182 protein-coding genes, 1 tRNA gene and 1 pseudogene (2 of these 184 cut by a window edge) are annotated in these 230,686 nt (G+C 54.9%); 78 read left to right on the top strand and 106 right to left on the bottom strand.

Annotated elements, in window-relative coordinates; genetic code table 11:
* The 4 genes from ACN28R_RS10360 to ACN28R_RS10375 all read right to left on the bottom strand — a co-directional run.
* Positions 1-1,066 carry the 5' portion of an esterase/lipase family protein gene (locus tag ACN28R_RS10360; RefSeq protein ID WP_095834333.1) on the bottom strand. It extends 536 nt beyond the left edge of the window, so 1,066 of the gene's 1,602 nt are visible here — the first part of the coding sequence; the start codon lies at positions 1,064-1,066; its stop codon lies off the left edge, out of view.
* Positions 1,066-1,251, bottom strand: coding sequence for a hypothetical protein (locus ACN28R_RS10365; RefSeq protein ID WP_095834334.1), 186 nt, complete (start codon positions 1,249-1,251; stop codon positions 1,066-1,068). The genes ACN28R_RS10360 and ACN28R_RS10365 overlap by 1 nt, the downstream gene beginning before the upstream one ends.
* Positions 1,252-1,906: 655 nt before the next feature.
* On the bottom strand, positions 1,907-4,339 hold the full coding sequence (locus ACN28R_RS10370; RefSeq protein ID WP_095834335.1) for a formate C-acetyltransferase/glycerol dehydratase family glycyl radical enzyme: 2,433 nt from the start codon (positions 4,337-4,339) through the stop codon (positions 1,907-1,909).
* A 4-nt stretch (positions 4,340-4,343) separates the two neighbouring features.
* Complete coding sequence (locus ACN28R_RS10375; protein ID WP_095834336.1) at positions 4,344-5,243, bottom strand: glycyl-radical enzyme activating protein; 900 nt, start codon at positions 5,241-5,243, stop codon at positions 4,344-4,346.
* A gap of 144 nt (positions 5,244-5,387) precedes the next feature.
* Between ACN28R_RS10375 and fsa the strand changes: the two genes are divergently transcribed.
* Both fsa and ACN28R_RS10385 read left to right on the top strand, forming a co-directional pair.
* The gene (gene fsa, locus ACN28R_RS10380) at positions 5,388-6,050 is read left to right on the top strand and encodes a fructose-6-phosphate aldolase (RefSeq protein WP_095834337.1); all 663 of its coding nucleotides are present in this window, start codon (positions 5,388-5,390) and stop codon (positions 6,048-6,050) included.
* 565 nt (positions 6,051-6,615) lie between these two features.
* The gene (locus tag ACN28R_RS10385) at positions 6,616-7,362 is read left to right on the top strand and encodes a DeoR/GlpR family DNA-binding transcription regulator (protein ID WP_095834339.1); all 747 of its coding nucleotides are present in this window, start codon (positions 6,616-6,618) and stop codon (positions 7,360-7,362) included.
* Between the two features lie 114 nt (positions 7,363-7,476).
* On the opposite strand, the gene ACN28R_RS10390 is transcribed toward ACN28R_RS10385, so the two are convergent.
* From ACN28R_RS10390 to ACN28R_RS10440, 11 genes are all read right to left on the bottom strand, one after another.
* Positions 7,477-8,856 (bottom strand): carbohydrate porin, encoded by a 1,380-nt coding sequence (locus ACN28R_RS10390; protein WP_231604242.1) that lies wholly within the window; start codon positions 8,854-8,856, stop codon positions 7,477-7,479.
* A 581-nt stretch (positions 8,857-9,437) separates the two neighbouring features.
* Entirely contained in the window at positions 9,438-11,357 is a 1,920-nt protein-coding gene (locus ACN28R_RS10395) for an FAD-dependent oxidoreductase (RefSeq protein ID WP_095834340.1), read from the bottom strand.
* A 208-nt stretch (positions 11,358-11,565) separates the two neighbouring features.
* A complete protein-coding gene (locus ACN28R_RS10400; RefSeq protein WP_095834341.1) occupies positions 11,566-12,744 on the bottom strand; it encodes an acetyl-CoA C-acetyltransferase in 1,179 nt (392 codons plus the stop codon).
* Between the two features lie 129 nt (positions 12,745-12,873).
* Positions 12,874-13,875, bottom strand: a complete 1,002-nt coding sequence (locus tag ACN28R_RS10405; protein WP_095834342.1) for a SphA family protein — start codon at positions 13,873-13,875, stop codon at positions 12,874-12,876.
* The gene (locus tag ACN28R_RS10410) at positions 13,872-15,227 is read right to left on the bottom strand and encodes an MFS transporter (protein ID WP_095834343.1); all 1,356 of its coding nucleotides are present in this window, start codon (positions 15,225-15,227) and stop codon (positions 13,872-13,874) included. The genes ACN28R_RS10405 and ACN28R_RS10410 overlap by 4 nt, the downstream gene beginning before the upstream one ends.
* A 66-nt stretch (positions 15,228-15,293) precedes the next feature.
* The gene (locus ACN28R_RS10415) at positions 15,294-15,938 is read right to left on the bottom strand and encodes a 3-oxoacid CoA-transferase subunit B (protein WP_095834344.1); all 645 of its coding nucleotides are present in this window, start codon (positions 15,936-15,938) and stop codon (positions 15,294-15,296) included.
* Positions 15,935-16,600: a CoA transferase subunit A gene (locus ACN28R_RS10420; protein ID WP_048639389.1), complete on the bottom strand. Its 666-nt coding sequence runs from the start codon at positions 16,598-16,600 to the stop codon at positions 15,935-15,937. Before ACN28R_RS10420 ends, ACN28R_RS10415 begins: the two co-directional genes overlap by 4 nt.
* A gap of 2 nt (positions 16,601-16,602) precedes the next feature.
* Complete coding sequence (locus ACN28R_RS10425; protein WP_082153095.1) at positions 16,603-17,772, bottom strand: thiolase family protein; 1,170 nt, start codon at positions 17,770-17,772, stop codon at positions 16,603-16,605.
* A gap of 33 nt (positions 17,773-17,805) precedes the next feature.
* On the bottom strand, positions 17,806-18,645 hold the full coding sequence (locus tag ACN28R_RS10430; RefSeq protein ID WP_095834346.1) for a beta-keto acid cleavage family enzyme: 840 nt from the start codon (positions 18,643-18,645) through the stop codon (positions 17,806-17,808).
* A 188-nt stretch (positions 18,646-18,833) separates the two neighbouring features.
* Positions 18,834-19,829 (bottom strand): enoyl-CoA hydratase/isomerase family protein, encoded by a 996-nt coding sequence (locus ACN28R_RS10435; protein WP_048639392.1) that lies wholly within the window; start codon positions 19,827-19,829, stop codon positions 18,834-18,836.
* 584 nt (positions 19,830-20,413) lie between these two features.
* Positions 20,414-21,322 (bottom strand): LysR family transcriptional regulator, encoded by a 909-nt coding sequence (locus ACN28R_RS10440; RefSeq protein ID WP_048639393.1) that lies wholly within the window; start codon positions 21,320-21,322, stop codon positions 20,414-20,416.
* Positions 21,323-21,775: 453 nt separating this feature from the next.
* On the opposite strand from ACN28R_RS10440, the gene ACN28R_RS10445 reads away from it, so the two are divergent.
* On the top strand, positions 21,776-22,636 hold the full coding sequence (locus ACN28R_RS10445; protein ID WP_095834347.1) for a pirin family protein: 861 nt from the start codon (positions 21,776-21,778) through the stop codon (positions 22,634-22,636).
* 84 nt (positions 22,637-22,720) lie between these two features.
* Here the strand turns inward: ACN28R_RS10445 and ACN28R_RS10450 are convergent, their stop codons facing one another.
* From ACN28R_RS10450 to ACN28R_RS10465, 4 genes are all read right to left on the bottom strand, one after another.
* Positions 22,721-23,695, bottom strand: a complete 975-nt coding sequence (locus tag ACN28R_RS10450; RefSeq protein ID WP_095834348.1) for an NAD(P)-dependent oxidoreductase — start codon at positions 23,693-23,695, stop codon at positions 22,721-22,723.
* 3 nt (positions 23,696-23,698) lie between these two features.
* Positions 23,699-24,994 (bottom strand): MFS transporter, encoded by a 1,296-nt coding sequence (locus ACN28R_RS10455; RefSeq protein WP_048639396.1) that lies wholly within the window; start codon positions 24,992-24,994, stop codon positions 23,699-23,701.
* An 89-nt stretch (positions 24,995-25,083) separates the two neighbouring features.
* A complete protein-coding gene (locus ACN28R_RS10460) occupies positions 25,084-26,028 on the bottom strand; it encodes a sugar kinase (RefSeq protein WP_095834349.1) in 945 nt (314 codons plus the stop codon).
* A gap of 2 nt (positions 26,029-26,030) precedes the next feature.
* Positions 26,031-26,783, bottom strand: coding sequence for a sugar phosphate isomerase/epimerase family protein (locus ACN28R_RS10465; RefSeq protein WP_095834350.1), 753 nt, complete (start codon positions 26,781-26,783; stop codon positions 26,031-26,033).
* Positions 26,784-27,058: 275 nt separating this feature from the next.
* Here ACN28R_RS10465 and ACN28R_RS10470 point away from each other — a divergent pair, with 275 nt between their 5' ends.
* A complete protein-coding gene (locus ACN28R_RS10470; protein ID WP_095834351.1) occupies positions 27,059-28,072 on the top strand; it encodes a LacI family DNA-binding transcriptional regulator in 1,014 nt (337 codons plus the stop codon).
* A gap of 76 nt (positions 28,073-28,148) precedes the next feature.
* On the opposite strand, the gene eutR is transcribed toward ACN28R_RS10470, so the two are convergent.
* The 4 genes from eutR to ACN28R_RS10490 form a co-directional block, all read right to left on the bottom strand.
* A complete protein-coding gene (gene eutR, locus ACN28R_RS10475; protein WP_095834352.1) occupies positions 28,149-29,192 on the bottom strand; it encodes an HTH-type transcriptional regulator EutR in 1,044 nt (347 codons plus the stop codon).
* 190 nt (positions 29,193-29,382) lie between these two features.
* Positions 29,383-30,741, bottom strand: a complete 1,359-nt coding sequence (locus tag ACN28R_RS10480) for an aldehyde dehydrogenase family protein (protein WP_095834353.1) — start codon at positions 30,739-30,741, stop codon at positions 29,383-29,385.
* A gap of 468 nt (positions 30,742-31,209) precedes the next feature.
* Positions 31,210-32,577 carry an aspartate aminotransferase family protein gene (locus ACN28R_RS10485; RefSeq protein WP_183096800.1) on the bottom strand — a complete coding sequence of 456 codons (1,368 nt, stop codon included), beginning with the start codon at positions 32,575-32,577 and terminating at the stop codon, positions 31,210-31,212.
* A complete protein-coding gene (locus tag ACN28R_RS10490) occupies positions 32,570-33,670 on the bottom strand; it encodes a phosphotransferase (protein WP_095834354.1) in 1,101 nt (366 codons plus the stop codon). Before ACN28R_RS10490 ends, ACN28R_RS10485 begins: the two co-directional genes overlap by 8 nt.
* Positions 33,671-33,802: 132 nt before the next feature.
* Between ACN28R_RS10490 and ACN28R_RS10495 the strand changes: the two genes are divergently transcribed.
* On the top strand, positions 33,803-34,498 hold the full coding sequence (locus tag ACN28R_RS10495; RefSeq protein ID WP_183096799.1) for a GntR family transcriptional regulator: 696 nt from the start codon (positions 33,803-33,805) through the stop codon (positions 34,496-34,498).
* A 16-nt stretch (positions 34,499-34,514) separates the two neighbouring features.
* Here ACN28R_RS10495 and ACN28R_RS10500 read toward each other — a convergent pair whose 3' ends face one another.
* From ACN28R_RS10500 to ACN28R_RS10520, 5 genes are all read right to left on the bottom strand, one after another.
* The gene (locus ACN28R_RS10500; protein ID WP_220701769.1) at positions 34,515-35,927 is read right to left on the bottom strand and encodes an amidase family protein; all 1,413 of its coding nucleotides are present in this window, start codon (positions 35,925-35,927) and stop codon (positions 34,515-34,517) included.
* A gap of 62 nt (positions 35,928-35,989) precedes the next feature.
* On the bottom strand, positions 35,990-37,666 hold the full coding sequence (locus ACN28R_RS10505; protein ID WP_095834356.1) for a dipeptide ABC transporter ATP-binding protein: 1,677 nt from the start codon (positions 37,664-37,666) through the stop codon (positions 35,990-35,992).
* Positions 37,667-37,805: 139 nt separating this feature from the next.
* Complete coding sequence (locus ACN28R_RS10510) at positions 37,806-38,684, bottom strand: ABC transporter permease (RefSeq protein WP_095834357.1); 879 nt, start codon at positions 38,682-38,684, stop codon at positions 37,806-37,808.
* Between the two features lie 19 nt (positions 38,685-38,703).
* Entirely contained in the window at positions 38,704-39,645 is a 942-nt protein-coding gene (locus ACN28R_RS10515) for an ABC transporter permease (RefSeq protein WP_048639407.1), read from the bottom strand.
* Between the two features lie 60 nt (positions 39,646-39,705).
* Positions 39,706-41,298, bottom strand: coding sequence for an ABC transporter substrate-binding protein (locus ACN28R_RS10520; RefSeq protein ID WP_095834358.1), 1,593 nt, complete (start codon positions 41,296-41,298; stop codon positions 39,706-39,708).
* 236 nt (positions 41,299-41,534) lie between these two features.
* Between ACN28R_RS10520 and ACN28R_RS10525 the strand changes: the two genes are divergently transcribed.
* Positions 41,535-43,034, top strand: a complete 1,500-nt coding sequence (locus tag ACN28R_RS10525; RefSeq protein WP_095834359.1) for a M81 family metallopeptidase — start codon at positions 41,535-41,537, stop codon at positions 43,032-43,034.
* A 217-nt stretch (positions 43,035-43,251) separates the two neighbouring features.
* On the top strand, positions 43,252-44,868 hold the full coding sequence (locus tag ACN28R_RS10530) for an EAL domain-containing protein (protein WP_095834360.1): 1,617 nt from the start codon (positions 43,252-43,254) through the stop codon (positions 44,866-44,868).
* Between the two features lie 47 nt (positions 44,869-44,915).
* On the opposite strand, the gene ACN28R_RS10535 is transcribed toward ACN28R_RS10530, so the two are convergent.
* From ACN28R_RS10535 to ACN28R_RS10580, 10 genes are all read right to left on the bottom strand, one after another.
* Positions 44,916-47,309, bottom strand: a complete 2,394-nt coding sequence (locus tag ACN28R_RS10535) for a glucose/quinate/shikimate family membrane-bound PQQ-dependent dehydrogenase (protein WP_095834361.1) — start codon at positions 47,307-47,309, stop codon at positions 44,916-44,918.
* A 231-nt stretch (positions 47,310-47,540) separates the two neighbouring features.
* Positions 47,541-47,861, bottom strand: coding sequence for an aminotransferase class I/II-fold pyridoxal phosphate-dependent enzyme (locus tag ACN28R_RS10540; RefSeq protein ID WP_121514214.1), 321 nt, complete (start codon positions 47,859-47,861; stop codon positions 47,541-47,543).
* 6 nt (positions 47,862-47,867) lie between these two features.
* Positions 47,868-48,407: a HutD/Ves family protein gene (locus ACN28R_RS10545; RefSeq protein ID WP_095834362.1), complete on the bottom strand. Its 540-nt coding sequence runs from the start codon at positions 48,405-48,407 to the stop codon at positions 47,868-47,870.
* 78 nt (positions 48,408-48,485) lie between these two features.
* On the bottom strand, positions 48,486-49,292 hold the full coding sequence (gene hutG / locus ACN28R_RS10550; RefSeq protein ID WP_048639997.1) for an N-formylglutamate deformylase: 807 nt from the start codon (positions 49,290-49,292) through the stop codon (positions 48,486-48,488).
* A 16-nt stretch (positions 49,293-49,308) separates the two neighbouring features.
* Positions 49,309-50,691 (bottom strand): formimidoylglutamate deiminase, encoded by a 1,383-nt coding sequence (locus tag ACN28R_RS10555; protein WP_095834363.1) that lies wholly within the window; start codon positions 50,689-50,691, stop codon positions 49,309-49,311.
* 43 nt (positions 50,692-50,734) lie between these two features.
* Positions 50,735-51,481, bottom strand: a complete 747-nt coding sequence (locus ACN28R_RS10560; protein ID WP_183096801.1) for an amino acid ABC transporter ATP-binding protein — start codon at positions 51,479-51,481, stop codon at positions 50,735-50,737.
* 32 nt (positions 51,482-51,513) lie between these two features.
* Entirely contained in the window at positions 51,514-52,185 is a 672-nt protein-coding gene (locus ACN28R_RS10565; RefSeq protein WP_048639415.1) for an amino acid ABC transporter permease, read from the bottom strand.
* 64 nt (positions 52,186-52,249) lie between these two features.
* A complete protein-coding gene (locus ACN28R_RS10570; protein WP_095834365.1) occupies positions 52,250-52,999 on the bottom strand; it encodes a transporter substrate-binding domain-containing protein in 750 nt (249 codons plus the stop codon).
* 51 nt (positions 53,000-53,050) lie between these two features.
* Positions 53,051-53,815: an IclR family transcriptional regulator gene (locus tag ACN28R_RS10575; RefSeq protein ID WP_095834366.1), complete on the bottom strand. Its 765-nt coding sequence runs from the start codon at positions 53,813-53,815 to the stop codon at positions 53,051-53,053.
* Positions 53,816-53,859: 44 nt separating this feature from the next.
* Positions 53,860-54,195, bottom strand: a complete 336-nt coding sequence (locus tag ACN28R_RS10580) for a hypothetical protein (protein WP_145957972.1) — start codon at positions 54,193-54,195, stop codon at positions 53,860-53,862.
* Between the two features lie 334 nt (positions 54,196-54,529).
* On the opposite strand from ACN28R_RS10580, the gene aptA reads away from it, so the two are divergent.
* On the top strand, positions 54,530-55,858 hold the full coding sequence (gene aptA, locus ACN28R_RS10585; RefSeq protein ID WP_095834367.1) for an omega-aminotransferase AptA: 1,329 nt from the start codon (positions 54,530-54,532) through the stop codon (positions 55,856-55,858).
* Positions 55,859-55,892: 34 nt separating this feature from the next.
* Here aptA and tauC read toward each other — a convergent pair whose 3' ends face one another.
* The 7 genes from tauC to ydcS all read right to left on the bottom strand — a co-directional run bounded on the left by tauC (position 55,893) and on the right by ydcS (position 63,743).
* On the bottom strand, positions 55,893-56,729 hold the full coding sequence (gene tauC, locus ACN28R_RS10590) for a taurine ABC transporter permease TauC (protein WP_048639419.1): 837 nt from the start codon (positions 56,727-56,729) through the stop codon (positions 55,893-55,895).
* Complete coding sequence (tauB, locus tag ACN28R_RS10595) at positions 56,726-57,529, bottom strand: taurine ABC transporter ATP-binding subunit (RefSeq protein ID WP_095834368.1); 804 nt, start codon at positions 57,527-57,529, stop codon at positions 56,726-56,728. Before tauB ends, tauC begins: the two co-directional genes overlap by 4 nt.
* Positions 57,530-57,592: 63 nt before the next feature.
* Positions 57,593-58,570 (bottom strand): taurine ABC transporter substrate-binding protein, encoded by a 978-nt coding sequence (gene tauA / locus ACN28R_RS10600; protein WP_095834369.1) that lies wholly within the window; start codon positions 58,568-58,570, stop codon positions 57,593-57,595.
* Positions 58,571-59,675: 1,105 nt separating this feature from the next.
* A complete protein-coding gene (locus ACN28R_RS10605) occupies positions 59,676-60,482 on the bottom strand; it encodes an ABC transporter permease (RefSeq protein ID WP_048639422.1) in 807 nt (268 codons plus the stop codon).
* On the bottom strand, positions 60,472-61,374 hold the full coding sequence (locus ACN28R_RS10610; RefSeq protein WP_372490534.1) for an ABC transporter permease: 903 nt from the start codon (positions 61,372-61,374) through the stop codon (positions 60,472-60,474). Before ACN28R_RS10610 ends, ACN28R_RS10605 begins: the two co-directional genes overlap by 11 nt.
* Before the next feature lie 43 nt (positions 61,375-61,417).
* Positions 61,418-62,452, bottom strand: a complete 1,035-nt coding sequence (locus ACN28R_RS10615) for an ABC transporter ATP-binding protein (protein WP_095834371.1) — start codon at positions 62,450-62,452, stop codon at positions 61,418-61,420.
* Positions 62,453-62,588: 136 nt separating this feature from the next.
* Positions 62,589-63,743: a putative ABC transporter substrate-binding protein YdcS gene (gene ydcS / locus ACN28R_RS10620; RefSeq protein WP_095834372.1), complete on the bottom strand. Its 1,155-nt coding sequence runs from the start codon at positions 63,741-63,743 to the stop codon at positions 62,589-62,591.
* Positions 63,744-64,126: 383 nt separating this feature from the next.
* Here ydcS and ACN28R_RS10625 point away from each other — a divergent pair, with 383 nt between their 5' ends.
* Positions 64,127-65,059: a LysR family transcriptional regulator gene (locus tag ACN28R_RS10625; RefSeq protein WP_095834373.1), complete on the top strand. Its 933-nt coding sequence runs from the start codon at positions 64,127-64,129 to the stop codon at positions 65,057-65,059.
* Here ACN28R_RS10625 and ACN28R_RS10630 read toward each other — a convergent pair.
* On the bottom strand, positions 65,047-66,078 hold the full coding sequence (locus tag ACN28R_RS10630; protein ID WP_236840238.1) for an ABC transporter substrate-binding protein: 1,032 nt from the start codon (positions 66,076-66,078) through the stop codon (positions 65,047-65,049). The two genes, ACN28R_RS10625 and ACN28R_RS10630, sit on opposite strands and share 13 nt — an antisense overlap.
* A 456-nt stretch (positions 66,079-66,534) precedes the next feature.
* Here ACN28R_RS10630 and ACN28R_RS10635 point away from each other — a divergent pair, with 456 nt between their 5' ends.
* From ACN28R_RS10635 to ACN28R_RS10645, 3 genes are read left to right on the top strand one after another with little or no spacing between them, the layout of a single operon-like run.
* A complete protein-coding gene (locus tag ACN28R_RS10635) occupies positions 66,535-68,088 on the top strand; it encodes an ABC transporter permease (RefSeq protein ID WP_472297957.1) in 1,554 nt (517 codons plus the stop codon).
* Positions 68,085-68,894 (top strand): ABC transporter ATP-binding protein, encoded by an 810-nt coding sequence (locus tag ACN28R_RS10640; protein WP_095834376.1) that lies wholly within the window; start codon positions 68,085-68,087, stop codon positions 68,892-68,894. The genes ACN28R_RS10635 and ACN28R_RS10640 overlap by 4 nt, the downstream gene beginning before the upstream one ends.
* A gap of 13 nt (positions 68,895-68,907) precedes the next feature.
* Positions 68,908-70,701: an aryl-sulfate sulfotransferase gene (locus ACN28R_RS10645; RefSeq protein WP_095834377.1), complete on the top strand. Its 1,794-nt coding sequence runs from the start codon at positions 68,908-68,910 to the stop codon at positions 70,699-70,701.
* 538 nt (positions 70,702-71,239) lie between these two features.
* Here the strand turns inward: ACN28R_RS10645 and ACN28R_RS10650 are convergent.
* Entirely contained in the window at positions 71,240-72,133 is an 894-nt protein-coding gene (locus tag ACN28R_RS10650) for a LysR substrate-binding domain-containing protein (RefSeq protein WP_095834378.1), read from the bottom strand.
* 171 nt (positions 72,134-72,304) lie between these two features.
* Here ACN28R_RS10650 and ACN28R_RS10655 point away from each other — a divergent pair, with 171 nt between their 5' ends.
* The 8 genes from ACN28R_RS10655 to ACN28R_RS10690 all read left to right on the top strand — a co-directional run bounded on the left by ACN28R_RS10655 (position 72,305) and on the right by ACN28R_RS10690 (position 82,216).
* Positions 72,305-72,850, top strand: coding sequence for a sugar ABC transporter (locus ACN28R_RS10655; RefSeq protein WP_095834379.1), 546 nt, complete (start codon positions 72,305-72,307; stop codon positions 72,848-72,850).
* A 149-nt stretch (positions 72,851-72,999) separates the two neighbouring features.
* Positions 73,000-73,887, top strand: a complete 888-nt coding sequence (locus ACN28R_RS10660) for an MBL fold metallo-hydrolase (protein WP_095834380.1) — start codon at positions 73,000-73,002, stop codon at positions 73,885-73,887.
* Between the two features lie 283 nt (positions 73,888-74,170).
* Positions 74,171-74,974, top strand: coding sequence for an ATP-binding cassette domain-containing protein (locus tag ACN28R_RS10665; protein WP_183092116.1), 804 nt, complete (start codon positions 74,171-74,173; stop codon positions 74,972-74,974).
* Positions 74,971-75,813: an ABC transporter ATP-binding protein gene (locus tag ACN28R_RS10670; protein WP_048639432.1), complete on the top strand. Its 843-nt coding sequence runs from the start codon at positions 74,971-74,973 to the stop codon at positions 75,811-75,813. Before ACN28R_RS10665 ends, ACN28R_RS10670 begins: the two co-directional genes overlap by 4 nt.
* A 64-nt stretch (positions 75,814-75,877) precedes the next feature.
* On the top strand, positions 75,878-77,125 hold the full coding sequence (locus ACN28R_RS10675) for an MDR family MFS transporter (RefSeq protein ID WP_095835780.1): 1,248 nt from the start codon (positions 75,878-75,880) through the stop codon (positions 77,123-77,125).
* 9 nt (positions 77,126-77,134) lie between these two features.
* Positions 77,135-78,649, top strand: a complete 1,515-nt coding sequence (locus ACN28R_RS10680; RefSeq protein WP_095834381.1) for an ABC transporter substrate-binding protein — start codon at positions 77,135-77,137, stop codon at positions 78,647-78,649.
* 33 nt (positions 78,650-78,682) lie between these two features.
* Positions 78,683-80,461: an ABC transporter permease subunit gene (locus ACN28R_RS10685; protein ID WP_095834382.1), complete on the top strand. Its 1,779-nt coding sequence runs from the start codon at positions 78,683-78,685 to the stop codon at positions 80,459-80,461.
* Positions 80,462-80,755: 294 nt separating this feature from the next.
* Positions 80,756-82,216: an AMP nucleosidase gene (locus tag ACN28R_RS10690; RefSeq protein ID WP_095834383.1), complete on the top strand. Its 1,461-nt coding sequence runs from the start codon at positions 80,756-80,758 to the stop codon at positions 82,214-82,216.
* An 88-nt stretch (positions 82,217-82,304) separates the two neighbouring features.
* Here ACN28R_RS10690 and dksA read toward each other — a convergent pair whose 3' ends face one another.
* The 3 genes from dksA to fusA form a co-directional block, all read right to left on the bottom strand.
* Positions 82,305-82,727 carry an RNA polymerase-binding protein DksA gene (dksA, locus tag ACN28R_RS10695; RefSeq protein ID WP_048639437.1) on the bottom strand — a complete coding sequence of 141 codons (423 nt, stop codon included), beginning with the start codon at positions 82,725-82,727 and terminating at the stop codon, positions 82,305-82,307.
* Positions 82,728-83,075: 348 nt separating this feature from the next.
* Positions 83,076-84,578, bottom strand: a complete 1,503-nt coding sequence (gene proP, locus ACN28R_RS10700) for a glycine betaine/L-proline transporter ProP (RefSeq protein ID WP_048639438.1) — start codon at positions 84,576-84,578, stop codon at positions 83,076-83,078.
* Between the two features lie 792 nt (positions 84,579-85,370).
* Positions 85,371-87,473, bottom strand: a complete 2,103-nt coding sequence (fusA, locus tag ACN28R_RS10705) for an elongation factor G (RefSeq protein WP_048639439.1) — start codon at positions 87,471-87,473, stop codon at positions 85,371-85,373.
* Positions 87,474-88,041: 568 nt separating this feature from the next.
* Between fusA and ACN28R_RS10710 the strand changes: the two genes are divergently transcribed.
* Positions 88,042-89,586 (top strand): carboxylesterase/lipase family protein, encoded by a 1,545-nt coding sequence (locus ACN28R_RS10710; protein WP_095834384.1) that lies wholly within the window; start codon positions 88,042-88,044, stop codon positions 89,584-89,586.
* 221 nt (positions 89,587-89,807) lie between these two features.
* On the opposite strand, the gene ygjG is transcribed toward ACN28R_RS10710, so the two are convergent.
* The 3 genes from ygjG to ACN28R_RS10725 form a co-directional block, all read right to left on the bottom strand.
* Positions 89,808-91,214: a putrescine aminotransferase gene (ygjG, locus tag ACN28R_RS10715; RefSeq protein ID WP_183092161.1), complete on the bottom strand. Its 1,407-nt coding sequence runs from the start codon at positions 91,212-91,214 to the stop codon at positions 89,808-89,810.
* Positions 91,215-91,579: 365 nt separating this feature from the next.
* Complete coding sequence (gene patD, locus ACN28R_RS10720) at positions 91,580-93,004, bottom strand: aminobutyraldehyde dehydrogenase (protein ID WP_048639443.1); 1,425 nt, start codon at positions 93,002-93,004, stop codon at positions 91,580-91,582.
* Positions 93,005-93,178: 174 nt separating this feature from the next.
* A complete protein-coding gene (locus ACN28R_RS10725; RefSeq protein WP_183092162.1) occupies positions 93,179-93,337 on the bottom strand; it encodes a hypothetical protein in 159 nt (52 codons plus the stop codon).
* 888 nt (positions 93,338-94,225) lie between these two features.
* On the opposite strand from ACN28R_RS10725, the gene ACN28R_RS10730 reads away from it, so the two are divergent.
* The gene (locus ACN28R_RS10730) at positions 94,226-95,566 is read left to right on the top strand and encodes an anaerobic C4-dicarboxylate transporter (RefSeq protein ID WP_048640002.1); all 1,341 of its coding nucleotides are present in this window, start codon (positions 94,226-94,228) and stop codon (positions 95,564-95,566) included.
* Between the two features lie 64 nt (positions 95,567-95,630).
* Here the strand turns inward: ACN28R_RS10730 and cuyB (ACN28R_RS10735) are convergent, their stop codons facing one another.
* The 3 genes from cuyB (ACN28R_RS10735) to ACN28R_RS10745 all read right to left on the bottom strand — a co-directional run bounded on the left by cuyB (ACN28R_RS10735) (position 95,631) and on the right by ACN28R_RS10745 (position 98,591).
* Positions 95,631-96,371: a cysteate racemase gene (gene cuyB / locus ACN28R_RS10735; RefSeq protein ID WP_095834386.1), complete on the bottom strand. Its 741-nt coding sequence runs from the start codon at positions 96,369-96,371 to the stop codon at positions 95,631-95,633.
* Positions 96,371-97,381 carry a D-cysteate sulfo-lyase gene (cuyA, locus tag ACN28R_RS10740; RefSeq protein ID WP_095834387.1) on the bottom strand — a complete coding sequence of 337 codons (1,011 nt, stop codon included), beginning with the start codon at positions 97,379-97,381 and terminating at the stop codon, positions 96,371-96,373. Before cuyA ends, cuyB (ACN28R_RS10735) begins: the two co-directional genes overlap by 1 nt.
* Before the next feature lie 190 nt (positions 97,382-97,571).
* The gene (locus ACN28R_RS10745; RefSeq protein ID WP_095834388.1) at positions 97,572-98,591 is read right to left on the bottom strand and encodes a malate/lactate/ureidoglycolate dehydrogenase; all 1,020 of its coding nucleotides are present in this window, start codon (positions 98,589-98,591) and stop codon (positions 97,572-97,574) included.
* 322 nt (positions 98,592-98,913) lie between these two features.
* On the opposite strand from ACN28R_RS10745, the gene ACN28R_RS10750 reads away from it, so the two are divergent.
* From ACN28R_RS10750 to ACN28R_RS10765, 4 genes are all read left to right on the top strand, one after another.
* Complete coding sequence (locus tag ACN28R_RS10750; protein ID WP_095834389.1) at positions 98,914-99,933, top strand: ABC transporter substrate-binding protein; 1,020 nt, start codon at positions 98,914-98,916, stop codon at positions 99,931-99,933.
* Between the two features lie 119 nt (positions 99,934-100,052).
* Positions 100,053-100,922 carry an ABC transporter ATP-binding protein gene (locus ACN28R_RS10755; protein ID WP_048639447.1) on the top strand — a complete coding sequence of 290 codons (870 nt, stop codon included), beginning with the start codon at positions 100,053-100,055 and terminating at the stop codon, positions 100,920-100,922.
* Positions 100,882-101,748: an ABC transporter permease gene (locus tag ACN28R_RS10760; protein WP_048639448.1), complete on the top strand. Its 867-nt coding sequence runs from the start codon at positions 100,882-100,884 to the stop codon at positions 101,746-101,748. The genes ACN28R_RS10755 and ACN28R_RS10760 overlap by 41 nt, the downstream gene beginning before the upstream one ends.
* 163 nt (positions 101,749-101,911) lie before the next feature.
* Positions 101,912-103,012 (top strand): iron-containing alcohol dehydrogenase family protein, encoded by a 1,101-nt coding sequence (locus ACN28R_RS10765; RefSeq protein WP_095834390.1) that lies wholly within the window; start codon positions 101,912-101,914, stop codon positions 103,010-103,012.
* A gap of 142 nt (positions 103,013-103,154) precedes the next feature.
* Here the strand turns inward: ACN28R_RS10765 and gltP are convergent, their stop codons facing one another.
* From gltP to ACN28R_RS10780, 3 genes are all read right to left on the bottom strand, one after another.
* Positions 103,155-104,480 carry a glutamate/aspartate:proton symporter GltP gene (gene gltP / locus ACN28R_RS10770; RefSeq protein ID WP_095834391.1) on the bottom strand — a complete coding sequence of 442 codons (1,326 nt, stop codon included), beginning with the start codon at positions 104,478-104,480 and terminating at the stop codon, positions 103,155-103,157.
* 476 nt (positions 104,481-104,956) lie between these two features.
* Positions 104,957-105,910, bottom strand: coding sequence for an HTH-type transcriptional regulator Cbl (gene cbl / locus ACN28R_RS10775; RefSeq protein ID WP_048639451.1), 954 nt, complete (start codon positions 105,908-105,910; stop codon positions 104,957-104,959).
* Between the two features lie 357 nt (positions 105,911-106,267).
* Entirely contained in the window at positions 106,268-107,212 is a 945-nt protein-coding gene (locus ACN28R_RS10780; RefSeq protein ID WP_048639452.1) for an AEC family transporter, read from the bottom strand.
* Positions 107,213-108,486: 1,274 nt separating this feature from the next.
* Here ACN28R_RS10780 and ACN28R_RS10785 point away from each other — a divergent pair.
* Positions 108,487-109,467 (top strand): DMT family transporter, encoded by a 981-nt coding sequence (locus tag ACN28R_RS10785; RefSeq protein ID WP_095834392.1) that lies wholly within the window; start codon positions 108,487-108,489, stop codon positions 109,465-109,467.
* A gap of 131 nt (positions 109,468-109,598) precedes the next feature.
* Here ACN28R_RS10785 and ACN28R_RS10790 read toward each other — a convergent pair whose 3' ends face one another.
* From ACN28R_RS10790 to ACN28R_RS10825, 8 genes are all read right to left on the bottom strand, one after another.
* Positions 109,599-110,099, bottom strand: coding sequence for a TlpA family protein disulfide reductase (locus ACN28R_RS10790; protein WP_095834393.1), 501 nt, complete (start codon positions 110,097-110,099; stop codon positions 109,599-109,601).
* A complete protein-coding gene (locus tag ACN28R_RS10795; RefSeq protein ID WP_048639457.1) occupies positions 110,086-110,802 on the bottom strand; it encodes an ABC transporter ATP-binding protein in 717 nt (238 codons plus the stop codon). The genes ACN28R_RS10790 and ACN28R_RS10795 overlap by 14 nt, the downstream gene beginning before the upstream one ends.
* Positions 110,803-110,806: 4 nt before the next feature.
* A complete protein-coding gene (locus ACN28R_RS10800) occupies positions 110,807-111,919 on the bottom strand; it encodes an ABC transporter permease (protein ID WP_183092141.1) in 1,113 nt (370 codons plus the stop codon).
* 16 nt (positions 111,920-111,935) lie between these two features.
* Positions 111,936-113,225, bottom strand: a complete 1,290-nt coding sequence (locus ACN28R_RS10805; protein WP_048639459.1) for an ABC transporter permease — start codon at positions 113,223-113,225, stop codon at positions 111,936-111,938.
* A gap of 2 nt (positions 113,226-113,227) precedes the next feature.
* Complete coding sequence (locus tag ACN28R_RS10810; RefSeq protein WP_095834394.1) at positions 113,228-114,625, bottom strand: Fe-S-containing protein; 1,398 nt, start codon at positions 114,623-114,625, stop codon at positions 113,228-113,230.
* Positions 114,626-114,765: 140 nt separating this feature from the next.
* Positions 114,766-115,293, bottom strand: a complete 528-nt coding sequence (locus ACN28R_RS10815; RefSeq protein ID WP_048640004.1) for an iron transporter — start codon at positions 115,291-115,293, stop codon at positions 114,766-114,768.
* A gap of 68 nt (positions 115,294-115,361) precedes the next feature.
* A complete protein-coding gene (locus ACN28R_RS10820; protein WP_095834395.1) occupies positions 115,362-117,272 on the bottom strand; it encodes an FTR1 family iron permease in 1,911 nt (636 codons plus the stop codon).
* An 87-nt stretch (positions 117,273-117,359) separates the two neighbouring features.
* Entirely contained in the window at positions 117,360-117,629 is a 270-nt protein-coding gene (locus ACN28R_RS10825) for a HypC/HybG/HupF family hydrogenase formation chaperone (protein WP_048639462.1), read from the bottom strand.
* Positions 117,630-118,307: 678 nt separating this feature from the next.
* Here ACN28R_RS10825 and ACN28R_RS10830 point away from each other — a divergent pair.
* From ACN28R_RS10830 to hycI, 11 genes are read left to right on the top strand one after another with little or no spacing between them, the layout of a single operon-like run.
* Positions 118,308-118,931: a 4Fe-4S dicluster domain-containing protein gene (locus ACN28R_RS10830; protein ID WP_048639464.1), complete on the top strand. Its 624-nt coding sequence runs from the start codon at positions 118,308-118,310 to the stop codon at positions 118,929-118,931.
* Positions 118,928-120,946, top strand: a complete 2,019-nt coding sequence (hyfB, locus tag ACN28R_RS10835) for a hydrogenase 4 subunit B (RefSeq protein ID WP_095834397.1) — start codon at positions 118,928-118,930, stop codon at positions 120,944-120,946. The genes ACN28R_RS10830 and hyfB overlap by 4 nt, the downstream gene beginning before the upstream one ends.
* A 10-nt stretch (positions 120,947-120,956) precedes the next feature.
* Positions 120,957-121,946: a respiratory chain complex I subunit 1 family protein gene (locus ACN28R_RS10840; protein WP_375153881.1), complete on the top strand. Its 990-nt coding sequence runs from the start codon at positions 120,957-120,959 to the stop codon at positions 121,944-121,946.
* A gap of 16 nt (positions 121,947-121,962) precedes the next feature.
* Complete coding sequence (locus ACN28R_RS10845) at positions 121,963-123,417, top strand: hydrogenase 4 subunit D (RefSeq protein ID WP_095834398.1); 1,455 nt, start codon at positions 121,963-121,965, stop codon at positions 123,415-123,417.
* 12 nt (positions 123,418-123,429) lie between these two features.
* Positions 123,430-124,080 carry a hydrogenase 4 membrane subunit gene (hyfE, locus tag ACN28R_RS10850; RefSeq protein WP_095834399.1) on the top strand — a complete coding sequence of 217 codons (651 nt, stop codon included), beginning with the start codon at positions 123,430-123,432 and terminating at the stop codon, positions 124,078-124,080.
* 5 nt (positions 124,081-124,085) lie between these two features.
* A complete protein-coding gene (locus tag ACN28R_RS10855) occupies positions 124,086-125,738 on the top strand; it encodes a hydrogenase 4 subunit F (protein WP_095834400.1) in 1,653 nt (550 codons plus the stop codon).
* On the top strand, positions 125,731-127,467 hold the full coding sequence (locus tag ACN28R_RS10860; protein ID WP_048639468.1) for a hydrogenase large subunit: 1,737 nt from the start codon (positions 125,731-125,733) through the stop codon (positions 127,465-127,467). The genes ACN28R_RS10855 and ACN28R_RS10860 overlap by 8 nt, the downstream gene beginning before the upstream one ends.
* Before the next feature lie 11 nt (positions 127,468-127,478).
* Positions 127,479-128,063 (top strand): hydrogenase 4 subunit H, encoded by a 585-nt coding sequence (hyfH, locus tag ACN28R_RS10865; RefSeq protein ID WP_048639469.1) that lies wholly within the window; start codon positions 127,479-127,481, stop codon positions 128,061-128,063.
* A complete protein-coding gene (gene nuoB / locus ACN28R_RS10870) occupies positions 128,060-128,854 on the top strand; it encodes an NADH-quinone oxidoreductase subunit B family protein (protein WP_048639470.1) in 795 nt (264 codons plus the stop codon). Before hyfH ends, nuoB begins: the two co-directional genes overlap by 4 nt.
* Positions 128,851-129,255 (top strand): formate hydrogenlyase maturation HycH family protein, encoded by a 405-nt coding sequence (locus ACN28R_RS10875; RefSeq protein WP_048639471.1) that lies wholly within the window; start codon positions 128,851-128,853, stop codon positions 129,253-129,255. Before nuoB ends, ACN28R_RS10875 begins: the two co-directional genes overlap by 4 nt.
* On the top strand, positions 129,248-129,724 hold the full coding sequence (hycI, locus tag ACN28R_RS10880) for a hydrogenase maturation peptidase HycI (protein ID WP_095834401.1): 477 nt from the start codon (positions 129,248-129,250) through the stop codon (positions 129,722-129,724). Before ACN28R_RS10875 ends, hycI begins: the two co-directional genes overlap by 8 nt.
* Before the next feature lie 64 nt (positions 129,725-129,788).
* Here the strand turns inward: hycI and ACN28R_RS10885 are convergent, their stop codons facing one another.
* Entirely contained in the window at positions 129,789-131,462 is a 1,674-nt protein-coding gene (locus ACN28R_RS10885) for a methyl-accepting chemotaxis protein (protein ID WP_095834402.1), read from the bottom strand.
* Positions 131,463-131,981: 519 nt separating this feature from the next.
* Here ACN28R_RS10885 and ACN28R_RS10890 point away from each other — a divergent pair.
* Both ACN28R_RS10890 and fdhF read left to right on the top strand, forming a co-directional pair.
* Positions 131,982-132,524, top strand: coding sequence for a 4Fe-4S dicluster domain-containing protein (locus ACN28R_RS10890; protein ID WP_095834403.1), 543 nt, complete (start codon positions 131,982-131,984; stop codon positions 132,522-132,524).
* A 28-nt stretch (positions 132,525-132,552) separates the two neighbouring features.
* The gene (gene fdhF, locus ACN28R_RS10895; protein ID WP_095834404.1) at positions 132,553-134,703 is read left to right on the top strand and encodes a formate dehydrogenase subunit alpha; all 2,151 of its coding nucleotides are present in this window, start codon (positions 132,553-132,555) and stop codon (positions 134,701-134,703) included.
* A gap of 379 nt (positions 134,704-135,082) precedes the next feature.
* Here the strand turns inward: fdhF and flhA are convergent, their stop codons facing one another.
* Complete coding sequence (flhA, locus tag ACN28R_RS10900; RefSeq protein WP_095834405.1) at positions 135,083-137,254, bottom strand: formate hydrogenlyase transcriptional activator FlhA; 2,172 nt, start codon at positions 137,252-137,254, stop codon at positions 135,083-135,085.
* An 816-nt stretch (positions 137,255-138,070) separates the two neighbouring features.
* Here flhA and ACN28R_RS10905 point away from each other — a divergent pair.
* Positions 138,071-139,366, top strand: coding sequence for a dicarboxylate/amino acid:cation symporter (locus ACN28R_RS10905; protein ID WP_048639476.1), 1,296 nt, complete (start codon positions 138,071-138,073; stop codon positions 139,364-139,366).
* Between the two features lie 61 nt (positions 139,367-139,427).
* On the opposite strand, the gene hypT is transcribed toward ACN28R_RS10905, so the two are convergent.
* Positions 139,428-140,318 carry a hypochlorite stress DNA-binding transcriptional regulator HypT gene (gene hypT / locus ACN28R_RS10910; protein WP_095834406.1) on the bottom strand — a complete coding sequence of 297 codons (891 nt, stop codon included), beginning with the start codon at positions 140,316-140,318 and terminating at the stop codon, positions 139,428-139,430.
* A 149-nt stretch (positions 140,319-140,467) separates the two neighbouring features.
* On the opposite strand from hypT, the gene cuyB (ACN28R_RS10915) reads away from it, so the two are divergent.
* The 5 genes from cuyB (ACN28R_RS10915) to ACN28R_RS10935 all read left to right on the top strand — a co-directional run bounded on the left by cuyB (ACN28R_RS10915) (position 140,468) and on the right by ACN28R_RS10935 (position 145,969).
* Complete coding sequence (gene cuyB / locus ACN28R_RS10915; protein ID WP_095834407.1) at positions 140,468-141,184, top strand: cysteate racemase; 717 nt, start codon at positions 140,468-140,470, stop codon at positions 141,182-141,184.
* A 110-nt stretch (positions 141,185-141,294) separates the two neighbouring features.
* Positions 141,295-141,924 carry a response regulator transcription factor gene (locus ACN28R_RS10920; RefSeq protein WP_095834408.1) on the top strand — a complete coding sequence of 210 codons (630 nt, stop codon included), beginning with the start codon at positions 141,295-141,297 and terminating at the stop codon, positions 141,922-141,924.
* Between the two features lie 3 nt (positions 141,925-141,927).
* Positions 141,928-143,499 (top strand): MASE1 domain-containing sensor histidine kinase, encoded by a 1,572-nt coding sequence (locus ACN28R_RS10925; protein ID WP_048639480.1) that lies wholly within the window; start codon positions 141,928-141,930, stop codon positions 143,497-143,499.
* A 93-nt stretch (positions 143,500-143,592) separates the two neighbouring features.
* Positions 143,593-144,900 (top strand): MFS transporter family glucose-6-phosphate receptor UhpC, encoded by a 1,308-nt coding sequence (gene uhpC, locus ACN28R_RS10930; RefSeq protein ID WP_048639481.1) that lies wholly within the window; start codon positions 143,593-143,595, stop codon positions 144,898-144,900.
* A gap of 37 nt (positions 144,901-144,937) precedes the next feature.
* Positions 144,938-145,969: an ABC transporter substrate-binding protein gene (locus ACN28R_RS10935; protein WP_048639482.1), complete on the top strand. Its 1,032-nt coding sequence runs from the start codon at positions 144,938-144,940 to the stop codon at positions 145,967-145,969.
* An 11-nt stretch (positions 145,970-145,980) separates the two neighbouring features.
* On the opposite strand, the gene ACN28R_RS10940 is transcribed toward ACN28R_RS10935, so the two are convergent.
* A complete protein-coding gene (locus tag ACN28R_RS10940; RefSeq protein WP_183092143.1) occupies positions 145,981-146,121 on the bottom strand; it encodes a hypothetical protein in 141 nt (46 codons plus the stop codon).
* Between ACN28R_RS10940 and ACN28R_RS10945 the strand changes: the two genes are divergently transcribed.
* The 3 genes from ACN28R_RS10945 (at position 146,120) to ACN28R_RS10955 (ending at position 149,601) form a co-directional block, all read left to right on the top strand.
* Positions 146,120-148,198, top strand: coding sequence for an ABC transporter permease (locus ACN28R_RS10945; protein WP_095834409.1), 2,079 nt, complete (start codon positions 146,120-146,122; stop codon positions 148,196-148,198). The genes ACN28R_RS10940 and ACN28R_RS10945 overlap by 2 nt on opposite strands.
* Before the next feature lie 5 nt (positions 148,199-148,203).
* Positions 148,204-149,304, top strand: a complete 1,101-nt coding sequence (gene fbpC / locus ACN28R_RS10950) for a ferric ABC transporter ATP-binding protein (RefSeq protein WP_375153880.1) — start codon at positions 148,204-148,206, stop codon at positions 149,302-149,304.
* Between the two features lie 221 nt (positions 149,305-149,525).
* Positions 149,526-149,601: transfer RNA gene (locus ACN28R_RS10955), tRNA-Asn, on the top strand.
* Positions 149,602-149,646: 45 nt separating this feature from the next.
* Here the strand turns inward: ACN28R_RS10955 and ACN28R_RS10960 are convergent.
* From ACN28R_RS10960 to ACN28R_RS10975, 4 genes are all read right to left on the bottom strand, one after another.
* Positions 149,647-150,594: an AraC family transcriptional regulator gene (locus tag ACN28R_RS10960; RefSeq protein ID WP_095834411.1), complete on the bottom strand. Its 948-nt coding sequence runs from the start codon at positions 150,592-150,594 to the stop codon at positions 149,647-149,649.
* 587 nt (positions 150,595-151,181) lie between these two features.
* Positions 151,182-152,072 (bottom strand): oxidoreductase, encoded by an 891-nt coding sequence (locus ACN28R_RS10965; protein ID WP_095834412.1) that lies wholly within the window; start codon positions 152,070-152,072, stop codon positions 151,182-151,184.
* Positions 152,073-152,142: 70 nt separating this feature from the next.
* On the bottom strand, positions 152,143-152,970 hold the full coding sequence (locus tag ACN28R_RS10970; protein ID WP_095834413.1) for a DMT family transporter: 828 nt from the start codon (positions 152,968-152,970) through the stop codon (positions 152,143-152,145).
* A 139-nt stretch (positions 152,971-153,109) separates the two neighbouring features.
* Complete coding sequence (locus ACN28R_RS10975; protein WP_095834414.1) at positions 153,110-154,000, bottom strand: LysR substrate-binding domain-containing protein; 891 nt, start codon at positions 153,998-154,000, stop codon at positions 153,110-153,112.
* Between the two features lie 251 nt (positions 154,001-154,251).
* Between ACN28R_RS10975 and ACN28R_RS10980 the strand changes: the two genes are divergently transcribed.
* Positions 154,252-154,863: a DMT family transporter gene (locus ACN28R_RS10980; RefSeq protein WP_095835782.1), complete on the top strand. Its 612-nt coding sequence runs from the start codon at positions 154,252-154,254 to the stop codon at positions 154,861-154,863.
* A gap of 179 nt (positions 154,864-155,042) precedes the next feature.
* Here the strand turns inward: ACN28R_RS10980 and ACN28R_RS10985 are convergent, their stop codons facing one another.
* The 3 genes from ACN28R_RS10985 to ACN28R_RS10995 all read right to left on the bottom strand — a co-directional run bounded on the left by ACN28R_RS10985 (position 155,043) and on the right by ACN28R_RS10995 (position 157,434).
* Positions 155,043-156,248, bottom strand: a complete 1,206-nt coding sequence (locus tag ACN28R_RS10985; RefSeq protein ID WP_236840212.1) for a benzoate/H(+) symporter BenE family transporter — start codon at positions 156,246-156,248, stop codon at positions 155,043-155,045.
* A 9-nt stretch (positions 156,249-156,257) separates the two neighbouring features.
* On the bottom strand, positions 156,258-156,494 hold the full coding sequence (locus ACN28R_RS10990) for a hypothetical protein (RefSeq protein ID WP_048639489.1): 237 nt from the start codon (positions 156,492-156,494) through the stop codon (positions 156,258-156,260).
* Between the two features lie 691 nt (positions 156,495-157,185).
* Positions 157,186-157,434, bottom strand: coding sequence for a hypothetical protein (locus ACN28R_RS10995; protein ID WP_236840213.1), 249 nt, complete (start codon positions 157,432-157,434; stop codon positions 157,186-157,188).
* 25 nt (positions 157,435-157,459) lie between these two features.
* Here ACN28R_RS10995 and ACN28R_RS11000 point away from each other — a divergent pair, with 25 nt between their 5' ends.
* Positions 157,460-157,582 (top strand): hypothetical protein, encoded by a 123-nt coding sequence (locus ACN28R_RS11000; protein WP_236840214.1) that lies wholly within the window; start codon positions 157,460-157,462, stop codon positions 157,580-157,582.
* Between the two features lie 28 nt (positions 157,583-157,610).
* Here the strand turns inward: ACN28R_RS11000 and tldD are convergent, their stop codons facing one another.
* Genes tldD through ACN28R_RS11025 form a run of 5 tightly spaced genes read right to left on the bottom strand, consistent with a single transcriptional unit; the run spans position 157,611 to position 165,890 of the window.
* Positions 157,611-159,062: a metalloprotease TldD gene (tldD, locus tag ACN28R_RS11005; protein WP_095834415.1), complete on the bottom strand. Its 1,452-nt coding sequence runs from the start codon at positions 159,060-159,062 to the stop codon at positions 157,611-157,613.
* Positions 159,063-159,078: 16 nt separating this feature from the next.
* Positions 159,079-160,452, bottom strand: coding sequence for a TldD/PmbA family protein (locus ACN28R_RS11010; RefSeq protein WP_236840215.1), 1,374 nt, complete (start codon positions 160,450-160,452; stop codon positions 159,079-159,081).
* Between the two features lie 3 nt (positions 160,453-160,455).
* Positions 160,456-161,709: a thioredoxin family protein gene (locus tag ACN28R_RS11015; RefSeq protein ID WP_095834416.1), complete on the bottom strand. Its 1,254-nt coding sequence runs from the start codon at positions 161,707-161,709 to the stop codon at positions 160,456-160,458.
* Positions 161,710-161,729: 20 nt separating this feature from the next.
* Entirely contained in the window at positions 161,730-163,445 is a 1,716-nt protein-coding gene (locus ACN28R_RS11020; RefSeq protein WP_048639494.1) for an ABC transporter ATP-binding protein/permease, read from the bottom strand.
* A 12-nt stretch (positions 163,446-163,457) separates the two neighbouring features.
* A complete protein-coding gene (locus ACN28R_RS11025) occupies positions 163,458-165,890 on the bottom strand; it encodes a TonB-dependent siderophore receptor (protein WP_095834417.1) in 2,433 nt (810 codons plus the stop codon).
* Positions 165,891-166,458: 568 nt separating this feature from the next.
* Between ACN28R_RS11025 and ACN28R_RS11030 the strand changes: the two genes are divergently transcribed.
* The 5 genes from ACN28R_RS11030 to ACN28R_RS11050 all read left to right on the top strand — a co-directional run bounded on the left by ACN28R_RS11030 (position 166,459) and on the right by ACN28R_RS11050 (position 170,206).
* Entirely contained in the window at positions 166,459-166,977 is a 519-nt protein-coding gene (locus ACN28R_RS11030) for a sigma-70 family RNA polymerase sigma factor (protein ID WP_048639496.1), read from the top strand.
* Positions 166,978-166,999: 22 nt separating this feature from the next.
* Complete coding sequence (locus ACN28R_RS11035) at positions 167,000-167,956, top strand: FecR family protein (RefSeq protein WP_048639497.1); 957 nt, start codon at positions 167,000-167,002, stop codon at positions 167,954-167,956.
* Between the two features lie 130 nt (positions 167,957-168,086).
* Positions 168,087-168,938, top strand: a complete 852-nt coding sequence (locus ACN28R_RS11040; protein ID WP_095835785.1) for an energy transducer TonB — start codon at positions 168,087-168,089, stop codon at positions 168,936-168,938.
* Positions 168,939-168,996: 58 nt separating this feature from the next.
* Positions 168,997-169,752 carry a MotA/TolQ/ExbB proton channel family protein gene (locus ACN28R_RS11045; protein ID WP_048639498.1) on the top strand — a complete coding sequence of 252 codons (756 nt, stop codon included), beginning with the start codon at positions 168,997-168,999 and terminating at the stop codon, positions 169,750-169,752.
* Between the two features lie 28 nt (positions 169,753-169,780).
* Entirely contained in the window at positions 169,781-170,206 is a 426-nt protein-coding gene (locus tag ACN28R_RS11050; protein WP_183092144.1) for an ExbD/TolR family protein, read from the top strand.
* A 346-nt stretch (positions 170,207-170,552) separates the two neighbouring features.
* On the opposite strand, the gene ACN28R_RS11055 is transcribed toward ACN28R_RS11050, so the two are convergent.
* Positions 170,553-171,449 carry a LysR family transcriptional regulator gene (locus tag ACN28R_RS11055; RefSeq protein ID WP_095835786.1) on the bottom strand — a complete coding sequence of 299 codons (897 nt, stop codon included), beginning with the start codon at positions 171,447-171,449 and terminating at the stop codon, positions 170,553-170,555.
* Positions 171,450-171,544: 95 nt separating this feature from the next.
* Between ACN28R_RS11055 and ACN28R_RS11060 the strand changes: the two genes are divergently transcribed.
* Genes ACN28R_RS11060 through ACN28R_RS11075 form a run of 4 tightly spaced genes read left to right on the top strand, consistent with a single transcriptional unit; the run spans position 171,545 to position 175,262 of the window.
* Positions 171,545-172,339 carry a substrate-binding periplasmic protein gene (locus ACN28R_RS11060; RefSeq protein WP_048639500.1) on the top strand — a complete coding sequence of 265 codons (795 nt, stop codon included), beginning with the start codon at positions 171,545-171,547 and terminating at the stop codon, positions 172,337-172,339.
* Positions 172,339-173,130, top strand: a complete 792-nt coding sequence (locus ACN28R_RS11065) for an amino acid ABC transporter ATP-binding protein (RefSeq protein ID WP_095834418.1) — start codon at positions 172,339-172,341, stop codon at positions 173,128-173,130. Before ACN28R_RS11060 ends, ACN28R_RS11065 begins: the two co-directional genes overlap by 1 nt.
* Positions 173,130-173,807: an amino acid ABC transporter permease gene (locus ACN28R_RS11070; RefSeq protein WP_095834419.1), complete on the top strand. Its 678-nt coding sequence runs from the start codon at positions 173,130-173,132 to the stop codon at positions 173,805-173,807. Before ACN28R_RS11065 ends, ACN28R_RS11070 begins: the two co-directional genes overlap by 1 nt.
* Positions 173,808-173,813: 6 nt before the next feature.
* On the top strand, positions 173,814-175,262 hold the full coding sequence (locus tag ACN28R_RS11075) for an MmgE/PrpD family protein (RefSeq protein ID WP_095834420.1): 1,449 nt from the start codon (positions 173,814-173,816) through the stop codon (positions 175,260-175,262).
* Between the two features lie 156 nt (positions 175,263-175,418).
* On the opposite strand, the gene ACN28R_RS11080 is transcribed toward ACN28R_RS11075, so the two are convergent.
* The 6 genes from ACN28R_RS11080 to fhuC form a co-directional block, all read right to left on the bottom strand.
* Positions 175,419-176,834 (bottom strand): aldehyde dehydrogenase family protein, encoded by a 1,416-nt coding sequence (locus ACN28R_RS11080; protein WP_095834421.1) that lies wholly within the window; start codon positions 176,832-176,834, stop codon positions 175,419-175,421.
* Positions 176,835-177,490: 656 nt separating this feature from the next.
* Positions 177,491-178,372: a siderophore-interacting protein gene (locus ACN28R_RS11085; RefSeq protein WP_048639504.1), complete on the bottom strand. Its 882-nt coding sequence runs from the start codon at positions 178,370-178,372 to the stop codon at positions 177,491-177,493.
* Between the two features lie 43 nt (positions 178,373-178,415).
* Entirely contained in the window at positions 178,416-180,650 is a 2,235-nt protein-coding gene (gene fhuE, locus ACN28R_RS11090; protein ID WP_048639505.1) for a ferric-rhodotorulic acid/ferric-coprogen receptor FhuE, read from the bottom strand.
* Positions 180,651-181,082: 432 nt separating this feature from the next.
* On the bottom strand, positions 181,083-183,071 hold the full coding sequence (fhuB, locus tag ACN28R_RS11095; protein WP_095834422.1) for a Fe(3+)-hydroxamate ABC transporter permease FhuB: 1,989 nt from the start codon (positions 183,069-183,071) through the stop codon (positions 181,083-181,085).
* Positions 183,068-183,964 carry a Fe(3+)-hydroxamate ABC transporter substrate-binding protein FhuD gene (gene fhuD / locus ACN28R_RS11100; RefSeq protein ID WP_048639507.1) on the bottom strand — a complete coding sequence of 299 codons (897 nt, stop codon included), beginning with the start codon at positions 183,962-183,964 and terminating at the stop codon, positions 183,068-183,070. The genes fhuB and fhuD overlap by 4 nt, the downstream gene beginning before the upstream one ends.
* Positions 183,964-184,761, bottom strand: a complete 798-nt coding sequence (fhuC, locus tag ACN28R_RS11105; RefSeq protein ID WP_048639508.1) for a Fe3+-hydroxamate ABC transporter ATP-binding protein FhuC — start codon at positions 184,759-184,761, stop codon at positions 183,964-183,966. The genes fhuD and fhuC overlap by 1 nt, the downstream gene beginning before the upstream one ends.
* Positions 184,762-185,586: 825 nt before the next feature.
* On the opposite strand from fhuC, the gene hemB reads away from it, so the two are divergent.
* From hemB to ACN28R_RS11135, 6 genes are all read left to right on the top strand, one after another.
* Positions 185,587-186,564, top strand: a complete 978-nt coding sequence (hemB, locus tag ACN28R_RS11110; protein ID WP_095834423.1) for a porphobilinogen synthase — start codon at positions 185,587-185,589, stop codon at positions 186,562-186,564.
* Positions 186,565-186,889: 325 nt separating this feature from the next.
* Complete coding sequence (locus ACN28R_RS11115) at positions 186,890-187,600, top strand: heavy metal response regulator transcription factor (protein ID WP_095834424.1); 711 nt, start codon at positions 186,890-186,892, stop codon at positions 187,598-187,600.
* Positions 187,597-189,024: a heavy metal sensor histidine kinase gene (locus ACN28R_RS11120; RefSeq protein ID WP_095834425.1), complete on the top strand. Its 1,428-nt coding sequence runs from the start codon at positions 187,597-187,599 to the stop codon at positions 189,022-189,024. The genes ACN28R_RS11115 and ACN28R_RS11120 overlap by 4 nt, the downstream gene beginning before the upstream one ends.
* A 280-nt stretch (positions 189,025-189,304) precedes the next feature.
* Positions 189,305-190,705, top strand: a complete 1,401-nt coding sequence (locus ACN28R_RS11125; RefSeq protein ID WP_095834426.1) for an APC family permease — start codon at positions 189,305-189,307, stop codon at positions 190,703-190,705.
* Positions 190,702-191,529: an SAM-dependent methyltransferase gene (locus ACN28R_RS11130; protein WP_095834427.1), complete on the top strand. Its 828-nt coding sequence runs from the start codon at positions 190,702-190,704 to the stop codon at positions 191,527-191,529. The genes ACN28R_RS11125 and ACN28R_RS11130 overlap by 4 nt, the downstream gene beginning before the upstream one ends.
* A gap of 87 nt (positions 191,530-191,616) precedes the next feature.
* Positions 191,617-192,009, top strand: coding sequence for a LysR substrate-binding domain-containing protein (locus tag ACN28R_RS11135; protein ID WP_236840239.1), 393 nt, complete (start codon positions 191,617-191,619; stop codon positions 192,007-192,009).
* A gap of 14 nt (positions 192,010-192,023) precedes the next feature.
* Here the strand turns inward: ACN28R_RS11135 and ACN28R_RS11140 are convergent, their stop codons facing one another.
* The 3 genes from ACN28R_RS11140 to ACN28R_RS11150 all read right to left on the bottom strand — a co-directional run bounded on the left by ACN28R_RS11140 (position 192,024) and on the right by ACN28R_RS11150 (position 195,840).
* The gene (locus ACN28R_RS11140; protein ID WP_095834429.1) at positions 192,024-192,542 is read right to left on the bottom strand and encodes an isochorismatase family protein; all 519 of its coding nucleotides are present in this window, start codon (positions 192,540-192,542) and stop codon (positions 192,024-192,026) included.
* Between the two features lie 590 nt (positions 192,543-193,132).
* Entirely contained in the window at positions 193,133-194,203 is a 1,071-nt protein-coding gene (locus ACN28R_RS11145) for an MBL fold metallo-hydrolase (protein ID WP_095834430.1), read from the bottom strand.
* A gap of 164 nt (positions 194,204-194,367) precedes the next feature.
* Positions 194,368-195,840, bottom strand: a complete 1,473-nt coding sequence (locus ACN28R_RS11150) for a sugar porter family MFS transporter (protein ID WP_048639515.1) — start codon at positions 195,838-195,840, stop codon at positions 194,368-194,370.
* 457 nt (positions 195,841-196,297) lie between these two features.
* Here ACN28R_RS11150 and ACN28R_RS11155 point away from each other — a divergent pair, with 457 nt between their 5' ends.
* The gene (locus ACN28R_RS11155; RefSeq protein ID WP_095834431.1) at positions 196,298-198,448 is read left to right on the top strand and encodes a sigma 54-interacting transcriptional regulator; all 2,151 of its coding nucleotides are present in this window, start codon (positions 196,298-196,300) and stop codon (positions 198,446-198,448) included.
* A gap of 52 nt (positions 198,449-198,500) precedes the next feature.
* Here the strand turns inward: ACN28R_RS11155 and ACN28R_RS11160 are convergent, their stop codons facing one another.
* The 4 genes from ACN28R_RS11160 to ACN28R_RS11175 all read right to left on the bottom strand — a co-directional run bounded on the left by ACN28R_RS11160 (position 198,501) and on the right by ACN28R_RS11175 (position 204,849).
* Positions 198,501-199,724 carry an MFS transporter gene (locus tag ACN28R_RS11160; RefSeq protein ID WP_183092150.1) on the bottom strand — a complete coding sequence of 408 codons (1,224 nt, stop codon included), beginning with the start codon at positions 199,722-199,724 and terminating at the stop codon, positions 198,501-198,503.
* A 122-nt stretch (positions 199,725-199,846) separates the two neighbouring features.
* Positions 199,847-201,073 (bottom strand): MFS transporter, encoded by a 1,227-nt coding sequence (locus ACN28R_RS11165; protein WP_183092149.1) that lies wholly within the window; start codon positions 201,071-201,073, stop codon positions 199,847-199,849.
* A gap of 81 nt (positions 201,074-201,154) precedes the next feature.
* Positions 201,155-202,033: a 4Fe-4S dicluster domain-containing protein gene (locus ACN28R_RS11170; RefSeq protein WP_095834433.1), complete on the bottom strand. Its 879-nt coding sequence runs from the start codon at positions 202,031-202,033 to the stop codon at positions 201,155-201,157.
* A gap of 2 nt (positions 202,034-202,035) precedes the next feature.
* On the bottom strand, positions 202,036-204,849 hold the full coding sequence (locus tag ACN28R_RS11175; RefSeq protein ID WP_222103767.1) for a molybdopterin-dependent oxidoreductase: 2,814 nt from the start codon (positions 204,847-204,849) through the stop codon (positions 202,036-202,038).
* A 25-nt stretch (positions 204,850-204,874) separates the two neighbouring features.
* On the opposite strand from ACN28R_RS11175, the gene ACN28R_RS11180 reads away from it, so the two are divergent.
* Positions 204,875-205,111: a hypothetical protein gene (locus ACN28R_RS11180; RefSeq protein WP_183096832.1), complete on the top strand. Its 237-nt coding sequence runs from the start codon at positions 204,875-204,877 to the stop codon at positions 205,109-205,111.
* A gap of 429 nt (positions 205,112-205,540) precedes the next feature.
* Here ACN28R_RS11180 and ACN28R_RS11185 read toward each other — a convergent pair whose 3' ends face one another.
* On the bottom strand, positions 205,541-206,980 hold the full coding sequence (locus ACN28R_RS11185; RefSeq protein ID WP_095834435.1) for an MFS transporter: 1,440 nt from the start codon (positions 206,978-206,980) through the stop codon (positions 205,541-205,543).
* Between the two features lie 273 nt (positions 206,981-207,253).
* Positions 207,254-208,012, bottom strand: coding sequence for a TrmB family transcriptional regulator (locus ACN28R_RS11190; protein ID WP_048639520.1), 759 nt, complete (start codon positions 208,010-208,012; stop codon positions 207,254-207,256).
* Positions 208,013-208,233: 221 nt separating this feature from the next.
* Between ACN28R_RS11190 and ACN28R_RS11195 the strand changes: the two genes are divergently transcribed.
* Together ACN28R_RS11195 and ACN28R_RS11200 are read left to right on the top strand one after the other, a co-directional pair.
* Positions 208,234-209,613 carry a purine-cytosine permease family protein gene (locus tag ACN28R_RS11195; RefSeq protein WP_095834436.1) on the top strand — a complete coding sequence of 460 codons (1,380 nt, stop codon included), beginning with the start codon at positions 208,234-208,236 and terminating at the stop codon, positions 209,611-209,613.
* A gap of 14 nt (positions 209,614-209,627) precedes the next feature.
* Positions 209,628-210,962 carry an amidohydrolase family protein gene (locus tag ACN28R_RS11200; protein WP_095834437.1) on the top strand — a complete coding sequence of 445 codons (1,335 nt, stop codon included), beginning with the start codon at positions 209,628-209,630 and terminating at the stop codon, positions 210,960-210,962.
* Between the two features lie 343 nt (positions 210,963-211,305).
* Here ACN28R_RS11200 and ACN28R_RS11205 read toward each other — a convergent pair whose 3' ends face one another.
* The 3 genes from ACN28R_RS11205 to umuD all read right to left on the bottom strand — a co-directional run bounded on the left by ACN28R_RS11205 (position 211,306) and on the right by umuD (position 218,367).
* Positions 211,306-215,880 (bottom strand): AAA family ATPase, encoded by a 4,575-nt coding sequence (locus ACN28R_RS11205; RefSeq protein WP_095834438.1) that lies wholly within the window; start codon positions 215,878-215,880, stop codon positions 211,306-211,308.
* Between the two features lie 806 nt (positions 215,881-216,686).
* A complete protein-coding gene (gene umuC / locus ACN28R_RS11210; protein ID WP_095834440.1) occupies positions 216,687-217,949 on the bottom strand; it encodes a translesion error-prone DNA polymerase V subunit UmuC in 1,263 nt (420 codons plus the stop codon).
* Complete coding sequence (umuD, locus tag ACN28R_RS11215) at positions 217,933-218,367, bottom strand: translesion error-prone DNA polymerase V autoproteolytic subunit (protein WP_048639524.1); 435 nt, start codon at positions 218,365-218,367, stop codon at positions 217,933-217,935. Before umuD ends, umuC begins: the two co-directional genes overlap by 17 nt.
* A gap of 639 nt (positions 218,368-219,006) precedes the next feature.
* On the opposite strand from umuD, the gene ACN28R_RS11220 reads away from it, so the two are divergent.
* Both ACN28R_RS11220 and ACN28R_RS11225 read left to right on the top strand, forming a co-directional pair.
* Positions 219,007-220,236 (top strand): EAL and HDOD domain-containing protein, encoded by a 1,230-nt coding sequence (locus ACN28R_RS11220; RefSeq protein ID WP_310794038.1) that lies wholly within the window; start codon positions 219,007-219,009, stop codon positions 220,234-220,236.
* Between the two features lie 30 nt (positions 220,237-220,266).
* A pseudogene (locus tag ACN28R_RS11225) lies at positions 220,267-220,398 on the top strand (XRE family transcriptional regulator); the annotation flags it as partial.
* A gap of 55 nt (positions 220,399-220,453) precedes the next feature.
* Here ACN28R_RS11225 and ACN28R_RS11230 read toward each other — a convergent pair.
* The gene (locus tag ACN28R_RS11230) at positions 220,454-221,821 is read right to left on the bottom strand and encodes a carboxylesterase family protein (RefSeq protein WP_095834441.1); all 1,368 of its coding nucleotides are present in this window, start codon (positions 221,819-221,821) and stop codon (positions 220,454-220,456) included.
* Between the two features lie 2 nt (positions 221,822-221,823).
* Positions 221,824-223,197: a hypothetical protein gene (locus tag ACN28R_RS11235; RefSeq protein ID WP_095834442.1), complete on the bottom strand. Its 1,374-nt coding sequence runs from the start codon at positions 223,195-223,197 to the stop codon at positions 221,824-221,826.
* 307 nt (positions 223,198-223,504) lie between these two features.
* Between ACN28R_RS11235 and ACN28R_RS11240 the strand changes: the two genes are divergently transcribed.
* Entirely contained in the window at positions 223,505-224,155 is a 651-nt protein-coding gene (locus ACN28R_RS11240) for a TetR/AcrR family transcriptional regulator (RefSeq protein ID WP_048639526.1), read from the top strand.
* A gap of 48 nt (positions 224,156-224,203) precedes the next feature.
* Here the strand turns inward: ACN28R_RS11240 and ACN28R_RS11245 are convergent, their stop codons facing one another.
* Positions 224,204-225,571, bottom strand: a complete 1,368-nt coding sequence (locus ACN28R_RS11245; protein WP_048639527.1) for a radical SAM protein — start codon at positions 225,569-225,571, stop codon at positions 224,204-224,206.
* Positions 225,572-226,226: 655 nt separating this feature from the next.
* Here ACN28R_RS11245 and ACN28R_RS11250 point away from each other — a divergent pair.
* The 5 genes from ACN28R_RS11250 to acuI all read left to right on the top strand — a co-directional run bounded on the left by ACN28R_RS11250 (position 226,227) and on the right by acuI (position 230,072).
* Positions 226,227-226,790: an E3 ubiquitin--protein ligase gene (locus tag ACN28R_RS11250; protein ID WP_231604255.1), complete on the top strand. Its 564-nt coding sequence runs from the start codon at positions 226,227-226,229 to the stop codon at positions 226,788-226,790.
* A gap of 271 nt (positions 226,791-227,061) precedes the next feature.
* On the top strand, positions 227,062-227,643 hold the full coding sequence (locus tag ACN28R_RS11255; RefSeq protein WP_095834443.1) for an LOG family protein: 582 nt from the start codon (positions 227,062-227,064) through the stop codon (positions 227,641-227,643).
* A gap of 4 nt (positions 227,644-227,647) precedes the next feature.
* Positions 227,648-228,079 (top strand): NUDIX hydrolase, encoded by a 432-nt coding sequence (locus ACN28R_RS11260; RefSeq protein ID WP_048639529.1) that lies wholly within the window; start codon positions 227,648-227,650, stop codon positions 228,077-228,079.
* A 199-nt stretch (positions 228,080-228,278) separates the two neighbouring features.
* Positions 228,279-228,977, top strand: coding sequence for an acrylate utilization transcriptional regulator AcuR (gene acuR / locus ACN28R_RS11265; RefSeq protein WP_048639530.1), 699 nt, complete (start codon positions 228,279-228,281; stop codon positions 228,975-228,977).
* 117 nt (positions 228,978-229,094) lie between these two features.
* Positions 229,095-230,072, top strand: coding sequence for an acrylyl-CoA reductase (NADPH) (acuI, locus tag ACN28R_RS11270; protein ID WP_095834444.1), 978 nt, complete (start codon positions 229,095-229,097; stop codon positions 230,070-230,072).
* 440 nt (positions 230,073-230,512) lie between these two features.
* On the opposite strand, the gene ACN28R_RS11275 is transcribed toward acuI, so the two are convergent.
* Positions 230,513-230,686, bottom strand: the final stretch of a protein-coding gene (locus ACN28R_RS11275; protein ID WP_095834445.1) for a M20 aminoacylase family protein. 1,017 nt of this gene lie beyond the right edge of the window; the window shows 174 of its 1,191 coding nt (coding positions 1,018-1,191); the start codon falls outside the window, past its right edge; it ends in the stop codon at positions 230,513-230,515.

The following is a 230,686-nucleotide window of genomic DNA, read 5'->3' on the forward strand; positions in this document are numbered from 1 at the left end:
GACTAATCAACCGCTCATCGCATAACCCCCACCATTTATCTCTCACCAGATAGATCTCACTGTAAGGATCCTGTTTCGGATAGGAATAGACGTTATCGCCATCCTGAATTTTCAGCCAGCCCATGCCGTAGTCCCGTCCGGGCAGCAGTTGCAGCGGCCCCGGCGCCTGCGACAGTACCGCCGTCATCTTTTCCGCATCGCTGCCCAGCACCCGCGCCGCCGCCCATGACTCTATATCTTTGTATTCCGTGCCCGCCTTCATCCGCCGGTAGGTGGCCGCCGCGCCGGTAGCGGGCATCACTCCATGCACCACCCCCAGCACGCTGTCTCTGCCGCCCAGGCATTCGCTATAGTGGCGCGCCACCAGCCCGCCCATTGAGTGAGTGACCAGGATCGCTTTTTCACAGCGCCGGCCTTTTCTTTTATAAAAGGTGATCGTCTCAGTGATCTTCTTTCCCAGAGATTCAGCAGACTTTTCATTGGATTCCAGCCAGTTGTAGCCGACGGCAAAAACGGGGAACAGATAGTTGTAGCTCAGCTTCACTTCCTCTTCTTGCAGCGCCAACTCCCCGATTTCCGCCGCCAGATCCTGACCCACCAGCTTATGGCGCTCACCCCGGCCATAGGCGGAAAAATCATTCAGCACCTCCTGCAGCCAGGTCAGAAACGGCGCATAGCTGGTATAGGCCACGCTGCCCCAGCCGCGCTCACGCCGGGTTTGCAATAAAAACAGTTCATTATCGGACTCATCGACATCGCCGCCAGTATCCACCTCTGTCTCCATAGGATTTAACAGCCTTTTTCGTTCTTCCGCACTGGCGAAAAACCACGCTTTCGCGATTTCCGTTTTACTATCTAAACGCCATACCGGTTTACCCTCATCGGTGTTTTTCAAATTGCTGCCCATCACGCCGGGAATAAAGAACACCGGGATTACCCGCGTCGGATAAACCTGGCATTGCAGCTCGATATTGCTTCCCTTCGGATAGCTATACAGGTCATAAATGGCGTTGCCGCTTTTATCAAACGTCGGATAAATTTTTATGATTTTTGTCGGGTCTGACATTATTTCAAATCCCTTTTCAATATGGCTTTCACCGCCTGGTGCGCCGCGCGGGTCGGCCTCAGCCCTTCGACGGCGCTGAAATGCGGCACCAACAGCGGCGCGGTATTGGCGGTTACGGTTAACAACGGATAGCGGAAGAGATCGGAGGCAGTAACATACGGGCGTGCAGAAGTCATGCTTTCCATGCGGTTTCCTATTTCATATCCATTGAGAAACTTTCGGGGCGCATTATGCCGAAAAAAACGACATATCGGCAAGGAATTTTTGGCAGAAAATCAAAAAATATAAATTTAAAATCAAACGATTATAAAATAAAACGATGATCATCATTATTATGATCGGATGAGGATATTTATGGAATCATCCCCGTCATTCCCGCGGAAGTAGGCGGGAATCTCCCACTGAAACCGTGCGCAGTCATCGGCTGATTCCCGCCTGCGCGGGAATGACGTGGATCTAACTAGCCTTTCCCGCGCATTACTCCTGCGGGGTCTTCTCTGCTTTGCTCGCCAGCATGGTCAGGAACCTGATACGTTCCTGTTGAGAATAATCCCCATCGGCAATACCGACGAAGGCATCGCGCAGCGACATAATTTAGCCGCAAGCCGGGGTTCACCGGGGGCTGGCGTTTGTGCTCCCTGTGTCGGGCGCGTGCGACGAGGTCGCATGAAAATGGCGGTATTGTGGCGCACGAAACGGTCTCTGAGTCCGCATAAAAATGTGACTAAGAGACCGTTGTCTGGGTGAGGAGTTAACTTATTAAAAACGCTGAACTCTCCCCCACCCCGAGAGAGTCAGGATGGGGTTAGAAGCAGAAAGGTTGTCATCAATCGGGATCAATCACAGCGTATGCTCGGTGCGGGCAATAATATCGTCCTGGGTATCGGGCGACAGCGCGGTGAAAAACGCCGAATAACCCGCCACGCGTACCACCAGGTCACGATATTGGTCGGGATGTTGTTTCGCCGCCATCAGCGTTTCGCGCGAGACAATATTGTACTGAATATGCCAGCCTTTATGCACTTCGAAGAAGGTACGCAGCAGCGCCATCAGCTTATGGCGATCGTTAAGATTATCCAGCGTCGACGGGTTCAGCTTCTGGTTCAGCAATACGCCGCCCAATATTGACCCGGTAGGCAGTTTGCCAATGGAACCGATCACCGCCGTCGGCCCCAGATGGTCGGTGCCGGACGCCGGGCTAGCCCCTTCGGCCAACGGCGCGTGGGCTTTGCGCCCGTCCGGCGTCGCCATGGTCGCGGCGCCGAACGGCACGTTGGCGGAAATGGACGACGTCCCCGCGTAATAGTTGCCGCCGATCGGCCCGCGCCCGTAACGCGGGTTGTGGTAACGCTGAAGCTCGGTGATATAGGTCTGATAGGCGCGCACCAGCAGTTCATCGACGCTGTCGTCGTCATTGCCGTATTTCGGCGCCAGATTGATCAAACGCTGGCGCAATTGCTCATTCGCTGCGCCGGCAAAATCGCTCGCCAACGCCTGCGCCAGCTGTTGCTGACCGACCACCCCCTGTTCAAACACCAGTTTTTTCACCGCCGCCAGGCTGTTGCCCAGATTGGCGATGCCCACCTGCAGGCCGGAAACCCAATCATATTTCGCGCCGCCCTGCTTGATGCTTTTCGCCCGCTCGATACAGTCATCCACCAGCGCCGAACACAGAATATCGTGCGCATTCTCTTCAAGCACGGTGTCGACCACATACTCAATTTCAATCGATTTACGCGTGTAATAGCGAATTTGGTTGTCCCATGCCTGCATGACCCGATCAAAGTTCTCGAAGTTGCCCTGTGACAGACGCGATACCTGCGGCAGGAAAACGTTGCCGCTGGTGGCATCGCATCCCCCTTCAAGGGCGGCCAGCATCACGCGGGCAAAGTTGATGAAACTCATGCCGGTACAGCGGTATCCCCATTTTCCCCCCACCGCCGTTTCGATACAGCCAATCGCGGCGTATTGATAGGCATCTTCCGGTTCAACGCCCAGACGGATGAACTCGGGAATAACGATTTCATCGTTGTTGAAAGCCGGCATACCAAAACCACAGCGGATCACCTGTACGCAGGCATCGAGAAAATCGTCGCTGATGCCCGCATGATAACGCACGCTCAGGTTCGGCTGGGTTGAACGCAGGCGGCCGCATGACTCCAGAATGGCGTAAGAGAGCGGATTCACCGCGTCCATCGGCTCGCCGTCGATCAGATTCTGTCCGCCGATGGTGACATTCTGATAAAGCGGGCTGCCGGCGGAGGCTTTCGAGTGCGAACCCGAGCGGATCTTGTTGACCTCAAGCAGCTTAAGCCAGCAGCTCTGCAGCATCTCGATGGCGTTCTCCCGCGTCAGCGTCTGTTGCAGTTCCACATCACGGCGATAGTACGGATAGAGATATTGATCCATCCGCCCGAAAGAGACCGAGTGGCCATTGGATTCGATCTGCAACGCCAGTTGTATGAAGTAACACAGCTGTAACGCCTGATAGAAGGTTTGCGGCGGCCGATGCGCAATCAGATCGCAGTTTTCCGCAATCAGACGTAACTCCTGGCGGCGGGCATCGCGCGGCTCCGCCGCCGCCATATTTCTGGCCAATTCGGCGTAGCGCTTAATGTGCCGGCTCAGCGCGTCGAGCGTAATAGCAACGGCTTTCAGAAACTGTTCGCCGTGCAAATCGTCCAGCACCGTCAGGTCGATGCGCGAACGGCGTTCGGCCACTTTCTCACGTAATCCGTCCAGCCCTTTCTCCAGCAGCAGCGGAAAATTCACCGCCAGATGCGCATCGCCGGAGGTCATATTGCCTTCCGCTTTGATAATACCGCTCGCCAGCAGCGCTTTCTGCTCGTCGGTAAACATGCCGTAGCAGCGATCCTGTACGGTCTGCCCCCGCCACCACGGGCAGATCTGATGCAACACGCGTTTGTTCTCTTCGCTAACCGAGAAGCCGGCGCCGGGCCGATCGGCCAGATCGTCAATTTCCTTTTCAATCCAGCTGACGGTGTATTCCGGAAAAATGGGCGCGGCGCGCACTTCGCTGGCCTGATTGCCGATAATCAGCTCGTCATGTTTAATCCAGATAGTGCGATTAGCCAGATGCCAGGCCAGCGCCAACGCACGGCGCACCGGAATCGGCTTGTCCATATTTTCCTGATAGACGCGGGTATAGTGCTGAGCGCGCTCGGTGCATACCGGCGGCTTTACGATATGAACCAGCGCGTTTTTATGCGCTTTAATACGCTCGCTCAGCATAGTTAAATTCAGGGTGGTCATAGGTCTATCCTCTCAATGTGACTTTCAGCCCTTTTGCCTGTGCGTAATGCTCTGCAAAAGCCAGTAGTTCGGGATCGTTCAACGGCTTATCCGCGGCAAGATAAGCCTGGTTTAACAACGCATACTTATTCATGCCCAGCGTGTGATAAGGCAGAAAATGAATATCGGCGACGTTCAGCTCATCGGCGGCGAAGTCGGTTATCGCCCTGACCGCCGTTTCATTGGCATTGAAGTTCGGGATCAGCGGCACGCGAATGGTGAGCGCTTTCCCGGCGCGCACGACGTTGTGCAGATTTTTCATCACCCGCCGGGCGGAGCCGTCCGTCCACTCACGGAACACCTGCTCATCCACGTGTTTGAGATCGGCCAGAAAGAGATCGATATGGGGCAATGCGGGTTCAATATAGGACCAGGGCACATGCAGGCAGGTTTCCACCGCCGTGTGCATCCCCTCTTCATGGCAGCGTTGCAACAGCGCGCCGGCGGCATCAGGCTGCATAAAGGGTTCGCCGCCGGACAGCGTTACGCCGCCGCCGCTGCGCTGGTAAAACGGCATATCGCGCCGCACGATCGCCATGATGTTATCCAGGTCGAACGCCTCGCCGCAGACCGTCAGCGCCTGCGTCGGGCAGCAGGTTTGCAGGCGCGGGAAGTCGTTCTCTTTCAGCCGCTCGCGATAAATCACCACACCAGCCGGCGAGCGTTCAATAACATCCGGCGCCGCGCGCTGGCAGAGATCGCAATCGTCCAGACACAAACGGGCATCAAATAGCAGCTCTTTCTTTCTGGAACGACTTTCAGGATTCTGACACCAACGGCAGCCCAGCGAACAGCCTTTCAGAAATACCACGGTTCTGATACCTGGGCCGTCATGTGTGGAGTAGCGTTGTATATTGAAAATCATCACGTCGATCCGCTAATATTCTTCATACGAAGATTAAATTAGTTTCGAAAGAAAGTCATTTTGATTTATATCAACAGTAATCCCTCTTTATCATTTTATACTTGGCAAAATTAGTGATAACTCACACTTTCAGAGGATAAACCTATGGAATTCTACCTCGACACCGCCGACATCACCGCTGTAAAGCGTCTGGCGCGCATTTTCCCGCTGGCTGGCGTCACCACCAATCCGAGCATCATCGCCAGCGGCGGCATCCCCGTCGATCGGGTGCTGCCGGCGCTGCATGAAATATTGGGCGGCGAAGGCCGTCTGTTCGCCCAGGTCATGGCGCCGACGGCGAAAGGCATGGTGGAGGATGCGAAAAAACTGTCTGCCATCACCAGTAATGTGGTGGTGAAAGTACCGGTTACGGCGGAAGGGCTGGCGGCGATCAAAATACTGAAAACAGAAGGTATTCCGACCCTGGGCACGGCGGTGTACGGCGCGGGTCAGGGGTTGTTGTCCGCGCTGGCGGGGGCCGAGTACGTGGCGCCGTATGTTAACCGCATGGACGTCCAGGGCGGCGACGGTATTCAGACCGTGACCGATCTGCAAAAACTGCTGTCGCTGCACGCGCCGCAGGCGAAAGTGCTGGCCGCCAGTTTTAAGACCGCGCGCCAGGTGCTTAACTGTTTGCTGGCGGGTTGCGAAGCGGTGACGCTGCCGATCGACGTGGCGGAACAGTTTATCTCCGCGCCGGCGGTAAAAGCGGCGGTGGAAAAATTCGAGCACGACTGGAAACAGGCGTTCAACACGGCGACGTTATAGGACGTTATTTCTGGTTTCTACCCCACCCCAACCCTTCCCCCCCTTCGCAGGCTGTCTCTTAGTCACAAATGTAGGGGCTATGACGGGGTTTGCCGTTATCCGGCGTAAGAAATTATGCTGAGGAGATAGCAGGCTTAGGATGAGCCGCACGGACGCGGCGAAAGCTTGCGCCACGTCGGACAAAAACGCCGGGAGCGTTTTTGAACAGCGCTTGCGCTGGCCCGTTAGGGCGAGTCTCAGGGATGAGACGAGTATTCCGTGTCGCAAGCGGTCCGTTAAGCCTGATACCGACGAAGGCATCGCGCAGCGACATAATTTAGCCGCAAGCCGGGGTTCATAGGGGGCTGGCGTCTGAGCCCCCTATGTCGGGCGCGTGCTATGACATAGCATAGAAATAGCGGCATTGTGGCGCACGAAACTATCTCCAAGTCCGCATAAAAATGTGACCAAGCGACAACAAAAAAGGGGGGGGCCGGGCGGGGTCATCAACGACTGCATTTCGAACTTTATCGGCAAACGCGGTATAGTAGCTGTTATTTTCTTCATTCCTTTTCATTTGGTTACTATGAACGCACGGCAACAAAATATTATTCAGCTCGTCAATCAACGAAAAAGCGTCAGCGTCAGCGAGCTGGCGCAGCTATCCGGCGTGTCGGAAGTCACCATCCGTCAGGATCTCAATACGCTGGAGCACAACAGCTACCTGAAGCGGGTACACGGTTACGCGATTGCGATAGAAAGCGATGATGTCGATGCTCGCATGCAAACTAACTTTCAATTGAAAAAATCGCTGGCCGAATACGCGACGACCCTGATTGACGACGGCGACTGCGTGTTCATCGAAGGCGGCAGCACCAACGCCCTGCTGGCCCGCTACGCCGCCAATAACAAAAACGTCACCATTATCACCGTCAGCCACTATATTGCGCATCTGCTGAAAGATACCGACTGCGACGTTATCACGCTCGGCGGCCTGTATCAGAAAAACAGCCAGTCGGTGGTCGGCCCGCTCACCCGCAGCGGCATTCAGCAGGTGCATTTTCATAAGGCGTTTATCGGCATCGACGGCTACCATCATGATACCGGCTTTACCGGCCGCAATATGATGCGTTGCGACGTTATCGACGCCGTGCTGGCTAAAGGCGTCGAGACGATCGTGCTGACCGACTCCACTAAATTCGGGCTGATACAACCCTATTCGATCTCGACCGATCATCAGGTCAACCGGGTCATTACCGACACCCACTTGCCGCAGGAATATCGGGACAACATGGCGTCGCTGGGCATCAGGCTCGATCTGGTGGCGGAATAGGCGTCAGTCCGCAACGGCCTCAATACACAGAACGAGAGGCCGCGCAGTTTGTCTTCTTTCAAACGCAGGGACGTTGTCGACGGACCGGCAATCCCTGCCGGCCCGCGGTCGCGGTCAAAGTCCGAGCAGCTTGTCCACCATGACGTTCAACTGCAGCCAGAAGGTATAGCCGTTTTCTGGCTTGACGCCGGAATACGGATACTGCCAGTTGCTGTTATTCCAGGTACGGGCGCCGATCATCTGTAAGTTGACCTCCGGCGTCAGCATGATGGAGGCATCGATGCTCAGTTGATACTCGTTGTTCGGCACCTGCCAGCCGGTTCCGCCCGATACGTTATACATATCTTGCAGGTAGTTCTGCTCGCTGCTGGTCAGTTTGGCCCAGCGGAAAGTCAGGCCATAGCTGTCGTGAGGACGACTCTGCCACGGACCGGACCAGATCAGCCCGGTATCCGCCAGCGTGGCGATGCCCCGGTGAGCGTGCGACTGCAATGTCTGCGTTACGCTGCCATGCAGACTAATGGCGCTGGGCGCCGGATTCTGCGGATCGGCCCCGCCGTCGCGCCGCCACAGCGCCTTCTTGGCGGTGAGATAAACGCCGGAAACGCCGTCGTGAGTGCGCACCGCGGCGCTGCTGTCGTACACCTTGGACGTGCCATTCACCGTATAGTAGACGTCGTCGTACTCTTTGAAGTTATGGAACGCCATCACTTCCCAGTTAAAGGGATACGGCTCCTGCTGCCAGTTGACGCGCTTGGCTACGTTGGCGACCAGCAGGGTGTTGCCGCTGCCGAAGTCGTCGTCCCACCGCTCCCAGCCGTTGGTGAATGGAAACGCCTGATAGGTGCGCCAGGCGCCGATGCCGGACTCCAGCGCGGGGGTAAAGCGGTAGCCGATGCGCGCGCCCCAGCCGGCATATGGCGGCGGCGCAAATACCGCGGTTTCATTCAGCACGGTATTCACACAGGCCGACGGAATGTTGCAATTGGTGAAACCGAAGAACTGTCCGGGATTGCTCTTCCCGGCTTCAATCGACAATCGATCGTTGAACAGCTTCTGCTCATAGGTAAAACGCATCAGATGCGCCGTCTTGGGAATGTAAGGCGGCGGGTTACCGGCCAGGACGCCGCCCGACTGGTTGCCAAGATCCAGATTATGGCTAAACGGCACCCACAGTTGCATGAAGTGGATGCTTCCGCCGGGAATCAACCCCATACGGTCGAGATCGAAATCCGCGCCGGCCATCAGCATCGTCAGCGTTTCATGGTTGTCCGTATCAATCCCGGCGCTGGGATTGCCCAAATAAAGCTGGGAAGCGATCAGGTGCGGCGTAACGCCATGCTCCGCCAGCCATGATCCCGCTTCAGACAGCGGTCGACCCGACGGTTCCGCGTCATCGGCGGCCAGCGCCTCTCCCCCCGCCAGAAACATACCGGACGCTACAACGCCGGCGGACATCATTCTCGTCCACATATTACGGTGTGTTATTTTCATTGTCCTATCTCACAAAAAGCAATGAGACGGCAACAGGTCAGTCATTGAATGACAAAAAACGGCAGAGCGAATTATTCATCTCTACTCATGGCGGCTATTTATTTTCGCTTTGCGCGTCATGAAAGAAAATCATCCTAAGACCCACGGCTATTAATGGGTGCTGAATAAGTTTTATACCGGCCCCTACGGGGCGAGGAATAAAGCCCCCCACAGGTAACTTGAAATATACCGGGTAGATTCACGCTCTTTTCGGTCATGAATAAAGTTAATGACGGTACGATAATAATTATTCGCTGATTGTCAGAATTATTATTAGCGCGCTGTTTCCGCCTCTGGTTGTCATTAATGCGGCACATTCCGTGCCGCATGGTTTATACCCGTCATACTTCAAGTTGCATGTGCGTTGGCTTTCCTCGCTCACCCCAGTCACTTACTGGTGTAAGCTCCTGGGGATTCCCTGCTTCGCCGCGTGACTCAGCCTGCGGCTTCGCCCCTTCGGGGCCAGCGCAAGCGCTGTTCAAAACGCCATGCGTTTTGTCCTGCAACTCAAATTATTTAGGGTATATATCAATATTGATTTATTATTTTTTCACAATATGTTGCGCCGCATGTTCGCCGGCAATACGGCCGGAATTCAGCGCAAAGCCATTCGCCAATCCCTGATAAGGCGGATAGCCCGGTACGCTATAGAAACCGGCCGCGTTATTGCCGACCGCATACAGGCCTTCAATGGGTTTCAGATCCGCATTGGTGACCTGCAAATCGGAGTTGACCCGCACGCCGCCCAGGGAGCTCAGGCTAACCACTACCGCCTTAAACGCATAGAAAGGCCCTTTTTCAATACCGTACGCCAGATATTCAGGATTTTTACCGAAATCCTTATCCTGTTTGGCCTTCACATTGCCGTTATAGCGGTCGACGGTGGCTTTCAGGCTCTCCGGCGCGATCCCCATATGCGACGCCAGTTCGGCGATGTCCTTGCCTTTGAATATGGTATCGCTCTTACCGCCTTTGGTGCCCGCATCCGCCAGCGCGACAAAATCGCCAGGCTTGGGCGGGTTGGCCGGGCCGGCGCCCGACAGCGGGAACGGCATGGCGTTTTTGCTGAAGGATTGCAGCGTAGGCGTATCGACGACGATGTAATAATTGCCGCCGACCGAATAGGCGACGTTGGCCCAAAACGCGGTATCGTAGATATGTCCCTCGTTGGCAAAGCGCTCGCCGACCACATCCACCCACAGCAGCGGAGATTTCAGCAGCCAGATCAGCGGGCTGTCCAATGCCGCCGCGTCGCCGCCGCCGTGATGCGCCTCTTCCGACGGTTCAATGCCGACCAGTTGCGCGGCGTGAATCAATGCGGACTGCATATCCCATTTCGCGCCGCCGGCCGCCCAGGCCATTTGCAGCCCTTCCCCCATGTTGGGCCATGCCAGCGGGAAAATGTTCGACGTCAGCATCGCTTCATCCAGCATTTTCTTGTTCGCGCCGAAGCCGCCGCTTGCCAGAATGACGGCCTTGGCGTGAACGGTTAACTTACCGCCGTCCGCCTTTTCGGCGATCAACCCTGTCACTTTCCCTTTATCATCTTGAATCAGTGATTTACCAACCGTTTTGGTCATCACTTTACCGCCGAGTTTCTCGAAGTCGGCGTACAACTTCTGATAAGCGGCCTCGCCGCCGTTTTTGATGCGGTGATACACATCCGATTTAATCGGATCGTCAAGGTGCGCCTGCTGGACGGAACTCTGCTTGGCATCGCGCGTTGTCGACACGATTTCCAGTTCCACGCCATGGTTGATCATCCAATCGACCGTCGAAGCCGATTTATCGACGATCCTTTTGGTCAACGGCCCGTTGGACAGATATTGGTTATATTCCAGCAACCGCTGCGTCAGCTCGGCGGCGGTATATTTCATGCCTTTGGCTTTTTGCAGCGACGACTCCACGGCGGTAAAACCGCTGGCCATCCGACCGGCGCCGCCCAGCACCGGCATCTTCTCAATCACCAGCACGCTGGCGCCTTTTTCCGCCGCCGCCAGCGCGGCGGCAGTACCAGATACGCCACCGCCCACCACAACGACGTCAACGCTGGTTTCCTCATCCTGCCCCTGCCGGACGACCTTGCCCTGGTAGCGCGCGACGTCCGCCCCCGCCTGGCGCAAAGCCTCGGAGACGGCTTTCTTCACCGCGTTGCTGGTATTCGTCGCGCCGGTCACGCCGTCCACGTTCAAGCTCTGATGCTCGACAATGGCCTTGCCCACGGCCGGACCGGCTTCGCCGCCCAGCTCCGGCGTTTCCTTGCTGGCATCGACCGCAATATCCTTGATGACGCCTTGCGCATCGACGGTGACCGTCACATTGACCATCCCCTCGTTGCCCTTTTCCGCTGCGCTATACTGACCTGCGGTAACCGCGGCCTGGACAGAGCCCATCATTCCGCATGCCAACAACATCATGGCAAGCCGCCATTTATAGGTGCGTCCCCTATTTTTCGTTATCATAATTTCACCTTTATAGAGATATTTTCATCATGCTAATGCCGCATTTGATTTCTCAATCCTTTATTCTCACTCACTCAAATAACCATATTTAATTTTTAATATCAGTGACATAAACGACAAAGTCTTTTATCTGCCGCTTATATATTTTTCCCCGCCGTTATTCCTGATTATATTTTTTCGCATTGCTTACGCTTTCCCTACGCTACCTTCAAATACGCTCCACAATCATTGCGACCCCCTGCCCGCCGCCGACGCAAAGCGTCGCCAGCCCCAACGTTTTATCTTGTCCAGCCAATGCATGTAACAGCGTCACCAGGATGCGGGCGCCGGACGCGCCAATCGGGTGCCCCAGCGCAATGGCGCCGCCGTTAATATTGGTTTTATCCATATCCAGCTTCAGCTCATGGCCGACGGCGACAAACTGCGCGGCGAAGGCCTCATTGGCTTCCACCAGATCGAGATCGCCTATCGTTAGCCCCGCCCGGCTCAACGCCTGCCGGGTTGCCGGTACGGGCCCCAACCCCATCACCGCGGGATCGACGCCGCTGACGGCATAGCTACGGATGCGCGCCAACGGTTTAATGCCGCGCTGTGTTGCCGACCTTTCGCTCATAATCACCAGCGCCGCCGCGCCGTCGTTGATGCCCGAGGCGTTGCCTGCCGTTACCGAACCGGCGGGATCAAAAGCCGGCGACAGCTTGGCCAGGCTTTCCGCGGTGGTATTCGCCCGCAGGTGCTCATCAACCGCAAACACCGTATCGCCCTTCTTGCTTTTCAGCGTGACCGGAATGATTTCCTGCTGAAATGCGCCGCGCTCAATCGCCGCCGCCGCCCGCCGCTGGGAAAGCAGCGCCACGTCATCCTGCTCCTGACGGCTGACCTGACAGCGTTTGGCGACGTTTTCCGCCGTGACCCCCATGTGATAACGGTTAATGGCGCAGAACAAGCCGTCATTGACCATGCTGTCGGTCACCGATTGATCCCCCATTCGGTATCCCCAGCGCGCCTGGTTGAGTAGATAGGGCGCCGCCGACATATTCTCCATGCCGCCCGCCAGCACCACGTCCGCATTACCGGCGGCAATGCTTTGCGCGGCGAGAATCACGCTTTGCAAACCGGAGCCGCAGACCATATTAATGCTGGTGGCCGGCGTGGTGTCCGGCAGACCGGCCTGCAGCAGCGCCTGACGCGCGGGATTTTGCCCCAGTCCCGCCTGAAGCACGTTGCCGAAAATCACCTCGTCGATCGCCGATGACTCAAGCCCTGCCCGACGAATCGCCGCATCCATAACCAATGCGCCCAGTTGCGGCGCGCTGAAACTGCTCAGGCTGCCGCCGAATTTGCCAATGGCCGTCCGCGCGGCACTGGCGATAACAAGTGAAGTCATAAATTCCTCGTTATAATAAGAGATACGTTTCCCATTGAAATTAATTTGGCATCCAGCCAAATTAATTAACGAATAAAAAAACCACCGCGTTATTTATATTTTTTTGAAATCAAAAACTCGCCGCCGATATTAAATACGCCGATACTCAGTGAAGTTAATTAACGGCATACTAAATCCGAGATGAAGGAATGACACATCGGCGTCATTCTTCGCCCGTAGCGAGAATAACATCCGCGCATTTATCGAGAACGCGCCGAAATCATAGGCCAATAAAGGCCCTGCCAGCACATGCTCCATTTTATTTCCTTCACCATAAAAACCAGGAACTGCGGGCACCGTTTTCCCATTAATTTTATCGTCGGTGATTTGCCTGGTATAATTTCCAATTAATCCCAAGGTAAAATTATTAATGCTTTTGGCGACGGTCATATCCAGATAATAAGTCATACCTGAACGGTAATCGGTTGTCTTATTGGTGGTATTAACATCCAGCAAATTATTAACCGTAATATTCCAGCCATCAGCCAGATAAGTTAATGCCAGACTCGGCTCCACCGTCCAATAATCATTGCCGATGGCCGTGGACGCTTTCACATTACGCCTGGCGGACGCATCGTAGTCGTAGCAGAATTTCCCATTATCGGCATAGAGGGTCAGCCCGGTTCCCAAATAGTATCCGCCGCCCAAATTCCATGACAGGATAGCCGGCGTGATAGCGGTATTAACCATGCCGCTGCTACGCACGACGTCACTGCCGTTTTCATCGCTGACCCGGGTCCGCGCCCATTTATACGGTTGCGCAATGGCCGCGGCATAGCTCGCGCCCAGCACTTCCCAACCCGGCACCCAAGTCAGCGCCACGACGGAACTGACGTTTGACGCCTTAATGCGTTGTCCGGTCGGCGTCCTGGCCGTTTTACCCTGCTCATTTTTCAGCTTTCCCCCTTCAGAAGCGACATCCGCCATCAAATACCATCCCGGCGGCGGCAATGCTCCGGCGGCATTGCCCGTCGTCGCGCCGGGTTGCAGAGGGCTGATGCCCTCCGCCGCAATGGCATGGCCGGCTGTCACAGAGAGATAAAGCGCCATTGCACGAACCATATGCCTGGATATTGCTTTAATTTGAGTCATTCCTCGCTCCCGGTTCCTTCAGTTCCCACGCCGACATCCACCGGCGTGACGTCAATCAGCCAAATCAGCGCCAACGCGACCACGCCGACGCCCACCAGCAGCAGATAAGCGCCGGTATAGCCGCCCAGATACGCCAGGCCGAATGCCAAAATGGAAAATGCGAAACAGCGCACCACGGATTGAATCGGATGCACAATGCCGATGGCGCGAACATAGAGACGGCGGGGAAACTTACTGGCGATCAGCGCAGTGCTTAAGTTGGTGGCGCCCGGCAGGCTGAAACCGATCATCAGCATGGAAGCCCACAGCATCACGGCATTATGGGCGAACAGGTTGATCACCACGGATACCATCCACCAGAGGGTGTAAATCAACAGCGCGCGCTTAACGCCGATGCGGTGATTGAGCCAGCCCCAGCCATACGCGCCCAGCGTACCGAACAGCGCCGAAACCGACATATAGAAGATGGCGGTATTCAACTCATAGCCCATCTCCATCAGCCGGGGAACAATCTGACTGACGACGCCCACCAGCATGATGTAGATCGCGCCGGTGGCAATCCCCATAAACCAGACATCGCGCATGCCCAGCAGTTGCCTGACGCTAAGCGGGCATACATAGTTGTCGTGCTGGCGTACCCGCTCGTTTAGCTCGGCCTCGGTAAGGCGTTCATTATCCGGGGCCATGCCGATATCCTCGGGCTTATTGGCGGCGAACAGCGCCACCAGGACGGCCATGATAAACATCATGATCGAGATGCCCCAGAACCCATGCCTGATCCCCAGCCAGACGAACAACCCCGCCAGCGTGGGAACGAAAAAGGCGCTGGAAAACGTCTGCCCCACTGTACACCACCCCAACGCCAGCCCCGCCTTACGCACGAACCAACTGGTCATGATGGCTGTACCGCCGACATAGGCAAACCCGGTGCCGAAGAAGCAGACGCCCGCGAACAGCAGGGTGAATCCCACCAGCGAGCCGCACGACCCCAGCAATCCAAAACACAGTCCGCAGGCAATCAGGCAAAAAACGACGTTGAATTTGGCCCCTTTCTTTTCACACAGCCAGGCGCATATCGGCCCCGCGGGAATAGAGGCCCAGGACGCCGGCGTCGCCAGCGCCAGTAGGGTGCTGTAGTCCAGATCGTAAGTCTGCGACAGCGCGGGCAACATCACATTCAAGCCGTGGGTCACGGCCCCTGCGGCAAGCCAGAACATGACCGCCTGAAAGACGATAATCGTCCAGCCGCGCATGCCGAAACCGTTGCTATCGGCGACGGCGAGAGCCGCATCGCTCCGGGTAGAACAATTTGTGGTTTTATCTAACGCCATGGTATTTTCTTGCCCAGTCATAAAGATGTTGCTCCCGTGGTGCCGGTGTGCTGATGCGGCGCCGTTGATCGGTGATGACGTGACCCGTCAGGGTTGCATCGTCGTTAAGTTCTCGGCGACGATCAGTTGCGGTTCGACCTGACGTTGAATATCTTCAGGCGTCAATCCTTCCAACAGTTCGACCAGCATCAATCCGTCGCCGGTGACGTCAATCACACACTGTTCGGTCACGATATGGTCGACGCAGCCCTCGCCCGTTAGCGGATAACTGCATGATTTAACTATTTTTGGCTCGCCTTTCTTGGTGCAAAGCTCCATGGTGATAATCACCTTGCGGGCGCCGTTGACCAGATCCATCGCGCCGCCCATGCCGAATACCCGGCCGGGCTGCGCCCAGTTGGCCAGATCGCCGTTCTCCGCCACCTGCAACCCGCCCAACACCGTGGCCGCCAGTTTGCCGGCGCGCACCAGGGCGAAGGATTCGGCGCTGTCGAACGCGCAGGCGCCGGGCACCGGCACAAAACGCAGCGCGGTGGCGTTGGAGAAACCTTCCACCGCCAGCAGCCCATTGACCAGCGGCCCCATGCCCACCAGGCCGTTTTCGGTATGGAACATCACGCCGGGCGGCGCATAGTCGCTGCACAGGCTGGGAATACCGATGCCGAGATTGATGACGTCGCCGTCAGAAAAATATTGCGCGGCGCGTTTGGCAATTCTGTCGCGTGCGTTCATAGCCGTTCTCCTTGCAACGTCAGGATCTTGTCCACATAGGCGCCGGGGGTGATGATGCTGTCGACGCCGAGCTCATCCACGTCCACCAGCATGTCGGCATCCACCAGCGTCAGGCGGGAGGCCTTAGCGACCAGCGGATTGAAGTTGCGCATGGTGCCGCGATAGGTCAGGTTGCCGAGCGGATCGGCGGTACGCGCGCGCACCAGACCGATATCCGCCTGCAGCGCCGTTTCCAGCAGATAGCGCTCGCCGTCTACCATGACGGACTGCTTGCCCTCTTCCACCATCGTGCCGATGCCGGTTTTGGTCAGCACCCCGCCCAGCCCCGAACCGCCGCAGCGCATGCGCTCGGCCAGACTGCCCTGCGGCACCAGTTCCAATTCAATTTTTCCGGCGGCGACCAGCGCCACCGTTTCGGTGTTGCGCCCGATATGCGACGCAATCAGCTTGTCCACCAGCCCGTGATGGATAAGACGGCCTATCGTGAGATCCGCATCGCCGGAGTCGTTGGAAATCAAAGTGAGGTGCCGCGCGCCGCTGTCGATCACGCACTGAATAAGCCGATTAGGCACGCCGTGGTTGGCGAAACCGCCGCACATTAAGGTTTGTCCGTCCCGAAACAGGCCGATAATTTCATCTGTTGAAGTCAATTTTCCCGGCATCATCATTCCCTCGTCAGCAGAACCGCCACGCCCTGACCGCCGCCGACGCAAAAGGTAATGACGGCGTTATTCAGGTGACGGCGTTGCATGTCATAAACGGCTTTGGTCGCCAGAATGGCGCCGCTTCCGGCCAGCGGATGTCCCAGCGCGATCGCGCCGCCGTTCGGGTTAACCCGATCCGGATCCATGCCGATATCCCGGATACAGGCCAGCGACTGGGCGGCAAAGGCCTCATTCAGCTCCCACAGATCGATGTCATTGACCGTCAGGCCGGTCTGTCGCAGCAACTTGGCCGTCGCGGGCACCGGCCCCAGCCCCATATAGTTGGGGTCGACGCCGGCGGCGGCATAGCCGCGGAATACCGCCAGAATTTCCCGCCCCTGCGCTTGCGCCAGCGAGCGTTCCATCACCACCAGCGCGCCCGCGCCATCGCTCATCGGCGAGCTATTGCCGGCGGTGACGATACCGTCGTCGCAAAAACAGGGGCGCAGTGAAGACAGCGTTTCCAGCGAGCAATCCGGACGCACGGATTCATCGCGCTGAATCACGATTTCCCGCCCTTTTCGATCCGGCATCGAAACCGGCGTCACCTGTGCGTCAAATAGCCCCTTCTGCCAGGCGTCGGCGGCCAACCGATGGCTGCGCAGCGCAAATTCATCCAGTTCGCGGCGGCTGAGTTCATAGCGGCGGGCGATATTTTCGGCCGTGATGCCCATGGAAGGATTGCCCAGCCGATCCGGCGAGGTATGAATATCGACAAAACGCGGCGGCTGCACCGAATAGGCTATTTCGGTTTTCTCCAGCGACCAGGTGCGCCGGGAGTCGCTTTCCACGCCGCCAACGACCACGGTTTCGGCAAATCCGGCCATAATTTGAATCGCGCCATAGGCCAGCGCGTTAAGCGAAGCTGCGCATTGGCGGTCAAGCGTAATGCCCGGAACCGTAATGGGCAGCCCCGCTTCCAGCGCCACCATGCGTCCCATATTGTTAATTTCATTGTTCATTAAATTGGCAAAGATGACGTCATCAATGCTCTCGGGCGCGATCCCGGCACGGCGCACCGCTTCCTTCACCGCCTGCGCGCCCAGCCTATGCGCCGGAACCGGCGCCAATACGCCGCGGCACCTGCCGATCGGCGTACGAACCGCCGAAACAATCACTGCTTCTTTCATAATCTTTCCCCGATAAACCGCATAAAGGGATAACTACAGAGGACGAATCCCCAGCATCTTTCTGGCGCTGGCCGGCGTGGCGACCTGTTTGCCGAACAGGCGAATGGCCCGCGCGGCGCGTTCCACCAATTGTGGATTGGTGGCTTTTACGCCTTTGCTGAAATAAACGTTGTCTTCCAGACCCACTCGTACGTGTCCGCCCAGCGCCAGGGTGGCGAACAGTATCGGCAGATGGTGCTTGCCGACGCCAAAGGCCGACCAGGTGGCGTCAGCCGGAATATGCGAAACCAGATAGTTCAGGTTCTCTATCGTGGCGGGCATCCCCCCCGGCACGCCGAGACAGAATTGATAATGAAGCGGCGAGCGCAGTTTGCCCTGATCGACAAAATAGCCGGCAACGCCCAGCATGCCGCTGTCGAAGATTTCCACTTCCGGCTTGATCGCCCGCTCGGTCAGAATTTCTCCCAGTTTGCCCAGAAACTGCGGGGAGTTGACGAACACGCCGCCGGGCATCCAGTTAAACGATCCGGCATCCCAGGAGGCCATTTCAATCCCGTCCAGCCGGGAAACGTGTTCCATCCGTTGCGCGTCACTGGCGCGATAATCGCCGGACGTGGTGCAGTTGATGATTACATCGCAGTCATGGTAGCCGCGCAGCAGGCGCAGGGTTTCAGCGAACTTATCGCAGTCCATGGTGCCCATGCCCCGATCGTCGCGCATATGGAGATGCACAATGGCGGCGCCCTGCTGCCAGCAGCGATAGGCGTCAGCGGCGATTTCTTCCGGCGTCAGCGGAATGTGTTCATTGATATCTTTTGGCGTTACCGCACCGGTCAGCGCGGCGGAAATAATGACATCGTTGCCTGTGTTCATGGATCTTCCCCGTTCACAGTTTTTATAATTGTTAAATCAATAGGTTGCCTGTACACATCTGTCGCTCTGACGGCGGTGGGCATTGAGCCGCGCGGCTATCAGGCGCGGTGACCGCATGCGCGGCCGCCGCGAACAAAATGGCTATGGCACCGACGTATACGGCAGAGTCAGTCGAGGCCGGCAGGCACTCACTTGATTTCGTCTTCCTCCTGACCGCCGCCGACCCGTGGACGAATAACCTTGCCTTTCTTCTCGGCGGCCTTAACCAGTTCGGCCTCTTCATGGGCCAACATCCAGTAATTGGCTTCGTGCGGAGAGTGCTCGGTGGCGGTCACGAACATTTCGGTGGCGAAGGCGTTACGCAGTTCGTTGGCGATGTCTTCCTTCCAGGCTTTACGCAGTTGCTGCGTGGTGATGCGGCGGGTCACGCGGGTGCCGGTGCGCATAATCAGTTCGGCGATCTCCCAGGCGCGATCGTAAGTCGATTCCGTATCAGGACAGATCTCGTTGACCATGCCGAGGGCAAGCGCTTTACGCGCGGTAATGATTTCGCCGGTCAGTTCAGCGTAGGCATAGCGTTTGCGCCCCATCAGCTCGCGCCAGGCGATTTGAATACCGTCGCCGGGCACCATGTTGGTGCGAAAGTGCATTTCCGTGGTCCATGCGTCTTCGGTACACAGGGTGATATCGCTGAACAGCACCAGGTCGGTATGGAAGGCCGCGCCGTTCCATACGCCAATGGTGGGAACCTCAACATCAAAGACCTGGCCTTCAATGTCGTTGGTACCGTCATAGTACTGATACTCATACATCCTCCACGCTTCGTCCGGCGCAGAAGAAAACTCGGTGGCCGGAAGCCAGTTGCCGTTTTCATCCAGCCGGCCGATGCCTTTCATAAAATCCTTACCGGTGCCGCCAAGAATAATGATCTCGTTATCCGGATCTCTTCCGGCCCAGTCGAAGAAATAATGAAGAGCCTGGTGCGCAGGCGCGCCCCACTGTAAGCTATCGCCATTGGTATGCAGACGCGCTTCAAGAATTCCGTTTTTCCGCTTCATGGTGAAACAGTGTTTGAGTTTTTCCGAATACTCTTCGAAAGGCATATGGGGAATAGTTCCCAATTCCTTATGTGACATTTCTTTGCGTTTATCGTGATCGGACTCGTAATTGGCTTTAATCACCATGATTCATTTACTCCCATATTTATTACTTTATTGGCATTTATTAGAAGCGACGTCGATTTAAGTGATGTAATTCACATTTTACCTCTGGTGCTTCCTGACAATAAAAACGTAGCATCGCCCCTAAAACGGGAGAAATTCTTTTTATTTTTCCGGCTATGCATTTTTAACATAACCGTTATCCGCCTGATGAAATAAAAATTAATTTTTACTTAAAAAACAACAACAAAAACAAAAAACGACCAAATATAAAAAATATATCCATCAAAATACCCCAACGAGGAGGAATATATTAATGAGACATAAATCACATTTAACCGTTTGGTGTCATTTTTAGCGAGACAGGCGCTCATCAGCCGGTGTCATCAATAAATCATTAATATATCTGGAGAGTCGCGCCATCATCATCAACCGGCATAAAAACATATTAACCGTTTTAATTTTATATCTACTGGCTATTATTTTATCGAATACTGCAACGGGGAATCATCAATACCATCCGGCAACCGACATCAACAGACTGAATGACGGTTTATTGATTAAATAAGCGCGAGGAAATAATAAATGCGGGGGTTTATATTAAATATTCAGGACAGTAAATGCTTATTATTAAAAAAAACTTTGAATTCATTTAAAAATAGCGGAATACAGGGATTGGTATTTTTATTGTCCCACACCAACTCCAGGTTAAACCAATAGTCATTCTCCATTATTTCCAGTAATACACAGTTCGGACCCAGTAAGTACCCCCGGTGTTTGGGCATGACTAAGGCGACCTGCTCCCTAAACTCCAGATTAAAACAGCAGGTTTTCAGATTGGGATATTCCTTATCCAGATTAAACGCAATGCCATAGCAATCAAAAAATCGGGTGCTGTATTCTTCGGATAACAGAAACTCACGCGGATCGACGCGAATAATCGGCCATTGGCTGACTTCTCTTAACGACACCCGTTCTTTCCCGGCCAGCGGATGATGTTTATTCACCACCGCGCACAGCGAATCCGTTTGAAACGGCAACGAGCTGAATTTTTTATTTTCCAGGAAGTTAGGGCGAACTAAAAAACCCAGATCGCAGGTATGATCCTCCAGAAAGAACAACGCTTCATCCAGCTCGCTGTCGCGGCATTCCACCATAATGTCAGGATGATTTCGTTGAAACTGGGTTAATAGTTCAACCAGTACATGTTGAATGGCTTCGCCCAGATAGGTAATGGTTAGCCGGCGGCGGCTTTTCCCGGTAAAGGCGTTAACGATGGATACTGAACTTTCATACTGCTGAATAATCTTGCGGGCTTCTCCGCATAACAATTTTCCGGTCGACGTCAGCTCCACGCTGTGGGTATCGCGCCGGAACAATTCAGCGCCGAATTGTTCTTCGAGCGCTTTCATATGCCGGCTTAACACCGGCTGGGTTATATTCATCTTCTGCGCAGCCCTGCTGAAGTTAAGCAAATCCGACAACTGAATAAATTCGTACAAAAGCTGCATTTTCATCGTTTATACCCTAAATAATTCGAATTGCAGGACAAAACGCATGGCGTTTTGAACAGCGCTTGCGCTGGCCCCGAAGGGGCGAGGCCCATGGATGGGCCGAGGTGTAAAGCCAACGCCCATGCAACTTGAAGTGTGACGGGTATACCTCTTTATGCCGATCGGGCGACGCCTATACCCAACCGACACTATAACGAGATCGCGCCGCATGAAATGTGAAAGCAATCAAAGAGCATTTATCACCGCCGCCTGATTATGTAGTTTTGACATAACAGAGGCACTATCCTGAACAGAACAGGAGGTATGCTGCTATTCTGTTGTGACTGGTTTCACAAAATGAATGTCAACGCGTTAACCGCCGAGCACTTATACCCGATAGATTTCGAGATGCGGGAAGCCAACCTCCCGGCGCCTTGAAAGATGACGGGTATAAAAACATTATCGAGGGGACCCCATATGACCAGCAGAACGATTAAATTTCAGCATCCCGCATACAGAGATGATATTGGCGATCTATCGACGGTGCGGCCTGTTCCGGGGCCTAAAGTCGAACAAATCGATCCCTTTCTGTTTCTGAATCACCACGGTCCCCAGGTCTATCCGCCCGATAATGCCGGTCTGCCGTTTGGTCCGCATCCTCATCGCGGTTTCGAAACGGTCACCTTCATTCTCGCCGGCGAATTGTCTCACCTCGATAGCGGCGGTCATGAAAGTATCATCGGCGCCGGGGGCGTACAGTGGATGACCGCCGGCGCCGGACTGATACACGCGGAGCTGTCCCCGGCATCGTTTAAACGCAGCGGCGGACCGCTGGAGATCCTGCAACTGTGGGTGAATCTGCCCGCCCGGCTGAAAATGACCAAACCCGCCTATATCGGGCTGCAAAAAGATCAGATCCCGGAGATTGCGCTTGACGGCGGTCAGGTCAAGGTCGACCTGGTTTCAGGCGAGTTTGCCGCAACAACAGGCCCGATAGCCTCACTGACCGATGTCTCGCTGATGACGGTCGCCATGAAGCCCGGCAGCAATGTATCGCTGCCCGCGCCGCAGGGACGCAACGTCTTCCTCTATACGGTGCGGGGGAATCTGGCGATCGATGGCGTGCCGATCAATCCCCAGCATTTGATTGAATTGAACAATGACGGCGATGAGGTCGACATGACGGCGTTCACCGATGCCGTGATCCTATATGGGCATGCCGCTCCGCTGAACGAACCGGTGGTGTCGCACGGTCCTTTTGTGATGAATACCCGCGCGGAAATTTCTCAGGCCATTCGCGATTATCAATCCGGCGCATTTGGCGACGTTCCACTCTAAGCCGCGCTGGATTCGCCTTGTTCAGGATTTCATCTGCGCGACAGGTACACGGCGGCGCGCGCGGCCAACAGACGTAACGGCCGATTACTTGAGTCGGTGGCCGTTTACGCTGTTTTCTTTGATATCGCCATTCAATGCGGCGATCAGATTATCCACCGCGCAGGCGGCCATGTTATAGCGCGTTTCATGGGTCGCCGAGCCAATGTGCGGCAATGCCACCACATTTGGTAAACCCGGCAAGGGCGAATCTGCGGGCAGCGGTTCCACCTCAAACACATCCAGCCCGGCCGCGCGTATGACGCCATGTTTTAATGCCTCGATCAGCGCGGGCTGATCGACGATGCGGCCACGGGCGCCGTTGATAAAAATGGCGCTCGGCTTCATCTTGCGCAAACGTTCGGCATTGATTAGATGATGTGTCTGTTCGTTATAGGGCAGCGTAATCACCACAAAATCCGCCTCGGCCAGCAAGGTATCCAGTTCGCAGCGCCGGGCGCCCAGCGTTTGCTCCACCTGAGGATTAGGCCGATCGTTCCAGTACAACACCGGCATGCCAAACCCGGCGTTGGCCCGTCGCGCCACCGCGGCGCCGATACGCCCCATCCCCAGAATGCCGATGGTTTTATGATGTACGTCCGTGCCGTAATACTCGCTGCCGATGCTGCGCGTCCATTGCCCCGATTTAACCAGTTCCCCCATCTCCTGCGCCCGGCGAGCCGTCATCAAGATCAAGGTGAACACGGTATCCGCCGTGGTTTCCGTCAATACCGACGGCGTATGCATCAGGACGATGCCGCGCCGGGTCAAATCATCAACATCAAACTGGTCATATCCCACGGAAATGGTACTGATGGCCCTGAGCTGCGGCGCATGGTCGAGTAAGGCTTCACGTACCGGCGCGCTGGCGCCGATCATGCCTTCGGCGTCGCCCAGCGCACCAATAACTTCGCTCTGATTGGCGGCGTTGATACCGTCAAAAAAGCGGACGTCGAACTGTTCTTCCAGCCGTTGATGCAGGTCTGGCGGGATTTTTTTGTACAACACAATGGGTTGCTTCATCAATTACTTCTCCTGAGGGAAAACGGTAAGACCGGCGGTCGGAATCTGTTTCTGCGCCTCGGATGGTTTAACAATAATGGTGAGCCAAACAGAGACCAGTAACGCACCGGCCATAAACACGTAAGAAGCGGCAGGCGTTCCGGTCGCGCCGTTGAGATAGCCGACGAACCAGGAGCCGAAGAACGATCCCAGCGCGCCCATACTGTTGATCAGCGCCATCGCCCCGCCGGCAACGTTACGCGGTAGCATTTCCGGAATGATGGCGAAGAACGGACCGTAAGGGGCATACATCGCCGCGCCGGCGATCACCAGCATGGCGTAGGACCACCAGAAATGGTTGGCGCCAAGCAGATAGGAACCAATAAACGCCAGCGCGCCTATCAGCAACAGCGGCCAGACAAACAGCTTGCGGTTCTGCATTTTGTCCGACGCCCAGGAGACCAGCAGCATGGCAATCGTCGCCGCCAGATAGGGCACCGCCGACAGCCAGCCGGCCTCGACCATGCCCATGTCGGAACCATGACGTAAAATCGAGGGCAACCACAGCACAAAGCCGTAGACGCCGATACTCCAGGCAAAATATTGGGCGCACAGCAGGACGACGTTACGGGAACGGAAGGCCTCGCTGTAATTACGCACCACTTTGATATTCTGCTGTTCTTTCAACAACTGCGCCTGCAACGCCGATTTTTCTTCGTTGCTCAGCCAGCTCACCTGATCCGGTTTATCCTTGACCAATACCCACCAGCAGAACGCCCAGATAACCGCCGGGATACCTTCGAGGATGAACATTTCACGCCAGCCGTAAGCGTGGATCAGATAGCCGGAAACCACCGACATCCACAGCACCGTCACCGGGTTGCCCAGGATCAGGAAGGTATTGGCGCGGGAACGTTCCGCTTTGGTGAACCAGTTACTGATATAAATCAGCATCGCCGGCATAACGGCGGCTTCGACAACCCCCAGCGCAAAGCGAATGGCGGCCAGCGCGGGAATATTGCTGACGATACCGGTCAGCGAGGCGCAGCCGCCCCACAGAATCAAACACCAGAATATCAGCTTGCGCACGCTGCGCCGTTCAGCGTAGATCGCGCCGGGGATCTGGAAAAAGAAGTAGCCCAGGAAAAACAGGGCGCCCAGCAAAGAGGCCATGCCTTTGGTGATGCCGAGGTCATCATTGATGCCCGCAGCGGAAGCGAAGCTAAAATTGGCGCGATCCAGATAAGCCAGGCTATAGGTGATAAAAATCACCGGCATCAGATACCACCAGCGTTTCTGAGAAAGTACGGTATTTTTCATTATTGTCATCCTCACTATTTATCAGTCGGGCGTCCGTGTCCGGATGTAGGGTCCAGAGATAGCGGCGGATACGGAACTTGATGGGCTGCTCACTCTCCCAGTTGCGCGCGTGTCGGCAACCCTTCGCTATCGCCAATGGCCTGTACCGCCAACGCGCCGATGCGGTTGCCGCGCATCACGGCTTCCGCCATGGTTTTTTCTTCCAGCAGCGCACTGATCGCGCCGACCGCAAAGCCGTCTCCGGCCCCCACGGTATCGACGACCTTCTCCACGCGCACGGCGGCGACATGCTGCCGATGCCCATCGCGGGTTTTAAACCAGGCGCCGTCCGGCCCCAGTTTGATAATGACCGCGTTCACTCCCCGGGACAGATAGAAATCGGCAATCTCTTCCGGCGTCTGTTTACCAGTAAGAATCTGCCCCTCTCTCAGGCCGGGAAGCACCCAGTCCGCCAGAAACGCCAGTTCGTTCAGCTTTTCACACATCACCCGCTGACTCGGCCACAACACCGGGCGCAGATTGGGATCAAACGACAGGGTTTTACCCATGGCGCGCATTTCCCGCGCCGCATGATGGGCTAACGTCAGCGAACTGTCAGAGATGGCTGCCGCGACGCCGCTGAGATGCAAATGGCGGGCGCTCATAAAATAATCGCGCTCAAAATCGTTCACCGACAGGTGACTAGCGGCCGAACCCCGGCGGAAATACTCCACGATGGGATCGGTTCCATTTTCAGACCGCGATTTGAGCTGAAAGCCGGTAGGATAACGCCCATCAATCGTGACGCACCGGCGATCGATCCCCTCTTTTTCCAGCGTATCGAGCGTAAAGGCTCCAAATGAGTCATCGCCCACCCGGCTGACCCAGCCCACATTCAGTTCCATACGCGACAGGCCGATGGCAACATTCAGCTCCGCCCCCGCAATACGCTTGGTAAAATTCGTCGCCTGTTGCAGTTCGCCGGGTTCACTAGCAACAAACATGGCCATTGCTTCACCGTAGGTAATGACATCCAGTGGACGTGTTGTGTTCATCTTCAGTTCGCCTTCAGTAAATTGACATAATGACGGGTGACGGCCGTCAAATCCTGACCGACCAGCGGGAACTCAATGCCGCGCATCGCCTGTTCCGGCAGCAAGGCAAGCAGGGACTTCCAGCTACCGTCGCTGTTGTCCAGATCTACCGCGCGCCAGTTATCATTGCGCCGCTCGGCGGCCTTGACATGGATATAAAGCACCTCAGCGGCCAGTTGGATCGCAGCCTGCTCGGCATCCTCATCAACCCAGCGCCAGTTCGCCATATCAAAGGTCATGCGTACCGGCAGCCGGTTCTGCCTTATCGCGCTGAAAAACGCGTGCAGCGGAGGCAAAACGCCGCTCTCTTTTGTCTGATCGTTTTCCACAACGAGCTGGACCGGCTGCTGGCGGATGCATTCATCCAGCGCGGCAAGATCGGCGCCGACCCGATAATTTCCCAGTGAAAACTTGATGGCGCGCGCATTTAGCGCTCCGGCTTCCGACAGACGGGCGCCCAATGCGGGATTCAGACCGCCGTCGTGAGAAAACAGCCCCTCAGGCACCGAGTACACGGCAAACAATTGATGTTGCGCGATGCGTTCAGCCAGCGCCGGTAAAGTCTGTAATTCGTGTTCCGTCAGGAGCTCGCGGCGAATTTCCACGCCGTCGGCGCCCGACTCGGCAATGATCGGCAGCAATGCGGCCTGGCCGCCCAATCGTCTGACGACGTCGCTGCCATAAGCGGCGGTGACCACAACAATTTCTCTTTGCATATCGGCTCCAGTGTGGGTCAATCCTTACCATCTGTCTTGTTGTGGTCATAGTAAATGGAATCGGTTCCATTAAAAATCATGACACGATTAGAATGTGAACAAAATCACAGCAAAATCACTTTTTATATTTATTTTCAATTAGATAAAATCATCGGTTCAGCGTCGTTCGACGGCGGACAGGGAGGTGGCCGTCGCAATAAAATGCTGGTCCGGCAACGTAAAACGCCGAGCGGTTGTGATAGTCTGTAATAAGGTCATATCCAGAGGATATCGTGGTGAGAAGTAAGGGAAACCGTACAACAATCAGCGACGTAGCCAAGACGGCCCAGACGGGAAAAACCAGCGTGTCCCGCTACCTGAACGGCGAGCAGCACCTGCTGTCAGACGCCCTAAAATTACGAATTGAAAACGCGATCCAGCAGTTGAATTACAGCCCCAGCCAGATGGCGCGCGGCCTCAAAAAAGGTCAGACCCGGCTGATTGGCATTATCATCGCCGATATCACCAACCCATACTCCGTAGACGTATTGCGCGGCGTGGAAGACGCCTGCCAGCAGCACGGTTTTACCCTGCTGATGTGCAATACCAACAACGAAGTGGATCAGGAACGGCACTATCTGGAGTTATTCCGCAGCTACAGCGTGGAAGGCATCGTGGTCAATGCCGTGGGCATGCGGGAAGATGCGTTTGCCCGGCTACAGCACTCCTCGCTGCCGATGGTGCTGATTGACCGCAAAATCCCCGGATTGTCATGCGATATGGTCGGTCTGGATAATCAGGCGGCGACCTTCGCGGCAACCACGCATCTGATTGAACAGGGTTTCGAGGCGTTTCTCTTTCTCAGTGAACCGCTGGGGCTGGTGAATACCCGCCAGGAACGCCTGAACGCTTTTCAGCAGACCCTGCAAGCCAACCCGTCTTTGGTGGCCTGCCACACTGACGTCACCCTCAGCGATAAAGAACGGCTGGATAGCGCCCTGAGCGAGTTTTGCCAGAATCACCGGGGCATGCGTAAGGCGGTCATCTCGGCCAACGGCGCGCTGACGTTGCAGGTGGCGCGATCCATGCGGCGGCTGCATCTAAACTGGGGAAATGATATTGGCCTGCTGGGGTTTGACGACGTGGAGTGGGCGGAAGTCACCGGCATCACCACGCTTAAACAGCCGACCTATCAGATAGGCCGGGCCGCGCTTGAGCAGTTGCTGTCCCGCATTCGCGGCAACAACGACCCCATAGTGGAAAAGACCTTCCCCGGAACGCTGATTATCCGTTCCTCCACCTCGCGCTGAGGACCAGAGCGGAACCTGACCCCGCCCGTCGCCCAATAATGCCGGTACGGCGTTGACTGACGGAGGCGCCGCGTGCTTAATGGCGCGAGCGCATCCGCAGCGTTGCCGACGGCTTCTCGCTGAATAAACGCTGATAGTCGTTGGCGAATTGGCTTAAATGCCAGAATCCCCACTGCATGGCCGCGTCCTTAACCGTATCACAGCGGGAAAACGGACTGATAAGTTCACGACGCACCGCATTGAGCCGAATCATTTTCAGCCAGGCATTCGGCCCCACCCCCAGCACCTCGCAGAAGGCATTCTGCAACGTTCGCCGGCTGACGAACAGCTCCCGGCACAGATCGGGAACCGTTACCGGTTCCGACATCTGGCTGAGCACGTATTCGCGCGCGCGCGACACCAGCCGCCGGTAGCCGATGCGCCGGTCGGTTGCCTGGGCCGGAGGCGGATAGGCGCTTTCCAACAACTCCACCACCGCCGTCAGCAGGTTATCGTTCAGCACCTTACTGGCGCTGACGCTGCGCATGCCTTGCGGATCGCGGCGGCCATAGCACAACGCCTGATGGATGAAAGACCACAGCGCCGCTTTGCGGCTCTGCTCCACCATCAAAGCCGAAGGCGCATTCAACAGCCGGAAGAACTGCTCCTGTTCCGCCAACATCCCGGTATGCTTATGCAGTACGTCATATGAAATCACCACTCCCAGGATCGCGTACTCGTTCGGCGTATTCAGCTCAAACTCTTTACCGCCGGGGCTGAGCGCGATGCTCCGATCGTCAATAGGCTGCGAACCGATGGCTCCCATTTCGCCATGCGAGGCGGGGATCCCCAGCCAAAACGCCTCCGGCCACACCATGCAGGATTGGCGTAACGCCAAATTGGTATATTCGTGGCAGAATTGAATGCCGTCGAACAGCAACTCCGTCAACTCGCCGTGAAAATGGCCGGGATGAACCTGATCGTAAAGCTGCTGCCACGCCGTAATGGCGCAGGACTGCGCGTAGACATCCTGCGTATGATGTTGATGTACGTTTTCATCTTCGATCAACGATGCCAGTTTTATCTCGGAGGGATAATTCATGGCATCGAGAGAATGCAGATTGGGGCGTTTTTTCGTCATAGCACGCTCCTTGACAATTACCGTAGCGCTATCCACAACCTTGCCGATCGTGACTATCCGGCACGGATGACGATACTCTATGCCATGTCCGGGCGAATTAACGTGACGCCGGCGATACCGTTACCCGCCGGCGCCGCTAGGCGAACGCCTGATGCACTTTCTAGTCGGCGGATTACCGCCCGTTTTTACCTCATACGATACGGAACATATCCACCATCACGCAGCGACGGCGGCGGACAAAGGTGCTGGCCGATGTCACGCCTTCCCCGGTCGGCGTTGAGATGGTCATGGAGGTACAGCCTTCGCCGCCCAGCCCCAGACCGGCGATACAGGGGCCGTTCTTCACAAAGATACTGGTATCGATGACGCTCGCCATACGATGCATATTGTTGACATTGGTCGAGTGTATCGCGGCGGTATGGTGGCGGCCGCCTTCCAGCTTCACCGCCAGATCAATGGCCTCTTTCACGTTTTTGGCGCGCACCACCGGCAATACCGGCATCATCATCTCGGTGACGGCAAACGGATGGTCGGCATCGGTTTCCACCAGCAGCAGACGCGTTTGTTCTCCGACCTGCAGGCCAATGCCCTCGGCGATTTTCGCCGCATCGCGGCCCACCCATTCACGGCTGACCAGGCCTTTGCCATTTTCGTCAATATCCGTCAGCAGCATCGGCAACAGTTGCCCGACTTCGCTGTCGCTCAACAATACCGCCTGGTAGCGCTGCATTTCCGTCAATAGCGCATCCGCCACGCTCTCTACCACAATCAGCACCTTTTCATCGGCGCAGATAATATTGTTGTCAAAAGAAGCGCCGCGCACGATAGAACGCGCGGCCCGCGCCAAATCCGCCGTTTCATCCACCACGACCGGAGGATTACCCGCGCCCGCGGCGATGAGCCGCTTATCGGTGTGCTTACGCGCCGCTTCCACCACAGCTTCGCCGCCGGTCACCACCAACAGGCCGATGCCGGGGTATTTAAACAGCCGTTGCGCGGTTTCGATATCGGGATTCGCCACGCTGACCAGCAAATTTTCCGGGCCGCCGGCCGCCACGATAGCCCTGTTGAGCAGATTGATGGCGTGCAGGGAAACTTTTTTCGCCGACGGATGCGGCGCGAAGACTACGCTGTTGCCGGAGGCGATCATACTGATCGCGTTATTAATCACCGTCGCCGCCGGATTGGTGGACGGCGTTACCGACGCCACCACGCCCCAGGGCGCGTTTTCAATCAGGGTCAACCCGTTGTCGCCGGTCAACACTTCCGCCGCCAGGCATTCCAGCCCCGGCGTACAGCGCGCCTGAGACACATTCTTGGTGTATTTATCGATGACCCGGCCCATTCCCGTTTCAGCGACGGCCATCTCGGCCAACACCTGCGCATAACGTTCCCCAGTCTGGCGAATGGCATCGATCACCCTTTGGCGCAAAGCCATGCTGTTCAGCATTTTCTGCGCCAACGTCGCAGCGTATACCGCATCGTCCAGCGAGTCGAACACGCCGGCTTGCGGTGTATGCACTGCCTGTTCGGTCATTAGCTGTTCCATACTCACTTTTCCTCTTAATTATGCTGTTATGCCGCATCTTCCAACCGTGGACTGCGAAATGTACGGATGTTAATTAAGTCACGGCGCCTGACGACGACGTCACACAGACTGCACGCCGTTAAGAGAGCCCATCCCTGGCGGGGAAAAACGGCTTACCGCGCATCGTCTGAATAGGCAATGAGGAACATCAACGCAGTCGGCTTCCTGAATGAATGCCAGAGAATATGTTCCGTTTCCATCACGTATCCTCATTGCCTTGACACGATTCTGGCAACGATTAGCAAAAGGAAATAGCAAATTTCGGCAAGGGGAATGAAAGATTGAAGTGGATCACTTAAATAACCGCGTTCGGCCGGCGATTGCCTCTGGATAAGCGGCTCCGAGGGGCGACCGGCACGATCGCCCAATAAAAATCATCGCCTGTACACGGCGTTATCGCCCGTGCGCCACCGCGATGGCGATGCCGGATTACGCCGGTTTCCCGTTCGTCAACTGTGTCAGCACGGCTTCCATTTCGCCAAGCAGCCGGCCGGCATCATTTTCAGAAAAGACCAGCGGCGGACGAATTTTCAGCACATTGGCCGAGAAACCCGTCGCCGAGATCAACACCCGGCGCTCGCGCAGTCCGTTGACCATCGCCGTCGCCAAGTGCGCATCCGGGGTTTTTCGCTGCGGATCGCTGACCATTTCAACGCCGACATACAACCCGGTTCCGCGCACGTCGCCAATCTGCGGGTAGCGTTGGGCCAGTTCGCGCAATCCGGCGCGGATAAACCGGCCAACCCGGCGGGAGTTCTCCAGCAAGCCCTCATCGCGGATCACATCAAACGTCGCCTGTGCGGCGGCGATGGCCACCGTGTTACCGCCAAAGGTATTGAAGTAACGCTGGTCGCCGCCGAAACGCTCGACGGCTTCATGGGTGACCGCCACCGCCGCCACCGGATAGCCGTTGCCCATCGGTTTGCCCATGGTAATGATATCCGGATCGATACCGTGACGCTGAAAGCCCCAGAGCGCATCGCCGGTGCGGGCAAAACCGGATTGCACCTCGTCGGCGATAAACAGCCCGCCCGCCGCGCGCACCACCTCCGCCACCGGCGCCAGCAGGTCGGTAGGATCGGTGTAAATGCCATCCGACGAAAACACCGAATCGGCAATAAATGCCGCCAGCCCTTCGCCGTGACGCTGTAGATCTTCTATCTGCGCCGCGACCTGCGCCGCCATGCGCCGCCCCATCTCCACGCGCGACAGGCGATAAGAGTCCGGCGCCTGAACGCGGCGCACCCAGGTGCCCAGCGCTGAGTTGGCGCCCAGCGACGGCGAAATACCGGCCGTCAGAAAGGAGTTGCCGTGGTAGGCCTCGGACGTAATGATCACCCCTTGGCGGCCGGTGTAGTGCCGGGCGATACGCAGCGCCAGGTCGTTGGCTTCCGAACCGGTGCAGGTAAACATCATGTGTCCCTGTTCCGACATCCGGCCGCCGAAGGTCGGCAACAGCTGTTCGGCGTAATCCAGAATACCGTCCTGAATATAGCGCGTATGCGTGCAGAGTTTCCGCATCTGGTTATTGATCGCGTCCGCGACCCGGGGATGCGCATGCCCGACCGAAACCACGTTATTGTAGGCATCCAGATACTCATTGCCGTTGCGGTCGTACAGCAGCACGCCCTGCCCGCGGCTGACCTCCACCGGCTGCTGATAAAAAAGACGATAGGCCGGGCCAAGCAGGCGAATGCGCCGCTCAATGGCGGCGCGGTCGGCCGGGTCAAGATGGTCAAGATGATCGGGATTAAAGGCATTGACCATTTTACCGCGGCTCGTATGGGAATCAGTCATGGTGTTCTCCTGAAGACGGAATCATCGACATAAAAGTTTGCGAAAGTTCATCGCTCGATCGGGCCAGCAGCCAGGCCAGTTGTCCCCAGCCCGGCTCCGTATTGCGCAAAATATAGCGGGCGTTATCCGGGAAACGCCGCGCTCGCCACAGCGTAATCAGCGTGCGGGCAATCACCCGCCCCATTACCAGATGAGGCAATAACGCCAACTCTTCACGGTTTAGCGATACCAGTCTCAGGTAACCGCGCAGCACATCGCGGCCGTCCGCAAACAGATCGTCCGGCGGATTGGCTGCCGCATCCCGCGGCAGCTGATTGAGCAACGCGGTGGCGACATCAACGGCGACGGCGGTATATACCGTATCGCCGAAATCAATGATGCCGGTGACGAAATCGCGGCGGCCGGAATCAACGATAATATTCGACTGACTAAAATCATTGTGCAATACCTGACAAGGCAGCGCTTGAATTCGGTCTGAAAAACGCAGAAAACGCGCCATACCGCGTTTAAGGAGCCGTCGTTGTTCGATATCGTCAACCGACGCCAGCAGAGGCTGCAGATTCGCCAGATTTTTTACATCCCATAACAGCATTCGGTGAGCGGCGGGATGTTCGAACCCGGCCATCGCCAGCCGTAACCGCGCCAACGCCTCGCCCACCTGTTCCCGCTGCCGGGGCGAAGCCGCAACGCTGTCCAGCGGCGTCCCTGCCAAATACGTCAACAGCCGCACATAGCGTTGCTGGCCAGCCGCATCGGTTATCCGCGCCAGCGTCTGCCCCCGGACATCGGCGATGACCGCCGGTACCGGTAAACTGTCGTCCGCCTGCTGCAAAAAATTCAGCAGCGCTATTTGCAACGCAATCTCATCCTCTGGCTCGGCAGGATTGGCGACTTTGAGAATATATTGCCGACCGGTCATCTCCGTCAGCCGAAACGTATCATCTTTTTCGGTAGCCAAGCGCCGGATCCGGCCCTCAATGCCAAAGTGGGAACGGACAAGCCGTGATGCCTCGTCATCCCCCATACTGATGAATTCGGCGGCCAGATCGTTGCCTGCCTGGATGAGATTCATGTCATCGGAGCGTATCGCCATCGCAGGTGATTCCGTGTTAGTTTTTACATTGCCGATTGTCGACAATAAAACAATATAAAGCAAGTGGAGAGTCGACAATCGCCAATGCCCACCTCTATAATTTGGCTACCACTGACACTCTATGCGCCGATAATGAAAAATCCCCAATTAAAACCGCTGATTAAAAGTTCGATAGAAAGCCGAACCACCGACAGTCTGCGAAGCTACATTCTTTCCGGCGCCGTCAAGCCGGGCGATCGCCTCACCGAAACCTCGCTGGCCGAACAGCTTGGCGTGGGGCGGGCCACCGTCAGGAGCGCGTTTCAGCGGCTGGCGGGAGAAGGCATTCTGGTGCAGATCCCTTACACCGGCTGGGAGGTCGCCTCACTGTCGATCAAAGACGTATGGGAACTGTGGACGCTGCGCGGCAGCCTTGAGGGGTTGGCGGCCCGGCTGGCGGCGGAACAAACCGATCCGGAACAGCACGCGGCGATAAAGCAGGCGTACCAACGTCTGGAACAGGACTGTCTGGCCGGCGATATGAACGACATCAGCGAAAGCGACATGAATTTACATCGCGCCATTGTCAATGCCGCCGGCCATGAACGGCTGGCGCATCAGTACAAGCTGGTGGAACAACAGGTGCGTTTGTACATTATGACCAGTAACGTCTACGCCTCCGACGGTCCTTCCGACATTTTCTCTCAGCACACGCCCATGGTCGAAGCGCTGCTGGCCGGCAACGGGCCGCGCGCCTCGCTGGAAGCCTGGCGGCACAATGAAACCGAAGGGAAGAAGCTGTCGGACTGGCTGCAACAGCAAAGCGTACAGGACGTCATCGTCAACTGACGCCCTGCCGCCCCCATCAGTCAGGCACACCGGCCAGCAGCAAACGCGGGCTGCGCGCTTCAATATCGGCCCCGGCCGCCAGACACAGATCTTCGCGGAAGCGCCCCGCCACAATCTGTATTCCCAACGGCGTTTGGTCGGGCAGATAGCCGGTGCACAGGCTCAGCGCCGGCAGACCGGTGACCGGCAGACCAATCATCGGCAACTGCGAGCGCCATACATGCTGGTAGGCCGCCTCCCCTTGCAAATCCAGATCGTTGGCAAAAGGCAAGGCAGCGCTGACCGGCAGTAATACCACCGGATACTCCTGCAGCAGCGCGGCCCATTCACGGGCAATCCCCAAGCGCCGGGACAGCGCGCGGGAGAAATCTGTAATACCGATCTGCTCGGCGATCGCTTTCTGACCGGCCAATGCGGTAATCGCGCCGGGATCGCCCTCCTGCTCCGCCGCCGCGACCATACCGTCGTAGCCGTCGCCCATCCACAGTGTAATCTGAATCGCCACCGCTTCTTCCAGCGATACCAGCTCATCCACTTCATCGACGATCCAGCCCGCATCGCGCAGCTTGTCAGCCGACTCAAGCAGGGCCTGGCAGATTTCCGGCGCGGTGTCGATGCCGTCGGGACGCAGACAAACCGCGGCGCGGCGCGGCATGTCCGGCCCGTTGAGCGGCGCCGGCACCCACCAGGGATCGTCGGCGCTGCCCACCGACATCGCCCTGAGCGCCAGCGACAAATCCGCCACGCTGCGCGCGATCGGCCCGGACACCGCCATAATTTGTCCGCCGATGGTGCGCTCGGCGCCGGACGCATTATAGGCGGCGATACGGCCGAACGACGGACGCAGGCCATGAACCCCGCAGGCATAGGCCGGATAGCGGATTGAACCGGCGATATCCGTACCGTGACCGATGGCGGCCATCCCCGCCGCCACCGAGGCGGCCGCGCCGCCGGACGAACCGCCCGGCGTCAGGGCGGAGTTGCGCGGATTCAGCGTGGCGCCGTGCAGCTGGTTATTGGTAAACCAGCGATAGCTGAACGCCGGCGTATTGGTGCGCCCGACGGTCAGCGCCCCGGCCGCCAGCAGGCTGGAAACCACCGGATTGTTGCGGGTGGCGATCAGGTTTTTTTGCGCTTTCAGGCCGTTGGTATTGGCATAACCGGTCTGATCCACGTTGACTTTGATGGTCACCGGCACCCCGGCCAGCGGCCCGGCATCCTCACCGGCGGCCAGCTTTCTATCCACCTCGCGCGCCTGCGCCAGCGTATCTTCCGGACGATAGTCCACCACCGCATTGATGGCGGGATTCACCTCTTCCAGACGCTGCAGACAGGCTTGAGCGACATCCCGGGCGCTGATGTCGCGCAGTTGAATCAGACTGGCGATTTCGTTCGCCGACAGTTGCCACAGTTCGGGTATATCTTTCATACAGGTTTCCTCTTTTCATTGGGGAAAAGCATTGGAGAAAAGCATCGCGGAAGACGGCGATATCAGTTGACCGCGGCATGCGCGCCTACCGGACGGAAATTCTGGAAATCCCAATCCCGCCCTGGCGCCGCGTCGATCAGTGAACGTGTATAACTGTGACTGGGATGACTCAATACCGTAACGGCATCGCCGGCTTCGACTATCTCGCCTTTCTTCATCACCACGATGGAATGGCAAATTTGCGCCGCCACCCTCAGGTCGTGGGTGATGAACAGGATGGCGACGCCGGTGCGCTGGCGGATCGCCTCCAGCAAGTCCAGCACCTGCGCCTGTACCGAAACATCCAGCGCCGAAACCGCTTCATCCGCCACCAGGACGTCCGGCTCCATCACCACCGCGCGGGCGATGCACAGCCGCTGGCGCTGGCCGCCGGAAAATTGATGGGGATAACGGGTCATAATGTCCGCCGACAGCCCCACCAGATCCAACGCCTTGGCGGCCGTATCCAGCGCCTGTTGGCGGGGCGTGCCGAAATTGATCAGCCCCTCAATCATCGAGTCGCCCACCGTGCGGCGCGGGTTAAGCGAGCGGTAGGGATCCTGAAAGATGAACTGTATCTTGCGCCGCAATGGGCGCATCTCGCCGGCGCGGGTTTTCACCAGATCGGTGTCGCCCAGCATGATGCTGCCGCCGGTCGGCTCCTGTAACCGCACCAGGCAACGCGCCACCGAAGATTTGCCCGAACCGGATTCGCCCACCACGCCGAGCACTTCGCCGCGGCGAATGCGGAAGCTGACGTTATTCGCCGCCACCACTCGCCGGGTGGCGCCCATAAATTTTTTCTCTTCATAAACCTTGTCCAACCCCACCACTTCGATGGCGTCCGCCGTATCCGGGCGGGCGGTGTGCCGGGGCAACAGACTGGGCACCGAGGAAACCAGCATACGGGTATAGTCCTGCGCGGGCCGCACCAGAATGTCGTCGCGGCTGCCGCTTTCCACCAGCGCGCCGCGGTTCATCACCACGATACGATCGGCGATTTCCGACACCACGCCAAAATCATGAGTGATGAACACCACCGCCGTCTGCTGGCTGCGCTGTAACTCTTTAATCAGCAGCAGGATCTGCTTCTGCGTGGTGACATCCAGCGCGGTGGTCGGTTCATCGCAGATCAGCAGCCGCGGTTTGAGGATCAGCGCCATGGCGATAACGATGCGCTGGCGCTGTCCGCCCGACAGCTGGTGCGGGTAGCTGTGATAAATCCGCTCCACATCCGGCAGATGAACCGAGGCCAGCATCGCCATAATCTGGCTTTTACGCGCTTGCCCCGACAGTTGGGTGTGAATGCGCAGCACCTCATCGATCTGTCTGCCCACGCTCTGCACCGGATTCAGCGCGGTCATCGGCTCCTGAAACACCATCCCCATCGTTGACGCCCGCAGTTGGCGCAGGCGTGAGGAACCGGCGGTGACCACATCCTCGCCGTTCACCAGAATCCTGCCGCCGGTGACGGTCAACGCCCCGGCGGGCAGCAGCCCCATGATCGCCAGCGACGTTACCGATTTACCCGAACCGGACTCGCCGACGACGCACACCGTCTCACCGGCGTAAACCTGATAGGACACCTTCTCCACCACTGCCCGGCCCTCGCCCGCCCGTCCGGTCTTTACGGTGACCGACTGCACATCCAGCACCGGTGCTATATCCTGAGACGAATCAGAGGATTTAATTGGCTCCATGGGGTCTCCTGCTTTTGTCATATCGTTGTCAAACCAAGGCCGTCAGGCCAATACCCACGCGTTTCGGCAACCGTTGCCACTATCATCGTTGCGACTACCATCGTTATAACTGCCATCGTTGCAACTACAGCCGTTGCGACTACAGCCGTTTCGCCATCCGGGGATCGAGCGCATCACGCACCGCGTCCCCCAACACATTCACACTCAATACCGTCAGTGACACCAGAATCCCCGGATAGAGGATCATGCCCGGCAGCATCATAAAATAGACCCGGCCATCGGCCATGATGTTGCCCCACGACGGGATCTCCGGCGGGATACCCGCGCCAAGAAAGCTCAGAATCGCCTCGGTCAGAATGGCGGAAGCAAAGATATAGGTTCCCTGAACGATCAACGGCGCCACCGTGGACGGCAACATGTGCCGCCACATAATGACCGGCACCGGCGTGCCCAGAATAATGGCCGCCTCGACATAGGATTCGTTGCGAACGCCCATGATGACGCTGCGCACCATCCGCACCACGCGCGGAATTTCAGGAATGGAAATCGCCACCAGCACGGTAAACAGGCTGGCTCCCGACAGGGAAACCAGCGCAATCGCCAGCAGAATGCCGGGAATCGCCATCAGGCCGTCCATGATGCGCATCACGATGGCGTCCACCAGCCGGAAATAACCGGCGAACACGCCAATCACCAGCCCGATAATCACGCTGATACACACCGCGCCCAGCCCCACCACCAGCGACTGACGGCCGCCGTGCACCACGCGGGCGAAAATATCCCGCCCCAGCGCGTCGGTTCCCAGCCAGTGCAGCGCGGAAGGCGGTTTGAGCCGCTGAGACGGATCGATATCAATCGGGCTGTAGCTGCTTATCCAGGGGGCCAGCACCGCCAACGCCACCACGATCAGCAGCACGACGGCGCCCAGAATCACCGGCCAGGTCAGCAAACCGGCGCGAAGTTGAGCGGAGATCCCCCCCGTCGACGCCGCCGGGATGGCTGAGGTTTCTGAACTCATGGTCACTCTCCTGTTCAGCTTAATAACGGATACGGGGATCGATCAGGGCGTAGAGCAGATCGATAACCAGATTGATCACGATATACAGCGCGGAGAAGATCAGAATCAGCGCCTGAATGATGGGATAATCACGCGCCTGTACCGACTCCAGCACCAGCCTTCCCAGGCCCGGGATATTGAACACCGACTCGGTAACCACCACGCCGCCAATCAGCATGGCGATGCTGACGCCGATAATGGTGACAATCGGCACCGCGGCGTTGCGCAGCGCGTGGTGGATCAGCACGCCGCTCTCTTTCAGCCCCTTGGCGCGCGCGGTGCGGATGAAATCCTCCCCCATCACTTCAATCACGCTGGTCCGCACGATGCGGGCAATCAGGGCGATATAGGCGGTGCTCAGCGCCAGCGTCGGTAAAATCAGCCGTTCGAAAAACGGCCACACGCCTTCGTTCAGCGGACGATAGCCCTGCACCGGCAGCCAGCCGAGCCAGCGGGAGAAGATCAGAATCAGGGTGTAGCCAAAGATGAACACCGGCACCGAAAAGCCGATGACCGAACCGGCCATAATCAACCGATCCAGGGATTTCCCCTGCTGCCAGGCGGCCACAATCCCCAGCGGGATAGCCACGGCGATAGCCAATATGATGGTGGAAAGGCACAGCGCCAGCGACGGGCCGAAGCGATCGGCAATCATTGACGACACCGGCGTGCCGGAGATCAGCGAGACGCCCAAATCGCCGCGCAGCAGCCCGCTGGCCCAGATAAGGAACTGTTGCAGCATCGGCTTATCCAACCCCATGGTGGCGCGGATATTTTCCAACTGCTCGGGCGTGGCGCTGTCGCCGGCCAGAATCAACGCCGGGTCGCCTGAGGTAAGACGCAGCAGCATAAAAACGATCACCGCGACGATACACAGTACCGGCAGCGTTGCCGCCAGGCGTTGCAGTATGAATCTTGGCATAGTGAATTACCTGTCGTGTCAGGGACAAGACGCCCGGCGGCAAAGCCGGACATATCGGATTTAGTTACCGCTTTTGGTCATATTCCAGAACACGGGTACGGTGGTATTCACCTGATCTTTAACATTCGCGCGCCGGGCCGTGACCACCGAACGCTCGCCCAGCGGGATGGCGGCCGTTTCATCCAGCAGGATTTTCTGCATCTCGCCGGCATACTGCTTTTTCTCATCGTCACTGGTGCTTAGCGCGATTTTCTGGCGCAGCGCCTCAACCGCCGGAATATCCGGCCAGCCGAACCAGGCTTGCGGTCCATTGGCCGCCGCGGTAATGGAACCGACCGGATCGGAAATATCGGCGATGGTGTTATAGGTGCTGAAGATATGCCAGCCGCCGTTGGCGGGTTTCTCTTTCGAAGCCCGGCGCACGGTGACGGTCTGCCAGTCCATCGCCTGTAATTGCACGTTGAAACCGGCCTGACGCAGCGACTGGGCGAACACCGGCGGCATCGCCGCCAGCGACTGTACGTCGGTCGCATGCAGAATCACGATCGGCGTGCCGTCATAGTTTCCTTCCTTCAACAGCGCCGCGGCCTTGGCCGGATTGCCCTTGACCAGATCGTCCGCGCCTTCGGTGTTGGCATAAGGCGTGTCGCAGCCGAAATACGCCGCACAGGTGTGATAATATTTGGGATTGCCGCTCTGCGCCTGCAACACCGATTCCTGATCCATCGCCGCCAGCGCCGCCTGCCGGATGAGTTTGTTATCAAACGGCGGCTGAAGGAAATTCAGGCGGGCGACGTTCTGGGTGCCCTGCTGTTTGTATTCGGTCAGCGTGACCTCATCGTTATTCTCCAGCATCGGCAGCAAATCCATCGGTAAATCCTCAATGAAATCCACTTCGCCGGAGAGCAGCGCATTAACCGAAGTCATGGTATCCGGCATGGAGATCCATTTAACCCGATCCACATGCACCACCTTACCGCCCGCCAGACCGTTGGCCGGTTCGGTACGCGGAACATAGTCGGCGAATTTCTCAAATACCGCCTGTACGCCGGGACGATATTCGCCGGCGACAAAGCGGAATGGGCCGGAACCGATGGCTTCTTTGATGGGCTCGCCCGGCGGTTGGCCGGCAAGACGTTTGGGCAGCATAAACGGCGCCACGCCGCTGGATTTGGATAACGCCTGCAGCGCAATGGCCGTCGGCTGCTTAAATGTCATGGAGAAACTTTTGTCGTCAATAACCTGCATATTATCCAGCAGGCCGTTCATCACCTGTCCCAGTTTGTCCAACTGCGCCCAGCGCTGAATGGACGCCACGCAGTCGGCGGCGGTCACCGGCTGGCCGTCATGCCATTTCAGGCCGTCGCGCAGCGCGAAAGTGTAGGTTTTGCCGTCTGCCGACACGTCCCATTTTTCCGCCATCTGCGGCTGAACCTTATTATCGGCGTCAAGCGCCAGCAGGGTGTCGTAAACCATGTAGGCATAGTCACGCACGATGTAGGCCGTGGTGATATTGGGATCCAGCGCGCGCAGGCTGGCGTGCATAACGGCATTAACGGTTTCGGCCTGAACTACTGTCGAACTGAACCCTAGCGATGCAGCCATTAACGCATAGCGGGCATAACGCCGCAGCGGTAATTTCAAACTGGTCATGTAAAGCTCCTGGATCAATTGATGGAAATGGCGTTATCCTCTGACAGGACATTGTCGACAATCGACGATATTAGCTAAAGCAATTATCGTTCCAGCTTTCAAAAACGATTTGGAGCGATAATTTGCCCGCTACTGGTGCAATTTTGCTCAACGCTCTCCGCCGGTACGCACCTGTACAGTGCAGCGGCGGCGCGAACTTCAGGCAGGTGTGAATCCAATACAGCGAGGAGAAGACAGTGCGTATCGTATATGGCGGTTTTGAACATGAAACCAACACGTTTGCTCCCAGCCCGGCCGACTGGCGCATGTTTGAGCATGGCGGCGGCTGGCCGGGAATGACGCAGGGCGATGCGGTATGGCCCAGCATCCGCGGCAAAAATATTCCCGCGGCGGGTTTTATCGCCCGGGCGCTGGCTCACGGCGCCGAGGTCATTCCGACGGTATGGGCGGCGGCCAGCCCTTCAGGGCCGGTCACCCGCGAGGCTTTCGAACGTATTGCCGCGCTGATCCTCGACGGTATCCGCTCGGCGCTTCCGGTTGATGCGGTCTATCTGGATCTGCACGGCGCCATGGTGGCCGAACACCTTGACGACGGCGAAGGCGAACTGCTGCGCAGAGTCCGGGCGCTGGTCGGCCCGACGATCCCGGTGGTGGCCAGCCTGGATCTGCACGCCAACGTCAGCCAGACGATGCTGGATAATGCGCACTATCTGGCGGCGTTTCGCACCTATCCGCACGTGGATATGGCCGATACCGGCGCGCGCGCCTGGGAGTTGCTGATGCGCCATCAGGCGAAGGGCGCCACGCCGGCCAAAGCGATACGGCGAATTCCGTTTCTCATTCCCATCAGTTGGCAATGTACCGATATGTCGCCCGCCCGCGAGCTTTATCAGCAGTTGGCGTCGCTGGAAACCGAGCAGACGCATCTCTCTTTCACCATGGGATTTCCAGCGGCGGATTTTGCCGAATGTACGCCGGTCATCTGGGCCTATGCCCCGGACCAGGCGCAGGCCGATCGCCTGGCCGATACGCTATTCCACGCCGTATGCGCGGCGGAAGCTCATTTTACCGATAAAACCTATACGCCGGATGAAGCGGTGCAATATGCCATGAAGCAGGCCTCGCAGGGCAGGCGCCCGATGGTGATAGCCGACGCGCAGGATAACCCCGGCGCGGGCAGCGACTCCGATACCACCGGCATGCTGCGCGCGCTGATACGCAACCGGGCAAAACGGGCCGCGATTGGCCTGATGGTGGATCCTGCCGCGATGAAAACTATCGAGGCCGCCGGGGAAGGCCACAGCGTAACGCTGGCGTTGGGCGGACACGCCGGTCTGCGCGATGACGAACCGTTCAGCGCGACCTTTGTTATCGAACGTATTTTGTCAGGCCGTTTTAAGGCGACCGGCCCTTATTTCGGCGGTTTCGATATGGATCTGGGCCCAAGCGCCTGCCTGAGAATCGATGATGTGCGCATCGTGGTTTCCACCCACAAGGCGCAACTGGCCGACCAGTCCATGTTTCGCTTCGCCGGCATCGAAACCACCGAGCAGGACATTCTGGTGGTTAAAAGCGTGGTGCATTTCCGGGCGGATTTTTCCTCCATTGCGGCGGAAATTATCGTGGCGGCCGCACCGGGTTTCATGCCCGTGGATCTGACCACCCTGCCCTGGCGGCATTTGCCGGACGGCCTGCGCTTGATGCCAATGGGGGCGCCGTTCAAAGCCCGGCGTTAAATGGCTGCCCTATCCCGGCGAGGGTTCGCGCGCTGATAGAACATCTGACGGATTATGCCGCATCACATCCCTTATTGAACGGGGATCGTTGATGCGTGCTACACTTTCCTGCAAACAGTGTGTGGCTTCTACCTGAAAAGGTTATTGCAAGCCGCATCCGCGTATTGAGAAGCGCAAGAAGCCCCACCAGCGCGGGAAATTAAAGAATAGAGACGTAATGGAAAAAAATGAGCCTAACCTCGCCTCCGGGAATCTATTTCTGTTAATAGCGGCCTGGTTATTCCCCGCCTTACTGGGCATTATCTTCAGCTATATCATCGCAAGGCAGAACGTAAAACAGGATTTGGGAGCCACCACCCAGGTCATCGTGCACCAGGCGGAAACGATTAGCCAGCAAGCCTGGAAGATGGTCGACAGCCTGATGGATTTCGAAGGTCAACCCTGTGACCTTATTTCCCCCAAACTGATACAACAAGGCACGCTCTTCCCCTATTTTCGCTCATTGGGTCTGACGCAGGGGCAAGATATGTTCTGCTCATCCGTATCCGGCAACCAGCGTTTGCCTTTAAATGCGATTATTCGACATCCGCTGCCAATACCGTTTCCCGAAGTCTGGAATATTTCACTGCGGGAAACCAAAGACGTTCAGGAACGGTCGGCCATCATCTTCGCCAAACAGCGCGCTTCGCTATTTGGCGCTTACGCCATTGTCGATGCGCAATATTTGATCGACGTTATGAACGCCATAGGAAATGCCCAACAATATCTGCTGACCATACAGTTTGGCGACGGCTATCAGATCCGGGAAGGCAGGAATATTGTGGATGATAACCCGATAGTCTCGCCGATGTCCGATACGGTCACCTCATCCCGCTACCCTATTACGGTCAGCGCAACGGCTCCCGCCTCTAAATTGATCAAGTCATGGCGGCATGCCTTCATCATCTTCCTGCCGCTGTCGCTGATTCTGTCGCTGATATTTATGTCCATCATCCGTTCATGGCAGAAACGCAAAATGTCGCTGCGCGATGAATTGCGCAAGGGTATGCTCAGCAATGAGTTCTCCGTACATTACCAACCTATCTATGATATGACGACCCGCAGTTGCGTTGGCGTAGAAGCGCTGATGCGCTGGTATCGGGCCGGCGGGCGCAGCATCAGACCGGATGTGTTTATCCCCTCTGCCGAAGCGGAAGGCTTAATCATTCCCTTGACGCGCCACATGTTCAAACTGCTGGCTGACGACGTAAAACACTGGCAGGTGCCTGAGGGTTTTCATCTGGGGGTGAATATCGCCGCCGAGCATATTCAGCATCCCGACTTTGTGGACGACATCCGCCGCCTCTCGGATATGCTGTCGCCGCACAAGATGCAACTCACGCTGGAACTCACTGAACGCAGCCTTATCACCGAGACGCAGGATGTGGTGAAGAAATTGACCATTTTGCGTCAGGAAGGGTTCATTATCGCCCTTGATGATTTTGGCACCGGTCACTGCTCCTTATCCTATCTGCAGATGTTTCCGCTGGATTATCTCAAGATTGATAAGGCCTTCGTCGGCACCATTGAGTCGGCCCACAACGATACGCCGGTGCTCGATGCGATTATCGGCCTGAGCCATAGGCTGGCGCTGGATATGGTGGCTGAAGGCGTGAATACCCGGCATGAATACCGCTATCTGAAACAGAACGGCGTCAAATATTTACAGGGGTATCTGTACGCCCGTCCGATGGATAGCCGGGCATTGATGACGTGGCTGCGCGGGCGCAGAGTTCGCCCGGTTACCATTTCCCCCACGTCGTCCCCCTCTCCCACGTCATCCCCGCGGCAGTAGGCGGGGATCTGCTGCTGGAACCGCAAACCGCCGTTGGCTGATTCCCTTTATTTTCCGTCAGGCAACGCATAGGCGATAATGTAGTCGCCAAGTTTGGTGCCGAACGAACCGTGTCCGCCCGCGGCAATGACCACATACTGTTTGCCGTTAACCGAATAGGTCATTGGCGTGGCCTGCCCGCCCGCCGGCAGACGCGCTTCCCACAGCGGTTCGCCATTGGTAACGTTAAAGGCGCGCAGATAATTATCCGCCGTCGCCGCGATAAAGAACACATTACCGGCGGTTGATACGGGCGCGCCCAGCATCGGCATCCCTACTTTAAACGGCAACGGCAGCGGCGAGCTGTCACGCACCGTGCCAATGCGCTTTTTCCATACGATGTCATGGGTTTTCAGATCGATGGCCGAGATATAACCCCACGCAGGCTGCTTGCAGGGGATCCCCAACGGCGACAGAAAGGCGTTCAATTTCACGCCGTAAGGCACGCCGTACTGCGGCTGAATGCCCGATTCGGAACCGGATCCGCCTTTCCCGTCTTCACCCGGTTGCGCCGGGTTATTCGGGCCGCGCGGAATCAGTTGAGAAACAAACGGCAGCGCCATCGGATTGGCGACGGCAATCTGCCGATCGGTATCAACCGAAATACCGCCCCATTCAAACATGCCCAGATTACCGGGGAAAACCAGCGTGCCCTGCTCGGAAGGCGGGGTGAACGGCCCTTCATAGCGCAACTGGTGGAACATCACGCGGCAGACCAGCTGATCGTAAATGGTCGCCCCCCACATATCCTTGCCGGTCAGCGGTTGCTGCGGACGGAAAGTCAGTTCGGAGTACGGCTGCGTGGGCGAAAGGCGATCGCCTTTGGCCGGACCTTGCGGCACCGGGGTTTCCGGCGCAGGCACCACGGTTTCGCCTGTCCGGCGATCCAGCACAAAAATATTGCCGGTTTTCGCCGGAACATACACCACCGGCACCTTGTTGCCGTCTTTATCGCTAATGTCCGCCAGGCTTGGCTGCGCCGGTACGTCCATATCCCATAGATCATGGTGAACCGTCTGATAAAACCACGCCAGCTTGCCGGTCGTCGCGTTCAGCGCCAGCAGACCGCTGGCAAATCGTTCCATTTCCGGCGTACGATGGCCGCCCCAGATATCCGGCGTCGCCACGCCGATAGGCAGATAGACTAAATCCAGCGCGGCATCATAAGCGGCCGGCGCCCAGGAGTTAGGCGAATTGGGCGTATAAAGCTGATCCTCTTCCGGGATCTTATTCGGATCTTTGCTCCCGGTATCGAACACCCACAGCAGTTTACCGCTATTCACATCAAAGCCCCGGATCACGCCGGAGGGTTCACGGGTGGAATAGTTATCGGTGACCGCGCCGGCGATGATCACCACCTTGTCGGTCACAATCGGCGGCGACGTCGGCTCATAGGCGCCGGCTTTGGCATACGGCATATTGCTTTGCAGGTTCAGCTTGCCATGGTCGGCAAAGTCGGGACACAGTTCGCCGCTTTGCGCATCCAGCGCATACAGGTTCCCGTCATTGACCGGCAGCAGAATACGCCGGGCGCAGAGCGCGGGTTTGCCGTCAGCCGCATTGGCCTGCGCGGCTTCCGGCGTCTGATGGTAAGAAACGCCACGACAGGTGACATGTTGGAATGACGGATTGGTTTCCAACTGCGGATCAAAGTGCCATTTCTCTTTACCGGTCACCGCATCCAGCGCAAATAGCCTTTGGTGCGGCGTACAGAGATAGAGCGTGTCGTCAATTTTGATCGGCGTCACTTCATCGGTGATTTCCTCCGGATCGTTAGCCCTTTTCAGGTCGCCGGTACGAAATCGCCAAACTTCCTGCAACTGGCCGACGTTTTGATCGTTGATTTGCGTCAGCGGCGAATAACGCGTGCCTGCCTGAGTACGGCCATAGGCCGGCCAGTCGCCGTCGGCGATGCCGCTGACGGCCTGTCCGGCCGGCGGAGTTTGCTCAGCGCGCAGGACGCCGTTGATTTCCTGCGGATCGTTAAACACGGCATAGGCCAGCACGATGACGGTAATCGCCAGCGACGCGCCCAGCGCGCCGCGCGCCAATGAACCCGGTGCGCTCAGGCTGCGGTAAATAAACGGCAGCGCAATCCACAGGCCAAAAAAGAAGGTCACGTCCAGACGCGGCGTCAGCGCCCAGAAATCAGGCCCGACTTCCCACAGCGACCAGATAGTCGTACCGAGCAGGAAAACCGCATACAGCAGCAGCGCGGCGGCGCGCCGACGGTACAGCAGCCAGGCTGTCGCCAGCATAATCAGACCGGCGATGAGGTAATATGGCGAGCCGTGAAGTTTGACCAGCCAAATACCGCCAATCAGTAGGTATAAGCCCGTCAACGCAGAGAATAGAACGGTGATGACTATCAGTATTCGTGATAACCCTGCTTTACTTTGCATAACATTAACCTTACTGAAATTTACATTCATCCTCTTAAAGGTTACGCCAAATTCTTAAAATATCTTTTTTTTATGCTGACGATGTATGTCTGGTTATGTCTCGGTCATCAACGCGCCATTTCATGCGCAACGGCGCCTTAAACGCCGGACGGCAATCATCTTGAGCCGTCGCCGGGGGAAAGGTAAAAATGAATGTGTCCCCCATGCGTCCTGCCGGGAGACAGCGCGTGTTTATAGCCAGCCCTGTTTTCTGAAATCAAACATCAGTTGGGTAAACTTACTCATTTCTTCCGGGGTTCCCATCGAGATACGGCACCAGTCTGTCGCCGGCGGGAAGGCTCTGCCAATCAATACGCCGTGTTCTTTCATTCTTGTCTGGTAGGAATCTAACGGAACGCCAATACGGTGAAACAGAAAATTGGCTTCCGAAGGAGGATATTCAAGATTGAGGGATTTCAATGCGGAGATTAATATCTGACGCGAAGTATCAATGGTCTTTTTGCTGTAATTGATAAATTCTTTATCATCCAGCGAAGCGCTGGCTGCCTCAATAGCGCTTTACTCATAGATAATCGCGGCGAAAAGCAGATACGCATCCTCGGATGCGGGGCGGACGTCGACGGCGCTGTCGTTCCACCATGCGCCCTGTCCGCGCGCGAGCGTCGTATCCCCCACTCGCCAGCGCCCGGCTATTACCCAGCAAACCCCCGCGGCGGCCTGCTGCGGTTGTCTGGTGGCGATCACCGTCGCCCGGCACACCCCACGGCGCGTCATGATATTGAAGTCCAGGCTCTCCGGGCCGGACAAACGGGCATTCACCTCGGCTTCTCCGGCGAAGGCAAAAGGTTCGAACAACGCCAACTGCCGGTCAAACGCCCCCGGCGACGCCAGTTCCACCCCCTCGCCGTTCAATAGGGTAATCACACGGTCGACCCCCGGAAAAAAAGAGAACGCGCCGCTGGCGGCAATACTGGCGATACTGGCGCGCCAGGAAAACGGCTCCGACCGGGGCGGAAAGCTGACGATTTCCCGCGTTTCTCCACCGCCATTACGCCAGCGCGTCACCGGCAGGCTATCGGTATCATAAAATTCGATCATGAATTACGCTCTGTTGGATTCGGGGGCGACACCGTCGCCCCGATGATATATCGAATGCCCTTCATCGCCGCGCGTCGGCTACCGGCCCTCATGGGCAAACTCCAGCGCCGACTGCAGCATGGCCTGAAGATGGGGTTGCAGCAGCCGGGCCTTTTGCGGCTGCCAGCGCCAGGGCGGCGTTTCATCCATATAGCTGCACTGCGCCAGTTCCATCTGCACCGCGTGTACTCCCTGGCTCGGCTGACCATAATGGCGGGTGATATATCCGCCGGTATAGCGTCCATTTTCCACCTGCGTGAACGGCGAGGCGGCGCGCGCGATTGCCGCGATACGCTGCTGCAACGCGGGCGCGCAGCTCGCGCCTTTATGGGTGCCGATATTGAAATCGGGCAAGCGTCCGTCGAAAAACTGCGGCAAGACGGAACGGATGGAATGGGCGTCCCACAGCACGACTCTGGGGAACCGGGCTTTCAGGCGCAGCAGTTCCTCGGCGAGCTTATCGTGCCAAGGCTGCCAGTAGCGGCGGCGGCGCGCCTGTACCTCATCGGAGGATGGCGCGGCGCCCGGCGGATAAACCGGCCCGCCGTCGAACCGCGTCTCCGGACACAGCCCGGTGGTGGCCTGTCCCGGATAAAGACTGGCGCCGTCCGGCGGACGGTTGAGATCGACCACATAGCGTGAGCAGGTGGCCTGTAGCCATGACGCCCCCATCTGCCTGGCAAAGGCATAAAGCTGTTCGATATGCCAGTCGGTGTCGGGCACGCTCCGCGCTTCGGGCGTCAGGGCGCCGGCTATCTCATCGGGCAGCCAGACGCCGGTATGGGGCATAGTGATAAATAACGGTTCGCTGCCCTGATGAAAAATGAACGGCGCTACGGTAGTCATGATGTCAATCTCCCGGTCAAATTTGTTGCAATAACTGCTGACGTACATTAACGAACGCCGCCAGCGCCGACGGATGCAGCGGGTGCTGGCGATCCACCCGCTGCCGGCCGCCGGTCCATACCCGCTGTACCGCCGAACTGCGCGAACTGCCGAACAGATGACCGGCCAGAATATTGTCCGCAGGCAGCAGCGCCAGCGCGGCGTGCTGCGCGTCCAGTTCCACCAGATCGGCGCGTTGGCCTGCGGCAAGCCCGGCCACGTTACGACCGCTGGCCTGCGCGCCGCCATGCAGCGCGCCCAGATACAGGCTGGCGGCGACATCGGTCTGCTGTCGGTCGGCGCAGACGTTACGCTGACGGAACTGCAAACGCTGAGAATATTCCAGCATCAACAGCTCTTCCGCAGCGCTGACGGCGACATTGCTGTCGGAACCGATGCCCCAACCGCCGCCATGTTCACGCCACTGAGGAAAGTCGAACATCCCGTCGCCCAGGTTGGCCTCGGTGGTGGGGCACAGTCCGACCACCGCGCCGCTGCCGGCGGCGCGCCGATACTCCTGCTCCGTCATGTGGGTGGCATGGATCAGACACCAGCGGCGGTCGACCGGCTGGTGCTCCAGCAACCATTCGACGGGCCGCAGGCCGCTCCAGGCCAGGCAGTCTTCCACCTCTTTACGTTGTTCGGCGACATGGATATGTATCGGCGCACGCGCATCCATCTGTTCAATGCCGGCCAGCAGCTGCGACAGGGCCGGCCCGGAGATAGCGCGCAGCGAATGCGGCGCCACGCCCAGCCGCACCTGGCCATCGCGCGTCAGCGACATCAGTTGTTGCCATAGCGTAAGAAACTGTTCGGTATCGTTGATGAAGCGCCGCTGCTTCGCCTCCGGCGGCTGAGCGCCGAAACCGCTATTCTGGTAGCTCACCGGCAGCAGCGTCAGCCCGATACCGGTATGCGCCGCCGCGTTGATCAGACTGCGACACATCGCCGCCGGATCGGCATACGGTCGGCCATCGGGCTGATGATGCACATAGTGAAACTCACACACCGAGGTATAGCCGGCTTCCAGCATTTCGCTGTATAACCAGGTGGCGACGATCTCAAGCTGCTGCGGTGAAATCTTCGCCGCAAAGTCATACATCAGGTTACGCCAGCTCCAGAAGCTGTCTTGCTTCTGTCGCCGGTACTCCGTCAGACCGCTAAAAGCGCGCTGAAAAGCGTGCGAATGCAGGTTGATCATTCCCGGCAGCAGCCAGCCGGCCTGCTCAACGCCGGGCGGACGGCTACCGTCCGCAACAACCCGGCGGATTACGCCCTGCTCGTCCCACTCGATCAATACGTCACGATGCCAGCCGTCATTCAGCAACGCGTGTTGGGCAAAAAGTTGATTCGCTATCATGGTGATTGACTACCTGGTGAAGAAAAGAGATCGGTCAGGCGCCTCAGCGCTGGGACAAGACCGACTGAAGAAATCGCTGGGTACGCTCGCAGCGCGGCGCGCCGAAAATCTGCTGCGGCGTCCCGGACTCAATAATGCCGCCGCCGTCCATCACCACCACCCGATCGGCGACTTCACGCGCAAACCCCATCTCATGGGTAACGACAATCATGGTCATGCCTTCCTGCGCCAGTAATTTCATGACCTGCAGCACTTCGCCCACCAACTCCGGATCGAGCGCCGAGGTCGGTTCGTCGAACAGCATCACCGTCGGCGACATCGCCAGCGCCCGGGCAATCGCCACCCGCTGTTTCTGCCCGCCCGACAGGCTGCCCGGCATGGCCTGCGCCTTGGCGGCCAAGCCGACCTTTTCCAGCAGTTGCATCGCCTGTTGCCGAACGGCGGCTTTGCTCATGTCGCGCAGCATCATCGGCGCCACGCAGATGTTTTCCAGCACCGATAAATGGGGGAACAGGTTGAAGGACTGGAATACCATGCCGACATCTTTGCGCAATTGGTTGAGCTGCGGTTCGGCCAGCATCTTCCCGCCGCTGATCAGCGGCCGACCGCACAGCGTGACATCCCCCTCTTCCGGGTGTTCAAGACCGTTGCAGCAGCGCAGAAACGTGCTTTTCCCCGATCCGCTGGGGCCGATGATCACCACGACTTCGCCGGGAAAAACATCGAAATCAATGTCACGCAGCACCGTGTTGTCGCCAAAACGTTTGCCGAGATGGCGGATAGTGATCAGCGCGGATGCCTCTACAGATGGATGGTCGGTCATTACTGCACCCCTTTCATATGATGACGTTTCTCAAAATAACGCAGCGCCACGACGGAAATGCCCGTCAGAATAAAGTACACGCCGGCCACCACCAGATAGGTTTCCAGGTCGCGGTAAGAGTTGCTGATTACCGTCGTGCCGGCCTGCATCACATCCTGAATGGTGATCAGGGAAACCAGCGCCGAGTTTTTTATCAGTGCGATAAATTCATTGCCCAGCGGCGGGATCATCCGCACCAGCGCCTGCGGCAGAATGATTTTGTACATCGCCTGTACGCTGGACATCCCCAGCGAGCGCGCCGCTTCGTTCTGACCGCGTTCGATGGAGGTAATCGCCCCTCTGACGATTTCCGAAATATAGGCGCTGGAATAGAGCCCAAGGCCGATAACGCCGCAAAAAAAGGACGGCAGCATCACGCCAAAACGCGGCAGGCCGTAATACCAGATAAACAGTTGCACCAGCAACGGCGTACCGCGGATCAGGGTGACATAGGCGCTGGACACGGCATACAGTATGCGCCGGTGCGGATTAAGCCGGGCGATGCCCACCAGCAGACCGAGCGAACACCCAACCAGCAGCGCGCACAGGGTAATTTCGATGGTCACCAGCGTGCCGGCCAGCAGGGCGTCGCTGCTGGCGAATACCGGCGCAAAGTTGAGGTCTAGATTCATAAAAAATATCCTGCGGTACGTGGTGTTTCTGCGAGCGTCATACGACGCCCGCGGCGGTTAGGCGTTAGTGGGCGGGAAACCATTTATCCATCAGACTCTGGTAGACGCCGTTGGTCTTGAGCGTCTCGATGGCGCCGTCGATATCATCGCGCAGTTGCGGCAGGTCTTTACGCACCGCGATCCCATACTCTTCGGACGTCAGTTGGTCCGCCAGAATCCGCACTCCGCCTTTGGTGCGCGCATATTGGAAGGCGGCCGGCTTACCGGTCACCGCGGCATCGACGCGGCCAATGCTGACCAGGTTGAACATCTGCTGGTTTTTCTCCACTTCCACCAGATGCACCTCCGGCATATTACTGTGCAGCCATGCCACCGATTTGGTGCCGACCTGAACGCTGACGCTTTTGCCTTTCAGATCGTCATGGGTTTTGATCGCGTCGTTGTCTTCCTTAACCACCACCACCAGCCCGCCGGTCAGATAGGGTTTGGTAAAGTTCACCACCTGCGCCCGTTCCGGCGTAATGTAAATGCCTGATACCGCGATATCGGCCCGCTGCGAGGTCAGGTTGGGAATCAATCCCTTGAAATCAACGTTTGTCCACTGCACCGGCCGATTCAACTGCTTGCCGATAGCCTCCACCAGTTCAATATCGAAACCGCTGAACTTGTTGTTTTCCATAAACTCCAGCGGTGGGAAAGTCGCATCCGTGACGGCCTTAATGGGTTCTCCCTGTTGCGCGAAGGTCAGACCGGAAACACAAGACAGTCCGATGGCGAACAGGGTGTTTAACAAAGCACGACGGGTAACAGACATACATTTTTTCCTCTGGTTAAACGACGTTTTGGATCCCCGATGGGCCACTCGTCAAAAATCTTTTAACTGCTGATGAATACGTTCGACGGCCGCCGCCGTCAGGCCAATCAGATCCGCCTGCTTGCCGGCCACCCGCAGCGAAGGCGCCATTAGGCTCAGCGCGCCGAGTAGCTTGCGGTTCGGCGTCAGTAACGGAAAACTGACGCCCCAGACACCGGCATCCACTTCACTGTCGCTGTCGGCATATCCCCGCTCGCGGATCGCCCGTAGCTGCTGCGCGACCGCGGCGCGCTGCTCGGGATGCGGAAACTCCAGCGGCAGGATGTAGCGCAGCTCGGCCTCCGGCAGATGCGCCAGCAGGCACTTCGCGGTTGCGCCGGCCCGCAGCGGCACGCTACGCCCCTTTTCGAAAGAACAGCGCAGCGACTGCGTCGCTTCAATCATGCTGACGCAGACCGCCTGCCGGTTCATCGCCACGGTGATGGCGACCGTCTCCTGCGAGGCGTCGGACAGCCAGCGCATCTCCTCCTGCGCGCACTGCGTCAGCAAAGCGGTTTCATCAAACCCCATCGCCAGTTGCAAACTCACCGGCCCCGGCGCGTACAGATTTCCGCTTTCCATAACGAACCCCCAGCGCCGGAGGATCGCCAACTGGCGGTACAGCGTACTTTGGGCCAACCCGGTCATCTTCATCAGTTCGGTGGCGCTGGCCGGCCGGCCAAACTGTGCGATGGTTTTAAGGATCATCAGCACCCGCTCCTGCGCGGTGATGACCTCTTCCGCCTGATTGGCGACGGCTTGAGAAACTTTCGGCATGGTGGATCCCCGGTATGCGCATCAATGAAATCAGGTGACAAGTATTACCCTGATATTGCTAAAGCAGAGGTCATGCCATAATTTGGGAAATAAATTCCCGCATAATGAGAAAAACAATAAATACAAATAATTAAAGTGGATAAAAATGCAAAAATAGCGTTAAAAAAAACGCTATTCGTCGTGATGATAAAAAATTCCCCGCGCGGCGATCGCCGAAAGCAGTCTTTTCTTGCACCATTCTGATGAGCATAAAGCACCAAAACAGTGCGCACGTTGCACATCCTGGCATGGGTTTGCGCCGCCCGGACGACGCCAGCGTCAGTCAGCGGGCCAAAAGCGTTACCGTCGCCAACACGCGGTGAGAGAGCACCGTGGGTCATCGAGGCCGGCGGGCTGAACGTGTTCGTCGAGAGGGAATAGAAGGTCAAAAAACACGTAGCGGACAAGCGCCGGGATGGCGCAAGCCGCCTCTGCCGGTGGAAGAGGAAACGGCTTTGCCGCGCCTCAAAATGATTTATTCAACACGGCCTGGGTATAGATAAAAAATCAGCAATAAAAAGCGAAATATGATCTTTGACAGTTCCGCCGATTTTCTAAAGCATACGCGTTATTTCCGCCATATATTATGGGGTATGATGTTTCACGCCGCGATAAATGGCCGCCATTTAATCCGCCGGGCGCATTCCCCCCGCAAACAGAGCCAGGTAACCAACCATGAGCAAACAGCCGGGAAATATAAGCAATCTCATTAACGATAATTTCTGGATCCCCTTTACCCCTAACGGCGACTTTCGCCGGGATCCGAAATTATTCACCCAGGCGAAAGGCGTTTACTTTCAGGACGCCGCCGGCAATCAGGTTCTGGATGGCGTATCCGGCCTGTTTACCTCCGCATTGGGACACGGCCGGTCTGAAATCGCCGAGGCGGTTTATCAGCAGTTGCTGACGCTGGACTACACTTCCAGCTTTTACCGCAGCCACCCGCTGGCGTTTGTCGCCGCCCGCGAACTGGCGAAAATTCTGCCGCCGCAGCTCGATCGCATCTTTTTCGTCAGCTCCGGTTCGGAAGCGATAGACAGCGCGCTGAAAATCGCCCTCGCTTATCAGCGCGCCCGGCAACAGGGGTCACGCACTCTATTTATCTCGCGTGAGCGCGCCTATCATGGCGTTAACTTCGCCGGCGTAGCCTTGAGCGGGTTGACCAATAATCGCAGGCAGTTCGCCGGCGGCTGGCCGCAGGTTGTGCATCTGCGCCACACCTGGCTGACGGAAAACCGGTATAGCCGGGGGCAGCCCGAACTCGGCGATTTCCTGGCCGACGACCTGCAACGCCTGATTGAATTGCACGGCGCCGAAAATGTGGCGGCCTGCGTTATCGAGCCTATCGCCGGCTCAACCGGCGTATTGGTGCCGCCCAAAGGTTATCTGGAACGCATCCGCCAACTGTGCGACCGCTATGACATTTTATTGATCATGGATGAAGTGATCTGCGGATTCGGACGCACCGGCGAAGCATTCGCCAGCCAGACGTTCAATATTCGTCCGGACATCATTACCCTGGCTAAGGCGCTGACCAACGGCACCCAACCGATGGCGGCCGTCGCCGTCGATCGCCGTATTTACCAGCGGATTATTGACGCGGCGGACGAACAGAGCATCGAATTCTTTCACGGCTACACCTGGAGCGCCCACCCGGCCGCCTGCGCGGCGGCGCTGGCCACGCTGAAGCTCTATCAGGAGCTGGATGCGTTCGCGCAAGGCGCGACGCTCAGCCCCTATTTTCTGGATAAGCTGTTTGAATTACAGGATCTGCCGGTGATTACCGATATCCGCGGCTTCGGGCTGCTGGGCGGTATCGATTTGCGCCCCGCGGAGAAACCCGGCCTGCGCGGTTATCGGGTACAGAAGAGGCTGTTTGAGCACGGACTGCATCTTAAATCAACCGGGGACGCGCTGATTATCGCCCCGATCCTGCTTTCGACCCGCGCGCATATCGATGAGCTGTTTGCCACGCTGCGGCGGATATTGAGCGAGGAGCGCTAAATGCGCGCCGTTAATCCCCAGGCAAAGCGTGCCGCTACGCGCTCTGGCCGTGCCACGGCGTCAACCTGCGTTGCAGATAGCGCAGGCCCAATTCCATCATACAGGCGATAACGGCGATAACCAGGATCCCCAGAATAACCACATCGGTGACCAAAAACTGCGAGGCGGCCTGCACCATAAACCCCAGCCCTTGCGTGGCGGCCACCAGTTCCGCCGCCACCAGCGTGGACCAGCCGACGCCCAGCCCGATGCGAATGCCGGTCAAGATATCCGGCAGCGCGCCGGGCAAAATCACATAGCGAATCAGCTGCCACCGCGTCGCGCCCAGCGTCTGGGCGGCGCTGACTCTGGCCGGATCCGCTCCGCGCACGCCGCCGGCGGTGGCGATCACCACCGGCGCCAGAATCGCCAGATAGATCAACAGCACTTTGGAAAATTCGCCGATGCCGAACCAAATCACAATCAACGGCAGATAAGCCAACGGCGGTATAGGACGATAGAACTCGATGATCGGATCAAATACCCCGCGGGCAACCCGGCTGCGGCCGATGGCGATGCCCAACGGGATCGCCGTCAACAGCGCCGCCAGCAACGCTAATCCGATACGTTGCAGGCTGGCGTAGAGATGGCGCCACAACGTGGCGTCCATATAGCCGACCGTCGCCAATTGCCACAACCGCCGGATCACCGCGGCGGGAGAAGGCAGAAACAGCGGCTCAATCAGATTCAAGGCGGTGACCAGCCACCACGTCAGAAACAGCGCGGTCACGCTGATGGCGCTGATGACAACCAGCGGCAGCGGTTTTTTATGGCGCACGCCCGGCCCACCGTCCTTCAGGCCGCCGCCGGCGGCGTTATCAACGGCGCTCATGGCACATACCTCTCTTCGCGATGGGAAAACCGTTCACGATCGGCGAACACGCGGGAGAGGACATACTCCCGCGACGCAATAAATAACGGATCGGATTTTATCGCCCTGGCGCTTTCGCCGTCGGCATAGCGTGAGCCGAATTCCAGTTTCAGCCGTTCCACGATACGTCCCGGATGAGGCGACATGACGATCAGATCGGTAGCGAGGAAAATCGCCTCTTCAATATCGTGAGTAATCAGAAAAACCGGCTTGGCCGCTTTTTTCCATACGGTGAGCAATAACTCCTGCATCTGTTCGCGCGCGAAGGCGTCCAATGCGCCAAAAGGCTCATCCAGCAACAAAATGCGCGGGTCGGCCGCCAGCGCCCGGGCGATCCCCACCCGCTGGCGCTGCCCGCCGGAAAGCCGCCACACCGCCCGGCGGTCAAAGCCGCCCAGCCCGACCAACGCCAGCAGCTTGCGTGCTTTCTGCTCGCGCTCCGGCTTAGGCACGCCGGCAAGTTGCAGCCCAAAAGCCACGTTGCTCAACACATCCTGCCAGGGCAGCAGGACATCATGCTGGAAAACCACCCCGCGCTCCGGCCCCGGCCCGGTGATGGCGACGCCGTCAAGGGAGATGCACCCGGCGGCCGGGTGGATAAATCCGGCGATCAAATTGAGCAGCGTGGTTTTGCCACTGCCCGATGGCCCCAGCGCCACCATCAGTTGTCGGGTAGAGAGCGTCAATGAAATGTCTTCCAGCACCGGTCGTTCGGTATCGGCATACTGCGCGCTAACCTGTTCAAGTTTCAGTAATGTCATCAGGGCATCCGCCGGATAATTCGCCCGCGTTGCGCCTGGGCGCGCGCGGAAAGGGATTAAACATCACTCAGGCACATACCTGGCGGTCACATAGGGCGAGTAGTCAGGCAAGACGGCATCGATGCGCCCCTGCGCCTTGAGAAACGCCGCCGTATCGCTGATGGCCTGCACCGTCGGCGCCCCCAGCGACTCCCGCTGCTCTTGCGCCAGCGGATAGGTATTGCCCTGCAACAAACCGGGGATATCTTCCGCCCTGGCGCCGGTAATTTTCACCAGTTTGTCGATGTTGCTTCTCTCCGCCAGCCAGGACTGCGGATCCTGACGGTAACGGGTGTAGGCGTCCTGCGTGACTTTGGCGAACGCCTTCACCGCCTGCGGGTGTTTTTCGGCGAAGTCTTTGCGCACCAGCCAGACGTCAAAGGTCGGCGCGCCGAGGGCGGCCAGTTCTCCGGAAGTGATCAGCACTTTACCGCTCGCTTTCGCCACCCCGAGCGCCGGATCCCAGGTATAGGCGGCGTCAATATCGCCCCGCTGCCAGGCGGCGCTGATTGCCGGCGGGTTGAGATTGAGAATCCGCACTGTTTTCGCGTCGATATTCCAGTGCTTGAGCGCAGCCAGCAAACTGTAATGGCTGGTGGAAACAAACGGCGTCGCCACTTTTTTACCGACCAGATCCTCGGGCGTTGCAATCCCGGCGCCATTACGCGCCACCAGCGCTTCGCTGGCGCCCAGCTTGGAGGCGATCAACAGCGTTTCAACCGGCACTTTCTGGCTTACCGCGGCGGCGTAGGGGCTGGAGCCGAGATAGGCGATCTGCACGCCGCCGGAGGCCACCGCGGCGATCACTTCCGCGCCGGCGTCAAATTTTCGCCAGTCTATTTTCAATCCGGTGGCTTTTTCATAGGCGCCGTCCGCCTGGGCCACCTGAGACGGATCGGGAATGGTTTGGTATGCCACGGTTAAATCGGCGGCGGCGACGGCAACACTCATGCCGATGAATACGCCCGCGGCTAATAACAGCCGAGTAAATATTGATTGCATTGTTATCCCCTATTAAAAATATATATTTCACCTATCTATGGTGAAAACAATATACGATGAAAATCGGGATAAATACGCTTAATCCATATAACTTATAAAACTTATATTTGCTAAAAAATAGCAATACTCTAAATAATTCGAGTTGCAGGACAACACGCATGGCGTTTTGAACAGCGCTTGCGCTGGCCCCGAAGGGGCGAGGCCCAAGGATGGGCCAAGTAATAAAGCCAACGCACATGCAGCTTGAAGTATGACGAGTATATAAGCACGCCTTCAGCTAAAAACATTTATTAATGAATAAGAAAAGCGCCGCGGGGAAATATTATCGATGTCGGGCCATGAGGAAAAATACGGGAATGAGCGCTTATTTTTATTCATAACCAACGGTTCGTAAACTAAACGGCTCAGGTAACGCATTTGTTTAAAAAATCAATCAAGCAGTTATTCGTTGAGGGTTAATCCTATTTCGCTCAATAAACGTTGGCGAACCTGCTCTCCACGTTACGAATATGATCTTCATTAACGCTGCCGGAAAGCCAGGCGTGAATAATAACGGGAATAGGCTGTAGAAAACCTCGCGTTTAACATTTCACGCCAGAGTAAAGCCAGCCTCGCGCTGAGGAATCCCCACAAAAATACCTTGTTAATATTTTACATTTAACATGCTGATATTAAACATATATTCAGCACTTAAACCGTTCGTCTCACGGCGTAAGAAATTACGCTGAGGTGAACGACCCCGCGAATGAGCAGCATGGATGCTGCTCAAGCCAGTGCCGCGTCGGGAACGCGTCACTGGCGGTTCGGAAAAGGGGACGGCCGCCGAAGGAACCGCGTCAGCGGCGTGATTTCAGCCACAAGCCCGGGTCCGGAGGGTGGTGGCGTTTGAACCACCCTGCGTCGGGCGCGTGCTACGACGTGGCATGAAAAAGCCTTTCTTTTCGCGCACGAAATATTCTTCGATATGACATATTCCGATTTATGGGGAGCCTTCAGCGCCCTCGCCGGCATTCCCAACACGCTCGGCGCCAAAGTGGGTTTATCCGAATCGGCTTAGCTTTCGCCTGCTCCTGCGCCGTCGCCTTAACATTGCGTATCGGCGTCGCTATTTACCGTCGCCGGCCACGTCCGTCCCGTCCTTGGTCAGATACCAGGCCGCCAGGATCGGGATCATGGTCAGCACCATAAGGCACAGTGCGACGACATTGGTTATCGGCACATCCCGCGGACGCCCCAACTGATTCAGCAACCAAATCGGCAGCGTGCGTTCATGCCCGGCGGTAAAGGTCGTCACGATGATCTCGTCAAAGGAGAGCGCGAACGCCAGCATGCCGCCGGCCAGCAGCGCCGTGCCCAAATTCGGCAGGATAACGTAACGAAAGGTCTGCCAGCCGTCGGCCCCCAGATCCATTGACGCCTCCAGCAGAGCGTGGGAGATACGGCGAAAGCGGGCGATCGCATTGTTGAATACGATCACGATGCAAAACGTGGCGTGACCCACCACAATCGTCAGCATACCGGGCTCGATATCGGCCGAATGAAACGCCGACAGCAACGCCAGACCGGTAATGATGCCCGGCAGCGCGATGGGCAGCATAAACATCAGCGTGAGGCCGTTTTTGCCGAAAAAATTACGCCGATAGAGCGCCGCCGCCGCCAACGTACCAAGCAACAGCGCAATCAGCGTGGCGACACAGGCTATCTTTAACGACAGCATCACCGACTCGATAATGTCATGCCGCTGCGCCGCGATGCCGAACCAGCGCAGCGTGAATCCCTGCGGCGGAAAGCTGAAGGCGGCGTCTTCGGTATTAAACGCATAGATAGCAATAATCAGCAGCGGGAAGTGCAGGAACAGCAGCCCGCCCCAGGCCGCCAGTTTTAATAGCAGCGGTGCGCGTCTAGAGTGCATCAAAGGCTCCCAGTCGTTTAACCAGTGACAAGTAGATGGCGATCAGCACGATAGGGACCAGCGTAAAGGCGGCCGCCATCGGCATGTTGCCAATCGCCCCTTGTTGGGAATAAACCATATTGCCGATGAAGTAGCCCGGCGGCCCCACCAGTTGGGGCACAATGAAATCCCCCAGCGTCAGGGAGAAGGTGAAAATGGATCCGGCGGCGATGCCCGGCACGGCCAGCGGCAGAACGATATAGCGGAAGGTCTGCTGCGGCTGGGCCCCCAGGTCTTCCGACGCCTGGAGTAACGACTCCGGCAAACGCTCCAGAGCGGCCTGAATCGGCAGGATCATAAAAGGCAGCCAGATATAGACGAACACCAGAAACCGCCCCAGCCCGGACGTGGAAAGCGTATTACCGCCGATACCGGGCAGCAGCAGTATGTTGTTCAGCAGCCACTCCAGCCCCAGATGCTGCAAAAACCACTGAATAACGCCGTCTTTGGAGAGCAACAGCGTCCATGCATACGCCTTGACGATATAGCTGGCCCACATCGGCATCATAACGGCGATATAAAAAAACGCCTTCTGCTTACCGCTGGTGTAGCGCGCCATGTAGTAGGCAATCGGGAAAGCCAGAATGGCGCTGAACACCGACACCAATATCGCCATGACCAGCGTGCGGATAATGATGTCGTAATTCGCCGGGCTGAAAAGCGCCTGGATATTCGCCAGCGTCAAAATGGGGGATACCGACATGGTAAAGTCGTCGAAGGTGTAGAACCCCTGCCACAGCAGCGACAACAATGAACCCAGATAGATAACGCCAAACCACAGCAGCGGCGGGAGCAGCAACAAGGCCAGATAGAAGCCCGGACGCCGGTAGAAAAAGTCGGCCGCACGGTGCATCCAGCCGCCGCGCGCCGCGACAGGCACAAGACGGTCATCCATATTAACCCGCCTCCTGCAACGTCACCATCGCGCTGCGATCCCAGCAGGCGACCACCTGTTGCCCGATGCGCAACGCCTGGCGCGCATCATAGCTTTGGGTATTCGCTTCACTGACCAGCAGGCGCTCGCCCTGTGGCAGCATCAGCTCATAACGGGTGGCGGCCCCCTGATAATGAATGTCTCTGAGTTGCCCCGCCACGCGAATATCGCCGGACAGACTCGCCGCCGCAGACGCGTCGGCCAGTTGAATATACTCCGGGCGGATGGCGTAACTGGCCGAGACGCCGGTTAAGCGCCGCGCCTGCTCGCCCGACAGCACATTGGAGGTGCCGACGAACTCCGCCACAAACGGCGTTTTCGGCTTCATATAGAGTTCGCGCGGGCTGTCGACCTGTTCAATACGCCCGTTATTGAACACCGCCACGCGATCGGACATGGACAGGGCTTCGCTCTGATCGTGCGTCACAAAAATAAAGGTGATGCCCAGTTGGCGCTGTAGCTTCTTTAGTTCGCCCTGCATCTGTTCCCGCAGTTTGAGATCCAACGCGCCCAACGGTTCATCCAGCAGCAGGACGCTGGGCTGATTGACCAACGCCCGCGCCAACGCCACCCGCTGACGCTGGCCGCCGGAAAGCTGCGCCGGCTTGCGTGCGGCGACGAAACCCAGCGCCACGCGCTCCAGCGCTTCCTGCGCGCGATTGCGGCGTTCCTGTTTGCCCACGCCCTTGACCATCAGGCCATAGGCCACGTTTTCCAGCACGCTCATGTGCGGGAACAACGCATAATCCTGAAACACCGTGTTCACATCGCGCTGGTAGGGCGCCAATCCGGAAGCATCCCGCCCATGAATACGGATCGACCCCACCGTAAGCCGCTCGAACCCGGCAATCAACCGCAGACAGGTGGTTTTCCCTGAACCGGAAGGGCCAAGCATGGAAAAAAACTCGCCGTCCTGTATTTCGATGGATACGCCATCGACGGCGCGAACATCGCCGAATATGCGGGACACGTTAATAAATTCCACAGCGTTGGACATATTAAAGGCTCCTGATGAATGATAACGATATCCGTCATCCGGCCGCTCTCCTGCGTGATACCCGCGCAGGCGGGCATAACGCATTTGGCGACGCTATCGGCGGTATTAATGTTGATTAACGGGATGAGTAAACGGCTTAACGCCCGCCCATAATGGCAATATAGTCCTGCGTCCAACGGCTATAAGGGACGAACTTACCGCCCTCGGCCTGAGGCGTTTTCCAGAAAGCGATTTTTTCGAACTGGCCGGCGCCGTTATTTTCGCAGCCTTCCGCGCCCAGCAGCGCATTGTCTGTGCAGGCGGCCGGCACAGCCGGAACCGAGCCGAACCAGGCCGCGATATCCCCCTGCACTTTCGCTTCCAGCGACCAGTTCATCCATTTATAGGCGCAGACCGGATGCTTCGTATCCGTCGCCAGCATGGTGGTATCCGCCCAGCCTGTGACGCCCTCTTTCGGGATCACGGTGGCTACCGGCTGTCCCTCGCCTTTCAGGGCGTTGGCCTGATAGGGCCAGGTGCTGGACGCCGCCACGCCCTCATTTTTGAAATCGCTCATCTGTACCGAAGTATCATGCCAGTAACGGTGAATCAGCCCGTGCTGGTTACGCAGCAGCGTCAGCACGGCTTGATACTGCGTTTCCGTTAGCTGGTACGGATCGCCGATGCCCAGTTCCGGCTGCGTACTTTTCAGATACAACGCGGCGTCGGCGATATAAATCGGGCCGTCGTAGGCCTGAACCCGTCCCTGATTTGATTTACCGTCCGGCAAGTCCTGTTTGACGAAAACCACAGACCAGCTATCGGGCGCGGAAGGGAATATTTTGGTGTTATACATCAGTAGGTTCGGCCCCCACTGATAGGGCGTGCCGTAAACCTGACCGTTAACCGTGTACCAGGGGGCGTTGACCAGCCGCGGATCGATATTTTTCCAGTTCGGGATCGCGGCAGGATCGACGGGTTGCACACGCTTACCGGCAATCAGCCGCAGCGAGGCATCACCCGATGCGGTCACCAGATCGTAGCCGCCTTTCGCCATCAAACTGACCATTTCATCGGAGGTCGCCGCCGTTTTGACATTCACCTGACAGCTGGTCTGTTGTTCAAACTCCGTTACCCAATCATAGCTCTTATCACTCTGCCCGCGCTCGATGTATCCGGGCCAGGCAATGATATCCAGGCGCCCCTCGCCTTTTGCCGATAAATCCGGCGCCGCCGCATTGGTGCTATTAATGCCGCACAAAATACTCAGGCAAATAGCGGAAAGCGAAGTCGTTACGGTAGTTTTTCCCATACCAATACCCCTGTCATGAATATAGAGACGGCGGCGGAATACTTAACGTATAGCCATACCTTGAATAATTCGAGTTGCAGGACAAAACGTTGTCGTGTTGAACGCCGCTAGCGGCGGCTCCAACGGGGCGAGGTCCATGGATGGGCCGAGTCACAAAGCCAACGCGCCTGCAACACGAAGTATGTCGGGTATAACACGCTATTGATTGAATCGAAAGGAGATGCCGGCAACTATAATAAATGCATATGAAGGACGATTGCGGGAAAGCCGACAGGGTCGAGTGAAGGGCGATAATTAGCTATATCTTATAATCTTTCGTTTATTGCCTTACATTAGCCATCATGCATAAAAAGAGAAAAACAACATTTATCAGGTAATAAGATATGCATCTGGATTTACGGCAATTGCGCAATTTCCTCGCGTTGGCGGAACACGGCAGTTTTGTACAGGCGGCGGAAGCCGTATGCCTGTCACAGTCCGCATTCAGCCGCAGCATTCAAACGCTGGAGCAAACCCTGGGCCACCCGCTGATCGATCGGCAGAGTAAGCGTTTCACGCTGACATGGCAGGGGAAAAAACTGCTGCCTTTCGCGCGCAGGATGCAGGAGCTGTCCTGGGAATTGATCAACGATATGCAACAAATCCTTGATGAGGACGGCGGCGAGCTGACGTTTGGTTGCGGCCCGGCCCCCGCCATCGCGCTTATCCCCCACGCCGTGGCGCATTTTCACCAGCTGCGGCCGCGGGACAGGGTGACCTATAGCGTGGACAACTGGCAGTCGCTGCGTCAGCGTCTGTTGGCCGATGAATGGCCGTTTTTCGTCGCCGATACCTGGCAGGCCGAGCTGGAAACCACGTTTCGCGTGCAACCGTTGAGCCAGCAACGCTGCTTTTTTATCTGTCACCACACGCATCCGCTGGCCCGGCAAGAGGCGGTCACGCCGGACGAGCTGCTGCGCTTCCCGCTGGCCTCGCCCTATCTGCCGGTCGGCATGCGTAAGATTCTGGCGTCGCTGACGCGCCAGCCCGATTTCCGTCCGCAGATTCAGTGCGATCATATCTACTCGCTATTCAACGTGCTGTCCCAGACTCAGGCCATCAGTTTCGCCAGCGACGACGGTTTAGCGCTGGGCCGGCGCAGCCATCAGTTGGTGGAAATCCCCCTGACGGAAACGCCGCCGGAATGGGGAGAGATGCGCACCCGTTTCGGCATCATCTCCAACCTGCAAAAAGCCATTCCTCCTCTGGCGCAACTGATGATAGACACGCTGCTTGAGCAGGATCGGCTGCGCCAGTCCGACGGTTACTGCGCCTGACCGGCGGCATCATAGAGCGGCCAGAACGTTTCCCACTGTTGGTCCGCCAGCGTCTTATCGACAAAGCGGCCGTCGAACCACTCATCAACCGGATAATCCCGGCGGATCAGCCCGGCGTTTTTGGCCCGCTGAATACTGTCTTCAAAGCTGCTGCGCAAAAACGCATCCAGCCGCGGAGAACTCTGGAAATTGAGATCGTCCGGATTCAACTCCTCCTCAAACAGCGACTGCGGGATCTGGCTCTGTTCCGACATCAAGGCGATATAATCCGGCAGATGCGCGGGATCGGCGATCCAGCGGGCATTTTCCACCAGCACGTTGACCAGTTGCTGCGTCGCCTGCGGATAGCGCTGAATAAAGTCCTCGGTCGCCAGCACCGCCGCCTGGGTGGTATTGGCGCGCCCCAGCGCGCTGCTGTTGGCCACAATATTGATGCCCTGCTTGCGCAAGGCCAGCAACCCGACGCCGCCCCACGCCGCATCCACGCGTTTGGCCGCCAGCGCGGCTTTACTGGCCGTCCAGTCCAGGTTAATCACCCGGATGTCCCGTTCATTAAGCCCGGCGCTTTTCAGCGCCCGTTCGAAAGAGAGCTGATCCGCCGTTCCTTTGTAGACGGCAACGCGCTTGCCGCGCAAATCTTCAATACGTTGGATACCCGATTCCGGCGTCGCCGCCAGATAAGAGTTTGCGCCGCGCGCCCCTATCAACACTTTGGTAGGCAACCCGCCGGCCCGGCCGATGATGGCGGCCAAATCGCCCAGGTAGACGACGTCCAACTGCTGGTTTGCCAGCGCTTCGTTAACCGCCGGCCCCGCGCCTTTGAAAAACAGCCAGTTAACTTTGATTCCCTGCGGTTCAAATACCGCTTCCAACTGGTGACGAATGTGCGCCAGCCCCAGCGGTCCACGGATAAACGGCTTGCTGCCCGCGCTCTGATCGGGCAGACCGATACGGATTTCCGCCGGCTTGCTCTCCGCGGCCTGCACTAAACCGCCGGCGAGCATAAGACCGATCAGCATCAGCGAACCCATCATGCGGCGGGTGAACATGCGCCAACGGTTTACTGCGCTTTTCTGCATTGTTTTCTCCACGAATAACAAAATGTTGCCATCAAACTATTGTCATCAACCTACCGAAATACCGCGGCGCGCTTTAAATAACATTTCCAGCTTTGTTCAGTGAAAAAAAGCATAAACCCAATGGATTTCGCCCGGCATCAAGGCGGCGAATGCATGAATCCCACGGACTTACGCCAGTAAGTGACTGGGTTAATTAAGGAAAGTCCGCATAGAAGCCGCATAAAAGATGAAGCAATAAATAAGTCATCAGCCGGCAATCCCGCATATATGCATTTTTTGCACCGCCGCTATCGGATTAATGCATTGGCCTTCACGGCTAAAAACTGTTTTTTATTCCTTATTAATCCGCTTTGGCTGCTTTCGATACAGAAAATGAATAAGGTTATTCCACTAAAAATGTCTCCGTTGACCTGGCCCGTCTTACCGGAAAAAGCGTTTTTTCCATTGGCGGTGCCGGTTGCCGTGCTGATGCTGTGGTACATCAGCAGTCAGTTGGGATGGATGCCGCCGCAGATCCTCCCTTCACCGGCGGCGGTGGCGCATACGGCCGTTGAGCTGTGGCAGGGCGATCTGCTGTCTCAGTTATTCGTCAGCCTGAATCACCTGTTCAGCGGCCTGCTGGCGGGGTTAGCGGCGGGCACCCTGCTGGGCGCGCTGATGGGCGCCTCGCCGCGCGCGGCCAGTCTGCTGCATCCGACCATCTATGCCCTGGCGCAAATCCCGACGCTGGGCTGGATCCCGCTGTTTATGGTGCTGTTCGGCATCGACGATGGCCTGAAACTGGCCGTGATCGTCAAAGCGGTGATTGTGCCGGTTACGCTGCACACCCAGAGCGGCGTAGGCAACATCCCCGCCTCATTATTGGAAGTGGCCCGGACGCTACGCCTGCCCTGGCATCAACGGCTGATTCGCCTGACGCTGCCGGCGATGCTGCCGGTGTGGCTGACCGGGCTGCGGCTGGCGCTGTCGCAAGCCTGGGTTTCGCTCATCGTGGTGGAACTGCTGGCGTCGTCGCAGGGCATTGGCTACCTGCTGGTTTGGGGTCGTCAGCTATTTCAGTTGGATATCGTGTTTGTCTGCATTGCGGTCATCGGTCTGGCCGGGCTAACGATGGAATGGGCGATTAACCAAATGGAAAAGCGCCTGGTTTACTGGCCGCATCCGCCGGTCAGCCGCCTTAATGCCACGCCTTCCCGCTGGCTGACGGGTTTACTCTTGCCCGTCGCGCTGCTGGCGCTCTGGCGCCATGCCAGCCTGTCCGGCTGGGTTGACGGCGTATTACTGCCGCCGCCGTACGAAGTCCTGCATACCCTGATTCAGGGGATTCGCGACGGCGTATTGGCGGACGCCATGCTGCACAGTCTGATGCGCGCGCTGGCCGGGGCGGCGGGCGGCGTAACCGCCGGCCTACTGCTTGGGATACTGCTGGGCCTCAGTTCGCGCGCCGATGCCTTGTTTACGCCGACCGTCGCCACGCTGCGCCAGATTGCCCTGTTCGCCTGGCTGCCGTTACTGACGGCCTGGGTCGGCAACGGCGAAGCGGGCAAAGTCGTCTTTGTGGCGCTGGCCTCTTTCTTTCCGATGCTGGTCGCCAGCCAGCGGGGAATTCGGCAGCGCTCTCTCCAGCTACAGGAGGTGGCGCAGGTGCTACAGCTTTCGCTGGCGGTTCGGCTGCGCGTGCTGATCCTGCCGGGGGCGGCGCCGTCCATCTTCGCCGGCCTGCGTCTGTCGCTGATTTATGCCTGGCTCGGCACGGTCGGCGCGGAATATTTCATGTCGTCGAACATCGGGATCGGCAGCCTGATGATCAATGCCCAGCAGTTGCTGGATATGCCCACCATCATCAGCGGCATGCTGCTGATCGGCATCACCGGAGCGATCATCGACCGCGCCGGTCTCACTCTGGAAAACCGTATGACCCGCTGGCGCACCGCAGGAGAATCCGCATGAGTTCCATCACCAGCAACCACCCGCCGGTGGTGCAGTTTGAACATCTGAAAAAGCAATTCAACGTGAAGGGCCAGCCGTTAACGGTGATTGACGACTTTTCACTCTCCATTTACGGCGGCGAGCTCGTCGCCATTGTCGGCAGCAGCGGCTGTGGTAAATCCACGCTGTTGCGCATGCTGGTCGGGCTGGATAACGACTATCAGGGCCGCATTCTGGTCGACGGCATACCGGTAAACGGCATCAGCCGCGACCGGGGCATGGTATTTCAGGAGCCGCGGCTGTTTCCCTGGCTGACGGTGCGTCAGAACATCGCGCTGGGGCTGGCGCATGAGAAACAGAGCCGGGAGACGCGCGAACGCCTGATCGACCATTTTATTCAGTTGGTCCATCTGGATGAATTCGCCGACGCCCTGCCCGCGCAGCTCTCCGGCGGTATGGCGCAGCGCGTCGCCATCGCCCGCGGGCTAGTGGCCAACCCGCGCATTTTAATGCTGGATGAACCCTTCGGCGCACTGGACGCCCTGACCCGCCAGCAGATGCAGCAGGAACTGCGGCGCATCCATCAGGCGGAAGGCACCACCACGCTGCTGGTCACTCATGATGTGGAAGAAGCGGTCTACCTGGCCGACCGCGTCGTGGTGCTGGCGCCGCGTCCGGGCCGTATCCGGCACATCGCCACGCTCGGCCAGCCGCATCCCCGCCAGCGGGACAGCCAGGCTTTTCACCAGCAGTGCAGCGAACTGCTGTCGCTGTTAACTCATCCCGTGACGCCGGCGTCGCCGGCATCCTCTCTTACCCCTTTCTGAATGGAGCTTTGCTATGGGACATCCTTCCGTTTACCCCACGGGCACAACAATCTACGACCCGGAGAAGGCCTGGGGCGGTTACACCGTCTTTCAGGCGCTGGAAAGCGGCGCCGTGCTGATCGACATGAACGGAACCGAATTGCGTCTGTGGGAAGGTCTGCACGGTTTTCCCAATAAAATTCTGCCCGGCGGCTATATTCTCGGCCATAGCGGCGAACGCGATTCACGCTACGGGATGCAGGATATGGTCGATCTGATTCAGGTTGACTGGGATGGCAATATCGTCTGGAAATTCAACGGTTATGAACAGATTAGCGATCCCGATCTTCCCAGCGAATGGATGGCGCGCGTCCATCATGACTACCAGCGCAGCGGCAACCCGGTCGGTTACTATGCGCCGGGGCAAGAACCGCAGGCGATCGGCGGCAATACGCTGCTTCTGGCGCATAAGAATCTCTACAACCCGCGTATCAGCGACAAGCTGCTGCTCGACGACGTGATTATCGAGGTGGACTGGCAGGGGAATATTCTGTGGGAGTGGCGTTGCAGCGATCACTTTGATGAGCTGGGTTTCGACGACGCGGCAAAAACCGCCATCTACAATAATCCCAACATGCGCAAAAGCGGCGGCGGCATGGGCGACTGGATGCACATCAACTCGATGTCGGCCCTCGGCCCCAACCCGTGGTTCGATCAGGGCGACGCCCGCTTCCACCCCGATAACATTATCTGGGACGCGCGCGAATCCAACATCATCGCCATCATCGACAAGCAAAGCGGCAAGATCGTCTGGAAGCTGGGGCCGAACTACGACACGCCGCAGTTGAAACATCTGGGCTGGATCATCGGCCAACACCATGCCCATATGATCCCGGCGGGATTGCCCGGCGCCGGTAATATTCTGGTGTTCGATAACGGCGGCTGGGCGGGCTACGGCGCCCCTAACCCCGCTTCCGCCGACGGCGTTAAAAACGCCTGGCGCGATTATTCGCGGATACTGGAAATCAATCCGGTCACGCTTGATATCGTCTGGCGCTATTCGCCTTATGAAGCCGGCATCCCGCATCCTACCGACGCGTTCCGCTTCTACAGCCCTTACATCAGTAATATTCAGCGTCTGCCGAACGGCAACACGCTGATTAATGAAGGGGCGAACGGCCGGATTTTTGAGGTGACGGTAGAGCACGATATTGTGTGGGAATATATCTCGCCGTACTGGGGCAAGACCGTTAACACCAATATGCTTTACCGGGCCTATCGCGTGCCCTACGACTGGGTGCCGCAGTTGGCGCGTCCGCGGGAGATCCCGGTGGAAGCGCCCGATAATACGCGCTTTCGTCAGCCGGGCGCCGCCCAGCCCGGTTTCGCCAGCGTTATCCGCGTCGACGGCGTGCGTCCTTATAAGAAAAGCGGCGATGCGCTGTGCGTGGCGACCGACAGCGAAGACCTGAAGCGCAGCCCCAAACTGTTTACCGTTAACCGCGCCCGCTTTGCGCCGCTGGATGAAGCAGAATGGGAAAACCTCAGCCGGCAGGCGGCGCCGCAGCTGTTGCTGGTCGGCGCGGAACGCTGCGTGCACTGTAAAAGTTTGTACCGGCAGTTGGAGACGGTATTGAACGACGACGCCTTCCGCCAGCTTGACAGCCGTTACCTGGATGCCGATCGTCACACCGATTTAGCGCAACTGTTTGCGGTGCGAACGCTGCCTACGCTGCTGTGGCTGGAACAAGGCGAGGTGAAAGCGCGCATTAACGGCGTTCAGCAGCCGGAGGCTCTGCGGGCTTGGCTGCGGAATAATTTCATATAAAACAAACTATTAATGTAACATATACCCCAACCCTCCCCTTGCCAACGGCGGGAGTAAATCAGGTGTTAGCTCCTCCCCCTGACAAGGGCAGTCTCTTAGTCACAAATGTAGGGGTTGTGACAGGGTTTGCCATTATCCGGCGTAAGAAATTATGCTGAGGAAGCGGAGGGCTCCCGAATGAACCGCATGGATGCGGTTCAAGCCAGTGCCGCGTCGGGAACGCGTCACTGGCGGTTCGGTAAGAGCGCTCCGGTTCCGAAGGCACCGCGCAGCGGCATAATTTAGCCGCAAGCCGGGGTTCATAGGGGGCTGGCGTTTGAGCCCCCTATGTCGGGCGCGTGCTGCGAGGCAGCATGAAAATAGCGGCATTGTGGCGCACGAAACTATCTCCAAGTCCGCATAAAAATGTGACTAAGAGACAGTGACAAGGGGGAGGCAGGGAGGGGGTCGTGGTCCTAACCCTTGCCAAAGGCAGGTTTGACCGAGACAGACACTTGCTCACCGTCGAGGTGCGAGGGTGCCTTACATTGGTTGAGGATCAAGGGTTTGACGACCGCGCTTCCTTAAGAAGCCAGTTGGCAAAAATCTGTAGCGGACCGTCGCTTAATTGGATGGGTCCCGGCAGGATAAGGCAGAAAGTTTTGGAGATCGACTCGCCATCAGGCCAAGGCGCAACCAAACGGCCTTCCGCCAGTTCGGCCTCGACATAGAGACGTGGCACAAGTGCGACGCCGAGGCCGGCCAACGCCGCTTCGATTTGCATGGAGTGAAGATCGTAACGGGCGCCCGTCGCAGGATTGGTCAGCGCGATCCCGATTTCCTGCGCATAGCGCTGCCAGGCGTCCGGGTTCTGGCGTCGATGCAGGCGCGGCAGTTCATCCAACGATAGCGCGCCTTTAGCTCTATCGAGAAGCGCTGGATGGCAAACCGGAACCAACGTCTCGTGCAGCAGCCGGTGCGTTCTCATTCCTGTCCATGCGGGATGCTCGAAATGGATCGCGGCATCGAAACCGCTGCCGGCAAGCACAAAAGGCTCCATCCGTTCGGCAAGATGCACGATGATATTCGGATGCATTTCACGAAACCGCGCCAAGCGGGGAATGAGCCAGCGCATAGCAAAGGTCGGGATGGTGGCGATGTCGAGGCTCGCGCCGCCGCTGGGCTGCCCCATCAGATATTGACTGTCGCGCTCCAGCCGGTCGAGAGACTCACGAACCTGAACCGCATAACGCTCGCCATTCGGCAACAGCCGAACTCGATTACCAACCCGTTCGAACAGCATGACGCCGAGAAAAGCCTCCAGCCGGCCTATCTGACGGCTGATCGCGCCTTCGGTCAGGGCCAGTTCGTCGGCAGCGCGAGCGAAGCTGCCATGACGAGCGGACGCCTCGAACGCCATGAGTGCGGAATTGCTGGGAATCTTGCGGCGCATGAGCGGCCCCCGACATGATGGTTCGGCATTCGATGCGCCGTTACCTTGACATTAGATCACTGAAGCATGATCCAATGTCGATTTATAGACGGATAGCGGCAGCTTACCATGAGAAAATATCAATGAGAAACAAGACCGGGAAGTGCCGTGTTTGCGATTGGAGGGGGTATGATGATCTATACGGTAGAATGCAGCTTTGCCGATCCAGGCAGCGAAGCGGAATGGAACGACTTTTACAGTTGGGACAAATTGCCAGCCCTCATTTCGGTGAACGGTTTTCATACCTCGCAGCGTTTCAAGGCGGTGAGTCGCGGCTGCCCCGTCTATCTCGCCATCCATTCGATTGACGGCCTCGCTGTTCTGACGGGTGAGGAGTATCGCCAAAAGGGCGGCGGCAATTTCGCACGTTGGCAACCGCATATCACCGATTGGCACCGAAACCTCTACGACGGCGTCGAGCGAGCGCCAGCCATTGGCGAGGGCGAATATCTGGCGTTGAGCGCAACAGGCCCCGAACCGCTGATCCGGTTGGGCCTCACCCCATACGCGCTGCACGCGGTCGCCATGGAAAAATTCCCAGAATACCGCTGGTTCGCCAAGGTGGACCGCGCCATGGCGCCTGACATCGAGCAACTGCCGGAAGATGTCCAGGTCTATGCGCCGATGACGAAACAATTAACGAGTGGCGACAATACCGCCGCAGCAAAGGCAAGGTAGGCTCGTATGCCGAATGTCACGATCTTCATCCCCGCAGACAGGATGCCGCCATAAGACGCCATACCAACCTCACCGCGCGTACCCGTTGCTTTGGTTATGACGCATCGAGCATCCACGCGCGAAATTAAGCGAATGTCTGGAGAAAAACGATGTCTAGTCTTGCATTTCCCTGTCAACAGGTTGGTGACTTAACAATTACCGCGGTCAGCGATGGCTATCTCCACGCCAGCCTCGACATCCTCTCGAATATCGATCCGGCCGATGCCTCCCGGATGCAAGAGAGTGCGGGGATACAGGATCATACCGCGATCCATATCAACTGCTACCTGGTGCGTGGAGGCGGCCGCACGATCCTGATCGATGCTGGAGCGGGCGGCGTCAAGCAATGGGGCGGTCGATTGACGACCAATCTGTCGCTGGCTGGCGTCCAGCCTTCCGAGATCGACGCGATTCTGTTGACTCATGCCCACCCCGATCATGTCGGAGGGCTAACGGACGCTTCAGGAGAAGCCGTCTTCCCGAATGCCGAGCTTATCGCCCACCGTCGGGAAATCGCGTTCTGGCAGGACGACGGCAATCTGAGCCGCGCGCCCGAGCGTGCCCGTGGTAACTTCCTCATGGCGCGTCAGGCATTCGACGGCTATCGCGACAGACTGCGCGCCTTCGATGCCGGAGAGGTGCTTCCCGGCGTGACTGCGGTTCCGCTTCCGGGCCACACGGCCGGGCACACCGGCTATCGTCTCGAATCCGGCGGGCAAAACCTGCTGGTCTGGGGAGATATCGTCCATTTCCCCCAGATTCAGATTCCGCGCCCAAATGTATCGATTGCCTTCGATCAGGATGCGCATCTAGCCGCCGCGACACGATCGAGACTGCTGGACCTCGCCAGTTCGGAGCGATTGCCGATCGCCGGTATGCATTTGGGTGAACTCGGTTTCGCTCAAATCGAACGAACAGTTTCAGGTTACCGTATTGCTTACGATATAGCCCCCTGCGGGAGCGGCGGCGGAATAACGCCGGATAAAACAGAGGGTTAACATAATTCCCTCCCCGCCCCAACCCTTCCCTTGCCAGGGGCTGTCTCTTATGTCACATTTTTATGCAGATACAGAGACAGTTTCGTGCGCCACAATACCGCCATTTTCATGCGACCTCGTCGCACGCGCCCGACCCAGGGGTGAGGAAGTAAACCGGGCGCGTTAATTGTTCGCGCTTGCGCTGATGAAACCGCCGCGGCAGCAAAACATTTCCTTTGCATTACCTCGTTGCATTTTGTTATGTTATTACATAACAAGACATCACAAATGTAGCGCAGCAATAATGATCAACAGCAGCAAACCGGCGGAAACTCTGTTGGAGGTGGATAACCTTAGCCTGTCCATAGGTACGGAGTGCAAAATCAGCGATCTTACTTTCAACCTGCGCGCCGGGGAGAAAGTGTGTCTGATCGGCGCATCCGGCTCCGGTAAATCGTTAACCGCCAAAATGATTATCGGCACGCCGCCGGCAGGCTGCCGAATCAGCGGGCAAATCCGGGTAAACGGGGAAAATGTGACGCATTTGAGCGCGCTCGCCCGACCGGCCTCCTCACGCGTGTCCGCTATTTTTCAGGACTCCGCCACGGCGCTGAATCCACTAATGACGCTCGGCAAACAACTGGCGCTGGCATTGGGCGTATCGTCGCAGGATGAGCTTGGCATGCTGCTGGATGACATGGGGCTGGGCGATATCGCCAATCTGCCGCGTCGCTATCCATCGGAACTGTCCGGCGGACAACGCCAGCGTATTTGCATCGCGCTGGCGCTGCTGAGCCGAACCCGTTTACTGGTTGCCGATGAACCCACGACCGCGCTGGATGTCATTACCCAACAGCAGGTTTTACAGGTTTTGCAGGCCAGATGCGCGCAGCCGTCGGCCCCGGCGCTGCTGTTTATTACGCATGATATCGCCGTGGCGGCGCAGCTTTGCCAGCGTGGGCTGGTGATGGAACAAGGCCGGCTGGTTGAATCCGGCAGCATGCGGCAGTTGCTGAACGCGCCGCAACATCCCTATACACGCAGTCTGATCAAGGCGGCCCGTCACGCCGATATGTCATTGGCCACCGTCGGAGAACTTGCCGGATGAGTCGCCATCTTCACGCCGTTTCAACGCCGTTTTTGCACATGGCGAACGTGAGCCGCCACCGTCGCTCACCGCGTTTCCCGTGGCAAAAAGCCGATCCCGCCAGCGCGATTTTCCGCGATCTGTCGCTGAGTCTGCAACGCCATGAACGCGTTGGTCTGGTCGGCGTATCCGGCTGCGGCAAATCCACGCTGCTGAAAACGCTGCTGGCGTTGGACACGCCGGACAGCGGCACGATACACTGCGACGGCCAATTGGTGCGGCCCGGCTCCGTACGTTCACTGCTGTGGTACCGCCGCCGCGTACAGTACATTCCGCAAGATCCGGTCGGTTCTCTGGATCCGCGCCAGCCGGTCTGCGCGTTGATTGCCGAACCGTTAAAGCGCCTGAGAAGCGGCGAAAATATTTCGTCATGCGTCCGGGACGCCATGGATCAGGTGGGGCTGAGCGCCAGCTTATCGACAAGACCTGCCGGTCTGCTGTCGGGCGGGCAGGCCCAGCGAGTGGCGATAGCCCGCGCGCTGGTGGCGCGTCCTGATTTTTTACTGGCTGACGAACCCATCAGCGGGCTGGATTTACCGCTGCGCGAACAAATAAAAGCCCTGCTACAGCAGGTGACGTTACAAAATAATATGGGATTACTGATGGTGTCGCACGACATCTCAATGATCGCCGGTTTGTGCGAACGTATGCTGGTCATGGACGATGGACGCATTATCGAAGATCGCCCGACGGCCGATGTGCTGGCATCGCCATTGCATACGCATACTCACCGGTTATTAGCGGCAATCCCCTCTTTAACGACGCCATTTCACACCACCGCTAACCGTGCGGCGGTGTGAAAATGAAAGGCATATACCCGATAGATTTTCAAATGAAGGGTATTTTGAATTAATGGATGATTCTATGTCAGACCTCGCTAACAGCCGCGTACTGCGGCCTTACCCGCCGTTATTACTGGGCAGCCAGCTTGTTTTCAATATTGGCTTTTATGCCGTCGTACCCTTTCTGGCCATCTTCCTGCGTGACGACATGCTGCTGTCCGGCTGGACGATTGGTCTGGTCATCGGCTTAAGAACCTTTTCGCAACAGGGGATGTTTTTGGTCGGCGGCGCGCTGGCCGACCGCTTTGGCGCGCGCGGCATTATTCTGTGCGGCTGCGTGGTGCGCATTGCCGGCTATCTGTTATTGGCGCTGTCGGATTCGCTGTGGCCGATCATCCTGGGCGCCTGCCTGACCGGCGTGGGGGGCGCGCTGTTCTCGCCGTCTATTGAGGCGCTGATGGCGCAGGCCGGAAGCTACAGTGAGAAACAGGGAAAACGCAGCCGTTCGGAATGGTTCGCGCTGTTTGCCATCTGCGGCGAGCTGGGCGCCGTACTGGGGCCGCTGCTCGGCTCGATGCTGGCCGGATACGGTTTTCAACGGGTTGCCCTGGCGGGTTCGCTGGTGTTTTTGCTGGCGCTGTTCGTACTGTTTTTCAGTCTGCCCGCCACGCCCCGCAATCAGTCAACCCTGCGCATCGCCCCCTGGTGGCAGACTTTCCGCCAGCGGCGTTTTGTGGCGTTCATCATTGCCTATAGCGCCTACCTGTTCAGTTATAACCAACTCTATCTGGCCCTGCCGGTGGAGTTGCATCGTGCCGGCGGCAGTGAAAAAGATCTCGGCCCGCTGTTTGTACTGGCATCGCTGATGGTGATCGCTCTGCAACTGCCGCTGGCGCGGTTCGCCCGCCGTCTTGGCGCGGCCCGCATGCTGCCGCTGGGATTTGCCCTGCTGTCGGCCTCTTTTGTCAGCGTGGCGCTGTTTGCGCCCATGACGCCGGCGGAAGGCTGGCTACGATTGCTGCCGGCGATCTCCCTGATCACTTTATTGACGCTGGGGCAAATGCTCATTGTTCCCGTCGGCATGGATCTTGTTCCCCATTTTGCCAATAACCACAATCTGGGCGCGCACTATGGCGCATTGGCGTCTATGGGGGGCGTGGCGGTGCTGGCGGGCAATTTCTTGCTCGGCGGCCAGCTTGACTACGCGCTGACGCCCTCGCCGCAGGCCGCTATCCCCTGGCTGATGCTGGCTGCCGTTCCGCTTTGCAGCGCATTGGCGATGGTGCTGATTTGCCGCCCGTTTAAACACACTCTCCCTTTGAACCAATAGGACCGCCCCATGAATATTCGCCCCTTATGGCCGATTTCCGGTCTGTTTTGCGCTACCCTGCTCCTTTCCGGCTGCTTCAACGAACCCGAGGAAACGCAGGCCGCTGATAGCGGCAGCCGTCTGAAACTGGCTATGCTGCAACCGCCGCGATCCGGGCTGACGCCGCTCAGCGATGATGCGTTCAAACTGTCGCGCTGGAGCACGGCGGAGACGCTGGTCGTGCTGGATGAACTCGGTGAAGCCCAACCGGCGCTGGCCGCCCGCTGGCAGCAAATCGACGACAAAACCTGGCGTTTTGAATTGCGCCCGAACGTTCATTTCCATGACGGCGCCGCGCTGACCGCGGCAACGGTGGTCAATGCGCTCACGGTCGCCTCGACCGCCGCGCCGAAACCGCGCATCCTCGACGGTGTTCAGATGAGCGTCGCGGCGAATGGCGATAACGCCGTCATCGTATCAACCGCCACTCCCGATCCCTTGATCCCTCAGCGGCTTTCCAGCCCGCAGTTGGCGATTCTATCTGCCGGCGCCTATGGCGCAGATGGCGTAGTCAACCCGCAAAACACCGGCAGCGGCCCCTTTGTGCTGCGCAGTGTGAACGGCACCAGCGGCGCCACGCTGGACAGATTCGACGGCTATTGGGGCGAGAAGGCCCAGGCCAGCGGAATCGATGTCAGTTTCGTGCCGGATGGTACGGCACGCGCCGCCGCATTGCGCACCGGAGCGGCGGATATCGTTGAGGCCATTCCGGTATCGCAGGCGCCATTGCTGGATCAAAAACTGGTGCATGAAGTGCCGATGCCGCGTACCAATACGCTTTACCTCAATACTCGTCAGGGGCCGATGACAGATCCGGCGCTGCGCGCGGCGGTGCGTAACGCGATAGATCGCCAGCAACTGGTGGATAACGTTTATGAAAAACGCGCAGACGTCGCGCAGGGATTGCTTGGTCCAGCGTTGCCGTGGGCCGCTCAGTTGCGTCAACCGGTCGCCGACCCGGTACGGGCCGCGTCACCCAATGGTACGAGCATTACGCTGGCCACCTTCAGCGATCGCGCTGAATTGCCCGAAGTGGCGGTCTATCTGGCGCAACAGCTCACCGCCGCCGGTTTTACGGTAAAACAGGTGGTGCGCGAATACGCCCAGATTGAATCCGATGCGCTGGCCGGCAAATTCGACGCCTTTATTTTATCCCGCGCCACGGTGCTGGATTCCGGCGATCCCGTCGCCTATCTCTACAGTGATTTCTCCTGCGAAGGCTCTTTCAATATTTCCCAGCTCTGCCGCCCGGAAATCGATCGGGCATTGCAACAGGCGGCCGCCATTCCGGCGGGCGATGAACGCCGTCAGGCAATTATGCGGGCGGAAAATCTGATTTTAGCCAGCGACGCCGCCATCCCGATGCTGCACGAACGCGTTATTCAGGGAGAAAGCGCGCAGGTGGCCGATGCGCTGCGCGATCCGCGCGAACGTACCCTGATCGACAGCGCCACCCGCATCGCTCCGAACAAAAAAGAGCAATGAGGCGTGAATGGCCGTAACGAGTGAAACCTTGTCATGAGTGAAACCTTATATTGCCGCACCTGCGCCGGGATCGGCCGCGCCAGGCCGCCCCGCTATGGGGTGTTGATCCCGCTTTTTTCCCGCCTGCTGACGCTGGCGGCGATTATCGCGCTGATAGGCATCCTGCCATGGCTGTCGGGACAGGATCCGGCGCTGGCTTTGCTGCGCGCCCGTTCAAGCGAACAGGAGGCGACGGCGGAAACGCTGAATGCCATACGCCAGTCGCTGGGGTTGGACCAGGGACCGTTGCAGCTGCTGGCGAACTGGCTTAGCGGCTTACTGCGCGGCGATGCGGGAAATTCATGGGTATCGGGCCGTCCGGTCTTACCGGGCATGTTGCAGGCGGCGGGCGTATCGCTGACCCTGATGGCATCCGCCGCGCTGGTCGCCTTTTCGCTGGCGGCGCTGCTGTGCGCCAATACATTCCGACAGGGGTTACACGGTCAAATACGCCGCTCAAGCGGCCTCCTGGCGGCCATGTTTACGGCGCTGCCGGAGTTCCTGCTGGCGTCGTTTCTGCTGATTGTCGGGGCGGTGTGGCTGCAATGGTTCCCGCCCTACGGCTGGAACGGGCTGCACTATGCGGTATTGCCATCACTGGCGTTGGGCATTCCCGCCGGCGGCTACCTCGGGCGCATTATCGCCGATGCGCTGTCGGCCACCTTCAGCGAAAGCTGGCTGACCACATGGAGCGTTGCGGGCATCAGCCGCCGACACATCGCGTTGGCGGTATTGCAACGCACATTGCCGGGCGTAATGCCGCTGGTGGGACTGGTCTTAGTCTCTCTAACGGGCGGCGCCATTGCGGTGGAAAAAGTTTTCGCCATACCGGGCCTTGGCCGGGCGACGCTGGGCGCGGCGGCGGCGCAGGATCTCCCGGCGTTGCAGGCGGGCGTACTGATTTTACTGGTTATCGCGTCGATTGCCGGTATGGCCGCCGGCGGTGTGCGGCTGCTGATACTTGGCCGCGCGCTGAACAATGGCGCGATGCCGGTGCCGGAAGAGAACCAGATGACGGTATCGCGCTATGCCATCTGGCTGCCAATACTCTGTCTGCTGCTGTTAGCGGTATTGCTGATCGCCGGGCTACCGCGGGATCCCTATACGTCCGCATTCTTACGTTTACAATCGCCCTCTTTTACGCTGCCGTTTGGCGCGGATGCCATGGGACGCGACCTGCTGGCGCGCGTCGCTCACGGCACGCTGAATACCTGCATTCTGGCGTTGGCGGTTTCGCTGGCCTGCCTGGCGATTGGGCTGCTTATCGGTCTGTTCCCGCGTCTGTTTATCGGCCCGGTGGAAGTGACCAACGCCCTGCCCCCGGTGATTGCCGGTCTGCTGGTGGCGGCAATCAATGGCCCGACAGCCACGGGGGCTGCGTTGGCGGTGACCGCCGTCAGTTGGGCGCCGCTGGCGGCGCATACCGCGGCATTGGTGTCGGAAATCGGCGCGCGCCCCTACATCCGCATGTTGCCGGTAATCGGTGTCGGGCCCGTACGCCGCAGTCTGTTTTACGTCTTGCCCGCGCTGATTGGGCCACTATTCCGTCATGCCATGCTGCGGTTGCCGGGCATCGCGCTGGCGCTGGCTTCGCTGGGATTTTTGGGATTGGGCGCGTCGCCGCCAACGCCGGAGTGGGGCCGCGTACTGGCGGAAGGCATGCCGTATATCGAGCGGGCCTTCTGGAGCGTACTGGCGCCCGCCGCCGCATTGAGCATTTTGTCGATACTGGCGGTCAGCGCCGCCAACCTGTCCGGCCGGCCCAAGCGTTAGTCCGTTGCTATGGGTTTAAGGGGCGAAACGACGGGTAAGGATAATCATTACGCTGGCAAGTTCGCCCCAAGCACAAAGGACAACGCTTTAGCCTCTGCCAGCAATAATTGCTGACTGGCCGCATCCTCGGGATAGGAAAGATCGCTAAAAATAAAAGCTATGGCACTATCTTATTTAGTGAAACCTGCGCTATCGGGGGGAAGCCGCGCCGCTGCGGCCGGAGGACGAAGGGTATATACTCACTTTCAGTTCGCCACACGGTTGAAGAATTGAAAACCAATGAGAGGAGAGAATATGCATAACAACGGATCCAGCGCAAACCTCACGACCGCTGAGGCGCTTGATAAACTGGAAGCGTTGTACGACAACGCGGTTTCAGCACTGCGTGATGCAATTGGGGATTTTATCAACCACGGTAAATTACCCGATGTGAAGGCGCGCGCCGAGGGGCTTTTCGCCTATCCTGAACTGCGCGTCGAATGGGACGGCGAATCGACGGGCCACCCTAAGCATCGGGCCTATGGCCGCTTTACCCGGCCGGGTCACTACTCCACCACCATCACCCGCCCCGAGTTTTTCCGCCACTATCTGGAAGATCAGTTAAGTCTGCTGGAAGAGGAATATGCGGCCAGCATCGAAGTTGTTCCCTCGCAGCAGGAGATCCCCTTCCCTTACGTGTTGGATGGATCAGACCTTATCCTCGATCGTTCAATGAGCGCCGGGATCGCCAAACATTTCCCCACCACCGAGTTATCGAAAATTGGCGATGAAACCGCAGACGGGTTATTTCACGCCACCACCACCTCTCCGCTGTCGCATTTCGACGCGCTGAGAACCGATTTTTCTTTGGCGCGGCTACGGCACTATACCGGTACGGCGGTCGAACATTTTCAGCCTTTTATTCTTTTTACCAACTATACCCGCTACGTGGATGAATTCGTGCTCTGGGCCTGTAAGCAGATTGCGGACCCGGATAGCCCCTATGAAGCGCTTGCCTGCGCAGGCGACATCCTTATCACCGGGACGACCCCCGAACCGGAGCAAACCGTTTCCGACCTTACCTGGAAAAAACATCAGATGCCGGCTTACCATCTGATTTCACGCAATGGCAAAGGGATTACGCTGGTCAATATCGGCGTTGGACCGTCCAACGCCAAAACCATCTGCGATCATCTCGCCGTACTGCGCCCCCACGCCTGGTTGATGATCGGACACTGCGGCGGCCTGCGTGAAAGCCAGTCTATCGGCGATTACGTGTTGGCTCACGCTTACCTGCGTGACGACCACGTTCTGGATTCGGTACTGCCGCCTGATATCCCCATTCCGAGTATCGCCGAAGTCCAGCGCGCGCTTTATGACGCCACCAAGATGGTAAGCGGCATGCCCGGCGAGGAAGTGAAACAGCGCCTGCGTACCGGTACCGTGGTCACTACCGACGATCGTAACTGGGAACTGAGGTATTCGGCCTCCGCATTACGCTTTAACCTCAGCCGGGCGGTCGCCGTGGATATGGAAAGCGCGACCATCGCCGCGCAGGGTTACCGTTTCCGGGTGCCTTACGGCACGCTGCTGTGCGTTTCGGACAAACCATTGCACGGTGAAATCAAGCTGCCCGGTCAGGCCAACCGCTTCTATGAGGGCGCCATTTCGGAGCATCTGCAAATCGGCATCTGCGCGATCGATCTGCTGCGCGCAGAGGGCGACCGACTGCATTCACGCAAACTGCGCACGTTCAACGAACCGCCTTTCCGCTAAACAAAAAGGCGATAAACCCGAAAGTTTACCGCCTCAGCCGTTCATCGTATGGACTCAAGCCGGATGGGCATATCTCTGCCCAATCCGGCTATTGTTTCCGATTGTGTAATTCTTTAATCTCCTGTGTTTCTTTGGCATCGATGCTCAATTCCGCCGTGGGCCTTAACAGCAGGCGGCGCAGCCCTATCGGCTCGCCGGTTTCAAGGCAATAGCCATAATCTCCGCTGCGAATGCGCTGTAAAGCCGAATCAATTTTAGGCAACAGACGGCTTTCACGATCGATCTGGCGAAATAACATTCTCAATTCTTCTTCACGTGTCGCCTTATCGCCGTCGTCGCCATTCTGTTCGCTGAATTGAATGCGCGCTTTCAGCTCATCAATGTGGTTGAGCAGGCTAATGCGTTCGTCGGTGAGTCGCTTTTTAAAAAACTCCAGCTGTTTCTGGTTCATATAATCTTCCGACGACATAGCCAGAATTTCCGCTTCTTCTTTTAGAATTAATTTGGGCATCGTTGCCTCCAGAAAATATTGCTAAAGGCTGCTATTCGGCCTTTGGTCATAAACCGTTGCCTGCAAGACAGCATGTATTGCGTCAGCCAATAAGCAATGATGATGTTTTCCGCCGCCGTGTTATGCCTCATTGTCATTTCCGGCGGCGCGATAACGTTTTTAAGCACTAAAGATAGGCGATCTATGGCTTTTTGAGAAAAAATGATGGTTGCTGACGGATAAAGTCAAAAAGACGGGCGTAAATAGATTCCCATTGGGGAGGGATCCATTGATACGCGGAAACCGGCCCCTTAGGCTTACCGGCAGCCATACAGCCAGCGCAGAGGGGCCGTTTAAATCATTAAGGCACTAATTTATTTCAGGGTGCTGATCAATCAGTGTTCTTCTTTTCTTCTGCAATTCGGCGATCTGCTCGTCAATATCTTCTATTTTCTGTTCAATATTATCGTGATGCTCCTGCAGCAGCTCTTTCGCTTCAGCCCGGTCGGATGCCGCAGGCGTGGCGCCTTTCAGCGGTTGGTTGGCCGTTTCTTTCATCAAGAGACCCGTGACCAGACCAATAATGGAAATCACCATCAAATAATAGGCCGGCATATAGAGATTCTTGGTTGATTCCACCAGCCATGCCGCCGCCGTGGGGGTGAAACCGGCAATCAGAATGGAGATGTTGAATGAAAGCGCCAGCGCGCTGTAACGGATATGCGTGGGGAACATAGCCGGCAAAATAGATGCCATAACGCCGGTAAAAGAGTTAAGCAATACGGCCAGAATCAACAGCCCGCAGAAAATCAGACCAATCACGTCGCTGTTAATCAGCATGAAGCTCGGGATGGCTAAAACAAACAATCCAATACTGCCGCAGACGATAAACGGCTTACGGCCAAAGCGGTCGCTCATTAATCCCATTACCGGCTGTACAAACAACATACCGATCATCACCGCGATAATAATCATTACGCCATGGTCTTCGGAATAATGAAGACTGTGTGACAGATAGCTCGGCATATACGTCAGTAACATGTAATAAGTGACGTTGGTGACAATCACGATACCGACACAGAGCAACAAATTTTTCCACTGGGTAGAGGCAATCTGACGAAAAGAGGTCTTTGGCGCTGTCTGTAAGCTGTCCTTCGACTCTTTATCGATAGCATCAAAATGCTGTTGAAAAGCGGGGGTTTCCTCCAGCGCATGGCGCAGATAGATACCAATCAGCCCCAAAGGACCGGCGATAAAGAACGGGATACGCCATCCCCACTCTAGGAAATCGGCTTCGCCGACAATGGATGAGATCAACACCACCACGCCCGCGCCTAAGACAAAGCCGGCGATCGAACCGAAATCAAGCCAACTGCCTAAAAATCCACGTTTCCTGTCCGGCGAATATTCAGCGACAAATATCGCGGCGCCGGTATACTCGCCGCCGACGGAAAATCCCTGAGCCAATTTTGCAATCAGCAATAAGATTGGCGCCCAGATGCCAATTGATGCATACGACGGTATCAACCCGATACAGAATGTGCTGACCGCCATGATAATAATGGTAATTGACAATACTTTTTGGCGACCAAATTTATCACCCATGGCCCCAAAGAATATTCCTCCCAGCGGCCTGACGAGAAAAGGAACAGAAAACGTTGCCAGCGCCGCGATCATTTGCACGCCAGGATCGGCCCCGGGGAAAAACACCCGACCAAGCGCGTAAGCAACGAAACCATATACGCCAAAATCAAACCACTCCATGGCATTACCCAACGCCGCCGCCGTAATCGCCTTCTTCAGCTTGGCGTCATCAATGATGGTAATATCCTGTATTTTCATTGGCTTCATTCGTTTCTTTCTTAATACCATTTATGACTTCCTCTGTTTAAAAAATAACCGCTCATAAAATGGTATATATAAGCCGTCATAGTACCCGGCATTGATTATAGAGTATTTTAAGAAAGGAATCGCTTTACGCTTAATAAGTAAACAACTACAGGCGATAATGGGTCACATTTTGTTTCTCTAGTATATTAAAAGCGAGCTAATTATAAATCAAAGATCATACAGAACAAGATTGACGGTAAGTGGATTCGACGGCTCGGCATAGCCGCAATTTACCGGCGTGATCGTTTATTATCCCATGATCCATATAGTGTGGCGCACTAACTGTCTGAAAAAACTATATATCTTGTAAGCGAGAATCTGGCTGGCGGATGGCAAACGTTGCGGCAATGAACTGCACTTAAGATTGATCTTATAATATGCGCAGCATATTTAATTATTTATTACTCGACGCATCTATCTCAATAGGCGCTTATTCCAGCCAATAACAAATCGTTTATACTCGAATTCTATTAGATACATAATAACTTCCATTATTTCTTTTCATACAAAAATTCACTTAACATTCTTATTATTGGCATAATTAATACATAATGATAATACGTACCGACAATCGAAGAATACGCCTATATACTCCGATACCAGACCTTACGGCAACCATCCGTCGTCAGCCGCTTGATCTGTATTCACAGATTGAAGTTAGGTTCCCACAGAGAAACCTTTCTCCGTGGGAACCGGGGATTCGTCGCTCAAGACGCAGCGGGGTTATTGTCCATTACGGCTTTCTATCAGGCAAAGCCAGATAATCTATACGCCTTAACGTGAACCACGCGCGGCAATGATCTCATCCATTACATTGCGCGGCGCTTCCACATAGTGTTTGAACTCCATGGTGTAGGTTGCCCGCCCCTGGGACATCGAGCGCAATGCGGTGGAATAGCCGAACATTTCGGACAGCGGCACCTCGGCGCGGATAATCCGTCCGGCGATCATCTCTTCCATGCCTTGTACCAGACCGCGGCGAGAAGATAAGTCGCCCATCACGCTGCCGGCATACTCTTCCGGCGTTTCAACTTCCACTTTCATGACCGGTTCCAGGATCACCGGATTGGCGCGCTTGATCGCCGCACGGAAGCCCATAATCGCCGCCATCTTGAACGCCATTTCCGAGGAGTCCACCTCATGGTAGGAACCAAAGGTCAGCGTTACTTTAATATCGACAATCGGATATCCCGCCAATACGCCGGTCATCATCGCTTCGCGCACGCCCTTTTCCACCGACGGAATAAATTCTCGCGGCACCACTCCGCCTTTGGTGGCATCCTCAAACGCAAAACCTTTACCGGCTTCCTGCGGCTCGACCGTCAGCACCACATGACCATACTGGCCTTTACCGCCGGACTGGCGGACAAACTTCCCTTCCACATCCGTCACCTTGCTGCGTATCGTTTCACGATAAGTGACCTGCGGCCTGCCGATATTGGCCGCCACGCCGAACTCACGTTTCATACGATCGACGATGATTTCCAGATGCAGTTCGCCCATGCCGGAAATGATGGTCTGACCGGATTCTTCATCGGTTCTGAGGCGGAACGAGGGATCTTCCGACGCCAGACGTTGCAGTGCAATGCCCATTTTTTCCTGATCGGCTTTGGTTTTCGGCTCGATCGCCAGCGAAATCACCGGCTCAGGGAACTCCATGCGCTCCAGCGTCAATACGGCATCCGGATCGCACAGGGTTTCCCCGGTGGTCACTTCCTTCAGACCGACGCAGGCGGCGATATCTCCGGCTCGGATCTCATCCACTTCATGACGCGCGTTGGCATGCATCTGGACGATGCGCCCGATGCGCTCTTTTTTACCCTTCACCGGGTTATACACGCTGTCGCCTTTTTTCAGCACGCCCGAATAGACGCGGATGAAGGTCAACTGGCCGACATAGGGATCGGTCATCAGTTTGAACGCCAGCGCCGAGAACTTGTCGTTGTCATCGGCATGACGCACCACCGTCTTGCCTTTTTCATCAATCCCGCTGACCGGAGGGATATCCAGCGGTGACGGCATCAGTTCGATGATGGCGTCCAGCATGCGCTGTACCCCTTTATTTTTAAACGCGCTGCCGCACAGCATCGGTTGAATTTCACCGGCAATGGTGCGGGTGCGCAGGCCCAGGGTAATTTCCTCTTCGCTCAGCGCCACGCCGTCCAGATATTTGGTCATCAGCTCATCGGAAGCCTCTGCCGCCGCCGTGACCATTTTCTCCCGCCATTCCCGGGCGGTTGCCAGTAAATCTTCCGGGATCGCCTCATAGCTGAAGAGCATGCCTTGCGAGGCTTCATCCCAGATAATGGCGCGCATCTTGATCAGATCGACCACGCCGGTGAAGTGCTCTTCGCTGCCGATCGGAATAACAATCGGCACCGGATTGGCCTTCAGCCGGTCAATCATCATCTGATAAACACGGAAATAGTTGGCGCCGGGGCGATCCATTTTGTTAACGAACGCCAATCGCGGCACATGATATTTATTGGCCTGCCGCCATACCGTCTCCGACTGCGGCTGCACGCCGCCGACAGAGTCGTATACCATCACCGCGCCATCCAGCACGCGCATCGAGCGTTCGACTTCAATAGTGAAGTCCACGTGTCCGGGCGTGTCGATAATATTGATTCGATGCTGGGGATAACGGTGGTCCATGCCCTGCCAAAAACAGGTAACCGCCGCAGACGTAATGGTAATGCCGCGCTCTTGTTCCTGCGCCATCCAGTCTGTCGTCGCCGCGCCATCGTGTACTTCGCCCATCTTGTGACTCACCCCGGTATAAAACAGGATACGTTCCGTGGTGGTGGTTTTCCCGGCATCAATGTGGGCGGAAATACCAATATTACGATAGCGTTCAATGGGGGTTGTGCGTGCCATATAACATCCTTAATTAGCTAAACTAATTCTGGGCTGGCAGTTAACTGTCTGCGGCAGAACTCGATATTGATTATCGATAAACAATATAGTCCTATTGTACGGGTATATGCGAACTATTTGTGTGATAGATTAACATTTCCTACCACCATGCCTTCCGGAAGGAATCGCCTCCCTTCTGATGATTATTGCCGCTCAGGGAATTTTTGCCGTAAGAAGACGCTTATTATGCGCACGCGGCCCAGTCAACTCTCCTCCTCTTATCCAGTGTTGAAATCGAGATTTCGCTAATGCCAGGCACACTGCGCCTTTTTACCGGCGACGAGAAAGATGAAGGGTGTATCACATATACCGATCGCGAGTATTGTCATCCCCATACTGGCCCTCTATAAAATAGGTTTACAGGGCGTGACTGAACAACTAAAGGCGAACCTGTCATGCACGGTCATAGAGATCGTGCATGACAGGTTTTTTTTTGCGTTGAGCGCCGCCTGACGCCACTTTTCAGGCCGTATCGGGAGGAATTTCTCCCCGAACTTTTTTATTTTTTGGCATTAAGAGGGACAAACCGATGAATAAATCACTAGCCGCCGGACTGATGATCATCCTATCTTCAGCCAGCTATTCTGCTTTTGCCAACGGACCGGAAATCACGCTGGACAGCGGGCGTATCGCCGGAACGACGATTCAAGACGTGGATGTTTTCAAAGGCATTCCTTTTGCCTCTCCCCCGGTGGGAGAACTGCGCTGGCAGCCGCCGCAGCCGGTACAGCACTGGACAGACGTACGGCCGGCGTTGGAATACGGTAAAGATTGTATGCAGGAGCCGTTCCCCGGCGACGCCGCGCCGCTCGGTGTCGGGTTCAGCGAGGATTGCCTGACCGTCAACGTCTGGCGTCCGGCTAATGCAAACGGGCCGCTGCCGGTCATGGTGTGGATCTATGGCGGCGGTTTCGTCAACGGCGGGTCATCACCCGGCGTCTATTCCGGTGAAGAATTTGCCCGTCAGGGCGTGGTGTTTGTCAGCTTTAACTACCGCGTCGGCCGTTTTGGTTTCTTTGCTCACCCCGCCTTGGCGGACCAGCCGCTGCGCGGTAATTACGGATTGATGGATCAGATCGCGGCGCTGCAATGGGTACAAAAAAATATTGCCGCCTTCCAGGGCGATGCGCAAAATGTCACGTTGTTCGGTGAGTCCGCCGGCGGATTTTCCGTCGGCTCGATGCTCACCACCGACTTAGCCAAAGGCTTGTTTCAAAAAGCCATTATTCAATCCGGTTCCGGCCGGCAAAATATGGTGCCGAAACAAGACTGGCAGCAGGCGGAACAAGCCGGACTAACCTTCGCCCAATCAAACGGCATCAGCGGGAAAGATGAAAAAGCGCTGGAAGCCTTACGCCAAATCCCGGCCGATAAAATCGTCAATGGCTTGAATATGGCGACGATGTCGTCGTCGGCTTACTCCGGCCCGATGATTGATGGCAAAGTAATTACCGGGGAACCGCAAGATCTATATCGTCAGGGCGCCTTCCAGCACGTGCCTTTAATGATTGGCGCAACCGATGCCGATATCGGATTTCCAGCCGAAGTCACGACGCTGGATGAAGCCGTTGCCGTTTTCGCCGATGCCGATCGTCAAAAAGCCAAACTAGCCTATCAGGGCATGTCGCCCCAGGCCGCCGCCCTGGCGATCGCCAGTGATGCTTTTATGGTTGAGCCCGCCCGTTTCGTCGCACACATCTGGGATAAGGCGGGAGTTCCCGTTTGGCAATACCGTTTTGGCTATGTGGCGGAAAGTATGCGCGACCAGTGGCCGGCAGCCGTACATGCCAGCGAGATCCCTTACGTATTTAACACGCTGAACGCGCGTTATGCGGATAAGGTCACGGTCAAGGATCAGGCGGTAGCCCGGCAAACGCATCAGTACTGGGTTAACTTTGCCCGAACCGGTCAGCCAGGCGCCGCAGATCTACCGCAATGGAATCGCTATAGCCTGCAAAAAGACAACATTCTGATCATTCCGGCCAGCGGCGCGGAACAGACCAAAGAGCAAACCGATCCGTGGAAAACCCGTCTGGATTTGGTGGAAAAACTGGCGGAGCAGCACACTCATTAATGTTATAAGCGCCGTTTCTGATTGCACCAGCGGTCAGTGAACGCTGAGTCCGGTATTCTGCCGGGCTCAGCGCTTTTGGTTTCAATACCGGACAGGCGGGAGCATAAATTTCATCAGTCTGAATGCGTTACCGCTCTGCGCAATAAAAAAACCAGACGGCGTTAGCCGACTGGCTTTCAGAATAGCGTAGAGAAAATGCTGTATGTCGGTATCGCGCTGTCTTACTCGACGGCGTATTCCTTCATTCTATTTTCTTCCGTCACCATACCCTTGAGCTTTTTTAACACCTCGCCAGCTTCCTTCAGCACTCGGGCGCATTGCTCGTGAGTGATGGTAAGCGGCGGCTCAATCCGAACTGATTTGGAGTTATTCAACGTACCCGCGACCAGAATATTGCGATGGAAAAGCTCTTTCGCAAACGTGTAGCCAATCTCGTTTTTCTTAAACTCGATGGCTTGCAACAGACCGAGACCGCGAACTTCAGAAATCAACTCCGGATAGCCGGCAGCAAGTTTCTTCAACCCACTCAGTAAGAAAGCGCCCTTCTGTTCAGCCTGTTCCGGTAGTTTTTCGGTCAGCAAAACATTGATGGTCGCCAACGCGGCCGAACAAGCCAGCGGGTTGCCGCCAAACGTCGTAGTGTGCAGGAACGGATTCTCAAACAGCACGGAGAACACTTCTTCCGTCGCCACCGTTGCGCCGATAGGCATCACTCCGCCACCCAAGGCTTTCGCCAGGCAGATAATATCGGGCTGAACGCCATAATGCTCACAGGCAAACATCTTGCCCGTGCGACCCATGCCGGTCTGAACTTCATCCAGAATCAGCAATGCCCCAACCTCATCACATAATGCTCTGACTGCAGGCAAGTAATTATCCGGTGGTAAAATTACGCCGCCTTCTCCCTGAATAGGTTCAAGGATAATGGCAGCTACGTCATCTCCGGTCTTCTGGCATTGATGAACCTGCTTCCTGATAGCGTTGATATCACCAAAAGGGACATGGTGAAAACCAGGAACTAAAGGCATGAAAGGGCGGCGGAACTCAGCTTTTGCGGTGGCGGATAACGCGCCAAGCGACTTACCGTGAAACGCGCCCGAAGCGGCGATAAAAGTATATTTGCCACGTTTGGACTGATAAGCTTTGGCCAGTTTCAGCGCCGCTTCAACTGATTCCGTTCCGCTGTTGCTAAAGAAACTATATTTAAGATTGCCCGGCGTTAATGCCGCCAGCGTTTTTGCCAGCATCGCCCGCAGGGGATCAAGCAGTTCCTGACTATGCAGAGGTTGCTTGGCAAGTTGCTGCTCTACCGCAGCGATAACAGTGGGATTACGGTGACCGACGCTGAAGATACCGAAGCCGCCCAGGCAGTCCAGGTATTCATTTCCCAAGGTATCGACCAACGTATTCGGGCTACTGGCGCGCCATTCCACTGCGCCATATTCACCCCCGGAAGTGACAGATTTTCTGTATTCAAGAAAACCCGGGTTAACGTATTCACGAAAGGAAGTTAGAACATCTTTGTTTAATGCAGCCACTTCATCAGTGGTCAATTTCTCGCTTTTAATCCAATGCAATGCCTGCTGAGTACACTCTAGCGGGTTGACGTTTGACTTTGATCTGGACAAAATGCGCTCCTTGAAAACTGATATCACATGATATCAATCTAATTAATGCACATAACACGCCAGTTGACTGCCACAAAAAGCAATAAAAGATTAAAATCTACCAGGGCATATAAAACCGAAATAAAAAGAAAAATAAAACTTTATGCCCAGAATTAAAAACTGATACAAGCGCCTGTTTTAGAAAAAAGACGATAAAAACCCGCCCAATTGCACCACCATAAAGCAATCAGCCCCACTTTAGTGCAATCAAACCATAGAAATGCGACGTTACGACGAAGCGAATATGATCGGTTGGAAAATCGCCATCCCACATTACCCCAGTAAAAACAAAGGTAATGTGGAGTTATACGCTCAGGAGAGGAGGATTAATGACGGATCATGATGTGGCGGACAAGGGTGTAATCTTCCAGGCCGTATATCGACATATCCTTGCCGTAACCGGAAAGTTTCTGTCCGCCGTGCGGCATTTCACTCACCAGCATAAAGTGAGTATTCACCCAGGTGCAGCCGTATTGCAGAGAGGCGGCCAAACGATGCGCCCGGCCGATATCTTTCGTCCAGACTGACGACGCCAGCCCGTAGTTGGAATCATTGGCCCAACCGACCACCTGTTCTTCATCATCAAAAAGCGTGATGGAAACGACCGGACCAAAAACTTCTTTCTGTACAATGTCATCTTCCTGACGCGCGCCCGCCAACACGGTGGGCAGGAAATAATACCCTTTCCCCTCTCTCCGTTCGCCGCCTGTCACCACGGTGATATGCGGCAACGCTTTGGCTCGCTCAACAAAACCAGCAACCCTTTCCAACTGCGCTTCGGTAATCAGCGGCCCCAGTTCGGTGCTTTCAGCCAGCGGATCGCCCATGTTCAACGTAGACACGGCTTTACCCAACTCAGCCACAACCCGTTCATAGACGCCTCGCTGTACATAAAGGCGGCAGGCCGCCGTACAGTCCTGACCGGCGTTATAGAAACCAAAGCTGCGAATGCCGTCAACAACCTGCTCGATATCCGCGTCATCAAAGACAATAACCGGCGCTTTGCCGCCCAGCTCCATGTGCGTACGTTTCACGCTGGGCGCGGTATTGGAAATAATGTTTACGCCAGTGGCTATCGAACCCGTCAGGGAAACCATTCGTACCTTTTCATGCCCGGTTAGCGCATTACCCACATCGGCGCCGCGTCCAAACAGGATATTCAGCACGCCGGCAGGCAGAATATCCGCCAGCAGATGGGCTAAATAAAAGGTGGTCAGGGGCGTTTGTTCCGCCGGTTTCAGCACCACGCAGTTGCCTGCGGCCAGCGCCGGCGCCAGCTTCCAGGACACCATCATCAGCGGGTAGTTCCATGGGGCGATAGACGCCACCACGCCCACCGGATCGCGCCGAATCATTGAGGTATGCCCTTCAAGGTATTCGCCCGCCGCCGAACCGTTCAGACAACGCGCCGCGCCGGCGAAAAACCGGAATACATCGGCAACGGCCGGGATTTCATCATTCAACACCGCATGATAGGGTTTGCCGCAGTTAAGGGACTCCAGCCGGGCAAACTCCTCAGCGTGTTCCTCAATCACATCGGCGATTTGTAATAGATAAGTAGAGCGCGTTTTGGGCGTGGTTTTCCCCCATTGCGCAAATGCCGCATCCGCCGCCGTCACGGCGGCATCGACCTGCTGCAGGTCGGCCTGCGCTATCAATGCGATTTGCTCTCCGCTTGCAGGATTAAAAACCGCCAGAGCCTCACCCTGACCTGCGACTTGTTTACCATCTATGAGCAATTTATCGTGCATAACGCTTCCCTTATAAACAGAAAATCAGTGGTTTTTACTACTTACTGGTTCTTCACTTATAAAAGACACGTGCAAAATATCTGCCACTTTTTCGGCCGGATAAAAGGACGGCAGACCATAGTGGATATCACACCCCTGCCTGTACCCATTCCGTTATCCGGCCGGGCAGCGTAACTAACGCTTCCTGGCGGCGGCTTCTTGCGATTCAATGACCGCCTTTTTGGCTTCCTCCGCCAACTCGGCCACTTCTTCTTCGGTCAGCTTGTCAGCGGCTTCGCGCATCTTCGCAAGCCCTTCGCTGACGGTAACATCTTTGGGATCGGATTTAGCCATGTCGGTCTCCTGAACATGAAAATAGAAAGTCAGATAAGTGTAGTCGATCGCGGCATTGATCAGCTACGCTACAATACAGGTACGTGACAGGTGCGTGGAGTGACGACGCGTTGCGCCAGCCGACCGATTATTTTCTGCATGCCTGAGCCAATATTATCTAAACTCAATAAACTCCGAGTCGGCTTTACGCCATTCATTGGGAACATTCGCCCTCTGCGTTTTTTCAACTGCCGCTTGATCGCATTTTATAACTTATTAGATATATAGGAATATTATTTTAATAACTTATGAAACTATACGATATGCAACGCTATTTTTTGCAAAAAAACGAATACCGGCCTATCTCCGGCATCATTAGATAAAAAACAATCACGAAAAATCAGTTATTATCATTTATTGGAATATTGAAATTACATGATAATTGACATTTATCTTCAATAAGTACACCTATAAAAAACAAAAATATTTATCCATAAAAATCATAACAATAAAAAACCGCAATCATTGATATTTGATTGACCTCACATAATTAATGGTTTTTTTTGCAAAAAATAACACCTAGGAAATCCAAAATTAAAACCAATCAACAACAAAAATAGAACAATGGGGTGATAGGCGTGCAATATTTTATGTTATTGATTAACTCGAGTATCCATCATTAATTTTTAATTCATATTAAAAAACTAATTTTACACTTAAAAAACTAAAAAAACCATAAAGAAATAATTATTGAGAGCTAGCTCTTTTATTTGATACAAAAGTAAGAAACATAAAAAATAATAGACTTGGATCAAAAAAATAAATAACCAGTAATCCATATAGTACCCGTGATGAGGGTAAGGCAACCTATTAATCAACCCGTCATTTTGAGCAATGGGGTATATATATATGGATTTTATAATTCAGTTAGTCATTGTCCTAATCTGTCTTTTCTACGGTGCTAGAAAAGGCGGTATCGCACTGGGGTTATTAGGCGGTATAGGGCTCGTCATTCTGGTGTTCGTCTTCAAGCTCCAACCAGGCAGACCACCGGTTGATGTTATGCTGGTGATCATTGCCGTAGTGGCAGCATCAGCAACGCTTCAGGCCTCAGGGGGTCTGGATGTAATGTTACAGATTGCAGAACGTCTGCTGCGCCGTAATCCCAAATATGTATCGATTATTGCGCCGTTCGTCACCTGTATTCTGACCATTCTGTGCGGTACCGGCCATGTGGTTTATACCATTCTGCCGATTATTTATGATGTCGCCATCAAAAATAATATCCGTCCGGAAAGACCCATGGCCGCCAGTTCCATCGGGGCGCAAATGGGGGTTATCGCCAGCCCGGTATCCGTCGCCGTGGTTTCTCTGGTTGCGATGCTGGGGAACTTTACGTTCCATGGCAAACATCTGGAGTTCCTCGACTTACTGTCGATTACCATTCCGTCTACTCTGCTTGGTATTCTGGCGATAGGGATCTTCAGTTGGTTCCGGGGTAAAGATTTAGATAAAGATCCTGAATTCCAGAAATTTATCTCAGTCCCTGAAAACAAGCATTACGTTTATGGCGACACCGCCACATTGCTGGACAAAAAACTGCCGGGAAGCTATTGGCTTGCCATGTGGATTTTTTTGGCCGCTATTGCCGCAGTTGCAACGCTGGGCGCGGTAGATGAATTACGTCCGTCATTTGATGGCAAGCCCCTGTCCATGGTGCTGGTTATCCAAATGTTTATGCTGTTGTCGGGCGCGATCATCATCATGGTCACCAAAACTAATCCGGCTTCTATCTCCAAGAACGAGGTGTTCCGGTCAGGGATGATTGCCATCGTCGCCGTTTATGGGATTGCCTGGATGGCGGAAACCATGTTCGGTGCGCATCTGGAACAGATTAAAGCTACGCTGGGTACGCTGGTGAAAGAATATCCGTGGGCTTACGCCGTTATTCTTCTGCTGGTTTCCAAATTTGTTAACTCACAGGCCGCAGCACTGGCCGCGATTGTGCCCGTTGCCTTGGCTATCGGCGTTAATCCGGCGTATATCGTTGCTTCTGCGCCAGCCTGTTACGGTTACTATATTCTGCCGACCTATCCAAGTGACTTGGCGGCAATCCAGTTTGACCGCTCAGGAACCACGAAGATTGGCCGTTTCGTGATTAACCACAGCTTCATTTTTCCGGGTTTGATCGGGGTCGGGACATCCTGCGTCTTTGGTTGGGTGTTTGCGGCTATGTATGGATTCTTATAACAGCTAAGTTTGTGCAGCCCTGTAGAAAGCCGTCCGGCATAACCGGACGGCTTTTTATTTTGATCTACGCGTTATCTGAACGTTGCCATTCCTGAACACAGGCCTGGGCCAAAGCCCGGGTCGCATCGAAACTGATATCCAAATAAGGCGAATTAACCGCCGTTAACGCTGGCGGCACTTCGGTACAGGCCAGAACCAGCCACTGCGCGCCACGATCAACCAACCGTTGGGCAAGCCGATCAAGCAAAAGACCGCCCTGATGCAGCTCGCCGCGCTTTACCGCATAGCAACCCGGAACAAAAAACGTCGTCATTTCCTGTTCATCCGGCACCAGCGTTTCCACCCCCAGTGCGGCAAACCGCTGCTGATACCAGCCGGCGGCGAGCGTGCCGTGCGTGGCGATCAATCCAATCGTCTGCAGTTCCGTTCCCTGGTTTTTCACCACCGACTTCACGCATGCCAGTGTCGCATCGGCAATGTGAATCAGCGGGGCGGCGCTTGCCGCCGCCAAATCATCAAACCAGTGATGCGCGGTGTTACAGGGAATGACGATATGACTGACGGAAAGACGATTCAATTGGCTAACGGCGGCCAGCAACGCAGGCAGCGGCGACTCGCCCGTTCCGGCCAACGCCCGCTGACGATCGGGGATCTGCGGCACATTCCAGGCCACCACCGGCACATGATCCTGATCGCGGGCAGCCGGCGTTTCCTCAATAATTTTTTGCAACAGATCAACCGTCGCCAGCGGCCCCATGCCGCCCAATACCCCGATCAGCATCACTTTTTCCCGTTGAGCGCTCATCAGAGATCGGATTGCTCAAAGAGTTGACGATAGCCAAACAGCCCGGCAGAGCCGCCGGTATGAATAAAGACCACGTTCTCATCACGGCTGAAATGTCCTTTGCGAATCAGATCGATCAGCCCCGCCATCCCTTTACCGGAGTAGACCGGGTCAAGCAAAACCCCTTCCAATCGCGCCAGCAATGTCAGAGCTTCTAACGTTCCCTCGGTCGGAATGCCATAACCTTTCCCCACGTAATCGCTATTTACCTTCACCGCCTGACGGGGAACTTCACCGGCAATGCCCAGCAATTGCCAGGTTCGCTGAGCCAGCGCATACACATTCTCTTCTTGCTTCTCCCGCGGCGCTCTCACGCTGATCCCCAGCAACGGAATCTGGCTGTTGGTGGCGGTTAATCCCGTGACCAGGCCGGCCTGCGTACCGGTGCTGCCGGTCGCATGAACAATATGGTCGATGCGTAAACGCTGCTGACTGGACTGAAACAGCAATTCTTCAGCACAGGCGACATAACCCAGCGCGCCGACGGGACTGGAGCCACCGCCGGGAATGACATACGGTTTGGCCCCCTGCTCACGCAAGGTATCCGCCAGATCTTCCATCGCCTGCTGCATATCCGTGCCTGCCGGCAGATGATCGACGATTTCGCCTCCCAGCAGGTTATCCAGCAAAATATTGCCGGAGCGCTGATAGTCTTCGCCGTAGTCGGTTACACGTTTTTCCAGCAAAATTTTTGTTTTTAGCCCCAGTTTTGACGCCGCGGCAATAGTTTGGCGAACATGGTTAGACTGCGTGGCGCCCTGAGTGATAATGACGTCAGCCCCCTGCTGCAAGGCATCGGCCAGCAAAAATTCCAGCTTCCGGGTTTTATTGCCGCCGGTCGCCAGCCCCGTTGCATCATCGCGCTTGATATAAATAGTGGGGCCGCCCAGATATTTGGTCAGCGCCGGCAAGGCCTCCAGCGGAGTCGGAAAATGCCCCAACGTCAGCCGGGGGAAACGGGCAAGATGCATGAAACACTCCTTTAAATAAGATCAAATAACCGATTTGGATGATTGCAGGGGAAGATAATGAAGCCACCACGCCTGCAACTTGAAAGATGACGGGATAAAAATGACGAAATCAATATGCCATGTATTTTCTTCGCTGTTAAATAATTACACATACACCGCTTAAATAACGTCACTGTTCATTTATGTTGGCTCAGGCCACTTGTTTATTTAAATCAAGTAATTGCTGCCAACTGGTATCATCAACATAAATACCGTTTTCAAGACGCTGCCGGTATTTTTGTTTTTCCGGTTCGCCCGGCAATAATAATTCTCCGTCATCGCGTGACTGACGGATCCAGGCTAATAAGGCAGGAATTTCCTGCTGATAAGTTTCAGCGCCGCCTAACTTTTGCGGGTCAATCAGAATGGACAGCATGCTGTTAATAATCTGTTTCTTTTCCCCGTTGACCGTGCGCTCCGTTCGGCCGCCGGTCAACGCGGCGCCCAGCAACGAGCAGATCAGCGATAACCCCGCTCCTTTATGTTGACCAAACGGCAGTAATGCCCCCAGCGGTTGTTCCATCAGCCAACGCGGATCAATCGTCGGATTTCCCTGATTATCAACAATGCAGCCAGGAGGCAGCAGTTTACCTTCATTCCAGGCAATACGCGCTTTATTGCCGGCAATCACGCTGGTGGCGAAATCCAGAATCACCGGGTCGCTCCCCTCTACCGGCACTCCCACGCAGAAAGGATTGGTGCCGAAACGCGGCCGCTCCCCTTGCCACGGTAAAACCACCGTAGTATGCACATTGGCGAAATGCAGTGAAACCAACCCGGCATCCGCCGCCTGTTCAGCCCAGGCGCCAATCCGCCCCAGATGATGGGCGTCCGCCAGACTGACGACGGCAACGCCGTGTGATTGCGCGCGGGCAATGCCTTCCGCCAGCGCCTGCTGTGCAACCACCTGACCAAATCCCTGCTGGCCGTTAAAAGAAACCAGCGGGCCAAAATCCAGCGTTTTTTCCGCATTGGCATGCGGCGATAGTCCGCCTTCTCTGATGGCCGCGATATAACGGGGCAACATACTGACGCCATGCGAGTCATGTCCTTTCAGGCTCGACTCCACCAAATTATCCGCTACGATCTCCGCTACGCGGCTATCCACCTCGATATTCACTAATTGGGTACGCAGATAATCGCGTAAATAATAATGACTAAACACCGGCATAATTGTCTCTGAATCTTGATTAAATTATTTGAGTCACACTATAACGCCGCTGTTTTCATACCTAAATGAGAAATAAAGCTATCTATAGCAAATATTGTACTAACGCCGATATTGAATTGATATTCGAGAAGAAATAGAACATTAATTCTAAGTTATTCCAAAATGTGCTTTATTAAAAAATCCATAAAAAAATAGGATGCAACGAGGAGCGGCTTTAACGCCACCAATTTCATTTACATCAAGTTCTATTTATTTAACTTATTTAATCATTTTTGCATAGTTCGAATAAACATAACGTCTTGCAAAAAATAGAGAGCAGAAAATGGATAAGGTCGTAAAAAATAAACTATTCCGTCGGTTAACGATCGCGACGGCATTGTCATGCGCGTTAACCTCATTTAGCGCAGGCGCAGAGGGAAATATCAGCATCGCCCAACAGTTTGGTATCGGTTACCTGATTCTGGATGTCGTACGCGATCGGCATTTGATCGAAAAACAGGGAAAACAACAAGGTCTTGATATCAAAGTCGAGTGGAACACCCTCTCGGGAGCAACCGCCATCAATGAAGCGCTGCTATCCGGCGCGCTGGATGTCGCGTCGGCCGGCGTACCACCGATGCTGACAGTGTGGGACCGCACCCGCGGCCGCCAGAATGTCAAAGCCATTGCGTCGCTTGGCTCGATGCCCAACTACCTGCTGAGCAATAATCCGTCGGTTAAAACCATCGGCGATCTAACCGAAAAAGATCGCATTGCCGTCCCCGCCGCTGGCGTCGGTTACCAGTCACGCACGCTACAGATTGAAACCGCCAAGCTATATGGCGCAGAGGATTTTAAACGCTTTGATAAAATCAGCGTTAGCCTTCCCCATCCTGATGCCAGCGCCGCGCTGATTGCCGGCGGTTCTGAAATCAGCGCGCATTTTTCCAGCCCGCCATTTCAGTATCAGGCGCTGGAAAACAAGAACGTACATAAAATTCTCAGCTCTTACGATGTATTAGGCGGCCCGGCGACGTTCAATGTGTTGTACACCACCCAGAAGTTTCACGATGAGAATCCCAAAACCTATCGCGCTTTTTATGATGCGCTGGCGGAAGCCGCTGAAATTATTAAAGCCGATAAAGCCGCAGCGGCTGAAACCTATATCCGGGTGGAAAAATCACGTCTCGATCCCGCGCTGGTCAAACGCATCGTCGAAGATCCTGAAATCGACTTCACCATTACGCCCGAGCGCACCTATGTCTATGCCGAAAAATTACATCAGCTCGGCATATTGAAAAACAAAGCCGATTCATGGAAAGACTATTTCTTTAGTGAGATCCATGACCAACCGGGTAGCTGATGCTATCTGGGGATAATCGTCACGCTGACAGTTTATCAGCCGATTTCGTTAACCGTGTTTAACGTGCGCAGCGGACCAAATGTCACAGGATGACAGACCAATCACGCACAGGAGGATTTATGGGCATCCCTAATAATGACACGCTTACACAGCCGTTGTTGCAAATAGACGGTGTTGGGCTGGAATACCGCACCCGCCGCAGCCAGGTTAGGGCGACACATGACGTCAGTTTTGATGTCTTTCCCGCCGACCGTTTTGTGCTGCTTGGGCCATCTGGATGCGGGAAGTCCAGCCTGCTGAAATCCATTGGCGGATTCTTGCCGCCGGTGAATGGCGAAATCCGCCTGGATGGCGAAACCGTCTCCCAGCCTGGCCCCGATCGGATCATGGTTTTTCAGGAGTTCGATCAACTGCCGCCCTGGAAAACCGTGCTGGAAAACACGCTGTTCCCACTGATCGCCAGCCGTAAGGCCAGTCGCGCCGAAGCGCGAGATAAGGCAATGTATTTTCTGGAGAAAGTTGGTCTGGCGAAATTTGCCGACGCCTATCCGCACACCTTGTCCGGCGGCATGAAGCAGCGAGTCGCCATTGCCAGAGCGCTGGCGATGCAACCTAAAGTGTTGCTGATGGATGAGCCTTTCGCCGCCCTGGATGCGCTGACCCGTCGAAAAATGCAGGAAGAACTGCTGATCCTATGGGAAGAAGTGCGGTTCACGCTGCTTTTCGTCACCCACTCGATTGAAGAGGCGTTGATTGTCGGCAGCCGGGTACTCCTGCTGTCTCCGCATCCGGGACGCGTTCGCGCTGAAATCAACTGTCACCAGTTTGCCATGAACGATCAGGGCAGCGAGGCTTTCCAGGCGGCGGCCCAACGCATTCATCACCTTCTTTTCCCGGCTGAAGGCGCTATCGCCACGCCAGCCAAAACAACACATCAGGGTAGAAATCATGAGCATTCAGCCGCCCGTCCGGCCCGAGTATCAGCGTGAATTGACGCCGTTAACCAATTTCACGCTGGCCCAGCCGCTGCCCCTGACTACCCGTTTGTGGAATCAGGAGTGGCTGCGCAAACTGACAATCTTACTGGCGCTGCTGGTTCTGTGGGAGATCGTCGCCCGCGTGCAGAACAACGATTTGATGTTTCCCGGCTTTCTGCAAACTTTTACCGCGTTCAGAGCCGACATTGCCAGCGGCGAGCTGCCGGAAAAGGTGATCATTTCGCTTAGCACCTTGTTGAAAGGTTATTTCATCGGCAGCCTGCTGGCGCTGGGACTCAGCGCGTTGGCCGTGTCAACCCGGACTGGGCGCGATCTGCTGGCGACGCTAACCTCCATGTTCAACCCATTGCCCGCGATTGCCCTGCTGCCGCTGGCGCTGCTGTGGTTCGGCCTGGGGGAAAAGAGCCTGATCTTTGTGCTTATCCACTCCGTGATGTGGCCGATGGCGCTTAATACCTATTCGGGTTTTCTCGGCGTATCGGAAACGTTGCGTATGACGGGACGAAACTATGGCTTGAGAGGCCGTCGCTATGTTAGCGCTATTTTAATTCCCGCCGCACTGCCGTCCATTCTGTCCGGCCTGAAAATCGGCTGGGCATTCGCCTGGCGCACATTAATCGCCGCCGAACTGGTTTTCGGCGCATCAAGCGGCGGCGGCGGCCTGGGCTGGTATATTTTTCAGAACCGCAATGAACTCTACACCGACCGCGTTTTCGCAGGCCTGGCCTCCGTCATTATTATCGGCCTGCTGGTGGAAAGCCTGATCTTCGCCACGATTGAGAGACTGACGGTAAAACGTTGGGGAATGCAGCGTTAATGCCTTTTGTCATACGGAGCCGACGCGACGCGCCTGATTGGATTCGGCGCGCGCTCCGATTATACGAGATTCATCAATAGATAATCGGAATTGTTCTTTGGCGTCATTGGCTATCACTGTTACAAAGAATGAATTCGCTTTCAGTTATCAAGAGATTACAGACATGATCGCAATACAAGCGCCTCAAACCTATCTGAACCGCGATGGCGTCATCAGCAATATCGGTGAATATATTACGCCTTTTGCCAAAAACATCCTGATTGTCACCAGTCCGCATGCCTGGCAAGCCACCGCTGAAAAAGTCGAGGCCAGCCTGATTCAACATGGCCTTGTCTGGCAGGTTGCCTACTTGCCTGGCGGCTGCACGCAGACAGCGATCGATACACTGGTCGCTCAGGCTAATACGCAGGGCGCGCAGCTGATTCTGGGTATCGGCGGCGGCCGGGTGCTGGATGCGGCAAAAGCGATCGGCGAATACCTGGAACAGTTACCGGTGATCACCGTACCCACCATCGCCGCCACCTGTGCGGCCTGGTCGCCTATCAGCGTGATCTACAACGAAGCCGGGGCCCATCAGGGACCGCTCGAACTTAAGCGCTTGCCGGTGTGGGTTTTGGTCGACAATGAAACGATCGCGCAAAGCGACCCGCGTTACCTTAAAGCCGGGATCGTAGACGCATTGGCGAAATGGTATGAATTTCAACCCTATCTGCGCAATGGCGACGACGGGTTGGCGCTGACATTAAAGGCGCAGGCGGCCAGGCTGGCGGTAGAGACGTTTAACGCCTATGGCGTACAGGCCATTGCCGATAACCAGCAAAAACGGGTGACGCCGGCATTACGTAAAGTCATCGACGCGGTGATCGCGCTGGCCGGGGTAGCCAACAGCATGAAAGATAATGTGCCGCGTATCGGCGTCGCCCACGCGATTCACCACAGCATGACCCGCTTGTCGGAGCTGCATCATTGGCTACACGGAGAAAAAGTCGGATTCGGTCTGGCCGTTCAGGCCATTCTGGAGCATGACGACGCCAACGATCGGGAAGAACTGTTACAGCAGCTTCATCGTTACGGCAGTCCGTTGACGCTGACTTTACTTGGTCTTGCCGATCGGCCGCAGTTGGTTGATAAGATTGCCGAAAACGTGCTGATCAAACCCCACATTGCCGCCCGGCTCCCCTTCTCGGTGGAAAAAGAGCGCATCAAGCAGGCCTTGTGGAGCACGCAACATCTGACATCCGCCAAGGATACTCAAGCCGTCTGATACCCGTTCTGCGGGTTCCTCCTGAGAACGGGATACATCGGAAACGGCATGCCCGCGATGGGGCATGCCGCAACATTGACAAAGCCATTGGTCATATCGGATCCAGACGCATCGACCTCATCAACAATAATGCGTCGGCGGCTTAAACCCCTTCCTCATGCTGGACGGATTCACACTCGTCCCCGTTGAGTTCACGTTCGTAGCGCTGCGCTTTCTTCTCGTCAAACTGCCCTTCCCATTTGGCGATTACCAGCACCGCCAGCGCATTACCGACCACGTTTAAGGCGGTGCGCGCCATATCCAGAATACGGTCAACGCCGGCAATAAACGCCAAACCTTCCAGCGGGATGCCCACGCTGCCGAGAGTCGCCAGCAAAACAACAAAAGAGACGCCCGGTACGCCGGCGATCCCTTTAGAAGTCAACATCAGGGTTAGCACCAGCACAATTTCCTGCCCGATCGACAGCTCAATGCCGTACAGCTGCGCGATAAAGATGGCGGCGATGCTCTGATACAGCGTCGAACCATCCAGATTAAACGAATAGCCGGTCGGCACGACAAAACTGGTGATCGATTTCGGCGCGCCATACGCTTCCATCTTCTCAATAATACGCGGCAACACGGTTTCTGAACTGGCGGTGGAATACGCGAGGATCAGTTCGTCTTTCAGGATGCGAATCAGCGTTGTAACGCGCAATTTACACAAGCGGGCGATGCCGCCCAGTACTATCAGGGCAAAGAACATTATCGCGGCGTAAACCAGGACCACCAGCTTCGCTAACGGCCACAGAGAGGCAAAACCAAAATTGGCTACCGTGACTGAAATCAGGGCGAACACCCCGACAGGCGCATAGCGCATGATCATATGCGTAACTTTGAACATGCTTTCGGAAACGCCGCGAAACACATTCAGCAGGGGGTCACGGTGCTCTTTTGGCAAGGAAGAGAGCCCCAGGCCAAACAGTACCGAGAAGAAAATGATCGGCAACATGTCCCCTCTGACCATCGCCGCAAAGATATTGGATGGAATTAAAGACAGGATGGTGCTCACCAGACTATGGGAACCGCTTTGCACCTGTTCCGTGGTCTTCTCATATTGAGAGATGTCAACGGCCGTCAGGATCGACATATCGATCCCCGTTCCCGGTTTAAATACGTTCGCCAGCGTAATACCCGCCACAATGGCTAACGTGGTGACGATTTCAAAATAGACGATGGTCTTAAAACCAATCCGTCCGAGCTTTTTGGCATCGCCGACGCCGGCAATACCCACGATCAACGTCGCGATAACAATCGGCACGACGATCATCTTAATCAGGCGGATAAAAATATCACCGGCAGGGCTGAGAATATTGCCGATTAGCCATTGTCGGCTTTCAGGTTGGTTATGCAATACCGCGCCAAGCACGATACCGAGAACTAACGCGATGAGGATTTGCCAGGCCAGGCTGATTTTCTGTGTTTTCATAGCGATCTTCCGTTGCAAAACTCCTCGCCAGGAACGAAGGCGATAGCGCGAATTCCAGCTCAATGCGAGCCGTAAAATAAGCGTGGAGGTAGCGATGATTGAGTATGTTTGATGGGCAGTAACCGAAGTTTTTTTCGGTACTGGTACACAAGATGAACCACATAGTTATTCAATAAAAGTGCACAAGTATTTGTATCTAAAAACAAAAAATCAAACATATGTTATTGTTATGCCGGGGGATGCTACTATCCCGCCACGGTGAGATCAAGTGGATTATTCATAACCAAACTCATAGTTATGCTAATTGAATATATTAATACGACCGTTTGGCTGATATAAAAATCGGATAAAACTGCCGAGGGGAGAAAACACGGAAAGCCAGAAATTTTCTGGCTGGTTAATTAGTTATCTCCGATGGGGTTCAGAGAATATCCCTATAACAATCAGGCAGATGATGAGGCGAATAAATCAGAAATTTAAATTTGGTAATCAATAATGCCCTCGTCGCTTTCTGCGAATACCCGTTCTTTAATTTCCGTCAAAGACAGTTCCGTGTTGCATAGCTGGATAAACTTCCAGGCATAGTTACGTTGTAACTGATTCTTTTTTAATCCCAGCCACACGGTATTCGCTTCAAACAGATGCTCGGCGCTCAGGCGCACCAGCCCCTTGTCACGCACCGGATCATAAGCCTTATCGGCCAGAATACCGACTCCCAGCCCCAATTCCACATAGGTCTTGATGACATCGGAATCCTGCGCGCTCAGCGTAACGTCCGGCTCCATTCCCGCCGCTTTAAAGGCGCGATCCACCCGGGAACGCCCGGTAATGCCCTGGCGATAGGTTATCAATGGCATCGAATTGAGCATATCCAACGTCACGACCTGCTCCTTGGCTAACGGATGCGCTTCGGGTACGACGATCGCATGATGCCAGCGGTAATAGGGAAAAGCCGCCAGCGAGTGATCGTTAATCAGCCGTTCGCTGGCAATACCGATATCAGCCTCTCCTGAGTGCAACATGGACACGATCTCATCGGGCGTGCCTTGATTAAGCACCAGACGTACCTGCGGGTAGAGTTCCCGAAACGCCATAATCACCTGAGGCAAGCTATAGCGAGCCTGAGTGTGGGTAGTGGCGATCACCAGTTGCCCGGTATCATTGTTGGTAAATACGTTAGCTAAGCGACGAATCGTGCTGGCGTCATTCAGGATCCTTTCGGCCACGCTCAACAATGCCTTGCCCGGTTCGGTCATTCCCAGCAACCGTTTACCGCGCCGGATAAAGATTTCAATCCCTAGTTCCTCTTCCAATTCGCGGATATGACGACTCACCCCAGACTGAGAGGTAAACAGGGTATTCGCCACTTCGGTCAGATTGTAATTGCAGCGTGCTGATTCACGAATAATCTTCAATTGTTGAAAATTCACCTTTCACTCCATCACCGTTGCATTACTCATATATATGTAACAGTGATACGAAGGAATAATACCCAACACAAATAAGGAAATGGATTTGATTATATTTTTTTATACTAACGCCAGCATCCAAATGCATTTTCAACGGAAATGCTATATAGATAAAAACAAAAATCCATTTTATTCAACAGATTATAATTTCAATATGAAATCAAGGGTTATTTGCCGACGGCGACCGTTAAATCTTTTTGCCATTAATTATAAGATTTATATCTATACCCGTCATACTTCAACTTGCAGGAAAGCGCTAAGGCAACGCGTTACCCGGCGCGTCACGCAGCCGGGTAATCGCGTATTTTCTCAATATCGTCAGGTCATCATAAAGATCACCAGACCCTCAGTGAAAATGCCGACGGCGGTTCCCACCAGTATCGCGGATGAGGCGGATTCAACATACGTGTTGCTGCGTATCGCAAACATGCCGGCGGCGATGGCGGACGGCGTCGCGCCGATAATGACCACCTGCTGCATCAGGGTGGGGCTCAGTCCGAAAGCGATACCGGCGGCAGCCATAATGGCAGGCTGCACCAGATTCTTCAGGCTGATATTGGTAAGGGTATGCAGGTCGAATTTCGGATTTTCGCCATAAAACAGCAAACCAAGCGCAAACAGAGAAATGCCCCCGGCGGTTTTACCCAACATATCAATCGACGAATAAAGCAGTTCCGGGATTTTGACGCCCAGCAAACTGAGCGTTACGCCCAGGATAGGGATCCACACAATGGGATTGCGCGCGGCTTTAAACAAATTATTCATGATCATGATGCTCAAACTTTCCTTGCGGGCGTCATCGCTGTCGCTCTCGCCCATTCGGATAAGTACGATCGTCAACGGAATCATGAATACGCTGGTGATCAGGTTGCCAATCAATACGCCAAGGAACCCTTCAGGGCCGATGAGCACCGCCAATACCGGCGCGCCGAAGTAAGCCATGTCGGGAAAAGCGCAGACAAGCGACTGAATCGCACTGGTCTTAATATCGTGACGGAAGACAAAGCGGGAAATACACAGCGTCAGCAGATAGGCGCCCATCAGGCCGATGAACAGCACCGCCACAAAAGAGAAGTTCTTTATTTTATCGGGGCTGGTATTCAACGCGCCGATAAACAAATGCAGCGGCAGAGCAAAACGGATAACGACGGTCGCCAATACGCCAGCGTCATCTCGCTTCATATAATTTAATTTCCCACTCATCCATCCCATTAGCATGATAAAGACCAATGGGAATAAAGAAGACAATAATAATGAAGACATAAAAAACCTTTTATTTATCTACGTTATAAGATAAAGAGGTTTTATCTTATTTATTAAATTTCCATTGTGATTATCGTCACATGCTTTTTTATATTTAATTTTCAATAATTAATAAACACAAAACAAACTAATATAACGAATTAATAAAAATTAAAACACATACAATAATTAATATATTTAGATAACCTTATTTCCAGCTAGCTTTTTATTTTTTAACCATAACAGGTTAAAAACCATCCAAATAAATGCTTATCCGCCGGGTAATCATCCTTTTTTGACTAAGCCTGCGGTAATTCTTCATCCCACTGCAAATGGTTGTCAACTCCCACGCATGCTTTTCTGTTATTCAACAGGACACCGGTAAAATCGTCAGATGATAAAATTCCATTTAGGCAAGTAAACCATGCCTTTCATTAATATATTTTTGTTTAGGGAAATCACCGATGATAATTTATATTTAAATATTCATATATTATTCAATATATATCTCACGATTAAGAGCATTTATCAGATTATGGACAACGTTCGAAACATAGCCATTAATGCCCCCCGCCCAACCTCCCCCTTGCCAGCTGTCTCTTAGTCACATTGTTATGCGGACTTGGAGATAGTTTCGTGCGCCACAATGCCGCTATTTTCATGCTGCCTCGCAGCACGCGCCCGACATAGGGGGCTCAGACGCCAGCCCCCTATGAACCCCGGCTTCCGGCTAAATTATGTCGCTGCGCGATGCCTTCGTCGGTATCAGGCTTAACGGACCGCTTGCGACACGTTCCATACGTGGCGCAAGCTTTCGCCGCGTCCGTGCGGCTCATCCTAAGCCTGCTATCTCCTCAGCATAATTTCTTACGCCGAATAACGGCAAATCCCGTCATAGCCCCTACATTTGTGTATAAGAGACAGCCCCTGCCAGGGGGAGGAGCTAACACATGAAAAACGCCGGATTTTCTCCCTCCCCTGTGAAGGGCTGGGGTGGGGTTAAAACCAAAAGGTTTGTCATCAAACTCATTTAATTTTTATTTTTCCTTTGCTGGAAAAAGTTTTCCGGATAGTGATAACCGGTGTAACAAGCAGAAAAGGACATCAACGTCAGGCTGATATCGTAAAAAACGATGTTTAACTGCCTGTTATCGCGCAGGGTTAACCCTGTATACTCAGGCACATCATGGATGTGGATGAATAGCAAAACAGGCCGACCTGTAAATTTTAGCGCCTATCCGATGTTCACAACACCGCCCATGACTCAAATAACCAGACAACTAACAGGCTCAATAATGCTAACCGGTATTCTCTTTGCGCTTTGCGCAGGATTAATGTGGGGATTGGTTTTTGTCGGCCCGCTGTTGATACCTGAATATCCCGCCGCCTTGCAATCAACAGGCCGCTATCTTGCATTCGGCCTGATTGCCCTACCGTTGGCCTGGCTGGATCGACGCCGGCTACGCCGGTTGACGCGCCGGGACTGGTGGGAAGCGACAAAATTAACTGCCGTCGGCAATCTGCTCTACTACTTTTTCCTCGCCAGCGCGATTCAACGCACCGGCGCGCCGGTTTCAACCATGATTATCGGCACATTGCCGGTGGTGATAGCCGTAACGGCGAATCTGCTCTACGGTAAACGCGACGGCCGGGTGTTATGGCGCCAGTTGATACCGGCTCTGGCGCTGATCGCCATAGGACTGATCTGCGTGAATATCGCCGAATTGTCGGCATTAGCGATGACGCGGGACAACATCTGGCGCTATGCCGGCGGAATTATGCTGGCGTTTGGGTCGGTGATCTGCTGGACCTGGTATCCGTTGCGTAACGCCCACTGGCTGCGGGAACACACTTATAGCAACCCCACGACCTGGGCGACGGCGCAAGGGGTAGTCACACTGCCGTTGGCGCTGCTGGGCTATCTGCTGGTTTGCGGCCAGTTGGCTTTCACCCAACAGACATTCACCCTGCCGTTTGGCCCCCGCCCTGAGGTATTCATTCCATTGATGATCGCCATCGGTCTGTTTTGCTCCTGGCTGGGAACGCTCTGCTGGAACAGCGCCAGCAAACGTCTGCCGACCGTGCTGATCGGTCCGCTGATTGTGTTCGAAACGCTGGCGGCGTTAAGTTACGCCTTTATTCTGCGACAAACCTGGCCGCCGCTGCTGACGCTGGGCGGGGTATGCTGTCTGGTGATTGGCGTGATTTATGCGGTAAGAATCAAACCCCGGCCGGTGGTGGTGCCGCTGTCCGTTTCATTGCCTTCGGGGAAATAGGGCCAGCCCTGGCCCAGTGCTTAAGGCGAAAATCGCGAACAGACCGAGCGTGCGATTCATGTTTCATCCTTGGCCGATGATTAAAATTCGTCGCGTAATCCGCCAACCTACGGATTTTAATCGTATCCCAGTCACGCCCCGTGCGCTAGCTGCTCAAACAGCGCCGTCAGCTGCTGTTCATTACGTGCGCCTTGATGTTGCGCGATAACCTTGCCGTTGCCGTCAATGATAAATGATGTGGGGGTGCCGATAACCTGATAGCGCTCTTTGGTGATGCCCAACTGATCGCGAATCACCGGGTAACTGATCTTTTGCTGCGCCAGCAGCGCAGAAATATCCACGCCATCCGGATCCGTGTTGACCGCCACGACCACCACTTTATCGCCGTAGCTTTTACTGAGTTTCTCCAACGTTCCCATTTCCGCCAGACAGCCGCCGCAGCCGGAAGACCAGAAGTTCAGGTAAACGCTTTTCCCCTGCCAGCGCGCCAGCTCCACCGGCTGGCCGGTTAAATCATAGGCGGCCAGCGCGGGCGCGTTGGCGCCGATGCTCACCTGCTCCTCTTTGCAGCCGCCGAGCAATACCAATGCGCCCAGCAGGCAAACGGCTTGTAATGCGTTACGCCATGGCATGATGATTGACCTCCTCGCCTAAATATCTGCCGTGCTGCAAACGAATAATGCGATCGGCAAACTTACCCAGTTCAGGGTTATGCGTCACCATCACGATAGTGCGGCCCTGATGGTGCAAATCTCTGAGCAGATCCAACACCCGCTGCTCGTTTTCTTCATCCAGATTCCCTGTCGGTTCATCGGCGAAAATGACCGGCGGCTCGTTCACCAAGGCTCTGGCGATACAGACCCGCTGCTGTTCGCCGCCGGAAAGCTGACTGGGCAAATGGCCGATACGGTGTTCCAATCCCACCTGTGCGAGAACGCGCTTGGCGGCATCTTCGTCGACCACGCTGTGGTAATGCTGAGCCAGCATGATGTTTTCCAGCGCCGTCAGGAAGGGGATCAGATGGAACTGTTGGAAAACCAGTCCGATCTTATCGGCGCGGAATTTACGCCGCCCTTCTTCATCCAGCGCGGCGGCATCAACGCCGTCCAGCAGAACCTGCCCCTCGCTCACCGTATCCAGACAGGTGAGGATATTCATCAGCGTGGTTTTGCCGGATCCCGATGCCCCCATAATGGCGACAAACTCCCCGCGGGCAATCCGGATATTGATATCCTCCAGCGCGGTAACCTGGCCAAAACGTTTGTAAAGGCGCCGTGTTTCAATCACCGCCTCTGGCGCCTGCCCCGCGTTCTGGCTATTTATTGATGAGGACATCGCACTACTCTCCTTTTAACACTTTAGCCGGTTCGATATAGATCGCGCGCCGGGTGGGAACAATGGCCGCCACAGCGGCTACCAGCAAAGAGAGCGCCAGCGTCAACGGGAAGACGGGTGCCCGTAGCGAAATCGTCGCGTTGAAAACCGCCATGCCCAGAACCTGAGCCAGCAAATAGCCCAGCACCGACCCGCACACCACGGCCGCCAATGCAATGATGCCGGTTTCGGCCAGCATCTGACGGATAATGTCCCGCCCGCTGGCGCCCAGCGCTTTCTGTAGCGCAAATTCACGCGCCCGTTCGCCGACAATCGCCATCAGCGTGGTGTTGACGCACAATGAGGACAACACCAGAATGACCACCGAAACCAATCCCATCAGCCCTTTGATTTTGTTCAATACCTGACCTTCAGATGCCGAAACCTTCAGTATCGGTCTGATTTCCAACTGCGGATATTGCTGTTGCAATCGTCCGGCAAATTGATCCACCTGCCCCAGATCGTTACTGACGCTGAACAACGCATTGCTGATCGTCCCCGCCTTGTCCAGCCACTTCTGCGCCAGATCCAGATTGACGATCAGCATATTGTCCGTGGCATCGCCGGACTCGACGATGCCTTTAATCTGCAGGCGCTGCCGATCGCCGTCGCCAACCAGCGTAATGCTGTCGCCGACGTTGACATTCAGCCGTTCCGCCAGCTTGACGCCGATCATCGCATTGCGATCGTCAAAACTGACGCCGATCCAATTGCCCTTCACCTGCCAATACGGCGCGAGCGGGCGCAATGATTCAAACCACACGCCCATCAGCACCACTTTTTCCAGTTCGGTACGCGCCATACCATACAGATAGGGGCTGGCCGCATTGATGAGTCCGGCCGGCGCGTTATCAACAATCTGCTGGAATGTTTCCTGCGGCAGCGAATTGCCCCGCGCGGGACCGATATAGAAATTCGCCCCAAAGGTGCGCAGTTCCTGGCTCATCTTGGCGTTAATATCGAAATAGACGGCGGACATGGCGGTGACGATCGCCGCGCCGACCGTCAGGGCGGCAAACACCACGCCGACCCGCTGCATCCGCAACCGTAACGCCCGCAACACTAGCCGCCAGAACATACCGTTCATCCAAACATTAGCGGCCATACAGCACCTCCACCGGATAGAGTTTGGCGATCCGGCGCGCCGGGAACCAGGTGCCGATGACGGCGATCAGCATCGAAATCACCAGCACGCAGGGAATGACGATCCAGGCAAAACTGAGCGGCACGCCGAACAGCATCAGCCCGATGGCTTTCGCCAGCCCCCAGCCCGCCACACAGCCGATCATACCGCCGATCAAGCCGCTCAACGCCGCCTCCAGATAGAACAGCAGCATAATCTGCCACTGCCGGGCGCCCAGCGCCTTCATCAGGCCAATCTCCCGGGATCGTTCCATAATGGTGCTGGTCATCAGCGAGGCGATGCCCATGGCGGCGGCGACCAATGCCGCAAAGGTGACGACGGCCAGCAAGAGCTGGATTTTATCGATCACCACCCCTTCCGACGCGGCGACCTGCCAGATAGGACGAACCACCGCCCCGGAGATGGCTTCTTCCAACTGATGGGCGATAGAGGAGACATAGGCGGTGCAGTACCAGAGGTCATACTCTTCGGCGTTCAGCGCCTCCAGATTTTCACGCGCCCGGCGCGACAGGTCGTTTTCCGGCACCGTCAGCGCCGAAACGCGAATCGCCTGTATTTTTCCTTCCAGCCCCAGCAGGCGCTGCACCACCACCAGCGGCATCACCAGACGGTTTTCTTCATCTCCGCCGCTGGTCAGGATCCCGCTTACCCGAACCGTGATATCACCTTTGGGACCGTGCAACGGTAACTCGCGTCCTACCTGCCAGCCATTCTGCTGCGCCAGTTGACGGCCGGCCAGCACCTCGGCCATTTTGCCTTCGGCGACCGGCTCCTGCGGCCACTGACCGGCAACCTGCCAGTAAGGGCTGACGGTTATCTGCCCGGTGCGATAGTCTTCTTCATCCGGCACCGCGACGGGTTGAGAAAAGAAGGTTCCCAACACCGCTACCGGCTGTCCGTTAATTTCAACATCGCCGCTGAGCAGCGGCGCAAAACCGACGATATTGTTACGCCAAAAGATATCCTTGATATTGGGCAGTTCCGCCTCATCGAGAAAATCCTGCCCGTCCAGCGGGTTGCTGCGCTCGCCGAATAATGCCGGCAACGCCGCCTGCCCTGCCGGTTCAATCAAGATATTCGCGCCATAGGATTTCAATTCGCGCGACATTTTATCGCCGATATCAATGGATACCGCCAACAGGGCCGAGATCAGTCCCGCCGCCAAAAAGACCGTCAATATCGCCAGCGATTTACGCCGGATATTTCTGCGCCAGGACTGGCGTAACATGCGCCATAGCATGATTATTCCCCTTCCGCTTGATCGTCAGCCGCCGCCGTTGAGGTCACATATTTTCCGGGGCTTTCACGGAAACGATTGTAGTTAGCTTCAGACGAGAAGAAATAGGTTTTACCGGCATAGCGATACTTATGCTCGGCTTTCACATTGGTGAGTTTCGAACCGTCCACCGGGTCGACAACATCCATGGCTATCACGGTGGTGAAATAGTTGGTGCCTGCGGCAAGCGACGCATAGCTAATCGTCAGTTCATGGTCGTCGTTGCTCCAGCCTTCAATCGGTACCGGATTACACCCGCCCGCCTTGCCGATGGAAGGAATAAAGATACGCACGTCGCAGGCGACGCAAATCACCTGATTGCCTTCCATCACATAACCCTGATCGCCGCACAGCAGGCAGGCATCGAACACCACCCCCAGCCGCAGCCGATCCGGATAGCGGTTGATGACGAAAAAGCGCACCGCTTTACCGTCATCGGCAATCCAGACAAACCGGTGCAGCCTGCCGTCACGCACCTGTTCTATCGGAATATGAACCTTGCCGTCTTCGGCTAGCGTCACCGGCAGCGCTTCAGACAGGCGCGGAGGACGCGAGGCGATCTGATCCCAGTAAAGCTGGCCCAAGACGATCACCAGCAACGCCGCCACGGTTGTCAGCACCGTGCGGCGCACATTGCGGTAATCCGCCGTGGCTTTACGTTTGGCGATGGCTTCCGTTTCCGCCTGCATCCGCCGGCGCGTGCGCAATAAAGGCGATAGGTAGCAGGCCGCGACGACGGCCATCAAAAACGCGCTGAAATAATTCAACAACCAGGCGCTGTTGGTCACCTGCGCGACATAGCTCAAACGCGGCTTGGTTAGCCCCAGCACCTGTAGCTTCATCAATAACAACAGCAGGTTGCCGCCGATCGGCAATAGCAATAAAGCGACCAGCAATACCAGCAGCGGCCAGCGTAATAGGCGAATGCGGCGCACAATCATGCCGCAAAGCGCGGCGCTGAAAACCAGCCAGCCGAACGCCATCACCACCGCGCTGAAATTCAGCAGCAGATCGGTATTCACCACATGGGTGGTGGTCAATGCGCTCAGGTTGGGATCGCCGCCCCAGTGGACAGCCGCACCGGCGACCAGTACCGCCTGCCAGAAATAGCCGATGCGGGAATGAGAGAAAAACTGACTGACGAGGAACAGCGCCAGGACAACCGCCTGGATACCCGTTATCCAGAGTTGGAACAGCTGTCCGCCGGGCAAGCGAACGCCGACCAGCGTACCGATAATCAGCGCCAGTAAGGTTATCCATGCCAACGGTCTGATTTCGGGCGTGGAACGGTGACTCCAGTTCAGCCCTAACAGCAACGCTATCGGCAGAAAGGCCTGTAGCGTAGTCACAAAGAAATAACTCATATACCCGTCATCTTTCAAGTTGCAGGTGTGTTGGCTTCGTTACTTTTACACGACCCATCCGTGGGTCTCGCCCGGTTGGAACCGCGGCGGAGGGGAAAACCTGACCGCGATGACGGCGCGCTCATCGCAGCCGGGGTTGATTACTTGATACCGACGTATTTAAAGTCAAAACTGACGTCAAACGGTTTCCACCAGCGGCCCACGCCGGTTTCGCTATCGGTATGACGGTGCATGCCCGCTTTGGATGGCGGCTCGATGTGGTAAACCACTTTGTAGTTACCGACGCCCGACATTTTGATATTCGCGCCGTAGTGCGGCCCGTCACTGGCGACCATCGGCATGAAGTTGCCTTCCTGTTTGGCGCCGGTATCGGTGTTGGTCAGGGTATAGGCAATCGTCAGGTACGGCATCCATTCACCGGCGCCAATCCCGTTCTTGTTGCCTTCAACCGCGTGGATATCCGCCTCCAGGTGGATATCCGATTTTGCCGCGGGCAGGCCCATACCGCGAGGTTCCATGTCAATCGGTTGCAGATAAACCGCAGCAATCTCCATCTCATTAATGGTGACTGGCTCGCCAGCCGGATATTCCTCAAACGCCAATACGGCCGGTGCGGTGAAAATACCGGCGATGACGGCGCCAGCAATCAGACTTTTTCGCATATTCATCAAACCCATCCTCATATCAACAATGTAAAGGTCATCTTTCGTTGCAGTGCTTTTCATCACTTCATGCATCAGGCGGCAGGAGCTCGCCGCCGCATAACCGCCAATGCGACAATTGCGGCGACCAGCAGCACTGCCTGCGGTATCAGCGTTTCCACATAGGGATAAATACCCAACCCGCTGATTTCCGGTACGCCCGTCAGCAGTGTCGGTTCAAACAATTTGCCTTCAATCAGTTCCAATACGCCTTTGCCGGCAAAGACAAACGCCATCAGATACATGAAGCAACCGGTAAACATAAAGAAAGGTTTAAGCGGAAGTTTAACCACGGTGAAACGCATAATCAGGTAGGCGATAACCAGGATCACGCAGCCGATGACGAACCCCGCCAGAATGGACAGGTGCCCAACCATATTGTTCGCATCGCCCACCAGCGCATAGTAAAACAGTACGGTTTCGGCGCCTTCCCGGTAGACCGCCAGAAAACTGGTCAGCCATAACCCCATCATCGAGCCGCTGCTCAGGGAGTGCGACAGTTTTCCTTCCAGATAGGCTTTCCAGTGCTGGGCTTCCACTTTCGAAAGCAGCCAATAGCTCATGAAGAACAGCATCACGACCGCGATAAGCATCGTAATGCCTTCCAGCATTTCACGGCTGGCGCCGGAGTTGGTAAACAGCAGTTGGAACAGAACAGCGGTGAGCACGCTGCAAAACAGCGCGACATATACCGACTGACGGATAAGCGGCAGCTTGTCGTGATGCTCGTTTTTCACCAGATAGGCGACGATGGCCGCCACAATCAACAGCGCTTCCATCCCTTCGCGCACGATGATCAACAGGCTATAGATCAACAGGCTCCAGTGCGAGTCTCCTCCCTCGCCCAGCATGGTGACGGCATTCGCCAGATCCTGCTTCATCGCCTCCGCCTGCGCCTGCAACTGCTCGACGGGCTGCCCGGCGTTCATCAGGCTGACCAGCCGGGTAAAATAGCCCTCCAGGGTGGACTTGAAGGCCGCATTGCGGGAACCGATTTTGTTTTCCATCCCGCTGGCTTCAAACAGATCGAAATAGGCATCCTGCACCGCCATCATGGCGGGTTTGGCCTGCCCCTGACGATATTGCTCAATGGCCGCGAGCATGGCCTGATTAATATCGGCGGCGACTTTCCCCCAGTCGGCGTCCGGCACATCATCGGCGCTGATGCCGGTATCGCCTTCAGGCGTCGCCGTCACCGGCTGGCTGTCGCGCGTGGTGGGCAGCCCCGGCAGCAGATCTTCAATATCCTGCAACAGCGTCGTGACGCGATAGGCGACTTCACTCATCTGATCCGGCTGATTCATCATGGCGATCAGCGAGGAAAACTGCTGATTGATGGCGGCGGCCTGCTGAGCGGAACGATTCTGACGCACCGACATTTCCATCTCGGAGTTCTTAAACCCCTGATAGAGCGCCTGCTGCACGCTCTGGCTGGCTTTGCCGTACTCGCCGGCCTGATAATCGCTTATCGCCTGCGCCAGCGAGTCATCAATAATCTTGAAACTCTGCTGCCAGTACAGCGCGATATCCGTATTGTCATAAGCGCCGTGTTGCTCCTGCGCCACCAGCTTATGGCCGTCGGCCAATACCGGCTGCACCGCATTCAACTCCCCTTTCAGCCAGGAAATTTTGGCCTGCACATCGGCCAGCGGTTTCCCTTCGCCGATCATGCGGCGAATTTCGCCGAACGTTGATTCCAGCTGATAGCTTTTTTGCGCGGAGATGTTGATACGAATGGGGCCTTCAAGGTTTTCGAATACTTCGAAATAGGCCATCTGAACTTCGGTACGGGCTTCATCCGGCTTCTGCTGCTCGTACAATTGAGCCGTTTTATCCAGTCTGGACTCGATGTCCTGGATGAAGGAAGCGTAATCAGCTGCGGCTAAAGCCAGAGAACTGCCAAATAGCCAACACAACGCAAAGAAGAGTTTTTGCCACGTAGACATAATATACGGAGTGAATCGCTAATGATATTTATTATCATTATCACCCTGTAAAATGAACAAGCCTTGATTCACATCACAAAAGGGAATTTATTGGCGGAGAAAAAATGTAACATCTTGTTCCAATTCTTCCATTTGCCGTAAAACATCCAGTGTCGCCTGGGCCTCTTCTTCATCTATACGGCTCATGGCGAAGCCGACATGAACCAGAACCCAGGTGCCGATCAGCTGTTGACGATCGATGCCATCCATCACCAGGGCAATATTCACTTCACGCCGGACGCCGCAAATATCAACCCAGGCCAGTTGTCCGTCATCAGATGCCAGCTCGACGACCTTTCCCGGAATGCCTAAACACATGCTCATTCTCCACCGATATTTGGCAGGTAGTATCACCCGGCAATTTTGATAAAAATTATATTGCAATTTTTATGCCAAAATAAAAATAACGCACATAAAATCATCAATAACGCTGTGTTAAATAACGCTTCCCTTACATAAAACAGAATAAGTTTACATAACGCGTCTGTTTTTGGCATATGTTTTCTATGCATCCGCTTATCCGCTGCGAATACCTCTTCGCCAACACTGGTCATTCCGGTCAACACTCGTCATTCCCGCGGCAGTAGGCGGGAATCTCCCACTGGAATCACACACAGCCATCGGCTGATGCCCGCCTGCGCGGGCATGACGGAACGGCGTTACCGCCACCCGGCGTCCCCGCCACCCGGCGTCCCCGCAGGCCATAGGTGGGGATCCGCTTTCGCGACGACCCATTGCCGCCGAGATACCCGCCCCCATAAATGACGAAGAAGAAAGCGACGCGGTGAAGGAATAATTTTCTCGTCAAAAGTGTCGAAACCGCCCGGCGAACGGCTGTCGACACTAATGACGAGCGCATCGCCATCCCCTGCGCAATGACCGGTCTTTCCCTCCCCGGCCCTTATCCGCTGCGGCCTGGCGATGTCAGGTTGCGACGTGGCACGAAATATGCTTTAGCGCTGTAAACCTAAATAATTCCCCACGGAGGGTATGGCTATGAACCGCTTCGTCATTGCGGAGCCCAAACGCTGTATCGGATGCAATACCTGTATGGCCGCCTGTACGCAGGTACACCGCCGTCAGGGATTGCAGACTCATCCGCGGCTAACGGTAGAACGCGATCTTGCCGGCACCGCGCCGGTATTATGCCGCCACTGTGAAGATGCGCCCTGCGCCAGAGTCTGTCCGGTTAATGCCATCACGCATCAGGATCAAGCCGTGGTGCTGAACGAAAATACCTGCATTGGCTGCAAGCTGTGCGCGATTGCCTGTCCCTTCGGCGCTATTACGCCATCAGGCAGCAAGCCGTTAGCCGTTCCGGCGACTTTCCCCCAGAATATCCCGCTGTCGATGCTCGCCGATGTGCCGGTCAGCGTCTCCTCCGTTAATCCTTTTCTGGCCTGGAATGCCGGCGTCCGCAGCGTCGCCGTGAAATGCGATCTTTGCGCTTTTCAGGAGCACGGGCCGGAGTGTGTCCGCGTGTGCCCGACCAAGGCGCTGTTTATCGTCGATGAGCGGGAGATCGAACGGGTCAGCGCCGAAAAACGCCGGCATGCGATGGAATGGCCGGCGGGCAACATGCCTTTCCCGCCAGCGGCCGATCGGGAGAATAAACTATGATGACTTCATTGGAATGGCTGGCGCTGGCGCTGACGCTCTATGCGGCTGGCGCGCTGTTATCCCTCTGCCTGGCGCGCGCCGAGTCCCTGGCTATCCTGTTAAGCGGCGTCTGTTCGGCGCTGGGCGGCCTATGCGGTCTTGCCGCCGCCCTGCCGGTATTGCTTAACGGTCGATTGCTGACGGCCGTGTTCGCCGGGCCGTTTGCCGCCTTTGCCCACTTAACGATAAGAATGGACGCGCTGGCGGCCTTTATCGTCATGGTCATTTCGCTACTGGTTATCGTCACGTCGCTCTATTCGCTGTCTTATTTACGGGAATACCGCGGACGCGCCTGGGCGATGGGGTTCTTTATGAACCTGTTTATCGCCTCAATGGTGGCGCTGGTGGTGGTCGATAACGCCTTCTATTTTATTATCCTGTTTGAAGCGATGTCGCTCAGCTCCTATTTTCTAGTGATTTCCGATCAGGACGAAGAAGCCATTAACGCCGGGCTGCTTTACTTTTTAATCGCTCACGCCGGTTCAGTGCTGATCATGATCGCTTTCTTCCTGCTGTATCGCCACAGCGACAGCCTCGACTTTGCCGATTTCCGGCAGGCCACCCTCTCCGCGCCGCAGGCGTCTATCGTATTCCTGCTGGCCTTCTTCGGCTTCGGCGCCAAGGCCGGGATGCTGCCGCTACACGGCTGGCTGCCGCGCGCGCACCCGGCCGCGCCGTCTCACGCGTCGGCATTAATGTCCGGCGTAATGGTGAAAATCGGCATCTTCGGCATTATCAAGGTGGGGATCGACCTGCTGGGCGCCACCGAAATCTGGTGGGGCGTCGTCGTGCTGGCGTTCGGCGCCGTCTCTTCGGTGCTTGGCGTGCTCTATGCCCTGGCCGAACACGATATCAAACGATTGCTGGCGTACCACACCGTGGAAAATATCGGCATCATTCTGATGGGCGTCGGCGTGGGCATGATCGGCATCGCCGCGCACCACCCGCTGCTGGCGGTTCTCGGCCTGTTGGGCGGCCTGTACCACCTGCTGAACCATGCCGTATTTAAAGGGCTGCTGTTCCTGGGCGCCGGTGCGGTGATTTACCGTCTGCACAGCAAAGACATGGAAAAAATGGGCGGCCTGGCGCGTTTGATGCCGTATACCGCGCTGGCCTTTTTGATCGGCTGTATGGCGATTTCCGCGCTGCCGCCGTTGAACGGGTTTGTCAGCGAATGGTTCACTTACCAGTCGCTGTTTACCCTCAGTCGCGAGGGCAGCTTTTCACTGCGGCTGGTCGCGCCAATCGCCATCGTCATGCTGGCGATCACCGGGGCGCTGGCGGCCATGTGCTTCGTCAAAGTCTACGGCATCAGCTTTTCCGGCGCGCCCCGTAGCGAGAAAGCCGCTCAGGCGCGGGAAGTGCCCTGGCCGATGACCGCCGCCATGTGGCTGCTTGCGCTGTTATGTATCGCGCTCGGCGTCGGCGCCAGCGCAGTGGCGCCGGTGGTAAGCCGGGTGGCCGCCAGCCTGACGGGCACCGCCGCGCCGCTGGTGGCGCAGGGCATGCTGGTATTTCCCGGCGATCCAGGTCAAACCGCATTATCCGCGCCGCTTATTTTCATTCTGCTGCTGGCCCTGCCGCTCCTGCCGTTACTGCTCTATATCGGCGCGAAAGGCTCCCGGCTGAATTTCCGCCGCCGCGGCACGCCCTGGGCCTGCGGCTATGCCTACGAGGCCTCGATGGCGGCGTCCGCCGCCAGTTTCACCCAGCCATTACGCGTGATGTTCGCCCCGTTGTACCGCATGCGTAAAACCCTGGACCCGGCCCCGATGATGCAAAACGCGCTGGACAAAACCACGCTGGCGGCCGGGCGAACAGAGCCGATCTGGGATACGCGCCTGGTTATGCCTGCGGTCAATCTGGCGCAGCGCGTGGGGCGGATGACGCAACGGATTCAGCATGGCGACTTTCGGGTCTATTGTCTGTATGTGGTCGCGGCCCTGGTGATCCTGCTGCTGACGACGATGGCCTGAGGAGAACATGATGATCGCTGAAAGCTCAATCACAGGAACGATAAACTCAGGGGCGCTGGCCGCGCCCGTATCCAGCCTGATAGCCTGCGCGGTTATTCAGGCGTTGGTTCTGCTGGCGCTGGCCCCGTTGATGTCCGGTATGGCGCGGGTCATCCGCGCCAAGATGCACTCCCGCCAGGGGCCGGGCGTACTGCAAGACTATCGCGACATTTTCAAGCTGCTGAAACGTCAGGATGTGTCGCCACAGCAGGCGGGCGGCGTTTTTCGCCTGATGCCTTACATTCTGATCGGTACGATGTTGCTGGTCGCCATGACGCTGCCCATCGTCACCTGGGTATCGCCGTTTGGCGCCGCGGGCGATGTGATTACGTTGCTCTATCTGTTCGCCCTGTTCCGCTTCTTCTTTGCGCTGGCTGGTCTTGATTCCGGCAGCAGCTTTGCCGGTATCGGAGCCAGCCGCGAACTGACGCTGGGTGTTTTGGTTGAACCCATCATGATTCTGGCGCTGCTGGTGGTCGCGCTGATTGCCGGCTCCACCAACATCGGCAACATCAGCAGCGTGCTGGCAGGCAACCATTGGCTATCGCCGACCGCCACCATGATGGCGTTGCTGGCCTGCGCTTTCGCCACCTTCATCGAAATGGGGAAAATCCCCTTCGACGTGGCCGAGGCCGAACAGGAGCTACAGGAAGGCCCGCTGACGGAATATTCCGGCGCGGCGCTGGCGCTGTTGAAATGGGGGATCAGCCTGAAGCAGGTGGTGGTCGCCACCCTGTTCCTTTCTATTTTCGTCCCGTTCGGCAAAGCCGAAACCTTGACGTTGACCGCGCTGGCGGGAGGCACAATCGCGTTTCTTATTAAACTGATCGTGGTGTTTTTCGTCGCCGCGATCGTTGAAAACAGCCTGGCGCGCGGACGCTTTCTGCTCACCGGGCATGTGACCTGGCTGGGCTTCGGCGTCGCCGCGCTGGCGTTCGTTTTCTATCTTACCGGTCTATAAGGAGTAAGCATTCATCATGGATATTTTCATCATAAAGAATGTTGCCCTTGCGACCATCCTGCTGCCGTTTTTCGGCGCGCTGCTGATAGCATGCCTGCCGCTGCGACAGGCCAAAGGGTTATGCATTCTGTTTGCCCTGCTGGCGACGCTTGGCATGGCGTGGCTGGGCTACGGCTATCTGGCCGGGGGCAAAACCGACCTTGCCTATACCCTATACCGCTATGGTCAGGCTGAGCTCTTTGGTTTTCTGTTCGACAGAATCAGCCTGCTGATTGGCTTCGCCGTGGTGTTCCTCGGCCTGTTGGTCAGCATTTATTCCACCGGTTACCTGACGTTGGGCAACCGGGAGCATCCGCACGAAGGCACCAACCGTTATTACGCCTTTCTGCTGGTGTTCATCGGCGCGATGGCCGGCGTTACGCTGTCATCCACCCTGCTGGGACAACTGCTGTTTTTCGAAATCACCGGCGGCTGCTCCTGGGCGCTCATCGGCTACTACCAGCAGCCCAAATCACTGCGTTCGGCGCTGAAAGCGCTGCTGGTAACGCACATCGCGTCCATCGGGCTTTATCTGGCGGCGGCCTATCTGTTTGTGCAAACGGGAACCTTCGCGCTGAGCGCGCTGGCGCAGTTGGACACTAACGGCAAAATCATCGTGTTCAGCGGCATTCTATTTGCCGCCTGGGGGAAATCGGCCCAGCTTCCGCTGCATATGTGGCTGCCTGACGCCATGGAAGCGCCAACGCCGGTCAGCGCTTATCTGCACGCCGCCTCGATGGTGAAAGTGGGCGTCTATATTTTCGCCCGGGCGATCTTATCCGCCGAGCAGGTGCCGCACATTATTGGCGTCGTCGGCATCGTGATGGCAACCATCACCATGGTATACGGCTTTATCATGTATCTGCCGCAAAAAGACATGAAGCGGCTACTGGCCTACTCCACCATTACCCAACTGGCCTACATTTTCTTTGCGCTGTCGCTGGCGACGTTCGGCTCGCGCATGGCGTTCGACGCGGGCGTGGCCTACATCTTCAACCACGCCTTTGCCAAGAGCCTGTTTTTCCTGGTGGCCGGCGCGCTCAGCTACAGCTGCGGCACCCGGATGTTGCCGAAACTTAAGGGCATAATGCGGAAAATGCCGCTGCTGGGCGTCGGATTCTGCGTCGCGGCGCTGGCCATTGCCGGCGTGCCGCCGTTTAACGGTTTCTTCAGTAAGTTTCCCCTGTTCGCCGCCGGTTTTAGTCTGTCGCGGGAGTACGTCTGGCTGTTGCCGTTGCTGATTATCACGCTGATTGAGTCGGTAGCCAGTTTTGCCTGGCTTCTCTACTGGTTCGGCCGCACCGTACCGGGGGAACCATCCGAAGAAGTTGCGACTGCCACGCCCGTTCCGTGGGCCATGCAGGGGGTGTTGATCGTGCTGATCGTCATGTCGGTATGTTCAAGCGTTATAGCCGCCATCTGGCTGAACTAAGGATGAATGATAATGACTGGATCCTTGATCATTAATAACCTGGCCGGGTTGCTGATTATCACTTCCCTGCTGGTAATCTGCGCCCGCCGTCCGACGGTATCGGCCTGTCTGTATGCTTTACAGTCTCTGGTATTGGTGCTGATTTTCCTCTCGCTGGCCGATCTGCTGCAGGCCCATCAGCTTTATATGTGGTCCCTGAGCGCGTTTATCACCAAGGTGATACTGGTTCCCGCCATCATGTACCGCGCGTTTCGCAAACTGGACGATCCGAAAGCCGATGGCGGCGTGGTCAGCCCGGCGGTCATTATTCTGCTGGCGACCCTGATTATGGTGCTGTGCTACTTCGTGGTGGCGCCGGTTCAATTACCGATGGTGAATTCGCTGAAACCGGCGCTGGCGGTATCCCTCGGGCACTTCATGATCGGCCTGCTGTGCATCGTTACCCAGCGCAATATCCTTAAACAGGTATTCGGCTATTGCCTGATGGAGAACGGCGCGCACCTAACGCTGGCGCTGCTGGCGAACCGGGCGCCGGAACTGGTGGAAATCGGCATCGCCACCGACGCGATTTTCGCGGTGATCGTCATGGCGTTGATGGCGCGGAAAATCTACCGGACGCTCAACACGCTGGATGTGCAACAGCTAACGGCGCTGAAAGGGTGAATAATATGACCAATACCGACCTCCTTCTCACCCTGCTCGCCACGCCGCTCGTTACCGCGCTGCTGGCTTTCCTGTGCCGATTCGCCGGCGCTCAGGCGCGCACGCTGGTGAGCGTTATCCATCTGCTGGGCATTATCGCCCTGCTGGCGGTTTCCATGCAGCAGGTCTGGCTGGTGTACCAGAGCGGCGAAATCCTGGCCGTACACAACTGGCTGCATCTCGACAGCCTCAGCGCCCTGTTTCTGGCTATCCTCGGCATTATCGGCTTTATAACCGGGCTGTACTCCCTCGGCTATATGCGCCATGAGGTCAACGGCGGCGAAATCACCATTACCACCCTGTGCGACTACTACGGCTTCTTCCATCTGTTTCTGTTCACCATGTTGCTGGTGATCACCAGCAACAACCTGATTCTGATGTGGGCCGCCATTGAAGCCACCACGTTGAGTTCCGCCTTTCTGGTCGGCCTCTACGGACAGCGCTCTTCGCTGGAAGCCGCCTGGAAATACATCATCATCTGTACGGTCGGCGTCGCTTTCGGGCTATATGGCACCGTTCTGGTGTACTCCAACGCCGCCAGCGTGATGGCGGAGCCGGGAGACGCCATCTTCTGGACGGAAGTGCTGAAACGCGCGGGCGAACTGGACGGCACCTTGATGCATCTGGCGTTCATCTTCATCATCATCGGTTTCGGCACCAAAACCGGCCTGTTCCCGATGCATGCCTGGCTGCCGGATGCGCACAGCGAGGCGCCAAGCCCTACCAGCGCGCTATTGTCCGCGGTGTTGCTGAACTGCGCGCTGCTGGTGATTGTGCGCTATTACATCATCGTCAGCGCCGCCATCGGTTCCGACTTTCCCCGCACGTTGCTGCTGGTTTTCGGCATGTTGTCGGTCGCCGTCGCCGCATTTCTGATCCTGGTTCAGCGCGATATGAAACGCCTGCTGGCCTATTCCAGCGTCGAAAACATGGGGCTGATCGCCGTGGCGCTGGGAATTGGCGGCCCGCTGGGCATTCTCGCCGCCTTACTGCACACCCTGAATCACAGTCTGGCGAAAACGCTGCTGTTCTGCGGCTCCGGTAACGTCCTGCTGAAATACGGCACGCGCGATATGGATGCGATTAAAGGCATTATGCGCGTTACCCCGCTCACCGGCGCGCTGTTGGCCGGCGGCGCGCTGGCGCTGGGCGGCATGCCGCCTTTCAATATATTTCTTAGCGAATTCATGACCGTGAGCGCAGGGCTCAGCGCCGGGCACGTATGGCTGGTGATTATCCTGTTGGCGCTGCTGACCGTGGTGCTGGCCGGGTTGGTGCGCATGGTCGCCGGCACCGTGCTGGGCAATAGCCCGGAAGCGGTCGCCAAGGGGGAACTGGGTATCATGACCACCGCGCCGATGGTTGTGCTGCTGGTCCTGATGCTGGTGATGGGCACGCATATTCCCCAGCCGGTTATCCGGCTGCTGGAAAACGCGACGGCCATCGTCAGCAACGCCAGCGCGGGTCAAAACAACGAAATTGAACTGAATAGCCCGTTTCTGATGCCCTGGCAACGCCCCGCTCAACGCCCTGCCGCCGCCGTCAAAACCCGCGAACTATCCATGGCTGAACGTTCAGTGTTAACCCCTTCCCGTCAGGAGACGTACCGTGATGAATGAAAAACCAGCTTCCGCCCAGGGATCCCATGCCGATGAACTCGGCGCCGGCTACGCCGCTCGGGTGAGACAGCGCTTCCCGGCCGCCATTCTGGAGGAAGAACGGCAAACATCGAACCAGCTCACCCTGACCGTCAAACTGAATATGCTGCCGGAAGTGGTTGAATTCCTTTATTACCAACAGGGAGGATGGCTGCCGGTTCTGTTTGGTAACGATGAACGCTCGCTGAATGGCTATTTTGCCATTTACTACGCGCTGTCGATGGAGGAAGGCGAGAAGTGCTGGGTGATTATCAAAGCGCTGGTCGACCCGGATAACCCGGAATTTCCCTCGGTGACGCCCCGCGTACCGGCCGCCGTCTGGGGCGAGCGCGAAGTCCGCGATATGTATGGACTGATCCCGGTCGGCTTGCCCGATGAACGCCGGCTGGTGCTGCCGGACGACTGGCCGGACGATCTCTATCCGCTGCGTAAAGACGCTATGGATTATCGTCAGCGGCCGGAGCCGACCCGCGATGACGAGTCCTATACCTTCACCAATGAAGCCACCGGCGCAACCCGCGTCGTACCCATCGGGCCGCTGCACATCACTTCGGACGAACCCGGTCACTTCCGCCTGTTCGTGGACGGAGAACAGATTATTGATGCCGACTACCGTCTGTTCTATGTACACCGGGGAATGGAAAAGCTGGCGGAAACGCGCATGGGTTATAACGAAGTCACCTTTCTGTCAGACCGGGTGTGCGGCATCTGCGGCTTTACCCACAGCGTGGCTTATTCCACCTCTATCGAAAATGCGTTAGGCATTGTCGTTCCGCCGCGGGCGCACGCTATTCGCAGTATTTTGCTGGAAGTGGAGCGTCTGCACAGCCACCTGCTGAATATCGGGCTTTCCAGCCACTTCGTCGGTTTCGACACCGGATTTATGCAATTTTTCCGCGTTCGTGAAAAGTCGATGACCATCGCCGAGATGCTTACCGGCGCGCGTAAAACCTATGGTCTGAATCTGATTGGCGGTATCCGCCGCGACATCCTGAAAGACGACCGGTTAAAGACCATCAAACTGATTAGGGAAATGCGCGCCGAGGTCAGCCAACTGACCGATATGCTGCTCAGTACGCCGAATATGGCGCAGCGCACCCAGGGTATCGGCATCCTCAACAAGAAAGTCGCCCGCGATTACAGCCCGGTTGGCCCGATGATCCGCGCCAGCGGCTTTAAGCGGGATATGCGCATCGATCATCCCTATGCCGGCTATCTGGATCTGCCGATGGAACTGCATCATCTGGATGCGGGCGATGTCTATTCCCGGGTGCTGGTGCGGGTGCGCGAGGTATTCACCTCCATGGCGATGATTGAATATGGTCTGGACAACCTGCCTGAAGGCCCGCTGCTCAACGAGCACTTCACCTATCAGCCGCACAAATTTGCGCTGGGCTATGCCGAGGCGCCGCGCGGTGAAGACGTCCACTGGAGCATGACCGGCGACAACCAGAAACTGTTCCGCTGGCGCTGCCGCGCCGCCACCTATGCCAACTGGCCGGTGCTGCGCTACATGCTGCGGGGCAACACCGTTTCCGATGCGCCGCTGATTATCGGCAGCCTGGATCCCTGCTATTCCTGTACCGACCGGGTGACGCTGGTCGATGTGCGCAAACAGAAAATCACCACCGTGCCCTATAAAGAAATAGAACGTTACGGTCTGGAACGTACCCGTTCGCCGCTCAAGTAGAGGGATGAATCATGTTGAAACTGTTTAAAACCATCCTCAAGGCAGGCAACAGTACGGTGAAATACCCGTTTAAACCGTTGGAGGTGTCGGCGGGATTTCGCGGCAAACCACAATACGACGCCAAACAATGCATCGCCTGTGCCGCATGCACTACGGCCTGTCCGGCCAATGCGCTGACGATGGAAACCGATGTCGTCAACGGCACCCGCACCTGGCAGCTTTTTCTCGGCCGCTGCATCTTCTGCGGACGTTGCGAAGAGGTCTGCCCGACCCGCGCCATCGTGCTATCGCAGGAGTTCGAAATGGCCGTCGCCAATAAGGCCGACCTTTATCAACGGGCCACGTTTAACCTGCTGAACTGCCGCGTTTGCCACCGCCCTTTCGCGCCGCAAAAAGAGGTGGAATACGCCATGGCGCTGATGGCGCAGTCCGGTTTGTCCGAAGAGGCGGTGGCGGCGCGGCGGCACCATTTTGAAACCTGCCCGGAGTGTAAACGTAAACAGAACATGGACAACAAAGACAATGTGATGCTGAGCCGGTATGTTTTTCCTCCGGCCGGCACCGCGTCAGCGACGGTCAAGGGGAGCAAATCATGAGCACTCAGTCTACTGGCGCCGAGCAGCACTACCGGAGTACACCGATCGTATTGGATGAACAGGCGCAGAAACTCAAGAAAACCCTGCTGAAAGATATCCAACGTTCGGCCTACGTTTACCGCGTCGACTGCGGCGGCTGCAACGGTTGCGAAATAGAAATTTTCGCCGCCATCACCCCACTGTTCGACGCCGAACGCTTTGGCATCAAAGTGGTGGCGTCGCCCCGTCATGCCGACATTCTGCTGTTCACCGGCGCGGTGACGCGCGCCATGCGAACGCCGGCGCTGCGCGCCTATGCATCGGCCCCCGATCCGAAAATCTGCATCTCTTACGGCGCTTGCGGCTGCGGCGGCGGGATTTTCCACGATCTGTACTGCGTCTGGGGCGGCAGCGATACCATTGTGCCGATAGACGTCTATATTCCCGGTTGCCCGCCGACGCCCGCCGCCACCATTTATGGTTTTGCCGTCGCGCTCGGTCTGCTGGAGCAGAAACTGCACGGTAGCGATCATCAGCAGGCCGATGATGAAAAAGCAGCCTTGATTCATCCCGGCGTACCGTTGGATTTGCGCGTGCTGCTGGAACGGGAGGCGCGACGGATGGCGGGGTATCGCCAGGGGCGGGAAATCTGCGACGCCTTTTTAGCCCGGATGGAACAGCAATCCCTGGATGGCCTGGATCAGCGTATCGGCGACTGGCTGCAACAGCATAACGATCCGCGGCTGAATGAGATTGTCGGCCGGCTGCAACAAATTTACCTGTCACTGCTGAAGGGGGAAAACGGCCGATGAACAGTCAGGTGATTTTCTATGCCCTGAACCAAAAGTTTCTCGACAGCAAGGACAAGGTGCCGGAACAGGCGCAACAGGTGATGTATTACTCGCTGTCGATTGGTCACCACGTCGGGGTTATCGACTGTCTGAAGCGGATACTGACCTGCCCGCTGGCGGACTATCGGCATTGGATCGGACAACTCCCCGACGGAGAAGCGCAGCGAAAAATGGCCGGTCTGATGAAATTCGGCGAGATCGTCATTGATAGCAGCCATACCAAACTGCTGGGACAGGCTTTCAGCGATTTATCCGCCGGGCAGGATGCCTATCCCGATTGGACGGACACCCTGCTCGCCTATCTGCGGGCGATTGAACAGGAAACGGCGCTTTATTTAATGGTGAAACGGATTGATGACTGAACCAATCGAACGCGCGGACAATATGGTGCTGACCGTGGGTAACAGTATGATGGGGGATGATGGCGCCGGGCCGTTGCTGGCCGAACGCATGCGGCAAAACCCGGTGGCCGGCTGGTCGGTGATTGACGGCGGCGTCATTCCTGAGAATGCGGCCCATCGGCTGCGCGCCTTACGGCCTAAACGGCTGCTGGTGGTGGATGCGACCGATATGGGGCTGCCGCCCGGCGAAATACGCATTATCGATCCGCGGCGGATCGCGCAGGATTTACTGATGAACACTCACAATCTGCCGTTGAATTTTTTGATCGAACAGTTGCAGGAAGATATTGCGGAAGTGATTTTCGTCGGTATCCAGCCGGCGCTTGTCGCATTCTACTGTCCGCTCAGTCGGGAAGTCGAACAGGCGGTGGAGCAGATCCGCCAGCGATTGCCCGGCTGGCAGGGGAATGGCGGTTTTCAGGCGCTGTAGCGTTACTCAGCGCCTGAAGTAAAGGGGATAGCCTATCCCCTGATAGGCTCGCCATAGTTCACAGTTAAAAACGCTGCCAATCATCATTCCGCTGAGCGCTGACCGGCAGCAGCGGCGCTTTCCCTCCCATCCCCGTCGGCTGCGGCGCAACGGTTTTCTGCCAGTGTTCCGTCTGCCGGTTATCATTATCCTCAAGCTGGAAAACATCCACCGCCGCCGACAGTTCGCTGGTTTGTTGATCCAGTTTGGCCGCGGCTTCCGCCGATTGTAATACCAGCGCCGCATTCTGTTGCGTCACGCCGTCTATTTCATGGATCGCCTGGCTAATTTGACTGATGCCGTGAGTTTGCTCATCGGTAGCGGCGGCGATTTCGCCGATCAGCTCGTTAACATGATTAATTGCGGTAATAATGGCTGCCATCGCCTCGCCGGACTGGCGAACCTGATCGGCGCCGGTCGAGACACGGGATACCGACTCGGCGATCAGCGCCTCAATCTCTTTCGCCGCCTGCGCGCTGCGCTGCGCCAGGGTACGGACTTCACCAGCCACCACCGCGAATCCCCTGCCCTGTTCTCCGGCTCTGGCGGCCTCAACCGCCGCATTGAGCGCCAGGATATTGGTCTGGAAGGCGATGCCGTTAATCACCGTGGTGATGTCGGCCACCTTACGCGAGCTGGCGCTGATATCATCCATCGTGTTCATGACGCTGTTGCTGATTTCACCGCCTTTTGTCGCCGCGCCAAAGGCTTCCCGCGCCAGTTCTCGCGCCTGATAAACATTCTCTGCGGTTTGTTTCACCGTGGCGCTGATCTGCTCCATACTGGCGGCCGTTTCCTGTAGCGCGGCCGCCTGCTGTTCCGTCCGGCTGGAAAGATCGTCGTTGCCATTCTTGATATTGGCGGTGCCGTTATCGATCGCCGTCGCGCTTTGACGAATAACCGTGACGGTATCACGCAGGCTTTTCTGCAACCGTTTGATATCCGGGATCAAGCGGCCCGCGCAGTTCCGGCCGAACTCGGCCAGATCGCCCGCCAGCCGGCCCGCGGTTAGCTGGGCCAGATGCGACTTGAGAACCCCAATAGGAATAACCAGATAATTTCTCAGATAATACTCGGTAAATATCAACACCATAATGCCAATTATCATGGCCGCGACCAGGACGTTTCGATTATGGATATTGTATTCGTTTACCACGGGAATAAATTCCGACGCGGTAATTTGATCGGTGTATGCCTTAACATTATCGCCAAAGGCCAAACTAATCGGCGGATAAATGCCACGGAATATCCGATAAAACTCATCTTGATTATTTTGTTGCAACGCGGCATTCATAGGATCAATCGCCGCTGAAATTAACGTTGACCAATTATGGGTAATTTCATCAAGCGTCGCCTGTTCCACCCCAATATGCTCCGACGATTTGAAGTTCTCCAACGATTCCTTGGAATTTTTTATGGCAATCTGCGCCATATCCAGCGTTTTCTTCGCATTGTCCCCATCGTCATGCTGCAAATAATCCATTGTTCGCTCCATACGGGTAACGGCTCTGAAATACTGATCGCTGCCATAGACCAGATAGGAGTACGTTTTTCGCTGCGTTTCATTTTTACTAAGTAAATCAGTCGCCTGACGAAGCGAGTAAAGACTATAACCTGATGCTAATCCCCAGATCGCCAGCAGCATAGCCACTATAATTAGCACCATAATTCTTATGCTAATATTCTTTAGAAAGCTCATAATACACCCCATGAATTTACCAAACGCCGTTCACACCAAGATGATATTGGGATACTTTTTTTAATCATGACGCTGTCGCTGCAATGCTACGCACAGGCCGCCCGCTGACGCAGGGGAAACGCCTGAATTAATCATTAATTAGAAGCACTGCTGCAGGAAATCCGATATATCCAAAAGCGAGATCAATATAAAAGTAGAGGCTCCTTTCCGGCTTGGGGATAAATAAAGTATAGGCGTTAATGTTAATATAGAGAAAGAGCGGGCGATAAGAATATCCCGCATCGCCCATTGCCTGACACTCGTCGTCAAATCTGCCGAAACAGCCTCTCTATCGTCGTCACCCTCGACATCAGCACAATGACTCCCCAATACATAAAAACAAAAAAACATTATTATTCAATATATTAAAATAACCACACAATTATTGGCATAAAAAGTGCCTATAAATAGTGATGTGTCACGCGATTAATCATGTCGACACCAAATTTTTTCACCTGACTCCAGGTCGGAGACGATGTCATGAACCGGTTCGTTATTGCAGACTCAAGGAAGTGTATTGGTTGCCGCACTTGTGAAATAGCCTGTGTTCTGGCCCACAGCGACGGCAAAACGTCCTCATTATCGCCAGAACATTTTTCGCCGCGTCTCAAAGTGGTGAAAGGGCTGAATATCAGCACCACCGTTCAATGCCGCCAGTGTGAAGATGCGCCCTGCGCCACGGTGTGTCCGAATGGCGCCATCATCCACGCGGATGACTGTATCAAGGTGCAACAGGAAAAATGCATCGGCTGTAAGACATGCGTTGTCGCCTGCCCTTACGGCGCGATGTCCGTGATCGTCAAGCCCATTGCCCGCATCGGCCAGTATCAGGCGCTGGGCCAGCGTATAAAAGCCGAGGCGCATAAATGCGATCTGTGCGAAGGGCGGGCGGCGGGCCCGGCCTGCGTTGAAGTTTGCCCGATGAAGGCATTACGACTGATCGGCCGTGATGATATTCAGGCTATGATCCAGCAAAAACAACGGCGAGCGGCGCTTGATGAAGCCGCAGGAATGCAGTTCTGACAAGGTACGCTGAAGGAGAATAATCATCATGCAGAAAGTTATCACCGTCTGTCCTTATTGCGGGTCAGGCTGCAAAATTCACCTGCTGGTTGAAAACGGTAAAGTTGTCGGCGCTGAAGGCGCCAACGGGCATACCAACGAAGGCGAACTGTGCCTTAAAGGTTATTATGGCTGGGATTTTCTTAACGACACCAAGCTGCTGACGCCACGGTTGAAACAGCCGCTGATCCGGCGTCGGAAAGGCGAACCGTTTGAAGCGGTATCCTGGGATGAGGCGATCGCCTTCGCCAGCTCACGCCTGAAAGCCATTAAAGAGAAGTACGGCGCCGAATCCATTATGCACACCGGTTCATCGCGCGGCCCCGGTAACGAAACCAACTACGTTATGCAAAAATTCGCCCGCGCCGTAACCGGCAATAACAACGTCGATTGCTGCGCCCGGGTTTGTCACGGCCCCTCCGTCGCCGGATTACGGGTAACCTTGGGCAACGGAGCGATGAGCAACTCCATCAACGAAATCGAGCATACCGAATGTATTCTGGTGTTCGGCTATAACGCCGCCGATTCGCATCCTATCGTGGCGCGCCGTATCCTGAAGGCCAAAGAGCGCGGAGCCAAAATCATCGTCTGCGATCCCCGCCACATCGAAACGGCGCGTATCGCCGATCTGTGGCTGCCGCTGAAAAACGGCTCCAATATGGCGTTAGTCAATGCCTTTGCCAACGTGCTGATTAACGAAGGTCTTTACAACGAGGAGTATGTCGCCCGCCATACGGAAGGGTTTGAGGAATATAGCCAGATTGTCGCCAAATATACGCCGGAATATGTCGCGGACATCACCGGACTGTCTCCGCAGTTGGTGCGCGAGGCGATGCGCATGTTTGCCGCCGCCCCATCCGCCACCATTTTGTGGGGGATGGGCGTCTGTCAGTGGGGCCAGGGCGTGGATGTGGTCAAGGGCTTGTCCGGGTTGGCGCTGTTGACCGGTAATCTGGGGCGGCCAAACGTGGGCGTCGGCCCGGTACGCGGCCAGAACAATGTTCAGGGCGCCTGCGACATGGGCGCCCTGCCGGATATGTTCCCCGGCTATCAATCGGTTACCGATGAACAAGTCCGCCATAAATTCGCCAAAGCCTGGGGCGTGGCGAGCCTGTCGGACAAAATCGGCTACTCGCTTACCGATGTGCCGCACAAGATCAAAGAAGGCAAAATCCGGGCAAACTATGTGATGGGAGAAGATCCGCTGCAAACCGAGCCGGACCTATCCATGATGCGGGAAGCGTTCAACGAGCTGGAACTGCTGATCGTACAGGATATCTTCATGACCAAAACCGCGTCGGTGGCCGACGTGATCCTGCCCGCCACCTCCTGGGGCGAACACGAAGGCGTTTATTCCGCCGCCGACCGCGGCTTTCAGCGCTTTTACAAGGCGGTAGAGCCGAAAGGGGACGTCAAACCCGACTGGGAAATCATCAGCCTGATGGCGACCGCGCTCGGTTATCCCATGCATTACAACAACACCCAGGAAATCTGGGATGAACTGCGCCATTTATGCCCGTCGTACTACGGCGCGACCTATGAAAAAATGGCCGGTCTGGGATACGTTCCCTGGCCCTGCGCCACCGAAGACAGCCCTGGTACGCCGTGGCTGTACGAAGGCAATCAATTTGCCCGCCCCGGCGGTAAAGGATTGCTCTTCGCTACCGAGTGGCGTCCGCCGATGGAACTGGTTGATGAAGATTACCCGCTGGTGCTGTGCACCGTGCGTGAAGTCGGCCATTACTCCTGCCGTTCCATGACCGGTAACTGCACAGCGCTGCAAACGCTGGCGGACGAACCCGGTTACGTGCAGGTCAATCCCGAAGACGCCGAGCGGTTGGGACTGCGCGATCAACAACTGACCTGGGTTTCCTCACGGCGCGGCAAGGTGATTACCCGCGTCGCCGTCAGCGAACGCGTTAATAAAGGCGCGGTGTATATGACCTATCAATGGTGGATTGGCGCCTGTAATGAGCTGACGCTGGATCACCTCGACCCGATTTCCAAAACGCCGGAATACAAATATTGCGCCGTCAAACTGGAAGCGATAGAGAACCAGCAATGGGCGGAAAATTATGTCCAGCAGGAATACAGCCAGTTGAAGTCCCACCTGCGTAAGACGGCGGAAGAGATCCGGTAATAGCCAGTGCGGCGCTGTCTCTGGTCATAATTATCGGTATATGTAAGCTCAGTGCTATTTCGTGCGCCACAATGCCGCCGTTTTTATGCTACCTCGTAGCACGCGCCCGACACGGGGCGGCTCAATCGCCGCCCGCCCCGTGACCCCAGGCTTGCGGCTGAAATTATGCCGCTGCGCGGTTCCATCGGTGTTCTCGACCGCTATTCGAGCCGTCAGTGACGCGTTCCCGACGCGGCACTGGCTCTCGCCGCATCCATGCGGCTCGCTCGACGGTCAAGTCCACCGCTGCATAATTTTTTACGCCGAGTAACGGCAAAACCCGCCATAAACCCTTGCATTTGTGTCTAAGGAACTGGCGGAGGGCATGGGAATTTCCCGCTCACTCCATATCTTCGATAGCCTTGACGGAAATCCCCATTCGCTGCATACGCGATAGCAGCGTGGTGCGTTTCAAGCCCAGCTTGGCGGCGGCGCCTTTCGGGCCGGCGACGATGCCGTTGGTTTCCTTCAGCACCCGGATAATCCGTTGACGTTCAGACTCTTCATCATCATCTTCCATGACGGGCGACGGCTCCGGTACGCCTTTGGCCGCCGCCGGAGAAGGCTTGGGCGTGTCAAGGGGCGACAGATGATGCTGCAATTCAGCCAATTGCAAATTCAGCGTGGTGCCTTTCGTCAGGATCACGGCGCGCTCAATGACATTCTCCAACTCACGCACATTTCCCGGCCAGGGCAGCTTACTCAGTTGACGCAGCATTTCGGAAGGAATGCTATCTATGGTTCGGTTCATACGCCGTGCGATCTTGCGGGTAAAAAACTTCGCCAGCAGCGGAATATCTTCCGGCCGCTCGCGCAACGGCGGAATGACGATAGGAAAGACATTCAACCGGTAATAGAGATCGCTGCGATACTCCCGATCGGCCACCATCTGTTTCAGATCGCGATTGGTGGCGGCGATCAGGCGAACATCAACCGAAATAACTTTGCTGCCCCCCAAGCGCTCTATTTCGCGCTCCTGTAACACCCGCAACAGTTTCGGCTGAAGCTCTAAAGGAATATCCCCCACTTCATCCAGAAACAGCGTGCTCTTATCCGCCATCTCGAAACGCCCCTGCCGCTGACTTGTCGCGCCGGTAAACGCGCCTTTTTCATGCCCGAACAGATCGCTTTCCAATAATCCGGAAGGGATCGCCGCGCAATTCATTTTCACCATCCGTTTCGCCTTGCGCGGACTCAAACTATGGATAGCCCGCGCGATCAGTTCTTTCCCGGTTCCGGTTTCCCCCAGAATAAGCACCGTACTATCGCTGCCGGCCACCATTTCCACCTGTTCCAGTACCTGACGAATGGCGGCGCTACGGCCAATGATTTCACCAAAGGCGCCGTCGCCCTGACTTTGAATATGTTCCGTCAACTGTTCGGTCAGATAAAAATTTTCGTGGATCAGACTGTCTTTCAGGCGGGTAATTTGCTCATAGGCCAGCGCGTTATCCAGCGCAATCGCGATGCGCGACGCAATCTGACTCAGGAGTTTCATCTCTGCATCATTGACCGATAGCGCAATACCGTGAGCCAGTTCCAGCACGCCCAGCACGCGACTGCCGAAAGCCAGCGGCAGCAGGCAGGCATGATTTAATCCGCTGTCAAACCACTGCGCCAGATAACGTGGCTGACCGGGTTGGGTAATTCGATCCCCGTTATTGATGAGCATCGGCTTATTGTTGCGCATGACGTCCGCCGCCAGCGTATCGGAAAGCGCCTGTTCGCCTTCCCGCCACTGCGGCGCATGCCCTGAAAGGTAATGGGTGGCGTAATATTTCAGCGTCTTGTCGTCGTCATCGCTATCCCTGAATGCCAGGGCCACAAAGTCGATATGAAAAAAGCGGTGGATCTCTTTTGAAATTTCCTGGGCCAGCGCTTTCAGCTCCAGTTTGGAAATAACGGTGTTAGTCACATCAACCAGAATGCGGTAATGATCGCGTTCATGGCGTAGCGTCTCTTCTTCACGCCGCGCCAGCTCGCGTTCGCTGATATTCTCCAGCGCCAGCGTAATCACACCGGATAGCGCCTGAAAAAAAGCGATTTCACTGTCATCGAACCGGCTGCCGTCCGTTTTTATGAACTCAATGCCCCCCAAAGCGCGGTGCGGCGTCAATAACGGCAGTTGGCAATAGTCGCTGAGTCCGGCGTAGGCCGGTTGATCCATCAGGTGGGGAAAATCGTGCTGGAAATGAACTTTGTCGCAATGCAGCAGCGTATGGGTATTCCATACCACGCCGCCCGGACCATCCAATAGCAGCAGGGTTTCTTCGTTACAGCGCGTTTTATTCGTGTCGCGGTCATGGTAATAAAACGAAGTTTGATTATGCAGCGGATCGATCAATAAGAGATTGACCCGGCCAAACCGTACGACAGAAAAAGAGAGGCTATCCAGCACCTGCAACAGTGAATCGATACTGCGCTGCTGCAACAATGTCTGCGACACCTTCAGCAAAGTGTCCTGCCACAGAATCGACAACCGTGATGGAAAATCCGTCAGCCTTATCGCCATAACAACCAGAATAAATCACCATGAACAACGTGGTTAATAGTGTAGGAGTTAACAGACAAAAATCCTATGTCGCCATGCCAATAGGTTGATCTGAATCGTACTTAAAAGACCTATTCCACACATAAGAAGCAGAACCCCTTACTCGTTTCAGTACGCCTTGAACGCCATGTTAGCGGCAACGGCGTCTGGCGCCATACTCAAATAATTCTTATTGGTCATTTATCAATTAACATAAATTCCACTTTTACTTATCAAAACAAAACAATTACTCCCCATTTCGTTATTCTTATTGGATAAATAACGAGCAGCGGTAATTACTTTATTTTGAATATAATATTTATAGCTGGACAGATGCATAATCTCTTGGTAGAGAGCGGGAAATTAAATTGGCATAAAAAAACCGGCAGAAGGTGGATTTTAAATAAAATTCTATTTACTGCTAATGTTGTCATTATCATAAGAAAATCTTATAATTTGGCGCAATGATATTGCCGCACAAAAACCAATTTTTTCAACCTTTTGTTTTTTATCCCTTTTATTCATATCTTATCTAAAGATGTTTACGCCCATATTGCCCGCCATCGTCATGGTCAACTTATAAACATGTTTTTTTTGGCATCAAGTTGCTATAATTTGCATCCCGTCACACAGAAAAAAACGGTAAAAGACAAGAATCAATGTAATATCAGGCAGTCAGACACAACACCCAATAACAGTAAGGGCGTTGGATTAGTGCGTTCAAGGGATACGCATTGCTCCGCCACGCGACAATAATACTGTGTGTTGTCTGAGTCTATTCACCAACATGAGGTTAATATGCAAAGGCAGAAGTTAGTTATACAGATAGCCGTCGCTATCATATTAGGGATATTTATTGGATGGCTGTGTCATCAATATCTTGATGGCGGACGTGCGAAAGAAATTGCCTCTTATTTCAATATGGTTACCGACATTTTCCTGCGCTTGATCAAGATGATTATTGCGCCGCTGGTATTCGCCACGCTGGTTTCCGGCCTGGCCAGCATGGGAAATTCATCCGCGGTTGGACGCATTGGCCTGAAGGCCATGATCTGGTTTGTCACCGCATCCGTTCTTTCTCTGCTCATCGGCATGGTGCTGGCCAATTTCTTCCAGCCCGGCGCCGGTATGAATCTGGAAGTCCCAGCCAGTACCGCGCATGTCGCTACCGGCCTGAATACCGATGGCTTTACGCTTAAGAGTTTCATCAGCCATATTTTCCCCAGAAGTATCGTGGAAGCGATGGCGAACAATGAAATCCTGCAAATTCTGGTGTTCTCGCTGTTCTTTGGTTCAGCGCTTGCCTACGTGAAACACAAAAACAAAAACGCAAGCGTAATCGCATCCACGATCGAAGAACTGGCCAAGATTATGTTCCGCGTGACGGACTACGTGATGGGGCTGGCCCCTATCGCGGTATTTGCCGCCATCGCATCCGCCATTACCACTCAGGGACTGGGTCTGCTGTACGACTTCGGCAAGCTGATCGGCGAATTCTATCTTGGACTGATTATACTGTGGACGGTGTTGTTCCTGGTCGGCTATGCATTCCTCGGCAAACCCATTTTCACGCTGGGAAAACTGATCCGCGAACCTACCATGCTGGCTTTCGCCACCGCCAGTAGCGAATCGGCCTATCCGAAAACCATGGAAGCGTTGACCAAGTTCGGCGTGCCAAAGAAAATCACCAGTTTTGTGCTGCCGCTGGGTTACTCATTCAACCTTGACGGCTCAATGATGTATCAGTCTTTTGCGATCCTGTTTATCGCCCAGGCGTACAACATTGATTTAAGCATGACGCAGCAAATTCTGATTCTGTTGACGCTGATGATCACCAGTAAAGGTATGGCGGGCGTTGCTCGCGCTTCCGTGGTCGTGGTTGCCGCCACGCTGCCGATGTTTAGCCTGCCGGAAGCGGGGATCCTGCTGATTATCGGTATCGACCAATTCCTGGATATGGGCCGTACCGCCACCAACGTCATCGGTAACAGCATCTCTACCGCCGTTGTCGCCAAGCTGGAAAACAGCATCGGCGAGCCGGAGGAAGAGGAAGATGAAGAAATTGAGTACGAAGAGGCCAATGCGAGCCGGTAAGTCATCGCTCGTATAACGCTTAAAACGGCGGCCCTGTAGGCCGCCGTTCTATTTTTACCGGTTACTGCCGCCCCAGGCTTTTCACATAACGCCAGAATTTTTCCGACGCCATGTTCAACTTGGTATCAAGCCGATAAATATAAACGCCCATCCGCATCACCGCCCTTTCCAGATTGATAATAGTGAGCGTTTTATCGTTCAATTCGTCCTGTATCGAATAATCCGGCAGCCAGGCAATCCCGTATCCCTGCTTAACCATCCGTTTAAGCAGGTCGCTCATTGAAGAAACAAAGGTGATGGCGAATTGATTGCTGTCGATACTGGCAAGATAACGGTTTACCTGACGCCCCATATAACTGTTATCCGTATAATTAAGTAAGGGAACAGCGGGCGTATTAATATCAAACAAGGGGTTGCCGGCGCTGTCGCATGCGCATACGGGATAGAGATGGGACTCCAGTATTTTGGCATGCATAAAAGGCTCGGACATCAAATCTTCATTATAAAAAGAGAGGATAAAATCACTTCTTCCCTCTTTTAGATTTAAGACCGCCTCATCAACATCGATTGATTCAACATAAAATATCTTTTCCTGTGACTCCGGAACCTCTTTTAATAGTTCCGGCATAATAAAAATTGACAGAGAATGCGCGGCGGCGATAGTGATTTTATTTTTATAATGACTGCCGCCATGCAGCTTATTAAGCTGATACTCTAAGTCATCCAATGTATTACGAATATGGGCATGAAATACCCGGCCCTGCTCGGTTAACTGCAACGGCGAGGCGCTACGGTCAAAGATATCGAAACCAATTGCCGTTTCCAACGCACGAATACGCCGACTGAATGATGACTGAGAAATATTCCGTTTTTCTGCCGCAATCGTAAAGCTCCGATACTCTTCCAGAGCGATAAAATCATAAAGCCATTTCGTTTCAATATTATTCAGCATGATATTTCACCGCGTCTGTAAACCCAATAAAAGCATAAAGAACCGACATGCTATGCAAATCATACATAGCGAATGGGAATTTAGCAATTCACATTGCGGGAGGATGTGCAATTATGCTTTCAGTTTCAAAACGCTAAAGGGCGATCGGCATGAACAGTCTAATAGGTATTCTTGGTGGCATGGGGCCGGGCGCGACCGTTGACGCCATGCAAAAATTGATTAAAAACACGCCAGCCTATCGCGACCAGGATCATATTCCGATGATTGCCGTTTCCATTCCGGATATTCCTGACAGAACAAAATGTATTCTTGACCATAGCGCGTCGCCGCTGGAAAAGATGATCCAATATATGAAAATATTGGAAAATGCCGGCGCTGAGTGCATTATCATTCCCTGTAATACCGCACACTATTGGTTTAATGAATTAAAACTGCATACTCATGCTGAAATGATCAGCATTATTGATGCAACCTGTGAGGTTATTCGAGACAAAAAGATAACCAACGTTGGATTATTGGCAACCACGGCCACCGTTAAAGCGAATATTTACCAGGACAATATAAGTAAAAGCCATATTTACTGCCATACGCCGACAGCGGCGGAACAAAACCTGGTGATGGAGAGCATTTATACCTATAAGTCCGGCAACGCTCTGGCGGCCCATAATATACTTGCGCCGGTAAAAGATCGTATGTTGCAAGACGGCGTCGAAAAAATCATTCTGGGCTGTACGGAACTCCCCCTTATTCTGGAAGGTGAAATACAAAAAACGCCGGAAAGCTATATTGACGCCACCGACGCGCTGATTAAAAAAACCGTCGAATGGTACTTCGCCCACGCGCATAGAAACGAAGTGGCGGCTTGATGTACTCGTCATACTGTTAACTCGCTTCCATTTTTATTCCCTGCGGTTGCGCCACGCCCGCATTACCGCGCATCATGACGTTTTTGTGACATTGAGTTACAGGCGAAACGATGATTAATGTGGCGCTGATAGACGATCACATCGTTGTACGGTCTGGCTTTGCACAGCTTCTGGCACTAACAAATGACATTCAGGTGGTCGGGGAATATGCGTCCGCGGCGCAGGCATGGCCGTACCTTCTCAAACAGCCGATTGACGTTGCGGTTATTGATATCGCCATGCCGGATGAGAGCGGCCTGAGCTTATTAACCCGCCTGCGTCAGCAGCGTCCCGGCTTTCGCGCCATTATTCTAAGCATTTATGATACCAGCGCCTTTGTGCAAAGTGCGCTGGATGCCGGCGCCGGCGGCTATCTCACCAAACGCTGCGGTCCGGAGGAATTGGTTCAGGCCGTTCGCGTCGTCAGCGGCGGCGGGATCTATCTGTGTGCGGATGCGCTGCACGCCATACGCCACCAGCAGCAACCGCCGAAGGAGCTACTCGCGTTAACGCCGCGCGAACGAGAAATATTTACCTTGCTAATCAGCGGGATGAGTGTGAAAAACATCGCGGAACAGCTCGCGCTGAGCCACAAAACCGTGCATGTCCACCGCGCCAATATCCTTGGCAAACTACAATGCGATACCACGGTTGAGCTGGTGCACTTTGCTTTACAACATCAGTTGTTGGCAGGGAAATAATCCATGTTTAGCCCCCGTTCAGCCGGAATGATGCTGTTCCTGATTTTTTTCTATGGCTTGAGCTGGCTGGCGCTATGGACAATCAGTTTCTATCTGAGCAATAACGGCCAACAGGCGATCCTGCTACTGCCGCAAGGATTACGGCTGGCGCTGATGATCCTGCTGCCGCGTAAATACTGGCCGACTATCCTACTGTCTGAAATGGCGATTCAAGTCTGGCTAATCAGAGAGCAGCTTCAACCCCAGGTACTGATGTTGTTCTCCCCCTGGCTGAGCCTGCTGCCGGCAGCCATCACGCAGAAAATCTGGCGTCGCTATACCCTTTACTGGCAGCGTCTTCTGCTGTTGCTGGCCGCGCTGACGTTAAACAGCATCCTGCACGGGCTGGTTATCGGCCCCTTGCTACTTACGCAGATCACCCAGACCTTGCTGGCGACCTTTACCGGCGGCGTGCTATTGATCCCCTTCACCTATCTGATCCATGAGTATATCAAGCAACAGCATCTGCAAACCCTGTTGGCGCAGGCGCTTCCCGATCCGCCGCTGCGTACGTCGTTACTGATTTGGTGCTCGCTGATTTTCTTAATCAGCGTCTGCTTGCAAATCACCTTTACGCCGGAAATGGAGCGCCTACTGCTCATTTTCGTTTTCCTGCCCAACGTCGTCATGGCCTATAAGTTTGGCTGGCAAGGCGGGGTGTTGTCCGCCGTACTGGGAAGCCTGATGATAACGATCACCCGCCAAGTCAGCGGCGCATTTAGCGACTTACGCGAACTGGAACTGTTCCTGTCCACCCAGGCGCTATTAGGTATCGGGCTGGGGATCGCCATCAGTCGTCAACAGCAGTTGGCGCAGCGCTTGCAGCGCTACCGTCAACAATTGGAACAGGAGCTGAAAACCCGTCATCGGCTGATGGAACGCATTATTCATACCGAAGAGGAAGTGCGTAAGGACATCGCCCGCGAGCTGCATGACGATATCGGGCAGAACATTACCGCGATTCAGATTCAGGCCATGCTGGTTAAACACGCTGCGCCAGAGGGCACGGCCCAGCAGGCCGCCGGACAAATCAGCGAACTGTCGCAGCGTATTCACCATACCACCCGACAGCTGTTGCGCCGGCTACGCCCGCCGGTACTGGACGAAATCGTGTTGGATAAAGCGCTGCGTCATCTAGCGGACGAGTTCGCGTTCAACGCCAGAGGAATTGGCTTCAATCTGGATTATCGGCTGCCCCAGCAATCCTATGACGATGTGGTGATGTTCACGCTTTACCGGCTGTTACAGGAACTGCTCAACAACATCAATAAACATGCCTTTGCCAGCCAGATTGACGTTTTGCTCTATCAGCGAAATGAGCTGATTACGCTGGAAGTGGCCGATGACGGTATCGGTATTCCAGCGGACAACGCCAGCGGTTTCGGTTTGCGGGGCATAGAAGAACGGGTACGCGCATTAGGCGGCAACTGGCAGGTTCAGGCGAAAACACCGCCTTCTCCCGCCGATGAACCGACACGACGTAAGGGCACCCACATAATTGTTAACCTGCCCACAAAATTTAAACAAAAGGCCTGATAACTAGGAGTTTTTCCTAGTCACCTAAAACCTTATCTCATCCTTTCTTACTTTCTTCCCCCTACTCTTACGCCATAGCCAATCGAGGTATCCATGGACACGACAACGCTATCATCGACACAAATCAGCCTTCGTTACCGTTATTGGCGGCCGAGGCTGCTGATTTCGATGATCGTCGGATACGCCACATTTTATCTGACGCGGCGTAGCGTGAATTTCGCCATGCCGGTAATCCAGTTGGAATTAGGGCTGAGTAAAGACGATATCGGCCTGCTGGGAACGTTATTTTATCTGTGTTACGGCGCATCAAAGTTTATCTCCGGCATGGTGTGCGATCGCTGTCAGGTCCGTTGGTTTATGGGCGTCGGGCTGTTGATTACCGGGATATTGAACATTCTATTTATCTTCTGCCAGTCGCTCGGCGGATTGCTGATTGTCTGGGCGTTGAACGGTTTTTTTCAGGGATGGGGCTGGCCGCCCTGCGCCAGGCTGCTGACCAGTTGGTATTCGCGCAATGAACGCGGCTTCTGGTGGGGATGCTGGAACACCTCAATCAACATCGGCGGCGCGGCGGTGCCTTTATTGGCCGGCTATCTGGCTGCGGAATGGGGATGGCAGGCGGCGTTACTGGTGCCGGGGATCATCGGCATCGTTATTGGGCTGTGGCTGTGTTGGCAGCTATGCGACAAACCACAGCAGCAGGGGCTGCCGAGCGTTGGGCAATGGCGACGGGATGCGCTGGAAATCCGTCAGGAACAGCAAAGTCCGCCGATGCCGATGCGGCGGATTCTGCGGGATACGATTCTGCGTAATCGGACCATCTGGCTGCTGGGGATTTCTTACATTCTGGTGTACCTGATTCGCATCGCCCTGAACGACTGGGGAAATATCTGGCTGGCGGAAAGCCACGGTTTCAATCTGCTCAGCGCGAACGCCACGCTATCCCTGTTTGAACTGGGCGGGCTGATAGGCGCGTTGTTTGCGGGCTGGGGATCGGATCTGCTGTTTCGCGGTCAACGCGCGCCAATGATCCTGCTGTTTTCATTGGGGCTGTTTCTGACCATGACCGCCCTGTGGCTGACACCGGTGCACCATGCTTCGCTGCTGGCGATGTGTTTTTTCAGCATCGGTTTTTTCGTTTTTGGACCACAGATGCTGATTGGCCTGGCGGCCACCGAGTACAGCCATAAAGACGCGGCCGGCACCGTCACCGGATTTCTGGCCCTGTTCGCCTATCTGGGCGCGGCATTGGCGGGTTGGCCGCTGGCGCAGGTACTGCAACACGCCGGTTGGTCTGGATTTTTTACCCTACTGGCGCTGGCATCCGCCTGCATCGGACTATTGCTGATGCCACTGCTGATGGCCGGCGTTAGCCAGCGGGAAACATTGAAATCGCTGTAATGCGGGCGGTAACCCTACAATCTGATAAGGAAAAATAATGAAACTCTCTACCCTCACCTCTCTAATCGCCGCCGGGATTACGCTGGCGGCCGTGTCTACAACATCCCAGGCGGCCGGGCGTCTGGTGGTTTACTGTAGCGCCACAAATGCCTTCTGCGAGGAGGAAGTCAAAGCATTTAGTGAAAAATATGACGTCAGAACCTCATTTATTCGCAATAGTTCCGGCAGCACGCTGGCGAAAGTCGACGCGGAGAAACGAAACCCGCAGGCCGATGTCTGGTATGGCGGAACGCTGGATCCACAATCTCAGGGCGGCGAAATGGATCTGCTGGAACCCTACAAGTCCCCTAATCTGGAACAGATTTTGCCGCAATTCCGCGACCCGGCCAAACGTAAAGGCAACTACTCATCCGCCGTCTATGTCGGCATTCTGGGCTTTGGGGTGAATACCGAGCGGCTGAAAGAGAAAAACCTGCCGGTTCCGCAATGCTGGAAAGATTTAATCGATCCGATTTACAAAAGTGAAATCCAGGTGGCCGATCCGCAAAGTTCCGGCACCGCCTATACCGCGCTGGCAACGTTCTCTCAATTATGGGGAGAAGATCAGGCATTTGATTACCTGAAAAAGCTGAACGTCAACATCTCCCAATACACCAAATCCGGCGTGGCGCCCGCGCGTAACACCGCCCGAGGCGAAACCGCCATCGGCATCGGTTTCCTGCATGACTACTCGCTGGAAAAAGAGAAAGGCGCGCCAATCACGCTGATTTCCCCGTGTGAAGGCACCGGTTATGAAATCGGCGGCGTCAGTATCCTGAAAGGCGCGCGGAATATGGATAACGCCAAACTATTCGTGGATTGGGCGCTATCGAAAGAAGCTCAGGAGCTTTCCTGGCAGAAAGGCCAGTCTTACCAGATCCTGACCAATACCACGGCCGAAGCCTCTCCACTTTCCCTGAGGCTGCAGGATCTGAAACTGATCAACTACGACATGGATAAATACGGCGCATCCGACGTTCGTAAGGAGCTGATTTCCAAATGGGTTAACGAAGTCAAAATGGGTAAATAGTCATTTATGGGTTAAATAACAAGCGGATGAGCCAGAAACAGCGGGACTGCGGCGATCGGCTCATCCGCCGGCCCGACAGCATAAACACCAACGACAATAACAAATAAATAACCCCACTTAATAAATGATGACAACACCAGGGAATCCATCATGTCACACACCTTAACACTTGCGCCGCCGCAGAAACGGGATCCCATCTTCCTGTGGCTGGCGCTGATAGCGGCCGCCTTTCTGCTGCTGCCGGCCTGGAGCCTGGACTACGGTCTGTTTGACGTCACCAGCGATGAGCTATTGGCCGCTTATAGCTGGTCAAATCTGAACATCAGCCTGCTATGGTTTTTACTGCCGCTGGTTCTGCTTTGTCGTCCGCTAACCGCCGCCGGCCGAGAACAGCGCGGCAGACATCGCTTCGATGCCGCCTACGCGCTGTTATGCGCCCTATTTGTGGTGATCAGCGCCACGGTTGAAGGCCGAGGAATGGGCTATGCCGCCATTCCGCTGTTTATCGCGTTGGCAGCCGTCATCACCCTGTCGCTGTCGCGGCTTGACTGGCTGGGAGGCGATCGATTCGTTATCGGCTCGCTGGTCAGTATTATTGTGTTGATCGGGGCGTTTATTCTTTACCCCAGCATTGCCATTTTCATCCCGATGTTTACCAGCGACAGCGGTGAATTTGCCCCGCTGCTGTTTATGCAGGTTCTGCGACAGGCCCATATTTTACAGGTGATCTGGAACTCGTTCTTGCTGGCGGCCGCGGTAGGCATCGGCTGCACGTTTTTCGGTATGGTGCTGGCGATTTACACCTCGCGCATTGCCCGGCGCACCGCCTTTATCGGCCGGGTATTCTCTATCCTGCCGATTGTCACGCCGCCCTTCGTCGTTGGGCTGGGCGTAACCCTGATGATGGGCCGTTCCGGTTATATCACCGAACTGATGGTCACCTGGTTCGGATTAACCAATACCAACTGGCTCTACGGTTTCACCGGGATCTGGCTGGCGCAGGTGCTGGCTTTTACCCCCATGTCTTTTATGATCCTGGAAGGGGCGATTAAAACCATCCATCCGTCGCTGGAAGAAGCCTCATACACGCTGCGCGCCAATCGCTGGCAAACCTTTCAGCGGGTATTTCTGCCGCTGCTGAAACCGGCACTGGCCAACTCATTTCTGATTGTCATCGTGCAATCACTGGCGGATTTCAGCAACCCGCTGGTGCTGGGCGGTAACTTCGATGTGCTCGCCACTCAGATCTACTTCTACATTACCGGCGCACAATTGGACTATCAGGCGGCCAGTACGCTTGGCGTTATCCTGCTGTTATTCTCGCTGGCGGTGTTCTGTATCCAGTATCTCTGGATAGGGAAACGCTCCTACGTCACCATCTCCGGTAAATCCTACCGCGGCGATGTTCAGCCGTTGCCGATCTCGCTGGAGTGGATCGTTTGTATTCTGCTTTATATATGGATCGCCTTTAATTTCTTGCTGTACGGCAGCATCTTCTACGGCAGTTTCACCGTTAACTGGGGAGTCGACTATACCCTGACGCTGAACAACTTTATCAAGCTGTTCGGTCAAGGTTTTAGCGACGGCGCCTGGCCTTCCATGCTCGATACCCTGCTATTCGCCGGCATCGCCGCGCCAATCACCGCCATGTTGGGGCTACTCATCGCCTACATCGTGGTGCGCCAGCAATTCTACGGCAAAAAAACCATTGAGTTCACCACCATGCTGTGTTTCGCCGTACCGGGAACCGTTGCCGGGGTGTCCTATATCCTGGCGTTTAACAACGCGCCGATATACCTGACGGGCACCGCCGCCATCGTGATCATTTCGATGGTGATGCGCAACGTGCCGGTCGGCATCCGCGCCGGAATCGCCGGGCTGGGTCAGTTGGATAAATCGCTGGATGAGGCTTCGCTCAGCCTGCGGGCGGGTTCAATGCGCACTGTATTTTACATTCTGCTGCCGCTGCTGCGCCCGGCGATCCTATCGGCTCTGATTTACAGCTTCGTGCGCGCCATTACCACCGTCAGCGCCATTATCTTCCTGGTTACGCCGGATACCCGTGTTGCAACCTCCTACATTCTTAACCGGGTGGAAGATGGCGAATACGGCATGGCGATCGCCTACGGCTCAATTCTGATTGTGGTCATGCTGGCCATTATTTTCCTGTTTGACTATCTGGTTGGCGACGCGCGAGTTTCCCGTACCAAAGCCCAGAACAGTGACTAAGCGGAGTGATTATCTTGAATACTGAAAATAAAAAAGCGTCGGGAACGTTTTCTAACGCCGCCCGTCATAAAAACTTCGTTGAACTGAAGCAGGTCACTAAACGTTTCGGTCACAACACCGTCATTGACTCACTGGATCTGGCTATCCCGCAGGGGAAAATGGTCACGCTGCTTGGCCCATCCGGGTGCGGCAAAACCACCGTACTACGCCTGGTCGCCGGACTGGAAAAGCCGACGGAAGGACAAATTTTTATTGATGGCGAGGATGTGACCGACCGTTCCATCCAGCAGCGTGATATTTGTATGGTATTCCAATCTTATGCCCTGTTTCCGCACATGTCCCTGGGAGAGAACATTGGCTATGGATTGAAAATGCTGGGACGCCCGAAAGCGGAAATCACCGAGCGAGTAAAAGAAGCGCTGTCGCTGGTTGATCTGGATGGATTTGAAGATCGATTTGTCGATCAGATCTCCGGCGGTCAGCAGCAGCGCGTGGCCTTAGCCCGCGCGCTAATCCTCAAACCCAAAGTTCTGCTGTTTGACGAACCGCTGAGTAACCTGGACGCCAACCTGCGCCGCAGCATGCGTGAGAAAATCCGCGAGTTGCAACAACAGTTCAATATCACCTCGCTGTACGTCACACACGATCAAAGCGAAGCCTTTGCGGTATCCGATATGGTTCTGGTCATGAACAAAGGCAAAATCATGCAGTTGGGCGCGCCCCAGGAACTGTATCGTCAGCCGGCGTCGCACTTTATGGCAAGTTTCATGGGGGATGCCAATATATTCCCGGCAACGCTTTCGCATGACTGCGTAGATATTTATGGCTATAAACTCCCGCGTCCCCAGGGTTTTGCCGATGAACTGAACGCGTGCACAGTTGGCGTCCGGCCTGAAGCCATCACGCTCGGCCAGCAGGGCGATGAAAGCCAACGTTGCACCATCGCCCAGGTTGCTTACATGGGACCGCAATACGAAGTACAGGTGGAATGGCACGGTCAATCGTTGCTGTTGCAAGTCAACGCGACACAACTCCAGCCAACGCCAGGCGATTGCTATTATTTGCAGATCCACCCCTACGGCATGTTCGTTCTAACCGATAAATAGCGCCAAGGGCGGCGTTCGTCGCCCTTCGCTTCCGCTTCACCGGGCACGCTAAATCCCCTACGCGAAAAATGCCGCCTTGCGCCGTCAGAACCCGCTAAAGATACCGATATGATGCAGAATTGCAGCAAGTTGCGCATTCTCTCGCCAAACAGATCAAATTTGTGGTTTCCGCCTTTGACATGCACTGAGCACCCCGTTATGATGCGCCCCGTTCACACGATTCCTCTGTAGTTCAGTCGGTAGAACGGCGGACTGTTAATCCGTATGTCACTGGTTCGAGTCCAGTCAGGGGAGCCAGATTTAAGAAGCCCGCTTAAGGAAACTTAAGCGGGCTTTTTGCTTTCATGCATCCTTGCTACGGTGATTCAATAGGGTCGGCGTAACGGCTCCGCCGGTTAGCACAGTTGCGCCGAGATCTCGATTAGTCATTAGCCGTGTGGTATCCGTCACCGGTGGAGCACCGAACATCCGCTTGTAATCCAGGGTGAATTGCGACTGGCTCTCATAGCTCACCCCGACTGCGCCTGCCCTTTCGCCCTCCGACAGGAGTATTCGGCGGGCCTCCTGGAGACGGATCTGAGTACGGTACTGAATTGGGGACATCAATGTGAGATTTTTAAAATGACGGTGAAACGAACTGACGCTCATGTTTGCCATATTGGCTAACGTCTCAATGCTCATCGGATTTGCATAGTGCAACTTAATCCAGTTTGTCACCTTACGTATTTGTAATACATGAGACCTGTTAAGAGAGAACTGAGTGAGGACATCGCCTAGGTTACTTTGTATCAGGCGAAAATAAATCTCTTTTACAATCAATGGGGCGACAAACTCAATATCGTTCGGCTGGTCGAGAAGTCTTAACAGCCTCATGAATAGTTCGAGCAAGTTGAATGTCGTTGTAGTCGCCGCAATTCCCGGAAAAGAACATGAGCTAATGGGTTTAGTCGGAACCTCTTGCAACACCTCAGCCAGAACAGATAGATCAAGATCGAGAGTAAATGCAAGGTGCGGCGTGCCATTTGTAGCCGTGTAAATTTGTGTTGCTACGGGAACATCCACAGTCACCACTAAAATTTTCTTCGGATTAAGCCAAAATGAACTGCGTCCAAGCTGGACCCGCTTGCTTCCCTGAGCAACAACGAGAATTCTTGGATGATAAATAAGATGCTGTGGACGTGTCGCATTTTCTATCCTGAACAAAGTAAGGCCTGAAATAGCAGTCAACTGATGCGAATCCGTGCAGTGACGTTCAACAATACCGCACAAGGACGGAAGAATCCTGTTCATAAATAATTCCGTATCTCAATGTTTGGCCATAGCTCCCAATGAAGCCACCTGACCTATATTGGCATAGTATTCTGAATCATCATATCCGGTCTGCTTGCCGCGAGCGATGCTTAATCCTTCACAGTGAAAAATCACCTTAACCTCAAAGCCCGCCTCGGCGCATTCATTCATAAGGGCCCGCCAGCGGCAGTGATGATAAGAAAATTGACAGGATCGTGCAAAATAACGGCAGTATGTAAAACAACATTTAACCCGAGCCAGTCGCTTTTTAACGATGTGGCACAGGCCCTGATTGACTCAGGACTGTCGATATCAAGTACGATGGAATGCATGCCCGGGTTTGCTGCGACGGTATCATCCAGCGTTTCTTTTCGCCGCCCGGCGATGATCACCTAATTGCCCGCAGCATGGAGCGCCTCGGCCAGCCCGCGGCCAATACCGGACCCTCCCCCCGTGATCAGAATCGTATTGCCGGTCAGTTGCATTAAATTTCCCTCTGCTTGCTGTTAATGAGCATCAGTGGCTCATTGGTTAAGAAGGAAAAAGTATATGGCGTTTTCTCGTTGGGTACTCGCCATTTAGCATGATTACCCCGGCCCGTCGCTGCCTGCGGCAAGAAGCGGAACAATGACATCACTGAGCGGAGTGGGAATATTATGCGCACGGCCGCGCCGCTGCACTACGCCGTTACGAATATCCCATTCCAGCGGACGATTCGCCTGACGGTCGGCAAGGATCGACGTGCCCAAATCAGCTGGGGCGCGTTGGAACCCCCCCACAATTTCCTGTAGCACGTTATCACTTAGCGTTGCGCCTTCAGCACGCGCAACGGTGAGACATTCCTCCAGATAAGCGAGTGCAAGCATACTGATGTCGGCACGCGTGTACATGCCGGCACGGCGATTCGCCAACACCATCAACCCCGCCACCGCGTTCTGAAGCAGCTTGCGCCAGGCGATGGAGATGAAATCGGCAGCCAGTTCGACTGAACAACGCGTGCCTTTTAACGCGCTCAGCACTAAATTCGCCTGCGAAGCATCTGGCAAAGTGAGACGCGGTTCAGCACGCAGCCATACGGATGCGTCCGGTTCTCGCTGTGCTGGGAACCACACTACCGAAGGCAGCACGGTGGCACCGCAAACATAAGGCGCAAGTTGACTCACCTGCTCTACGCCATTTTGTAGTGCACATACTACGGTGTTCTCATTGCATAAGTTCGCCAGCCACGGCGCTGCCGCGTTAACCTGAGTCGCCTTTACGGCAACAAAAACCAGGTCGACCGGACGGACAATCGCGCCGGAATCGATCTGCACCGGCCCGGGTACAATAATTTGACCGCCGTCATAGCGTAGTTTTAGCTGTGAATGCGATGTACGACCGCAAAGTGTCGGTGTACGTCCCACTTCATGCAACGCCGCTGCGATGGTGGTGCCGATAGCGCCCGGTCCAATAAGCGCAATGTTTGGATTCAAAGACATCGTTTCATTCTCCTGATTATCCTGTATTGCCTTACGGCAACAAGATTGCATCACTCTATGCTTCCGACCATTACCCGATGAGTACCGTACCGATAGCAATTAAAGTGCACGCCAACATTTTCTTTACGGACAGCGATTCGCCAAGAAATAGATAACCGATGACTGCTGCGAACAACACGCTGGTTTCACGCAGAGCTGAAACAGCGCCCATTGGCGCATTCGACATCGCGTAAATAATGATGCCGTAAGCCAGCAACGAAATGAGTCCGCCGGCTGAAGCCGTCATAAATCCAGGCTGCCAACGAAATAAACTCTTTGCATCGCGGACAATGATATATAAAGCAGGCATCAGCACGCCCCATAACGCACACATCCATACGGTGTAAGACAGTGGCGCGCCGGACTGGCGTACGCCCATACCATCGACAACACTATACGCCGCAATAAAACAACCTGTCGCCAGCGAGTAAGGCAGACTCGGTATCGCCGGCTTACGGCCCCGGAAGGCGAGAAAAATAATGCCACCTGATACCAGAAATACGCCCAGTAGCGTGCTTAACGCAACTTTCTCACCGGCAAAAACAGCCGCTCCCAAAGTGACCAGCAATGGAGAGGAGCCACGAGCCACTGGATACGTTTGTCCCAGATCGCCTACACGATAGCTTCGCACCAGACACAGGTTATAACCAACATGCAACAATGCCGAGATCAACGCATAAAACCAACTGGCGGGCGCGGGCGCAGGCAGAAAAACAGCGCTAATCGCGCTGGCAATGGCGATGGCTATACACATAATCGTCATCGACCAGAGCCGGTCAGAACCACCACGCAACAGTGCATTCCAGCTGGCATGTAACAACGCGGCCAAAAGAGTGAGTAAAATAATGGTATTAGGCATGCACAGATGCTATTCGTCCGTGCATGCGATTAAAAGCGAAGTTTTATCATCCCAGTATGAGTAAATACTCATATTATTTTTGACCGGAGGCTTATGAGAGACTACCTATTACTGAGAACGCTGATTACTTATAACCCAGTTATTTCTGATGGGATTCAGCCAACAACCAGTTGCGGAAGTTAATGACGTGCTGTTGTGATTCAATACCTTTTGGACAGACAAAATAGTATGCGGCGGGAGAAATGAACGGGAGATCAAACAACCGGACCAGGCTACCTTCGCTGATTTCGGCTTCGACATGTCCGCTCCTGACTAAAGCAACCCCCTGGCCAAGCAATGCAGCCTCTATCGTCATATTTGTATCAGCAAATCTAACGCATTCTCGTAAAGCGGGTATACCAACACCAGCCCGTTCAAACCAGTGGTTCCATTTTGGTACCAGGTCTGCTCCGTCACGCGTAAGCAACGGAAAGCGCAATAATTCGATCGGTAGCAGGGGTACGCCAAAACGGCTGAGTAGTTCAGGGCTGGCAACCGGAAAAATCTGCTCCCGGAACAAAAATTCCGAGTACAGGCCAGGATAATGTCCATTGCCAAAACGAATCGCAACATCTGGCTCTTCCTCTGAAAAATGAATTGCCTTATCCGTCGTGTCCAGGGTAATTAAAATTTCCGGATGCAGTCGGGACAAGTCAGGTAATCTGGGAAGTAGCCATTTCAGTGCAAAAGAGTAAGTTGTACTGACCTTTAGTCGAATTTTACCTTTCTGCTCCCTCAAATCATTAAGTGTTGTTTCCAGGCTCAGGAAAAACTCCCGTATGATAGGAGCAAGCGCTGCACCAGCGGGCGTCAGTTGCAATTTTCTACCACGCTGAAACAAGCACAATCCCCAGATTTCTTCGAGATGCTTTAACTGATGGCTGACCGCACTTTGCGTAATATTCAGTTCCTCCGAGGCTGCGGTAAAAGTTGCATGGCGTGTTGCAACTTCGAATGCCCGCAATGTTGCTGTCGGCGGTAAATTTCTCATTACTGGTGTCCCCTTATCAAGGCCTGCAATAGGCACAACATGAACATAAACTCATGTTATAAGCTTCAGCCTCACTGATAAATACGCTCTGATATTTAAATAAACATAATAAGGTAACAATGAGCTTAGACTGGTGTTGAATTGTCGGTTTGAAGTATTTAATGAAGCAGGTCACTTTCTGCCGGAAGATGCACCAGAAAAATTGGCTGTGCTTATTTCGGAATTTATCAAAACCCGATGTAGATAAATTGATGTCCCGATTCCGGTATTTTACTTCGTCCTCTAATATTAGTTTTTTTATTACTCTGATTGCATCTACCTTCCTGATGGGCTCTAGCTTCGTGGTGGGAAAGATCCTTATTCAGCAGAATTTTCCACCCATGATCCTGGTCGGCTGGCGTTTCTTTCTCGCTGCAGTTGCTACCCTACCTTTAGTTTTACTGGAAAAAGGGAAATTGATTGCGGCATTACGGCCGATCCAGGCAGGACTTCATGATGTTGTGCTGGTGATTTTAATTGGGTTGATTCAGACAACAGCTGTTATGGGTCTGCTTTTCTGGGCTATGCAATATATTTCCGCTTCAACTGCTGCCATCCTACTTTTTACTAATCCTATCTGGGTCGCCGTGCTGGGGCGTTTTTTCCTTGATGAAAGCCTGAATCATATGAGGCTCATCGGTCTCTTTCTTGGCATGGTTGGCGTGGCATTTGCGATCGGAATTAGCCCCGAGATGCTTTCGGGCGGAACCACTTTAGTCGGGGAACTGATCGGCATTATATCAGCATTTTGTTGGGCATCCGCGACGCTTATCAATAAGCGGGCCTCAAGTAGATTAAAGAGATATTCGGCCATCTGGAACTGATGTTCCCCGGCGACCATAGTCCGTATAAACCAATGTGTGAAAACACGGTCAACAAGGCACTACGATACGTTCAGCCAGTTTAAGGCTTCCTGGCGAAATTCAGACGCGTGTTGTTTACGGGGTTTCTTGCTGGTTGATGCTGATTTTGTCATGCGAGTCTCCTCTGGTTGGAAGTTTACTCACTTAGTCACGTGTCCACTATTGCTGGGTAAGATCAATTGATAAACAACCAATACATGGGTCAGCATCCCACCGATAAGCCCCCAAAAAGCTGAACCGATGCCAAAAAATGAGAAGCCAGACACAGTGACTAAAAAGGTGACTAATGCCGCTTCTCTTTCTTTCTCATTGCGCATGGACAATGCAAGTCCATTACCTAATGATGAAAATAGCGCCAAGCCTGCAATAGTTGCTATCAATGCTTGGGGCAAGATAAAAAACACACTTGCAACAGCAGCGCCAAATAACCCGATGATAAGATAGAAAAATCCGCAAAAGACGCCAGAAGCATACCTCTTACCGGCATTCTCATGGGACTCTCTGCCAGTACATATTGCGGCAGTAATTGCGGCAAGATTAATGCCATGAGCGCCAAACGGAGCAAGCACAATAGAAATCAAGCCCGTAACATAAATCAGTGGGTTTGCATTTGGCCGATATCCATCAGCATTAAGCACCGCTAGCCCAGGAACGTTTTGCGAGGTCATAGTCACGATACATAGCGGGATCGCCAAGCCAATGATCGATGCAGTAGAAAATTCAGGCATCGTAAATATTGGGGTTGCAAAAGAGAAATCTCCCGCTTCTAGATTTAACCCTCGTTCAAACCCAACGAGAGCAAAGCCAATAACGAGCGTGGATAATATTGCATATCTGGGATATAAACGCTTGCCAATAAGATATGAAATAATCAATGGAAGAACGAATGACATGTTAACTTCGAGTTGTTTAAAAACAGATTCACCGAAGTGAAATAGAATTCCTGCCAACATAGCAGCACTGATTGTTGAAGGAATCTGCTTCATTATTTTTTGGAATAGTCCAGTAATCCCTAAAATAAAAATTAACATACCAGAAATAAGGAATGCACCTACCACTTCTTCATACCTGTAATGCGCCAAACTGGCAACCAGCAAAGCTGCACCGGGTGTTGACCATGCGGTAATAATTGGCATTTTATAATACAGGCTCAGTGATATGCCGGTTACAGCACTACCTATTGATATAGCCCATACCCACGAGGTCACTAACTCAGCCGGCATATTTATCGTATTTGCCGCTTGAAATACAATAGCAAAAGGCCCTGCATAAGAAACCAGAACAGCTATAAACCCTGTTATCATTGCTGAACTTGAATAATCTTTTATAAAGTGATTAATAGCCAATTTATCGCCTCATTGAATTAAATTCAAACCACTAAATCGCTGTCGAAATAATTTTTCTATACTATTCATATTCTTCAATCCACTTCCTGTGTGAATCATGACAATCTTTTTATCTTTAGCAATAACTCCATTTTTCTGTAACTTCATAATCCCGGCTAATGAGGCTACCGATACAGGCCTAGTCAGGATGACAGAGAGAGCCATTACCGCCATTGCAGAAAGAGTTTCCTCATCATTGACGGTCATAAAAAAAACCTCGTGTATCAACTCTGGCTGACAATGCTTTAACCCTGTCTTTGGGTAACTTTGCTTGTAAACTGTCTGCTCAGGTATTTACACCAATAGACGTTTTTTTTGCTATATCTTCTTTTTCCTTCCATGCTTCGAAAATAAATGCGCTCCCTTCTGCCTGAACACCAATAAATTGATCGTCCTTTCGTGAGCAACATCATCTAAGGACAAGAATACAAACGCATAGAAGAGTGATAAAATGACAGTTGTCTAACAATTAAAATGTTTGTATTTATACAGATGAAAGAAACATTAAGTTGTTTAATTTTTTGTGTCTATATTTTTTAAATGCAATATTTTATTTCCTTAGCCAGCTATTAATTTGTTCATGTGAACTAATTGATTTAAATCAAACGAAATTGTTTATCTATTTATAATGGCTCATTTATTGCTTTTGTTTTTTATTCTACAGGAATAAAAATTGCAATTTTATATTCTTGCAAATAGCACTTACTTGAGATTTTACGCCAATGACTTCGGTTTATGAAAACCTTACCCATTAGTAAAAAAAATTTATAACCATATAAAAAAAGTATAGAAAACGCATTGCGTAAACATACGGCGAACTCGCCTTGCGGGTATCAACCCGCAAGGTAAAGTGGGGGGCGAGTGCTCACCGAAGTGATTTTCGGCGTAAGGCAGTAGTTCATTGAGTCGGCTGTTGGGCCAGCATCAGCACGTCCCACAGCCAGATGAGCGGGCAACCCGCCGAAGCACGATGAAACGCTGGGAAATCAACGCAATAGGCAGGCAGTACCTGAAGTTGAACGATGTCCCGATCCCAGGAGTGGGCCCGGGAGAGGTTTTGGTCAAGGTGAACGCCGTGGCGCTGAACTACCGCGACAAAATGGTAGTGGAAACCGGCCGGGGACTTCCCCCTCAAATTCCCATTCACACCCGGCTCCGAACTTGCCGGAGAGGTGATCGCTCTCGGCCAAGGCGCATTCCGCTTCGAGGTAGGTATGAAAGTAATCTCCACCGCGACTCCAGACTGGATCGACGGTCTGCGAGCAGGTACCGCCAGAAAACCCCTTTTAATATAAATTTTTAAAGCCTGGCCGCTGTTATCTACTAACGTGTTCCCCCCACGACCAGGTTGTCCACTTTCAACGTTGGTTGCCCTACGCAGACGGGTACGCTCTGCCCGGCCTTGCCGCATACGGCAGTACCGCGATCCAACGCCAGATCGTTGCCGACCATACTGATTAACTTCAGGGTTTCCGGACCGTTGCCGGTCAGAGTGGCGCCTTTAACCGGCGCGGTAATCTTGCCGTCTTCAATCAGATACGCCAGTGCGCTCTGGAAACTGTACTGGCCGCTGACGATATCCACCTGGCCGCTACCCAGATCAGCCAGATACAGCCCGCGTTTCACCGAAGCAATGATTTCCTCCGGCGCATATTGCCCATTGCGCATAAAGGTATTGGTCATGCGCGGCATCGGCAAATGCGCGTAAGACTGGCGGCGGCCATTGCCAGTCGGCGGCAGCTTCATCAGGCGCGCGCTCAGGCTGTCGTGCATATAGCCTTTCAGGATACCGTCTTCGATAAGCGTAGTGCATTGGGCCGGATGGCCTTCATCATCAACGTTCAATGAACCACGCTGCCCGGCCACGGTGCCGTCGTCGACGATATTCACGCCGGGTTGCGCCACCCGTTCTCCGATGCGCCCGGAATACACCGAGGTGCCCAGCCGGTTAAAGTCACCTTCAAAGCCGTGCCCCATCGCCTCATGCAACAGCATGCCGGGCCAGCCTGCGGCAATCACTACCGGCATACTGCCGGATGGCGCGGCGATCGCCGCCAGATTGATCAACGCCGTATTGACGATCGCGCGCAGTGCAGCCTGCACATTCTCATCGTTGAACAGAGTGAAATCGCCACGCCCGCCGATGCCGGTACTGGCCGTCTCGCGCACGCCCTGTTGTTCAACCACAACGCTCACGCGTAACACCAACATCGGCCGAATATCCGCCGCCTGATGGAAATCATGCCGCAGAATATAGTTAACCGAATGGGTCAGTTCCAGACTGGCCGTCACCTGCACCACCCGCGGATCAATCGCCCGCGCCATGTGGTTGATGTTCTCCAGCAGGCCGATTTTCTGCACCGCATCATAGGTCAACAACGGATCGTCGGCGATGAAGTTAGGCCGATGGGCGGAATCGGTCGCCAGTGCGACCTGGCAACGTCTGCCCGGCGCAGCGATGGTTTTTACCGAGCGGGCGGCATCCAGTAGATGCTTTTGGTCGATATGCTGCGAATAGGCGAATGCCGTCTGGTCTTCTTCCACGGCGCGCAGGCCAAAGCCTTGATCGACATTAAAGGAGCCGCTTCTCACCACGCCGTTTTCCATCGACCAGGTTTCGCGGCGCAGGCTCTGAACAAAAAGATCGGCATAGTCTATCCGGTGCGCCAGCACCTGATCCATCATCGCCTGCAAATGGGCGTCAGTGACGCCGTGCGACTCCAGCAACTGCTGTTTTGCCTGCGCCAGATGCAATGTTGTTACTGATTCACTCATGATAAATTCCTCTGGCTTAACGCCCCGCCACCTGCAGGCTGTCGATTAATACGGAACCGCTGCTCAGCGCGCCTTGAGTCAGGGTATCGGCGCCGACGGCCACGATGTTGCGGTAGATATCCGCCAGGTTGCCCGCCACGGTCACACCGTCAACCGCATGGCGAATTTCGCCCTCTTCCACCCAAAAGCCACGCAGGCTGCGGGAGTAATCCCCGTTAATTAAACGCGCCCCGCCACCGCTGAAACTGGTTACCAGCAGGCCGGTATGAAGTTTTTTCACCATGGCGGAGAAATTATCGCTGGCCTGGGTGCGACTGCTGCGCAGGATCAAGTTGCCCGGCCCGGAACCGTTGCCGGTGGGTTCCATCCCCAGACGGCGCGCGGCATAGGCGGACAGGAAGAAACCGGTCAGGCTGCCATTTTCCACCACTCTGCGCGCCACCCCGCTGATACCGTCGCCATCGAATGCCCGGCTGGCTAATCCCTGCGGGACAAACGGATCTTCCTCAACGCTGATATGCTCATTGAAAATGCGCTGACCAAGGCGACCGGCAAGGAAACTGTTGTTGCGATATAGCGCCGCGCCGCCAGCCGCCTGCACCAGATGTTCAAGTAACGACAGGGCGCTGCGCGGATCGAACAGCACTGGGCAGCGGCGGCTACCGCTCAGCGGCGCGACATCCAGCGCGGCCAGCGCCCCGTTCCCTGCGTGCTGGCCGATCGCCTCCGGCGCCATCAGCGACGGCGCAAGATGAGATTGTGAATACCAGAAATCCAGTTGGCTACGTCCCGCCTTTCGGGCCAGCGCCTTGGCGCTCATCACATGGCTGGTTTGCCGATCGCCCTGAGCAAATCCCTGGCTGTTCATCAGGTACCATTGGGATTGGCTGGAACGTACCCAGGCGCCATCGCTGACCACCCATTCCCCCACCGAATTGATACCATTCTCTATGCTGTGGGCCAACGCCTGCGCGCCGGTTTCGTCCAGTTCCCAGGGGTGCCATAAATCAAGTTCGCGCGGCGCCTGACATAAATACCGCGCCGGCGGCAACCCGGCAAACTTATCCTCGCCGGTATAGCCGGCAATCCGGCAAGCTGCCTGAACGGTCTCGCCCAGGCGCGCCGGTGAAAAATCAGTGGTGCTGGTGGTGCCCTGGTGCTGCCCGCGATAGACCGTCAGCGACATGCCGGACTGCGCATCACGGGTACGCGCCCGCAGTCGGCCCTGACGCATTTCAATCAACAGGCCGTTACTTTCGGAAAAAATCACCTGCGCGGCAGAGGCGCCAGTCCGCATCGCCTGCGCGATAACGCTGTCGGCCAGCTCCGCCAGTTGCTGTTGGCTATGCACAAAGATATTCGCCATGGTGGCCTCCGGATCATCGGTCATGGGTTAAAAGTCCGGCGCTTCGGCCAGCAGGCGGTTGAATTCCTGCTGCATCCGCGCTTTCACCGGCAGGAACAACTGCGGAAGATCGTGATGGAAGGCGTTTTCTTTAGTGAGGAACTCCGCGTTTCCCGCCGCCCATTCCGCCCTGAGGGAAGCGATCTCGTCCGGGGTCAATTGGCCGGCCGGGGATTGGCGCTCTTTTTCCTTAAACCAGCCAATGCGTACGCTGGGCGTTGCCCGATCCTCATCACTCCAGCCTGAGAGGATCTCCAGATGATGGAACTGTGCCCAGTGGATGTTGATCGCAATATTGCCCCATTGATCGCCCTCGGTGGTGACGGGCACCGGCGACAGGAGCTGTAACAACGTGGCGAAAATCTGCTCCAGTTGGCGATCCGGCCGCTGATAGCCTTGCAGCAACAAGGCTGCCTGCTCGCCCACCGCCGCCCAGGCATCGGATGGCGTTTCACGGCCCGCGAGCCGATCGGCGCATAATGCCCGCCAGCGTGCGAGCAACTGCACCAGTTGCGGATCGCGAAAATAGCTGGCCCAGGGCGCCGATTCCTCGCTAAACCACCAGTGCATAAAGCGCAACGGCGCCAGCCGGTAATCCTTGCCGGCGCGCAGCGCCGCGAACAGGGCATTCATCTGTTCCGCCGTCAGATAACCGCAGATATCGAGCAACCGCCCAACAGCAAGCGGCAATCCGGTGATCCGCTCAAAAGCGCGACTCTCGGACTGGTGTACCATCGCGGCCGACGCGCTGCCTTTGCCGTCAGCCCAGAAGCTGCCCAGCCCCACGCTGATATCACCCGCCGCGGCATGGCCGATAGCGCGCTGAGCGATAAAATCGTGCAACGCCTCATCGCCATAAAAACTGGCCCACTCCAACGCTTCCGCATGCCTTACCGTCGGCTGCGAGGTTAAATCCACCTGATGCCCGGCCAGCCAGGCGATAAGCTGCCCCTGGGACAGCGCGCCCACCTGGCGTTCCGGTTGCGCCTCGCCCTTGAATAACAGCAAGGTAGGAATACCGCGCACGCCAAAGCGCGCCATGATAGCCGGATATTTTTCCACATCGATCTTGGCCACCAGCAGTTTACCTGCGCTGTTTTTCGCCAGCTTGTCGATAATCGGCGACATACTGCGGCAAGGCACGCACCACGGCGCCCACAGGTCTATCAGCACCGGCAGTTTTGCGCCAGCCAGAAAGCCATCAAGGCTGACGTCAGTTAACTCGTTTGGTTTATTTGACATTGGGGGATCCTGTATCGGTGTTAACTGCCCTGTCCGGGCGTCAGGTTAAAAATATGCTGGTGGAAACGTTCCAGCTCTTTGCGGTGGGCCACACTGATAATGGTGCTGTTGGGGAGCTGTTCGATCAGTGCCTGGTAGAGCCGGCTTTCCGTTTCCGGATCCAACGCGCTGGTCGCTTCATCAAGAAAGATCATATCCGGGCGGTGTAACAGCACTCGCGCCATCGCCAGCCGCTGCTGTTCGCCGCCGGACAACACCTGCTGCCAGCGCTCGAATTGGGTAAGCGAATCAACGCGCTCCGCCAGACAACAGTCCACCAGCGCCTGGCGATATTGCTGCTCGGTGAAGGCTTCCGGTTCGTCGGGATAAGCCAGCGCGCTTTTTAACGTGCCGACCGGGATATAGCTTTTCTGCGGCAAAAACAGCATGCGCGCCGACTCAGGACGGGTGATAGCACCTTCGCCAAACGGCCATAGCCCAGCGCAAGCGCGCAGCAGAGTGCTCTTGCCGCTACCCGAACGGCCCCGCACCACCCAGCGTTCGCCGGCCGCCACCTGCCAGTCCGGCAGACGTGCAAGCACTGCGCCGTCCGGACGTTGCAGGGTTACGCCTGCGCAGCGAAGTGCTGCGCCGCGGTTTTCCAGCCGGATGCCGTCGGGCTGATCGCGGGCCTTATTCAACGCCCAGAGCATATCCCGCAGCCGGTTGGCCAGGGCCATCCAGTTAGTAAAAGATTGATAAGCCTGAGGGAAAAAGGCGAGCGTACCAAGCACCGTGCCATACGCCAGGGTAATCTGGGTTAGGCCACCCAGAGTAATTTTCCCCGACAACAATAACGGCAGCGCCAGCAGAGTCGGCAGCGGTGAAAAGACCTGGGTGAACATACTTTGGAAAAACCTCAGCTTAAAGGTTTTGCGCATCAGCAGCAGAGTATTGGCCCGTACCCGGTCGAAGCGGGACAACAGTCGTTGCCCCTCGCGTTCACCGCCGCCAAAAAAGGCGATTTGCTCGGCGTTTTCACGCATCTGCATACCCAGGAAACGGAAATCCGCTTCCACCGTTTGTTTATTCATATTGACGCCAATCAGCACCTTACCCAACCAGTGGCTCAGCGCAAGATGGAAAAATGAATATAAATAGACGGCAAATACCATGTAACCGGGGATCGACAGAGTCGCGTTCCCCAAGGGGACAGACAAGGCGCCGGATAATCCCCACAAAATAATGGTAAAGGTCACGGCATTGACCACCACATGGATAATATTGGTGGACAGGTTAATGGTGACGTCGGTGAAAAGATTGATATCTTCCGCAATACGCTGATCGCCGTTGCTGATTAAATTATCCCGCTCTAACTGGTAATACGTGGAGCGCTGGGTCCAACGCTCCACGTAGCGAGCGGTCATCCAGGTGCGCCAGCGCAGGGTCAGATAATCAATCGACAATACGCTGACCAGCGGCAATAACGTCGAGACCGTACCGATGGCCAGACTTTTCACCATGATGGTGCTGATATGCGGCCAGTCAAGCGCCACAAGTGCATCGGTTAACTGCCCGTGTAGCTTATTTAAGGCAACACTGGCGTAAGTATTGCTGAAATTAATCGTTAAAATAACGGCAATTAACAATATGGCCAGCCACTTTTCCGACGATACCCAAAAAGGACGGATTAATTGCCATACGCCAGGCCGTTTACCATCATCAGGCAACGTTTTATTTATTGATTGTTCGGTCATATTTACCACAAATCAGAACGAGTACGTCACGGACAAGCGCGCGGTGCGGCCCGGCTTGACACCGATATAATTCACCGTGGTTGAGTAATAGTAGAGATCGCGATCAAATATGTTATTCACGCCCAACGTTATGGTGTATTTAGGTTGATGGTAAAAAACCGAGGCATCGGTCTGCGCCCAACCGCCCATCTTGAAATAATTATTTGTCGATCCGTTCCAGGTATCACTGGCCGCCTGAATGCCGACGCCCGCGCCCAATCCCTGAAATCGCCCATCCTGTAGTTCATAGGTGGTCCAGATACTGCCAGAGTGTTTTGGCTGCGCGGTAAGCCTTGATTTTGATGTTGCGCCAGTAATTGCGGAATTGTCCGCATCCTTAGGCTGGGCGAAGGTATAGCTGGTGGAGATATTCCAACCCGGCAATATCTGGCCGTTCAAATCAAAATCAAAGCCTTTGGTTTCCCGCCCTTCCGCACCGACCGCGTTGCCGGCGATGTCGGTAATGACCACATTTTTCTGCACAATATGGAATAAAGCCGTAGTAATGGTCAGGTTATCGTCAAGCAAATTAAATTTAAATCCGGCTTCTTTGGATTTACCGGTAGAAGGATCCATCATTTCCCCGGTGCGGGAATTGACCGTGCCGGCACTTGCAAAGCTGTTCAACAGGTTGGCGTAGGCCGTTATTTCCGGCGTGATATCGAAGCTCACCCCATAACCCGGTATCCATTTGGTTATGCTTTTATCGCCCGTCTTAGATGCTGAGTTGCGCAATGTCCACTCGGCCCGTTTAGCGGATAGCTGAAAATGCAGCCTTTCCCAGATATCGATCTGATCTTGCAAAACCACCCCTTTTTGTACCTGGATCATCTTGTAGGATCTGAAATTAGGATCGGGAATAGTCGGGAAAGACAGACTGTCGGGATCGTTATAATTAGCGGTGGTATAAATCCTGCCAAAGGACAAATCCCAACTGGTGGTCTTCGCGCGCTGATAATCGTAACCCATCAGAATATTATGGGTTAACGGCCCGGTATCGAACTTGCCGCGAATATCGTTTTGCAGGCTGATAGAGTTGAGATCCTGCTTATTGCCCAGTTCGTGGACAACTAACGAGCCATCCGGGCTTGAACCATATAGTTCGTGCAGACGGTAATTCGTGGTGTTGTCCAGGTAGGTGGCTTTGCTATTAAAAGACCAGTTGTCGAACAAATTCTGATTCAGTTCGTAATAAACCGTCTTGGCATTAATGGAGAAGTAATTGTCCTTATCGCCCAGGCGGTATTCAGGCAGGCGTTGAATACGGCCATTGCTATACAGGGTCGCCGCCGGGCCGGAAGTCCTGCCGGTATTGAATTCCGCCCCCACTTTAAAATAGGTGTTGTCCGTTACCCAGGCCAATACCGGCGCGACATACTCGCCGCGCTTACCGTTGAAATCAGGAAAACTGTTATCCGCCCGCATGGTGGAAGCGTTTAAACGGTAGAGGAAGGTTTTATCATCGTTCAGCGGCCCCCCCAGATCGATGGCGGTTTTCACTTCGCCATATTTGGACGCCTCGAATTTTATCGTATGCAACGGATCGGCAGTGGGCGCCTTGCGCACCAGGTTGATCGAACCGGCAGGCGAACTGTTGCCGGCCAACACGGCCTGCGGACCTTTCAGCACTTCCACACGCTCAACGCCATCGATATTGGAATAGCCGGTGGCGCTACCGTTCACGTTACTGTTGGGGTTAGAGACACCGTCCGTCGACCCGCCCGTCACGTTAAAACCGCGAATATATATCGAATTGGAGCCACGGCTGCCGCCCTGCATCGTAACGCCGCCGGCGTTGCGCAAAGCGTCTTCCACCGAGACAGCCTGACGGTCGTCAAGCAGCTTGCGACTCACCACCTGCACCGACTGGGCCGTCTCCTGCAGGGATAAATTAGTGCGGGTGGCGGTGCTGGACATCGACGGGTTATAGACCGAGGCGTCTTCGCTTTGATCGGCGCTGCCACTGACGGTAATCGTCGGCAGCGTCTGACCGCTGTCTTTTGCCGCCTGCAAATCCGATGAGGCGGCCGTTGGCATGGCCGTAGTGACAGCCTCAATGGTCAGGGTGCCGTTAGCGGTCGTCGTGACGGAGAGCGGCGTCCCCTGTAACTGACGCGAAATCGCTTGTTCGATAGTAAAAGTGCCGTCAACGGGTGTGGCCTGATATGGCGCGACCAATTTGGGATCGAAGGAAATAGTTTGCTGACTTTGGCGCGCAATGGTTAATAACCCTTGTTCCAGGGAACCCGGCTGTACCGAAAAGTGTATTGGCGCGGCCGTAGCAGCGTAGGCGGACTGCGGTAGCCATACTGCGGTATTTGCCACGGCAAAGGTGATATTTATCGCTAACGCCAACCGGCCTGGCCGAACACGTTTCTTCCACGCGTGCTGCAGTAATTCATTCATTGCTTCCGCTCCCAGCGTAAAGGAAAAAAATATTGCGACGCCATATTGTTATGGGTCAGTTCGTTGTCTTCAGCCTGTATGTGCAACGAAGGGAGAAATGTGTCACCAGTCGATAGAAATTTTTTTGAGAAAAATGAGATTTTTTATCTCAAGGGCTAATACTGTGAATATTTTTTCCTGTCATTTATGCGGTGACGACAGATAAGACGGCAGCGAATACTCCGCCCCAATAATGGGGGGGTTGTGGCTATTGCGCATCATTTCGGTGCAAAACAGTGGTTTCATAGTCTGCGAACTATCCGTTGTTGTGCAACCGCATGCTGTGTACGCTATGCTTTGAAAAAAATTTGCCTTATAAAAGAAAAAATCTACTTATATTCTCAGGGTATAAGCTAGAGCCAAATATTATTGGCCCGCTTATTGCTGGGCAGGTTTGAATTAACTTTCCGCTTTGCGTACGGGAAACCCCGCCGCTAATAGCGACGCCATCCCAGGATTGGCTTTAATGATCCATTGTTGAGACCTATGAAAGGTTTTATGCTCAGATTTTAGACAGACGGATGAGATGATGCCTGCCGAATTTACCAGCCGAACAGATGCATTAACGCTTATTTTTCGCAGCGATTACCGGTGGCTCACCGATAAACTGAGACGGCGGATTAGCCACGGCACCGGCGCAGAAGACATCGCCTCCGAAGCCTTTGTACAGCTAGCCGCGATCCCGGAGTTGCTTAAAATTCGCGAACCGCGGGCAATGCTGACCACGCTGGCCCAGCGGATATTATATGAGACCTGGCGCCGCCGCGATCTGGAGCAGGCTTATCTTAATGCGTTGGCAAGCCATCCGCAGCTTTGCCACCCTTCGCCGGAAGAGCAAGAGATGGTGATCGAATCCTTGCTGGCCATTGATCGTGCGCTGGACGGTTTGTCTGTCAATGCACGCAAGGCTTTTTTGTTTAATCAATTGGATGGCATGACCTACGCTGAGATCGCCAAAGAGCTGGGCGTTTCAGCCAGCATGGTGCGTAAATACGTAGCGAAAGCGCTCACTAATTGTTACCTTGCAACCTCGGGTCAAACTGAGTAACCCATACTGTAGCGAAAAAATAATGAGATTATCCCGACGCCCTACTCCCACTGCTCAACAAGCCATCGAATGGATGGTGCTGTTACGCTCCGGGGAAGCCACGGACAATGATTTTCGCGAATATGAACGCTGGCGTTATTCCGACGCCAGCCACGACGCCGCTTGCGCCCAAATAGAAACCACGCTGGGTAAAATCCAGTCGCTGACGCACACCATGCCGCGGGAAAACGTTCGCCAGACCTTGCTCGCCCCCTCCAGCCGCCGCAAATTTCTGCAAAACACCCTGGGCATTGCCGCCGTCGCGGTAGTTGGCGGCCTGGTGGTAAACCAGAAATATCCGCTACCTTACCTGTTATCCGATATTCACACCAACACCGCCCAACGACGGCGCATTGAGCTGGGCGACGGTAGTATTCTGGACATGAACGCGCGCACTGCGCTGAATATCGCCTTCAACGATAATCTGCGCAATGTGACGCTGCGCACCGGCGGTTTCATTGCCAACGTGGTGAATGACGTCAGACCGTTCAGCGTTCATACCGAAATGGGTCGCATCCTGGCAGGCGAAGCGCGTTTTAACGTGCGCCGGGAATCCGACGGCATCCATCTGGCAGTCTTAGACTCAGTGGTAAAAGTCACCAACCTGCGCGGTGAAAACCGGCGGGTCGAAGCCGGCCACGGTCTGTGGTTCAACCATGACACGCTAATGCCTATCGCTATTTCCCCTACTGCCGAAACCGCCTGGACCCAGGGGCGGCTGGAAGTACAGGATACATCGCTAAGTTCGGTTATCGATTCGCTAAGAAATTACAGCCCGGCGGTTATCCGGCTGGATCCGGCGATTGCCGGCCTGCGCGTCAGCGGCAACTTCCCGCTGGACGATGTGCCTTACACGCTGGATGCTCTGGCGCAAACCATGCCGATCGCCATTACCCGCACCACGGGATATTGGATCCGCATCACCGCGGCCAGTGTTTGATCGCAATTTTTTCCACTTTTTTCTCTCTGACTGGTGTCACTTTTGCTTCCTCATTGCACATACAGGATAAGTCCCCCCAAGATTGCGGATCATGTGGGTTAAGGCAGTCAGGATTTATCGAGAGGTAGTGGTGAAAGCACAGCACCTGATATTGAAAGAGAGGATTGAAGTGCCGGAAAGCGCCGCGCCCGCCATACTTTTGCCAACCGGGCTTGCGGCGGTGAAAAAAGATCGCCTGCCAAGGCTGGCGATTACAGCGGTAGCGTTGGCTCATCTGGCGCTGATTGGGGCAGCGATTACCCATACCACACAATACCGGCCGCTAGACATCATCAATCCCGCCGAACAAACCAGTGTACAAGTAACGATGGTTGAAATGCCACAACCCGAACCGCCGCCGCAACCCCAGGCCGCCACCGAGACGCCGGCATTGTTGACGGCGGAAAATAGCGAACGCGAAGTGGCGCAAAGCGAGCCGGCGCCGCCAATGCCTGCGCCGGCCGCACCGCCGATACAACCAAAGCCAAAACCGAAACCCAAACCTACACCCAAAATCGAGCCCAAGCCCAAGCCTGTACGTGAAGCTCCCCGTCCGGTGAGCGAGGAAAAATCCTCGCCGGTGCAAAACGCCAGGGTCGCCGATAAGACAGCGATCCCGGCGACGGCCAAAGGCGAGATGCTGAAAAGCGCGCCCAACGCCACGCCGAAAATGGTTTCTACCGTTGGCTGCATGGTGCCGGCGCCCGACTACCCCCGCAAGGCAAAACGGCTGCGCGAGGAAGGCGAGGTCCTGATCCGTCTGACGATCAATGCCAACGGCACGCTGGGGCGTAGCGAAGTCGCCCGCAGCAGCGGTCATGAGGATCTTGATCAGGCGGCGATGGCGGCGGTTTCCGGCATACGCTGTAATCCGTATCTGGAAAACGGCCAGCCGATTTCCGTTATGACGGTACAACCCGTCACGTTTAAATTATCCCGTTAGCCCACCTGGCGGTGGATGACCATGACCGATAGCGTTTATTGATAATCGAGGAAGCAAAATGAATGAGTTTGGCATTGAGCATGTTTGGCAGCAGGGTGATATCGTCACCCGCTCGGTGGCCCTGGTCCTGCTGGTCATGTCCGTGATGTCCTGGTCGGTGATTGTGATTAAATGCATACAGGGCGCAGGGCTACGCAAAATCGCCCTGCGCACTAAGCACCGTTTCTGGAGCGAAAAAACGCTGCCGGCCGCCATCGAATCATTGGGCAATAGCAGTAATAACCCATTTCGCGATCTGGCGATAGCTGGCCATGCGGCGATGTCCCACCAGTACAATATTGAGGCTGGCATCAGCAATAATCTTGATATCAGCGACTGGCTGGCGCGCGAGCTGAAAAACAGCATTGACGATAATAGCGCGCGTCTGCAATCGGGTCTGGGGATCCTCGCCTCCATCGGTAGCACCGCGCCGTTTGTTGGCCTGCTGGGTACTGTATGGGGCATTTATCACGCATTGCAATCCATCAGTATGGTAGAACAGCCGGATCTGGCCCATGTCGCCGGCCCGGTCGGCGAGGCGCTGATCATGACGGCGTTCGGCCTGTTCGTCGCCATCCCGGCAGTGCTCGGTTTTAACACCATCAACCGGCGCAACCGCACTTTGCAACATGCCATCGCCCGCTTTGCCCACGATCTGCATGCCTATTACCTCACCGGTTCGCGCATTACCAGCGCCGATGTTACCGAGCTACGCGCGGCCGACGCCGTAACGACCCATCGCGTCCAGCCGTTTCGCGCTGGCCAGTCGGTGTAATGGCAAGAATCAGAGGGGAAAACGGATAATGAGCATGTCAGGCAACTCGCCGTTTGAAAGCGATGAAGAGACGCTGGTCAACGATATCAACATGACACCGTTTATTGATGTCATGCTGGTGCTACTGATTGTATTTATGATTACCCTGCCGGTGATAAACCACGCGGTAAAAGTCAATCTGCCCAAGGCCAACGCCAGTGTGCTGGAAAAGGATCCTCAATCCATTGATATTTCAGTATTGGCCGACGGCAGTATCTCCTGGGATAAACAGCCCGTTGATGACGCTACCTTGAAATCCCGGCTGGAAGAAACGGCGCGACGACCACAATTGCCCCACTTACGTATTTACGCCGATAAGGCATCGGAATATGGCCGCGTATCCTTTGTGATGACCAGTGCGCAAAGCGTCGGCCTGACGAAATTTGATTTCGTCGTCGATAAAAACACCCAGTAAACAGCACACCTCACATAAAATCGAGCCGTCGGATTCCCGGCGGCTTATCGTTAAGTAAAGGAAGTTAGGGAAAGTCTTGTCGTTAATCCAGCAGTTGTTGTAACCGCCGGTCATAATTATTCAGGAAATCCCGCATCAAACGGAAGCATTCGGTTTCTTCATAATCCACCCTCGCCACCCTGTCTCATCAAATTGATAAATCCGCGCATTGTGATATGAAAGAATTAACAACGGCGAGACGCTTTCCACGGTAGAGAAATGAACAGATAAGCGGCCCCCCTTCCCTAATCAACCGGCCCGATTACGGAAAAGCCCGCTTAAGTTTCCTAAGCGGGCTTTTGCTTTTTTATATTTCGGCGGTTTCCGCCATTAATTCCGTCATCAGGTTAACAAACACCTCGCCCGGCTGGGACATGACGCTGTGCCCATCGGTCACCGCCACTACCGAAATCTGCAATGCGGGACGGAACGGCCGCACCGCCAGCCCGGCAGTATCGATCCCCTGTAGAGAGAAACGGTCAACGATAGTGACGCTATTGCTACCGTGTCTGACCAGGTTAATCGCCATGCTGTAACGGTTGGTTTCTATCGCCGCCACCTGACGCTGACGGAACTCCGGCACCTGTCTGGCAATCATGGCTACCAGCCGCGCATCGGTGGTGATAAAAACCAGTTCACGCGGCGAGATATCCTGCCAACAGACCTCAGCCTGCTGCGCCAGCGCATGCCGCTCGGGCAGCACGCACACCATTTCGCCCCGGCTGACGGCAAGCCGGTTATCCTCCGTCTCGTGGCCGGGCTTGACCATAAAGCCGAGATCGTAGCGTCCCCCCTCCACCGCCGCTTCAATTTCATTATTCAGGCACATGTCCGCCACCACGCCATAATCCGGGAAGGTCTGGCGAAAGCGAGCCACCGCAAGAGGCAAAATATTTAGCGCCAGCGCAGGCGTGGCGCAGATCCGCAACTGCCCGACGCGATACTGACGAATATGGTCAACGAAGCGATCGAAACGAAGCCTGTCCTGATGCACGCGCAGCGCCTCTTTATACAGTTCTCTGGCTTCGGGGGTTGGCTGCATTTTGCCCTTATGGCGTTCAAACAGGCTGAAACCCATCTGCTGCTCGATAAGCGCCAGACTTTTGCTCACCGAAGGCTGGGACATCGTTAGCTGCGCCGCCGCCGCGGTCACCGAACCGAGTTGAACGACACTGATAAAGACTTCAAGTTGTTTGGGAGTCATTGCCATTTTCCAGATAACGATATCAGGATTATGCATTTTTAATGCATGCTTCCAGGGTTATAGAATATGTAATTATATTCACTCAGGGGAATAAAATGAAATTTTTCGCATCACGTTTGATGTCGGCATTGTTGCTGATACCAGGGATTTTCTTAACTCAGGCTCCGGCGCAAGCCGAGGACAATATCAATGCTATCTTGCCAGATCATGTCGTGCGCGTCGGTGCGGTCAACGCGCCACCGTGGTATCAGAAAGATCTGCTGACCAATCAGTGGACCGGTCTGGTGCCCGACGTCGTACAGGCGATATTTAAAGATACCGATATAAAAATCGAATACGTCGACACCCAGTGGGGCACTGCCGTGGCCGGTTTGCAGTCCAACCGTTTCGATATTTTGGGCGGCTTTAATAACACTCCGGAAAGAGCCAAAGCCGTCGATTTTACCCGCCCGATGGGCTCTCACCAGATGGGCGTACTGACGCTGGAGAAAGACGCCAAAAAGTATGAGGCCTGGGCAACAATAAATAACCCACAGACCCGGCTCGCCGCGATTGACGGCTCGGCGGCGGTAACACTGCTGCAACCGCAGTTGGACAAAGCACAATGGATTATCGTTCCCGACAGCGACAACATGCAATTGCAGATGGAGAGCGGCCGCGCCGATGCCATCGTCACCAACGATATACAGATGTCGCAATATATTCAGAAGCGTCATCAGGGCACGATGATAATCCCCCAGCCGGTCAAAGAGCAGGCAACCAATATGGGCCTGCGTAAAGATCGTCCGCAGCTACAGGCGTGGCTGGATGGTCGGCTTGAGCAGCTGGATAAAGACGGGACGCTGAAAAATATCTGGCATAAATACACTCACCCTGCGAACCACCCCTGATGAGCCAACCGTCTTCATTACCGCTACTCAAAGTTGACGCACTCGGCAAATCGTTCTCGGGTACTAAAATCATTGATGACGTCTCCTTCGAGGTTCGCCCCTCGGAGGTGATAGGCATCATTGGCCGCAGCGGCGCGGGAAAATCCACCTTGCTGCGCTGCCTGAATATGCTTGAGACTCCGGACAGCGGACACATTTGGCTGGGCGAGGAAGAGATAGGATTTTACGGCGCGCAGAGAAAGTCGGTAAAACAACGCACATTGGCGCGTCAACGCGCATCAATGGCCATGGTATTCCAGCACTTTAATCTGTGGCCACATCGCAGCGTGCTGCAAAACATTATTGAAGGACCGACACAGGTACTCGGCATGACGCGCAAGGAGGCAACGGAGAAAGCGATGGCGCTGCTCGTGCGCATGGGGCTGGCAGAAAAAGCCGGCGACTTTCCGCTTCAACTTTCCGGTGGACAGCAGCAGAGAGTATCCATCGCCCGCGCGCTGGCGATGGAGCCACGCGTGATCCTGTTTGACGAACCCACCTCGGCGCTCGATCCGGAGTCCGTCGGGGAAGTGCTGGCGGTTATCTCCGAACTGGCGGTCGGCGGCACCACCATGATGGTCGTTACCCATGAAATGCGTTTTGCTCTGCAGGTATGTAGCCGCCTGCTGTTGATGGAGAACGGCAGGCTGGTGGAAGAAGCGACTCCGCGGGAAATCTGGTCACGGCCGAACAATGCGCCTATACGCCACTTTATGGCGCTGTCCGGCGTGACGGCGGAGGATCTGCGCTAATGCCGGCTTATCACTGGGATTTTTCAATACTGTGGCAATATCACGCCGTTCTGCTGGAGGGGATATTCACCACCTTTAAAATCGTTCTGGCCTCGGTCACGTTAAGTATTCTTGGCGGCGCCCTGCTTGCGCCGTTGCGCGGCTCGTCCAGGGCGGCGATCCGCATGCCTACCCAGGGGGTGATTGAGATTGTGCGTTCGATTCCGCCACTGGTGCTTATCGTCTGGGCCTACTACTGTCTGCCTATTCTGTTCGGCCTGACGCTCTCATCGTATCTGACCTGCGTGCTGGCTATCTCGCTATATGGCAGCGTGTTTTTCGCCGAGATATTTCGCTCGGGTCTGCAATCGGTCGATCACGGGCTTATTGAGGCGGGCCTGTCGGTCGGGATGTCGCCGCTGAAAGTGTTGGTTCGAATTACCGCACCGGTGGCCTTTTTGCGCATCCTGCCGGCATTTGTCAGTCAGTGCGTGATGTCGATAAAGAACTCGGTACTGGCAAGCTATATCGCGACTGGCGAGATCCTCTATCAGGGGCAGCGACTGAGTACCGCCACCTTCCGGCCGCTGGAAACGCTGACTTTTGTGGCGCTGTTTTTCGTCGTCACCATTCTTCCGCTGTCACTGCTGGCAAGCTATGCCGAGCGCAGGATCCGCACCCGCTACTTTAAACGTTGAATAATCATGAATCTCTCCGCAACACGCCAGTTGGTGAATTTTGCCGGCTCCTTATCTGCGCAGGCTATCCCTGACGCCATCCGCCGCAAAGTCCGACTACATTTGCTGGATGCCCTCGCCTGCGGTTGGGCGGCCAGTCGGCACCAAGTCAGCGGGCCGGTTATCCATGCCGCCCGGCTATTCGGCGGAAACGGCGACTGCACCGTCTTCGGCGAGTCAGGTTTCAGCCCGCTGGCGGCCGCCTTTGGTAACGCCGCCGTCATTAACGGTCTGGACCACGATGACGGCGTGGAGATCGACGGTAAAGGACTCGGTCACCCCGGCGCAACGCTTATCGCCGCCGCGATGGCCGCCCTTGATCTCCACCCGGCGCCGGTGAGTCAGGACGCGCTGATTAACGCCCTGACCGCCGGCTTCGAAGTGAACAATCGTCTCATCCACGCCATCCAACCCTCGGCTGAACGCTTCAGCCAGGTGTACGGCGTGGCGCAGCATCAGGCGATCGGCGCGGCGCTGGTGGCCGGTCGGCTACTGGGCCTGAGTCCGGAGCAATTGAATCAGGCCGTTGGCCTGGCCGCCGTGTTAACGCCGCTGCCCAGCCTGCATCAGTACAACTGGCGACAGCGGCCGCTGTTGTCGCTCAAAGATGCCGTGGCGCCAGCGGCGCAGGCGGCGGTGCAAGCGGTCATTATGGCGCAGCAGGGCCTGATCGGCAGTCTTGACGTGCTCGATGGCGAGCAGGGATTTTGGCGGATGATCGGCTCCGACCGCTTCGCGCCAGAAATTCTGACCGATAATCTCGGCAGCCACTGGTACGCCGGTTACGGCAGCTTTAAACGCTATCCCGCCTGCCGCTGGCTGGCCTGCGCGTTGGAATGCATGGAGTGCATTATGCAGGAGACCGGCTGGCAGGCGGCGGATATCCGCGCCATTGAGGTACAGACCTTCCCGCGGCTGGTCGACGATATGATGGACTACCGGCCTCGCACGGCAACCGACGCACAGTTCAGCCTGCCGTGGACGCTGGCGGCGGTAGCTGGCGGCCTGCCGCCCGGCGCCGACTGGTATACGGAAAAGAGCATGCAAAGCGAGGCGTTACAGACGCTGGCGGATAAAGTGACGGCCGTTATCGCCCCCGAATTTGCCCAGCGAATGGATGGTTCGGCACGCCAGCCCGGCGCCCGCGTCGTGGTTACGCATCGCCACGGCGAAAGCGCAGAGCAAGAACGCGACAAGCCGCTGGGCAGCGCCGAACGCCCGATGACCGACGCGGAGATTATTACCAAGGCGCGACGAAATTTGACCGGGCATGGCGTTGAGGTTGAACAACTGATTACCAGAGTAATGCAGGAGGACGGCGCCGTGTCGTACGCTTCGGCCGCTGAATTGACCGGCTTTGCATCCGCGGCGTTAGCCCCACGCCAGCACGCAGTTGAGCCGTTCGGCCTCACTTGAATTCTTTTGCGCCTGCGCCCGGCCTGAAACGAACCTTGGTGCGAAACAGGAGCCAAAACCACGCAACGACGCGAGAACCGGTAAACCATCAGCGAATGACGCCATCTCGGGCCACCCGCCTCGGATTCCGTTCCGGCGCGGCCTAACCGCACCCGTTCACTCCGCCCATATTTCCTCATCGGTAGGCACGTGCTTACCAGTAATCACTTTGCCGATGCGGCTGACATTCATCAGGTGCTTGTAGTCAAGGTTTTCAGAAATGGAATTTCCCCCCCAAGAACCGCAGCCCAGCGTCGTGGTGGCCGCGAATCCGTTAGTCAGCGCCCCCCCCGCCGTGGTGCCCGAACACTGGTTGACAACCAGACGGCTTATGGGCAAGGCCAGTCCCATGGCGCGAATATGTTGTTCATCGTTGGAGTGCAATGCGGCCGAATGCCCAGCGCCTTCCACCAATAGGTTAGCCTTAGCTTTGTCCACGGCCTCATCGAAGGTTTGGTAGGGCAGAATCGCCACCACCGGGCACAATTTTTCACGAGCCAGAACATCCTCTTTGCCCGCCCCCTTGGCCGGCAGCAGAATGATGCGCACGCCTTCGGGCATCTTGATCCCCGCCAACGCGCCGATCAGTTGGGGCGACTTCCCTACGATGTCTTTATTCATGCGGCCATCGGGAAACACGATGTCGCGTAGTTTCTGGACAACGGCGGGATCTGAGGAGAACCACACCTTGCCCGTAGCCAGGAATTGATCGATGACCGCCTGGTAGCTTTCCTCCGGCGCCAGAACGAACTGTTCATGCGAGCAGATGATGCCGTTGTCGAATGCCGCCCCGGCGACGATCTTCCCGCAGGCATCCTCCAGGTCCGCTCCCCGATCGATAACGACGGGAACATTGCCCGGCCCCACGCCAAGGGATGGCCGGCCGGATGAATAGGCGGCTTTCACCATCGCTCCGCCGCCGGTAGCCACGACGACATCCACCGCCCCCATCAACTCCTTGGTGATGCTGAGCGACCCATTGACCACCGTCTGAACCAAATCTTCCGGCGCGCCATGCCGGCACAGGATCTGGCGGAACGCCTTGACGACCAAAGCGTTCACCCCTTCGGCGCTCGGGTGCGGGGCAAAAATCACGGCGTTGCCGGTTTTCAGGGCAAACATCGCGTTGCACATCGGGGTGACAACGGGATTGGTAACCGGGCAGATGGCAGCCACAACGCCCATGGGCTTGGCGATCAATACCAGATTGGCGTCAGGATCCTCGCCAATAATACCGCGGCTTTTCTTGTCTTTCAGGCTATTCCAGATAAGGCGCGACTTGCCCATGCATTTCGCAACCTTGTCCTCAAAAACGCCGTAGCCCGTTTCGTCAACGGCCCGGTGGGCCAAGTCTTGCGCATTGTCGTAAATGAATTTCGCAAAATCGCGCACGATGGCGTCCACCTGCTGCTGCGAAAACGCTTCAAACACTTTCTGCGCGGCGCGGGCAAGGCCGACGAGTTGGGATACTTGGGCCGACGCGTTGGCCGTAGCTACTCGGGATTCATTCGATTCAGCGACTATATTCGCCATAATATACATCTCCGTAAGACACACCAATTCGATACGTGCATGTACGCTTGATAATCGCGCCACGCTCTATTTCGGGAGGGAGGGGTCATAAGGGGTATCGCTATCATTACGGCGCGCCTGTCCGCTGTCCGAATGGTTCGGCTTACCGGCGCCGTCCAGCAGTAGATTCCAGTTAATAATTATATTTTTAATCACACCGAACATAATAATTTACTCATCCATTTGTAATCATATCTATTTATATTTTAATTAGTCCTACACGCTAACTTTTCTAAATTTCAAGATAGCTAATAAGATGGAAGAAAGTATATTTCTCCCCGGCAACGAATACTTTAGCAATCTTGGGTCAAATAATGACTTTAATACCGATCACCATCACATATTGCTTTCAGCTTATTCACAATGTTGTTTTTGTTACCCGGGAAATGCATCTCTTTCTGATATTAAATATAAATTCAGTATTTAAACCGTTCGCCCACGGCATAAGAAATGATGTTGAGGCGGTCGACTCCGCGAATGCGCAGTATGAATGCGGCAAGATCCAGCGCCGCGTCGGACAACAATGCCGGGATGCGTTTCTGAATAGCTGCTTGCACTGGCCCGGTATTAGGGCCATTCTAACAATAGTCAAGCGGCGTTTTCGGCCCCTTGCTTCATCAAGATTTAGCCCAGTACGCCATGAAATTAATCGCCTCACGCGGCACGCCGCGCTCGCCAATCAAATAGCGGCGCAGTAGTTTTACCGCCGTCGATTCCGCCGCCACCCAGCCATAAAATTCGCTGTTTCCGGTGGTCGCTTTATCCCACAGCAACTCGCCTTCCGCCTCTTCCCGTACCGCTGCGTGCTGGCGGCTTTCCGGCACCTTGACCCGCTCTTTTATCGCCTGAATCAGGCATTCGCCGTGCGTCGCGCCAGTGGGTTTGCGCGCTAACCAGATTATCTCCGCAAAGCTAAATTCGCTCAGGTCCACGCAATCTTCTGCCTCCGGCACTTCAAAGAAAGCCTGTACCGTCGGCGGATTTTCCTGGCCGGCGATCAGCTCCAGGATCCCCCGGGCCGCTGGGAGCGCCGTTTCGTCGGCAATAATCAGCGCGTTACGCAGCCCGGCGGGCGGCGTCCACTCATAGCCGCCGCTGTCTTCTTTGTGCGCCGCATTCGGCGCAACGATCTGGATAGCGTCTCCCGGTACGGCGTTAATCGCCCATGCCGACGCCGGGCCTTCAGTACCGTGGCTGACGAACTCCACCGTCGCTTCCTGACGCTCACGATCAACATGGCGCAGCGTATACGTGCGGATCACCGGGCGTTTTCCTTTCGGCAACGACAGCGCCATTTGATACCACTGCCCCTGAGCGGGAAGCGACGGCGGCGTGCCGTCTTCGGAAGGAAACAGCATTTTGATACGCTGATCCGGCGCATCGCGCTTCATCTGAGCCACTTCCGCGCCGCTAAACACCAACCTTAGCAGCGAAGGAGAAACGGCGGTCTTACGCGCCAGTTGAACGTTAAACAGGCGATATGCCTGAACTTCGGCCATAACCTTTCCTTACTGTTAATTTGCAGATAAAAGCGATCGGTTATCAGAAGGTATAGTTAACGCTGACTGAGTAATTGCGGGGTTCGCCGTAAATCACGCCGCCCGTCAGTCCAGTGTTGTATTCACGATCAAACACATTCTTCACGTTCGCCTGCACCGATAGGTTCTTATCCACCTGGTAACGCGCGAACAGGTCGGCCAGCGGGTAGCTCCCCTGATACAAACGAACCGTATTGCCCGACGGCCCGGTCAGATCTTTAAACGTCCGGTTCTGCCAGTTGACGCCGCCGCCAACGGTCAATTGCGGCAGCATCGGCAGGTTATAGCTGGTAAACAGTTTCAGCTGCGTTTGCGGCAGGTTGGAATTAACCCGATCGTTATTGATGTCCTTCGCCACATAACGGCTGGCGCTGAACGTCATCATAAGGTTATCGGTGACTGCGCCATTCAGTTCAAACTCCGCGCCGCGGCTCACCACGCCTTTAGAAGCATAGTAAGCATATTCCGAGCTGCCGGGCACCAGGCGCGAGCCATCCAACTGACCCAGATTTTCTTGCTCAATACGGAACACGGAGAGTGAAGCCGTCAGCCGGCCATTAAACCAGTCGGATTTAACGCCCGCCTCATAATCTTTTCCGATCACCGGTTTCAGATAGGCGCCCTGACGATCGCGGTAGGTCTGGGGCTGGAAAATGGAGGTATAGCTGACAAACGCGGAATAGGTGTCATTAATGTCATAAACCAGACCGCCGTACGGCGTCAGGTTGTTTTTATCCATATTAGCGGTGATGCCGTTTGTGCTGTATTGCGTATAACGCGCGCCGACAATCAGCGATAGCGGATCGGTAAGCGAGAAGCGCGCCGCCGTATAGCCGGCTTTCTGGCGAATGGTATCATCCCCGTTAAGCGCCCATTCTCCCCAATCGGGTTCAGTCACGTTGCCGTTCCAACCATTGGTACTGCCTACATCATTGGCGCTTATCGTCACAAACCGGCCATAGTAACGGTTACGCTGGCGGCTGTAATCCAGCCCGACGACGAGCTCATGCTGCCGCCCCAACAATTCAAACGGACCTGACGCATAGGCGTCGATGGCATCCTGCGTGCGAAGGCCGTCATACCAGCCACCATAGGCGGAGGTATCATTGGTAAGAAGCCCGGTGGTTTTATCCGCGAAGCCGCTTACATAAAACAATTTGCTGTCAAAATCCGTTTCTGAGTGCGCGCTATTCAGCCGCACCTGCCAGCCGTTGTCGAAGTTGGTGGTCAAATTGGCAAAAACCTTGCGCGACAGGATATTATAATGCGCCCAGTCGGCCGCGGGGTTGGAACTGCGATCGTAATGGGTTGGTTCGCCATTCGAGTACCAGGCCGGCAAACCACCCCATGTGGGATTACCGGTGTCCCGCGACTGATAACTATACCCCACGTCAACCGTCGTTGAGTCCGTCAGGTCAGCTTCGATATTGCCATAGAGGAACTTTTTGCTTTGATGGTAGCGATCGAGCCAACTGTCCTTATCCTGATACCCGGCCACAATGCGGCCGCGTACCGTACCTGACTGATTCAACGGGCCAGAAACATCGGCGACATAGCGCTGATCGTTCCAACTGCCGTAGCTGGCGCTTAAATTACCGCTAAAGGTTTTACTATCCGCTTTCTTACGCACCATATTGATGGAAGCGCCCGGGTTTCCGGTTCCGGTCATCAGACCGGTAGAGCCGCGCACGATTTCAATACGATCATAGATCGCCGCATCATCGTCGGTATCGCCGAAGTTCCATGACTCATTTTGCGTGGTGGGAATATCATCATAGGTATAATTGTTGATATAAAACCCACGCGAATAAAAATCGAAACGCTCAGTGTCATTCTGTGATGCTGAAATACCGGCGGCGTTATGCAGTACATCGCTAATATTTTGCAGATCCTGATCTTTAATACGCTGCTTGGTGACGATACTCACCGACTGCGGAATATCGCGCGGGGTCAGGTTAAGTTTGGTGCCGGCGCGGGTGGCCGGCACGGTATAGTCATGTTCTGGCTGGCTAACGCTGTCGGTATTGTCTCCGCCGCCGGCGCTCACGATCACCGTATCTCCATTGCTATCATTACTCTGCTGAGCCTGGGAAGACGCGGGCGCAGTGGTACTGTCCGCTGCACGGGCGGCGGCAAGGCCCACTGCATTCGCCACCCCCAGCGCGATAAGCGAAACGGTGAAATAATGCTTCACTCCCCTTACGCCGGGTGCCCTACCACTGACTTGTTTGAAAGACATGATACTTCCTCGTTAGCATTCTAGCCTTAACGCCGCAGGCGCGAGTTTCAGTTAACAAACTCGCCGGGTGTGACGAAAGCGTGTTAAAAATCGATTAAGAATCTAGATAGCCAAAACAATAAATAGAAATAATAATTACTACCATTATCATGCGCATATATTTAGTAAGCATTGTAATAATTCGGAAACAAAATATTTCCAAATATTGATTATGTAAGAGATGATCAATTTTTTTCTGTGGCCGACGCAGCCGATGCCGGCAGCGCCGGAATGAGTCGGCGACGGGAAGATACGGTGCAACTGGCGTAGGCGGACCCGATATCGTTGATGTCGTAAATCAGGCCGCCCTAGAGGAAGAGATTGTCTTTTTCCATCACTACCGATTGCCGTCGGCGCGATACTGGGTAGGAATCACGGTAGCTCTGACGCCAGTCAAAACGACTGACGCCTCAGCAGGTAAACAAAATACGGCGCGCCGATAAACGTCGCCAACAGCCCGGTCGGAATTTGGTACGGGAACATCACCATCCGCCCGCACCAATCCGCCGTAATCATCAGCAGTCCGCCCAGTAACGCCGCCATCGCCATTTGCGGCATGGCGCGACGGAAACCCAGCAACCGCGCCATATGCGGCGCCATCAGGCCGATAAAGCTCAATGGGCCAACGGTCAGCGTCGCCATCGCGGTTAACGTTGCGGCCAATAGCAGCAGCGCCAAACGGACCGGCGTCAGCGCCACCCCCACCGCCCGGGCGGTCACGCCGCCCAACGGCAAAATCGTCAGCCAGCGACGGCACAGCGGAGCCAGAACAATCAGCGCCGCGGCAAGCAATGCGGTACGTACCGCCTGTTGCGCGTCGACGGCGTAAGTCGAACCGGAAAGCCAGGTCAGGAGTCCGCCCATCCGCGGATCGCCGCTGGCCAGCAGCAGATACATCGCGGCGGAGAACGCCGTACTGAGCGCGATTCCGGCCAATAACATCCGCTCGGCTGAAAAACCGCCGCGGCCAGCCGCTATCATAATAATCAACAACGTGGCCATAGCCCCCAGGCTGCCCGCCGGCAATAGCCAGGCGAAGGCGTCGCCCGGCACCATAAACAGCATGATGACCACACCGAAAGCCGCCCCGGAACTGATGCCCAGCACTTCCGGACTGGACATCGGATTGCCGGTCAGTTTCTGGATCAGCGTTCCCGCAACGGCCAGCATCATCCCCGCGGCCAGCGCTGAGACCAGGCGCGGCCAACGCCACGGCATCAGCGCATCCAGCTCGGCGCCCAGACTCCAATGCCAGCCCGAGGCGTTTTGGCCCAATACCAACGCCAGCACGCATCCCGCCAGCAATAGCGCCCCCGCCGCCGCATAGCCTATCAGCGGCCGCCGACATTCAGTCGGCGCGTTATTCCCCGGCGACATGGCCGGCGGCGATGCATTGCCGCGCAAGCGCGGCAGCAGCCATAACAACAGCGGCGCGCCAATCAGCGCGGTAGCGGAGCCGGTCGGAATCTCACGCCATATCTGCGTCAACCAGATCATAATCTGGTCGGTCAGCCAGAGCAGCAACGCCCCCAACAGCGGCGTCAATAACATCCGCTGTAATAAACGGCGCGCCCCGAGTATTCTCGCTATCAGCGGAGCAAATAGGCCGATAAAGCCAATCACGCCCACCGCATTCACCAGCATGGCGCTGAAAATAATCGCCAGCGCCAGCGCGCCCGCGCGGGCGGCATTCAAGCCCAAGCCAAGGTTACGCGCCACGTCGTCATCCAAGCCAAGCAGCGTCAGCGGACGCAGCAGCAGCAGCGCCAACAGCATGACGATCAGCAAGCGGGGCAACAAAAACGTCGCCGTCTCCCAACCTTGCTGGTTCAAGGCGCCCGTTCCCCACAGAAAGACGCTCTGCATGTCATCGGAATGAAATAACGCCAGCAGGCTGCTCAACGCGGCGCAATATAATCCCAGAACCAGCCCGGCCAAAATCAACGTCACCGGCGACATGCGCTTGCCCCAGGCGACGCCGAATACCAGCCCCCCGACGATAAGCGCGCCCAGCATCGCCGCCAGTTGCCGGGTAACGTCCCCCCCCGGCAACATCCACAACGTAGCGACGGTCAACCCAAGCTGAGCGCCGGCGGAAACGCCCAGCGTCGCCGGTTCGGCCAACGGATTGCGCAACACCTGCTGGAACAATACGCCGACCAGCCCCAACCCCGCTCCCACCAGCAGCGAAACGACAAGGCGCGGCAACAGGCTATAGTGGAATAACATTTGGCGAATATCATCGACATCCGGCGCAAAGATCCCCTGCCGCCACTGCGCCATCGGCAACTGCTGCAATAGGTTGTAAAGCGTCAGACACACTGCGGCGACCAGCAGTAAGCCCAGCGTCGCCAGGGGAAACATGCGTATACGTGAAGTCATCGGCGGCTCTCCTGCGCCTGCATCAATAAATGGCAAAAACGCATGGCGGATAAGGTCGCGCCATAAAACCATACGGCCGGCACTCGCCTGAGCTGATTCTGTCGGACGAACGGCAAGGCCCGCCAAAGCGGGGAGGCGCTGACGCTATCGAACACCATTTGATCATGGTGTTCGAGGAGAATAGCGCGCGCGTGTTTCACCTCGGCCAGGCGTTCGATCCCCACCACCGCCGTTCCCCAGAAACTGGTTTCCTTCTGCCAGGCATTGCGGATCCCCAACTCGGTCATCACTTCCTGAAACAGGCTGTTTTGCCCTATCACCAACACATGCCGGGCATCAATCAGCGAAAACAATAATAGCGGTTGCTCGGTATACGCCTGTAGCTGTTGGCGCGCCCGCTGTAAAAAATCGTTGAATTGCGTCAGGTGCCGTTCCGCCCGATCTTCCAATCCCAGGCGCTGCGCCAGTTCCCTTATGGAGCGCTTACCGATGCTAAGCGGTTTGCCGTTGCCGTCGTTGAAGTCGAACGCCATGCTGGGCGCAATCGGCTGTAATTTCTGCGGCGAGGGTCCGTAACCTTGCGCAAGCAGCAGCAGTGAAGGACGCAATTGCTGCAACAATTCCAGGTTCGGTTCGGTACGCTGACCGATGTCTATCACCGACGCCGGCAGGCGGGGAGACACCACCCATTGGTTATAATTGGGAATATCCGCCACCGCCATCGGCACGACATCAAGGGCAAACAGCAATTCCACCGTCTGCCATTCCAGCGCGGCAATGCGGGTTAAATCCGGCGTAGTGCTGCTGCGGCCAGGCAACGCATAGATAAAGGGAGACAGCGCCAACGCCGTCAGCAGACGGCGGCGCAATGGATTGTATGGCTGTTCATTCATCAGTAGACAAAACTCACTGGCGCCCCGCCGCGCGGATGCGGCAGCGTTCCCATCGAAATGCCGTAAATCTGCTCCAGCACCGGCGCGCGCATCAACTCCAACGGTGCGCCTTGCGCGATGACGGCGCCGGCGCGCAACGCCACCAGACAATCGCAATATCGCGCCGCCATGTTGATATCGTGCAATACGGCGATCACCGTCAACCCATTCTGGCGGCTCAACCGCTGGATCAAGGCCAGCACCTCCACCTGATGAGCGATATCCAGCGCCGAAGTCGGCTCGTCCAACAACAGACAACGGCCGTCCTGTGCCACCAGCATCGCCAGCCAGGCACGCTGCCGCTCGCCGCCGGAGAGACTATCCACCAGGCGGCCGGCAAACGGTTTCAAGCCGACCAGTTCGATGGCCTCTTCAACCCGCTGGCGATCGGCCGCGCCAAAACGCCCCAGCGCGCCATGCCACGGATAGCGCCCGACCGCCACCAGTTCACGCACCGTCATCCCTTCCGCGGCGGGTAATTGCTGCGGCAAGTAGGCCACATGGCGGGCAAACGCCTTGTTGTTCCATTGAGACAACGGCCGCTCGTTCAGCAACACCTGGCCGGCGCTTGGCGCTTGATGGCGGCCAAGAATTTTCAATAGCGTGGATTTGCCGGAACCATTGTGGCCGATCAAGCCACACACTTTCCCTTGGGGGAAATCCAGCGATAATGGCTGCAACAGCATACGGTCCGATACGGAGAAACTCACCTCCGACAAGGAAAATCTGGCGTCGCGATGATGGTAGTTGTCCTGCATAAGTCCTATCTTTGCCGGGCCGGGATATGCGGCCCGGTTGGTTAACAACGGTAAGGTTGCCGCGGCAGCCCTTTGACGTTCAGCGCCCCAGCAACCGACATAGCCGGTATGGCAACGGCGGCAGACAAAAAACAACACAATGAAAATAATAAACGTTTGATGACAAACCTTCCGGTTCTCACCCCACCCCAACCCTCCCCTTCTCAGGGGCTGTCTCTTAGTCACATTTTTATGCGGACTTGGAGATAGTTTCGTGCGCCACAATGCCGCTATTTTCATGCTGCCTCGCAGCACGCGCCCGACATAGGGGGCTCAGACGCCAGCCCCCTATGAACCCCGGCTTGCGGCTGGAATTATGCCGCTGCGCGGTGCCTTCGTCGGTATCAGGCTTTTAACGGACCGCTTGCGACACGTTCCATACGTGGCGCAAGCTTTCGCCGCGTCCGTGCGGCTCATCCTAAGCCTGCTATCTCCTCAGCATAATTTCTTACGCCGAATAACGGCAAATCCCGTCATAGCCCCTACATTTGTGACTAAGAGACAGCTGACAAGGATGAGGCCGGGAGGGAGTCATTAATATTCATGTTTCGAACTTTATCAGCAAACTGAAATAATAATCATTATTATAATTATGTGCACTGAATAATTCGAGTCGCAGGGAAACGGCGATGTGAAGCGATAACGCGCCGTAAACGCGCGTTTACCCGATACGGCGAGGCATCACAAATATTGTCAGGGGGCGTCCAGAAGTATACTGTTATCGCATTCTTTTTTGTCGCCGCCGCGGCGTATTCGCCGGCGGTCGCCAGCTAAACCGAGGTTGTTTTGTCCAGTTATTCTCCCAGTCAGCGGCTAAGACGTTTGCGTCAGAGCCCATCGCTTCGCACACTCTTCCAGGAATCATCGCTGAGTCTCAACGATTTGGCGCTGCCGATCTTTGTTGAAGAAGAGCTTGATGAGTACAAAGCCATTCAGGCAATGCCTGGCGTGATGCGCATTCCGGAAAAGCGTCTGGCGTTTGAAATCGAGCGGATAGCGAAAGCCGGCATCCGCGCGGTGATGACCTTTGGTATTTCTCACCATACCGATGAGGACGGCAGCGACACCTGGCAGGAGAACGGTCTGGTGGCGCGTATGTCCCGCATCTGTAAAGATGCCGTGCCGGAAATGATTGTGATGTCCGATACCTGTTTTTGCGAATATACCAGCCACGGACACTGCGGCGTGCTGCATGATCAGGTGGTGGACAACGACGCGACGCTGGTTAATCTAGGCCGGCAGGCGGTTGCCGCCGCGCGCGCCGGCGCTGATTTCATTGCGCCTTCCGCCGCGATGGACGGCCAGGTGGCGGCGATTCGCAAGGCGCTGGATGAGGCCGGATTCATCAATACGGCGATCATGTCCTACTCCACCAAGTTCGCCTCTTCCTTCTATGGTCCGTTCCGTGAAGCGGCCGGCACCTCGCTGAAAGGCGATCGTAAAACCTACCAGATGAATCCGATGAACCGCCGCGAGGCCATCCGCGAATCGCTGATCGATCAGGCCGAAGGCGCCGATGCGCTGATGGTTAAACCTGCCGGAGCCTATCTGGATATTCTTCGCGACGTGCGCGAACGCACCGAACTGCCCCTGGCCGCCTATCAGGTGAGCGGCGAGTATGCGATGATCAAATTCGCCGCCCAGGCCGGCGCCATCAGCGAACGCGATGTGGCGCTGGAAAGCCTGGGCGCCATCAAGCGTGCCGGCGCCGATCTGATCCTCAGCTATTTTGCGCTCGATCTGGCGGAAAAAAAGCTGCTGTAAGTTAACCCCACCCCAGCCCTCCCCTTCGCAGGGGAGGGAGCAAATCCACGTTTTTATGCAAACTCGAAGACTGTTTCGTGCGGCGGAAATTACGCCGGATAACAGCAAAACCAATCAGCGTTCCTACCTTTGTGTATAAGAGACAGTCCCAGGGAAAGGCTTTCGCGTCGGCCGATAACCCGCCAGGCGCTTTTTCTATGCGTCCTTCGTCACTTTCTGACGGAAATGTCAGGGGAATGTCAGCCAGTTGTTAGTAATTAGCGGCTACACTGGTAAAAAACATAGATGGCGGCTGGGGAGAGCCTAACGATGGAGATAAAGCAACATGCGATTACTGCTGGTGGAGGATGAAGAAAAGACGTCGTGCTATATCAATCGCGCGCTGAGCGAACTGGGCTTTACGGTGGATGTCGCGAGTGACGGCGTGGAAGGGCTGCATCTGGCGGTGCAGCATGAGTATGACGCGGTGATCCTGGACGTGATGCTGCCGGGCCAGGACGGTTATAGCGTGTTGGAAGGGCTGCGAGTCAATAAACAGACGCCGGTGCTGATATTGTCGGCCCGCGGCTCGGTGGACGAGCGCGTCAAGGGACTGCGCCGCGGCGCCGACGACTACCTGCCGAAACCCTTTTCCCTCATAGAGCTGGTGGCGCGCATCCAGGCGTTGCTGCGCCGCCGGCCAAGCGACGGCGCCGAAGTGACGCAGCTACAGATTGACGATCTGCATGTCGATCTGCTGGCGCGCCGGGTGACGCGCGGCGGCGAACGTCTTGAGCTGACGGCCAAGGAATTCTCGCTGCTGAGCCTGCTGGCGCGTCATCAGGGAGAAATTTTATCCAAGATGATGATTGCCGAGCAGGTCTGGGATATGAACTTCGACAGCGATGCCAACGTGGTGGAAGTGGCTATCAAGCGGCTGCGCGCCAAAGTGGATGCGCCCTTCGAGGTTAAGTTGCTGCATACGGTGCGCGGCATGGGCTATGTGCTTGAAAACCGCGCGGCCCCCCAGGTTGAACGACGGGCCGCGACCTCATGAAATTATCCATTTCCGGTCGCCTGGCGCTGATGTTCGCCCTGGGCGCCATCATGATTGTTTCAGCGTATGCCCTGTTGCTGCGCCATTCGCTGAATGAATCATTGATTAATAAAATGCATAATGAGCTCCAGTTCCGCCAATCATTGTTGACGCCCTATCTGAAGTCGCTCACTTCGCAGAATGATTGGCAGATGGTCCGCAGCAAGTTTAGCAATTTGACCACCGCGGAAGGCGGCAAGGTGAAATACTGGCTGCTCAGCGCCACGCCGCAATACCAGGTTGGCGGACCGCTTCCCGAGGGGGTTTCCTGGGAACAGTTGGCCAGCGGTTATTCCATGGTTTCGGGCAAGGACGGCGCCTGCTTTTACCTGTTGACCAGTATTATTCCGGCGCAGGGCGATCGCCCCGCCCTGCGCTATGTCGTGGCGATTGATTCAGCCCCCTATCTGGGCACGCTGGCTGAATTTACCCGCGCGCTGATTGTGATCACCGTTCTGGGCGTACTGCTGGTGGCGCTGCTGGGGTTCGCCATCGCACGTATCGGCATGAAACCCATCAACAGCCTGAGCCGGCAGGCGCAAAACCTGTCGCCGGGGAATCACGACCAGCGTCTGGACACCGCCGCGCTGCCGGTCGAGCTGCAACAACTGGCGGAGTCGTTTAACGGCGTGTTGGCCCGTCAGGCGGTGGCCTGGCGCCAGTTGGAGAGTTTTAACGCGGATGTGGCTCACGAACTTCGCACCCCGCTGACCAACCTGATCGGCCAGACGCAACTGGGACTGTCGTGGCAGCGCGGCCGGTATGAACTGGAGGAACTGCTGCAGTCAAACCTGGAAGAGCTTGAGCGCATGGCTTCCATCGTCAATGATATGCTGTTCTTGTCCCATGCCCAGGTCGGTCAGTACGCCACGCAATTGAGCGAAGTGTCGCTGCGCGAGGAAAGCCTCAAAACAGTGGAGTACGTCGAGCCTTCGTTTGCGGAGAAATCGCTGACCATCCAGATTAACGGCGAAGTGCGCGCGCGCGTCGATCGCCGGCTGTTTCACCGATCGCTGGCCAACCTGCTGGAAAACAGCGCCCGGCACGCCTTCCCCGCAAGCAATGTCACCATCCTGCTCAGGCAAGAGCGGAACTTCGCCCATATCTCCGTGGCCAACGAGGGAGATCCCATCGTGGAAGAACATCTGACGCGCCTGTTCGAGCGCTTCTACCGGTCGGATTCATCCCGCACGCGCAGCGATGTACACCACGGTTTAGGATTATCCATTGTGCGCGCGGTGGCGCAGATGCATCACGGAGAGGTTTTTGCCAGCAGCCAGGACGGAATCAACACCTTTGGCTTTTCATTGGCGATGAACCCCGAAATCCCGGCCCCGCGTAGCAGATCCAGGCATAACCCGCCGATAACTCGGTTATCGGATTAATCGTCAACCGATCCCGCCCTGATTTATCCGCCAACCACGAGCAATTTCTGACAGTCATGTCAGCCCGCCGTCAGCATAATGACAAGATGGATATTATAAGATCCCGCCATAACGAAATATCCCGTTCTTCGCAATAGAAATCAGGGATTTCGATACGACAGCATCACAGCCCATCGTTCATGGGGAACAGTTGCGTAGAAATCACTCGTCATACCCGGGCTTGAAACTCAGATACCCAAGTCTGTTCATCAACACGGTAGATAACATGAGGAGTTGAATAATGTCCCTGGAAAGTCGAGCGGGTCCCCAATCCCTGCTATCGGTATTTGACGCCGTAACAATCATGGTCGGTCTGGTGGTCGGCATCGGCATTTTCCGCACGCCGTCGCTGGTGGCTGGCAGCGTCGGCAACGAACTGATGTTTATTTTGGTATGGGTGGCCGGAGGGGTGATAACGCTTATCGGCGCATTCTGTTATGCCGAGTTATCCGCAGCCCACCCTCACGCGGGGGGAGAATATCATTTTCTGTCCCGAGCCTACGGCAAACCCGTCGCCATGATGTTCGGCTGGGCGCGCTGTACGGTGATTCAGACCGGGGCGATAGCCGGCGTCGCATTCGTACTCGGCGACTATGTCGCGCAGATGGCGCCTATTGGTCCCTACGGGCCGGAAATCTATGCCGCCTTGGCCGTCATCCTGTTAACCGCGGTCAATATCGTCAGTACGATTGAAGGTAAAAACCTGCAGGTCGCGGTGACGCTGATTGAGATAGGCGCGGTGGTGTTGATCATCCTGTTCGGATTATTCGGTTCAGCCGAACCGGCGAACGTCAGTTCTCCGTCAATTCCCCCGGAGGCGGGCGCGTTGGGTATGGCGATGATCTTCGTTCTGCTCACTTATGGCGGCTGGAACGAAGCCGCCTATCTCACGGGCGAACTCAAGGATGCGCCGCACAACATTGCCAAGGTACTGCTTCTCGGCACCACGGTGCTGGTGACCCTCTATGTGCTGACCAACCTGGCATTGCTCTCGATACTCGGACTTGAGGGGCTGCGCGGTTCGGATACCGTGGCGGCGGATATGATGCGCCTGGTCGCCGGGCCGTCAGGGGAACTGGTGGTCAGCCTGGCGATCGTGATTGCCGCCGTCTCGACGCTCAATGCCACGATATTCACCGGGGGACGCGGATTTTATGCGATGGCGCGCGACTTGACGCTGGCGTCATGGGTCGGCGAATGGAACGGACGGGGCAAAACGCCGGCCAACGGATTGATCATGCAAGGCATAGTGGCGTTGGTATTGATTCTGGTCGGCGCCATCACCCGGGAGGGCTTTAAAGCCATGGTGGATTACACCGCGCCGGTGTTCTGGGGCTTTTTGCTGTTGACCGGCATTGCCGTATTCGTGCTTCGCTGGCGCAGACCGGAGCGCGTGCTGCCCTATAAAGTGCCGCTTTACCCCCTTACTCCGCTCATTTTTTGTATCACCTGCCTGTACATGCTGTACTCCAGCATTACCTACACCGGCGTGGCCGCTCTGATTGGCCTGGCGGTGCTGGCGGCGGGCACGCCGATTCTTTTCTTCTGTAAAAAAGATGATGGAGATGACGTTGAACGGCAAGATGCCGTGCGGGCGTTGACTCGTTCCAATGACAATCCTCAACCAGGAGACTCACAATGACAACCTCTTTTACTTCCCTTCTCGCCGCCGTCCTGTGCGTCATAACGTTAAATAGCGCCTGGGCACTCGCCCCCTCGCCCGTCGCCGATAACGAGTATGAACCGCAAGTCGGCCAGGCGGGCAAAGATGTCATCTGGGTGCCGACCGATCAGGCGCTGATTGATATGATGTTCAGAATGGCTGAATTAACGCCGGACGACTATCTTGTCGATCTGGGCTCGGGCGACGGCAGAACCGTCATCTCGGCGGCCAAGCTCGGCGCGCGCGCGCATGGCATAGAGTACAATCCCGACCTGGTCGAGCTATCGAAGCGCGCCGCGGAGCGCGAGGGCGTGGCCGAAAGCGCCACCTTCGAACAGGCCGATATCTTTGAATCGGACTTCTCCGACGCTACGGTGGTGACGCTCTTTCTGCTGCCGGAGCTAAATATCAGGCTGCGTCCAACGCTGCTGGATATGAAGCCGGGCACGCGGGTGGTCTCCAACTCATTTATGATGGAAGACTGGCTGCCCGATGAAACGGCCGCGGTACAAGAGGGGTGTTCCAGCTTTTGCCAGGCGCACAAATGGATCGTTCCGGCCAAAGTTGAAGGAAGCTGGCGTCTGGACGACGGCGACCTGGCGTTCAAGCAGTCTTTCCAGATGCTGGAAGGTACGCTGAGCCGTGGCGACAATTCAACCCCGATCAGCGAGGCCCGGCTCAACGGCGCCGTTATTACCTTCAATGTGGGCGACAAAAAATACACCGGCCAGGTTGACGGCGATACGATGAAAGGGACGGCGGATGACGGAACGCAATGGAGCGCCACGCGCGTCGGCGGTTGAGCAGGTAAAATCCGAGCCGGTCGGGTCGCAGCGGCGGCACGGATCCTGGCCCCCAACCGACGCGTACTGTGCGCCTCTCCGGACTATCTGCAGCACCGGGGCCAGCCGCAGAGCCTTGCGGATCTCTGCGGCCATGATTGCATACTGATCGGAACAGGGACGGTGGCCGAGTGGCGTTTCGACGATGAACAACCGGTACGTATCACCTCCCGCACCATATGCAATGACGGAGAGGCCGCTCATGCCATGTCGCTGGCAGGGATGGGGATTGTGCTGAAATCGTTTCTTGATGTGGCTGACGATCTCGCGAGCGGCGATCTTATCCAGGTTCTGCCGCAGCATGCGGTATCCGCGGCGCCGCTCAATGTCGTCTACCCGCACGGGCATCAGGTCACGCCGAGGCTGCGGGCTTTTATCGATTATCTCGCCGAGCGGCTCGCGCCCGCAAAGCCGTCACCGGGCAGTGCGGCAGGATCCTGATACCCGGCCCGAAATCAGACACCCCACGCAGCGATAATCGAATCCGTGGGTTTCACCTGAATGGCATTCCCCGGAATACTCAGCTCAGCCCATACTTCATTATGTTGACCAATCAGCTGTTGAGCCGTTGCATAAGTCCGGTCAGACGTTGTATGTGCGTCCGAAGCGACGGTAATGGCATAACCTTTGCCGGCGCCGACTTTTATCGTCGTATCTAAACAATAATCCGTCGCACACCCGCAGATAACGACGTTATTGGCGTCCAGACGGCTAAGAACGTTTTCCAGTTCCGTGTTCCAGAAGGCATCACACGCGGTTTTATTCACATAAATAGCGCCGTCCGGCTGCGCAAGCTCCGGCAAAATCCGCCATAACTCGCTGCCTTCAGCCATTTCACCTTCTATATGCTGAATAAATATCGTCTGATCCGCCGCCGATATCAGGCGATTAATCAGATTAACCCGGCCTTCCCGGTCATAACGCGGCGTAGCAAATACGCCATTTTGCATATCAATAACGATCAAGAGTCTCATTTATAGTCATTCCAGTTGATGACAAAACCTTTGGTTCTAACGCCACCCCGCCCCTTCACAGGGGCTGTCTCTTAGTCACAAATGTAGGGGCTATGACGGGGTTTGCCGTTATCCGGCGTAAGAAATTATGCTGAGGAGATAGCAGGCTTAGGATGAGCCGCACGGACGCGGCGAAAGCTTGCGCCACGTATGGAACGTGTCGCAAGCGGTCCGTTAAGCCTGATACCGACGAAGGCATCGCGCAGCGACATAATTTAGCCGCAAGCCGGGGTTCATAGGGGGCTGGCGTCTGAGCCCCCTATGTCGGGCGCGTGCTATGACATAGCATAGAAATAGCGGCATTGTGGCGCACGAAACTATCTCCAAGTCCGCATAAAAATGTGACTAAGAGACAGCCCTGACAAGGGGGAGGCCGGGAGGGGGTCATGAATGGCAATGTTGCGAACTTTATCAACAATCTCGTCATTCCAGTTATTTTTACCCGCCGTCACGCTTTTCACGCTATGGCAGACAGCGCGCGCCAGGAAATCCTGGCAAAAAACGGAAAAGCGGCGGCGCCGGGCCAGCCGCGCAAAACCCTCCCCGCCGTCTTACTGATTCCGCCACCACTGGGCGAAAGTCTGCTGCGGATTATCAATCGCGACACATTCGCCGATCCGTGGGGTCATCAATCGCCATTCCCGGTTCCGACTGGCCTGAAAGATGCGCTCCAGGGGATCGTTCCAGCGATGATGCGCCAGCTTAAATTTACTGTTATGTACGGGCAACACGGCCTGCGCATGTAAATCACTGGCCGCCTGGGCGCTCTCTTCCGGCGTCATATGAACATGAGGCCAGCCAGGATCATATTGGCCGCATTCCATGACGGCGATATCAACCCCGCCCAAACGCCTGCCAATCTCTTTGTAATGAGGCCCGTAACCGCTGTCGCCTCCCAGATAGAGGCGATGCCGCGCCGTTATCAGCGCAAAAGAGCCCCACAGTGTTTGATTACGTTTCAAAAAGCGGCCGGAAAAATGCTGTGTCGGAAGAATATGGATTGTCAGGCCGTCCTTTTTCACCACGCTGAACCAGTCCCCTTCCGTGATTTTTTCCCGCGCGAATCCCCACTTGGTAAAATACGAACCGACGCCGGTCAGTGTAATGATGTGGTGAATTTTCCCGCGCAACGCCTTGATAGTGGGGTAGTCCAGATGATCCCAGTGATCGTGCGTAATCAGGAGATAATCAATCTCGGGGAGATCCTCCGGCGTGTAAATATTGCTTCCCCTGAAGGCGACATTGGTGCCGGGAATCGGCGATGCGCTGTTGCTTAACACCGGATCGACCAAAAAACGCCGGCCTTCCATCTGAATAAAGTAGCTGGAGTGCCCCATCCAGATAATCACGTTCTCGGTTTTGCCCAGCGCGTGCAGATCGGTTTTTACCGACGGTAGGGCGGAGGCGGGGATCGCGCCGGGATCTTTACCGAAAAGAAAGCGGAACAACAGCATAAAACGGCTCTGGCTATGGCTCACTATCGGTTGTTCAACCTGATTATGGAAGCGGCCGTCATGGAAGTTTGCCGTACCCTGCCCTGGATTCACATCCGGCGCAACATACTGCGGCTGCTGAAGCCAGACACAAACAACAAGCATGACCACAGCAAGTAATAAGAGCATATATTTTATCCAATACCTTTTCCCGGCGCCGTCAGACAACGCGCCACTTGATGAATACGTGGTTAAAACCGGGCATGCATTTCACGATAGAGACCAGTATATACCCTAAATAGTGGGGGTTGCAGGAAGGCGATGCGGCGAAAAATTCGCCGCGGTCTTGTCGTTCAAACTTTATCGCTAGCTGACTGAGCCTCGATGGCATCATCGCCGTCCTCGCCAAATTTCGCCCGAATGTGCTTTTCAATTTCCTCCAGGCTTTTCCCACGCGTTTCCGGCACCATGAGCATGATAAACAGTAACGAGCCAACATTAATCACGGCAAAAATGAAAAAGGTTTTGCTGCCGGCCAATTCCATAACCGGCGGGAAGCTGAAAGCGACCAACGCATTAAAAATCCATTGGATCGATATTGCGGTTCCCGTCAACCTTCCCCGAAGTTTCATTGGGAATAATTCGGACATCAGAAGCCAGTAAACCGGCGCGATAAACATCTGCATAAAAAACAGGAAGAGCAGTATGCAGGCTAACGCAATATAGCTTTGCATCATATCGGCGGGCAACAACGTCAGTACCATTCCCAGAGCAACCTGCGCAAAAATGACGAATAAGAATCCGGTAATCAGCATCCCTCGCCGCGAAAAACGGCTTACGGCCCAAATACCCGCGCTGGCGGCGATAACGGAAACCACCCCATTGCCGATGGTGGCCGTAATGGCGGCGGTGGTGCCAAGTCCGGTGGATTTGAGGATGATGGGGGTATAGTACATAAACGCATTCACGCCCGTGAATTGCAGAGCAAAACCCAGGCCGACGCCCACCAACATCAGCTTTAATACCCATTTTTCGCGAATAAGCGCCATGACATCCGGCCCCTGTGCGGCTTCTCTGGCCTGTTCGCGCATCTGCGTCAGCTCCTTATGCACCTCGCGCGGCGTTGCGCGAAAGCGTTTAAGAACCTTCCTCGCATCCTCATGCCGCCCTTCCGATACCAACCAGTGCGGTGAAACGGGCACAAAAAAAGTCCCGAAAAAGAGCAAAATCCCGGGCACCATGGAGATAGCCAACATGTAACGCCACATATGCCCATCGTTGAGCAGATAACTGAGTAATGCGCTAACCACATAGGCGACAAGTTGTCCTGTGACGATCATCAATTCATTACGGGTTACCAGCGGCGCCCTTAGTTTCGGTCCCGCGATTTCGGCGATAAACACCGGTACTGTCGATGAGCCGCCCCCGACGGCGAGCCCCAGCAGGAAACGCATGGCGACCATAGAAGAAACGGAGGGAGCCAGCGCGGTGCCCAGAGATCCGAGCACAAACAAAACAGCAAGACTTCGCAGCGTGATGCGACGGCCAAACTTATCGGAGAAAAAACCGCTGAGAAAGGAACCGATAGCGGCGCCGAAAATCAGCGATGACGCAACCAGACCTTCGGTAAAGGACGTCAACCCCAGCCCGCCTTCAGCATGGGGAGACGACATATAGGGTAATGCCCCTGAAATAATACCGGTATCATAGCCAAATGCCAGCGACCCCATTGTTGCAACGAGAACGACAAAAAAAATCCGCTGCTTTACGATATCCGCATGGGATATTTCATCTGTTTGAGGTGAGTTTGAATCACGATAGTCCATAATATTCTCTACAGTTAATGGTTAGATATACACGTCCATTCCCGATAATCTCGGGTATTTTTGTTTACTCTGAACCACGAAGTATAGACGCTACGAGGCGGTAAAACGGCGGATAAGAAAAACGATCTTCTTATATATCAATCTGATACCCTATTACGCACGCCTGAGTCGCTTACCGGCGCGCATTCGCAAATGCTTTCTAAAAGCATTTATTTTCAGGCAGTTACCAGGAAGATGCCGGCACAGTGTATCTGTCGCGTCGACAGCGTGTCGCCCATGTCGCCGATCGTTAATCTCTATCCGTTTTTGGGGAAAATTCAGGATTTCTCCGATGCTCGTCACCTTTGATATCCTTCATTTAATGTGACAGGCAAGACATCCGGATATGAAAATATAGGCTACGATGTATCAACAGGATAATAATATCCTTTGTCATTAATATGATGGTTTAAATAATATGGGAACAAGTAACTCGCCACTATTTGCCCCTCCCTCTTTCCCGACCCGGGATACGACTCATGCCTTGTTGCAATTGCTTGAAAAATGCCCCGATATCGGCTCGTTGCTAAAAACGCTTTCCAGAATTTTACATCCCATTATCGGCGCCAACTCAATCTCGATTTTTCTCTTTAAATCGGGGTTGATACGCAATGAAATATATCTTGTCGACTCCAGCGAGCGGCATGAATACAACAATCCGGGGCCGATAAAACTGGATGATGCCTGCGACGCGCTGCATATCAGCTCGGCGCAAAGCAATATCGCCTGTTACGGGATTGCGCATGAAAGCTGTCCTTTGGGCGATCGGGCCATCGGCAGCCATCGAGAGCGTTGTTCTTGCTGCTTCGTTCCGCTTGTGGATCCGCAGTACCGGGGTTTTTTACGCATTCGCTACAATAACGCCGACAGAGAGGCCGACATTACCCATCATTTCAATCAACTGATAGAAATGATTAGTTTTTGCGTCAGTTCCGCCATTAAAAATATTATTTCCCGTGAAGAGATCAACCAGTTGGAAAGTGATCTATTACGCGAGCAAAAACACTTAAAAATATTATTGGAAGTGACGAATGCCATTTCCTCTAAACTGGAGATGCAGGCGTTACTGGAGGAAATTGCAAAAGCCGTAGAACATGTTTTTCACAATCAATATAGCAGTCTGATTTTTCACGATAGCGAAAGAAATATGCTGCAATGGGAAGCGGTCTATTTCCCCGGCGGCGCAACCATTGTGCACCCCGGCACCATAAAACCCATGGATGACTCGCCGGTCAGCGTCACATTCAAAACCGGAGAGCCTTTCGTCATTGATTATGAAACGTTATGCAAGTTAGGGAACGATTTTCCGGTTTCCCGCGCCATGCTTGCCGCCGGCATTCGCAGCCTCTGTTCTGTGCCGTTGACGCACCGTGGAAAAACCCTGGGGGTGCTGACCATTGGACACACGGATTGCGACCATATTCCCGCCAAAGAGACCGATTTGCTCAACGATATCGCCGGACAGATCGCCATTTCGGTTGATAACGCCATGGCCTACCAGCGGATTTCATTGCTGACCAAACAGCTGGAGCGAAAAAACAGCTATCTTGAAGAGGAACTCAAGGAGCATGTCAACATCGAGGGGATCATCGGCGCCAGTCAGGCGTTGGCCAATGTATTTACGCAGGTTGAAATGGTGGCCGACAGCGACTGCTCGGTGCTTATTCTGGGCGAAACCGGAACGGGTAAGGAACTGATTGCCAGGGCGATACACAACCTCAGCGCCAGACGCTCAAAGACGCTGGTCAAGCTCAATTGCGCGGCGATCCCCACCGGACTATTGGAGAGTTATCTATTCGGCCACGAACGGGGCGCATTCACCGGCGCGATTTCACAAAAAATCGGCCGCCTTGAACTGGCCCATCAGGGCACGCTGTTCCTGGATGAGATCGGCGACATCCCCATGGAACTCCAGCCCAAATTATTGCGCGTTCTGCAAGAGCAGGAGTTTGAACGCGTAGGCGGGGTTAAGCTCATCGAGGTCGACGTGCGTATTATCGCCGCCACAAACCGCGATTTGGAGGAGATGATCCGCAATAAGGAGTTTCGCAGCGACCTGTTCTATCGCCTGAACGTCTTTCCTATTTTCATTCCGCCGCTGCGCGAACGCATCGAAGATATCCCCCTGCTGGCCAGGCACTTCATGAAAAAGTATGCCAAAAAGCTGAAGCGCGATATCAACCACATCCCCGCGGAAATCATGGACGCCCTGATGCAATACGCCTGGCCGGGTAATGTTCGGGAGCTTGAACATATCATTGAACGGGCGGTGATCCTCTCACGGGGAACGGAGCTCAATCTCTCGCTTGATTTCCTGAAAAAAGAACCGTTTATCGCCGCCTCGCAGCCGAATCCCGAGAGCAGTGAAAATAGACACGCTTTTATCCCGCAAAACAATCTTAAAGAGATGGAGCGGCAGACGATTATGCGCGTATTACAGGAGACGAAAGGCGTTATCGCCGGCCCTAACGGCGCCGCGGCCCGCCTGGGATTGAAGCGTACGACACTCATCGCGCGCATGCGTCGTCTGGATATCGTACGCGAAAAAAACCAAGGGATTAAACGCTAATATCGCCAGGCATTGCCGCGATTTCCCCTGCCCCAACGCCAAGACCTGAGCGCTAGATTCTTGCCGGCGCTTTTACCAGCAACCCGAAAATCAAACCAATCAACACTAAAACGATGCCAATCACGAAGCTATAGGTGTACTCGCCGGTTTGCGCCTTAACCATCCCGGCGATCTGGGGGCCAAAAAATCCGCCGAGAAACACGGTAAATCCCTGCAATCCCAGATTGGCGGCATAGTGTCTGGCGCCAAAAAATTTCAGTATCAGAGGAACGTTAATCGCGAAGATGCCGCCAAAACAGATGGCGACGATCACCGCGCCGGCAACCAGCGCCGGAAAACCGAACAGCGGGGTACCCCAACCAAGAATCGCCAGTCCGACCATCATAAAGAGCGGCGTGATAAACATTGAGAACCGATGTCCGCAGCGGTCAAATACCATACCAATCAAGGGCCGTCCCAGCGAGTTGGCCGCCGAGAAGATCCCCATCGCCAAAGCCGCGGCGGCGGCGACAATGCCGACTTCCTGAGCGAAAGGCACAATATGGCCGATAACCATTAAGCCGCCGGCCTGACAAGAGACGATCCACACGGTATAGATCCAAAATGTTGAGGTGCACAGCATCTGTTTCATGCTGTACCCCCACTCATTACTGGTCTGTTTCGGCGCATTCGCATCCTGTCCCGGTAACCGGGGGCGAACAAAGAACGCGGAAGCGAGCGTCACGATCAGGAAAATGCATGCCGTCAGCTGTAACGCGCTTTTCCAGCCCGAACCTTCGATAACCCTGGCTAGCACAAACGTTCCTAAGACCAGGTTCCCCAAGCCAAAACACATGGTAATAAACCCCGCCACCGCCCCGCTTTTCGTTGGCAGCGATTTCGGCGCCGTGGATAAGGGCACGACGTAGGCAAAACCGAGGCCGAAACCGGCCATCACGCCATAAGTGATATACAGCCAGTTCAGACTGTCGGCGAATGAGGCCAGATAGAATCCCAGCGCGCCGATGACGCCGCCAAGCCAAATGATCTGCCGGTGCCCGAGCTTGTCAATCAATGCGCCGCCGGTAAACATGCCCAGGGTAAAGAAAAAGAGCGTAATGGTGAACGTGAGCGAGGTTTGCGAGCGATTCCAGCCGAATTCATTTTCCAGAGGAATAATATACAGGGACCAGGCATACAAGGTGCCCGCGGCCAGCGCGATAAGCGCGGCGGCGATGAGCAGCATAACGGCGCTGTGTGGCGAATGATGCCGTCCCGTCGTTGGTGTCTTTGGCATAATTGACTCTCTTATAGACCCGCCATCTTTCAAGTTACAGGCGCATGCAACTGGTTCCCGCATCTCGAAATCCATTGGGTATAACGTGTAAAATCGATGGACTAACGCATTGATGAAACGCGTTAATCCGTTCCGCATCCGACAAAATCATTGTTCCGCTTGATAATTTCTCTTTGGTTTTTAGGCGGTTTGACGAACAGGCCGAAAATCATGCCGATAAAGACAATAACGATGGCCGTGATGAATCCCGGGGTATAACTTCCGGTCGTCGATTGGATGAATCCGGCGATTTGCGGGCCGGCCAGCGCGCCGAAAAACATGCTGAAGCCTTGCAGCCCCAGGTTGGAGGTATAGTGTTTCGGGCCGAAAAACTGCAGGATCAGCGACACATTCTGCGCATAGATCGACCCGTAGCTGATGCCGACGATGACACAGCCGATCAACAGCGCCGTAAAGCCGAACGCCGGCGTCCCCCACCATAGCGTCAGCAGCCCGATAATCATGGTCACCGGCGTCAACATCATCGTTACGCGGCGGCCAACCCGGTCGATCAGATAGCCGAAGATCAAGCGCCCCAGCGAATTGGAGGTCGCCTCTATGCCCATGGCCAATGCCGCCAGAGCGGTGACGATCCCCGCCTCGATGGCAAAGGGAACAATATGCGCAATCACCATCAGACCGGCGCTTTCGCACGGCACGATCCAAGCGGTGTAGATCCAGAATGAAGAGGTCGAAACCATCCCCTTCATGGTGAAGCCCCAGTCGTCCGCCGCCGGGCCGCCTTTTACGCTTGCGGATACGCCCGGCCGGATAAAGGATCCGGTCGATAAACTCGCCAATAAAATAACGGCGGCGACGGTTCGTAGCGCCACGGCCCAATCATAGTGCTCAAGCAGCCAGGCGATAACGAAAAACCCCAGCAGCAGATTGCCTAAGCCAAAGCACATGGTAATCAGCCCGGCGATGGTGCCGCTTCGTTCAGGATATGCGCTGGTGCACGTCGCCAGCGGAACGATATACATCAGCCCGATGCCCAGCCCGCCGCACGCCCCATAGCTGACATAAAGCCAAGGCAGACTTGCGCTGTATGAGGCCAGCCAAAAGCCGGATGAAGCGATGATCCCTCCAAGCCAGATGGTATTTCTGCGGCCGATTTTATTAACCAAAAGACCAGCCAGAAACATTCCCAGGGTGAAAAATGAAATACAAACCGTAAAATTAAATGCTGTCTGACTTCTGTTCCATCCGAATTCTCTTTCCAGCGGAATCACATAAATTGACCAGGAATACAGCAGACCACAGACCAGAACCAGGACGACAGAAGCGGGTAATAACCACTTGTTTTTCATCCGATGGATACTCTGATTGATATAGTTACACATAGGCGCCGCGCTGCCTCATGGCAATAAGCGCGGTGACCCGGATAATTATCAGGCGGTCGATTTACGCTCAGCTTCAGCATCCGGATTATCGAGTCTGATATCGCCGATATTGACGCTGGCCGCCTCCAGATTGACGTCTATCTCTTTTTCAATGCCGTTCCACTTAATGCGTAAGACATATTTGCCGGATTTGCTTTCAAGCCCTTGAAATTTGAAATCGCCGAAGAAATCGGTAACGGTGTGCTGGAGACATTTTCCCTCTTGATAGAGTTCGACCTGCGCCGTCTCGCAGCACTCATCCAGGCCGTTAATATAGGTAGCGACGCTGCCGGCCAGATGCTCTTTCATAAACAGGTGCAGGTTCTTATACCAGACGCGCCCTTCCGTCTTGAGCTCCGGCCGTAGCCGTTCCAACCCTTGCTCCTGCGCTTTCTGCCGCATCTCGTTATCTTCCAGCTTCACGGCGTACAAACAGCCCGACGCGCAAACCTGGGTAATGCGCGGTTCGGGCCAGCCGTCGTCCAGCAGATGCGCATCAAGCGAATATTTTTGCGGCACCTGATGCTCATCGTTCCACCAGATGTGCCCGTAAGGACAGGCTTTGACCAACTGCTTTTGCCCCTTCGCCTTATCCGGATCGATCATCACGATGCCATCCTCGCGCTTATAGATCGCGCCGTCTTTGGCCGCCCGGACGCACGGCGCGTTGTCGCACTGGTTGCACATCACATTTAAATAAGCCACATCCAGCAGCGAGCCGGAACCGCGCTCACGCTTTTTAATCTCCACCCAGTGATGCCCGTGCGGCGGATGAGGCGCGCTGTAGTGCGGGAACGCATTCCCCACATATTCGTCCATAACGGCCATGGTGCAGTTCTGGCAGTTGGTGCAATTTTCCACATCGACAATGATGTTCCACTTTTTCATGATCAGATCTCCCCGTTCCACAGCCGGATTTCGACCAGGCAAGAGTTCCAGGCGGCGCTGTGCGATTTTTTAATAATGGGCCGCTTGGTGGTCAGGATATTCACACATCCGCCACGGTCGGGCGATGCCCCGATTTCCCCGATGGGCGCATAAATCGCGGAGGATTCATAAGAGTGAACGGTTCCCTGCGGAACGCGCTCGGTTAATTCGGCGGCCAGCAGCACCGAGCCGCGGTCGTTGTACATCTCAATCACGTCATATTGTTTGATGCCCCGCTGCGCCGCATCCTTGGTATTAATGCGCGCAATCCAGTAGTACCAGCCGTTGATCAATACGCGGTGATCGGGAATATCCAGCAAATAGGAGTCTTTGCCGTCGGACATAGTGTGGAAGCTATAGCGATTGTGAGGCGATATCAGCGCCAGCGGATATTTCTTGAACAGTTCAGAGCGATGCCCCTCCCAATTCTCGATAAACTTGGACATGGGCGGGCGTTCCGGGTCATTCGGGTCATAGCGCATCAGGCTGCTGCTGACGAACTCGATTTTGCCCGACTGGGTTTGCACCCCTTCGCGCCATTTGCCCGAATAGTCCGACGGCAGAGGCGAAACCTCCGGCAAATCTTTCGGGCGCCCTTCGTAATACCAATTCCAGGATACCGGATCCCGTTCTTCGGGCTTCGGCGCGGGGACGACGTAATACCCTCTTTTGAGAAATTGCTTCCAGGAAATATGCTGCGGCAAGTCCGTACCGTCGAACAGCCGTTTGCACCAGCCGAGTTCCGTCGTACCTTCGGTAAAGTAGGTTCCCATACCCAGGCGCGAAGCCAATTCGGCAAAAATCTCAAAATCCGATTTGGACTCGCCCAACGGCTCGATGCACTTATGCTGTAGCGTGAGAACGCGATAGTTGCTTTGCAAGAACGAGTGAGTGCTGTATCCCGAACAGCTCACCGTCTCCGAAATATCCCAGCGTTCGAAGTTGGTGCAGGCCGGCAGAATAATGTCGGCGAATTTTGCTTCGCCCTCCATCCATATCGACTGATTACAGACAAATTCCAGCTTCGGATCCTGATACATCTTCGCATAGCGGTTGGTTTGCACCATGGTGCCGATATGCGAACCGCCGTATTTGTAATACATCTTGATGGTCGAATAGCCCGGCGCGGGAAACGGAACCGGGCGGAATTGCCCTTCAATCGTTTTGCCGTCAAACGCATAGCCCAACGCCTTGCCTTCCATAATCGCTTCCGGAATTTGCAGGCGGGGCACGGTTTGCGCCACGGTATTCATCGTCACCACCTGGGGCATTCTCTGATACATGTTCTGCGCCAGGCCGCTGCCGACCAAATCCCCCGACAGCCCCCCTTCGGCATAGCCGGGAAAGAAGAAGCGCGTGCTGACCGGCGTCCCGGTTTGCAGGTTGCCGATATTCACGCCAGGCTTGCCGATGCCCTGCATCGCCGCCAGATAGATCATCGAGCGCGCCCATTCAATGCCGGTCGCGCTGCGGCACGCCGAACCAAACCCTGAACGCCCGCCGCAGGACAGATAAGTGCGTTTTTTCGCCCACTGGCGAGCCAGCGCCCTGATGACCCGCGCCGGAATATTGGTTTCCGCTTCCTGCCACTCCGGCGTCTTGGCGATGCCGTCCTCTTTGCCGAGAACATAGTCGCGCCACTGCTCAAACCCAGTGGTGCGGTTTTCAACAAACCACTTATCGTAGGAATCTTCGGTAATCCAGACGTAGGCGATAGCCAACGACATGGCATTGCCTTCGGCCGGCCTTGGCGAGAGCCATTTGCCGCCCATAAACTGCGCCGTGTGGTTATAGAACGGATCGATATGCACGCATTCGATGCCCAGTTCCTTTGCCCAACGCCGGCGTACTGTCCCCTCCTGGGCGGCATAGATGCCGTGCGTACATTCCGGATCGCTCGACCAGAACACGATCATTTCGCAGTGCTTTAGACAATCTTCCACCGTGCCGTAGCCGTCCGGCATGCCTAGCCGCAGCGAATTGCCCCAGTGGTGCATCCCTCCCCAATACCATCCTTCCCAACTGTCCGGGTTATGCGCGACATAGGTTGCCCCGATCATGTTGAAAAAACGCAGACGGGCGGAAAGGTAATAGCCGATATTTCCCCAGGTGTGGTGCGACCCCGTACTGTTTAAAATCGCGCCGGGACCGTATGTTTTTTTAACCCGCATAATCTCGTTGGCCACAATATCGTAGGCTTCATCCCACGTAATGCGCACATACTCCGATTTACCGCGGTTTTCCGGATGCCGCTCGCCGTTGGGATCGAAGTCCACGCGTTTCATCGGATAGAGCAGGCGATCTTTGGAATAAATAGTGGATTTTGACGACTGGCTATAAGAGGTCACGGTTTGCCGGCGCGGCGGCGTAAAGCGTTTCCCTCTGGCCTCAATCGTCCACCCCTCGGCGTCTTTATCGGTCAGTTCCAGATTAGTGATGCGAATAATCTTGCCGTCTTTGACATAAACGCAAACCGGGCCGCCATTGGTGTTATTTATGTATTTCGTCGTTCCGTCCGGCATTTTCTCGCCATATTTCACCCCGATCTCCTGTGCCGCCCCGGCAATACGCATAAAATGCATCACGTAGCGATCGTCCCCGGTAAAGTCGACGCAGAAGTTCTTCATCAGGTTGATCATTTCCAGATAATTGCGCCAGGGAACCATCACCTTCATGGCGTCTTCCGCCGAGTTGAGTTTCAATACGGCATCCGGCGCGGTGGCAAAGCCGGCGCCGGCCTTCAATTTGCCGTTATTGAACCGATACCAATACGCCATAGATTTATCGTTAAGGCGGATCTCTATGGTGAAATTCATGGCGGATAATAACTTCCTGACCTCTTCGGAAAATCTGGCCGCCAGCCTGATAAACGGCGCCATCGATCGTAAAACGACCCGTAGCTCGTTTCTCGCCACCGCCTCTCTCATTTTTCCTTTCAACGTATTTGATTGCGCGCCCATCGGTTGCTCTCTCTCTCATATCGCATTAGCCGGAATAATCGCCAAAAGTCAGACCCTATGTTTCGAATTAATTTCGTGAAATCACGGTCCAAACGTTTAGCACTCGCGTATCTGAAAATATCGTGACTATTTCTGATGGCACTTGATTTATAGATAGCAAAAGGCATACCAAAAAAATTGGCCGAATAATAATAAATAACAATTTGAATTTTTTAGATATTTTTATATCCAGCGTATTTATTGAAATTAGGCGTCAATATATGGACAGCAAGTGTCAATAGATAGACAGGAGGTGTTAACGTATTGACACCGTCCCTTATCATTGATTAATGGGCATATTAAGTAAGGGGGAAAATGTGACATCTGTCATATATAACGATTGGAGCCGACATTAACTTCCGGGGCGAATTCCGCGGATATTATTCCAGGCTTTAAAATAATATCCTGATAGGTTAAGGAACCGTTCAGCGCCTGGCCGGCTCGAACCGTTCCCTTATAGCGCCGGATGCTATTTTTCGCGCCGACTCCGTATCCGGCTAAAGCTGATGGCGATGGCCAGAATCGTGGCCGCGGCCGCCAGCCAAAGGCTCAAGCGAACCGCCTGCGCCTCCTGCACGGCGAGCTGCGGCGGTTCGCCGCCGGATTGCACATACGCCGCCAGGATGACCCCGACAAAAGCCGCGCCCAGGCACTGGCCGAAAGTGCGCATTATCGCCAGCACGCCGGACGCGTAGCCGCTGTTTTCACGGGAAGCGTTCGATAACATTTCGCGATTATTGGGGCTTTGAAAACAGCCGAATCCTATGCCGCATAGCAAACTGCGAACGCCAATATCCCACACCTGCGCGTGATCGGGCAGCAGCGCCAACAGCGCCAGCCCGACAGCAAACAGACACAGTCCCACCGTGGAAATTATCGCCGACGGATAACGGTCGGCGAGCCGTCCGGCATAGGGGGCGGCCAGGATAATGCCTATCGGCCAGGGCGTAAAAAGCAGCGCCGACATAAACGCGCTGTAACCATAAACGCTCTGGAACAAGAACGGCAACGCAACGAATGTAATCCCCTGGCTGACAAACGATGCCATGGAAGTTAACGCCGCAAGCGAAAACCGCATGGAAGCGAACATGCCGAGAGGAAGAAGCGGCTTCGGCGCATGGCGCTGGCGCCAGATAAACGCCAGGCCCGTGATGACGGCGGTTAATCCGAAAGCAACGGCGGTCGTCAGCGTATCAAATGAAAGCGCGCCATCATCCGGTTGAGAAAAGGTTCTCGCCGTCATGATCAGCGAACCCAGCATGACGGCGGACAAAACGGCGCCCGCGATATCGAACGGCTCACGCGCCGGGGACGATTTGCCGGGGATGACACGAAGGGTGAGCGTCAACGCGATAATGCCCAGCGGAATATTGATGGCGAATAACCATTGCCAGCTCATGGCCGACAACAGCGTACCGCCAAGAATGGGGGCAATGGCGGTGCTCGCCGCAACCAGCAACGCATTCAGACCCAGTATTCTCCCCAGCAGGCGGTTGGGAAAAATCGACCGGAGAATCGCCGGACCAATACTCAATGTCGCCGCCCCGCCGATACCCTGCAGCAACCGCATGGCGATAAGCATCTCAAGCGACGATGACATTGCGCAGCCCAGAGACGCCAGCGTGAATACGCCAAGGCCGATGGCGAACAGCGCCCGAAACCCAAACCGGGTGGCCAGCGCCGCAAAGATCGCCAGCGTCATGGCAACCGATAAAAGATAGCCGTTGGCAACCCAGATCGCGTCGCTGGAGGAGACATCCAGCGCCCGCGCGATCTGGGGCAAGGCGATATTGACCATAGAGCCGTCAAATACGGCCATCGTCGTTGTCGTCATCACGGCCGCCATCGCTAAACGGCGTTCGCGGCCGGGCAGTCCCTCATCGCCCGGCCGGTCGGAAAATAATTCCATATAAGAATAACCTCAGCCACTCAACACTACCGGCGTGCGGTCGTGGTAGATAAAAATCAGATTGTTATACGTAGCGACGGGCATGACCGCCCCGGCAATTCAGAAAATATAACCATGCCGGATATAAGGCGGAAGGCGCAGCATTTGCACTTATGGTGCTGAGCGTCTGCCGCCGGCTGGTGCCGGACTGTTAGCTAACGCCAGGCTTCTCCGGATGGCGCATGCCTCAGATGTCGCGCCCCGTCGCCGTCGGGGTGCCGGCTCGGTCCGTCATCAATATCGCAATTTGTTTATCAGGCCCAGGTATTCGTCGTCATGACATAATATATGGCGGTACTTCTGTTCCAGGAATGTCAGGATAACGTCCCGATAGAAGAAGTCGCGGAATACATCCACCAGCTGTTCGGATTTTGTGACGATGGACTGCCAATCGCTTCCCTTGGTTACGGCAAAAACGACTTCTGAACCATCGACAACGATATTTTGGAATTTCTTTAGCTCCGTCTGACTCTCCCGCGGCACAAAATAGCTCAGATGTTGCAGATTGGATTCGAGCTTCCCGACGACATGCGCCTCCACCCGTACCCCTTGCCGCTCTTTTTCCTCCAGGAGCGGCAGATAAGCGAGAAAAACATCGCTCCACGCGGAGATATTGATCGTCTTCTGCGCACTGTCAATTAGCGCCAGGCTATACGCGTAAATAGATTCTTCCGTCGCCAGATTCCACACTTTGTCGTCCGGTTTGATTTTTTTCTGTTTGATGAGCTTCAACTGCTCAATCTCAGATTGAAATTTCAACGTTAATTTTTGTATTAACTGGTCGACCGGCAGCGCTTTATATACTTTTTTCTTTTCGATCACCGAATCAAATAAGATTCCCTTATCCAACAATCTGGAAATGACTTCATAGACTTTAGCCTTTGGAACGCCGGACAGCTTGGCGACGGCGGACGCTTCAACCGGCCTTTCCGCGCTCAGTATCGCTTCGTACACCTGGCCTTCATATTGTGAGAATCCAAATTTTTCAAGCAAATGGGTCACCTTAGTCGTCGGGGTATTATACGAAATAATGATATCAGGATTCAGAGATTGACGGAATATTATCTTCATGGTTACTATCGCGGTAGTAACCACAAAAACATAATAATATAAAATTAGGACTTTCCTCGATGGAAATGGATTATCCAATAAAAATTAATCTAAAAAGGGTCTGAGAATAAAGAAAATAAACTCATTAACCGGGGAACAAAAATATGGCTATCGAGCAACACAGTATTAATTATATTCCCGAAACAGAACGTTACGGGAAGCCGAGGGACTTATTCACCGTCTGGTTCGGAGCGAACCTGAATTTAACCACCATCGTAACCGGCGCGGTATTGGTTATGATGGGGTTGAATCTTTTCTGGAGCATTGCGTCTATTACCCTGGGCACCTTGCTCGGTACAATTTTTGTCGCTTCGCACTCTGTCCAGGGGCCGCGGCTGGGCATTCCCCAGATGATTCAGAGCCGTGCTCAATTTGGCGTGCTTGGCGCGATTATCCCCATGGTGTTTGTGATGTTCGTTTATCTGGGCTTCGGCGTGGCGAACACATTGCTGGTAAGCCAGACATTAACCGGCGTTACCGCGCTCTCTCCAACCTGGGTCATTATCCTGTTCACCTTAATCTCCATCCTTATCGCCATCTATGGATACAAACTGATTCATATCACCCAGAGATGGCTATCCATCAGCGCGTTCATCGTACTCGGCATCGCGACCATCATCGCCTTTCGGCTGCCGTTACCGGCAGGAGCCTGGCGCGCAAGCGCTTTCGATCTGACGCTGTTCGTTTCGGGCGTTGGGATTATCGCCACCTATGTGCTGGCGATGGCGCCCTACGTCGCCGACTATTCCCGCTATTTGCCGTCGAACGCCTCGTCCCCGCAGGTTTTTTGGTTTACCTACGGCGGCCTTACCCTCTCCGGAATCTGGATGATGACGATTGGCGCGGTTCTTGCCGCCGTACTGCCGGATTTTGTGGAAAACTCGGGCGGCGGATTGGCCGGATTGTTCCACGGCTACCGTTGGATCCTATATATTTTAATTATTTACGGCCTGCTCGCCATCAATGTATTTAACTTCTACGGCGCCTTCATGTCGATCGTGACGTCTATTCAGCCGTTCAGCAATCTGAAAGTCACGCCGCTAGTGAGAAGCATAATCTTAAGCGCCATTCTGGTCATTAATATCGTGTTGAGTCTATTGGGCGGCCAAGGGGATTTCATGACGTTCTTTATTAATTTTATTTATTTCATGAGCTATTTCCTTATTCCCTGGACCGCGATCAATCTGGTTGACTTCTTCTTACTGCGCAAGGGCGAATATCATATTAAAGATATTTTTGATATTGCCGGGCGTTACGGCAAATACAATAGAATAACGATTTTTGCTTTCCTGATATCCATCACCGCCGAAATTCCTTTTATAAATTCAACTTTCTACGTCGGTTCAATCGCCAAAATGCTCGATGGTGCGGACCTGGCCTGGTTGGTCGGATTAGTCACCGCGGTCGTGCTCTATTATTTCCCGATGAAGGCGAAACAGGCGGAGAGCATCAACGAAGAAGCATTACAACAAATTGAGAAATAACGGGAACGCAACTGATGAAATATACTGTTATTACGAACGTCGTTATCTTTACGGTCGATAGCCGGGATCGCGTTATTAGAAATGGGACGGTCATCGTCAAAAATGGGCTCATCGCCGCCGTGGGCAAAAAAGAAGAGATCCAGATACCCACGGATGCAGACGAAATAATCGATGGCCGAGGCCAGATGGCCTTGCTTCCCGGCCTGGTGGATTCACATAATCATTCCAGCCTGATGCGCGGCGTCGCAGAGGATCTCCGGCTGGTTGACTGGCTGCCGATTTACGATCTGGAGCATCGGGCATGCAACGAAGAGGATGCTTATCACGCCGCGAGACTGACCTATCTTGAATGTCTGAAGAACGGCACCACCACCATTATGGATATGTACCGCTTCATGCACCGAAGCGCCGAAGCGGCGCGAGAACTGGGCATTCGCGTGCATCTGGCGCCCTACGCCGCGGATATTCAACCCTACGACTTTTTTGAGAGCACCAAGGCGAATGAGCAGTTGATTAAAACCCACCACATGAGCCAGAACGGTAAGATCCGGGTATGGATGGGGCTGGAGAATCTGTATTACTGTAGCGAAGCGATGTATAAAGCCGCCGTCCTGGCGCAAAGGGAGTTCGGCGTCGGCATCCACACCCACGGCTGCGAACAGCAGGAAGAAGAACAATCGATCATCAAGACGTTCGGCAAATCGACGATCGACATGCTGGAACAAAGAGGGATCCTGGGCGAGAAGACGCTGCTTGCACACTGCGTATGGGTGAACGACGACGACATCAAGAAGATGGCGGCAACCGGCACGAATCTGGCCCACTGCGCAATATCGGCGGCCAAGCTGGGCTGCGGGATAGCGAGAATTCCCCGGATGCTGCAAGAAGGAATCAACGTCTCTATCGGTTCGGACGGGGTCATCGATAACAACAGCATGGATCTTTTCCAAGAGATGAAATTCGCCTCCCTGATTCAAAAGGCGACCCAGCGCGATGCGTCCATTATGGGCGCCGGCCAAATGCTGCGCATGGCGACCATCAACGGCGCGAAATCATTGAATATGGAAAACGAGATCGGCTCTATCGAAGTCGGCAAAAGCGCCGATATGATTCTGGTTAATGTCTTTAAGCCGAACCTGCAACCCGTGTTCTGGAACGAAGAAGACGTAACCAACCTATTATGGAATATTGTGTTCTCCGCCAAAGGGGAGAATGTCGATACGGTTATGGTTCAGGGCGAAATTCTGGTACGCCACGGCCGCACCACCAAGGCCAGCGAAACGGAAATCATGCTCATGGCGCAACAACAGGGGGAAGACTGGATGAAGAGAAGGGAAAGATACAAATAATATCCCCGTCATACATCGAGTTGCTTAAGCGTTGTCGTGCCGCAAACGATGTTCATAGCAACCCCCGGCTCATCGCATCACCCGCCGGCCGCACCTCGGTGATGCGATGAGTCACGGCCGGTATCTGATCAATGGCGCTAGCGTGTACGAGCTGGGATAGATTGACGCCATTTCACCCCGGCTCAAGAAAACGACCGTTATGTAGAATGGAGAATCAACATGAAGTTTAATTCCGCTAGTGCTGACCCGAATCTGATCCCATCATACTCAGGAATAACCGGCTTCAGTCTGACTGTATATTTGGCAATCGGCAGTTTTCTTCGCAAATGTGGGTTAGGGTCAATCACGGTCGCTCTGCTGCTTTCAACCAATCGACTACTGCCTTGACTCCCAAGGAAAGTAGCACGTCTTGTACCGCTACAACGCGTTGTAGCATCGCGCCACAGTCAGACTCTTCGCGTTCTTCTGCCTCAGCAAAAAGACGGGTCATAAGCTGAGTGAGATTATCTTTATGGTCATATAAATATGGTCTTGTATGACTTACATAGGTTAGATAGATTTCGGTTGCGGCCAGGGCATGCTCTGGATCCTGTTGCGAAATAGCATTGAGCCATTCATGAAACCCGAAGAACCGATGGTGTTTATTCTCATTGGCACTATCTTTTTCGAATATTGAAAAACAGCGAGCAATAAGTTCCATCGGTACAAAAATTACACCATCATTATCGTCAAAAATATGATTCATCTGCCTTGCTATTTCAAGAGAATGCATGCCACCTACATTTAAACCCGCATTAATACCCGTCAGGCATTGATCCCGGTGCTGTCGGATATTTTCAGCATTTGTCCAGACAGTAGTCGCGCCATGCCAAGCTTCTGTGGAATCCAGTGTGCTCAAGTTCCTTATAAATTCATCAAAGTCAATATGTCCGGTCATGACAGCCAAAGCCGAAATGCGCCCCCATGTTTCCAGGTCGTTATCGCGTCCCTCACTACGAAGGCGCTCTAGCAAAGGCCTCACTGTTTCAAAATGACGGTGATAGGCATAATAAAGGCACCGCTCGGCGATTTGCCAAAGTCTATTTGCATCGCGCATGGCGAGATGGAACAACTCCCAGCCTAAATAGAAAGATTTGTTTTGCAAATATGGTAAACGGCGCAAAATCATGGCACGAATCGCAGGGTGCTCGTCACTAGCAAATCGACGTAACGTAGGCTCTAACAACTCAGGAAATTCATTACCTTGCTCTCGAAAATTATCAGTCAGGATCATCAAGGCATCGGCAACGTCCCCCTTCGCCATATTGATACCTAAAGTAACCAAATCGACGGAATCTCCCGCGATTGGATCAGTTTCATAAAGCCCAGCAAAGTCTATGGACAAAAATATCAACCGTCCTGCCTCTTGTGCGTTCTGTATGACATTGGCGCAGGACTTAAGAGCTTTGGCCGTAGAGCGTCGGCGTCGCCATTCCATTGGATGTCTTTCAAGTTCATCAAGAATCTGGCATGCCAAGAGGGGGGCATGAGGCTCTTCGATCGGCTGCCACGTTACGTTGGGTCGCAAGTTGCCATAGCGGTGAGCAAGATATGTCGCTACCCCATCCATGATATCACCACGAAAAATATCGGGAATATCCGGCCAGTGTATAGACAAAAAGCCCAAAAATCGGGAGGGATGACGAGAGGCGGCCTCTTGTAATTGCCAGCCCACTTCACGTTCACCGCCAACCAGAAAATCATCCCAATTTCCACCAGAGTGGCCCTCATAATGCCCCAATAATTTCAACACTCCGCTATCACTGGTGCTGAGAAATACCTCAAACGAGAATGGTGCTCCAACAATGCCACATCGCGTATGGATATTCGGTTGACGGATCAATATCCCTGCTTTTTTCTCATAGGCATCCACTACCGCTTGCACTTCGGGTGAACGCAAATAGCAAGGAATCGGTACGATCAATTCAGCTTGCGCCCTCAATATCCACAGGCTGGATTCGTCGGCAACTTCTTCATTCCATGTAGTCAAAATACTCGCCATCACAGCATCTTGTGCTGGAGCTGGGAGTAGCTTGAATGCCGACTGTATCAATTCACCTAATTCGTAGGAAAATTTAAACTCCAGTATCTTTGGTTCGCTCAACATGCGTTCTATCAGGTCAATATTGGCAGCAGGCGATACGGTGCAAGCAAGTATGGCAAAGTAGAGCAACGAACCTTCGTGGTTGAAGCAAAGATGTTCGCGATTTTTTTGCCACCAGTCTGAGTGTGTTTTTGCGTGATGGATAATGGCAGTTTCAACTGCGTCAAACAGAACGTTCATACTCTCCGCAAGACTTATATCCCTCTGGCTATGCGTATTTTCGTATGAGGTTTCGCCCAGGAAACCATGCCGATAGCCTATACGGGTTTCACCAAAGCATGATGACTGGACATTGCTCCAATGTTCTATTGACTCTACAGCTAAATCCAGCAAAGTACTGGATTGCATCATACGTTGCTGGAGGAAATTTTCATTTCGTTCCCCAAACTCATGGGGCTGGCAACGCAGCTTGTTATCGAATCTGTACTGTAGTAAATCCTCTTCACTGATGCCATCTGTTATATAATGCCAGAGCAAAGCATCGTCCATCACTCCCTCTGCCACACAATCAGCGATGATCTGACCAAGAAAACTGTGCTCGGATCGCAGCATAGTAAGAAGCTGTTCAAGTAATGGCACAACGAGAGCCATATTCCCTGGCTTAATTTCTGACAGGTGTATTACTAGTTGGTCTGCAATTCCATTGCCGTCAAACCAATCCAATGACAGCGCATCCATCCAGAATGACAGTACGCCTTTTGTATCTTCATTACTCCATTGTGCAATGCGATAAACGTGTCCCGCCAATCCCTCAGCATCCCGCACAGTTTTCAAACGAGGAATCAGATGATTAAGCCAGAAGTGATGCCATTCAATCGAGTTAGCTAGAGCATAAATCACCTGAAAAACATCACGGTATTTTTCGCGTAACTCACGTATCAATGACCAGTCTTCATCCTGGGGTATCTGTTCGGCAAATGATTCTGCTACCAAGCGCCTGATATGGAAGGCCGTGTTGCCAGTCAATACCGCCCTGAGTTGTTTTCTGAAATCTCGGCGCTCACCTAGCGCCAACAGAACAACAAAGCTGCGGATGCTAGGACGTACAAACGGAACGGGCGGCAAGCCGCGTATGAACTCATTCAACGTGACGCCATTACGCACAGATCCACTTATAACAAGTACATCCAGCAGGGTTTGATGTCCGAATGTCAGTTTCCCATCCAGGGTTTCCTGCAGCACATTAAGACTGCACAGTTTCCGCTGAATATCCTGAGAGGCAGTAAAGCGCTGATGCGGCACCACTAGGCTTCGCAATTTCAAGCACTCTGAGGCAATAGTTTCAATCGCTTGTATAGCCGTATCACCTAATTCATCATTGGCCCGAACGATGGTATCGAGATAGCGTTGTGCCAATGACTGGCTGGTCACCACGTTGAAGCTACCGCCTCGTTGGGCCAACTCGACAAACAATGCCAACTCGCGTGGATTCCTTATCAGTTCGCGAGTAACAGCATCAATAGTGTCAGTCACAATCCCTAGCGTATCAAGTAACGGTGCAATTTCGACATCCCAGTCCAGTGGCTGACACTTCAATTCACAATCCCATTGCCGTTCGGCAATCCGTCTGTCGTAATGTCTATCGAAATCACGGCAGGCAGTAACAACAGTGAGATTGGGAATCAGTAGCAGGCGATCTATCTGCGCGAGAAAATACTGCAATACTCGATGATCACGAGCGATGGACAGCACATCCAAAGAATCGATGACCACAATTACATGGGCGTTTTCAGCCAACCGAGCAGCTTTTTCCACCCATTGCTCAGACAGGCCCTGGGCTTGACGCTCTTCTGATGTAGTCAGGTCGGCGAACTCACGCGACTGGATAAAGAGTGGCACGATAGCAGAACTGATTTCGCCCCGTTCTTCCAACGCCTCCTGCAATGCAAGTATCACACAGGTTTTTCCCGAACCCGGAAGACCCGTAAGTAAAATGGACCTCTTTCGGGCATCAATGGCTGCAAGTAGTTCATCTAAGATTGGGCTGACAATACGCTGCCCCGCAATATCTCGCCGCCATGACCTACCAATAGCAGATGTGCTGGAAAAAGAATGACGTATCTCTGCGAGATCCATAGGTGGAACCAGTGTTGACCCGGCCTGCTGGATAATGGCCCGAAGGTCATCTTTGGTTAAACGATGCTGAGTCGCAGTAGATAAGCTATTACCATCCATGCGCGCACCTAGTTGGTCGAGTGTCACCCAGAGAGCATTGAATGCAGGGTCAGGATTACTGACCAAGTTTCGTAAACGTTCGCGCAGCAATTCTTCCATCCGATCTAAATCATCGCTGGTCACAAAATTGGTTCGACGCAGAAATTCAAACGTTGAAAGACTGGGAGCAGTTTTCGCCAGTTGTTTCGACAAAGAGTCATCCAGCCCCCCTTGCGCTTTCCCTAAACTTTGCAGATAACTATTTTCGTCTGGTTGAGATGAACTGTGTTCTTTGAGTTTTGCAAGGTCGCCAAAGTTATTTCGCGAATAGAAACGGACATTAACCTTCGGATTATTAGCCAGCAAAAAGAAGGCTTTGTCCAGTTCATCGCCAAGGTCGGCTATCGTCCAAGCCCTAAAATCTGTTTGATTTTTTTTGCACTGACAAGCGATCAAAACTCCGTCAACTTTGCCAATGACGACATCATCAACGGAGTAGCTTATCGAGTCGACCTCTAACCATTGAAAGTCTTGATCGGACAATACTGTCAATGCCCAATCAAATGCCACCAGTGTCTGGTATCCGTCACCACGGTTAGAACGTATACCTGCAATACTCATCAATATTCTCCCGTCGGAGGGAATTCCTTCCCATCCTCCTACTAACGTTAGCGATGCCAATAGTTTTGAACATGATATGCGTCCTCCGTGAGCTGTGCCAGGATGTTCAAAAATTTAGAAGTTGCCCTATTCATCAAAGATCCTGCCTTGGCAGAGGCGCATATACGCCAGCTTGATCTTTTCGAAGATGATGTCATTCCAACCAGAAGCCGTTTTTCAGAAAACGTAAATCAGTCATTTATTTCCGGAATGGATGTGACTTCACTCAATTCGACGAAGAACCCAGTCATGTTTGGGTTTGGAGTGATATCTACTTTACTGGATTAGATCCTGCTGAGCTCTGGAATGCAGAAATTATCACTACACTGGTGGCTTTCAAGGATGCGGTTCATTCACGTGCATTTGATGAGGCCTGCGAACTGCTAAGTGAGCAGGAACGTGAGTGTGAATTTAAAATAGAAACTCACCCCGATTATAATGCGAAAGGGTACATCGTAAGTCACACACAGATTACCCGAAAGGCTCGTAAATATGCGGCTTTTGATGGACCCACATTCTTGCTGTATGTCTAAAAACGTGAGCAAGAAATTACTCGTGACAATCCTCCTGCCGTTTACTGTCGTTATCAATATTTACCCGGGTACGCATACGCACTGGGGCTATGAATGATTGTTGAAGCCTCTTCGCTTAGCCAGCAGGTAATTGAAGAGGCCATCGCTGATTGTGGTTCGCGGGGCGAGAGCGGGTGGCGTTCACCCGCGCCTGTTTCTGTTGAAAGGCAAGGACAGCCGGGTGAAGAACACGGGTTATTTGACGATCGGCAAGTCGGAATAACGTGTCGTATATCCTGGTGATAGCATCTCACGTTTCATCGCCCAGTTTTTCTGGATCCCTTGTCCGGCAAACCATATCGCCCCCCGGCCGGAATGATTAATACGGTCGATGACCTGCATTAGCGCATTGCTGTTGGGCTGGGGCTTATATTCATCGAATAAATTGAGTTGCGCCACCCCCTGGCTGAAAAAATCACTTAGCATCACACCCGCTTTCATATAGCGAAAACCGGCTTTCCAGATCCGATCCAGTGCATTAATGGCGACACGAATAATGTCCCGGGTATCGTTGGAAGGCGTCGTCAGACGGCCGCTAGCTTGAGGACCGTAGAACGCTTCATTTGCGGCATGTGGGCTGGTGCGCATAAATACGCTGATAACGCAGCAGTATTGCCTCTCTGCCCTGAGTTTCTCCGCCGCGCGTTCGGCATAGGCGCAAACAGCCTGATGCATATCACTATATTGAGTGATGCGCTGACCAAATGAACGGCTACAGATGATCTGCTGTTTGGTCGGCGCAAACTCATCGAACTCCAGACAGGATTCGCCGCGAAGCTCACGAACGGTGCGTTCCAGTACCACATTGAAGTGTTTACGGATCACCCAGAGAGAGCAGTCGGCAAGTTGCAGCGCGGTTTTCATCCCCATCAGCTCAAGTTTTTTACTGATGCGGCGGCCCACGCCCCAGATTTCATGCACCGGCATCAGAGAAAGTAGTTTACGCTGGCGATTGCTATCAGACAGATCGACTACGCCTCCGGTTTTTCGCCACGTTTTTGCCGCCAAGTTGGCCAGTTTCGCGAGCGTTTTTGTCGGTGCGATGCCGACGCCGACGGTTAGCCCCGTATTCTTCAATACCTGACTGCGTATTTGACGGCCAAACGTATCAAGCGGAATGCAGTTGGATACGCCAGACATATCAATAAAAGCCTCATCAATGGAATAAACTTCAACAGAGGGGGCTATCTCCATCAGGGTCAACATTACGCGGTGGCTGAGATCGGCATAAAGCGCATAATTTGAACTAAAAACAGCCACCTGATGACGACGCAAATCATCTTTAATTTTGAAGTAAGGCGCCCCCATTTTTATGCCCAGCGCCTTCGCTTCCGCCGATCGCGAAATAATGCATCCGTCGTTATTTGATACGACTACAACGGGTTTTCCCTGAAGGTCTGGCCGAAAAACAGTCTCACAGGAGGTATAGAAACTGTTTACATCAACCAGCGCGAACATGTCTGTTTGCTTTTAAGGTGAATGTCACAACGCCGAATATCTGCAATTCTTCCTCAGCCTGGAAAACGATAGGAGCATAATTGGCGTTATGCGGTATTAGCTGGAGAACGGGTCGGGTTCGTAGTTCTTTCACGGTAAATTCGCCAGCGACCGCAGCAACCACGATATCACCATGTTCTGCGGTCAATGAGCGATCGACCACCAGTAAGTCGCCATCGCCGATACCCGCGCCAATCATTGAATCGCCACTGACTCTGACAAAGTAGGTGGCGCTTGGATGTTTAACGACCAGTTTGTTCAAATCAAGACTATCTTCGACATAGTCCTGAGCCGGACTGGGAAAACCGCATGAAACGCGTTCTAAAAATAGAGGTAACTTAATGATCTGGTTTTGTTTATATGAATAGAGACTGGTCATAATTACTCACACATGGAACTGTATTTACATACAGTTTATTTTGATAACACACTTTGTGGTTCTAACCCCACCCCCGGCCCTCCCCTTCACAAGGGAGGGAGAAAACCCCACTTTTTAATGAGTTAGCGCCTCTCTCTGACAAGGGGGAGGCCGGGAGAGAGGTCATTAATGACAATGTTTCAAAAATGACAAGGTTTCGAACTTTGCCATCATCATTACTGTATTTATATACAGTATTCTATATTCAATGAATAGATCAAGCCTCTTGTGACAAGATAAGTTCAGTTGAGTTAACTTACGATGCCTGCATGCGCGCCGACCCCAACGAGCCGCCGATACGCTAAGGAAACGAACGCCCGACCCGCCGCAAATGATTTAACCAGCCAATGGCTGGCCTGCGGCCCACCAGGTTTTGGGCATTTTGCCTTGCAATGAATGAGCAAGAAATTAACTCTTATCCAAAATTTATCATTTAAATTCCACATCCCCATAAATTATCATTTCCATATATCTATAGAATCTTAAGAAGTACTAAGCGTTTCGTGATTAAATACTGAAACTAACAGGATTAACATCATAAAAAAATTTATGACAATGGAGTTGTCCACCTATGCGTTTTAAAATAAGGAAGGGATTTTTATGATATATTCATTTGTTGCGCGACAGCCTATTTTTGATCGAAATCTGAATACCGTGGCTTATGAACTGCTTTTCAGAAACGGGCTTAATAATACTTTTCCTTCCGTTTCAGACGAATATGCCACAACGCAAATGATTTCAGATCAGTTTCTATGCACACCGCACTCCCGCCTCGTTGGTAATTATTCTTCTTTTATTAACTTCCCCTACCAAATGATCATCCAAGGCTTGGCGGATGCGCTTCCCCGCGAGGAAGTCGTTATTGAAATACTCGAAAATGCCGAACCTGATGATCTTTTGTTAACATCAATACGACAGTTACATGACGACGGATTCCGCATTGCTCTTGATGATTTTTCTTTAAGCCCCGCATGGGATAGATTTATTCCCTATATTAATCTGATAAAGTTTGATGTCAGAATCAAATCGTTCAGTGAAATAGATAATTATATAAAGTCCCACAAACAAAAACTTCAGCACATTACATTCCTCGCAGAAAAAATCGAAACCTACGTTGAGTTTGAAAAATATAAAAAACAGGGATTCGAACTATTTCAAGGATATTTTTACAGCAAGCCAGAGCTAATACAAAACCGACGACTCTCACTCAATGAAGTTTCAGCATTTCAACTCATGCTTGAGGTAAATACCGAAGAGCCAGACTTTAATAAAATAGAAATAATCATTAAGCGCAATCTATCACTTTCTTATAAAATCATGCGTTATGCCAAAAACTTTTTATATAAAGCAGTCGGCATTCATAACATTAACCGGCTATCTCTCAAAGAAATTGCCATGTATCTTGGTAAAAATGAACTGCGCCGGTTTGTTTCCGTTGCCTGCCTGGCGAGTAAGGATAATATAAAAACGCCGGAGTTGTATCATACCAGCCTGGTCAGAGGGCGATTCTGTGAGCTTATCGCTGAACACTTTAACCTGCATTCGCACTCTCAGGACGCTTTTCTTTGCGGCCTCTTCTCCTTACTTGACGTCATTCTTGATATCCCTCTGGATGAACTTTTTAAACAGGTCACGATATCTGAAACTGTGATAGATACATTACTTCAACATGAAGGGGCGCTCTACCCGTTCTTAAATCTAGCGCAATTATACGAGCAACAACGATGGGATGATGCCAACATCGTTATCGCGCATCTAAATATTTCCGAAGATATCGTGATTAAAATGATGGGTGATGCCATCCAATGGACCGATGAATTTCAGCTATAACGATATAACGGCACCGGTTAAAATAATCAGGCGGGTATACGACACTGTTTCGAGGTAACGTTGGATACGCCGGGCAGCGATTTTCAACGCGCCGTCTGGCGTGAGCTGCAATCCGTTGCATACGGCCGTAGCGCAAGTTATCAGGGCATCGCCGAACGAGTTCACCGTCAAGACAACCGCTCCCCAAATCAACACCGGGCGGATAACGATGCCCCGCCTATTTATGCTGCCGGAAGATCCATTCGCGGATGGGTTCGATGCTATAGGCGATGCGCCAGGTATTCCGGTGTCCGCTGGCTCCCGCGCTCGACTGATTCGCCGGGACGACGGTGCCTTTGCGGAAGGTCACGTAATTGATGGGACTATTCTCGGCCGCGATCTTTTCAAAAGCGCTGCGGAATTGTTCCGGCGTCCAGGCGCCGTCCCAGACGGCGCGGCTGACCTTCGCCCCTTCCTTTTCCAGAACCGCGGTAATGGCGTTTTGCCCCGGATAGGCTTTGTCGTCATCTTGCGATACCAGAATCCAAAGTTTCTGTGTGGCGAGCGGTTTCACCCGTTCGGGAGCCCATTGACCGGCGACCAGGAAAGAGGCCGCAAAAAATGTTGGATACTTGATATCCATCGCGATCGACATCATACAGCCGCCCGACTGGCCGGTGGTGTAGAGCCGGTTGCGATCGATGCGGTATTGCTCGGCGAGCGCATTGATCAGGTCGATGGTGGTATCCAGCATATCGGAGGTTTTCGAATCGTCATCGGCGATGATTTCGGCATACTGCGGCGCCAAAACGAAACAAGGCCGCTGAGCCTGATCTTCGGGGCTTGCCCAAGACACCGCGCCCAATCCCTGATACAGCGTAGTACGCGGGACGTCGCTGGTTGCGCCGGCATCGTGCATAAACAACACCAGCGGATAGGCGGTGTTTGCATCATAGTTTTTCGGCACGAACAGGTTATAGCGCAGCGTCTTGCCCGTTTTCGCATCGTGAAACTCCAGTTGCTGGAAATCGTCGACGATCGGATTTTCGACCTGGGTTGTCGCCATCGCGTGATGACTCGCGGGAATGACATCGCCGTTGGTCATCGCAACGGGGGCGGACTGAACGACGCTGGCGGCGGCGGTCTTATAGATCGTGTCGTAAACCGGTATATCCCCGGCATTTCCAGGTCCGCCGCCTTTTTTCCCAGGGCTATTCCCGTCAGCGGGAGAAGAAGGCGCCTGCCCTGTGCTTGGCGATTGTACTTTCTCGGCGAGCGCAGCATTTTCATCCTCCGGCGATAGGGTAATGATGGCGAAACGCCCTTCCGCCGCGCGGTCAGCAGGATTGGCCGATGTGCTGGCGAATACGCCGGTGACCGTCCGCCCTTCAACGCGGAAACTCGCCGCAGACAATTCCGCGCCGTTGATGGCGGCGTCGTACTCCACGGCGACCCCCGTCAATCGAATGCCATCGCCAAAGACCTGGGTGATGGCGGTTGCCCCCGTTGCATTGCGGGTGCTGCCTTTGGCAAAAACAGGGACATTGATCGCAATCAGTGCTCCGGTACATACGCCCATGATCAGGAATTCCCGACGTGATGGCATCTTCATTCTCCTCGGTTATGGCTATCTTTCATTCGTTTCAGTTTATCAACGATAGCGGTCGCCGCCACTTCGGCCGCGCCTTTGGCGTACGGCGAGTTACGCGCTTCGTAGGTGAAGCGGTCGTAACTTTGCGCGTCGGGCATATATTTGGCCGCGCCATCGACCATCGTCGCCACCATGATTTGCGGATACGGCGATCCACGGCGGATTTGCGCGCCGATGCTGGCGGACAGCTCCGGTTGCATGCCAACCAAAACCATGCCGCCGATACTCATCAGTATCACGGGAAGCGTGCGTTGCGCGCCGATCTTATAGTTAAAAGCGGTCACGGGACCGACCGGCTTATCTTCCGGCGTAAAGCTCTGTGAATCCACCGCAATACTCTCGCGCCGCATTTCCAGCTCGCCGCCGGGTTGCGTTACGATGTGCTGGGCGACGCGCACGACGTCGGCGCCAAGCCGTTCACCCAGCAGATCCAGCAGCATGAATCCCGCCTCGTGCAGATCGGTCTGACCGACGCTGCCGTCCTTGTTGACGACATGCCGGTTCGCCTGAAGATAGGGAGCCTGGTCGCCTGCCGCGCCGACGAGAAACAGCGCTACCGCGCCTGAACCATAATGCGTTTCGACATGACGCGCGGCCGCCCCGGCGAGATCGGCGGAAATCAACCGGCCGCCCGCCGAGCGCTGCGATCCGTCCATAACCGAAGACTGCACCGCAAAGTTCATCAGGATCGCCAACGGCTTGCCGTCGAGGCCATCAATACGCAATACGCCGAGAAAAGGATCGGCGAACCCGGCATCATTGGCCCCCAGCCACCATCCGTAAGGGGTAGGCACATCACGGTTGACATTCACCCGGCTGGTCCCTGAGCCGAAGCCCAAACGGGCAGGCTGCAAATTCGCGACGGCCTGTGTCGCTGCCGTGCGCAGCGCCGCTTCGACCGCCCGCAAGGCGGCGTCGTTGCGCGCGAGATCCGTACCGGCCGGAGCCTGTCCGGCCGAAAAAATATGCGGCGTCGAAAAAGTGTGGCTGGCGCAGACCAGGGCGTTTTCCGCCGCTACGCCCGCGACATCGGCCAGGATCGTCTTTATCGCGCTAATCATAGCGTCGGAAATCGAAGTCAGGTCGACGACGGCGATGCCCATCCGCTTGCCGCCGTCATCCAGCAAGAGAAGCCGGACGGAGAGCGGATCGCGCTCGCCGACGAATCCGTCCAGAGGATAGAGATCGGCGGAAAACACGATATCCGCCCGCCCCGCCCCAGCGCTAAAAACAGCGGCATTTGCCGCACGCGCAGATATCGCGATAGGCTGGAGCAACGCCGCGATGCCTAATCCGAGCCCCGTCAGCAGGAATTCTCGCCGAGATTGCATGTTAGTTCCTCAACCAACCTTCAAAGCCAGCTCTGTACCGCGCTTTATCGGCAGGGTAACGGAGATGAACCCGTTGCTCGGATCGCGAATGGGACTCGGCCCGGTGCCGTGAGAAGCGATAGCCTGCGACATATTCATCCTCTTTTGCTTAATAGGCGACGTCCGCAGATCGCCTGCCGGCCCGCTTGGGGCGAAAGCTAATCTTGCCCGTCTTGAAGAGCGAGCGATCAGCTGATATGGTACTTGTGAAGTACCATATTGTAGCCGGTGCCGACTGTCAATTGAAAAGCCAAAATCGGGAGAATGGATGGACCTCACCCCCAAAAAACCCGGCGCGAAACGCGGACGCCCGAAAGTTATCGGAGACCAAGAACGCCGACAATCTATCATTAAGGGCGCCTATGAGGCCTTTATTGAACTGGGTTTCGCCCGAACGACGACCGCCGTTATCGCGGCAAAGGCCAGGGTTTCCAAGCGATCGATCTATGAGGCTTTCAGTAACAAAACCGCGCTGTTTGCCGCCGCCATCCATGAACACCGGCATTTAATCCTCGACTTGCCTCGTCCGCAGGACGAGATGCTGCCGTTGCTGGATACGCTGATCGAAATATTTCGCCTGGACATTGATGAGGAAGCCGATCGCGCGCGGGAAGCTATTCTCAATTTGATCGTCAGAGAGTCGATACAGTTCCCGGAGCTGTCCGATTATCTCTATGAAAATGAGATTATCCGTTCCAGAGAGGCGCTGATCGACTGGCTGCGGATGGAGGCCGATCGCGGCCGGATGACGGTTGACGATCCAGCCGTTTGCGCCGGTATGCTGATGGATATCGTCTTTGGCGCGCTGTTGCCGCACAGAAGAGTACGGCAACAGCCGGAACGAGCGTGCAGAATAGAGCACATCAAAAAAAGGCTTGAGATATTCCTGCGCGGGATCCAATCGAGCCCGACCCGATAAACACGATTGATGAAAGGAGCAGGCGTCTCACAACCCCGAGCACGGAACCTATTTCTCTGCCGCCATTTCCGCGGCGGGTTCATTACTGTACAGATTCATTTCCGCTTTATATTCCTTACCGTATCCTTCTTCGTCCCATATCTTTATCGCGTACTTTTTCCATTCCTGCGCCAGATTATCCAACTCGCGGCTGAATTTAAAATAGCTATCGCTGCCATCATGCTGCGGCTGCGCGCCGCTTTCTATAATGTGCTGTCGAAATTTCTCTGGATTATCAATTATCGGGCAAGGCTGCATCAGATTTTTATTAAACGGAATATCCCGTTTATAGCCTTCAAAGAACGGTGATTTCAGTACGTCGATAACCGATTTATCACGAATATTATCGACCGCATATTGCTGAAAGACGCAGGGCTCCACCCCACCCTTGGCATTAATGTGCAGATAATTCGCCCCGCCGGACATACAGCCATTCACCAGGAAACCATGGTTCCAGAAATCAGCAATAAAGGCGAAGCGGCCCGACTTGCGCAATTGTTCTATTTTATGGAAACGTTCATAGCGCTGCTGCGCGGTGGGCACCAAATCGAAAGTGGCATCGCGGCCAATAGGCATATACTGAAACACCCAGACATATTCCACGCCCAGTCCGCTGATAAAATCCCAATACTTGTCATCCGTCATCTGGTCGTGATTTTTACGCGTCGCCATCATGGAAGCGCCGCATAAAATGCCGGCTTCGCGCAGCCGATGATAAGCGGTAATAATTTTCTGGAAAACGCCGTCGCCGCGTCGCCAGTCGGTCATATTCTCCCAGCCTTCAATGGAAATGGTCACCGCCACATTGCCCAGCTCCGCCAGCCGCTTAACGCGCGACTCCGTCAGCAGCGTACCGTTGGTATAAACCATAAAAAAACAGTCATTAAATTTGGCGAAAATACGCATAATTGCCGGATAAACAAAAGGTTCTCCGCCGGTAAAAGTAAAAAACCTCACGCCAAGATCGTAAAACTGCTGCAATATATTCATCATTTCATCTTCTTCGAAATGATAGCGGTCGCCATAAAGCGCCGAGTAGCAGCCTTTACAGCGTAAATTACAGGCGTATGTAGGGGAAATTAAGACCAGAAACGGAACATGCGTATTATATTCAATACCTTTCCGGTTACGTATGCCACTGCCGTAAATAAAGTGATTAAGGATAAGATTATTAACCAGCTTGGCCCTTGGCTTTTTTCCCATTCCGCGTAAAGCTCTGATCCATCCGTTGACCATCGGGTCTTTGTCGTGACATATTTCCGCCAGGCGCAGCAGGTCATCCTTATTGTCCCCGGCAAATTTAGCGCCCAGGGTAAATATCTTCTCAAAGCCCTCTTCATCGACCTTATTAATCAGGGTTGATAATACCGGCGACATCGTCTTTGTAACTATTTGGTTAAGTTTCGTTCCCACATTTATCATTGTTAATACACCCTGTTCTATACCACTGATTTATCCGGACTAATTAATTGAAAATACGTTAAATCCGAATATCCCGCATTAAATTGGCGACACTGCGAATTCAATGGCATATCTCTGTCAGGCGAATAAGCAATCCGATTTACTGAATCGATACGGACTACTTATAATCCATAAACAGAAGATATGATTCGATATATATATTCGTTATCAGGAATAACGTTCCTTATAAAAGGACCGATTTTTTATTATTGAAATAATCTTATATTCATTGTTACCCTGAAAATCTGATAGTGACTCATTATCAGGCAAATCAGGTTGACCGGCGTTAACATATCAAGACAATCTTTATCGAACAGCGGTCAATTGTCGTATCTCGTTCGTTTTCACCATCCTTTGACGATCGCGCTGCGGGAAATCCGCTGCCGGATACGGTGGCGAAGACGCCCTCATTTCCCCCTGATATATCACCGCAATACGATGAAAACGCTTGGTTTCCCAAACCTGAAACCCGATGTGGCAAATATTGAAATATGTACTATTATTTCCTCATATAAAACAATGATTAAGTTACATATTTTTAACATCCAATCAATTTTCAGGAACATAAATCATGAAAGTATGGAATAAGATTCTGCTGGCTTCACTGATCGGATTAGCTATCGCTGGCTGTGACGACTCGTCCAAAGTGGACTCACAGTTGGACAAAGCGAAGGATAACGCGCAACAAATCAAAGAAGCCGCCGACAGCAAAGCCGATCAGCTCACCGATGAGGCCAAAAAGAAAGCCGATGAAGTGAAGAAAGAAGCCTCTGCGCGCATCGACCAGTTGAAATCAGAATCCGCGGCGATTAAAAACAGCGCCGAGCAACATGCCGATACCATTACCGATGAAGCCAAAGCGCAGGCCGGCGCCATCAAGGAACAGGCTAAGCAGCAGAGCGATCAGATCGTCGAGCAGGCAAAAGATATCAAGGATAGCGCCATCAGCGGCGCGCACGATCTTTCCGCCGAAGCCCAAAAACAGACGCAGGCGATCAAAGACAGCATAAACAAAGATACCGCCCAACAGACGACAACGCCGGATACCGAGGCGGCGCCGATAACCGAAGCAGAGCCCGCTGTAACAGAGCCCGCCGTAACAGAGCCCGCGACGGCCGAGCACGGCAACCACTGATCCCGCCTGTTACCTTATTGAAAAGGCCGCCGACAGGCGGCCCAGCCCAGACCGCCGGCAGCATATCAATTCCTCCCCGCCCATCAACGTCATCACGCCTCCCCCAGACACGAACAAATTACTTGCCTCTGGTGGGTATTCGTTATAATGAGGACCGTCCGCAGCGGTAAAACAGGGAGATAACACATGCCAATCAATTGATAATTTTAAACATGATGTAACAACACGCATTTATTCTTTGATCCAATTCACTCAGGAACCGTTGATTCAAATGAGAATAGGTATTTTTTGTGGCTCAGCCTCCGGTCATAACCCGGTCTATATGACAGCAGCAAAGCAGGTAGGCGAACAACTGGCATTACGCCATATTGCCATCGTGTACGGCGGCGGACGCGTCGGCCTGATGGGCGCCATGGCAGACGCCGCGCTGGCGGCCGGTGGTGAAGTGATTGGCGTTATTCCTCAGGGACTGGCCGATCGGGAGATCGCGCATAAAGGGTTGACCGAACTGATCGTGGTAGCAAACATGCATGAACGCAAGGCGAAAATGGCGGAGCTGGCGGATGGTTTTGTCGCCCTGCCCGGCGGCGCGGGCACGCTTGAAGAAATATTTGAGCAATGGACCTGGGCGCAGCTGGGCCTGCATCATAAGCCCTGCGCTTTCTATAATATTAATGGTTACTATGACCCGTTGCAGGCGATGAGCAAGCAGATGGTCAGGGAAGGATTTATGATGGAGCGTTTTGACAAGATGCTGAGTTTTAGTTCAGATATCGGTCAGTTAGTCGAAAATTTCGCCCACTATACGCCGCCGGAACAAAAATGGCTGTCTTCCGCATCGATAGGAAAGTAACGCCATGATAACCGCCACTCACAACAACGCACCCAAAACCTTGCGCCTTTCCGCCGCGATCGTGGTGAATGATGCCGGAGAAATGCTGTTGGTCAGGAAACGGAATACGCTGGCCTTCATGCAACCTGGCGGAAAAATCGACGGTCAGGAAACGCCGACCGATGCCCTGCTGCGCGAGCTGAATGAAGAGCTGTCGCTGCATATCGATGAAGCGCAATTGCAGCCTATGGGGCGTTATCATGCCAAGGCCGCCAACGAACCGGATACCTGGATAGACGCGGATATTTTCTGGCTCCCGCTTTCCGCGCCGATCGTCCCGGCGGCGGAAATTGAAGAAGCCGTGTGGATCAATATACAAAAGCCGCCCGCGGGAATGACGCTGGCGCCGTTAACCGAGCAACAGTTGATCCCGATAGCGCGGGAAAAATTGGCATAGCGGCCGTTATGGATAACTTACGCGGAAAGCATCCCGGTTAAGCGCCTCAGGTCCGCCGCCGAACGTACCGGCGGATATATCAGCGGAAAAAAATTCCCCACCGATAAACACAATACTGCGATTGCGGCATAGCCGGCGCTTGCCTGCGCCGGCGATTAAGCGTAGGATTTTGGTGATTAAAAACCAACCGGTCTAAATTATGAATTCTGAATCCTACGCCGAACTTAAGCCTCGCAGGGGGCGGCCGCCTAAAACGGATCGAGGCTTCACCGATACGCGGCAAGAGCTGATTCGCTCAGGACTGGAAGTGATAACCAAGACCGGTTACCTGTCCGCCGGCATTGATACCGTCATTAAAAATATTTCGGTGCCCAAAGGCTCTTTTTATCACTATTTCAAGAATAAAAGAGAGTTCGGCATCGCGGTGCTAACCGCCTACGGTTCGTTTTTCGCCCACAAGCTGGATAAGTTTTTACTGAATACCCCGTTACCGCCTTTGCAGCGTATGCAGAATTTTGTTACCCACGCCGGTCTGGGGATGGCGAAATATGACTTTAAACGAGGGTGCCTGGTCGGCAACTTGCTGCAAGAGGCCCCCCTGCTTCCCGAAGATTTTCCCGACATGCTCAAATCCATCCTGGACGACTGGGAGCGCCGTGTCGCGCAATGTCTGGAAGAAGCGCAACGTGCCGGACAAATCGCCACCACTACGCCGCCCCTGCTGCTTGCCCGGATGTTCTGGTCTGGCTGGGAAGGCGCCGTGATGCGCGCAAAATTATTCCGTTCGGTAGAACCGCTGGAACAGTTTTGGGCGTTTTTTCTACAAAGCATTCATAAAAAGAGCACCTGCGGTCAGGAAAATGAAAAAGACCATTTTCCGACAAACAACAGTGACTGAAAGCGATCCCCTGTGCGTTCATCAGCACGTGGCGATTGATTAAACCGTTCTCCTTCTCGGCCGCAATTCAAAGCCTCAGACAGAAGGGAACGTTTCCAACAAATTAAAGGCGAAATAATGAAAGCTCTGGTACTCGAACAGCAAGACGACAAAACGCTGGCGGAGATAAAAGACATCACGCTTCCCGCCATGGCTGACGGCGAGGTGTTAGTGGATGTCAACTGGTCCGGCCTTAATTTCAAAGATGCATTGGCAATTACCGGAAAAGGCAAAATCGTCCGTCAATTTCCGATGGTTCCGGGCATTGATTTCTCCGGCCGCGTCAGCCGCAGTAATGACCCGCGTTTCGTAGCGGGTCAGTCGGTGATTTTGACCGGCTGGGGCGTGGGTGAAACGCACTGGGGCGGTTTAGCGCAGCAAGCCTGCGTGAAAGGCGACTGGCTGGTGCCGGTTCCCGCGGAACTGGATGAGCGTAAGGCCATGATCGTCGGTACCGCCGGTTTTACCGCCATGCTTTGCGTCCTGGCGCTGGAAGACGCGGGAGTCAAGCCGGAAAGCGGCAAAGTCGTGGTCACCGGCGCCAGCGGCGGAGTGGGAAGTACGGCTGTCGCGTTACTGCACGCGCTGGGCTATACCGTAACGGCCGTAACCGGACGTGAAAGCACCAAGGATTATCTGCTGCGACTCGGCGCCGCCGAGATCCTTCCCCGCGCCGATTTCGCCCAGTCCCGCCCGCTGGAAAAGCAGCTTTGGGCCGGGGCAATCGATACGGTGGGGGATAACGTGCTGGCAAAAGTGCTGGCGCAAATGAACTATGGCGGCTGCGTCGCCGCCTGCGGCCTGGCGGGCGGATTCAATCTGCCGACCACAGTCATGCCTTTCATCCTGCGTAACGTGCGTTTGCAAGGGGTGGATTCCGTTTCGGTTCCGACCGCTCGCCGGGTCGACGTCTGGAACCGGTTAACGAAGATTCTGCCGGAGAGTTTCTACCAGCAGGCGACGACTGAAATCAGCCTGGAAGAGGCGCCCAATACGGCCGCGGATTTCCTGCATAACAAAATACAGGGCCGGACGCTGGTAAAAATCGGCGGCTAATGACCCCCACCCAACCTCCCCCTTGTCAGCTGTCTCTTAGTCACATTTTTATGCGGACTTGGAGATAGTTTCGTGCGCCACAATGCCGCTATTTTCATGCTGCCTCGCAGCACGCGCCCGACATAGGGGGCTCAGACGCCAGCCCCCTATGAACCCCGGCTTGCGGCTAAATTATGTCGCTGCGCGATGCCTTCGTCGGTATCAGGCTTAACGGACCGCTTGCGACACGTTCCAGACGTGGCGCAAGCTTTCGCCGCGTCCGTGCGGCTCATCCTAAGCCTGCTATCTCCTCAGCATAATTTCTTACGCCGGATAACGGCAAACCCCGTCATAGCCCCTACATTTGTGTATAAGAGACAGCTTGTCAGGGGGAGGCGCTAACGCGGGCGTTTCTCCCTCCCCTGGGAAGGGGAGGGCCGGGGTGGGGTTAGCTAAAGCGCTTATTCCCCGCCCAGTTCCAGCTTCACGATATTGATCCAATAGCCGATGCCGAGCGGCAGAATATCGTCATTGAAATCAAACAGCGGCGTGTGGACATGATGAAATGTGCCATCAGGCTGGATGCCATTGCCAATCAGCATAAACGCGCCCGGCCGCGCCTTCAGCATATAGGC

The organism is Brenneria goodwinii (assembly GCF_002291445.1).
Taxonomy (GTDB): domain Bacteria; phylum Pseudomonadota; class Gammaproteobacteria; order Enterobacterales; family Enterobacteriaceae; genus Brenneria; species Brenneria goodwinii.

Excerpts from the sequence above, each read along its gene's own strand:
- ACN28R_RS10365 (WP_095834334.1), bottom strand. The coding sequence starts at position 1,251 with ATGGAAAGCATGACTTCTGCACGCCCGTATGTTACTGCCTCCGATCTC.
- ACN28R_RS10370 (WP_095834335.1), bottom strand. The coding sequence starts at position 4,339 with ATGACCACCCTGAATTTAACTATGCTGAGCGAGCGTATTAAAGCGCAT.
- ACN28R_RS10375 (WP_095834336.1), bottom strand. The coding sequence starts at position 5,243 with ATGATTTTCAATATACAACGCTACTCCACACATGACGGCCCAGGTATC.
- fsa (WP_095834337.1), top strand. The coding sequence starts at position 5,388 with ATGGAATTCTACCTCGACACCGCCGACATCACCGCTGTAAAGCGTCTG.
- ACN28R_RS10385 (WP_095834339.1), top strand. The coding sequence starts at position 6,616 with ATGAACGCACGGCAACAAAATATTATTCAGCTCGTCAATCAACGAAAA.
- ACN28R_RS10390 (WP_231604242.1), bottom strand. The coding sequence starts at position 8,856 with ATGAAAATAACACACCGTAATATGTGGACGAGAATGATGTCCGCCGGC.
- ACN28R_RS10395 (WP_095834340.1), bottom strand. The coding sequence starts at position 11,357 with ATGATAACGAAAAATAGGGGACGCACCTATAAATGGCGGCTTGCCATG.
- ACN28R_RS10400 (WP_095834341.1), bottom strand. The coding sequence starts at position 12,744 with ATGACTTCACTTGTTATCGCCAGTGCCGCGCGGACGGCCATTGGCAAA.
- ACN28R_RS10405 (WP_095834342.1), bottom strand. The coding sequence starts at position 13,875 with ATGACTCAAATTAAAGCAATATCCAGGCATATGGTTCGTGCAATGGCG.
- ACN28R_RS10410 (WP_095834343.1), bottom strand. The coding sequence starts at position 15,227 with ATGACTGGGCAAGAAAATACCATGGCGTTAGATAAAACCACAAATTGT.
- ACN28R_RS10415 (WP_095834344.1), bottom strand. The coding sequence starts at position 15,938 with ATGAACGCACGCGACAGAATTGCCAAACGCGCCGCGCAATATTTTTCT.
- ACN28R_RS10420 (WP_048639389.1), bottom strand. The coding sequence starts at position 16,600 with ATGCCGGGAAAATTGACTTCAACAGATGAAATTATCGGCCTGTTTCGG.
- ACN28R_RS10425 (WP_082153095.1), bottom strand. The coding sequence starts at position 17,772 with ATGAAAGAAGCAGTGATTGTTTCGGCGGTTCGTACGCCGATCGGCAGG.
- ACN28R_RS10430 (WP_095834346.1), bottom strand. The coding sequence starts at position 18,645 with ATGAACACAGGCAACGATGTCATTATTTCCGCCGCGCTGACCGGTGCG.
- ACN28R_RS10435 (WP_048639392.1), bottom strand. The coding sequence starts at position 19,829 with ATGGTGATTAAAGCCAATTACGAGTCCGATCACGATAAACGCAAAGAA.
- ACN28R_RS10440 (WP_048639393.1), bottom strand. The coding sequence starts at position 21,322 with ATGAAAATGCAGCTTTTGTACGAATTTATTCAGTTGTCGGATTTGCTT.
- ACN28R_RS10445 (WP_095834347.1), top strand. The coding sequence starts at position 21,776 with ATGACCAGCAGAACGATTAAATTTCAGCATCCCGCATACAGAGATGAT.
- ACN28R_RS10450 (WP_095834348.1), bottom strand. The coding sequence starts at position 23,695 with ATGAAGCAACCCATTGTGTTGTACAAAAAAATCCCGCCAGACCTGCAT.
- ACN28R_RS10455 (WP_048639396.1), bottom strand. The coding sequence starts at position 24,994 with ATGAAAAATACCGTACTTTCTCAGAAACGCTGGTGGTATCTGATGCCG.
- ACN28R_RS10460 (WP_095834349.1), bottom strand. The coding sequence starts at position 26,028 with ATGAACACAACACGTCCACTGGATGTCATTACCTACGGTGAAGCAATG.
- ACN28R_RS10465 (WP_095834350.1), bottom strand. The coding sequence starts at position 26,783 with ATGCAAAGAGAAATTGTTGTGGTCACCGCCGCTTATGGCAGCGACGTC.
- eutR (WP_095834352.1), bottom strand. The coding sequence starts at position 29,192 with ATGACGAAAAAACGCCCCAATCTGCATTCTCTCGATGCCATGAATTAT.
- ACN28R_RS10480 (WP_095834353.1), bottom strand. The coding sequence starts at position 30,741 with ATGGAACAGCTAATGACCGAACAGGCAGTGCATACACCGCAAGCCGGC.
- ACN28R_RS10485 (WP_183096800.1), bottom strand. The coding sequence starts at position 32,577 with ATGACTGATTCCCATACGAGCCGCGGTAAAATGGTCAATGCCTTTAAT.
- ACN28R_RS10490 (WP_095834354.1), bottom strand. The coding sequence starts at position 33,670 with ATGGCGATACGCTCCGATGACATGAATCTCATCCAGGCAGGCAACGAT.
- ACN28R_RS10495 (WP_183096799.1), top strand. The coding sequence starts at position 33,803 with ATGAAAAATCCCCAATTAAAACCGCTGATTAAAAGTTCGATAGAAAGC.
- ACN28R_RS10500 (WP_220701769.1), bottom strand. The coding sequence starts at position 35,927 with ATGAAAGATATACCCGAACTGTGGCAACTGTCGGCGAACGAAATCGCC.
- ACN28R_RS10505 (WP_095834356.1), bottom strand. The coding sequence starts at position 37,666 with ATGGAGCCAATTAAATCCTCTGATTCGTCTCAGGATATAGCACCGGTG.
- ACN28R_RS10510 (WP_095834357.1), bottom strand. The coding sequence starts at position 38,684 with ATGAGTTCAGAAACCTCAGCCATCCCGGCGGCGTCGACGGGGGGGATC.
- ACN28R_RS10515 (WP_048639407.1), bottom strand. The coding sequence starts at position 39,645 with ATGCCAAGATTCATACTGCAACGCCTGGCGGCAACGCTGCCGGTACTG.
- ACN28R_RS10520 (WP_095834358.1), bottom strand. The coding sequence starts at position 41,298 with ATGACCAGTTTGAAATTACCGCTGCGGCGTTATGCCCGCTATGCGTTA.
- ACN28R_RS10530 (WP_095834360.1), top strand. The coding sequence starts at position 43,252 with ATGGAAAAAAATGAGCCTAACCTCGCCTCCGGGAATCTATTTCTGTTA.
- ACN28R_RS10535 (WP_095834361.1), bottom strand. The coding sequence starts at position 47,309 with ATGCAAAGTAAAGCAGGGTTATCACGAATACTGATAGTCATCACCGTT.
- ACN28R_RS10545 (WP_095834362.1), bottom strand. The coding sequence starts at position 48,407 with ATGATCGAATTTTATGATACCGATAGCCTGCCGGTGACGCGCTGGCGT.
- hutG (WP_048639997.1), bottom strand. The coding sequence starts at position 49,292 with ATGACTACCGTAGCGCCGTTCATTTTTCATCAGGGCAGCGAACCGTTA.
- ACN28R_RS10555 (WP_095834363.1), bottom strand. The coding sequence starts at position 50,691 with ATGATAGCGAATCAACTTTTTGCCCAACACGCGTTGCTGAATGACGGC.
- ACN28R_RS10565 (WP_048639415.1), bottom strand. The coding sequence starts at position 52,185 with ATGAATCTAGACCTCAACTTTGCGCCGGTATTCGCCAGCAGCGACGCC.
- ACN28R_RS10570 (WP_095834365.1), bottom strand. The coding sequence starts at position 52,999 with ATGTCTGTTACCCGTCGTGCTTTGTTAAACACCCTGTTCGCCATCGGA.
- ACN28R_RS10575 (WP_095834366.1), bottom strand. The coding sequence starts at position 53,815 with ATGCCGAAAGTTTCTCAAGCCGTCGCCAATCAGGCGGAAGAGGTCATC.
- ACN28R_RS10580 (WP_145957972.1), bottom strand. The coding sequence starts at position 54,195 with ATGACCCACGGTGCTCTCTCACCGCGTGTTGGCGACGGTAACGCTTTT.
- aptA (WP_095834367.1), top strand. The coding sequence starts at position 54,530 with ATGAGCAAACAGCCGGGAAATATAAGCAATCTCATTAACGATAATTTC.
- tauC (WP_048639419.1), bottom strand. The coding sequence starts at position 56,729 with ATGAGCGCCGTTGATAACGCCGCCGGCGGCGGCCTGAAGGACGGTGGG.
- tauB (WP_095834368.1), bottom strand. The coding sequence starts at position 57,529 with ATGACATTACTGAAACTTGAACAGGTTAGCGCGCAGTATGCCGATACC.
- tauA (WP_095834369.1), bottom strand. The coding sequence starts at position 58,570 with ATGCAATCAATATTTACTCGGCTGTTATTAGCCGCGGGCGTATTCATC.
- ACN28R_RS10605 (WP_048639422.1), bottom strand. The coding sequence starts at position 60,482 with ATGCACTCTAGACGCGCACCGCTGCTATTAAAACTGGCGGCCTGGGGC.
- ACN28R_RS10610 (WP_372490534.1), bottom strand. The coding sequence starts at position 61,374 with ATGCACCGTGCGGCCGACTTTTTCTACCGGCGTCCGGGCTTCTATCTG.
- ACN28R_RS10615 (WP_095834371.1), bottom strand. The coding sequence starts at position 62,452 with ATGTCCAACGCTGTGGAATTTATTAACGTGTCCCGCATATTCGGCGAT.
- ydcS (WP_095834372.1), bottom strand. The coding sequence starts at position 63,743 with ATGGGAAAAACTACCGTAACGACTTCGCTTTCCGCTATTTGCCTGAGT.
- ACN28R_RS10625 (WP_095834373.1), top strand. The coding sequence starts at position 64,127 with ATGCATCTGGATTTACGGCAATTGCGCAATTTCCTCGCGTTGGCGGAA.
- ACN28R_RS10630 (WP_236840238.1), bottom strand. The coding sequence starts at position 66,078 with ATGCTGATCGGTCTTATGCTCGCCGGCGGTTTAGTGCAGGCCGCGGAG.
- ACN28R_RS10635 (WP_472297957.1), top strand. The coding sequence starts at position 66,535 with ATGTCTCCGTTGACCTGGCCCGTCTTACCGGAAAAAGCGTTTTTTCCA.
- ACN28R_RS10640 (WP_095834376.1), top strand. The coding sequence starts at position 68,085 with ATGAGTTCCATCACCAGCAACCACCCGCCGGTGGTGCAGTTTGAACAT.
- ACN28R_RS10645 (WP_095834377.1), top strand. The coding sequence starts at position 68,908 with ATGGGACATCCTTCCGTTTACCCCACGGGCACAACAATCTACGACCCG.
- ACN28R_RS10650 (WP_095834378.1), bottom strand. The coding sequence starts at position 72,133 with ATGCGCCGCAAGATTCCCAGCAATTCCGCACTCATGGCGTTCGAGGCG.
- ACN28R_RS10655 (WP_095834379.1), top strand. The coding sequence starts at position 72,305 with ATGATCTATACGGTAGAATGCAGCTTTGCCGATCCAGGCAGCGAAGCG.
- ACN28R_RS10660 (WP_095834380.1), top strand. The coding sequence starts at position 73,000 with ATGTCTAGTCTTGCATTTCCCTGTCAACAGGTTGGTGACTTAACAATT.
- ACN28R_RS10665 (WP_183092116.1), top strand. The coding sequence starts at position 74,171 with ATGATCAACAGCAGCAAACCGGCGGAAACTCTGTTGGAGGTGGATAAC.
- ACN28R_RS10670 (WP_048639432.1), top strand. The coding sequence starts at position 74,971 with ATGAGTCGCCATCTTCACGCCGTTTCAACGCCGTTTTTGCACATGGCG.
- ACN28R_RS10675 (WP_095835780.1), top strand. The coding sequence starts at position 75,878 with ATGTCAGACCTCGCTAACAGCCGCGTACTGCGGCCTTACCCGCCGTTA.
- ACN28R_RS10680 (WP_095834381.1), top strand. The coding sequence starts at position 77,135 with ATGAATATTCGCCCCTTATGGCCGATTTCCGGTCTGTTTTGCGCTACC.
- ACN28R_RS10685 (WP_095834382.1), top strand. The coding sequence starts at position 78,683 with ATGAGTGAAACCTTATATTGCCGCACCTGCGCCGGGATCGGCCGCGCC.
- ACN28R_RS10690 (WP_095834383.1), top strand. The coding sequence starts at position 80,756 with ATGCATAACAACGGATCCAGCGCAAACCTCACGACCGCTGAGGCGCTT.
- dksA (WP_048639437.1), bottom strand. The coding sequence starts at position 82,727 with ATGCCCAAATTAATTCTAAAAGAAGAAGCGGAAATTCTGGCTATGTCG.
- proP (WP_048639438.1), bottom strand. The coding sequence starts at position 84,578 with ATGGTATTAAGAAAGAAACGAATGAAGCCAATGAAAATACAGGATATT.
- fusA (WP_048639439.1), bottom strand. The coding sequence starts at position 87,473 with ATGGCACGCACAACCCCCATTGAACGCTATCGTAATATTGGTATTTCC.
- ACN28R_RS10710 (WP_095834384.1), top strand. The coding sequence starts at position 88,042 with ATGAATAAATCACTAGCCGCCGGACTGATGATCATCCTATCTTCAGCC.
- patD (WP_048639443.1), bottom strand. The coding sequence starts at position 93,004 with ATGCACGATAAATTGCTCATAGATGGTAAACAAGTCGCAGGTCAGGGT.
- ACN28R_RS10725 (WP_183092162.1), bottom strand. The coding sequence starts at position 93,337 with ATGGCTAAATCCGATCCCAAAGATGTTACCGTCAGCGAAGGGCTTGCG.
- ACN28R_RS10730 (WP_048640002.1), top strand. The coding sequence starts at position 94,226 with ATGGATTTTATAATTCAGTTAGTCATTGTCCTAATCTGTCTTTTCTAC.
- cuyB (WP_095834386.1), bottom strand. The coding sequence starts at position 96,371 with ATGAGCGCTCAACGGGAAAAAGTGATGCTGATCGGGGTATTGGGCGGC.
- cuyA (WP_095834387.1), bottom strand. The coding sequence starts at position 97,381 with ATGCATCTTGCCCGTTTCCCCCGGCTGACGTTGGGGCATTTTCCGACT.
- ACN28R_RS10745 (WP_095834388.1), bottom strand. The coding sequence starts at position 98,591 with ATGCCGGTGTTTAGTCATTATTATTTACGCGATTATCTGCGTACCCAA.
- ACN28R_RS10750 (WP_095834389.1), top strand. The coding sequence starts at position 98,914 with ATGGATAAGGTCGTAAAAAATAAACTATTCCGTCGGTTAACGATCGCG.
- ACN28R_RS10755 (WP_048639447.1), top strand. The coding sequence starts at position 100,053 with ATGGGCATCCCTAATAATGACACGCTTACACAGCCGTTGTTGCAAATA.
- ACN28R_RS10760 (WP_048639448.1), top strand. The coding sequence starts at position 100,882 with ATGAGCATTCAGCCGCCCGTCCGGCCCGAGTATCAGCGTGAATTGACG.
- ACN28R_RS10765 (WP_095834390.1), top strand. The coding sequence starts at position 101,912 with ATGATCGCAATACAAGCGCCTCAAACCTATCTGAACCGCGATGGCGTC.
- gltP (WP_095834391.1), bottom strand. The coding sequence starts at position 104,480 with ATGAAAACACAGAAAATCAGCCTGGCCTGGCAAATCCTCATCGCGTTA.
- ACN28R_RS10780 (WP_048639452.1), bottom strand. The coding sequence starts at position 107,212 with ATGTCTTCATTATTATTGTCTTCTTTATTCCCATTGGTCTTTATCATG.
- ACN28R_RS10785 (WP_095834392.1), top strand. The coding sequence starts at position 108,487 with ATGCTAACCGGTATTCTCTTTGCGCTTTGCGCAGGATTAATGTGGGGA.
- ACN28R_RS10790 (WP_095834393.1), bottom strand. The coding sequence starts at position 110,099 with ATGCCATGGCGTAACGCATTACAAGCCGTTTGCCTGCTGGGCGCATTG.
- ACN28R_RS10795 (WP_048639457.1), bottom strand. The coding sequence starts at position 110,802 with ATGTCCTCATCAATAAATAGCCAGAACGCGGGGCAGGCGCCAGAGGCG.
- ACN28R_RS10800 (WP_183092141.1), bottom strand. The coding sequence starts at position 111,919 with ATGTTCTGGCGGCTAGTGTTGCGGGCGTTACGGTTGCGGATGCAGCGG.
- ACN28R_RS10805 (WP_048639459.1), bottom strand. The coding sequence starts at position 113,225 with ATGCTATGGCGCATGTTACGCCAGTCCTGGCGCAGAAATATCCGGCGT.
- ACN28R_RS10810 (WP_095834394.1), bottom strand. The coding sequence starts at position 114,625 with ATGAGTTATTTCTTTGTGACTACGCTACAGGCCTTTCTGCCGATAGCG.
- ACN28R_RS10815 (WP_048640004.1), bottom strand. The coding sequence starts at position 115,293 with ATGAATATGCGAAAAAGTCTGATTGCTGGCGCCGTCATCGCCGGTATT.
- ACN28R_RS10820 (WP_095834395.1), bottom strand. The coding sequence starts at position 117,272 with ATGTCTACGTGGCAAAAACTCTTCTTTGCGTTGTGTTGGCTATTTGGC.
- ACN28R_RS10825 (WP_048639462.1), bottom strand. The coding sequence starts at position 117,629 with ATGTGTTTAGGCATTCCGGGAAAGGTCGTCGAGCTGGCATCTGATGAC.
- ACN28R_RS10830 (WP_048639464.1), top strand. The coding sequence starts at position 118,308 with ATGAACCGCTTCGTCATTGCGGAGCCCAAACGCTGTATCGGATGCAAT.
- hyfB (WP_095834397.1), top strand. The coding sequence starts at position 118,928 with ATGATGACTTCATTGGAATGGCTGGCGCTGGCGCTGACGCTCTATGCG.
- ACN28R_RS10840 (WP_375153881.1), top strand. The coding sequence starts at position 120,957 with ATGATCGCTGAAAGCTCAATCACAGGAACGATAAACTCAGGGGCGCTG.
- ACN28R_RS10845 (WP_095834398.1), top strand. The coding sequence starts at position 121,963 with ATGGATATTTTCATCATAAAGAATGTTGCCCTTGCGACCATCCTGCTG.
- hyfE (WP_095834399.1), top strand. The coding sequence starts at position 123,430 with ATGACTGGATCCTTGATCATTAATAACCTGGCCGGGTTGCTGATTATC.
- ACN28R_RS10855 (WP_095834400.1), top strand. The coding sequence starts at position 124,086 with ATGACCAATACCGACCTCCTTCTCACCCTGCTCGCCACGCCGCTCGTT.
- ACN28R_RS10860 (WP_048639468.1), top strand. The coding sequence starts at position 125,731 with ATGAATGAAAAACCAGCTTCCGCCCAGGGATCCCATGCCGATGAACTC.
- hyfH (WP_048639469.1), top strand. The coding sequence starts at position 127,479 with ATGTTGAAACTGTTTAAAACCATCCTCAAGGCAGGCAACAGTACGGTG.
- nuoB (WP_048639470.1), top strand. The coding sequence starts at position 128,060 with ATGAGCACTCAGTCTACTGGCGCCGAGCAGCACTACCGGAGTACACCG.
- ACN28R_RS10875 (WP_048639471.1), top strand. The coding sequence starts at position 128,851 with ATGAACAGTCAGGTGATTTTCTATGCCCTGAACCAAAAGTTTCTCGAC.
- hycI (WP_095834401.1), top strand. The coding sequence starts at position 129,248 with ATGACTGAACCAATCGAACGCGCGGACAATATGGTGCTGACCGTGGGT.
- ACN28R_RS10885 (WP_095834402.1), bottom strand. The coding sequence starts at position 131,462 with ATGAGCTTTCTAAAGAATATTAGCATAAGAATTATGGTGCTAATTATA.
- ACN28R_RS10890 (WP_095834403.1), top strand. The coding sequence starts at position 131,982 with ATGAACCGGTTCGTTATTGCAGACTCAAGGAAGTGTATTGGTTGCCGC.
- fdhF (WP_095834404.1), top strand. The coding sequence starts at position 132,553 with ATGCAGAAAGTTATCACCGTCTGTCCTTATTGCGGGTCAGGCTGCAAA.
- flhA (WP_095834405.1), bottom strand. The coding sequence starts at position 137,254 with ATGGCGATAAGGCTGACGGATTTTCCATCACGGTTGTCGATTCTGTGG.
- ACN28R_RS10905 (WP_048639476.1), top strand. The coding sequence starts at position 138,071 with ATGCAAAGGCAGAAGTTAGTTATACAGATAGCCGTCGCTATCATATTA.
- hypT (WP_095834406.1), bottom strand. The coding sequence starts at position 140,318 with ATGCTGAATAATATTGAAACGAAATGGCTTTATGATTTTATCGCTCTG.
- cuyB (WP_095834407.1), top strand. The coding sequence starts at position 140,468 with ATGAACAGTCTAATAGGTATTCTTGGTGGCATGGGGCCGGGCGCGACC.
- ACN28R_RS10920 (WP_095834408.1), top strand. The coding sequence starts at position 141,295 with ATGATTAATGTGGCGCTGATAGACGATCACATCGTTGTACGGTCTGGC.
- ACN28R_RS10925 (WP_048639480.1), top strand. The coding sequence starts at position 141,928 with ATGTTTAGCCCCCGTTCAGCCGGAATGATGCTGTTCCTGATTTTTTTC.
- uhpC (WP_048639481.1), top strand. The coding sequence starts at position 143,593 with ATGGACACGACAACGCTATCATCGACACAAATCAGCCTTCGTTACCGT.
- ACN28R_RS10935 (WP_048639482.1), top strand. The coding sequence starts at position 144,938 with ATGAAACTCTCTACCCTCACCTCTCTAATCGCCGCCGGGATTACGCTG.
- ACN28R_RS10945 (WP_095834409.1), top strand. The coding sequence starts at position 146,120 with ATGTCACACACCTTAACACTTGCGCCGCCGCAGAAACGGGATCCCATC.
- ACN28R_RS10940 (WP_183092143.1), bottom strand. The coding sequence starts at position 146,121 with ATGATGGATTCCCTGGTGTTGTCATCATTTATTAAGTGGGGTTATTTA.
- ACN28R_RS10960 (WP_095834411.1), bottom strand. The coding sequence starts at position 150,594 with ATGAACAGGATTCTTCCGTCCTTGTGCGGTATTGTTGAACGTCACTGC.
- ACN28R_RS10965 (WP_095834412.1), bottom strand. The coding sequence starts at position 152,072 with ATGTCTTTGAATCCAAACATTGCGCTTATTGGACCGGGCGCTATCGGC.
- ACN28R_RS10970 (WP_095834413.1), bottom strand. The coding sequence starts at position 152,970 with ATGCCTAATACCATTATTTTACTCACTCTTTTGGCCGCGTTGTTACAT.
- ACN28R_RS10975 (WP_095834414.1), bottom strand. The coding sequence starts at position 154,000 with ATGAGAAATTTACCGCCGACAGCAACATTGCGGGCATTCGAAGTTGCA.
- ACN28R_RS10980 (WP_095835782.1), top strand. The coding sequence starts at position 154,252 with ATGTCCCGATTCCGGTATTTTACTTCGTCCTCTAATATTAGTTTTTTT.
- ACN28R_RS10990 (WP_048639489.1), bottom strand. The coding sequence starts at position 156,494 with ATGACCGTCAATGATGAGGAAACTCTTTCTGCAATGGCGGTAATGGCT.
- tldD (WP_095834415.1), bottom strand. The coding sequence starts at position 159,062 with ATGAGTGAATCAGTAACAACATTGCATCTGGCGCAGGCAAAACAGCAG.
- ACN28R_RS11010 (WP_236840215.1), bottom strand. The coding sequence starts at position 160,452 with ATGACCGATGATCCGGAGGCCACCATGGCGAATATCTTTGTGCATAGC.
- ACN28R_RS11015 (WP_095834416.1), bottom strand. The coding sequence starts at position 161,709 with ATGTCAAATAAACCAAACGAGTTAACTGACGTCAGCCTTGATGGCTTT.
- ACN28R_RS11020 (WP_048639494.1), bottom strand. The coding sequence starts at position 163,445 with ATGACCGAACAATCAATAAATAAAACGTTGCCTGATGATGGTAAACGG.
- ACN28R_RS11025 (WP_095834417.1), bottom strand. The coding sequence starts at position 165,890 with ATGAATGAATTACTGCAGCACGCGTGGAAGAAACGTGTTCGGCCAGGC.
- ACN28R_RS11030 (WP_048639496.1), top strand. The coding sequence starts at position 166,459 with ATGCCTGCCGAATTTACCAGCCGAACAGATGCATTAACGCTTATTTTT.
- ACN28R_RS11035 (WP_048639497.1), top strand. The coding sequence starts at position 167,000 with ATGAGATTATCCCGACGCCCTACTCCCACTGCTCAACAAGCCATCGAA.
- ACN28R_RS11045 (WP_048639498.1), top strand. The coding sequence starts at position 168,997 with ATGAATGAGTTTGGCATTGAGCATGTTTGGCAGCAGGGTGATATCGTC.
- ACN28R_RS11050 (WP_183092144.1), top strand. The coding sequence starts at position 169,781 with ATGAGCATGTCAGGCAACTCGCCGTTTGAAAGCGATGAAGAGACGCTG.
- ACN28R_RS11055 (WP_095835786.1), bottom strand. The coding sequence starts at position 171,449 with ATGACTCCCAAACAACTTGAAGTCTTTATCAGTGTCGTTCAACTCGGT.
- ACN28R_RS11060 (WP_048639500.1), top strand. The coding sequence starts at position 171,545 with ATGAAATTTTTCGCATCACGTTTGATGTCGGCATTGTTGCTGATACCA.
- ACN28R_RS11065 (WP_095834418.1), top strand. The coding sequence starts at position 172,339 with ATGAGCCAACCGTCTTCATTACCGCTACTCAAAGTTGACGCACTCGGC.
- ACN28R_RS11070 (WP_095834419.1), top strand. The coding sequence starts at position 173,130 with ATGCCGGCTTATCACTGGGATTTTTCAATACTGTGGCAATATCACGCC.
- ACN28R_RS11075 (WP_095834420.1), top strand. The coding sequence starts at position 173,814 with ATGAATCTCTCCGCAACACGCCAGTTGGTGAATTTTGCCGGCTCCTTA.
- ACN28R_RS11080 (WP_095834421.1), bottom strand. The coding sequence starts at position 176,834 with ATGGCGAATATAGTCGCTGAATCGAATGAATCCCGAGTAGCTACGGCC.
- ACN28R_RS11085 (WP_048639504.1), bottom strand. The coding sequence starts at position 178,372 with ATGGCCGAAGTTCAGGCATATCGCCTGTTTAACGTTCAACTGGCGCGT.
- fhuE (WP_048639505.1), bottom strand. The coding sequence starts at position 180,650 with ATGTCTTTCAAACAAGTCAGTGGTAGGGCACCCGGCGTAAGGGGAGTG.
- fhuB (WP_095834422.1), bottom strand. The coding sequence starts at position 183,071 with ATGACTTCACGTATACGCATGTTTCCCCTGGCGACGCTGGGCTTACTG.
- fhuD (WP_048639507.1), bottom strand. The coding sequence starts at position 183,964 with ATGAATGAACAGCCATACAATCCATTGCGCCGCCGTCTGCTGACGGCG.
- fhuC (WP_048639508.1), bottom strand. The coding sequence starts at position 184,761 with ATGCAGGACAACTACCATCATCGCGACGCCAGATTTTCCTTGTCGGAG.
- ACN28R_RS11115 (WP_095834424.1), top strand. The coding sequence starts at position 186,890 with ATGCGATTACTGCTGGTGGAGGATGAAGAAAAGACGTCGTGCTATATC.
- ACN28R_RS11120 (WP_095834425.1), top strand. The coding sequence starts at position 187,597 with ATGAAATTATCCATTTCCGGTCGCCTGGCGCTGATGTTCGCCCTGGGC.
- ACN28R_RS11125 (WP_095834426.1), top strand. The coding sequence starts at position 189,305 with ATGTCCCTGGAAAGTCGAGCGGGTCCCCAATCCCTGCTATCGGTATTT.
- ACN28R_RS11130 (WP_095834427.1), top strand. The coding sequence starts at position 190,702 with ATGACAACCTCTTTTACTTCCCTTCTCGCCGCCGTCCTGTGCGTCATA.
- ACN28R_RS11140 (WP_095834429.1), bottom strand. The coding sequence starts at position 192,542 with ATGAGACTCTTGATCGTTATTGATATGCAAAATGGCGTATTTGCTACG.
- ACN28R_RS11145 (WP_095834430.1), bottom strand. The coding sequence starts at position 194,203 with ATGCTCTTATTACTTGCTGTGGTCATGCTTGTTGTTTGTGTCTGGCTT.
- ACN28R_RS11150 (WP_048639515.1), bottom strand. The coding sequence starts at position 195,840 with ATGGACTATCGTGATTCAAACTCACCTCAAACAGATGAAATATCCCAT.
- ACN28R_RS11155 (WP_095834431.1), top strand. The coding sequence starts at position 196,298 with ATGGGAACAAGTAACTCGCCACTATTTGCCCCTCCCTCTTTCCCGACC.
- ACN28R_RS11160 (WP_183092150.1), bottom strand. The coding sequence starts at position 199,724 with ATGCCAAAGACACCAACGACGGGACGGCATCATTCGCCACACAGCGCC.
- ACN28R_RS11165 (WP_183092149.1), bottom strand. The coding sequence starts at position 201,073 with ATGAAAAACAAGTGGTTATTACCCGCTTCTGTCGTCCTGGTTCTGGTC.
- ACN28R_RS11170 (WP_095834433.1), bottom strand. The coding sequence starts at position 202,033 with ATGAAAAAGTGGAACATCATTGTCGATGTGGAAAATTGCACCAACTGC.
- ACN28R_RS11175 (WP_222103767.1), bottom strand. The coding sequence starts at position 204,849 with ATGGCGTATTGGTATCGGTTCAATAACGGCAAATTGAAGGCCGGCGCC.
- ACN28R_RS11180 (WP_183096832.1), top strand. The coding sequence starts at position 204,875 with ATGGTGAAATTCATGGCGGATAATAACTTCCTGACCTCTTCGGAAAAT.
- ACN28R_RS11185 (WP_095834435.1), bottom strand. The coding sequence starts at position 206,980 with ATGGAATTATTTTCCGACCGGCCGGGCGATGAGGGACTGCCCGGCCGC.
- ACN28R_RS11195 (WP_095834436.1), top strand. The coding sequence starts at position 208,234 with ATGGCTATCGAGCAACACAGTATTAATTATATTCCCGAAACAGAACGT.
- ACN28R_RS11200 (WP_095834437.1), top strand. The coding sequence starts at position 209,628 with ATGAAATATACTGTTATTACGAACGTCGTTATCTTTACGGTCGATAGC.
- ACN28R_RS11205 (WP_095834438.1), bottom strand. The coding sequence starts at position 215,880 with ATGAGTATTGCAGGTATACGTTCTAACCGTGGTGACGGATACCAGACA.
- umuC (WP_095834440.1), bottom strand. The coding sequence starts at position 217,949 with ATGTTCGCGCTGGTTGATGTAAACAGTTTCTATACCTCCTGTGAGACT.
- umuD (WP_048639524.1), bottom strand. The coding sequence starts at position 218,367 with ATGACCAGTCTCTATTCATATAAACAAAACCAGATCATTAAGTTACCT.
- ACN28R_RS11220 (WP_310794038.1), top strand. The coding sequence starts at position 219,007 with ATGATATATTCATTTGTTGCGCGACAGCCTATTTTTGATCGAAATCTG.
- ACN28R_RS11230 (WP_095834441.1), bottom strand. The coding sequence starts at position 221,821 with ATGCCATCACGTCGGGAATTCCTGATCATGGGCGTATGTACCGGAGCA.
- ACN28R_RS11235 (WP_095834442.1), bottom strand. The coding sequence starts at position 223,197 with ATGCAATCTCGGCGAGAATTCCTGCTGACGGGGCTCGGATTAGGCATC.
- ACN28R_RS11240 (WP_048639526.1), top strand. The coding sequence starts at position 223,505 with ATGGACCTCACCCCCAAAAAACCCGGCGCGAAACGCGGACGCCCGAAA.
- ACN28R_RS11245 (WP_048639527.1), bottom strand. The coding sequence starts at position 225,571 with ATGTCGCCGGTATTATCAACCCTGATTAATAAGGTCGATGAAGAGGGC.
- ACN28R_RS11250 (WP_231604255.1), top strand. The coding sequence starts at position 226,227 with ATGAAAGTATGGAATAAGATTCTGCTGGCTTCACTGATCGGATTAGCT.
- ACN28R_RS11255 (WP_095834443.1), top strand. The coding sequence starts at position 227,062 with ATGAGAATAGGTATTTTTTGTGGCTCAGCCTCCGGTCATAACCCGGTC.
- ACN28R_RS11260 (WP_048639529.1), top strand. The coding sequence starts at position 227,648 with ATGATAACCGCCACTCACAACAACGCACCCAAAACCTTGCGCCTTTCC.
- acuR (WP_048639530.1), top strand. The coding sequence starts at position 228,279 with ATGAATTCTGAATCCTACGCCGAACTTAAGCCTCGCAGGGGGCGGCCG.
- acuI (WP_095834444.1), top strand. The coding sequence starts at position 229,095 with ATGAAAGCTCTGGTACTCGAACAGCAAGACGACAAAACGCTGGCGGAG.